This is a genomic window from Mucilaginibacter sp. KACC 22063 (assembly GCF_028736115.1).
Taxonomy (GTDB): domain Bacteria; phylum Bacteroidota; class Bacteroidia; order Sphingobacteriales; family Sphingobacteriaceae; genus Mucilaginibacter.
This window is the reverse complement of record NZ_CP117877.1, coordinates 3285620-3516305: the sequence shown is the minus strand read 5'-3', so window position 1 is coordinate 3516305 and position 230686 is coordinate 3285620. Positions and strand designations below refer to the sequence as shown.

General features: G+C 42.1%; 217 protein-coding genes and 1 tRNA gene (2 of these 218 cut by a window edge). 104 read left to right on the top strand and 114 right to left on the bottom strand.

Annotated elements, in window-relative coordinates:
* The 8 genes from tal to PQ461_RS15160 form a co-directional block, all read left to right on the top strand.
* A protein-coding gene (gene tal / locus PQ461_RS15195; protein ID WP_274206384.1) for a transaldolase crosses the window boundary here: on the top strand, positions 1-751 show its 3' portion. It extends 377 nt beyond the left edge of the window; 751 of the gene's 1128 nt are visible here — the last part of the coding sequence; its start codon lies off the left edge, out of view; its stop codon occupies positions 749-751.
* Positions 748-1380, top strand: coding sequence for an HAD family hydrolase (locus PQ461_RS15190; protein WP_274206383.1), 633 nt, complete (start codon positions 748-750; stop codon positions 1378-1380). Before tal ends, PQ461_RS15190 begins: the two co-directional genes overlap by 4 nt.
* Before the next feature lie 38 nt (positions 1381-1418).
* Complete coding sequence (gene gndA, locus PQ461_RS15185) at positions 1419-2828, top strand: NADP-dependent phosphogluconate dehydrogenase (protein ID WP_274206382.1); 1410 nt, start codon at positions 1419-1421, stop codon at positions 2826-2828.
* Between the two features lie 34 nt (positions 2829-2862).
* Positions 2863-4377 carry a glucose-6-phosphate dehydrogenase gene (gene zwf, locus PQ461_RS15180; protein WP_274206381.1) on the top strand — a complete coding sequence of 505 codons (1515 nt, stop codon included), beginning with the start codon at positions 2863-2865 and terminating at the stop codon, positions 4375-4377.
* 7 nt (positions 4378-4384) lie between these two features.
* Positions 4385-5119 (top strand): 6-phosphogluconolactonase, encoded by a 735-nt coding sequence (gene pgl / locus PQ461_RS15175; protein WP_274206380.1) that lies wholly within the window; start codon positions 4385-4387, stop codon positions 5117-5119.
* Positions 5120-5130: 11 nt separating this feature from the next.
* Positions 5131-6786 carry a glucose-6-phosphate isomerase gene (gene pgi / locus PQ461_RS15170; RefSeq protein WP_274206379.1) on the top strand — a complete coding sequence of 552 codons (1656 nt, stop codon included), beginning with the start codon at positions 5131-5133 and terminating at the stop codon, positions 6784-6786.
* Positions 6787-6899: 113 nt separating this feature from the next.
* Positions 6900-7262 carry a hypothetical protein gene (locus tag PQ461_RS15165; RefSeq protein ID WP_274206378.1) on the top strand — a complete coding sequence of 121 codons (363 nt, stop codon included), beginning with the start codon at positions 6900-6902 and terminating at the stop codon, positions 7260-7262.
* A gap of 99 nt (positions 7263-7361) precedes the next feature.
* Positions 7362-7892, top strand: coding sequence for a ferritin (locus PQ461_RS15160; protein WP_274206377.1), 531 nt, complete (start codon positions 7362-7364; stop codon positions 7890-7892).
* Here PQ461_RS15160 and PQ461_RS15155 read toward each other — a convergent pair.
* Positions 7889-8149, bottom strand: coding sequence for a (2Fe-2S) ferredoxin domain-containing protein (locus tag PQ461_RS15155; protein ID WP_274206376.1), 261 nt, complete (start codon positions 8147-8149; stop codon positions 7889-7891). The genes PQ461_RS15160 and PQ461_RS15155 overlap by 4 nt on opposite strands.
* Before the next feature lie 188 nt (positions 8150-8337).
* On the opposite strand from PQ461_RS15155, the gene PQ461_RS15150 reads away from it, so the two are divergent.
* The 4 genes from PQ461_RS15150 to PQ461_RS15135 all read left to right on the top strand — a co-directional run bounded on the left by PQ461_RS15150 (position 8338) and on the right by PQ461_RS15135 (position 12553).
* Entirely contained in the window at positions 8338-10035 is a 1698-nt protein-coding gene (locus tag PQ461_RS15150; RefSeq protein WP_274206375.1) for a patatin-like phospholipase family protein, read from the top strand.
* A 20-nt stretch (positions 10036-10055) separates the two neighbouring features.
* Positions 10056-10871, top strand: coding sequence for a peptidoglycan-binding protein (locus PQ461_RS15145; RefSeq protein WP_274206374.1), 816 nt, complete (start codon positions 10056-10058; stop codon positions 10869-10871).
* Between the two features lie 93 nt (positions 10872-10964).
* On the top strand, positions 10965-11768 hold the full coding sequence (locus PQ461_RS15140; RefSeq protein ID WP_274206373.1) for a DUF5672 family protein: 804 nt from the start codon (positions 10965-10967) through the stop codon (positions 11766-11768).
* 2 nt (positions 11769-11770) lie between these two features.
* Entirely contained in the window at positions 11771-12553 is a 783-nt protein-coding gene (locus tag PQ461_RS15135; protein ID WP_274206372.1) for a M90 family metallopeptidase, read from the top strand.
* Here PQ461_RS15135 and PQ461_RS15130 read toward each other — a convergent pair.
* From PQ461_RS15130 to mscL, 6 genes are all read right to left on the bottom strand, one after another.
* Positions 12550-14178 (bottom strand): Na+/H+ antiporter, encoded by a 1629-nt coding sequence (locus PQ461_RS15130; protein WP_274206371.1) that lies wholly within the window; start codon positions 14176-14178, stop codon positions 12550-12552. The two genes, PQ461_RS15135 and PQ461_RS15130, sit on opposite strands and share 4 nt — an antisense overlap.
* 84 nt (positions 14179-14262) lie before the next feature.
* Positions 14263-14691: an SRPBCC family protein gene (locus PQ461_RS15125; RefSeq protein ID WP_274206370.1), complete on the bottom strand. Its 429-nt coding sequence runs from the start codon at positions 14689-14691 to the stop codon at positions 14263-14265.
* 128 nt (positions 14692-14819) lie between these two features.
* Positions 14820-15314 (bottom strand): SRPBCC family protein, encoded by a 495-nt coding sequence (locus PQ461_RS15120; RefSeq protein WP_274206369.1) that lies wholly within the window; start codon positions 15312-15314, stop codon positions 14820-14822.
* Positions 15315-15351: 37 nt separating this feature from the next.
* A complete protein-coding gene (locus tag PQ461_RS15115) occupies positions 15352-15921 on the bottom strand; it encodes a hypothetical protein (protein ID WP_274206368.1) in 570 nt (189 codons plus the stop codon).
* Between the two features lie 83 nt (positions 15922-16004).
* The gene (locus PQ461_RS15110) at positions 16005-16697 is read right to left on the bottom strand and encodes an OmpW/AlkL family protein (RefSeq protein WP_274206367.1); all 693 of its coding nucleotides are present in this window, start codon (positions 16695-16697) and stop codon (positions 16005-16007) included.
* A gap of 233 nt (positions 16698-16930) precedes the next feature.
* Positions 16931-17323, bottom strand: coding sequence for a large-conductance mechanosensitive channel protein MscL (mscL, locus tag PQ461_RS15105; RefSeq protein ID WP_274206366.1), 393 nt, complete (start codon positions 17321-17323; stop codon positions 16931-16933).
* A gap of 163 nt (positions 17324-17486) precedes the next feature.
* Between mscL and rpoN the strand changes: the two genes are divergently transcribed.
* Positions 17487-18962, top strand: a complete 1476-nt coding sequence (gene rpoN / locus PQ461_RS15100) for an RNA polymerase factor sigma-54 (RefSeq protein ID WP_274206365.1) — start codon at positions 17487-17489, stop codon at positions 18960-18962.
* Between the two features lie 14 nt (positions 18963-18976).
* Here rpoN and PQ461_RS15095 read toward each other — a convergent pair whose 3' ends face one another.
* The 3 genes from PQ461_RS15095 to PQ461_RS15090 form a co-directional block, all read right to left on the bottom strand.
* Positions 18977-19993 carry a PorP/SprF family type IX secretion system membrane protein gene (locus PQ461_RS15095; RefSeq protein ID WP_274206364.1) on the bottom strand — a complete coding sequence of 339 codons (1017 nt, stop codon included), beginning with the start codon at positions 19991-19993 and terminating at the stop codon, positions 18977-18979.
* A complete protein-coding gene (locus PQ461_RS21250) occupies positions 19993-20109 on the bottom strand; it encodes a T9SS type B sorting domain-containing protein (protein ID WP_443192773.1) in 117 nt (38 codons plus the stop codon). The genes PQ461_RS15095 and PQ461_RS21250 overlap by 1 nt, the downstream gene beginning before the upstream one ends.
* A 443-nt stretch (positions 20110-20552) precedes the next feature.
* Positions 20553-20999: a response regulator gene (locus PQ461_RS15090; RefSeq protein WP_274206363.1), complete on the bottom strand. Its 447-nt coding sequence runs from the start codon at positions 20997-20999 to the stop codon at positions 20553-20555.
* A gap of 105 nt (positions 21000-21104) precedes the next feature.
* Here PQ461_RS15090 and PQ461_RS15085 point away from each other — a divergent pair, with 105 nt between their 5' ends.
* Positions 21105-23237, top strand: coding sequence for a sensor histidine kinase (locus tag PQ461_RS15085; protein WP_274206362.1), 2133 nt, complete (start codon positions 21105-21107; stop codon positions 23235-23237).
* 56 nt (positions 23238-23293) lie between these two features.
* Here the strand turns inward: PQ461_RS15085 and PQ461_RS15080 are convergent, their stop codons facing one another.
* A complete protein-coding gene (locus PQ461_RS15080) occupies positions 23294-24010 on the bottom strand; it encodes an NUDIX hydrolase (protein WP_274206361.1) in 717 nt (238 codons plus the stop codon).
* Between the two features lie 33 nt (positions 24011-24043).
* Positions 24044-26455, bottom strand: a complete 2412-nt coding sequence (locus PQ461_RS15075; protein WP_274206360.1) for a glycoside hydrolase family 3 N-terminal domain-containing protein — start codon at positions 26453-26455, stop codon at positions 24044-24046.
* 125 nt (positions 26456-26580) lie between these two features.
* Here PQ461_RS15075 and PQ461_RS15070 point away from each other — a divergent pair, with 125 nt between their 5' ends.
* A complete protein-coding gene (locus PQ461_RS15070; RefSeq protein ID WP_274206359.1) occupies positions 26581-27099 on the top strand; it encodes a 2'-5' RNA ligase family protein in 519 nt (172 codons plus the stop codon).
* On the opposite strand, the gene PQ461_RS15065 is transcribed toward PQ461_RS15070, so the two are convergent.
* The 6 genes from PQ461_RS15065 to PQ461_RS15040 form a co-directional block, all read right to left on the bottom strand.
* Positions 27100-27501 (bottom strand): DUF1634 domain-containing protein, encoded by a 402-nt coding sequence (locus tag PQ461_RS15065; RefSeq protein ID WP_274206358.1) that lies wholly within the window; start codon positions 27499-27501, stop codon positions 27100-27102.
* A 5-nt stretch (positions 27502-27506) separates the two neighbouring features.
* Positions 27507-28340: a sulfite exporter TauE/SafE family protein gene (locus PQ461_RS15060; RefSeq protein ID WP_274206357.1), complete on the bottom strand. Its 834-nt coding sequence runs from the start codon at positions 28338-28340 to the stop codon at positions 27507-27509.
* A 5-nt stretch (positions 28341-28345) separates the two neighbouring features.
* Complete coding sequence (locus PQ461_RS15055; RefSeq protein WP_274206356.1) at positions 28346-28996, bottom strand: FadR/GntR family transcriptional regulator; 651 nt, start codon at positions 28994-28996, stop codon at positions 28346-28348.
* Positions 28997-29091: 95 nt separating this feature from the next.
* Positions 29092-29664, bottom strand: a complete 573-nt coding sequence (locus tag PQ461_RS15050; protein ID WP_274206355.1) for a hypothetical protein — start codon at positions 29662-29664, stop codon at positions 29092-29094.
* Positions 29665-29703: 39 nt separating this feature from the next.
* Entirely contained in the window at positions 29704-30480 is a 777-nt protein-coding gene (locus tag PQ461_RS15045; RefSeq protein ID WP_274206354.1) for a DUF1223 domain-containing protein, read from the bottom strand.
* A 46-nt stretch (positions 30481-30526) separates the two neighbouring features.
* Positions 30527-31162 carry an HAD family hydrolase gene (locus PQ461_RS15040; protein ID WP_274206353.1) on the bottom strand — a complete coding sequence of 212 codons (636 nt, stop codon included), beginning with the start codon at positions 31160-31162 and terminating at the stop codon, positions 30527-30529.
* Positions 31163-31227: 65 nt separating this feature from the next.
* On the opposite strand from PQ461_RS15040, the gene PQ461_RS15035 reads away from it, so the two are divergent.
* Together PQ461_RS15035 and PQ461_RS21165 are read left to right on the top strand one after the other, a co-directional pair.
* Positions 31228-31301: transfer RNA gene (locus PQ461_RS15035), tRNA-Ile, on the top strand.
* A gap of 252 nt (positions 31302-31553) precedes the next feature.
* Positions 31554-31775, top strand: a complete 222-nt coding sequence (locus PQ461_RS21165; RefSeq protein WP_337993473.1) for a phage integrase SAM-like domain-containing protein — start codon at positions 31554-31556, stop codon at positions 31773-31775.
* Positions 31776-32001: 226 nt separating this feature from the next.
* Here the strand turns inward: PQ461_RS21165 and PQ461_RS21245 are convergent, their stop codons facing one another.
* Together PQ461_RS21245 and PQ461_RS15025 are read right to left on the bottom strand one after the other, a co-directional pair.
* Positions 32002-32070, bottom strand: coding sequence for a hypothetical protein (locus PQ461_RS21245; RefSeq protein ID WP_443192793.1), 69 nt, complete (start codon positions 32068-32070; stop codon positions 32002-32004).
* A 51-nt stretch (positions 32071-32121) separates the two neighbouring features.
* Complete coding sequence (locus tag PQ461_RS15025) at positions 32122-33144, bottom strand: helix-turn-helix transcriptional regulator (RefSeq protein ID WP_274206351.1); 1023 nt, start codon at positions 33142-33144, stop codon at positions 32122-32124.
* A 97-nt stretch (positions 33145-33241) separates the two neighbouring features.
* Between PQ461_RS15025 and PQ461_RS15020 the strand changes: the two genes are divergently transcribed.
* The 6 genes from PQ461_RS15020 (at position 33242) to PQ461_RS14995 (ending at position 39770) form a co-directional block, all read left to right on the top strand.
* Complete coding sequence (locus tag PQ461_RS15020; RefSeq protein ID WP_274206350.1) at positions 33242-35332, top strand: TonB-dependent receptor plug domain-containing protein; 2091 nt, start codon at positions 33242-33244, stop codon at positions 35330-35332.
* 25 nt (positions 35333-35357) lie between these two features.
* Positions 35358-35966, top strand: coding sequence for an HmuY family protein (locus tag PQ461_RS15015; RefSeq protein ID WP_274206349.1), 609 nt, complete (start codon positions 35358-35360; stop codon positions 35964-35966).
* Between the two features lie 78 nt (positions 35967-36044).
* Positions 36045-36890, top strand: a complete 846-nt coding sequence (locus PQ461_RS15010) for a heme/hemin ABC transporter substrate-binding protein (protein ID WP_274206348.1) — start codon at positions 36045-36047, stop codon at positions 36888-36890.
* Positions 36890-37939, top strand: coding sequence for a FecCD family ABC transporter permease (locus PQ461_RS15005; protein WP_274206347.1), 1050 nt, complete (start codon positions 36890-36892; stop codon positions 37937-37939). The genes PQ461_RS15010 and PQ461_RS15005 overlap by 1 nt, the downstream gene beginning before the upstream one ends.
* A complete protein-coding gene (locus PQ461_RS15000) occupies positions 37936-38727 on the top strand; it encodes a heme ABC transporter ATP-binding protein (RefSeq protein WP_274206346.1) in 792 nt (263 codons plus the stop codon). Before PQ461_RS15005 ends, PQ461_RS15000 begins: the two co-directional genes overlap by 4 nt.
* An 11-nt stretch (positions 38728-38738) precedes the next feature.
* Positions 38739-39770, top strand: a complete 1032-nt coding sequence (locus tag PQ461_RS14995) for a hemin-degrading factor (RefSeq protein ID WP_274206345.1) — start codon at positions 38739-38741, stop codon at positions 39768-39770.
* 225 nt (positions 39771-39995) lie between these two features.
* Here the strand turns inward: PQ461_RS14995 and PQ461_RS14990 are convergent, their stop codons facing one another.
* From PQ461_RS14990 to PQ461_RS14965, 7 genes are all read right to left on the bottom strand, one after another.
* Positions 39996-41129 (bottom strand): efflux RND transporter periplasmic adaptor subunit, encoded by a 1134-nt coding sequence (locus PQ461_RS14990; protein WP_274206344.1) that lies wholly within the window; start codon positions 41127-41129, stop codon positions 39996-39998.
* Between the two features lie 11 nt (positions 41130-41140).
* A complete protein-coding gene (locus tag PQ461_RS14985) occupies positions 41141-43993 on the bottom strand; it encodes a CusA/CzcA family heavy metal efflux RND transporter (RefSeq protein WP_337993472.1) in 2853 nt (950 codons plus the stop codon).
* Positions 43923-45494, bottom strand: a complete 1572-nt coding sequence (locus tag PQ461_RS21160; RefSeq protein WP_337993471.1) for an efflux RND transporter permease subunit — start codon at positions 45492-45494, stop codon at positions 43923-43925. The genes PQ461_RS14985 and PQ461_RS21160 overlap by 71 nt, the downstream gene beginning before the upstream one ends.
* A 91-nt stretch (positions 45495-45585) precedes the next feature.
* Positions 45586-45972, bottom strand: a complete 387-nt coding sequence (locus PQ461_RS14980) for a hypothetical protein (protein ID WP_274206343.1) — start codon at positions 45970-45972, stop codon at positions 45586-45588.
* 68 nt (positions 45973-46040) lie between these two features.
* Entirely contained in the window at positions 46041-46955 is a 915-nt protein-coding gene (locus tag PQ461_RS14975; RefSeq protein ID WP_274206342.1) for a helix-turn-helix domain-containing protein, read from the bottom strand.
* Positions 46956-46975: 20 nt separating this feature from the next.
* Entirely contained in the window at positions 46976-47713 is a 738-nt protein-coding gene (locus PQ461_RS14970; RefSeq protein ID WP_274206341.1) for an SDR family oxidoreductase, read from the bottom strand.
* Positions 47714-47719: 6 nt separating this feature from the next.
* Positions 47720-48625, bottom strand: a complete 906-nt coding sequence (locus PQ461_RS14965; protein WP_274206340.1) for an NAD(P)H-binding protein — start codon at positions 48623-48625, stop codon at positions 47720-47722.
* A 323-nt stretch (positions 48626-48948) separates the two neighbouring features.
* On the opposite strand from PQ461_RS14965, the gene PQ461_RS14960 reads away from it, so the two are divergent.
* Positions 48949-49596: a response regulator transcription factor gene (locus tag PQ461_RS14960; protein ID WP_274206339.1), complete on the top strand. Its 648-nt coding sequence runs from the start codon at positions 48949-48951 to the stop codon at positions 49594-49596.
* 13 nt (positions 49597-49609) lie between these two features.
* On the opposite strand, the gene PQ461_RS14955 is transcribed toward PQ461_RS14960, so the two are convergent.
* Positions 49610-50212 carry a single-stranded DNA-binding protein gene (locus PQ461_RS14955; protein WP_274206338.1) on the bottom strand — a complete coding sequence of 201 codons (603 nt, stop codon included), beginning with the start codon at positions 50210-50212 and terminating at the stop codon, positions 49610-49612.
* A gap of 78 nt (positions 50213-50290) precedes the next feature.
* Positions 50291-52798 carry a PAS domain-containing sensor histidine kinase gene (locus PQ461_RS14950; RefSeq protein WP_274206337.1) on the bottom strand — a complete coding sequence of 836 codons (2508 nt, stop codon included), beginning with the start codon at positions 52796-52798 and terminating at the stop codon, positions 50291-50293.
* 419 nt (positions 52799-53217) lie between these two features.
* Here PQ461_RS14950 and PQ461_RS14945 point away from each other — a divergent pair, with 419 nt between their 5' ends.
* Together PQ461_RS14945 and PQ461_RS14940 are read left to right on the top strand one after the other, a co-directional pair.
* A complete protein-coding gene (locus PQ461_RS14945; RefSeq protein ID WP_274206336.1) occupies positions 53218-54459 on the top strand; it encodes a cation:proton antiporter in 1242 nt (413 codons plus the stop codon).
* Between the two features lie 6 nt (positions 54460-54465).
* Positions 54466-55785 (top strand): DUF389 domain-containing protein, encoded by a 1320-nt coding sequence (locus tag PQ461_RS14940; RefSeq protein WP_274206335.1) that lies wholly within the window; start codon positions 54466-54468, stop codon positions 55783-55785.
* A 30-nt stretch (positions 55786-55815) separates the two neighbouring features.
* On the opposite strand, the gene PQ461_RS14935 is transcribed toward PQ461_RS14940, so the two are convergent.
* Positions 55816-56175: a winged helix-turn-helix transcriptional regulator gene (locus PQ461_RS14935; RefSeq protein WP_274206334.1), complete on the bottom strand. Its 360-nt coding sequence runs from the start codon at positions 56173-56175 to the stop codon at positions 55816-55818.
* A 129-nt stretch (positions 56176-56304) separates the two neighbouring features.
* Here PQ461_RS14935 and PQ461_RS14930 point away from each other — a divergent pair, with 129 nt between their 5' ends.
* Positions 56305-57102, top strand: coding sequence for an SDR family oxidoreductase (locus PQ461_RS14930; RefSeq protein WP_274206333.1), 798 nt, complete (start codon positions 56305-56307; stop codon positions 57100-57102).
* Between the two features lie 100 nt (positions 57103-57202).
* Here PQ461_RS14930 and PQ461_RS14925 read toward each other — a convergent pair whose 3' ends face one another.
* On the bottom strand, positions 57203-58426 hold the full coding sequence (locus tag PQ461_RS14925; RefSeq protein WP_274206332.1) for an MFS transporter: 1224 nt from the start codon (positions 58424-58426) through the stop codon (positions 57203-57205).
* On the bottom strand, positions 58407-59264 hold the full coding sequence (locus PQ461_RS14920; RefSeq protein ID WP_274206331.1) for an NAD-dependent epimerase/dehydratase family protein: 858 nt from the start codon (positions 59262-59264) through the stop codon (positions 58407-58409). Before PQ461_RS14920 ends, PQ461_RS14925 begins: the two co-directional genes overlap by 20 nt.
* Before the next feature lie 89 nt (positions 59265-59353).
* On the opposite strand from PQ461_RS14920, the gene PQ461_RS14915 reads away from it, so the two are divergent.
* From PQ461_RS14915 to PQ461_RS14905, 3 genes are all read left to right on the top strand, one after another.
* Entirely contained in the window at positions 59354-60325 is a 972-nt protein-coding gene (locus tag PQ461_RS14915; RefSeq protein ID WP_274206330.1) for a helix-turn-helix transcriptional regulator, read from the top strand.
* A gap of 263 nt (positions 60326-60588) precedes the next feature.
* On the top strand, positions 60589-62979 hold the full coding sequence (locus PQ461_RS14910; protein WP_274206328.1) for an alpha-L-rhamnosidase-related protein: 2391 nt from the start codon (positions 60589-60591) through the stop codon (positions 62977-62979).
* 428 nt (positions 62980-63407) lie between these two features.
* The gene (locus PQ461_RS14905) at positions 63408-64127 is read left to right on the top strand and encodes a LytR/AlgR family response regulator transcription factor (protein WP_274206327.1); all 720 of its coding nucleotides are present in this window, start codon (positions 63408-63410) and stop codon (positions 64125-64127) included.
* A gap of 4 nt (positions 64128-64131) precedes the next feature.
* On the opposite strand, the gene PQ461_RS14900 is transcribed toward PQ461_RS14905, so the two are convergent.
* Positions 64132-64869 (bottom strand): LytR/AlgR family response regulator transcription factor, encoded by a 738-nt coding sequence (locus PQ461_RS14900; protein WP_274206326.1) that lies wholly within the window; start codon positions 64867-64869, stop codon positions 64132-64134.
* Positions 64844-65962 (bottom strand): sensor histidine kinase, encoded by a 1119-nt coding sequence (locus tag PQ461_RS14895; RefSeq protein ID WP_274206325.1) that lies wholly within the window; start codon positions 65960-65962, stop codon positions 64844-64846. The genes PQ461_RS14900 and PQ461_RS14895 overlap by 26 nt, the downstream gene beginning before the upstream one ends.
* Positions 65963-66022: 60 nt before the next feature.
* Here PQ461_RS14895 and PQ461_RS14890 point away from each other — a divergent pair, with 60 nt between their 5' ends.
* Positions 66023-66166, top strand: coding sequence for a hypothetical protein (locus PQ461_RS14890; RefSeq protein ID WP_274206324.1), 144 nt, complete (start codon positions 66023-66025; stop codon positions 66164-66166).
* A 47-nt stretch (positions 66167-66213) separates the two neighbouring features.
* Positions 66214-69165, top strand: coding sequence for a lantibiotic dehydratase (locus tag PQ461_RS14885; protein WP_274206323.1), 2952 nt, complete (start codon positions 66214-66216; stop codon positions 69163-69165).
* A 109-nt stretch (positions 69166-69274) separates the two neighbouring features.
* Here PQ461_RS14885 and PQ461_RS14880 read toward each other — a convergent pair whose 3' ends face one another.
* The gene (locus PQ461_RS14880; protein WP_274206322.1) at positions 69275-70624 is read right to left on the bottom strand and encodes a Gfo/Idh/MocA family protein; all 1350 of its coding nucleotides are present in this window, start codon (positions 70622-70624) and stop codon (positions 69275-69277) included.
* 38 nt (positions 70625-70662) lie between these two features.
* Positions 70663-71724 carry an aldose epimerase family protein gene (locus tag PQ461_RS14875; protein ID WP_274206321.1) on the bottom strand — a complete coding sequence of 354 codons (1062 nt, stop codon included), beginning with the start codon at positions 71722-71724 and terminating at the stop codon, positions 70663-70665.
* A gap of 170 nt (positions 71725-71894) precedes the next feature.
* Here PQ461_RS14875 and PQ461_RS14870 point away from each other — a divergent pair, with 170 nt between their 5' ends.
* Positions 71895-72929, top strand: a complete 1035-nt coding sequence (locus tag PQ461_RS14870; protein WP_274206320.1) for a LacI family DNA-binding transcriptional regulator — start codon at positions 71895-71897, stop codon at positions 72927-72929.
* A 66-nt stretch (positions 72930-72995) separates the two neighbouring features.
* Positions 72996-74063: a phosphotransferase enzyme family protein gene (locus PQ461_RS14865; RefSeq protein WP_274206319.1), complete on the top strand. Its 1068-nt coding sequence runs from the start codon at positions 72996-72998 to the stop codon at positions 74061-74063.
* A gap of 96 nt (positions 74064-74159) precedes the next feature.
* Here PQ461_RS14865 and PQ461_RS14860 read toward each other — a convergent pair whose 3' ends face one another.
* From PQ461_RS14860 to PQ461_RS14835, 6 genes are all read right to left on the bottom strand, one after another.
* Entirely contained in the window at positions 74160-75008 is an 849-nt protein-coding gene (locus PQ461_RS14860) for a transglutaminase-like domain-containing protein (RefSeq protein WP_274206318.1), read from the bottom strand.
* The gene (locus PQ461_RS14855; protein ID WP_274206317.1) at positions 74998-75735 is read right to left on the bottom strand and encodes a proteasome-type protease; all 738 of its coding nucleotides are present in this window, start codon (positions 75733-75735) and stop codon (positions 74998-75000) included. The genes PQ461_RS14860 and PQ461_RS14855 overlap by 11 nt, the downstream gene beginning before the upstream one ends.
* A 28-nt stretch (positions 75736-75763) precedes the next feature.
* The gene (locus PQ461_RS14850; RefSeq protein WP_274206316.1) at positions 75764-76741 is read right to left on the bottom strand and encodes a transglutaminase family protein; all 978 of its coding nucleotides are present in this window, start codon (positions 76739-76741) and stop codon (positions 75764-75766) included.
* Positions 76742-76806: 65 nt separating this feature from the next.
* Positions 76807-77742 (bottom strand): alpha-E domain-containing protein, encoded by a 936-nt coding sequence (locus PQ461_RS14845; protein ID WP_274206315.1) that lies wholly within the window; start codon positions 77740-77742, stop codon positions 76807-76809.
* An 87-nt stretch (positions 77743-77829) separates the two neighbouring features.
* The gene (locus PQ461_RS14840; protein ID WP_274206314.1) at positions 77830-79293 is read right to left on the bottom strand and encodes a circularly permuted type 2 ATP-grasp protein; all 1464 of its coding nucleotides are present in this window, start codon (positions 79291-79293) and stop codon (positions 77830-77832) included.
* A 330-nt stretch (positions 79294-79623) separates the two neighbouring features.
* Entirely contained in the window at positions 79624-80466 is an 843-nt protein-coding gene (locus PQ461_RS14835) for a PI-PLC domain-containing protein (protein ID WP_274206313.1), read from the bottom strand.
* Positions 80467-80956: 490 nt separating this feature from the next.
* Here PQ461_RS14835 and PQ461_RS14830 point away from each other — a divergent pair, with 490 nt between their 5' ends.
* Positions 80957-81367 (top strand): nuclear transport factor 2 family protein, encoded by a 411-nt coding sequence (locus PQ461_RS14830; protein WP_274206312.1) that lies wholly within the window; start codon positions 80957-80959, stop codon positions 81365-81367.
* 104 nt (positions 81368-81471) lie between these two features.
* Here the strand turns inward: PQ461_RS14830 and PQ461_RS14825 are convergent, their stop codons facing one another.
* The 9 genes from PQ461_RS14825 to PQ461_RS14785 all read right to left on the bottom strand — a co-directional run bounded on the left by PQ461_RS14825 (position 81472) and on the right by PQ461_RS14785 (position 87358).
* On the bottom strand, positions 81472-82104 hold the full coding sequence (locus tag PQ461_RS14825; RefSeq protein ID WP_274206311.1) for an NAD(P)H-dependent oxidoreductase: 633 nt from the start codon (positions 82102-82104) through the stop codon (positions 81472-81474).
* An 11-nt stretch (positions 82105-82115) separates the two neighbouring features.
* The gene (locus PQ461_RS14820) at positions 82116-82538 is read right to left on the bottom strand and encodes an organic hydroperoxide resistance protein (protein WP_274206309.1); all 423 of its coding nucleotides are present in this window, start codon (positions 82536-82538) and stop codon (positions 82116-82118) included.
* 27 nt (positions 82539-82565) lie between these two features.
* Positions 82566-83243 (bottom strand): type 1 glutamine amidotransferase domain-containing protein, encoded by a 678-nt coding sequence (locus tag PQ461_RS14815; protein WP_274206308.1) that lies wholly within the window; start codon positions 83241-83243, stop codon positions 82566-82568.
* Positions 83244-83267: 24 nt separating this feature from the next.
* A complete protein-coding gene (locus PQ461_RS14810) occupies positions 83268-83663 on the bottom strand; it encodes a DoxX family protein (protein WP_274206306.1) in 396 nt (131 codons plus the stop codon).
* Entirely contained in the window at positions 83664-84083 is a 420-nt protein-coding gene (locus PQ461_RS14805) for a MarR family winged helix-turn-helix transcriptional regulator (RefSeq protein WP_274206305.1), read from the bottom strand.
* Positions 84084-84364: 281 nt separating this feature from the next.
* A complete protein-coding gene (locus PQ461_RS14800; protein ID WP_274206304.1) occupies positions 84365-85060 on the bottom strand; it encodes a DUF421 domain-containing protein in 696 nt (231 codons plus the stop codon).
* On the bottom strand, positions 85060-85743 hold the full coding sequence (locus PQ461_RS14795) for a DUF421 domain-containing protein (protein ID WP_274206303.1): 684 nt from the start codon (positions 85741-85743) through the stop codon (positions 85060-85062). Before PQ461_RS14795 ends, PQ461_RS14800 begins: the two co-directional genes overlap by 1 nt.
* Positions 85740-86222 (bottom strand): hypothetical protein, encoded by a 483-nt coding sequence (locus PQ461_RS14790; protein ID WP_274206302.1) that lies wholly within the window; start codon positions 86220-86222, stop codon positions 85740-85742. The genes PQ461_RS14795 and PQ461_RS14790 overlap by 4 nt, the downstream gene beginning before the upstream one ends.
* Positions 86219-87358, bottom strand: coding sequence for a zinc-dependent alcohol dehydrogenase (locus PQ461_RS14785; protein ID WP_274206301.1), 1140 nt, complete (start codon positions 87356-87358; stop codon positions 86219-86221). Before PQ461_RS14785 ends, PQ461_RS14790 begins: the two co-directional genes overlap by 4 nt.
* Before the next feature lie 462 nt (positions 87359-87820).
* Here PQ461_RS14785 and PQ461_RS14780 point away from each other — a divergent pair, with 462 nt between their 5' ends.
* From PQ461_RS14780 to PQ461_RS14750, 7 genes are all read left to right on the top strand, one after another.
* Entirely contained in the window at positions 87821-88057 is a 237-nt protein-coding gene (locus PQ461_RS14780; RefSeq protein WP_274206300.1) for a hypothetical protein, read from the top strand.
* Positions 88058-88151: 94 nt separating this feature from the next.
* Positions 88152-88976: an AraC family transcriptional regulator gene (locus PQ461_RS14775; protein WP_274206299.1), complete on the top strand. Its 825-nt coding sequence runs from the start codon at positions 88152-88154 to the stop codon at positions 88974-88976.
* Between the two features lie 76 nt (positions 88977-89052).
* Positions 89053-91518 carry a TonB-dependent receptor domain-containing protein gene (locus tag PQ461_RS14770; protein ID WP_274206298.1) on the top strand — a complete coding sequence of 822 codons (2466 nt, stop codon included), beginning with the start codon at positions 89053-89055 and terminating at the stop codon, positions 91516-91518.
* 92 nt (positions 91519-91610) lie between these two features.
* Entirely contained in the window at positions 91611-93170 is a 1560-nt protein-coding gene (locus tag PQ461_RS14765) for a hypothetical protein (RefSeq protein ID WP_274206297.1), read from the top strand.
* A 195-nt stretch (positions 93171-93365) separates the two neighbouring features.
* Positions 93366-95141 carry an FAD-binding oxidoreductase gene (locus tag PQ461_RS14760; RefSeq protein WP_274206296.1) on the top strand — a complete coding sequence of 592 codons (1776 nt, stop codon included), beginning with the start codon at positions 93366-93368 and terminating at the stop codon, positions 95139-95141.
* 137 nt (positions 95142-95278) lie between these two features.
* Positions 95279-97366 (top strand): LodA/GoxA family CTQ-dependent oxidase, encoded by a 2088-nt coding sequence (locus tag PQ461_RS14755; RefSeq protein ID WP_274206295.1) that lies wholly within the window; start codon positions 95279-95281, stop codon positions 97364-97366.
* The gene (locus PQ461_RS14750) at positions 97344-98453 is read left to right on the top strand and encodes an FAD-dependent monooxygenase (protein WP_274206294.1); all 1110 of its coding nucleotides are present in this window, start codon (positions 97344-97346) and stop codon (positions 98451-98453) included. Before PQ461_RS14755 ends, PQ461_RS14750 begins: the two co-directional genes overlap by 23 nt.
* Here the strand turns inward: PQ461_RS14750 and PQ461_RS14745 are convergent.
* Positions 98448-98987, bottom strand: coding sequence for a dual specificity protein phosphatase family protein (locus tag PQ461_RS14745; protein WP_274206293.1), 540 nt, complete (start codon positions 98985-98987; stop codon positions 98448-98450). The two genes, PQ461_RS14750 and PQ461_RS14745, sit on opposite strands and share 6 nt — an antisense overlap.
* Entirely contained in the window at positions 98984-99868 is an 885-nt protein-coding gene (locus PQ461_RS14740) for a diacylglycerol/lipid kinase family protein (protein WP_274206292.1), read from the bottom strand. The genes PQ461_RS14745 and PQ461_RS14740 overlap by 4 nt, the downstream gene beginning before the upstream one ends.
* A gap of 264 nt (positions 99869-100132) precedes the next feature.
* Here PQ461_RS14740 and PQ461_RS14735 point away from each other — a divergent pair, with 264 nt between their 5' ends.
* Positions 100133-101188, top strand: a complete 1056-nt coding sequence (locus PQ461_RS14735; RefSeq protein ID WP_274206291.1) for a PAS domain-containing sensor histidine kinase — start codon at positions 100133-100135, stop codon at positions 101186-101188.
* Positions 101189-101293: 105 nt separating this feature from the next.
* On the opposite strand, the gene PQ461_RS14730 is transcribed toward PQ461_RS14735, so the two are convergent.
* The 6 genes from PQ461_RS14730 to PQ461_RS14705 form a co-directional block, all read right to left on the bottom strand.
* A complete protein-coding gene (locus tag PQ461_RS14730) occupies positions 101294-101485 on the bottom strand; it encodes a cold-shock protein (RefSeq protein WP_274206290.1) in 192 nt (63 codons plus the stop codon).
* An 80-nt stretch (positions 101486-101565) separates the two neighbouring features.
* Complete coding sequence (locus PQ461_RS14725; protein WP_274206289.1) at positions 101566-102357, bottom strand: alpha/beta hydrolase; 792 nt, start codon at positions 102355-102357, stop codon at positions 101566-101568.
* Between the two features lie 6 nt (positions 102358-102363).
* Positions 102364-104103, bottom strand: coding sequence for a thiamine pyrophosphate-dependent enzyme (locus tag PQ461_RS14720; RefSeq protein ID WP_274206288.1), 1740 nt, complete (start codon positions 104101-104103; stop codon positions 102364-102366).
* Positions 104104-104290: 187 nt separating this feature from the next.
* Positions 104291-106561, bottom strand: a complete 2271-nt coding sequence (locus PQ461_RS14715; RefSeq protein WP_274206287.1) for a GH92 family glycosyl hydrolase — start codon at positions 106559-106561, stop codon at positions 104291-104293.
* A gap of 12 nt (positions 106562-106573) precedes the next feature.
* Positions 106574-107980 carry an alpha-L-fucosidase gene (locus tag PQ461_RS14710; protein WP_274206286.1) on the bottom strand — a complete coding sequence of 469 codons (1407 nt, stop codon included), beginning with the start codon at positions 107978-107980 and terminating at the stop codon, positions 106574-106576.
* A gap of 130 nt (positions 107981-108110) precedes the next feature.
* Positions 108111-108488: a response regulator gene (locus PQ461_RS14705; RefSeq protein WP_274206285.1), complete on the bottom strand. Its 378-nt coding sequence runs from the start codon at positions 108486-108488 to the stop codon at positions 108111-108113.
* Positions 108489-108703: 215 nt separating this feature from the next.
* Here PQ461_RS14705 and PQ461_RS14700 point away from each other — a divergent pair, with 215 nt between their 5' ends.
* From PQ461_RS14700 to PQ461_RS14690, 3 genes are read left to right on the top strand one after another with little or no spacing between them, the layout of a single operon-like run.
* Positions 108704-109429, top strand: coding sequence for a dioxygenase family protein (locus PQ461_RS14700; protein WP_274206284.1), 726 nt, complete (start codon positions 108704-108706; stop codon positions 109427-109429).
* 1 nt (position 109430) lies between these two features.
* Positions 109431-109931: a hypothetical protein gene (locus PQ461_RS14695; protein ID WP_274206283.1), complete on the top strand. Its 501-nt coding sequence runs from the start codon at positions 109431-109433 to the stop codon at positions 109929-109931.
* On the top strand, positions 109931-110605 hold the full coding sequence (locus PQ461_RS14690) for a pirin family protein (RefSeq protein ID WP_274206282.1): 675 nt from the start codon (positions 109931-109933) through the stop codon (positions 110603-110605). Before PQ461_RS14695 ends, PQ461_RS14690 begins: the two co-directional genes overlap by 1 nt.
* Here PQ461_RS14690 and PQ461_RS14685 read toward each other — a convergent pair whose 3' ends face one another.
* Positions 110606-111304 (bottom strand): LytR/AlgR family response regulator transcription factor, encoded by a 699-nt coding sequence (locus tag PQ461_RS14685; RefSeq protein WP_274206281.1) that lies wholly within the window; start codon positions 111302-111304, stop codon positions 110606-110608.
* Positions 111301-112512: a sensor histidine kinase gene (locus tag PQ461_RS14680; RefSeq protein ID WP_274206280.1), complete on the bottom strand. Its 1212-nt coding sequence runs from the start codon at positions 112510-112512 to the stop codon at positions 111301-111303. Before PQ461_RS14680 ends, PQ461_RS14685 begins: the two co-directional genes overlap by 4 nt.
* A gap of 146 nt (positions 112513-112658) precedes the next feature.
* Here PQ461_RS14680 and PQ461_RS14675 point away from each other — a divergent pair, with 146 nt between their 5' ends.
* From PQ461_RS14675 to PQ461_RS14635, 9 genes are all read left to right on the top strand, one after another.
* On the top strand, positions 112659-115136 hold the full coding sequence (locus PQ461_RS14675; RefSeq protein WP_274206279.1) for a glycoside hydrolase family 95 protein: 2478 nt from the start codon (positions 112659-112661) through the stop codon (positions 115134-115136).
* A gap of 182 nt (positions 115137-115318) precedes the next feature.
* Complete coding sequence (locus PQ461_RS14670; protein WP_274206278.1) at positions 115319-115900, top strand: RNA polymerase sigma factor; 582 nt, start codon at positions 115319-115321, stop codon at positions 115898-115900.
* An 87-nt stretch (positions 115901-115987) separates the two neighbouring features.
* Complete coding sequence (locus PQ461_RS14665) at positions 115988-117001, top strand: FecR family protein (RefSeq protein ID WP_274206277.1); 1014 nt, start codon at positions 115988-115990, stop codon at positions 116999-117001.
* Between the two features lie 30 nt (positions 117002-117031).
* A complete protein-coding gene (locus PQ461_RS14660) occupies positions 117032-120493 on the top strand; it encodes a SusC/RagA family TonB-linked outer membrane protein (RefSeq protein WP_274206276.1) in 3462 nt (1153 codons plus the stop codon).
* A 17-nt stretch (positions 120494-120510) separates the two neighbouring features.
* Positions 120511-122037, top strand: a complete 1527-nt coding sequence (locus PQ461_RS14655; protein WP_274206275.1) for a SusD/RagB family nutrient-binding outer membrane lipoprotein — start codon at positions 120511-120513, stop codon at positions 122035-122037.
* A gap of 61 nt (positions 122038-122098) precedes the next feature.
* The gene (locus tag PQ461_RS14650) at positions 122099-123724 is read left to right on the top strand and encodes an alpha-L-fucosidase (RefSeq protein WP_274206274.1); all 1626 of its coding nucleotides are present in this window, start codon (positions 122099-122101) and stop codon (positions 123722-123724) included.
* 5 nt (positions 123725-123729) lie between these two features.
* Positions 123730-126054, top strand: a complete 2325-nt coding sequence (locus PQ461_RS14645) for a glycoside hydrolase family 20 protein (protein WP_274206273.1) — start codon at positions 123730-123732, stop codon at positions 126052-126054.
* 66 nt (positions 126055-126120) lie between these two features.
* A complete protein-coding gene (locus PQ461_RS14640) occupies positions 126121-126585 on the top strand; it encodes a RidA family protein (protein ID WP_274206272.1) in 465 nt (154 codons plus the stop codon).
* Between the two features lie 10 nt (positions 126586-126595).
* Positions 126596-127666 carry a dipeptidase gene (locus tag PQ461_RS14635; protein WP_274206271.1) on the top strand — a complete coding sequence of 357 codons (1071 nt, stop codon included), beginning with the start codon at positions 126596-126598 and terminating at the stop codon, positions 127664-127666.
* Positions 127667-127726: 60 nt separating this feature from the next.
* On the opposite strand, the gene PQ461_RS14630 is transcribed toward PQ461_RS14635, so the two are convergent.
* From PQ461_RS14630 to PQ461_RS14620, 3 genes are all read right to left on the bottom strand, one after another.
* Entirely contained in the window at positions 127727-128800 is a 1074-nt protein-coding gene (locus PQ461_RS14630) for an SDR family oxidoreductase (RefSeq protein WP_274206270.1), read from the bottom strand.
* Between the two features lie 91 nt (positions 128801-128891).
* Entirely contained in the window at positions 128892-129473 is a 582-nt protein-coding gene (locus PQ461_RS14625; RefSeq protein ID WP_274206269.1) for a Crp/Fnr family transcriptional regulator, read from the bottom strand.
* A 33-nt stretch (positions 129474-129506) separates the two neighbouring features.
* On the bottom strand, positions 129507-130094 hold the full coding sequence (locus tag PQ461_RS14620) for a PAS domain-containing protein (protein ID WP_274206268.1): 588 nt from the start codon (positions 130092-130094) through the stop codon (positions 129507-129509).
* A gap of 393 nt (positions 130095-130487) precedes the next feature.
* Here PQ461_RS14620 and PQ461_RS14615 point away from each other — a divergent pair, with 393 nt between their 5' ends.
* From PQ461_RS14615 to PQ461_RS14595, 5 genes are all read left to right on the top strand, one after another.
* Positions 130488-131042, top strand: coding sequence for a hypothetical protein (locus tag PQ461_RS14615; RefSeq protein WP_274206267.1), 555 nt, complete (start codon positions 130488-130490; stop codon positions 131040-131042).
* A 109-nt stretch (positions 131043-131151) separates the two neighbouring features.
* Entirely contained in the window at positions 131152-131952 is an 801-nt protein-coding gene (locus PQ461_RS14610) for a sulfite exporter TauE/SafE family protein (protein ID WP_274206266.1), read from the top strand.
* A 68-nt stretch (positions 131953-132020) separates the two neighbouring features.
* Positions 132021-133439, top strand: a complete 1419-nt coding sequence (locus PQ461_RS14605; protein ID WP_274206265.1) for an MBL fold metallo-hydrolase — start codon at positions 132021-132023, stop codon at positions 133437-133439.
* A 30-nt stretch (positions 133440-133469) separates the two neighbouring features.
* The gene (locus tag PQ461_RS14600; RefSeq protein WP_274206264.1) at positions 133470-134024 is read left to right on the top strand and encodes a YeeE/YedE family protein; all 555 of its coding nucleotides are present in this window, start codon (positions 133470-133472) and stop codon (positions 134022-134024) included.
* Between the two features lie 4 nt (positions 134025-134028).
* Positions 134029-134442 carry a YeeE/YedE family protein gene (locus PQ461_RS14595; RefSeq protein ID WP_274206263.1) on the top strand — a complete coding sequence of 138 codons (414 nt, stop codon included), beginning with the start codon at positions 134029-134031 and terminating at the stop codon, positions 134440-134442.
* Between the two features lie 3 nt (positions 134443-134445).
* Here PQ461_RS14595 and PQ461_RS14590 read toward each other — a convergent pair whose 3' ends face one another.
* The 3 genes from PQ461_RS14590 to PQ461_RS14580 all read right to left on the bottom strand — a co-directional run bounded on the left by PQ461_RS14590 (position 134446) and on the right by PQ461_RS14580 (position 136964).
* Positions 134446-135036, bottom strand: a complete 591-nt coding sequence (locus PQ461_RS14590) for a TlpA family protein disulfide reductase (protein WP_274206262.1) — start codon at positions 135034-135036, stop codon at positions 134446-134448.
* Positions 135037-135060: 24 nt separating this feature from the next.
* Positions 135061-135726, bottom strand: coding sequence for a Crp/Fnr family transcriptional regulator (locus tag PQ461_RS14585; protein WP_274206261.1), 666 nt, complete (start codon positions 135724-135726; stop codon positions 135061-135063).
* Positions 135727-135854: 128 nt separating this feature from the next.
* Positions 135855-136964: a WG repeat-containing protein gene (locus tag PQ461_RS14580; protein WP_274206260.1), complete on the bottom strand. Its 1110-nt coding sequence runs from the start codon at positions 136962-136964 to the stop codon at positions 135855-135857.
* Between the two features lie 173 nt (positions 136965-137137).
* Between PQ461_RS14580 and PQ461_RS14575 the strand changes: the two genes are divergently transcribed.
* The 3 genes from PQ461_RS14575 to mgtA all read left to right on the top strand — a co-directional run bounded on the left by PQ461_RS14575 (position 137138) and on the right by mgtA (position 142308).
* Positions 137138-137827, top strand: a complete 690-nt coding sequence (locus tag PQ461_RS14575; RefSeq protein ID WP_274206259.1) for a response regulator transcription factor — start codon at positions 137138-137140, stop codon at positions 137825-137827.
* Positions 137824-139191, top strand: coding sequence for a sensor histidine kinase (locus PQ461_RS14570; RefSeq protein ID WP_274206258.1), 1368 nt, complete (start codon positions 137824-137826; stop codon positions 139189-139191). Before PQ461_RS14575 ends, PQ461_RS14570 begins: the two co-directional genes overlap by 4 nt.
* A 423-nt stretch (positions 139192-139614) precedes the next feature.
* Positions 139615-142308, top strand: coding sequence for a magnesium-translocating P-type ATPase (gene mgtA, locus PQ461_RS14565; RefSeq protein ID WP_274206257.1), 2694 nt, complete (start codon positions 139615-139617; stop codon positions 142306-142308).
* Between the two features lie 173 nt (positions 142309-142481).
* Here the strand turns inward: mgtA and PQ461_RS14560 are convergent, their stop codons facing one another.
* From PQ461_RS14560 to PQ461_RS14535, 6 genes are all read right to left on the bottom strand, one after another.
* The gene (locus PQ461_RS14560; protein WP_274206256.1) at positions 142482-143894 is read right to left on the bottom strand and encodes an efflux transporter outer membrane subunit; all 1413 of its coding nucleotides are present in this window, start codon (positions 143892-143894) and stop codon (positions 142482-142484) included.
* Positions 143895-143925: 31 nt separating this feature from the next.
* Positions 143926-147081 (bottom strand): efflux RND transporter permease subunit, encoded by a 3156-nt coding sequence (locus tag PQ461_RS14555; RefSeq protein WP_274206255.1) that lies wholly within the window; start codon positions 147079-147081, stop codon positions 143926-143928.
* Between the two features lie 54 nt (positions 147082-147135).
* Positions 147136-148305 carry an efflux RND transporter periplasmic adaptor subunit gene (locus PQ461_RS14550; RefSeq protein ID WP_274206254.1) on the bottom strand — a complete coding sequence of 390 codons (1170 nt, stop codon included), beginning with the start codon at positions 148303-148305 and terminating at the stop codon, positions 147136-147138.
* 73 nt (positions 148306-148378) lie between these two features.
* Entirely contained in the window at positions 148379-148966 is a 588-nt protein-coding gene (locus tag PQ461_RS14545; RefSeq protein WP_274206253.1) for a TetR/AcrR family transcriptional regulator, read from the bottom strand.
* Positions 148967-149061: 95 nt separating this feature from the next.
* On the bottom strand, positions 149062-149541 hold the full coding sequence (locus PQ461_RS14540; protein ID WP_274206252.1) for a CinA family protein: 480 nt from the start codon (positions 149539-149541) through the stop codon (positions 149062-149064).
* Between the two features lie 159 nt (positions 149542-149700).
* On the bottom strand, positions 149701-150537 hold the full coding sequence (locus tag PQ461_RS14535) for a hypothetical protein (RefSeq protein ID WP_274206251.1): 837 nt from the start codon (positions 150535-150537) through the stop codon (positions 149701-149703).
* A gap of 189 nt (positions 150538-150726) precedes the next feature.
* Between PQ461_RS14535 and PQ461_RS14530 the strand changes: the two genes are divergently transcribed.
* The 5 genes from PQ461_RS14530 to tsaB all read left to right on the top strand — a co-directional run bounded on the left by PQ461_RS14530 (position 150727) and on the right by tsaB (position 154607).
* Positions 150727-152907: a hypothetical protein gene (locus PQ461_RS14530; protein WP_274206250.1), complete on the top strand. Its 2181-nt coding sequence runs from the start codon at positions 150727-150729 to the stop codon at positions 152905-152907.
* Between the two features lie 141 nt (positions 152908-153048).
* Positions 153049-153207, top strand: coding sequence for a 50S ribosomal protein L34 (gene rpmH, locus PQ461_RS14525; RefSeq protein ID WP_274206249.1), 159 nt, complete (start codon positions 153049-153051; stop codon positions 153205-153207).
* A 70-nt stretch (positions 153208-153277) separates the two neighbouring features.
* On the top strand, positions 153278-153682 hold the full coding sequence (locus tag PQ461_RS14520; protein ID WP_274206248.1) for a ribonuclease P protein component: 405 nt from the start codon (positions 153278-153280) through the stop codon (positions 153680-153682).
* Positions 153657-153899 (top strand): membrane protein insertion efficiency factor YidD, encoded by a 243-nt coding sequence (yidD, locus tag PQ461_RS14515; protein WP_274206247.1) that lies wholly within the window; start codon positions 153657-153659, stop codon positions 153897-153899. Before PQ461_RS14520 ends, yidD begins: the two co-directional genes overlap by 26 nt.
* A 12-nt stretch (positions 153900-153911) precedes the next feature.
* Positions 153912-154607: a tRNA (adenosine(37)-N6)-threonylcarbamoyltransferase complex dimerization subunit type 1 TsaB gene (gene tsaB / locus PQ461_RS14510; protein ID WP_274206246.1), complete on the top strand. Its 696-nt coding sequence runs from the start codon at positions 153912-153914 to the stop codon at positions 154605-154607.
* Here the strand turns inward: tsaB and PQ461_RS14505 are convergent, their stop codons facing one another.
* Together PQ461_RS14505 and PQ461_RS14500 are read right to left on the bottom strand one after the other, a co-directional pair.
* Entirely contained in the window at positions 154608-156035 is a 1428-nt protein-coding gene (locus PQ461_RS14505; RefSeq protein WP_274206245.1) for a DUF5723 family protein, read from the bottom strand.
* A 56-nt stretch (positions 156036-156091) separates the two neighbouring features.
* Positions 156092-157663 carry a hypothetical protein gene (locus tag PQ461_RS14500; protein ID WP_274206244.1) on the bottom strand — a complete coding sequence of 524 codons (1572 nt, stop codon included), beginning with the start codon at positions 157661-157663 and terminating at the stop codon, positions 156092-156094.
* Between the two features lie 86 nt (positions 157664-157749).
* Between PQ461_RS14500 and PQ461_RS14495 the strand changes: the two genes are divergently transcribed.
* The 3 genes from PQ461_RS14495 (at position 157750) to PQ461_RS14485 (ending at position 161400) form a co-directional block, all read left to right on the top strand.
* Complete coding sequence (locus PQ461_RS14495) at positions 157750-158136, top strand: DUF423 domain-containing protein (protein ID WP_274206243.1); 387 nt, start codon at positions 157750-157752, stop codon at positions 158134-158136.
* Positions 158137-158140: 4 nt separating this feature from the next.
* The gene (gene priA / locus PQ461_RS14490; protein WP_274206242.1) at positions 158141-160633 is read left to right on the top strand and encodes a replication restart helicase PriA; all 2493 of its coding nucleotides are present in this window, start codon (positions 158141-158143) and stop codon (positions 160631-160633) included.
* Positions 160634-160743: 110 nt separating this feature from the next.
* The gene (locus PQ461_RS14485; RefSeq protein WP_274206241.1) at positions 160744-161400 is read left to right on the top strand and encodes a protein-L-isoaspartate(D-aspartate) O-methyltransferase; all 657 of its coding nucleotides are present in this window, start codon (positions 160744-160746) and stop codon (positions 161398-161400) included.
* A 196-nt stretch (positions 161401-161596) separates the two neighbouring features.
* On the opposite strand, the gene smpB is transcribed toward PQ461_RS14485, so the two are convergent.
* The 3 genes from smpB to PQ461_RS14470 are packed head-to-tail and all read right to left on the bottom strand — an operon-like array spanning position 161597 to position 164593.
* The gene (gene smpB, locus PQ461_RS14480; RefSeq protein WP_274206240.1) at positions 161597-162046 is read right to left on the bottom strand and encodes an SsrA-binding protein SmpB; all 450 of its coding nucleotides are present in this window, start codon (positions 162044-162046) and stop codon (positions 161597-161599) included.
* A gap of 19 nt (positions 162047-162065) precedes the next feature.
* Entirely contained in the window at positions 162066-163940 is a 1875-nt protein-coding gene (locus PQ461_RS14475; protein ID WP_274206239.1) for an Nramp family divalent metal transporter, read from the bottom strand.
* Positions 163937-164593: a metal-dependent transcriptional regulator gene (locus PQ461_RS14470; protein WP_274206238.1), complete on the bottom strand. Its 657-nt coding sequence runs from the start codon at positions 164591-164593 to the stop codon at positions 163937-163939. Before PQ461_RS14470 ends, PQ461_RS14475 begins: the two co-directional genes overlap by 4 nt.
* 120 nt (positions 164594-164713) lie before the next feature.
* Here PQ461_RS14470 and PQ461_RS14465 point away from each other — a divergent pair, with 120 nt between their 5' ends.
* Positions 164714-165184 carry an Lrp/AsnC family transcriptional regulator gene (locus tag PQ461_RS14465; protein WP_274206237.1) on the top strand — a complete coding sequence of 157 codons (471 nt, stop codon included), beginning with the start codon at positions 164714-164716 and terminating at the stop codon, positions 165182-165184.
* A gap of 71 nt (positions 165185-165255) precedes the next feature.
* Here the strand turns inward: PQ461_RS14465 and ung are convergent, their stop codons facing one another.
* Complete coding sequence (ung, locus tag PQ461_RS14460; RefSeq protein ID WP_274206236.1) at positions 165256-165933, bottom strand: uracil-DNA glycosylase; 678 nt, start codon at positions 165931-165933, stop codon at positions 165256-165258.
* A gap of 72 nt (positions 165934-166005) precedes the next feature.
* Here ung and PQ461_RS14455 point away from each other — a divergent pair, with 72 nt between their 5' ends.
* Positions 166006-166551 carry a tetratricopeptide repeat protein gene (locus PQ461_RS14455; RefSeq protein WP_274206235.1) on the top strand — a complete coding sequence of 182 codons (546 nt, stop codon included), beginning with the start codon at positions 166006-166008 and terminating at the stop codon, positions 166549-166551.
* Positions 166552-166567: 16 nt separating this feature from the next.
* Here PQ461_RS14455 and PQ461_RS14450 read toward each other — a convergent pair whose 3' ends face one another.
* Entirely contained in the window at positions 166568-166768 is a 201-nt protein-coding gene (locus PQ461_RS14450; protein WP_274206234.1) for a hypothetical protein, read from the bottom strand.
* A 501-nt stretch (positions 166769-167269) separates the two neighbouring features.
* Positions 167270-168994: a lysine--tRNA ligase gene (gene lysS, locus PQ461_RS14445; RefSeq protein WP_274206233.1), complete on the bottom strand. Its 1725-nt coding sequence runs from the start codon at positions 168992-168994 to the stop codon at positions 167270-167272.
* Between the two features lie 128 nt (positions 168995-169122).
* On the opposite strand from lysS, the gene PQ461_RS14440 reads away from it, so the two are divergent.
* The 3 genes from PQ461_RS14440 (at position 169123) to PQ461_RS14430 (ending at position 171617) form a co-directional block, all read left to right on the top strand.
* Positions 169123-170025: a helix-turn-helix domain-containing protein gene (locus tag PQ461_RS14440; RefSeq protein WP_274206232.1), complete on the top strand. Its 903-nt coding sequence runs from the start codon at positions 169123-169125 to the stop codon at positions 170023-170025.
* A gap of 61 nt (positions 170026-170086) precedes the next feature.
* A complete protein-coding gene (locus tag PQ461_RS14435; protein WP_274206231.1) occupies positions 170087-170824 on the top strand; it encodes an SDR family oxidoreductase in 738 nt (245 codons plus the stop codon).
* Between the two features lie 373 nt (positions 170825-171197).
* A complete protein-coding gene (locus PQ461_RS14430) occupies positions 171198-171617 on the top strand; it encodes a tetratricopeptide repeat protein (RefSeq protein WP_274206230.1) in 420 nt (139 codons plus the stop codon).
* Positions 171618-171758: 141 nt separating this feature from the next.
* Here the strand turns inward: PQ461_RS14430 and PQ461_RS14425 are convergent, their stop codons facing one another.
* A complete protein-coding gene (locus PQ461_RS14425; RefSeq protein WP_274206229.1) occupies positions 171759-173672 on the bottom strand; it encodes an AMP-dependent synthetase/ligase in 1914 nt (637 codons plus the stop codon).
* Between the two features lie 185 nt (positions 173673-173857).
* On the opposite strand from PQ461_RS14425, the gene PQ461_RS14420 reads away from it, so the two are divergent.
* Entirely contained in the window at positions 173858-175483 is a 1626-nt protein-coding gene (locus PQ461_RS14420; protein WP_274206228.1) for a DUF4350 domain-containing protein, read from the top strand.
* A 73-nt stretch (positions 175484-175556) separates the two neighbouring features.
* Here PQ461_RS14420 and PQ461_RS14415 read toward each other — a convergent pair whose 3' ends face one another.
* The 3 genes from PQ461_RS14415 to PQ461_RS14405 form a co-directional block, all read right to left on the bottom strand.
* On the bottom strand, positions 175557-175883 hold the full coding sequence (locus PQ461_RS14415) for a HesB/IscA family protein (protein ID WP_274206227.1): 327 nt from the start codon (positions 175881-175883) through the stop codon (positions 175557-175559).
* A 106-nt stretch (positions 175884-175989) separates the two neighbouring features.
* Positions 175990-176403, bottom strand: a complete 414-nt coding sequence (gene iscU / locus PQ461_RS14410) for a Fe-S cluster assembly scaffold IscU (protein ID WP_274206226.1) — start codon at positions 176401-176403, stop codon at positions 175990-175992.
* Between the two features lie 114 nt (positions 176404-176517).
* Complete coding sequence (locus PQ461_RS14405) at positions 176518-177729, bottom strand: IscS subfamily cysteine desulfurase (RefSeq protein ID WP_274206225.1); 1212 nt, start codon at positions 177727-177729, stop codon at positions 176518-176520.
* 105 nt (positions 177730-177834) lie between these two features.
* On the opposite strand from PQ461_RS14405, the gene mce reads away from it, so the two are divergent.
* The 6 genes from mce to prmA all read left to right on the top strand — a co-directional run bounded on the left by mce (position 177835) and on the right by prmA (position 182208).
* A complete protein-coding gene (mce, locus tag PQ461_RS14400; RefSeq protein ID WP_274206224.1) occupies positions 177835-178233 on the top strand; it encodes a methylmalonyl-CoA epimerase in 399 nt (132 codons plus the stop codon).
* 267 nt (positions 178234-178500) lie between these two features.
* Entirely contained in the window at positions 178501-178746 is a 246-nt protein-coding gene (locus PQ461_RS14395) for a type B 50S ribosomal protein L31 (RefSeq protein WP_274206223.1), read from the top strand.
* Positions 178747-178811: 65 nt separating this feature from the next.
* On the top strand, positions 178812-180002 hold the full coding sequence (locus PQ461_RS14390) for a GlmU family protein (protein ID WP_274206222.1): 1191 nt from the start codon (positions 178812-178814) through the stop codon (positions 180000-180002).
* A 32-nt stretch (positions 180003-180034) separates the two neighbouring features.
* Complete coding sequence (gene tpiA, locus PQ461_RS14385; RefSeq protein ID WP_274206221.1) at positions 180035-180799, top strand: triose-phosphate isomerase; 765 nt, start codon at positions 180035-180037, stop codon at positions 180797-180799.
* An 89-nt stretch (positions 180800-180888) separates the two neighbouring features.
* The gene (locus tag PQ461_RS14380; RefSeq protein ID WP_274206220.1) at positions 180889-181350 is read left to right on the top strand and encodes a hypothetical protein; all 462 of its coding nucleotides are present in this window, start codon (positions 180889-180891) and stop codon (positions 181348-181350) included.
* Positions 181351-181368: 18 nt separating this feature from the next.
* Positions 181369-182208, top strand: a complete 840-nt coding sequence (gene prmA, locus PQ461_RS14375) for a 50S ribosomal protein L11 methyltransferase (RefSeq protein WP_274206219.1) — start codon at positions 181369-181371, stop codon at positions 182206-182208.
* A gap of 32 nt (positions 182209-182240) precedes the next feature.
* Here prmA and accD read toward each other — a convergent pair whose 3' ends face one another.
* The gene (accD, locus tag PQ461_RS14370; RefSeq protein ID WP_274206218.1) at positions 182241-183086 is read right to left on the bottom strand and encodes an acetyl-CoA carboxylase, carboxyltransferase subunit beta; all 846 of its coding nucleotides are present in this window, start codon (positions 183084-183086) and stop codon (positions 182241-182243) included.
* A 189-nt stretch (positions 183087-183275) separates the two neighbouring features.
* On the opposite strand from accD, the gene fbaA reads away from it, so the two are divergent.
* From fbaA to PQ461_RS14355, 3 genes are all read left to right on the top strand, one after another.
* Positions 183276-184355, top strand: a complete 1080-nt coding sequence (fbaA, locus tag PQ461_RS14365) for a class II fructose-bisphosphate aldolase (RefSeq protein ID WP_274206217.1) — start codon at positions 183276-183278, stop codon at positions 184353-184355.
* An 87-nt stretch (positions 184356-184442) separates the two neighbouring features.
* Entirely contained in the window at positions 184443-184943 is a 501-nt protein-coding gene (locus PQ461_RS14360) for a low affinity iron permease family protein (RefSeq protein WP_274206216.1), read from the top strand.
* Complete coding sequence (locus PQ461_RS14355) at positions 184909-185337, top strand: GNAT family N-acetyltransferase (protein ID WP_274206215.1); 429 nt, start codon at positions 184909-184911, stop codon at positions 185335-185337. Before PQ461_RS14360 ends, PQ461_RS14355 begins: the two co-directional genes overlap by 35 nt.
* A gap of 28 nt (positions 185338-185365) precedes the next feature.
* Here the strand turns inward: PQ461_RS14355 and PQ461_RS14350 are convergent, their stop codons facing one another.
* The 5 genes from PQ461_RS14350 to PQ461_RS14330 all read right to left on the bottom strand — a co-directional run bounded on the left by PQ461_RS14350 (position 185366) and on the right by PQ461_RS14330 (position 191951).
* Positions 185366-185929, bottom strand: a complete 564-nt coding sequence (locus tag PQ461_RS14350) for a sugar O-acetyltransferase (RefSeq protein WP_274206214.1) — start codon at positions 185927-185929, stop codon at positions 185366-185368.
* 30 nt (positions 185930-185959) lie between these two features.
* Positions 185960-187321, bottom strand: a complete 1362-nt coding sequence (locus PQ461_RS14345) for an NAD(P)/FAD-dependent oxidoreductase (protein WP_274206213.1) — start codon at positions 187319-187321, stop codon at positions 185960-185962.
* Positions 187322-187411: 90 nt separating this feature from the next.
* Entirely contained in the window at positions 187412-190384 is a 2973-nt protein-coding gene (gene secDF / locus PQ461_RS14340; RefSeq protein WP_274206212.1) for a protein translocase subunit SecDF, read from the bottom strand.
* Positions 190385-190499: 115 nt separating this feature from the next.
* A complete protein-coding gene (locus PQ461_RS14335) occupies positions 190500-190982 on the bottom strand; it encodes a dihydrofolate reductase (protein WP_274206211.1) in 483 nt (160 codons plus the stop codon).
* Between the two features lie 174 nt (positions 190983-191156).
* Positions 191157-191951, bottom strand: coding sequence for a thymidylate synthase (locus tag PQ461_RS14330; protein ID WP_274206210.1), 795 nt, complete (start codon positions 191949-191951; stop codon positions 191157-191159).
* 142 nt (positions 191952-192093) lie between these two features.
* Between PQ461_RS14330 and ispE the strand changes: the two genes are divergently transcribed.
* Positions 192094-192897: a 4-(cytidine 5'-diphospho)-2-C-methyl-D-erythritol kinase gene (gene ispE, locus PQ461_RS14325; protein WP_274206209.1), complete on the top strand. Its 804-nt coding sequence runs from the start codon at positions 192094-192096 to the stop codon at positions 192895-192897.
* Here the strand turns inward: ispE and PQ461_RS14320 are convergent.
* From PQ461_RS14320 to tgt, 5 genes are all read right to left on the bottom strand, one after another.
* Positions 192894-193781 (bottom strand): NAD(P)-dependent oxidoreductase, encoded by an 888-nt coding sequence (locus PQ461_RS14320; protein ID WP_274206208.1) that lies wholly within the window; start codon positions 193779-193781, stop codon positions 192894-192896. The two genes, ispE and PQ461_RS14320, sit on opposite strands and share 4 nt — an antisense overlap.
* A gap of 18 nt (positions 193782-193799) precedes the next feature.
* Entirely contained in the window at positions 193800-194084 is a 285-nt protein-coding gene (locus tag PQ461_RS14315) for a LapA family protein (protein ID WP_274206207.1), read from the bottom strand.
* 698 nt (positions 194085-194782) lie between these two features.
* The gene (locus PQ461_RS14310; protein ID WP_274206206.1) at positions 194783-195691 is read right to left on the bottom strand and encodes a DMT family transporter; all 909 of its coding nucleotides are present in this window, start codon (positions 195689-195691) and stop codon (positions 194783-194785) included.
* Positions 195691-196791 (bottom strand): LptF/LptG family permease, encoded by a 1101-nt coding sequence (locus tag PQ461_RS14305; RefSeq protein ID WP_274206205.1) that lies wholly within the window; start codon positions 196789-196791, stop codon positions 195691-195693. Before PQ461_RS14305 ends, PQ461_RS14310 begins: the two co-directional genes overlap by 1 nt.
* Before the next feature lie 4 nt (positions 196792-196795).
* Positions 196796-197926 (bottom strand): tRNA guanosine(34) transglycosylase Tgt, encoded by a 1131-nt coding sequence (gene tgt, locus PQ461_RS14300; RefSeq protein ID WP_274206204.1) that lies wholly within the window; start codon positions 197924-197926, stop codon positions 196796-196798.
* 41 nt (positions 197927-197967) lie between these two features.
* Here tgt and PQ461_RS14295 point away from each other — a divergent pair, with 41 nt between their 5' ends.
* Genes PQ461_RS14295 through rsmG form a run of 3 tightly spaced genes read left to right on the top strand, consistent with a single transcriptional unit; the run spans position 197968 to position 200373 of the window.
* On the top strand, positions 197968-199158 hold the full coding sequence (locus PQ461_RS14295; RefSeq protein ID WP_274206203.1) for a glycosyltransferase: 1191 nt from the start codon (positions 197968-197970) through the stop codon (positions 199156-199158).
* Entirely contained in the window at positions 199149-199754 is a 606-nt protein-coding gene (locus tag PQ461_RS14290) for an RNA polymerase sigma factor (protein WP_274206202.1), read from the top strand. Before PQ461_RS14295 ends, PQ461_RS14290 begins: the two co-directional genes overlap by 10 nt.
* On the top strand, positions 199744-200373 hold the full coding sequence (gene rsmG, locus PQ461_RS14285; protein WP_274206201.1) for a 16S rRNA (guanine(527)-N(7))-methyltransferase RsmG: 630 nt from the start codon (positions 199744-199746) through the stop codon (positions 200371-200373). Before PQ461_RS14290 ends, rsmG begins: the two co-directional genes overlap by 11 nt.
* Positions 200374-200447: 74 nt before the next feature.
* Here the strand turns inward: rsmG and PQ461_RS14280 are convergent, their stop codons facing one another.
* Entirely contained in the window at positions 200448-200897 is a 450-nt protein-coding gene (locus tag PQ461_RS14280) for a BlaI/MecI/CopY family transcriptional regulator (protein ID WP_337993470.1), read from the bottom strand.
* Between the two features lie 385 nt (positions 200898-201282).
* Between PQ461_RS14280 and dprA the strand changes: the two genes are divergently transcribed.
* Entirely contained in the window at positions 201283-202380 is a 1098-nt protein-coding gene (gene dprA / locus PQ461_RS14275) for a DNA-processing protein DprA (RefSeq protein WP_274206200.1), read from the top strand.
* Here dprA and PQ461_RS14270 read toward each other — a convergent pair.
* The 7 genes from PQ461_RS14270 to sppA all read right to left on the bottom strand — a co-directional run bounded on the left by PQ461_RS14270 (position 202377) and on the right by sppA (position 209514).
* Positions 202377-202853, bottom strand: coding sequence for a SixA phosphatase family protein (locus PQ461_RS14270; RefSeq protein ID WP_274206199.1), 477 nt, complete (start codon positions 202851-202853; stop codon positions 202377-202379). The two genes, dprA and PQ461_RS14270, sit on opposite strands and share 4 nt — an antisense overlap.
* A 5-nt stretch (positions 202854-202858) precedes the next feature.
* Positions 202859-203482 carry a porin family protein gene (locus PQ461_RS14265; RefSeq protein ID WP_274206198.1) on the bottom strand — a complete coding sequence of 208 codons (624 nt, stop codon included), beginning with the start codon at positions 203480-203482 and terminating at the stop codon, positions 202859-202861.
* Between the two features lie 9 nt (positions 203483-203491).
* Positions 203492-204469 (bottom strand): glycosyltransferase family 9 protein, encoded by a 978-nt coding sequence (locus PQ461_RS14260; RefSeq protein WP_274206197.1) that lies wholly within the window; start codon positions 204467-204469, stop codon positions 203492-203494.
* Positions 204470-204970, bottom strand: a complete 501-nt coding sequence (gene rfaE2 / locus PQ461_RS14255; RefSeq protein ID WP_274206196.1) for a D-glycero-beta-D-manno-heptose 1-phosphate adenylyltransferase — start codon at positions 204968-204970, stop codon at positions 204470-204472.
* The gene (gene rfaE1 / locus PQ461_RS14250) at positions 204970-205956 is read right to left on the bottom strand and encodes a D-glycero-beta-D-manno-heptose-7-phosphate kinase (RefSeq protein ID WP_274206195.1); all 987 of its coding nucleotides are present in this window, start codon (positions 205954-205956) and stop codon (positions 204970-204972) included. The genes rfaE2 and rfaE1 overlap by 1 nt, the downstream gene beginning before the upstream one ends.
* 28 nt (positions 205957-205984) lie before the next feature.
* Positions 205985-207658 (bottom strand): DNA polymerase/3'-5' exonuclease PolX, encoded by a 1674-nt coding sequence (locus PQ461_RS14245; RefSeq protein WP_274206194.1) that lies wholly within the window; start codon positions 207656-207658, stop codon positions 205985-205987.
* An 86-nt stretch (positions 207659-207744) separates the two neighbouring features.
* The gene (sppA, locus tag PQ461_RS14240; RefSeq protein ID WP_274206193.1) at positions 207745-209514 is read right to left on the bottom strand and encodes a signal peptide peptidase SppA; all 1770 of its coding nucleotides are present in this window, start codon (positions 209512-209514) and stop codon (positions 207745-207747) included.
* Between the two features lie 87 nt (positions 209515-209601).
* Between sppA and folK the strand changes: the two genes are divergently transcribed.
* The gene (gene folK, locus PQ461_RS14235) at positions 209602-210078 is read left to right on the top strand and encodes a 2-amino-4-hydroxy-6-hydroxymethyldihydropteridine diphosphokinase (protein ID WP_274206192.1); all 477 of its coding nucleotides are present in this window, start codon (positions 209602-209604) and stop codon (positions 210076-210078) included.
* Positions 210079-210106: 28 nt separating this feature from the next.
* Positions 210107-210475, top strand: coding sequence for an Hpt domain-containing protein (locus tag PQ461_RS14230; RefSeq protein WP_274206191.1), 369 nt, complete (start codon positions 210107-210109; stop codon positions 210473-210475).
* On the opposite strand, the gene purS is transcribed toward PQ461_RS14230, so the two are convergent.
* The 3 genes from purS to rho all read right to left on the bottom strand — a co-directional run bounded on the left by purS (position 210472) and on the right by rho (position 213167).
* A complete protein-coding gene (gene purS / locus PQ461_RS14225; protein ID WP_274206190.1) occupies positions 210472-210726 on the bottom strand; it encodes a phosphoribosylformylglycinamidine synthase subunit PurS in 255 nt (84 codons plus the stop codon). The genes PQ461_RS14230 and purS overlap by 4 nt on opposite strands.
* Entirely contained in the window at positions 210723-211433 is a 711-nt protein-coding gene (gene pssA / locus PQ461_RS14220) for a CDP-diacylglycerol--serine O-phosphatidyltransferase (protein WP_274206189.1), read from the bottom strand. Before pssA ends, purS begins: the two co-directional genes overlap by 4 nt.
* A gap of 90 nt (positions 211434-211523) precedes the next feature.
* Positions 211524-213167 carry a transcription termination factor Rho gene (gene rho, locus PQ461_RS14215; protein WP_443192772.1) on the bottom strand — a complete coding sequence of 548 codons (1644 nt, stop codon included), beginning with the start codon at positions 213165-213167 and terminating at the stop codon, positions 211524-211526.
* A gap of 260 nt (positions 213168-213427) precedes the next feature.
* Here rho and pyrF point away from each other — a divergent pair, with 260 nt between their 5' ends.
* Positions 213428-214261: an orotidine-5'-phosphate decarboxylase gene (gene pyrF, locus PQ461_RS14210; protein WP_274206188.1), complete on the top strand. Its 834-nt coding sequence runs from the start codon at positions 213428-213430 to the stop codon at positions 214259-214261.
* 157 nt (positions 214262-214418) lie between these two features.
* On the opposite strand, the gene PQ461_RS14205 is transcribed toward pyrF, so the two are convergent.
* The gene (locus PQ461_RS14205; RefSeq protein WP_274206187.1) at positions 214419-214958 is read right to left on the bottom strand and encodes an outer membrane beta-barrel protein; all 540 of its coding nucleotides are present in this window, start codon (positions 214956-214958) and stop codon (positions 214419-214421) included.
* A 127-nt stretch (positions 214959-215085) separates the two neighbouring features.
* Between PQ461_RS14205 and PQ461_RS14200 the strand changes: the two genes are divergently transcribed.
* The 3 genes from PQ461_RS14200 (at position 215086) to PQ461_RS14190 (ending at position 217606) form a co-directional block, all read left to right on the top strand.
* Complete coding sequence (locus PQ461_RS14200) at positions 215086-215502, top strand: DUF1810 domain-containing protein (protein ID WP_274206186.1); 417 nt, start codon at positions 215086-215088, stop codon at positions 215500-215502.
* Between the two features lie 103 nt (positions 215503-215605).
* Positions 215606-216988 carry an exonuclease domain-containing protein gene (locus PQ461_RS14195; protein WP_274206185.1) on the top strand — a complete coding sequence of 461 codons (1383 nt, stop codon included), beginning with the start codon at positions 215606-215608 and terminating at the stop codon, positions 216986-216988.
* A gap of 81 nt (positions 216989-217069) precedes the next feature.
* Positions 217070-217606, top strand: coding sequence for a pyridoxamine 5'-phosphate oxidase family protein (locus PQ461_RS14190; RefSeq protein WP_274206184.1), 537 nt, complete (start codon positions 217070-217072; stop codon positions 217604-217606).
* Positions 217607-217716: 110 nt separating this feature from the next.
* Here the strand turns inward: PQ461_RS14190 and PQ461_RS14185 are convergent, their stop codons facing one another.
* Positions 217717-219219, bottom strand: coding sequence for a hypothetical protein (locus PQ461_RS14185; RefSeq protein ID WP_274206183.1), 1503 nt, complete (start codon positions 219217-219219; stop codon positions 217717-217719).
* A 290-nt stretch (positions 219220-219509) separates the two neighbouring features.
* Here PQ461_RS14185 and PQ461_RS14180 point away from each other — a divergent pair, with 290 nt between their 5' ends.
* The 3 genes from PQ461_RS14180 (at position 219510) to PQ461_RS14170 (ending at position 222062) form a co-directional block, all read left to right on the top strand.
* Positions 219510-220277, top strand: a complete 768-nt coding sequence (locus tag PQ461_RS14180) for a cytochrome b/b6 domain-containing protein (protein ID WP_274206182.1) — start codon at positions 219510-219512, stop codon at positions 220275-220277.
* Positions 220261-221052 carry a molybdopterin-dependent oxidoreductase gene (locus PQ461_RS14175; RefSeq protein WP_274206181.1) on the top strand — a complete coding sequence of 264 codons (792 nt, stop codon included), beginning with the start codon at positions 220261-220263 and terminating at the stop codon, positions 221050-221052. Before PQ461_RS14180 ends, PQ461_RS14175 begins: the two co-directional genes overlap by 17 nt.
* Positions 221053-221168: 116 nt before the next feature.
* On the top strand, positions 221169-222062 hold the full coding sequence (locus PQ461_RS14170) for a cation diffusion facilitator family transporter (RefSeq protein ID WP_274206180.1): 894 nt from the start codon (positions 221169-221171) through the stop codon (positions 222060-222062).
* A gap of 107 nt (positions 222063-222169) precedes the next feature.
* On the opposite strand, the gene yidC is transcribed toward PQ461_RS14170, so the two are convergent.
* The 5 genes from yidC to trpS form a co-directional block, all read right to left on the bottom strand.
* Complete coding sequence (gene yidC / locus PQ461_RS14165) at positions 222170-223990, bottom strand: membrane protein insertase YidC (protein ID WP_274206179.1); 1821 nt, start codon at positions 223988-223990, stop codon at positions 222170-222172.
* 18 nt (positions 223991-224008) lie between these two features.
* On the bottom strand, positions 224009-225619 hold the full coding sequence (pyrG, locus tag PQ461_RS14160) for a CTP synthase (protein ID WP_274206178.1): 1611 nt from the start codon (positions 225617-225619) through the stop codon (positions 224009-224011).
* A 407-nt stretch (positions 225620-226026) separates the two neighbouring features.
* The gene (gene kdsB / locus PQ461_RS14155) at positions 226027-226755 is read right to left on the bottom strand and encodes a 3-deoxy-manno-octulosonate cytidylyltransferase (protein WP_274206177.1); all 729 of its coding nucleotides are present in this window, start codon (positions 226753-226755) and stop codon (positions 226027-226029) included.
* Positions 226756-226846: 91 nt separating this feature from the next.
* Positions 226847-227461, bottom strand: coding sequence for a deoxynucleoside kinase (locus PQ461_RS14150; RefSeq protein WP_274206176.1), 615 nt, complete (start codon positions 227459-227461; stop codon positions 226847-226849).
* A 98-nt stretch (positions 227462-227559) separates the two neighbouring features.
* Positions 227560-228555, bottom strand: coding sequence for a tryptophan--tRNA ligase (gene trpS, locus PQ461_RS14145; protein WP_274206175.1), 996 nt, complete (start codon positions 228553-228555; stop codon positions 227560-227562).
* A gap of 39 nt (positions 228556-228594) precedes the next feature.
* Between trpS and PQ461_RS14140 the strand changes: the two genes are divergently transcribed.
* The 4 genes from PQ461_RS14140 to PQ461_RS14125 form a co-directional block, all read left to right on the top strand.
* Positions 228595-229326, top strand: a complete 732-nt coding sequence (locus PQ461_RS14140; RefSeq protein ID WP_274206174.1) for a lysophospholipid acyltransferase family protein — start codon at positions 228595-228597, stop codon at positions 229324-229326.
* Complete coding sequence (gene gatC / locus PQ461_RS14135; RefSeq protein ID WP_274206173.1) at positions 229323-229637, top strand: Asp-tRNA(Asn)/Glu-tRNA(Gln) amidotransferase subunit GatC; 315 nt, start codon at positions 229323-229325, stop codon at positions 229635-229637. Before PQ461_RS14140 ends, gatC begins: the two co-directional genes overlap by 4 nt.
* A 58-nt stretch (positions 229638-229695) precedes the next feature.
* A complete protein-coding gene (locus PQ461_RS14130) occupies positions 229696-230418 on the top strand; it encodes an ABC transporter ATP-binding protein (RefSeq protein WP_274206172.1) in 723 nt (240 codons plus the stop codon).
* A gap of 94 nt (positions 230419-230512) precedes the next feature.
* A protein-coding gene (locus PQ461_RS14125; RefSeq protein ID WP_274206171.1) for a hypothetical protein crosses the window boundary here: on the top strand, positions 230513-230686 show its 5' end (the start). It continues 576 nt past the right edge of the window; only the first 174 of its 750 coding nucleotides appear in the window; it begins with the start codon at positions 230513-230515; its stop codon lies off the right edge, out of view.

Genomic DNA, 230686 nt, shown 5'->3' with positions numbered 1-230686 from the left:
TTCGTCATGGGAAAGGCTTAATCGCCCTAACGTGATGATCAAGATCCCAGGCACCAAAGAAGGCATTCCGGCGATTAAACAACTGATTAGCGAAGGCATCAATATTAACGTAACCTTATTGTTTAGCCTTGAACGTTATGAGAAAGTAGCAGAAGCCTATATTGAAGGGCTTGAAGCACGTGCCGCTAAAGGCGAACCGCTTGACAAGATTGCTTCTGTAGCCAGTTTCTTCCTGAGCCGTATTGACTCGATGGTTGACCCGATGCTGGAAGAAGTAATCAAAAACGATCAGAGCAAAGCACTTGCAGCTCGTAAATTATTAGGTAAAGTGGCTATTGCCAGCGCACGTGATGCTTACCAGATCTATAAAAGATTATTCGGCAGCGACCGCTTTAAGGCACTTGAGGCTAAAGGTGCAAAACCACAGCGTTTACTTTGGGCAAGTACCAGTACTAAAAACAAGGCATATAGTGATGTGATTTATGTGGAATCGCTTATTGGGCCGGATACGGTGAACACGATGCCGGTTGAAACGATGAATGCCTACCGAGATCATGGTAACCCATCTAACCAGTTAGATGGTAACCTTGAAGAAGCCCGCTATATACTTTCAGAACTTGTGGACGTAGTTGAGATCAACCTGAACGACGTGACCCGTAAACTGGAAGAAGAAGGTATAGATAAATTTATTAAACCTTTCAACAGCCTGCTTGAAACCATTGATTCAAAACGTGTGGAGGTTGTAAAATGATAGACCCGGGATATGACGGCACCCCGATCAAAGCTTTATTTATTGATCTGGGTGGCGTCTTTCTTACCAACGGCTGGGACCGTAATGCGCGTAAAGAAGCTGCCGAAAAGTTTGGACTTAACCTTGATGAAATGAACGAACGCCACCGTGTGATCTTCGATTCATACGAGGCTGGCCGCACTACCATGAAAAACTACCTGGACCTGTTGGTTTTTTACCAGGAGAGGCCGTTCACTCAGCAGGAGTTTATTGATTTCATGTACCAAACATCGAAGCCTTTTCCTGACATGATCGAGATGGTTAAAAACATCAAGCGTAAATACAACCTGCAGGTTGTGGCAGTAAACAACGAAGGTCGCGAGCTGAACGAATACCGCATACATCAATTTAAGCTGAAAGAGTTCATTGACATATTTGCATCTTCGAGCTTTATTAAGGTTCGTAAACCGGATAAGGAAATGTACGAGCTTGCACTTGACCTTGCACAGGTAACGCCAAAAGAGGTAGTTTACCTGGACGATCGCCAGGTGTTTATTGAGGCAGCGCAGGTGCTGGGCATCAATGGCATTTGCCATAAGGATATAGCCACCACGCGCGAAGGCTTAAAGCGTTATGGCTTAACCGAATAATAAAGAGAATACTTAAAACCTAATAACATTTAAAGTTTATGGAACAATATGATTTTGGCATTGTAGGGCTTGGCGTAATGGGCCGCAACCTGCTGCTGAATATGGCTGATCATCATTTTGCTGTTGCCGGTCTTGATCTGGACGAGCAAAAAGCACAGGCGCTTGAAAAAGAAGCCGATGAAACGCATAAAGTAAAATCTACTACATCTGCTGAAGAATTTGTTGGATTAATTAAAAAACCGAGAGCAATTATGCTGCTGGTACCTGCGGGCAAACCGGTTGACTCGGCTATACATAGCTTACTGCCATTCCTTGAAAAAGGCGATATCATTATTGATGGTGGTAACTCTTATTTCCCTGATACTAACCGCCGTATTGAAGAGCTGGATGCACAAGGTATCCACTTTTTTGGTATGGGTATTTCAGGTGGCGAGAAAGGTGCGCGTTTCGGCCCGAGCATGATGCCGGGTGGTAATAAAGATGCTTATGAGCGCCTTCGCCCTATATTTGAAGCTGTTGCAGCAAAAGTAAATGGCGAACCATGCGTTGAATACTTAGGTAGTGGTTCGGCAGGTAACTATGTAAAAATGGTGCATAATGGTATTGAGTATGGCATTATGCAAATGATTTCAGAAGTTTATGATTTGCTAAAACGTGGTTTCGGCGTTAGCGATGAAAAGTTGCAGCAATTGTTTACCGAATGGAACCAAAGCGAGCTTCAATCATTCCTGGTTGAAATTACTGGTATCGTACTTAACAAAATCGATGATGAAACAGGCGAGCGCTTAGTAAACCTGATCTCAGACCAGGCTAAAGCAAAAGGTACAGGTAAATGGACTTCGCAAAATGCAATGGACCTGCAGGCACCTATCCCGGTGATTGATGCGGCCGTTGTAATGCGTGATCTTTCAAAATATAAAGAAGAGCGTGTTGAAGCTTCAAAACATTATGCAAGCTTAAACACTCCATCTGCTTCAGGTGCTGATGACAGCCTATTCGAAGCTGCAAAACATGCACTGTTCTTTGCCATGATTGCTACCTACGCACAAGGCTTATCGCAGCTTACACTTGCTTCAAAAGAGTATAACTATGGCTTGAATCTGGAGCAGGTGGCTAAGATCTGGAGAGGTGGCTGTATCATCCGTGCGGCAGTGCTTGAGGATTTCCGCAAAGCATTTGAACGCAATGCAGAGCTACCTAACCTGTTGCTGGACGAAGAGATTGGCAAACTGATGACCGACAGGGTACAGAGCATTCGCACCTTTGTTAAAACAGCTATTGATAAAGGTATCCCGGTACCGGCAATCTCTGCGGCATTGGGTTATTTTGATGCTTATAGAAGCGAAAGGCTGCCAACTAACCTGGTGCAGAGCCAGCGCGATTACTTTGGTGCGCATACTTATGAACGTACCGATAAACAAGGTACCTTCCATACCAACTGGGATTAATTGCAGATACGATTCAACCTTAAATAGATAATAAATGAAAACAGGTAAAAAAAACACCCCCGAAGTAATTGTTATTTTCGGTGGTACCGGCGACCTGGCCAAAAGAAAGCTGATTCCGGCTTTTTATAATCTTTATCTGGAAGGCTTTATGCCCGAAGATTTTGCCATCATAGGGCTTGGACGTTCTGAGTTTAATGATGAACAATACCGTAAAAGGCTCGAAGAGGGCGTTGCTGAATTTTCAAGAACCGGCAAACCTGATGCTGAAAAATGGAAAAAATTTAAAGAATCAATAGTTTACTGCCAGTCAAATATTAACGAAGAAGCTTCGTACGATAAAATTGCAGGCGTAATCAAAGGATTTGATACCAAGTTTGGTACACGCAGCAATCGTCTGTTTTACCTATCTGTCGCTCCGCAGTTTATTGAAAAAGCTACGCTTAGCCTGCACAAGCACGATTTAACCAGCGACGTTCAGGCTGACCGTATCGTAGTTGAAAAACCTTTTGGCCATGATAAGGCTTCGGCTATTGAACTGAACAATGTTTTAACCCGCACTTTCGACGAAAGACAGATTTACCGTATCGACCATTATTTGGGTAAAGAAACGGTACAAAACATCCTGGCTTTCAGATTTGCAAATGCATTGTTTGAGCCACTTTGGAACCGTAATTACATTGATAGTGTACAGATCACCGTTGCCGAGCAGGTAGGCGTAGAAGACCGTGGCGATTATTACGAAGGCGCAGGCGCTTTACGCGATATGATCCAGAACCACCTGCTGCAAATTATGTGTATGATTGCGATGGAAGCCCCGGTATCATTTGATGCTGAAGAGATCCGTAACCGCAAGGTTGATGTTTTACGCGCTGTACGCCGTTTAAAACCAGAAGATGTGCATCAAAATGCTATCCGCGGCCAATATGGCGCCGGATGGATGCAAGGCAAAAAAGTGCCGGGTTACCGCGAAGAAGATAAGGTAAGCAAAACTTCAAACACAGAAACTTTTGCTGCTATTAAATTCTATATCGATAACTGGCGCTGGCAAGATGTACCTTTCTATGTGCGTACCGGAAAACGTATGCAGGAGAAAACATCATCTATAACCATTCAATTCCGCCCGGTACCGCATTCAACATTCCCGCGTACCAAAACGGATAACCTGATGCCCAACCGCTTAACCATCAATATCCAGCCGCAAATGGATATCAGGTTAAGGTTCATGACCAAACGTCCCGGCCTTGAAATGGATTTAAACCAGGCAGACATGATCTTTGATTATGATACCTGTTCAACCCAAACGCCAGAAGCTTACGAAACTTTACTGCTGGATGCTATGCGTGGTGATGCTACCTTGTTCATGCGTTCAGACCAGGTTGAAGAGGCATGGGATGTGATTACCCCGATATTGGATGCCTGGACTTCACGCGATTCTATTGACTTCCCTAATTATGCCGCAGGTACCTGGGGCCCGGAAGGCGCTGAAGCGCTGATTGCACGTCAGGGGCACGTTTGGGCCTTAAATTCACACAGTATCGATAATAAATAAATCGGTTATGCTGAAGATATTTAAAGATGCCGACGAATTAAGTGTTGCCGCTGCACAGTTATTTGTGCAGTCGGCAGCAGAAGCCATCAGCCGCCACGGAAAGTTTACGGTAGCGCTTACAGGTGGTTCATCACCCGAGAAAATGCACCGCCTGCTTACAGAGGAGCCATATGCTAGCCAGGTAGATTGGAGTAAAGTGTTTGTATTTTGGGGCGACGAACGTTGGGTACCGCTTGATGATGACAAGAGCAATGCTAAAATGGCTTTTGAAACCTTGTTGAACCATGTGCCTATACCAAAAGAAAACATCTTTGTGATGTGGGCAGACGGTTACCAGCCAAAAGAATATGCAGCAAAATACGAGTCGTTCCTGAAAGAAAATTTGGGTGACGACCCGCGTTTCGACCTGATCTTTTTAGGTATGGGGGATGACGGCCACACAGCTTCATTATTTCCGGGACAGCCAGTTATAGATGAGAAGGATAAGTGGGTTGATGTTTACTGGCTTGCTCCGCAGGATATGTACCGCATTACCTTAACAGAGCCTGTTTTAAACGATGCCCGTAAAATTGTGATGCTGGTATTCGGCACTAAAAAAGCGAATGCTTTGCACGAAGTTTTGGAAGGCGAGCGCAACCCGCATCTTTACCCATCGCAGGTTTTGGCGCCAAAAAACGGCGAAATATTATGGTTTGTTGATGAAGCAGCAACCGAAAAATTAAATGATAAATCACAAGATTAATCGTACAAACGATGTTCCCTACAATAAATCCAACTACTACTGGAGCCTGGAAGCAATTAGCCCAACAGGCTGAAGCGGCTAAGGCAACTACGATAAAAGACCTGTTTAAACAGGATGCAGAACGTTTCGGTAAGTATTCATTCACGCTGAATGATATTTTCGTCGACCTGTCAAAAAACCTGGTTACCGACGAAAACTTAAAAACGCTGTTACAACTTGCTGAAGAAAGTAAATTGACCGATGCCATTAACGCCATGTTTAGCGGCGAGGTTATTAATCGTACAGAAAAACGTTCGGTATTGCATACCGCTTTACGTAACTTCTCTGGCCAGCCGGTTTATTCGGAAGGTAAAGATGTAATGCCTGATGTGCAGCGTGTACAGCAGCAAATGAAAGCGCTGTGCGAAAAAGTGCATAGCGGCGAATGGAAAGGCTACACCGGCAAAAAGATCAAATCTATTGTTAACATTGGTATAGGAGGTAGTGATTTAGGGCCTTTAATGGTTACCGAAGCATTGCGTCCTTACTGGGTTGAGGGTATCCAAGCTTACTTTGTTTCAAACGTTGATGCTACCCACATCGTTGAAACGCTAAAAAAGGTTGATCCGGAAGAAACATTATTCCTGATCGCTTCTAAAACATTTACCACGCAGGAAACCATGACCAATGCCCAAACGGCTAAAGATTGGTTACTGAAATCAGCGAATGATGAAAGTGCTGTTGCCAAGCACTTTGTGGCATTGTCTACCAATGCAGAGGCGGTAACAAAATTTGGTATCGACGAAGCCAACATGTTCGAGTTTTGGGATTGGGTTGGTGGCCGTTATTCTTTGTGGAGCGCTATTGGCCTTTCAATAGCTTTAACAATTGGATATGATAACTTTGAAAAGTTGCTGAAAGGTGCTTACGAAACTGATACGCATTTTAAAGAAACTGAGCTTTCAAAAAACATCCCGGTTTTATTAGCGCTGATCAGCCTTTGGTATATCAATTTCTTTGGTTCACAGACAGAAGCTATTTTACCTTACGACCAATACCTGCACCGTTTTTCAGCGTATTTCCAACAAGGAAATATGGAAAGTAATGGTAAGAGTATAGACCGTACAGGTAAACCTGTTGATTACGCTACAGGCCCTATCATTTGGGGAGAGCCAGGCACCAACGGGCAGCATGCCTTTTATCAATTAATTCACCAGGGAACTATCTTAATCCCATGCGATTTTATTGCACCTGCGCAATCACATAACCCGGTTGGCGATCATCATCAAAAATTGATCTCTAACTTTTTTGCACAAACCGAAGCCTTGATGAATGGTAAATCGCCGGAAGTAGTGCAGGAAGAATTGCGAAAACAAAATAAATCAGAAGAAGAGATCGCATACTTAACACCATTTAAAACATTTGCAGGTAACAAGCCTACAAACTCGTTTTTAGTTAAAAAGATCACCCCGGGTTCATTAGGCCGCCTGATTTCCTTATACGAGCATAAAATATTTGTACAAGGGGTAATCTGGAACATATTTACTTTTGACCAATGGGGAGTAGAGCTGGGTAAACAATTAGCCAGCAGTATTTTACCAGAGCTGAAAGGTGATGAAGATGTTACTTCGCACGATGCTTCTACCAACGGACTTATTAATAAGTACAAAGCCCTAAGAAGCGAATAATATTCTATAACATATTATTGATCCCGGTTTTATTGCAGCCGGGATTTTTTATTTAAAAAAATCGTACTTCTTATTTGGATTAATTATAAATAATTCCAACTTTTGCATTAGTTATGCAAGTATTGGTTAAGCAAAGTCCATCATTTATAGAAGTGTTCACCACTAAAAATGGGGCTATTTATCAATGCGATACCGAGCGTTGCTGGTATGTAGATTTTGCAGGCAAATTAGCCCGTTTTGATCATCGTAACCTGTTAAAACTTCGCAAAGCAGTTTATAATATTGACATTGAAGCACTGCTGCTTGATAATACCAAAACCCCTGATCTGGAAATTATTTTCATCTGTGCATGCGACCATTGCTATGTGCTTAGCCTGTTGCAGATCATCGCATTAAAGGAAATTTTAGAAGGTGCGTTTGTCATGTTGGAACTTAACAGCATCATCAGTCAGCGCCTTGGCACCGCCCATATCTGATTTAGATTAATTTCATATACGCTTTTTTTCATGCCATCAATACACTTTAGCATTATAATTGTAATGATGTAGCTGTTTACGTCCTTAAACTTTGCAATTATGAAAGATCTGATGCGTATTAAAAGCTTAATTTCAACCGAAATTGAAGCGCTTTTAAATAAACAAGTACAGAAAGAAGCTCAATCATCAGCCATATATTTAGCTATGGCATCATGGTGTAACCGCAATGGTTATGACTATTCGTCAGCGTATTTCTTTAAACAAGCCGAAGAAGAGAGAGAACACCAGCTTAAATTTTTCAAATATATCCTTGATATGGGTGGCAATGCCATATCACCTGAAATAACCGGTATAAAGCAAGAATATAACGCATTCCGCGAAGTTTTTGAAGATGCCCTTGACCAGGAAATCAGCGTAACACAATCAATTAATAATATTTATGGTACCTGCCTTCGTATGCAGGATTTTGTTACCATGGAATTCTTAAACTGGTTCCTGAAAGAGCAACGCGAAGAAGAATATAAAGCACGCCGTGCATTAGAGTTATTTGAAGTGATTGGCGAAGAAGGCACCGGCAGGTGGCAGATTGACAAACACGTTGGCGATATCAAATACGACAGCGAAGCTTAATCGATCAGCCCCATCAGCTGTAAAACTTCTTTATGATGATATTCTTTTAGCCAGGTATTGCTTGGTTGTATGGCACAGACGGGTGCAAACTTGCAGCGGTCTGTGCATTCTGTTTCTACCACCTCAATTGTATCTTTCAGGTTTAAATGCTTAATGTACGACTTGGCCAGTTTGTACATTTCCTTTCCGCCTCTTTTGCCGCATTTGCTTCCGGTGCAAACGTAAAGCACTTTTTCGGGTACAGTAAATTTACTCATTTTTTAAATACCAAATTTACGCCTGTCTGTTTTGTGTTAGGGTAATATTACCCTTTGTTTAAACGCCTTTTTACTCTCTGTAATTTATCAATAATTACATAAATTTATATCAATGCGCTATATATCAATTGTATTCAATGTATATGCAGCGTTTGCTAATTAATTAACCTTAAAAATCTTATCTTATTATGGATCAATCAACACAATCCGATCAACCCTTTTACATTGGTCTTTGCATGGCAGGGGCGGTATCAGCCGGTGCATATACTGCCGGAGTTATAGATTATTTATTAGAAGCCCTTCAGGAATGGGAGAAAAGACGGGGAGAAGCAGGGGTACCAACACACCGTGTAGAAATTCCGGTAATAGGCGGCGCTTCGGCAGGAGGAATGACCGGTATTATCGCTTCTGCAGCTTTACAACAACAACTTACACCCTTGGATAAACCAACGCCGGGAGCAATTTTAGCCGAGCATCCTGAAAATGTGCTTTACCACTCATGGGTGGACCTGGTAGATAAGAATATGTTTCCGCTGATGCTGGAGAATTCGGACATTGAAAGTGCTGGCGATGTAGTGTCAGCACTCAACTCTGATTTTATTGATAAAATTGCACAGCGTGTAATAAAACCCAGTAAACCTGCATGGAAAGACTTGCCGCCGTTCATTAATCCTAAGCTGAAGGTATTTGTTACGCTTAGTAACCTGGAAGGTTTCTGCTACGATATTAACTTCAAAGCCAATGGCCCTGACGAAAGGCATCCGTATTATATGCTGATGCATAATGATTATGCCTGCTTTGAATTAGCTGATAAAAGCAACATAGCACCTACACCCGGATGGATACCGCTCGACCTCAAAAACGGCCTGAACTCATCTATAGCTGTAGAGGCAGCCATGGCTACGGGGGCTTTCCCGGTAGGATTAAAATCGCGTGTGGTGAAGCGAGACAGTAATGATGTGAACCATAATCCCTGGTTAAAGGACATCCTTTCTATAAATCCTGTGCCTGCAGGCGATTATACAACTTTAAATGTTGATGGCGGCCTGATTAACAATGAACCTTTTGACCGTGTACGTGATGTGCTGACCACCATTACAGGCCAGACAAATAAAAGCGACTACCAAAGCTACAGCCGCTTTAAATCAACCGTTTTAATGGTGGCGCCGTTTCCAAGTGTAAAGCCTGCACCAATCAACATCGTACAGAAATTATTAAACGTGATGGGGCTGACCTTATCTGCCATGATCAGCCAGATGCGCTCGAAACCAATACATCTTGTTGAGGCGATGGATGATGATTGTGCCGGGCAGTACCTGATTGATCCTGCCCGTTTAAGGCCGGATAAGAATGGTGTAGTTGAAGAAGTACATGGTGAAAAGGCTATAGCCTGCGGAGCTTTGGGCGGCTTTAGCGGTTTTCTGAATAAAGAATTCCGGGTGCATGATTATTTTCTGGGCAGATATAATTGTAAGATCTTCTTGCGCGACTATTTTACGCTGTCGGAAAGGTCATTAGAGAAAAATGAAATATTTAAAAACGGCTACGCAAATGCTGACATAGATAAACATCGCTCTAAAAAGGATGGCAGTATCCAGATTATTCCTGTTTTTGATGATGTGGACTATACTTTCCCTGATTTTAAGTTCAGTTCGGGCAGCAACTGGCCGGCAATAACACAAGCGGACATCGATGTATTTAGAAAGCCGCTTCGCGGGCGGGCAGATGCTTTGATTATGAATATCAAGAAATTTGGCATGTGGACTAAGGCGCTGATTTGGGTAGGGGTAAAGGTGGTGCTTGGCGGCTTGTTAGCCGATGCAGTAATAACTGGTATTACAAATTCGCTTGATGAGTGGGAACTCATCAGAAAAAAGAATGATTAAACCTTATTAAACTTAAACTTATGATCAAAAAGCAATTTGAAAAAGAGCTGGTAATTTCTGCCACCTGCTCAAAAAGCACAGCCAGTAAAAAAGCCGATGTATTGAAGATTCAATCATGGCTTAATCTATTTGCACTTACACATCCTGATTCGGGTACCGCAACGGCTATCGACGGTGATTTTGGCCCTTCAACAGATAAGGCAGTCAAAAACTTTCAGAAGTTCTATAGTCTTAGCCCAAACGGTGTGGTTGACAACGCTCTATTCAGCCGCATGGCAGACCCACTTAACAAAGCCTTCACTGCTAAAGGCAAAGCGACAGATCTGCGCAGCCTGATTGTCGAAATTGCGCAGGCTCACCTGGCGCAACACCCTTATGAGTTGGTGATCAATAACCAGTCTAACTCAGGGCCGTGGGTGCGCAGCTATATGGATGGAAACGAGGGAAAAGAATGGTACTGGTGTATGGGCTTTGTACAAACCATACTTGACCAGGCTGCATCGCAATTAGGCAAAGATTTCCGAACGCTGATGCCGCTTACTTACAGCTGTGATACGGTAGGTGTAACAGGCATCCATAAAGGCTTACTGATACGCAGTAAAGATGTGCGTAACAATCCATCTTTAGTTAAGCCGGGCGATATTTTCCTGCTTCAAAAATCACCGACGGACTGGTACCATACAGGGTTTGTAACCGGTGTAGACAACGACATTTTTGAAACTATTGAAGGTAATACCAACACCGATGGTTCGGCAAATGGCAACGGTGTTTACAAACGGACGAGAAATTTCAGAAAGCAAACGCTGGATGTGTTTTCGATAAAACCATTAGTTTAAAATTCAGAACTTGATTTAAATGCGCCTTTTTAAGGGCGCATTTTTTATTTTAAGTAAACCTATCTTTGGCATTAGTGTTAATCAAAGCTTAGTATGCCAGTGAATGTTGCTGTAGTTATTCCTGTTTATCAAAATACGATTTCCGATTGGGAAAGTATTGCCTTGCAGCAGTGCAATAAAATACTGGCAAACTACCCGAAAATTGTGGTAAAGCCGCAAAGCCTTATACTTTCTAACGAGTTTAGTAGATCAGAATATACCGCTGTTTATGATTTCGATGATGCCTATTTTTCAGGGATAGCAGGTTATAATAAATTAATGTTATCTGCAGATTTCTACAGCCATTTCTCAGACTATGAATTTATTCTGATTTACCAGATGGATGCCTTTGTTTTCAAAGATGAATTAAATTATTGGTGCGATCAGGAATTTGATTACATCGGGGCACCCTGGATAAGAAAAAAGCAGGATAAAAATCCAATTAAGAGAATTACAGTTGAAGCCCAGCAAAAGATATCAACGGCTTTAAACCTCAAAAAAAACGGCGTACCAAATAAATACCAATTTGAAAACAAAGTAGGTAACGGCGGATTTTCACTGCGTAGGGTAAGTAAATTTTTAGAAGTAGCTACCAGCATGCGCACAGAAATAGAGTCTTATTTAGAAAAAATAGCTCATCAATATAATGAAGACGCTTTCTGGAGTATTGAAGCAAACAGAAAGAGAAATAATTTAAATATTCCAGACTGGCAAACGGGCTTAAGGTTCGCTTTTGAAACTTATCCTGAACGTGCTCTTCAGCTAAACAACAATGAGTTGCCTTTTGGGTGCCATGACTGGGATAATTATCCTGATTTTTGGCGGCCAGTGTTTAACAAATTTGGTTATAACTTTTAAATATGATCTACATCGTAATACTTATTCTCTTAGTTACTTTGGTTGCATGGTATTTAAGCAGCAACAAACGTAAGGTACCGGTAACTGATGTTGCTGCCCCTAAATCCAGTTATAAAGACCTGCTTAATGCACATGTTGAATATTACAACAAGCTTAATGATGCTGATCAACTACGTTTTGAGCGTTTGATAAGTGAGTTTCTGACAGAAGTAAATGTGGAAGGTGTTGGTGTTGAGGTTACCGATGTGATCCGTATACTTGTTGCCGCAAGCGCCATAATCCCTGTGTTTGGTTTTAAAGAATGGCGATACCAAAACCTGACCAATGTAATTGTGTACCCTGATACCTTTGATGCCGAATACCAGTTTGAAGGAGAAAACCGTAACATTATGGGTATGGTAGGTACCGGATATATGAACGGGCAGATGCTGTTATCATACTCTGCTCTTTTAAAAGGTTTTTCAAAAAGTAGCGGAAAGGAAAATACCGGTATCCATGAGTTTGTGCATTTGCTCGATAAATCTGACGGTGCTACAGACGGGGTGCCTGAAAACATGATGAGCCACGAATATGCCACGCCATGGTTGCAAATGATGCATAAAGAAATGCACCGCATCAAAGAGGGTAAATCGGATATTAACCCTTATGCGCTTACCAACGAAGCAGAGTTTTTAGCCGTGGCTTCTGAATATTTCTTCGAAAAACCAGACCAGTTTAAGGCTAAACACCCTGAACTTTACGAACAGTTAAGCCAGGTTTTCAGGCAGGAACCTGCAAATGACTAAGCATCTTCACCATCTTGCCCTACAAGGAAATAACGGCGTAGTTTTTCCTCTTCAAGGTCAAGCAGCTCCATTTGTTCGCGGATAATATCATCGTTGATGTTATCCTTTTTGTTAATGGTTCTTAGAAACTTACGTTGCTCGTCCATCAGGTTTGCCATAATATTCCTATAGTCGTCATAAAATGCTTCGGTACGTTCGCGGTTGCCTTCTTTGTCCCAATCATGCAGCAATTCCATATCAGCAGCCAAACGTAACTGAAGCGCCTTTACCATATCGTTTTTCTCTAATTGATCGTGGTACTTGTCTTCAAGTAGTTGCAAAGATAGCTTATGCAGCTTTTTTCTTACTATTTGCTTCTGCTGTTCGAAAGATATAGTAAGGTCAGGGTCGGGCATATCAACCAGTTTGATAAATACAGGTAAGGTTAACCCCTGTATAACCAGTGTGGCTATAATTACGCTGAAGGTGATAAACAGAATGAGGTTACGTTGCGGAAATGGCTCGCCCGAATGCAGTGCTATGGGTATGCTTAATGCAGCAGCAAGCGATACAACGCCACGCATCCCTGTCCAGCCTAATAAAAGTGGGGCTTTCCATCCGGGCCTTGGGTCGGCGGTAGTGATAAACCGGCTGATAAAGACAGTAAAAGCAGAAGCACCAAAAGTACTTGCAAAGCGGGTAATGATCAGCGTAATAATAATGATGAGGCTATATTTAATTGCGGGACCGATGCCGCCTGGTCCAAGCGCTTTTATGATCACCGGAAACTCCAGCCCGATTAAAATGAATACAAGGCTGTTAAGCACAAAAGCGACAGCTTCCCAAACGTTAAAGCCTTGCAGCCTGCTTCTGTGGCTAAGGATCTCATGCCTACGGGCTGAAAGAAATAGGCCGCCGCTTACTACCGCAAGCACCCCTGAAAAGTGGAATTCCTCCGCAATGATATACATGGCATAGGGGGTAATAAAGGTTAGGATGATATCCATGATGGGGGTGGTGGGTAAAAACCTGTGTATCGCGTAAAACGCCAATGCCACGGCAAGGCCTGTAGCTATCCCCATTACAATTACCAATACAAAACTGGTGGCGGCTTCTATAAAAACAAATTTACCGGTTAGTATAGCTGCCAGTGCAAACCTAAAGATCACCAAACTCGATGCATCGTTCATCAAGCTTTCGCCTTCTACAATGGCAGTAAAGCGTTTAGGCACCTTTACATTTTTTAAAATAGCAGTTGCAGATACAGCATCGGGCGGGGAGATGATACCGCCCAACAGAAAGCCTGTTGCCAGTGTAAAACCCGGAATAACGTTGTTTGATACATAGGCGACAATGCAGGATGTAAGTATAACGATCAGAAACGCAAAGCTGGAAATCACCCTCCGCCATTTCCAGAAATCTTTCCATGATGTATTCCACGCGGCCTCATACAGCAATGGCGGAAGAAACACCACAAAAATAATATCGGGCTTAATCTCAATGCCCCTTAAGCCGGGCACAAAGCCCAACGGCAAACCAACCAGTACCAGCAGGATGGGATACGCAATTTTTATTTTTTGCGCTATCATAACCACGGCAAGGATGATAGCCAGCAGGCAGGTGTATTGTATAATTTGTTGATGCATCGGCAATAGGTCTTCAGCTAAAATAACTATAAAAACAAAAAGCCTCCGAAAAGTTTCGGAGGCTTGAAGTAACGATTGAGATACTTACAAAGAAGCTTCTGCCTGTTTTTTATAATTGTTTAAGATGGCCTGCCAGCCACCTTGCTGCATTTCGCACGGATTTGTGCTTTCAGGATCAAAGGTTTCGGTCACCTTTGTTGCGTTTTCTTGCGGTTCAAACACTACGCTTACCTTTCTGCCATCACCTAATGTATATTCAATAAGCCGGTGTGTTTCTACATTGGTGTAAGTGCCTTCAAAATCAAAACTAAAGCTGCCATCTTTAGCGGCCATGGTATTTTTAAATTTACCGCCTGTTCGCAAATCATTTTCTGAATACGGTGCATGCCAGTCGTCTGAGGCAAATGCCCAGTTTTTAATATGTTCAGGTTCGGTAAATACTTCCCACGCTTTTTCAACAGGAACATTTACTACTGTTTCTACAGTTATCGGGCTTAAATCTGGTGTTTCCATACTGGTTGTATATTGTTTTGTTAATCAAATGTATGCAATGCCCGTACCGGTGGCAGTGGGCAAATGCGACAATCAGGAGTGTCATTTGCAACATCAACGGTGTAACTCAGATTTGTGTGTATAGCCGTTTAGCTTGCTGCAAACAGTTCGTCAAGGTTACCAAGTCCCATGCTGAAACCTTCTTTGAAGCCCATTGCTACAATCTTTTCCAAATCATCTGGTTTATCAAATGTAAGTGCTACATGTATACTTGTTATATCGCCATTTTCTGTAAATACGGTATGCCAGTTCATCACCGGGGCGGTATCAGTGGGGGTTCCCTCTGCATCGGTAAATAAGGCTGTAGACTTAAAGCTTTTCTGCGGAACTACTTCTTTTATATCCACCCTACACCAATGCTTTTCGCCTTGTGGGCTTACCATTGCATATCTCCATGAGCCGCCAGCAGTAAAGCTTAAACTTTTGGTTTCTGCTTTCCAGGGTTTTGGTGCCCACCATTGATCGAGCAGGTCGCTTTCTGTCCACGCTCGCCAAACTTTTTCTAATGGTGCATTAAAGTCTTTTGTAACAATCAGTTTATTACCCGATGCGTCTTTGCTTATTTTAGTTTCATTATTGCTCATATTGCTTCAAGATATAAGTATAAATCGAATTTAGATATTAATGCTCTTTATAAATGTCGAAGCGTTCAAATGCTACCTTTCCAAAGTTTTTCTGAGTCAGTACTTTAGTTTTTGAATTGTCAGGGTCGCTTGCATGGAAGCTTTCACCCCCATCTTTATATAAATACCAGTGCTTATCGGCAGGGTTATATTTAAAAGTAATAATGCGGGTCCACCGCCAGCCGCTACCGCCATAATGCTCAACAGAGAAGTAACCGTTTTTAATAGTTACAGCTTGAAAAGGATCGCCCATCATACCACCGCAATTAACACAATAAACCGCATTATCATTACGTGCCATTAATTTAAAATGGTGATCTGCAGTGCGGGTAAATAGCAATAGCGGCCTTTTTTCAGGATGGTCTACAACGTCTGAAGTTTTATCTTCATTTGGCTTTTTTAAAATAATAACCCAGTCGGGCAAAGCATCTTTATTTAAGTCCCCGGATGTTGCATCCAGTATTTCATAGCCTTTTGGCAACTGATTGGATATTTCAGGAGGTACGGCAGGCTGTTGATGCAGCGCTTTTACAAAACATGTGAGTATGGCTATATACAGAATATTCATATAAGTACATAAACACAAGAGCCCGGCTGCTGTTTTGCGTTGGCAAAATAGCAGCCGGGCCGGATCATGTAAAAATTTCTGAATTAATTAAACCTGTAGCCAATACCAATACCAACTACCCAAGGCTTTATTTTAACATCTGCACCAATGTTTCTCAGCACAGGCGCCAGTGAAGGGCTGCCTGCAGGTGTTAGGTTAGAAGCATCAACGGTAACATCTGTATTGAGGAAAAGCTTTTTAATATCGATGTTCAGAAACACCTTTTTGCTCAGGTCAATATCAGTACCCAGTTGTGCAGAAAAAGCAAATTTGTTTTTGTAATCAATGCCCTGTACCGTGGTTCCTTTATCCGCATTATAAAAGATGGTGTAATTTGCGCCTGCTCCAACATAAGGTTTTAAAATTGTCCCGGTGGGTAAATGGTATTGCAGGTTTAAGGTAGGCGGCAACAACCATACACTGCCTAAGTTAACATCTGCAGACGCAGGGCCGCCTATTGCCGTAAGGTTTGACCCTGTTGTGTGTACCTTATGTTTTGACGTTCCTAAAATAAGTTCGGCCGAGAAGTTTTTAGCGAAGTAGTAAGTGAAGTCGAGTTCAGGAATATAGGCATTGCTGATATTAACATTGCCACCTATAACACCTATCGTCGCACTTTCTTGCGGAAGTATACCCACTGCACGCAGGCGTATATCTAATTCATTTTTTTGTTGTGCAAATCCATTCAAACTTGCGGCTAATAATACGCCGAGGATAGATAGTCTAAGAATTTTCATAATATTAATTGTTTAGTGAACGCTCAAAAGTATAATGGCTTTATAGGGTATACTTTGATAGAAAGCATGTTCAGATATGATCTTCATCACCGGTTATGGGCTTGGCCGGCCTTAATTTCCACCGCCGTTTTTTTGAAATTTTACCCACAAAAAAAGCCTTGCAGTTAATGCAAGGCTGATATATCGTGATGGCAGTCACGTTTAGTGACTGTACAGGCTTTAAGCTTAAATTATTATAAAGGCTTTTTAGCCAGGATATCTCTTATCTCGGTAAGTAATATTTCTTCTTTAGTAGGAGCGGGCTCAACGGTTGGCGCAACGGCTTCTTTCTTTTTAAATCTGTTAGCCGCTTTTATAATTAAAAATAATGATAAGGCAATGAGGATGAAAGATATGATCTGGGCAATAAAGTTTCCGTACTTAATGGCTGTACCTGGTATCATCAGTTCGCTCAGGTTTGATAAGTGCGCGGCCTTTAAAACAGGCGTTAAAACTGCAGGCGTAATAATATCTTCAACCAGCGAACTTACAATTTTGCTGAATGCGGCACCAATAACCACAGCAACGGCAAGGTCTAAAACGTTTCCTTTAACAGCAAACTCCTTAAATTCTTTAATGAAACCCATAATACATGTATTTAGTTAACTTGTTAAAATTTAAGGAAGATAAAAAAGTTAAATGATTTATAAAAGCTTAAAACAATTATGCGCTTTTAGCTTTAATGTATCAAACCCGAAACCAACTTTTATTTTATAGTTAATTGATGTAATTTTGGCCGGGCCATCTATTATGTTAAAACAGAATCTTCAGCAAAAACTTTTACAAAAACTTTCCCCGCAGCAAATACAATTCATCAAATTGTTACAGGTGCCTACCGTATCGTTGGATACCCGTATCAAAGAAGAGCTGGAAGAAAACCCTGCGCTTGAAGATTTGAGCCTTACCAACTTAAATGAGCCGGAGGAGCAATACCCCGACCGCGATCCTGATGATGATTACAACAGCAGCGATGATGAGGGTGGTGACTACGATGAGTTCAACATAGACGATTATCTGCAGGAAGATAACGTGAATGAATACGGATCAAGGTATGACCAAAACGGCGACGATGAGGAAGAACGTAAAGAGATGCCTATCGCCATTCAAAGTTCTTTCTTTGAAAGCCTGCAGGCACAATTAGACCTGCTGCCACTTACCGACCATGATTTTAAGATAGGCCAGCAGATCATCGGCAGCCTTGATGATGATGGCTATTTACGAAGGCCTATTATGTCGCTTACGGATGATCTTGCCTTTTCGCAAAATGTTATGGCGGAAGACGAAGAGGTAGAGGAAATGCTGAAGGTAATTCAAAGTTTTGACCCGCCTGGTGTAGGGGCACGTACTTTACAGGAATGCCTTTTGCTTCAGTTGCGCCGTAAAGACCTTACAGATCCGGTTGTTAAAAAAGCCATACTGGTAGTACAAAATTATTTAGACGAGTTTACACGCAAGCACTACGATAAGTTAGAGCGATCATTGAACATGAACTCGGACGAGTTGCGTGCCGTGGTAAACGAAATCTTAAAACTTAACCCCAAGCCGGGCGACTCTAATACTGTAAATACTAAACAGCTTCAGGTAATACCCGATTTCCATATCATTAACAATGATGGCCGTTTGGTACTTACACTAAATGCTAAAAATGCTCCTGAGCTTCGCGTAAGCCGCTCATACCAGGAAATGTTTGAGCATTACGACAAGGCATCGCAAAAGGATAAAAAGATGAAAGAGGCGGTGCAGTTTGTTAAGCAAAAGCTCGACTCGGCCAAATGGTTTATTGATGCCATTAAACAGCGCCAGCAAACGCTGTTAAAAACCATGAATGCCATTATGCAGTACCAGTATGATTTCTTTATTACTGGCGACGAAAAAAATCTGCGCCCGATGATCTTAAAGGATATTGCCGACCGTATTGGTATGGATATATCAACAGTATCGCGTGTGGCCAATTCAAAATACGTGCAAACAGAGCATGGTACCTACCTGCTTAAATCTTTCTTTTCTGAGGCTATACAAACCGAAAGCGGCGAAGAGGTATCTAACAAGGAGGTGAAAAAGATATTGGAAGAGTGTATTGGTGGTGAAGACAAACGTCATCCGCTTGCCGATGAAAAACTCACAGAGATACTTAAAGAACGTGGCTATAATATAGCTCGCCGTACCGTTGCCAAATACCGCGAGCAAATGAATATCCCGGTTGCAAGGTTACGCAGGGAAGTATAATTTAGTGTATCTGCTTAAAAGCTGCGCATAGGGCACGATACCTTGTAGCGGTTGTTTAGTAAGATGCCTAAAATAAACTCGTGTGTTCCGTTGCTTACGGTGTTAAGGTTGGACGTGGTAAAATCATACGAATAGCCGAAACTGAGAAACGAGCTGATGTTAAAGCCAATAAGCCCGGCCACAGAATCATTGCGGCGATAAGCGCCGCCAAGCCAGAACCTCTCCCTAAAGGCAAATTTACCTGTAATATCAAAAGTATTGGGAACCGGTTTAATTACCTTGAACATGATGGATGGCATAAAGGTGATATCATCTGATACAAAAAGTTTTATACCTGCTGTAAGGAAATAATGCGGCACTGTCTGGCTTTGGTTATAAGCGTTGTTAGCGCTAAAATATAATGTTTGTTTAAGCAGTTGCTGTACCGATGCACCCACATAATAGGTTGGCGAATATAGCCAGACCCCTGCACCCAAATCAGGGTACCACTGGCTGGTATTGGCATTTGCAATAGCCGGATCCAACGGGTTTTCCAGCGTAATCATTGATGTATTTAATCCCATGTGTGCTATACCTGCAGATACGCCCACTGCCAGGTTTAACCGGGGCGCAAGTCCAAGATGATAAGCATAAGTAGCATCAATATTGGTTTGTGTTAATGGCCCTGCCTTATCATTTACAACCATTAAACCAACACCATGATGCGGTTCTGCTGCCATATAATTTTGTACATAAGAACGGCTCATGGGGTTCTCGCCGCCACCTGCAGGTATCGCCGTTGCATCACCGTTTATAAAATTACTACCCAGAGGCATGTTTACGGTGAGGTATGATGTAGTCGGAGCGCCATCTAAGCCGGTCCACTGCTTGCGGAAACCTGCTTTTACATCGGTATAATTTTCGATACCGCCAACGGCTGGGTTTAGCAGATAGTTGTTAAAAACATACTGGGTATATTGCGGGCGTTGCTGTGCTGTTATTATGTGCGAAAACAGCATTAGCAGCAGGATTAGTTTAAAGCACTTATTCATTATCTGATAATTGTGATAGAGCCGCTCATGGTTTTGCGGCCGCTTTTAGGGTTGATAATATAATAATAAACACCGGCAGGCAAATCCTGCCCTTTGTAACGCCCGTCCCACAGCACATGATAGCTTACAGAATAGAATACCTTTTCACCATTTCTGCTGAAACTTCACGGTACAATCAGGATGGTCTTCCAGGTGTTTAATATACCATAAATCGTTAACACAACCATTGTTTGGTGTAAAAGTGTTGGGTATTTCGGGTAGTTTTAAAACAAAGACATTTACCTGCAAATAATTTACGCAACCATCGGTCGAAGTAGCCGCCAGGGTATAGGTGGTATTTCAAGTGGTGTTGCTACTGGGTTTAAAATATCATCGTGGTCCAGCCAGTAACTCAATGCCTTTACATGTTGAATTTTTAGCGCATACAGAAGAGAGCCACATAGCGTTAAATGGCTGCAACTAAAAATCGCACCAGGAGGTTCACCTTAGAATAGTTTAGTAATTAGAGTGCATCAGAATGCATGACCAATATACATAACTTATATGAACCAGATACTTTTTATTGTGATTTCATTAAAGCTTCAAGCTCCATATTGGCCAGCTTAAGTTTTTGGGCAAGCTCTTTATTCTCTTTGCGTAAATGATAGATTTCCAGCGAGTTTTGAATGTACATTTTCAACTCTTCATTTTGCCAGGGCTTAACCAGGTATTTATAAACCTGTCCGCGGTTAATAGCATCCATAACGGCGTTAATGTCAGCAAAGCCAGTAAGAAGAATACGAATGGTATCAGGGTAAACGGGCAGTATAGACTCTAAAAATTCGATCCCGGTCATGGTTGGCATGCGCTGGTCGGTTATGATTACACCAATTTCATTAGTGTCTAATATCTTTCGTCCTTCTTTAGCCGATTGTGCCGTAAAAATATTGAAATCGCGCCTGAATGCAGCCTTAAAGCTGTTCAAATTATTAATTTCATCATCTATATATAATACGCCGTATTCCATATTGCAAAATTAGTTAAGGTTAAGCACAAACACTATTTTTAATCATATAATAAACGTTTTGTTTATTATTATCTTGCATCGGTGTATACAACGATGCCGGTATTAATGAAAAAGTTTCTGTTGTTCGTTTCTCTTATCCTATGCTGTGCATCTGTTTTTGCTGCTGATACATTGGTTATTCATAACAACGAATCAAAACTTATTCCTAATACTACATTCACCCAGTTAGAAGATCCGGACGGTACGCTTACTTTTTATGATGTATTAAAAAGCAATTCATTTCATAAGGTTAATCAGCCTTTACCGCATATTAATTACACCACCTCTGTTATTTGGTTAAAGCTTACTCTTAAAAATAAAACTACGCAACCCTATCTCCCGGTCAGCATCCGCAGCAGTGTAATTGATGAATTTGACCTGTATTACCTCAATGCCAGCAAACAGCCTGTCAGGCTTGTGGCCGATTACCCGCACCTCAGCTTAAGCCAGTTGGAACAAAATACTACGCACGTCAACTTCGTTATCCTACCCGATTCCAGCAAAACCATATATCTGCGTGTAAAAAGTAACGGGACTACAGTTTTACCGGTAGAGGTTTACAGTGCCACTTCGTTTATGAAAAGCGTCAATTTCCAAAACCTGGTGATAGGGGCATTCATGGGTGTTATCGTAATTATGGCGGTATACAACCTTGTGCTGTTCTTTATAGTAGGCGATATCAGTTACGTTTATTACGTATTGTATATTATTTTTCTGGGCCTTACACAGATCTTGCTCAGGGGGTACGGTACAAACCTGATCAGCGGTGATAAACAAGTTATTAATGATATTGTACTGCCGGTTTGCCGCGTCTGTTTCGGGTTTTCGATACTGTTTTTTGTATATGAGTTTTTGCAGATCAAGCAGCAGGGGAATATCATTTTATGGAGTTACAGGGCCATGTTTGCAATTTACACATTGCCATTGCTTACCCTGATGGCCGGTTTTATACATCTTACTTATACGCTTATTGCATTCAGTGCTTTAACTACTTCTATATTTCTGCTGGTTATAGGCTCCATGCTTTACTTTAAGGGCTTTAAGCCAGCCAAGTATTTCATGTTCGGGTGGACGTTGTTCTTCCTGTCTATTATTACTTCTATAGCCCGTTCACAGGGGTTTGTGATATACAATACACTTACGGTTAATATTATTTTATATGGTTCGGCGCTGGAGCTTATTTTGTTTTCGGCTGCACTGGCCGATAAGATCAATTTTTATCGCCAACAGATCAGCGAATCGCAGATTGCTGCTCTTGCCATCGCAGTTGAAAACGAGAAGCTGATTACCCAGCAAAATATCCTGCTTGAAAATAAGGTAAGCGAACGTACCCGCGAACTGATACAAAGCAACCAAAACTTGTCGCGGAGTATCGAGAACTTAAAGGCTGCCCAAACTAAATTGGTGGAAACCGAAAAAATGGCCTCATTGGGGCAGTTAACGGCAGGTATAGCTCATGAGATTAATAATCCTATCAACTTTGTAAGCGCAAGTGTAAATCCGCTGAGGATGGATTTTGTGGAGATTTTTGAGTTAATTGATAAATACGTTGCATTTGAAAGGGTGCCGGATAATACCGAACTGCAAAAAGATGTTGCCCAGTACCGCAAAAAAATAGATGTTGATTTTGTTAAAGATGAAATAACAACACTGCTCGATGGTATTGAAGAAGGAGCGGGCCGAACCAAAGAGATTGTTGACAGCCTGCGCACCTTTAGCCGTACTGATGAGCAAAGCTTAAAGCCGGCCGATATTAATAAAGCAGTGTTGAGTACTCTTGTGATTTTAAGAAGTACTACACCGGCTTACATTTCAATAACTCCTGTATTAGATAAGTTGCCGCTGATCAATTGCTATCCGGGTAAAATAGGACAGGTGCTGATTAACCTGATTACCAATAGTATCCACGCTATTGAAAGCAAACCCGTGCATAATGACGAGAATATCCTGATCATTACTACCGACCACGAAAACCATATCAGCATAGTGATACGGGATACCGGTATTGGCATCAGCGACGATGTGAAGCAACACATATTCGATCCCTTTTATACCACCAAGGATGTTGGAGAGGGTACAGGCTTAGGCTTATCCATTGTGTTTGGAATTATAGAAAAGCACAAAGGGAAAATAGAGGTGCAGTCTGAACCCGGAATGGGGGCAACATTCCTGATATCGTTACCTAAAGACCTGAGCTAAGATAATACCATTTGTAAAGGCGGAAATGAAAGGTGTTTATCCTTCAGAAAATGGCATTATGATTTATCGGTTAACAGTTTATCTGGGTTAGGGACAAAATTCAAAAATGACTCAAAGTTTTCCAGATACTCCTGCTGGTTTAACCGGTAATAAAACGCGCCTTTTTTTGATGACTGCTTATCCTTTTCATCAAGCTTAATTAACAAACCGGTTGACAAAACCTTACGGCTGAAATTACGATCGTCAAACTTGGCTTGATAAATACCCTCATAAAGTGCCTGCAATTGCGGTACAGTAAATTTATCGGGCAACAGGTTAAACAAAATTGGATGCAGCGCAGCCTTATAACGCAATTGTTTTTTTGCCATTCGCAGCATTTCTTCGTGGTCAAAAATTAAAGGCGGCACTTCTGTCAGTAAAAACCATTCGGCATGGTATTCCTCATTCAACTGCTTTTCGTATTTATGAATGTCAATTAAAGCAAAGTATGCTACAGAGAGTGTACGCTCTACTGGGTCACGATCGGGTTTGCCAAAAACATGCATTTGTTCCAGGTAAATATCTTTAAGCCCTGTGCGCAGTTCAAGTACCCGGTTGGCTGCATTGTCAGGTGTTTCATCGGGTTGTAAAAAGCCGCCCATCATACTCCATTTACCTTTATGCGGATCAATGGCTCGTTTAACCAGGAGTAATTTAATGTTGTTTCCGTCGAAGCCAAAAACAATGCAGTCTACAGCGACGAGCATTCTTTTTTGGCCAGTGTATTTTTGCATAATTGTAAGTTAGTAGGTTTAAGTATTTAAAGATTATTCTTCTATAACAAATTCTTTTTTAAGCCTGATATCTTCTGATGAGCTGCCGATCATTACCTCAAAGGCTCCGGGTTCAACAGTCCAGTTCATGTTTTTATCCAGCAGGGCCATATCATCAGGATGAATTACAAAGTTTACCGTTTTGGTTTCGCCGGGGGCAAGGGTTATGCGTTCAAAACCACGCAGGTCATATTCGTATGTAGTAACACTGCTTACCTTATCTTTCAGGTATAGTTGTACTACTTCATCACCCTTTACCTTGCCTGTATTGGTTACATCAACACTTACGCTGATATCAGCCTGGTTTTGGGCTTTGTCCGGTGATACCTGTAAGTTTTTATATTCGAAGGTGGTATAGCTTAAACCATAGCCAAATGGATAAAGCGCCCCGTTAACGCTGGTTTTACCGTAGCCATTAGGGCCCGATGTTGGCTGGTTAGCCTGTGAAGCTGGCTTGAAAGGAAAGTTAAACTCGATTTGGCCAACGGTTTTTGGAAACGTAATAGGGAGTTTGCCGCCAGGGTTGTTGTCGCCAAATAAAGTTTCGGCTATTACCCTTCCGCTTTCCGGACCTGGGAACCATGCCTCTAAAATAGCAGGTACAAAACGGTTTTCCCAATTGATGGTAAGCGGCTGCCCGTTAATCATTACCATTACAACAGGTTTGCCTGTTGCCTGCAATGCCTGTATCAGCTTAAGCTGGCGGCCGGGTAGGTTAAGCCCTGTACGCGATAAGCTTTCGCCTACGCGTTTAGCGTCTTCGCCTACAACGGCTATCACCACATCAGCCTGTTTCGCTTTTTCAACAGCTTCGTTAATGTCTGCCTGTTCTTTATCAGTAAGCGGCGTTTCAATAATTTCACTTTCGGGCCAGGTAGCATCTATAATATCGCAGCCTTTAGCATAGTTTACATTGGTGCCTTTACTCACATAGTTTTTTATACCATCAAGTACATTAGTAACCGGGTTGTGCGATGGCCCGTACCTGCTGATGGCATAGTTGGTTTCTGTAGCTAAAGGACCGGTTACCAATATATTTTTAAGATTAGCCTTATTAAGCGGAAGCAGGTTATTGGCATTTTTAAGCAATACCATGCTTTCGCGATCCATTTGTATGCTGAATTGTTTATCGGCATCAGTATGCACGATTTTATCAGCTGCTTTCGGATCAGCAACATATGGCTGATCAAACAAACCTAATTTGAATTTTACACGCAGTACATCTGCCACACGTGCATCAATGGTTTTCATAGATAGCTTCCCCTCTTTTATTAATTCGCGCAAAGGCATAATAAAAGTTTGCGGCATGGTGAAATTGGTACGTACGTTAAGCCCGGCTTCTACTACCTGGCGCACCGCCTCTTTGTAATCCGCGGCAACATGATGTTTGCTGAAAAGATATTCAGCCGCCTCACTGTCAGAAACCACATATCCGTTAAATCCAAATTTTTCGCGCAGCAGTTCGGTCAGGAAAAAGTGGCTGCCGGTTACAGGTACGCCATCCCAGTCGTTATAGCTACTCATTACCCCAAGCGGATGTGCCTCTTGTATCACCCTGCGAAATGGGTACAGGTATAGCTGATACATTTCGCGTGGTGCCACATGCGGATCGGTACGGGTATTGCCATCGCGGCCGCCTTTTGGCACGCTGTAAACTGCAAAGTGCTTTAATGTGGAAGCAACGCCCTCTTCCTGTATGCCAAGTGTCATTTGCTTACCTAACTCAGCAATATGGAAAGGATCCTCGCCATAACATTCAACCACACGTCCCCAGCGCTGGTCGCGGGCGGGGTCAAGTATCGGAGCGTAAACGTTGGTATAGCCTAATGCCTTTGCTTCACGGCCTACAATTTGTCCGGCTTTGCGTACCAGTTGCTTGTCCCAGGTGCTGCCAATACCAATTGGGGCAGGCAGGGGAGTGGCTCGGTCATGGTTGAGGCCGTGGATACCTTCATTAGTGAAGTCAACAGGGATACCCATCCGTGTTTGCTCAACAAACCACTTCTGAATGGTATTTATTGCCGAAGCATGTTTGCTGAACGGATATGAATATTGTGAAGTTGCGTTATCTGTATAAGATGTTAAGCTATTTAGTTCCTCATCAATGTTGGCAATGCCATCTTTCCAAACCTCGTGTTTCCATGATTCGGTTGGCATTTCCTCTTTTAAAACCCTTTTGTAACCGTAAAGCGTAGCCATCTGACAGGTTTTTTCCTCGACGGTCATTTGCGCTAATAAGTCGGTAATACGTTTTTCCACAGGCTGCTGCGGATCTTCAAAAATGTCCTTCTTGCCATTTTTGTTGAAGTCTATCCAGCCCTTGTGGTAAATATCATGACTTTGTGCCGAAATATTTTTATAGGCGCATAAAGCCACCAGGAGTAACAGGCAGGTTTTATTTCTCATTAATAAAGGTTAACTTACAATTGAATTGCAATTTAAATCAATTTGTTAAACCTTCAAATTTATAGGACAAATAAGTGTGATTGTTACACACTGCTAAACCATAAGTATTGATTAAACGTTAGTGCTTGTTTAAGTTAATACCGTTGGAAGCAATACAGCCTTATATTTTAACTTTACGAATGGATGCCGAAAGCCAGGCGTTTTTCGATAAGCAGCGTGAACTTTATTTCCCGCGTGAGAGGAATTTCCTGAAAGCACATATTTCGCTTTTTCATCAGTTGCCTAATGATACTTTTACAAAACAGCAATTGAAAGATGTGAAGCAAGCGCCCGTTGCATTAAAAATAACAGGCATGCAAAACCTTGGAGCAGGTGTGGCTTATAAGATTGAATCAGACGCGTTACAAGATTTACACCGACAGTTGTCTGCATGTTTTAAGGATGAGTTGATCCCGCAAGACAGGCAGCGCTATCGCCCGCATATTACCATACAAAACAAGGTAACATTAGAGCAGGCAAAAGCGCTGATTGAAAAGTTGAACGCTGATTTCGAGCCTTTCGAGATTACAGGCATCGGCTTAGATTTGTGGACTTACCGCGGAGGCCCCTGGGAATTTGATGTCTTTTATCCGTTTAAGGGTTGATTATACTTTTAGTCCACCGAAAATACTGAACGCCATCACCATCAATACAAAAAGGGTGATCAGTACATACATGCGGTCTTTCTCAATAGCAAATCCAACTAATGAAAACATGATACGCAGCAATGGCGTAGCCATCAGTATGACTACACCGAGCGTAATTATTCCTTTTGCGCGGAAATGTATCACCGCCTGCCATATTGCGCTAAAACTGGTCAGCTCGGCTTTTTCACCACCAAAATGCGCGTAAGATGGAAGCAGGCTACCGCCCGACTGGATGAGGTAAAGTATGCCGCCTATTAATACGATAATACTTGCTGTAACCACCCCGGCACGTAGTTGAATGCCTATTAATTGTTCAATATCCTGATCGGCAAGTAAATGCTTTGAAAATAGCTTTTTCATGAAGTTTAAAATTTATGGTTAAAACCGTTGAACATCATTTCGGCAGCAACAAATACAATGGCTACACAGAAAATGTACTTTAAAACCTTTGCATCAATTTTTGAAAGTAATTTTGACCCGGTAAATGCGCCGCCAAGTACACCTAACACAACGGGGAATGCAATACCAGCATCCATATAACCGCGTTGCAGGTAAACAATAGCACTTGCTGTAGCGGTAACACCTATCATAAAATTACTGGTGGTAGTACTTACCTTAAAGGGTATACGCATGGTTGAATCCATGGCCAATACTTTAAGAGCACCTGATCCTATCCCCAGCAATCCGGAAAATACGCCTGCCACTGTCATGATACCAAAACCAGCCCCAACGTTTTTCAGCTGATAATTAACCGGGCCTTTAGCTGTAGGGTAAGAGTTATTGAGTTTTAATTTTGCCGCGGCCGGACTGCCTTGTAGTAAAACCTCGTGGTTTTTTTTACGGATGGTCATTACCGCAGAAAATAACAAGATGATGCCGAATAGTATTGCAATGGTATTAACCGGTGTATAAACAGCCACTATTGCGCCTACAACTGCGCCTACGGTTGTTGCAATCTCTAAAAACATGCCCAGCCTTATATTAGTAATACCTTCTTTTACATAAGCGCTTGCTGCGCCCGATGAGTTGGCGATTGATGCGAGTAAAGCCGCACCTATGGCGTAGCGTATGTCAACGTGGAATACAAGGGTAAGCAGGGGAATGATGACAACACCGCCACCTAAACCGGTTAGCGAACCTACCAGCCCTGCCAGATATGCACCTGCAATTAACAGCAGGGTAAATGTTAAAATAGTCATGGCTTTTAATAATTATTGTTAAGAATATTTTTAATGATCTCTGATGCCTGTTTTTTCTTTTTACTGCGAATAGCCAGGTACAAATCCTGGTGAAGGTGATGGCTCATGGCAAAATGTGTGATGCCATGCTTTTCCCTCTGCGAAAAAAAGGCACGTATGGTTTGTGTGAAGTACTCGTATAATCCGGCTAAAACAGTATTGCCCGATGCATGCGCAATGGCCATGTGAAAGGCAATGTCAGCATCTGTACAGGCCTTTACATCTTCGTTTTCAATGGCCTTTTTACGTTTAGCTAACTGCTCGGCTATCGCCTTTAAATCATCGGCTGTGTGTTTTTCTGTGGCAAGCTGTACAATTTCTTCTTCCAGCAGGATGCGAACCGCGTTTATATCATCAAAATTTGAATTGCGCAAACGCTGCTCAATCGGAAGTTGTGCTGCCATTTGATTAACATAGGTGCCGTCGCCCTGCCTTACCTGCAAAACGCCAGTCATGGCAAGGCTTTTAATGGCTTCCCTTATAGATGAACGGCCGACATTATAAAGCTTCATCAATTCCGGCTCGGCAGGAATTTTATCCCCAACGTTGAATTTTTTGTCTTTAATGTCCTGCTTTATTTTATCAGCTACTATTTCTGACAGCTTCTCTTTTTGCATAACTAAATAATAACAATACAAACATACGATGTTTATTTAAACATCAGATGTTTAAAAAGAAAATTTACATTTTAATTGAGATCGGTAAAATGTATTTAAAGATAATAAGGTGTAAGATGGTCGATCAGCCAGGTATTATTATATCTTGATAAGTAGGTATTGATTCTTAAATGCTTACCAATGCCTAATACTATGAAGCTGCTTTTACTCTTATTCCGGATGGTAATTACTTTCATTTCATTGAGATGATTTATTATATCATCCGGTTCCTGAATTTTATATATCAGATCATACTCAAGGCCATCTATAGGTCCGTCATATTGTTTAGTGCGTGATAACTGTATACCTGCATCTTGGTAAATTTGATTTAAGTCGCTTATGAAAATATCAGATACAGGAAGTGTGTTTTTTAGACTTTTGAAGTAAAGCTTCAACTTGTTTTGATCCAATTTATACCTTTCTGTCGAGTCTCCCGGATGCCCATCGAAAGGATAGAGATGATTTAAAGAAGATTTTTTCAAATCATATCTTTTATATATTTCGGCTACTACTCTGGCTTGCAGCGGTAAATTATTTTGTTGGAAATAGTTTGAATGCTTCCCAATACTATTATTGAAGCCGCAAATATTGGCAGCTATCAGAAAGAATAACGATATGGCAGTTTTCATTTAAGGCTTCTTGCCCGAATACGATGAATAATAAACTATTTACTTCGACTTGGAAACTGTAATTACACGCGTAGGGCTAAGCGACATAGTATTAGCTGCTGTAATGTGCAGGTCGTTTTTGTTTTGGACGTATAATATCAGCTTAAATGGCTTTCCAGATAAATCCTTTGGGATATCAAGTTTGATCTCACCGCTTTGCTTAGATTTTACAGTTTTAAAAACACGCACCACATTTATATGGCTTAGCGTTGCGCCTTTATTTTCACCGGCGCTGATGCGGTCGGTTGCATGATCTTGTACAAGAGCTACATTAACCAGGTCGTTGTCATCAACAGAATGTAGTTTGTAAGTTGCGGTTAAGGCAAGGTTTTGAAAGGATGCGCCTACACTAATCGCATTCTCCGGCATTATTTTAAGAGAAGCGTTGATCAGGTTGTGTAGCGTTCCGCTTTGTGAGCCTATTAACTCCTTTTTGCCATTTACAATAGCCTGTGGTGTGTAGGCTTGCGCATTTAGTTGTTTGGCATAAGCCTTTTGTCGGTCTGTATAGTCTGGGTTGCTGTATGGGTCTTTCCAGCCCAGTTTGTCCCAGTAATCCACATGAAAACTTAGCAGGTAAACAGGCTTGCCTGCGTACTCTTTTGCCAGTCGTGCCAAAGCTTCATCTGCCGGTGGGCAACTCGAGCAACCTTCAGAAGTAAATAGTTCTACCACTGCAGCACCCATTAATACGATCTGTTTGCGTGGTGCTGCAGGTTTAAATGAGGCACTTAGAAATAGGCTGGCGATTGCCGCAGTAATAATTAAGTTTTTCATGGTGAATAAGTCTCCTGATTGAAGTTACTTATTTACACTTAAAACTTTACGATAATAAGCCGTTGCGTTCGAAATATTTCTGTATAGTGTCCGGATAAGTCATCAGGAAAGTATTGATGCCTAATTGCTTAGCCGACTCAAGATGCTGCGGGCTGTCGTCGATAAACAAAGTTTCTTCCGGTTTAAGGCCATTTTCATCAAGTACCTGTTTAAATATTTCAGGTTCGGGTTTGCGTTTACCCACCAGGTGCGAGTAATAGGTTTTCTCGAAAAGATGGTCGTTGCCATCAAAATCAAATTCGCGCTTCAGGTAATCCATTATCCATGTGTAATGAATTTCGTTGATGTTGCTTAACAAAAAGATGCGGTACCTATCTTTCAACTTCAGCAACAAATCATGATTACCCTCAGCAATACCTATCAAAATGCTGTTCCAGGCGGCATCAATTTGCAGATCACTCAGGTTTGGATTATCTGTAATTTCACGGATATGCTTGCGGAATTGTTCGGCAGATACTTTTCCGCGGTCAAAATCATCAAAAATAGGATCCTGTTTCAGGTGCCCGAAAAAGTCAGCTACATTGCTGACCCCCAATTCTTTAAAAGAATTTTGTACGCGGGCAAAATCAATAGAGAAGATTACGTTGCCATAATCAAAGATGATATTTTTAATGTTTTGCATATTGTGTTTGGGTAATTCGACGCAAATATGTAAAATTGCACCCGGAAAACGCAAGTTTTTCAACCGCGCCTATAGCTCAGTCGGTTAGAGTAGAAGACTCATAATCTTTTGGTCCCTGGTTCGAGCCCAGGTGGGCGCACGAAACGGTAAATACGCCGGTATAAAACCCTCTAAATCAGCGATTTAGAGGGTTTTGTCATTAATTATCCTTTCCAACCCTCTGTAAAGCCAAGGTTCTCGTTACCTATCCGACTACCTGTTTTTTGTTTTTAACTTAGGTAACGCAATTCGATTCAAGTTGCTGAAATACATTGAGTTACGGATGAAAAAGTTGTTCAAGCAGCTGTTTTAAATTGTGTTTGTGTTACCTGTGTTTACCTCAAAAAATGGGATGAAGTATGAAACATTTAAACTCAAAAATTTAATTTATGCAAACATCACAGTCGAAGTGTTCCTCTGGAACCATAAACCCAAAGATCACCAGAAGCCTCTTAATAACAACGGCGTTATGAAACACATCATTCGTCTTAAAAAGATGGTAAATCTTGCGCTGAATTTACAGTGGATAAACAATGATCCTTTCGCAACTTACAAATTGAAAATCAAAAAGTGAACAGGGAACAATTATCCGAATTGGAACTGAACGTCCTTCTTGGTGTGGACAGCTGTTTTGTTGGTAGATTCAGATTTCTGGGTTGTTTGAGGACTAGCAAATGTGGTACTTATACCTAAAAAAGTAATCGCAAATAAACTAAGTATCTTTTTCATATTTTAAGGTTTTTAATAAATACGGCATTAATTCGATTAAGGACATGATCGGAAAATAGATGGATCAATTGTTATTTTTTATAAGTAGGAAAAGTAGCTATAACCTTGCCAATTACAGATTTAATGGGGATAAATCCAATGTGTCTGGAGTCAATGGAGTTGTCCGATTGTCTCCAAGAACAAAAAAAAGATTAATCCCAAAAGCAGCCATAAAAGGCGCTAAAAGCATACCCACTAAAAACCAAAATCATCATTTTACCAACCCGGCTGGGTAAGAAGTTATATCGCTTCTTAAAAGCCGATGTGAAATGATGCGCATTTTTGTAACCCACCATTTCTGATACCTCACTAACCGTTTTTCCTTCTTTTAATAATTGGTAAGCCGAATTCATTCGTAACTCGGACAGGTAACCAAATACAGTATGCCCAAAAAGCTCTTTAAAACCTTTCTTCAGTTTAAAATCATTCAGCCCTGTTTTGCGGGCAAGTTCAATGAGGGAGCAAGGGGTCTGGAGGTTTTGCGCTACAAGATTTTTGGCTTCCTCCAACCTCGAAATATCTTCTTTACTAAAGTTGCCGGGCGAGAGTGGTTTGCTTTCCAGCCTTTCTAATTGCAACGACAACAGCTCCAATATTTTGGCTTCGAGAAAAATCCTTCGGATGTAATCCGGCTGATCAGCTTGTATCATTTCTTTGATCAGTACTTTAAACCGGCCGTCGTAGTATTCGTCAGTGGTTACCAAAGTAAACGGCTCCGGACCACCGCCTTCAAAATTAAAGGACATAACCTGTTTGCCTAATAATTTACGGATGAAGCGCTGGGTAAGGCATATGGTAAATACTTCGGCGGGGCCGTTTACCATTAAATCCGTATTTAAGGCCGAGCAATAAAAGGTATGATACCAGCCCTTTTGTAACTTAAGTTCTATATCCTCCGCGTTTGATTTTACTACCAAATCACCATCCGATACAAAATTCATCACCCAGCAAAAACTATCGCACTGTAATGTCATTGCCAAAGTGGCATTCGCATTAAAGCAGCTGTTTAACAAACAGACGCCTTCAAACCATAATTCTTCGATTTTTAAGTTTCCCAACTCAGCTGCCGCAGATGTGGTACGATGTTCTATAGGTATAGTTCCGATGAATTCCTTGGGATAAACCAAATGAAGTTGTGATTGCCGATAAAGCTGTGAGGTAAAGATGATTTTCATAAAATCCGTTTCGCGTTGTATTAAATCCGTTTTGCGTTAACTGCCAAACGTATGATTCGCACAAATTTGCATTATTGTTTTTAATTAGTCTAAATAAATGAAAGAAAAAATTATCTGTGTGTTGATGCTAATCTCAATAAAGATGAGCGCACAACAGATAGATACTGCTGCAAGGGATACCGGCAAAGCGAAAAAATTAAAAGAAGTTATCGTAACTGCCACCCGGTCGGCAAAAGATTTAATGACGGTACCAATGCCTGTCAGCACGATCAGTAATAAAGAAATAAAAAACAGGGGATTAGTAAGATTGGACGAAATATTAAACGAACAAACCGGCTTGTCGGTATTACCGGATGCACATGGCCAGGGAATCCAGATCCAGGGTTTCAGCGCTGATTACACCATGATTATGCTGGATGGGCTTCCCATCATCGGCCGCACTACCGGAATATTAGACCTTGCCCGCATTACCACGAACGGCATTGATCGTATCGAAGTGGTAAAAGGCCCGGTATCTTCATTATATGGCAGCGAGGCAATGGCCGGTGTGATTAACCTCATATCGGCAACGCCACCATTGGGTGCGTCTGCTTCTCTAGCAACGCGTTATGGTACCAATAAAAATGCCGATGTCTCTTTAAACGCGGCTTATGCCACACCAAGGTTATCCATAGCCGGCTTTATTAACCGTAACAGCAGCGGTGGCTATTCGCTGATCCCATCTTCGGGAAGCCCGACAGTCTCCCCTTTTTATGGCTATACCGTAAATGGAAGAATCACCTATCAACTCACACCTCATACTGATTTGCGTTTACTGGTAAGGAATTACACCAACACGACAGATAACAATTATCGGGTAGACAGCGGGCAAGTAGCAGGCAGCGGGACAGAGCATAACTTTAGTATTTCGCCATATATCACCCATCTTTTTTCTGAAAAATTTGCTGGTGAATTAAGGCTATACCGGTCTACCTATCAAACTACTTCGCTGCTTAATTATACTACTACGAACGCGATTTATGATGAAACTTATTTTAACCAGGCTTTTAACAGGGCCGAAGTACAAAGCGATTACCGGGTTTACGCTAAGCTCAAATTAACATCAGGCGCTGGCGCCCAATACGAGACGGTGAATGCTACCCGGTATGATGCCAAACAGTCATTCACCTCGGGATATGCTTACGGACAAGGCGATTGGACACCTATTAAAAAGCTGAACGTGATTGCCGGCGGGCGCTTTGATGCACACAGCGTTTACCGGTCACAATTCAGTCCTAAACTGGCGTTAAGCTATCAGTTATCAGATAAGTTCGTGATTCTTGGGTCAACAGGTAAAGGTTACAAAGCACCCGATTTCCGTCAGCTCTACCTCAATTTCACGAATGCGGTGGTTGGATACAGTGTGTTTGGTTACGAAGAGGCGGCCGCACAGGTAGCAAAACTCCAACAGCAGGGACAGATCCAAACTATATTGATCAATCCAAATAATCTTCAGCCTTTAAATGCCGAGAGTTCTACGGGATACAACTTAGGTTACCGTTATGGCCCGGTAAAATCATTCATGTGGACGGCTAACTTTTTTCGCAATAATATCCGGGATCTGATTGATGCGCAACCTATCGCTATCAAAACAAACGGACAATCGGTTTACTCATATTTCAACATCCACAGCGTATATACACAAGGCGCGGAAACAGACTTTAGCTATAATTTCCTGAAGCATTGGACTGTAGCAGGCGGATATCAATACCTGCAAGCTTATGATCACAATGTGCTCGACCAGATCAAGGCAGGAAAACTGTTTGGTATTGATCCCAAAACACGTGAAACCGTCAAAATAACTAAAAGCATGTATGGCGGTTTGCTAAACCGCTCAAAAAACATGGCTAATGCCCGTCTTAACTATCAGGATGATCAAACAGGCATTATTGCATCAGTAAGGGTTATTTACAGGGGCAGATACGGCTTCTCTGATCTCGATGGCAACGGCATTGTCAATCGCGACGATGAATATGTAAAAGGTTATGTGCTTTTTAATGCATCGGTATCAAAGCTATTTTATCATAACCAGATCCGGTTTCAGCTAACAGGTGAAAACCTGGGCGATTATAAACAGCCACTAACCATTAGCAACCTGCCGGGGCGATTGCTTTATGCTGGCTTCACCTATAATTTTCACAAACAATAACCATAAATCGAAACAAACAAATAAGATGAACAGACTACAGACTTTAGCATTAGGACTATTAAGCAGCTCTTTACTTTTAATGAGCGCCTGCAGCAAGAACAATGATGATAGCGTTGCGCCCGCAGCAACCTTAAAAACCAACACAGTTACAGATCTCGATGGTTCAAAAGGTAACGTTTACTACAGCCTGGCGAACAATGCAATCGTAACGGGCGCAGATACCACCGGGACAAAATGGGATATTAAATTTTCAGGCACCAGTATTTTCGTCAACGGCGGTTCGTCCGGTACAGGTACAACACAAGCTCAGGTAGTTAGCAGCACTTTTACTGATTTAACTACTGCGCCAGCAAGCGGTTACAAGTCAGACGCAATTGGTGCAGCAGCCATTACGGGCTGGTATACTTATACAGCGACCACAGCACCCCAGCATGCTATTTTAATGGTTCCCGGTAAAATTATCGTGGTGAAAACCAGTTCGGGTAATTATGCCAAAATAGAAATGAAAAGCTATTACAAAGGCAACCCTGATACTACCACGCCAGCCTTTGCCGATTTAACTACCAGGCCGGCGTCAAGAATTTACACTTTCCGTTATGCTTACCAGTCAAATGGTACCACCAGTTTACAATAGTCAATTTGAAAAGTATCAGAATAGTTGGTTCATGTTCCGTAAACCGCGAGGGTGGCGGAGCATTTAAATTTCTAAAACATGAAAGTAAAAAATACTAAATACTTGTTATTTAGCTTCATCATATGGATGATGAGCTATGCGCCGCGAGCCAGGGCACAAGTATCGCCCAAAATTGTATCAGTAAATGGTACCGTGAGCGAAATATTGGCAGGCATTGGTATGGAAAGCAATATTATTGGTACCGATATTACCAGTAATTATCCTGCCAGCCTGAAAAGTAAACCTAAAGTAGGACATAACCGCAACCTGAGTGCTGAAGGCATTTTGACCCTGCAACCGGATGTGGTAACGGGCTTATCAAGTGAATTAAAGCCCGAACTGGTATCGCAACTTAAAAGTGCAGGCATTAAACTGGTTTTGTTTACGCAAATCTATTCTGCCGATGGCACTCGTAAGCTAATTAAAGAAGTAGCGGCCGCTTTTGGCAGACCGCAAAAGGCTGATCCGCTGATTAAGCAATTAAACAGCGACCTGGCTGCAGCTGCAAAAGTTAAAAAGGTTGGTAAACCCAAAGTATTGTTCATTTATGCCCGTGGCACCGGTACCATGATGGTGGCTGGCGAAGGCACACAAATGCAGCAAATTATTGAGATGGCGGGTGGCATTAATGCGGTTACCGGCTTCAAAGATTTTAAGCCCCTAACGCCCGAAGCTTTAGTTGCGGCTAATCCGGATGTGATCTTATTATTCAGCAGTGGCATGGATAGTTTGGGTGGTGCAATGGGTTTACTAAATGTACAAGGTGTAGCGCAAACCAATGCAGGTAAAAACAAGCGGTTTATAACGATGGATGGCGAACTGGTGAGCAGCTTTGGCCCGAGGTTAGGATTAGCGGTTGGTGAACTGGCACAGAAAATCAACTAATGGTTCTTAAAAATCACAGCTACATACTGTTTGGTTTATCGGTGTTGCTAGTGCTGGTTGTTATCGCTTCGATATGCATTGGAGCCGTACACATCCAGGTTCATCAACTCTGGTCGATGATCAGTTATCATACCGGCTTAAGCCATAAGGCCGGGTTTACATCGCAGCAACTGGCTGTAATGCTTAACCTGCGATTGCCAAGAGTATTATCGGGTGTGTTGATCGGTGCGGCGCTGGCCATTGCAGGTGCAGCAATCCAGGGTTTATTTCGTAACCCATTGGCTGAGCCGGGGCTGATCGGCATTTCATCCGGGGCTACATTATTTGCTGCCTTAACCATAGTATTCGGGGGGAAACTGTTAACCATGATCGGTAGTACCTACAGTTATTACATGCTATCGGTAGCGGCATTTTCAGGGGCATTGGTTACAGCTTTGGCCGTTTATAAACTGGCGATGCGCAAAGGGCGCACCATGATTACCGCCTTACTGCTAACAGGTATCGCTATTAATGCGCTGGCTTTTTCTTTTACAGGCTTGCTGACCTATATCTCAACTGATGAGCAACTTCGAAATCTTACCTTTTGGAGTTTAGGAAGTTTAGGTGGCTCAAGCTGGCTTTCGGTTGGCAGTATATTGCCTTTTATTGCAATACCGGTTCTGGTATTACCCTTTATGGGCAAGTCGCTAAATGCCATAGCCCTTGGTGAAACACAAGCCGGGCACATGGGCTTCAACGTTAATAATATAAAGCGTGTAGTACTTTTATTGGCTACCATGTCTGTAGGAGCGTCAGTGGCCGTTGCCGGTATCATCAGCTTTGTAGGCCTCGTCGTGCCGCATATCATCCGCATAGGCTTTGGCGCCGATAACAGACTGGTTATACCCGGCTCTGCTATCCTGGGAGCGGCCATGCTCACCCTTGCTGATCTGGTATCACGCACCCTGGTAGCACCTGCAGAATTACCCATCGGTATTGTTACTGCATTGGCAGGTTCCCCGGTATTTATTTATATGATCAGCGCACAAATTAAAAAACAACAGGTATGATCAAGGTTAACCATGTTTCTTATTTCGCTGGAAAGAAGGAGATCTTAAGTAATGTTTCGTTCGAAGTGAAGCAAGGCAAGATCATGGCAATTATAGGTGCCAATGGTGCAGGTAAAAGTACCCTGCTCAAATTACTTTGTAACGAGATGCGGCCGTCATCCGGGAAAATTCAGTTTAATGGTAAGAATCTGGACGATTATCCTTTAAAGGAGCTTGCTCGCAAACGGTCTGTGTTAACACAGCATAACACCATCAGTCTTTCATTCACCGTTAAAGAGATCGTATTAATGGGCAGGTACCCGCACTTTGATGGACAACCGACCGAGCACGATATACAAGTGGTGATGGAAGCTATGCAGGCTACAGGAATCACCATAATGGCCGGGCGAACCTATGAAACCCTGTCAGGTGGCGAGCAGCAACGTGTGCAGTTGGCTCGCGTCATTGCACAGATACAGGATGTACCAAATGGCTGGCTTTTGTTGGATGAACCAACAAATGGCCTCGATCTGCTGCACCAGCAACAATTATTGACTCAGGCAAGGGCTATGGCTGATCGGGGATATGGCGTAATCTGTATTCTTCATGACATCAATCTGGCCGCTGCCTATGCCGATCAGATCATGATCCTGAAACAAGGGAAAGTTCAGGCTCTCGGTAGACCCCAACAGGTGGTGACCTGCGAAAACATACACAATGCCTTTGGCATCAGGGTGCAACTGATGAATAATGAAAACTTTAATTGCCCGCTGGTCATCACTGCCGGGCGATTTAATTACAACACTTAAACTAAAACGACATGGAAAGTACGATACAAACGATAAAAGCGCAATGGGATGCTTTTAAAGAACAAAATCCTAAGGTTCGGATCCGCGACGCGGCAAAACAATTAGGTATGAGCGAAGCGGAATTGTTAAATACAGGTATTGACGTAAACGTGATCAGGCTGAATGATCGTTTTCCCGAACTGCTGAAAGAAATAAACACTTTAGGCAAGGTAATGGCCCTGACCCGTAACGACTATTGCGTACATGAGCGAAAAGGCATCTACAAGAAAGCCTCTTTTAACGGCCATGTTGGTCTGGTGGTTACGCCCGATATCGATCTACGTTTATTTATGAACTATTGGGCTTTTGGCTTTGCCGTTAACGAGTCGGACCGCTATAGTCTGCAATTCTTTGATAAAAGCGGCGAGGCGGTGCACAAAATTTATTTGATTGAGGAAAGCGATCAACAAGCTTACCATAATTTGGTAAAAAAATATACAGCAAATGATCAGCAGGAAACGTTAACGGCATTGCCAGCGTCTGCCCCTGTAGCCGAACTACCTGATCACGAGATCAACGTTAATGAGTTTCAGGAAAGTTGGAAAGCATTGCAGGATACGCATGATTTTCATCCCTTATTAAAAAAGCATCAACTCACCCGCACGCAAGCCCTGCGTTTGGCACCAGAGGGATACGCGTTCAGATTAGAGTTAAGTACATTAAAGACCATTCTTGAGAACGCAGCTGCAAGCGGACAAGAAATCATGGTTTTTACCGGCAGTCCGGGTTGCATCCAGATCCATACCGGCCCAATTGTAAAATTGGTAGAAACAGGTCCCTGGTTTAATGTACTTGATCCTGATTTCAATATGCATTTGCGCATGGATGGCATAAATGCCGTTTGGCTGGTTAAAAAGCCGACTATTGATGGCTGGGTACATAGTATCGAAGTATTTGATAAAGATGGTAATACTATCGTCCAGTTTTTTGGTAAGCGTAAGCCCGGCATTCCTGAAAGCGAAGGATGGAGAACCCTGCTTACAGACAGCACTGCTATCATTTAAATTAAAAAAGTCCTGGTTACCTGTGGCATAGCTAATAAGCGCCACAGGTAATGCAGGCGACAAATCAAGTCAAACAATGAGTGGCTTATGTTAAAATGAAATATGGAAAGCAAGCGTATCTAATTAACAAATGCCTGATCACTTGAATTGCACCCGAAAAGTTGACGATTCCTGCTTCATCTGTGCCCTGCATACTGGCACTTAGTTGTTTTAATTCAGATCCTGTTATTCGGCTTTGTTTTTCATCATCATTAATAACGAATACGCACCTTTAGTCACGAAAACAGCGTTCGAGGTCATGTCTTTTGTCGGCGAAAGGATTTCTGTAAACCCATTTTCACTTTCACCGGTATTTACCGGAGTCATCTCAAACTGACGGTTCCCAATAACTTTATAGATATACTGTTCGCCCTCAAACTGCACAATGGCTTCGTTGCTTATGGCATAAGCCCGAGTATTTCTGACCTGTATGTCGGCATTCATATAGGTACCGGGCACCAGTGTTTTGTCATAATTTTCAAAATGACAGTGTACATCCGCGTTTCTGTCGCCAGAAAGATCACGGCCGATCAGTAATATCTCGGCATTATGCTTTTTTTCAGGCTGATTGTTGGTATAGGCCACCAGCTTTTGACCGATGTATAATTTATCCAGATCCTTCTCGTACACTTTCAGCGCCAGGTGAATATCTGTAGGGTTAACCAGTTCAAAGAGTACTTCAGTAGGGGATACGTATTTGCCGATATTAACATTGACCTTAGATACAAAGCCGCTGATCGGCGAATAAATATTCACACTCCGCGATATTTTTCCTGCACTGATGTTTCGTGCGTTGATCCCGATAAGCTGTAGTTTCTCGGCTAAAGAACTGATTAAAACCTGCTGGCTCCTGTATTCGGCTTCGGCTTGCTGAAAAACTTTGTCGCTGCTGGCTTTACTCTGGTTAAGGTCTCTTTGACGGTTATATTCATTTTCAAGGTAGCCTATCCTGGCTTTCGCGGTCAGGTAATCCTGTTGTAACTGGATGTATTGCTGATCTTCGATAATCGCAATTGCTTCGCCCTTGTTCACGTGCATGCCCGGTAACAATTTGGTGGATTTTAAATATCCGCCTAAAGGCACACTGATGGAAACCATGTTTTGCGGCGGGACATCAATCTTACCGTTGAGTTTTAATATGGACGATATTTCCTTTTGCCCGATCTTACCGGTGCTGATAGCCGCATTTTCCAACTGTGCGGCTGTAAGCGTTACGATATTAGGATTGCCTGTCTTGTCCGTTGTTGCTGTTGACGGTTTTTTATCGCCGCAGGCGGATAAGGTTAGCACGATTGCCGATAAATATATGATGGATTTCATGGTCTGAATTTTTAGTTATTGGAAAAATAGTTAAGTTGTATGACCGCTTCGTTGAGATTGCGAACAGCCTCCAGGTAATCATTTTTGATCGCGATGGCCTGGTTAACCAGTTGTACCCACTCCAGGTAGTTGATATTGCCGGCCGCAATTTGCTGATTGGCCGTATTGGTAATCAGTTCGGCATTTTTTAAGGGTTTGCCTTCAAAATAGGATACCGCCCGAAGATATTTTTGGTATTGGAGGTCTGCCGCCCGGTAAGCCGATGTTATGTTTTGTACCGTTAGCGCAAGATTACTCTCTGCCAGCTGTTTGTTCACGCGGGCGCTGCTGATCCTGGCTTTTTGGGCACCGGCGAAAATGGGGATACCAATGCCCACCTGCACCGAATTAAACCGGTTCGCGCCATTATAAAGCTTGTTATCAGCTCCGATACCCTTTATACTGGTATTATTATAGCCGATGGTCAGGTCAGGTAAAAGCCTGCTTTTTTCAACGCGGATCGCGGCATCCGCAATTTGCTGTTGCTGTGCTATTAATTTTACCGCCGGGTGTTCCTTTAAATTAAGGCTGTCATCCATAGCAATCAGACTTAATTTATGACTGGCGCCGGTTGTTGTGAACACTTTCGTAGAATTCAGCAACAGTTGGAACTGCAATTGCAAAAGGGCTTCATCTTCTTTCAACTGGTTCAATTGCATTTGTACCTGCCCCAGCAAGGTTTCGGCGCTGGTTTTCTCCAGTATATTGGTTTCGCCTTTAGCCAGCCGCAACTCAGCCTTTTTATAAAACCCCAGGTACAGGCTATCGGTATGCTTTAGTAGCTGCTTTTTTTGTTCTGTATAAACCAGCGCATAGTACACCTGGCTCACTTGCTTTTTTAACTGCGCTTCATTGACGGCAGCGCTCAATACACTGTTTTTCCAATCGGCTTTTAAAAGTTCCTTTTGCCTGCTGTAAACCGTAGGAAAGTTGAATGCTTGTGATAGGCCAAACTTAGTGTCCGTATAGCTACTGTTAATCTGCCCCGCCTCGCCAAACAGGGTGGCTTGCGATATGTTAGCCGATGTGCCCATCAGCATTTGCTGGTATTTTGCCTTTAACTGCTCATGTTTCGCCTGCAAATTGTTTTTCAAGGCAGTATCAATAGCAGCTTTAAGTGTAATTGGTGTTTGCGCGTTGGATGCCTGGCCTATCATAGTCAGCAGAAAAATGGACAGCATGGTGGTTGTTTTTTTGCCCAGTACCATCTTAAACCCTTTTTCAAACATGATGTACAAAACGGGCAATACGAATAAAGTCAGAAAAGTGGCAATCAGCAGCCCGCCTATCACTACTGTAGCCAAAGGCCTTTGCACTTCGGCGCCTGCACCGTTACTGATAGCCATAGGGAAAAATCCCAGCGAGGCTACAAATGCGGTCATGAGTACCGGCCTTAGCCTTACTTTGGTACCCATTAACACGATACGTTTCAAATCGGTCATCCCTTCTTTTTTTAACTGATTAAACTCAGAGATCAATACAATGCCGTTAAGCACGGCTACGCCAAACAAAGCAATGAAGCCCACACCTGCACTTATACTGAATGGCATGCCCCGCAGGGCCAGGAAAAGGATACCCCCGATGGCTGACAAAGGAATTGCGGAGTAGATCAGTAATCCCTGCCTGATGGAGTTAAAAGCGAAGTACAGCAGTAAAAAAATAAGCAGTAGCGAAACCGGCACCGCGATCATCAGGCGCTGTTTGGCAGCATTAAGGTTTTCAAAGGCACCACCGTAGGTTACATAGTACCCCGCCGGGAATTTAAGTTGCTGATCCACCCTGGCCTGCAACTCGTTTACAATGGTTTGTACATCCCTGCCGCGAACATTAAATCCCACTACAATACGGCGTTTAGCATCCTCCCGCTGTATCTGGTTGGGCCCATCTTTGATCTGCACGTCGGCCAATTGATACAAAGGGACTTGCGTACCTCCCGGTGTCGGGATCAGTAAATTTTGAATATCCTTCAGATCTTTTTTCTGTTCACCGCTTATCCTGACCACTACGTCAAAGCGCTTTTCGCCTTCAAACACGGTTCCGGTGCTTTGCCCGGCCAGCGCCGTGTTAACCACTTTGTTAATATCGGTGATATTGAGGTTGTACTGTGCTATGGCGCTGCGATTATAATTAATGATGATCTGCGGCATACCCGCAACTGCCTCCACATATAGGTTTTTAGCACCCTCAACCGTATTGATGATCTTACCCAGCTTGTTGGCATAAACCGCAAGGGTATCAAGGTCTTCGCCGAATATTTTACAAACTACATCCTGGCGTGCGCCGGTCATCAGCTCGTTAAAGCGCATCTGCACCGGGAACTGGAAGCCCGCGGTAACACCCGGAACAGCCTGCAAAGCCCTGCCCATTTTTTCAGAAAGCTCATTAAAGGTTTTGGCTGATGTCCACTCATCCTTGGGTTTCAGGATCACCATCATATCGCTGGCATCCATCGGCATAGGGTCGGTGGGCACCTCGCCACTGCCAATTTTGGTGACCACTTTTTCTACTTCAGGGAACTGTGTTTTTAAGATATGGGCTGCTTTTTGGGTATTAGTGATAGTTGTATGCAGACTGCTGCCCGTTAGTACGCGGGTATCAACGGCAAAATCACCTTCTTCCAGCGCCGGGATAAACTCGCCGCCTAGTGTGGTTAAAACATAGGCCGAAAATAGGAACAGGCCGATAACAGCTAACAATACGATTTTCGGAAAAGCGATGATACGGTTAAGGCCTGACTGGTATGCTTTTTCTACTTTAGCCATCAGCCTGTCTGAAATGTTCGGTTGGTGCTTTATCTTCTTGCTCAGAAAGACTGCACTCATCATAGGGATTATAGGTAAGAGATAAAATAAAAGCGCCCAATAAAGCAAATGCTACCGTTTGTGCCATAGGCTTAAACATTTTACCTTCAATGCCCTGTAAAGTGAAGATAGGCAGATACACCACCAGGATAATGATCTGGCCAAATACGGCGCTGTTCATCATCTTGCTGGCAGCGCTGTTTACCTCCTTGTCCATATCATCCTGTTCCAGGGTTCCAATACTTTTAAATTGTTTACTGTGGCTAAGCGTGTGCATAACCGCTTCTACAATAATAACGGCCCCGTCTACAATCAAACCAAAATCCAGCGCCCCCAGGCTCATCAGGTTACCGCTTACGCCAAACAGGTTCATCATGATGATGGCAAACAACATGGCCAGTGGAATTACGGAAGCGACGAGCAACCCGGCCCTGAAATTGCCGAGGAACAATACCAGCACAAATACCACAATCAGTGCGCCTTCCAGCAGGTTATGCTCTACCGTACCGATCGCATTGTTCACCATTTTGGTCCGGTCCAGGAATGGCTCGATCACCACGCCTTCGGGCATGGTTTTCTGGATCTGTACGATGCGCGCCTTTACATTTTTAATCACTTCGCTGCTGTTGGCGCCTTTCAGCATCATTACCACTGCACCGGCAACTTCACCTTCGTCATTATAACACATCGCACCAAACCGGGTAGCGTAGCCTATTTTAACATCAGCTACGTCTCTGATAAAAATAGGTGATCCGCCGGTGGTGGTTTTGATCACCGTATTATTGATGTCTTCTATACTACCGATCAATCCCTGGCTGCGGATGTAGAGCACAGTCGGTCCTTTTTCGATATAAGCACCTCCGGTGTTCTGGTTGTTATTCTCCAGTGCTTTGAATACATCGGTAATCGTCAGATTGTGCGAAAACAATTTATTAGGATCAACCTCGATGGAATATTGCTTCAGTTTGCCGCCAAAACTGCTTACCTCGGCCACGCCTTTAACACCCAGAAGCTGGCGGCGGACGATCCAGTCCTGTATGGTACGCAGGTCTGTTTCGTTGTATTTACCTGCGTAGCCTTTTTTAGGGCGCACCACATATTGATAAATTTCGCCCAGCCCTGTACTTACCGGGCCCAGCTCGGGTGTGCCGATACCGGAAGGTATCTGGCTTTGTACTTTTTGTAAACGCTCGGACACCTGCTGCCGCGCCCAATAAATATCGGTGACATCGTCAAATACGATAGTGACCAGTGAAAGGCCGAACCTGGAAAAGCTGCGGATTTCTTTAAGGCCCGAAATATTACTATTGGCCTGTTCTATGGGGTAGGTAACTAAACGTTCGATATCCGTAGCTCCGAATGACGGGGCCACGGTAATAACCTGTACCTGGTTGTTGGTTATATCAGGTACGGCATCAATGGGAAGCCTGGTAAGCTGGTAGCTTCCATAGCCAATCAGGGCAATGACAAAAAGCCCGATGATCAGCTTATTCCTTACGGAAAAAGCGATAATATGGTTTAACATAATAAGATATTGAAAATTAGTAATTCAGAAAGTACCGCGTAGCAGAAATAGCCATGCTAAGCACGATAAATAAGCTTGAAAGAAAGACTAATTAACAGAATTTTGGCGGTTGCCAAATGCCGGATAAATAAACGGAATAATTAAACCCGGAATTGAGGGGTTCTAATTTTGTTTCTGCCGAATATATCACGGGAAAGGTGAGCGCCGGTAATACTTGAGGAACCACCACCGGTGATATGGCTGCCATGCAATTATCCGCAGTTTTGAAGGGCAGCTTCATGTCTTCGCTGTAGTCTTTGTCCCTTGGGCTGCCGTGCATGTAGTGCATATCCAGAAATTGTAGGAATGAAATGCTTTTGTTTTCCTTTCGGTGTTCGGCAAAGTGTTCAAAAACCATAGGCAGCTTCAGCAACTGATGCAATTCAGTTGTCGAAAACAGGAAAACCGTTAAAAGCAATATGGCCGTGAGCTTTTTCAAACTTCACAAAAGTAACAATTAATAGTCAATTGTTTTTGATGCAGATCACAATCAAACGTTAATCAGAATCAATTAAAAGAATGTCTGAATACCACAGGAGACATTTTTACTTTGTTTGAAAAGAGACGCGTAAAGGACTGCGGATGTTCAAATCCTAACTGGTAAGCGATCTCCGCTACAGAACGTTCCGTAGTTGACAACAGTTCTTTAGCTTTCTCGATCAATTTATGCTGTATCAGCTGCTGCGCATTCTGGCCGGTCAGCGTGCGTAACATATCACTTAAATAGCCTGGTGAAAGATTTACCTGGTCAGCCAGGTATTGAACGCTCGGTAAGCCCTGTGACACTGCTTTGTCGTCATTTAAATAAGCATCGATTATCTGTTCTATCTTAAGCAATTGTTCATTCACTACCGCCTTGCGCGTAATGAACTGACGTTTATAGAAGCGGTTGCTATAATTCAGCAAAAGCTCGATTTGTGAAATGATCACATCCTGGCTGAAGTCATCTATACGGCCGTTTAACTCTTCATCAATAATATCGAACACCTTCATGATGATTTTCTTTTCCTGCTCGGAAACATGCAGCGCTTCATTCGCCGCATAAGAGAAGTAACCAAAGGATCTGATCGTATTTGCCAGCTGATAAGATAATAATAAGTCCGGGTGGAACAGTAACATATACCCTTCAGTAGGCGATCCCACCGGGCTTTCGAAGACCTGCCCGGGCGAAGTATACACCAGGCCGCCTTCGCCGAAATCATAGTAATCCTGGCCATATTTGGCCCTGCCGCAAAGGTTATTCTTGTAAGCAACCTTGTAAAAATCCATAATCAATGATGAAGGCAGCGCTCCGGGCTCATAACGCATATCCGCGATATTGATAAAACTTACCAGCGGATGCCTGGGCGCTGGCAGCCCAAACATCCGGTGAAAGTCTGTCAATGAGTGTAGTTTATGCAATGACGCTTCTCCCTTTTTCATAACCTAAAATTAAGTATTTATTACCATGGTGTATCACCCGTTTCAGGGTTATATTCATGGGCAAGGAATTTTCCTGTGGGGCCGTCAGGGCCGATCATCGCATATCTTGCTATACGGCTGCCACCTTCCTGAACACTGCCGGTACCAAGATGACCATTAAAATCTGTCGCTACAAAACCGGGACACACCGCGTTTACCTTAAACGGCGTATCTTTCAAACGGTAAGCCAGATCAATCGTATACATATTCAATGCTGCTTTTGATGATGGGTACAGTGCTGCTTTATGATCATAATACTTCCATGTGGGGTCACTATGCAGGGTAAGTGAACTGCCGCTGGAAGATACATTGACAATGCGGGGTTCAGGTGACTTCCTCAGCAGGTCAATGAATGCCTGGGTTACCCTTACCACCCCATACAGATTAGTATCAAATACCGCTTTATACTGGTCGGCACTTGCTTCGAGGGAAGACTGCGGGAAGCCCCCGTTAATACCCGCGTTGTTAATTAGTACGTCAAGTACGGCTGTCTTGCTTCCGATGGCTGCTCTCGCAGCTTTAACTGACTGGTCGCTCGTTACATCAAGTTCGATGACCTCTGCCTGATCCAGGCCATCAGCTTTTAATTGATTAAGCGCGGCATTGCCGTTTTCTTTTGTTCTGCTGCCCAGGTATACATAATAGCCTTGTTGTAATAACTGGCGTGCGGTTTCTAATCCGATACCTTTATTGGCACCGGTGATCAATACTTTTTTCATGGTTAATTATTTTTGGTGATAAACTTTTGCGAATTCACGGGCGAAATCCCTGAACTTGGTTTTGCCGAATTGCGGCTTGCTGCGGTACATATCTTCATATAAAGAACCGCTTCCTTGTGCAGTCTGCATGTCCACAAAGCCTTTGGCAATCCACTCATTCATGCCGGCATTTAACATACCGTCCAACATTTGCGCTTGGGGGATAACCTTCCATTGCAGCCCCGGAACGCCGATGGCTTCACCCAGTATGCCGGCAACTTCATTGGGCGATACTTCGTCACTGGCGAGGTAGCGCACAGTTCTACCCGCAAAGGGTAGTTCCATTTCTTCGGCAATAGCTTCTGCGATATCCTCCGCAGCTACCCAGGGCTCTTTGCGGTCACCGCCGTAGGTGGAGATGATTGCTTGTTGTTTTTTTATGGAATCGAGGTTTCGGAATAAGTTACTGTAAAAACCTACCGGCCGCATGAATTTTATGGCTACATCTCCCGGCAGCTGGCTAAGGATGCATTCTACTTTATGATGAAGATACAGGCTGCCGGTACCCTGATCGGTATGAGCGCCGATACTGCTTAAGTGAATGACCTTTTTTACACCTGAACGTTCTACTGCTGTTCTGTAATTATTGCCTATGGTCTCAAAGGCTGCAATAAAGTCTACGTTGTTGTCAAATATACTGCCGATGCCTTCCCAGGCTTCCATCAGGTAAACGATATCAGCGCCGTTGAAAGTGTTGGCAAGAAAATCTGCGTCAAAGAAGGTTCCTGCCGCCGCCTTCGCTCCGAGGGCTTCTATCGCGGGGATGCGCTCCGCTTTGCTGGTAATAACAGTAACATGATGTCCTTTTTGGACGAGTATAGCTGTAAGTGGTTTTCCGATATGGCCTATAGAGCCGGTGATTACGATATTCATGGTGTTCAATTTTGTTAGGTCAAAATTGGACATTGTCTAATCCGGCTAACTAACCATATCCGGGGAATGATTAACCGTATTGGGGAGCAGGTAGCAAACTTTCTCTCTTCGATCAAAAAAACTGATTACCCACAGTTTTGGTCATACTGATTAGCTTAACTTCTAATTTAAAATAGCTCAATTTGTTTATTGAGCTATTTAACTCTTAAAGCTATGATTTATAGCGCTAATAATCACTTTGTTTTAATTAACAGACAAAAATGAAATCCTTAACATTAACTATAAGTAAAACAAAGTGCTCCTTTTCGGTGTAAAATACGTATATGATACGTATATTGATAGCTGATGACCACCAGGTAGTACGCCGCGGCTTGCGACAGGTATTGGAGCAGGAAGCTGACTTTGAAGTAGTGGGAGACGTTTCAAGCGGCCTCGGAATTCTTCAACTTTTAGAAAATGGCGTTGAGGCAGATGTATTGCTCACGGACCTTAGCATGCCTGTAATGGATGGATTTGAATTAGCTCAAAATATCACATCAAAATATCCACATTTAGAGATTATACTGCTTACGATTCAGGAAGAGGAAAGCTATGTTCAGCAAGCTTTTCAGGCGGGTGTAAGGAGTTACCTTTTTAAAACAGCACATGAAGAAGAGGTTGTATTTGCTATCAGGCAAGTGGCGCGTCACCAACCTTATCTTTGCGCAGGATTATCCGATAAAGTGATTAAACGCATGGCAAAATCAACGGATTTAAAAGTTGCGATGGCGGCTGACGTCGAGTTTTCTGAACGAGAAATGGAAGTGTTACGCCTGATAGCAGCTGGTTACACAAATGAGGAAGCGGCCGAAAAACTTTTCACCAGCAGGCGTACAGTGGAGGGGCACCGCCAGTCCATGATCGATAAAACAGGAAGTAAAAATTCGTTGGCCCTCGTCTCTTTTGCCATGCGGCATGGCTTATTATCCTGATTTTATTCAGGTACTATCCTAATACATTTGCTTTGTTGACAATTACTTCGGTTTTGTAGCGGCGTACAGATTGTTCGTCTACAAAACAAGTGGTTTGCAACTTTCCCTCAATATGCAGCAATTGCCCCAGCTTTAATTCTTCTTCTAAGCGATGCTCAGGTATTTTAATTATATGTTCTTCTGTTTGCTCAATCTTATTGCCTTTTTGCTGATGAGTTTCAAGCGTTGTCAGCACAAAACAAAGTACGGTACCATTCTGATCGCTCTTATGCCAACGGGGCGTGCGGCTGATCTGACCGACTAAAAACACTTTGTTTATTCCACCATTATTATTATTCATATTAACTAAAGAATGTAAAAATAATCGACGTAATTTTTCCGCCATCTGTATAACTACGTTAATTTCACTGGATAAATACTGATTTACAGCCTGCATGATCTCTAAAAACTGCGAATCATCGTCTATCAGCAAAACCTTTGCTTTGCACATTATCGAAGCTTCTTTTTTTACCGCAAGCACATGTAAAACTGCATTCAATAAAAAGCCTGTGCGCAAAGGCACCTGCTCCGCCATGTTTAATCCTTTTGCAGGCGGCAGATCAAGAAAGGCCGTCATTTTACGTATAATGATATTTTTTAGTCCCCGGCAAAGCGTAATATCGCTTACAAACCGCCAGCTGCAGTCAGCATTAGTTTAATTAAGTTTATTTTGTGGATAAGGTAAACGTATAACTACACTGGTACCTTTTCCGGGTACCGATGTAATGTCTACGCTGCCAGTCAACAGGCCTACCTTGCTGCGGATGGAGGCCAGCCCGATGCTATCTTTTTCCTGTTTGTACGTATTAATCCCGCGTCCGTTATCACTTACACGTAACAAGATATTACCATCTTCCAGGCGGATTTCAGCTGCAGCCTCTGTAGCCCCTGCATGCTTAACTACATTAAGCATCAGTTCCTGTAAAGTCCGGAAGATGGCCAGTTGCATGTATTTGTCAATACGTTCATCGTCCACGTCGACGAAACAAGTGAACCTGACACCATCCTGCATTTGCTGGCATACGTCTTTAACCGCCGCCTTTAATCCAAATTTTTCCAGCACTGCGGGCATAAGTTCATGAGAGATACGCCGGCTGTCGCGAATAGCATCAGACAATAGATCGCTGGTATAACGTCTTGAAATTTCATACGCTTGCGGATTCTCAGCAGCGCGCTTAGCGCTCAGCTGGCTAAGGCTCATTTTAACGCCGTAAAGCATTTGTCCCAAACCGTTGTGCAGGCTTTCCGAAATGCGACGCCGTTCCTCTTCCTGGGTGCGCAGCGTCACCTGAAAAATTTCCAGTTGCCTTTCATCTTCCATTCTACGTATTGTCTCCTCAGCGGTACGCATGGCGGTAATATCCATATCTACACCCAATACCCGTTCTGCATGCCCTTGATCATTTCGGACAACGGCCGCTTTCAGATGCAATATTTTGATCTTCCCGGAAACAACAATCTCCAGCGTTTCCTCGAAATCGGTGTGCCCCTCCCTGATATGCTGCACCACCCGCTCAGCGGATGGTCTTCCGCTTTCGGTAGTATATTGCAGGTAAATTTCGGGCTCAATTTCCTTTCCGTATTCAAGGTCGAAAAGCCGGTACATGCCATCCGACCAGGTAAAGGTTTTCGATGTCAGATTGTAGTCCCAACTTCCAAGCGCAGCCAGGTCTTCAGATTGCTTTAATAAAAGATAGTTTTTAAATCGCTCTTCTTCGGCCTTTTTGCGGGCAGTAATATCCATATTAGTTGCTACCACACCATCATCCAGTTTAACGAACATGCAAGAGAACCATTTATTAAACCCTTCGTAGGGATAAAAATATTCAGTGGCCTGCGGTTCTCCGGTTTCAATGGCTTTGACAATCAGATCGAATAAACCTGTAGTTTTAATGCCAGGATATTCCTTTGCATAATACTTGCCAACCAAGTCTTTACGTCCGGTCTCTTTTTCCAGTTCATGGTTTACGGCTTTTATTTCAAGATCAGTGATAATGCCTTGTTCATCCCTTAATGCCTCCAGAATAGACATTTGCACTAAAGTAGTGTCGAGGATAGACTGCAAACGGTCGCGGCTTTCCGCAAGGTGCAGTTCGGTTGTCTTACGACCGGTAATATCAGCCGTACTGGTGGCCACGCCGTCTTTGAGTTTGACTACTGATTGATAAAACCAGCCGTTAAACTGTTCAAAAATGTAATGGCGCTCGTACTGCTGAGGAATACCGTTTTCCGTCACCTCTATAAACTTATCTAAAATACCTGCTTTTAGCACACCCGGATTATTTTGCAGCAGGCTTTGGCCGATCACATTACCATATAGCTGTTCAGCAGCATGATTATTCAATAGCCAGGTAAAGTCAACAATTTTCCCTTGCTCGTTCCGTATGGCCTTAAACACCTGGACCATTTCTAACGAACTGTCTAAAGTCGCTTGTAACAGGTTACGGTTCTCTTCAAGTTCAAGTTCGGTTTCTTTGCGGGGCGTGATATCGTCTGTGGTCATAATAATGCCATCATCCATTTTAACCAGGCTTTGGTTGAACCAGCCATTGAATTGTTCATGACTATAAAAGCGTTCCTTCACTTTGGGAATACCGCTTTCCAGTACTTTCTTCATGTCCGCAAAAATGCCGGTCTGTATAACTGCCGGGTTCTGCGCCAGCAATTGCTTACCGGTCATATCACCATTCGCATCGCTAAATCCCTTATTTGTCATTACCCAAATAAAGTCGGTCACTTCTTTATTTTCATCCCTTACCGCCTTGAACACCTGGATATGGCTTAAAGAGCTGTCGATGATCGTTTTTAACAACAGCTGGTTTTCTTTTAATTCCGTGGTGCGTATTTGGATCTCATTTTCCAGTTGGATCAGGTAATTTTTTTTTGCGTTTTCTAAGGCAACGCCATATACTTTAACCACCTGGTCGTATGGATCAGTAGGGCGGCGGCTCTCTCGCACATCTTCTACGGCTTTTTCCAGTTTGGCTGCCTTTTCGGCCAGTTCGCGGTTGATCTTGTTTAAAGCCGCTACCTGGTTTTTACGAAGCAGCTGCTCATCTTTGAATAGTTGCTCATACTTGTTACTCATCAGGCGCAGGCGTTCCAGTTCATCCTTCGGGGTATCCTTGCTCTCCTGTTTATCCTGGCCCTGTTCCGACATCATTCTTTTATTTATCCTTGTTCAAAATCAATTCGCAAGCAACAATTTAATAATGTAATTATCCTTAAATTGTTTATTAACTAAATTCAACTCAGCCGTAGAGGTAATTCTACGGCCAGTCTTGAAAAGCTAATTAAACTTGTAAAACGCGAAATTTATATTCAGGGATTAGGATTAGAACTTTCAAAAGCAAACAAAAAGGCGATTTTGATATTGTTTCTATTATTAAAAGTTTAAACACAGGCGAACACCCGACTAACCTTTCGGACGTTGGCAAAGCCCCTTGTGGAGCCTGTTTAATAACTTAAAAGAACATAAATTCGTAAGCAGTGCCTGTTCCTCCTTGATAATACGGCATTTTGCGATGGGCCCCTTTCAGACACAGCGTTTGCTGTTTTTAATGAATAGAAGAATTTAACTTAATGGATACACGTGAAATCATTACCATAACAATCGTTTTAGCAGCAGTCTTCGCCTACATTAATCATCGCTTAATCAAGTGGCCGCCAACTATTGGCATTATGGCTCTTTCGCTTATAAGCTCGGTTGCATTAGTTTTTCTGGGTAGTTCTCGTTGGCTACTATCTGCAAAAGCATTGCAATTAGCTAATTCAGTAGACTTTCAGGATGTGTTGATGAACTTTATGCTTAGCTTCCTGCTCTTTGCAGGAGCCATCCACATTGATGCTGGTAAGTTGAAGAAAGAGCGCTGGCCTGTATTATTGCTGGCAACTATTGGTATCCTTATATCAACCTTTGTAGTGGGCGGCGTGACCTGGATCCTTTTTACATTGTTTCACCTACCTGTACCATTTATTTATTGCCTGCTCTTTGGCTCACTTATTTCGCCAACCGATCCCATTGCCGTTTTAGGAATTTTGAAACAAGCAAAAATACCTTCATCATTGGAGGTTAAAATTGCCGGTGAATCCCTTTTCAATGACGGTGTGGCAGTTGTTATATTTATAAGCATTGCACAGATTGCACGCTCTACAGGTGGAAACTTTAACGTATTAGATGTAGGGCAGTTATTTTTGCAGGAAGCGGTAGGCGGTTTAGTTTTTGGTGCTTTACTTGGTTATATAGGTTTCTTAGCGCTGCGTTCCATCGACGACTACAAGGTAGAAGTCCTGATTACCCTTGCCATTGTAATGGGGGGATATACCCTGGCATCACATTTACATATTTCCGGGCCGCTGGCTATGGTCATTGCAGGAATTATTACAGGAAACAAGTCTAAAGAATTGGGTATGTCTGCTCAGACAAGAGATTACCTGGGTAAGTTCTGGCATATGGTAGATGAAATACTGAACGCTGTTCTCTTTCTGTTTATCGGACTTGAAATGCTTATCATCAAGATTAATCCAACTGTGATGCTTATTGGTGTTGTCAGCATCTTAACCGTTCTTTTAGCACGTTGGATCTCTGTTATTATACCTGTTAGCCTGTTGCGATTTAAGATTAAGTTTGAGAATAATGCAGTTGCTATTCTAACATGGGGTGGTTTACGTGGGGGTATATCGGTTGCTTTAGCACTTTCATTAAGCAGCGAGATGTACAGGGATCAGTTTGTACTGATCACCTATGTAGTGGTAGTTTTCTCAATTTTGGTGCAAGGTTTAACCATTGGTAAATTAGCAGAGAAACTAAAAGTTCAGAATTAATGACTTATGAACGAAATTGCTAAACGGATACAATACTTCCTCACACACCGTTTTAATTTACAGGAAGATAAAGCTGACGAGGCGGAGATAATTACGAGCATACGTAAGAATATTGATTTTCGAGGTGCAAATCTGTGGGCACTAATTTTCGCCATATTTATTGCCTCTATCGGCCTCAATGTCAATTCTACAGCAGTGATTATCGGCGCTATGTTGATCTCGCCGATAATGGGGCCAGTAATGGGCATAGGTTTGGGTATTGGCATCAACGATCTTTCTATGGTAAAGAAGGGGGGCAAAAACCTGCTGGTCGCAACCCTTGTCAGTATTATAACTTCAAGTATCTACTTCTCCATTACTCCACTTCACGAAGCGCAGTCTGAATTACTTGCCCGTACATCGCCTTCCATCTGGGATGTGTTTATCGCTTTCTTTGGCGGTTTAGCTGGTATGGTTGCCGCGTCGCGGAAAGAAAAGAATAACGTAGTGCCAGGTGTAGCTATCGCCACTGCGTTAATGCCTCCACTTTGTACAGCAGGATTTGGCATTGCAACCGGTAACTGGCTATATGTTTTAGGTGCATTTTATCTTTATTTTATCAATAGCGTATTTATCGCCATTGCAACTTACCTGATGTCGCGTTACCTCAACTTGCAGCGTACACATTTTGACGATCCCGCCGTCCAGAAAAAAGTAAGCAGGTATCTGATTATTATTGTGATATTAACAATCCTCCCAAGCATTTACATGGCCTATCGTATTGTTAATAAAAGTATTTTTGAGAATAACGCCCGCAAATTTGTGGAGGAAGAATTTCACTTTCATAATACCCAGGTGGTTTCCAAAACCTTCACGTATACTAACGCTCAAAAAACCATCGACATTTTATTGATAGGCTCTGTATTGGATAAACCGGTAATCGACTCCCTGAAGCACCGAATGAATAATTATCGTCTGCGTAATGTACAATTGAAAATTCGTCAGGGGCTTAATGCTAAACAGGAAATCGACTTTTCACAGATCAAGGCCAGTATTCTTGAGGATATATTCAACAGCCGAACAAAGCCTGACACGATCAGGTTAGCGCCAAAATCAGTTAATCAAGATAGCACTGTGCTTACAGAGTTAATGGTGCTTTACCCATCAGTAACCAATTTTGGGGTTAGTAAGGTCGCTGTTCAACGTCCGGACACCAACCTGGTAGATACCCAGCGTGTCGCACTGATTCGGTTTAAAAAACCACAACGTAACGCAGACATTGAAAAATTACAACTTTGGTTACGAAAGCGATATCGTTCACCTCAACTAAAATTGATTACTCAATGAAATCATGTTGCAGCAAAAGGTATCCTTTTGCTATGTAATTACAGGATCCCACGTACTCCGTGTCGCGGGGTCTTCCATCTGGGCTCCCCAATCATGCATGGCTTTTAATACAGGTATCAGCGTTTTGCCAAGATCGCTCAGTTCATACTCTACTCGTGGCGGCTTTTCCATGTAGCTGTGCCGTAGGATCAAACCGTCTTCCTCTAACTCTTTGAGTTGCTGTGCAAGTATCTTCCGTGAAATGTCGGGCATTTGTACCGCCAGTTTACCAAAACGGACCTTTACACCGGTAAGTATCCTGATCAATACAATGGGCTTCCACTTGCCGCCAACATATCCCATGGTACGCACAACGGCGCAGTTGTCGGGGTTCTGAAGTGCTTTTCTCATTAGTCACCTTTATGTTACCACTAATTGCTTTTAGTTACATCAGCGTAACCACTAATATCGGGGATATCCCAAAATGACTGGTTAGGCTTTAGTTTCTTTGCGAAACAAAAGTAAATTAATTTCAAGAATATGAATAATCAACAACAAGCGGAGCAGGATATTGCAGGTAAAATCGCATTGGTAACCGGTGGTACGAAAGGAATTGGTAAAGCCATTGCAGACAGGTTAGCAGCAGGGGGTGCTACCGTAATTGTTACGGCACGTAACCAGCCGGATGAGGCAGAGTTTCCTTATCACTTCATTGCTGCAGACCTGTCCAGGCCGGAAGATGTAACGAATGTAGCAGAAGAAATTATCGCACAATTTGGCAGCATAGATATATTGATTAATAATATGGGTGCAAACACATTCCCCGGAGGTGGGTTTAGTACGCTGAATGATGAAAATTGGGATCAGGCATTTCAAGTCAACCTGTTCTCATCCGTAAGGCTGGACAGAGCCTTGTTACCTAAAATGCTGGAACGAAAAAGCGGAGTCATTATTCACATCTCATCTACCAGCGGCCAGTTTACTATCTGGGAGTCGACCATGGCTTACAGTTCGGCTAAGGCTGCTCTTAATGCTTACAGCAAAGCACTTTCTGACGAGGTAGCGCCACAGGGGATAAGGGTAGTAACTGTATCGCCCGGATTGAACAAAACAGAAGCCATGTCCAATTTCCTGAATGACCTGGCTAAGAATGCAGGAATTTCGGTAGAAGAGGTGACACAGAATTTTTTTAGCCGCGTGGGCGGCGTACCACTTGGCAGAATGGCCAGGCCGGAAGAAACGGCAGAACTGGTTCACTTTCTGGTGTCGCCTAAAGCATCCTATATTACCGGCGCAAATTATTTTATCGATGGTGGCAATTTTCCGGTGGTAAAATGATCATCCAACAGATGGTTGTGTTATCATACTGCCTTCAAGCTTTTTCAATAATTGAAATTGGAACATTATGTTCCAATTTCAATTTGCAATCGCCTGAAATTCATGAGCTTCTGAACCCTGACCGAACCGCAATAACGGTCGCTGAAATTATGGCGATGACAGCAGTAAGGTATAAAGCTGCAGGACTGTAAACATAAATACCTGCTGCGGCCAGTGGCACCAGCACATTATTGGCCGATTGCAAACTTTGGTTTACCCCTTGTAATGTCCCCTGCTCGCTTTCGGCTACCGACCTGGATAACCGGCTGTTATAAACCGGGTCGAAGAGGCCTTCGCCGATAATGATCAGGCTCACCGCCAGCGCGATCAGTACAGATGCATGCCAATAGCTGCTAACCAGCACCATTACAAGGCCAATGGCCAGCAATGTTAGGCCCGAAACAGCCACCTTTTTTTCTTGTAAGCGTTTCAGCAGCAGGGGCAGCAGCCAGGCCCTGGTAAGGATATCGCAGATGCCGACAAAGGTCAGCACACTGCCAATGGCCACCGGCCCCCAGCGGTAAATATCCTTCAGGTAAACGGTAAAGTTGAACTGGAAGATGCTCAAGCCAACATAAAAGAGAATGCCGGATAATAGCAACAGCCGAATGCCACGTAAACTAAAGACATTTTTGAAATGGGCAAAGGTATTGAAGTTGCTTAGGGTTAAGTGGGCGGTTCGTGATTCTTTCGCCAGTGATTCCGGCAGCAGCCGATAAACGGCCAGCGCAGAAATGAAGATCAGTCCGGCAGTGACGTAAAATGGCAATCCGATATTAATGCTGCCCAATAGTCCGCCCAGGGCGGGTCCGCCGATCTTGCCAATACCCATGGCTGCCCCGATATAGCCAAACCATTTGGCCCGTTCTTTAGGTTCGGTAGTATCTGCGATGTAGGCGAACAGAATGGTGATATTACCTGCGGTAAGGCCATCAATGATTCGCCCCAGGAAGAGCACCCATAGTGCCCCGCCAATGCCAAACAGCACATAACCCAGTACTGAACCGAGCAGGCTGATGATCAGGATATACTTTCGGCCGTAACGGTCACTCAGCGCACCAAACACCGGCGCGGCAAAAAAGGTACATATGCCGAAGACGGATAGCAGTAAGCTCATGCCCACCACCACCTGCCCGGGCGGCAGGTATTTGCCCAGCAGAAAAGGCAGTAACGGTAGCACCAGTGCTAACCCGACCGAGTTCAGCGCTACAATAGCGATAATGACCCACAAACGGTATTGGGTGGACCGTTCGGTATTCGATGTTTTATAAGGTACCTGCATCATAAGCCGAATAAAAGGTAGGATAACAGGGGCGATAACCGAGTTCTTCCCTGATCTTGCGGTTGCTTACCATCATTTCCCAGGGATCCACCACCGGTGCTTCGCTACCCGAAGGTAGCTGATGTAGCTCCCGCAGTTCTGCGATGCTCAAAGGGGCATCATCGGTAACGTTATAGATGCCTTTTGCCCGCTGAACGATACACCGCTTTATTGCCTGCGCAATGTCGGCATGGTGTACCATCTGCATTCGCTTAGCCTGGGGCCAGTCTTTCAGGGCAGGGATCGTTTCTTTAAGGTGAGTGTCGCCTTCGCCGTAGGTTAGGGAAAGCCGTAAAATGCAAAGCGACGCTGCCTGATCCTCGAACAGTTGGATGAGCAGATCTTCAGCAGCAACTTTGGCTACAGCGAACCGGTTGTTCCCCGGTTCTACGGGATCAGTTTCCCTGACCATTTTGCCACGGCCTGCACCATAAACACGATTAGAACTGGCGAAAATAAACTGCCGGACACCCGTATCAATGGCGGCCCGGGCCAGTGCAGCGGTACCATTAAGATTGGCTGACCGCGATTGATCTTCGGTAGCGCCTTGGTAAAAAGTAGCCAGGTGTATCACCACGTCCATGCCTTGGACGGCGTTCTTCAGCGAATCCGGATCAAGGAGGTTACCGGTAACAGTCTCTACGCCGATACTCCTTAAAGCAGATGCGCCACCGGCATCCCTTACCAGGGCTCTTATAGTATAGCCCCATTGCAGCAACCGCGGCGTTAACCGGCTACCTATTTTTCCGGTCGCGCCGGTAATCAGGACCTTAAGGGTATTTTGATTTTGTTGATCTAACATATCTTTGATTTTTAGATTATGTAAAGATCGTTGCTATATTGGTGTTAAAATAGCCACTTTGGTTTTAAAAATAGTCTTATCAGATCATTATGTATGCAGAACAAGAGCAGAATGTACCGGACATTTTGATCCGGCTGGCGGAGCGGTTAGGAACGAAGTTAAAACACGGCCGGCTGGATATTCCTGAAAAATTTGGCCGTGGTTATTGCGCAGGTTTTGTATTTAACGCGCATATCCGCCTGCTCATCAGTAATTATGAACTGCATGAGGATATCGTAGTGGAGAATCCGGAAAGAAATCCTTTTAAAAAAACGATCTTTTTCAAGTTTCAGCATGTGTTTCCAAAAACGGAACCTGTTGCCATGCCTGCTGTGCTGATCGGCACCAGCCGTATCAATACGGATGAGGTTATTGCTGTACATAGTAATGCCGGGGTGATCAATATTGAAGTTGATGCAGATTACCTGAACGGGTTGTTCGACCTGCCCGAAAGGCACACCGTTCTGCAAAGCCTGCTCGATAACAAACAACCGTTGTTGTTTGAACAGGTGATCAATCCTGCCTTGCAGCCAATTGTTGATGTGCTTGTTGAGCAGGCGGTAGACGATAAATTCAAACTGTTCTTCCTTCGCATTAAAACCGAAGAACTGATCTGTCATTTGCTCATGGCGCTGGAAGCACGGGACAGCCAGCACCTGTATTCTTTAAATAACAGGGATATCGGGGCTATTTACCGGCTCAGGGGCCAATTGCTGAACCGCCTGGCTGATCCGCCGGTAATCGCTGATCTGGCGGCTGCCGCCCATATGAGCCCTTCGAAATTGAAGCGTCTCTTCAAACAGATCTTTGGCGACAGTATCTTTACTTATTACCAGGCATTGCGGATGAAAGAGGCCGCACGACTGCTGCGCGAAGAAAAGCTATCGGTAAAAGAAACAGGCTATCGGCTGGGTTTTACTAATTTGAGCCACTTTACACGAGTCTTTGACCAGCACATAGGCGTTAAGCCTAAGAAATATTCAGTCTTGCAGAGTCCAGTTGCCGGGTTGTATTTAAATTGATCCGCGTTAGATTTGTGAGGGCAGTATCATTCGTCAGGATAAGCGATGTGCGGCTCCTGCTAAAATCCATGAACGATAACTTTACTTCCAGTATTTTGCTACAAGAATCTTGTGCCTTTGTGATAGACCTTTGATCAATAAATTAAACAGATCATTAAACTTATCAAGTTATTAATAATATGAAGCTTTTGTACGCATATCCTTTACAACAATCAAATTTAAACAGATCTGCTGCCGCAAGAGTGTGTCGTTTACAAAGGGCGATGGATCCGGTTGAGGCCGGACAAACCTGCCTTGACAAGGACGCACCTCAAAACTTAAGTGACAGGGAAGCGTCCATGCGCGGGTTTTTGGTTGTTATGCTGCCCTTGATTATAATCCTTTTTTTCGCTTATTCCCCTGTATTGCTTGCTCAACCTGTAGTTGGACCCGCACATTGGATATCTGCTACCGAAGATAATGTTGACAAACCAAATAGCTGGATTGCCTTTCGCAAGGATGTTGTGTTAACTACCCAACCGGCATCCCTTACTGCTGTGATAGCTGCTGATACCAAGTACTGGCTATGGATTAACGGAAGGCTGGTTGTTTTTGAGGGCGGGCTTAAACGGGGACCTAATCCTCGTGATACCTATTTCGATCAAGTCGAATTAGGGCCTTACCTAAAAAAGGGAAATAACAAGATTGCGGTTTTATTGTGGCATTTTGGTAAAAGTGGATTTTCACATGTTAATAGCGGGCGCGCCGGATTGTTATTTGCGGCGAGTAGTAATGCAGTGCATATTTACAGCGATAAAAGTTGGATTTGCCGGCTTCATCCAGCTTATGGTACTGCCGACAAGCCCGATCCAAACTATCGCCTTGCAGAATCAAATATTTTGTTTGATGCACGCAAAGACATACCAGGCTGGCAAACAACGTCTTTAAATAATCTAAATGGGTTCATGGCTGCCAAAGAAATCGGCCATCCCGGTGACGCACCCTGGAATCAACTGGTTAAGCGTCCCATTCCCCAATGGAAAGATTTTGGTATTAAACAGGTAAGCTTTAAACGCATTAAAGGTAAAAGTGTAGACACCATTGTTGCCAAGCTGCCTTATAACATGCAAATGACGCCGGTTATTTCGGTCAGTGATACAGAAGGCGGCCGTTTAATACACATTAATACCGACCATAGTAAGGCCGGAGGAACGGATAACTTACGCGCTGAATATATAACAAAGAAAGGCGATCAGGAATACGAATCATACGGCTGGTTGAACGGTGAGCATATGCTGCTTACCCTTCCTTCTGATATGGAGGTAAAGGCCTTTAAATACCACGAGACAGGCTATGATGCAGAAGCTACGGGAACATTTAACTGCAGTGACGAATTCTATAATTTGTTTTGGAAGAAAGCGAGGCGAACCCTGTACCTCAATATGCGGGATAATTATTTCGACTGTCCCGATCGGGAACGGGCGCAATGGTGGGGTGATGCTGTATTGCTGATGGGCGAAAGTTTTTATACTTATTCAACGTCAACCCATGCCTTAATGCGTAAAGCGATTTCCGAACTGGTGGACTGGCAACGGCCAAGTGGTGTGTTATTTTCACCAATCCCGGGAAACTTCAATACAGAGCTGCCTGATCAGATGCTGACCAGTATTGGCGATTACGGATTCTGGAACTATTACATGAATACCGGCGACCGCCAATTAATAGCAAAGGTTTATCCATCGGTAAAAAAGTACCTTGCCTTATGGAAAACTGATGAAACGGGCTTAACCGAATTGAGAAAAGGGGATTGGTTGTGGGGAGACTGGGGTGATGATAAAGATCTAAGATTGATATTAGCTGGTTGGCATTACCTGGCATTGGATGCCGCATCTAAAATGGCAGATTTGAATGGCTTCACTGAAGATGCCGCTAATTACCGTAAGATTATGCAACAGGTAAAAAGTGGTTTTAACCAATGCTGGAACGGGCATGCCTACCGTCATCCATCTTATAACGGTGCAACAGATGACAGGGCGCAGGCCTTAGCCGTACTTACCGGTATTGCAGATACTTCTAAATACGCCGAACTGTTTAATACCTTCCAAAAAGAATTTCATGCCAGTCCGTATATGGAGAAGTACGTCATGGAGGCTTTATTTGTTATGGGCAAGGGCAGTTACGCTTTAGAAAGAACAAAACTGCGTTTTGCAGAAATGGTAAATAACCCTGATTACACCACCCTGTTTGAAGGCTGGGGCATTGGAGAACATGGCTTTGGCGGCGGCACTACCAATCATGCCTGGAGCGGTGGCGCACAGATTGTAATTGCTCAAAATCTTTTTGGTATTAAACCACTGCAAGCGGGCTATAAAACTTTCCTGATAGAACCCAACCCGGCAACATTTAAGTCCGGCTCCATTCGCATACCTACAGTAAAAGGTATGGTTAGTGCGGCTTTTCAGAATGATTCAAAGGGTTTTAAGTTAGGGATTACTGTTCCGGCCGGTTCCAAAGCAATAGTGAAATTACCAGTTGGGGCTAAAGTTTTATTGAATGGTAAATCTATGAACAGCGTTTGGGATCGTCAGGCTGATCCAACTAATAAAAGCCGTTTTACAAGCCTAATCCTTACTCCGGGTAATTATAAGATTGAAAGATCATTAGCATTAGAATAGACTGCTAAACTTTAACAGATTTAAACGAATGTAGTTAATTGGAAAAAAAGTCAGTTAGTTAGAATAATACAAATTCAAATACCGCAATAGCGGGCTGGTCGTTGTTTATATCCGCTTACATTTGCCAACCTCTTCAACAACCAGCCTGCTATTGCGATTAGGTTTAGGCAATGCAAAGTAGTAAAGCTATTACCACTATACAAACCAACTTAGTTGCAATTGATCGTTTTTTGACGAATCTCCCTTTATTGTTTACGAAAACACTAATTCCTTACAGGAAATAATATTTTTTTGAAAATAAATGTTTACCATTGCTTTTGGCAGATCCACATCTGCCAATTGTGATAAGGTTTAGGTTAAAGCATCAGGCAGCGAGTGCCGGGTGCTTTTATTTTTTATATTAAAAATCGTTTATTTATTTTGAGGCTATGTTAGGTTGTTTTGTTGTTGATGATGAGCCAATGGCTGTTAAGAAAATGTGCGATTACATTGAAAAAACGCCAGGATTCAAAGTGATAGGCAGTAGTATGGATCCTGTAATCGCGGCGCTCGAAATTCAGCGTTTAAAGCCGGATGTAATCTTTTCTGATATAGAAATGCCTGAACTGAGTGGACTTGAACTTGCCCGGATCAGTGGTCAAATGCCTTTTGTCATCTTCGTGACGGGGCATCCGGATCATGCCTTGTCAGCATTTCATCAAAATGCGTTTGCTTATTTGCTGAAGCCTGTTTCTTACAGCCGTTTCCTTGAAACGGTTCAACGTATCAATCAATTCAGTATCAACAATGATCAGATTGCTTCCGATACGCTGTTTATTAAAAGCGGCGGTAAAGGCCGTATAGAGAGCATCAGAATCAGCGAAATTCTTTATCTGGAAAGCAACGAAAACTACACCACTGTTGTCACCGTCAATGACCGGATTGAAGCTTATATGAAAATTAGTGAAATGACCGATCTGCTACCTGCACAGTCTTTTACACGTGTTCACCGCTCATTTATCATACAACATTCTTTTGTGAAAAGCATTATGCTACAGTCGGTAATTCTGAAAGACGAAACCCATATTCCTTTGGGTGAATCCTATAAATCTGCCTTTATGGAAAAAATTAAGCCCTTAATGGTGGTATCTACCCGTACGAAACAGTAGCCTGTTAAGCTGTATTTCCCATATCCCCACGTCGAAGGGTATTCTTTCTGATCTTTGAAAAAAAAGGTTCGCGATATTTAACTCCAATTGGGAGAGCGGTAGGCGGCTGTCCAAAAAGGATGACATGGCCTGATTCGATAGTTTTAATTTTTCTGTCATTAATCAGGTATGATTTATGGATGCGCGAAAACTGATCAGTGGGCAGATAGCGTTCGATTTCTTTCATCGTCAGATAAGTAATAACCTTCTCATCGCGATGATAAAGAATAACATAATTGTTCAGGCTCTGAACATATTGCAGGTCATCAGTACTGATTTTAATGATTTTGGATTTCATGTCTCCCTGGATATAAAAAAAATTAAATGGGGGAGAGGGAAGGGCGGATTGATTAACTTTAGTTGCCAGCCTTTCGACACATGTTTTAAAACGATCATAAGAAATGGGTTTCAGTAAAAAATCGTCCACTTCCCGATTATAAGCGTCTACCGCATGATTAGGGTTGCCGGTTGTAAAGACAATCCTGATGTCGATGTTAAGTTTATTCATAAATTCAAGTCCGTTCATGGCCGGCATGTGAATATCAAGGAACAATACATCGGGCTGAAGCTGTGTAATCAGTTTTAACGCAATAAGAGGTTCGGTCTCATAACCGGCCAAGTCTATGCCGGCGGTTCTTTCGATATACTTCCTTAGCACATCGATCGCATGTTGCTCATCATCTAATATGAAACATGTCAGCATCCTGCAGTGCGATAGACAATTCGAGAATAAAGTTTTGACCGTCGTTTTTTATTTGAATGGAATGTCGTCCCGGGTAAGATTTTTCCAGCCTCAAACGCGTATTAGATAAACCAATGCCATTACTCTCCGTCTGAATGCCGGATGCTACTGCGTTGCATGTCCGAAAAAAGAAATTTGAGCGAGTAGCTTCAATCAGTATCTCTGCTGGTTCTGTTTTCAGCGCGCCATACTTAAAAACATTTTCTACCAGCGTAACCAGCAATAGTGGTGGTATAGCAATATCACCAGAAGAAATTTTTTTGACAAGATTGATGTTCAATATTTGATCATAGCGTAATTGCACCAGCTTGACCATATTTTCTACTTGTTGAATTTCTTCTTTTAGAGATTGTTTGCCGTACTGATCAGTGGTTTTTAAAGAATACCTGCTGATATCTGCCAACAGTAATACAGCTTCCCCTGCATCATCAGACAGGTCACTCACAATGTTGTAAATAAAATTTAAGGTATTGAACAGAAAATGCGGATTGATCTGTGCTTTTAAAAATGCATTCTCGTTAACAATTACTTGTTGCTGTAATTCTAACTCCCGTGTTTTAGATAATAATTGTTCTTCGTATAACAGATCTATCTTAACACGAGACCAGTAAACGTGCACTGCCAGCCAGTATGCAGAGCTTAGCAGCAAAAAATAGATACATCTCCATGTACTGGCAGCTACGAAGGTAATCAACTGGGAAACGGGAAAGGCTGTAAGGATACTAAGCCGGGTTTGCAGTGCATTCAAACAAAAGTTGATACTGTTGTAGCCGATGATCACGAGTAACATTGCAACCACAATACGGTATTGAAAAAAGGATTTTGAACGATACGCATGCGGAAGAACGTACAAGGCATTGAGATAGAATAAGCTTGCATTTAATATATAATGCAGGATGAGATCCGGCGCTGAAGATGGCCTTTTAGACAAAAACTTTACTGCTACCAATTCATAAGTGATGAATAACGCCCATCCCACAGCGTGATAATAAATCGTTTTTTTGTTGAGTTCCAAACCACGATCATCTCCCATTTTACCCTGTGTTTCGTTCATTTCACGTAAAGAATTTTCAGTCGCTTCCAGTATCCATAATTTCGGTTTAAAACGAAAAAAATGGAAAAGCAAATCTACAAACAATTAAAGGTCAAAACCCGTACGGTTGCCGTATTTAATGGTCAGTTTAAAAAGCGCTGGACAGGCATCAGCGATCCAACTGCCACCGCTACTGCTACTGTATCTTCAATTGCCAGAAATTAAATTTAGTCAGCGCTTTTCAATAAGCGCTGACTTTTTTTCTATTTATAATGTCTAAAGTATCTTTCTTTCCTTTTCTGACAATGAGAAGCCCGGCTTTTCCTGTTGACGATTATGGTAGCTGCAGCCTTCAGGATTTATTAAATGTATCCGTATTTCGTTCTGCTATCGCCACTGCCAGCCCATCCTTGTTTAATGAACTATTGCAAAGTAACTTTGAATTACAGCTCCTGTCGCCGAAAGCAAAACTCAGCGTTGAAAAATATGCCAACCGGATGCATTACCGCGCTACACCATTTGGGCTGTTTGCACATGTCTCATCCGTGAAATGGGGGCAAGACGCTTTAAGTATTCCACAATCGTTTCAGGCAACAATTGAATGGAGCCAACCCCGGATCAATCATTACTTTAAAAACTTCATACAAAATGATCCGGCAATGAAGCTCTACCCCAATCCGAGTATTTACTACTTTTCAGGCAGCATAAGGTTCATCAAAACATATTGGAACGATCAACGGTCTGTCAAATATTCAGTCGAAGAGATACAAGGGAATGAAGTGCTATCCGCAATGCTAAATGACTGGGATGAAATACGAACTTTAGGAGAAATAGTGAAGTGGCTTACGGAAGCGTATAAGCTAAGCAAAAGAAAAGCGCAGCAATACATCGCTTCACTTGCCGAGTCGCAACTGCTATTAACCGAAATTCATCGCCCGGTTATCAGTAAAGCATCTGTAGATGTGGAGGCAATCAATGCACTTATACCCGGATGCCGGTATAAGTGCATCATGAATAATATAAATCCATCAACTTTAAATCGGGATATTGATCGTGAATTATTGAATTCCTCATTTTATATCTATAGCTCAGTGCATGTAAAAGGGGAGGTATCTGCAACACTACAAGCTCCTTTAACTAATGCCATCGCGTTACTAAATAACATTTTGCCATTTTCACCAAACCCAGAACTTGAGTTATTCAAAAAAGCTTTTATTAAACGCTTTGATCAGCAGCAGGTTGCGCTAACAGCCTTATTTGATCCGGATGCAGGTATCGGATATGATCATCTCAACAGCATTGAAAATGGTAATATAGCGGCCGCCACACTTCCATTTGATAGAATTGAAGAGGCGCCGGCAGTCATCAACTGGACAGATCTTCATCGTTTCTTAATTGAGAATTGGCCGGGGCAGACGAGTTTTGAATCATTCATTGATCTGCAAAAAATGCAACCTTCTCCTGGAGTATTTGCGGGTTCCGTGCCGGTATTGCCAGCAACACTATCTGTCTTGTTCAGGCCTTTGGAAAAGGGAGTGTTGATGGAAGCGGCCGGTGGATCGTCGGCTGTAAATCTGATCAGTCGATTTGCACATTTTGATAACGAAATTTTACAGTGTGTGAAAGCCATCAACGAGTATGAGCAGCAGGAGTCACCGGATATGATATTTGCAGAATTATCAATTCTTTCCTCACAACACACTGATAATATTAATCGCCGTCCAGCGGTATTTCATCATGAGATTTGCATCAACACCCTTCCCTCGGGAGGTAAAAATGTATTGCCACTCAAAGATCTTTACGTCGCTGTACGAAACAATAAAGTGCAATTGTTTTCACGCTCACTTGGAAAAGAAGTGCATCCGAGGCATACCAGCGCATTTAACACTGGTATGCATGATCTTCCTTTATTCCGTTTTCTCTGCGATCTTCAGTTTCAGGACATCAGGGGAAATTTAAGCTTTGATCCGGAGTGGTATCTGCCGCGCCTGAAATGGTACCCCAGAATAGTAATAGGAGAGGTGATTGTAAGCCCTGCAAAATGGTATTTAAATAAAAAAGATCTGGCAATGGTAATCACTTTCGCTTCGCATTATAAGGGGAGCTATTTGCCATCGGTCAGGCAGCACTTTGGCTTGCCGGAAATAATTGTTTTGAAGGAAGCTGATCAACATTTGGTTATTAACCTGCAAGATAACAAGGACGCCGGCCTTTTTAAAAGCTTTATTTTAAATAAGGAAAGCATATGTATTACAGAATATTTGCCAACGCGTACTGGTTTGTTCAAGGACCCTAAGCAGGTAAGGGATAGTCAATTTGTCGGCTTTCTAAAGACCAGCAGATCTATTATTGAGCAAAATACGATGCAAACAAGTTTACAAGCCACACAAAGGATGTTTCCACCTGGCAGCCAATGGTTGTATGTTAAAATTTATTGTAACGAAGGCGCTGCAGATGGCCTCATTTCCTTACTGAAAGAAATAATTGATAATAAAAAGTGCCGTGAAATTAAAAAGTGGTTTTTTGTCAGATATTATGATCCTGATCATCATATTCGTTTGCGGATCAACTATCTAACAGGGGATGTTGGGCGCTTGATGACTACGCTTAATTCTATGCTGGCGATGCCGCTTGCAGACGGTGTAGTTAGCGTTTGGCCGATCGATACTTATCAAAGAGAACTCGAACGCTACGCACTTGTCGATATTAATCTTATTGAGTCTCAATTCTGGAAGAGCAGTGACCTTATTTATCATCTGATCAGGAATGGCCATTCATCAGATGAGTTTTGGCAGTTACGTTATGTCTCACGGATGTTCTTTGATCTGGCAAAGTGCTTTCTTCCAAATACGGAAGATCAGTTTCAGTTCTTTAAAGAGCGATCGGAAAAACTTCTTGAAGAAACAGGGAATTTAAAACAGTATTTTTTACAATTTAACAGTGAGTTCAGGTTATATCAAAAGCAGATAAAGTCATTTCTATCCACAAATGATCAACAAGGTAAATGGGTGGCTCAAAGATATTACAAATCGTTTCTACAGTCTACGTTAAATGTTGCGCATTTCAGTCGCTTTGCTAAAAAGGATGATAATCTGGTACTGTTATCCGATCTTATTCATATGCATGGCAACCGATGCTTCAAAAGCCAGCAACGCTTGCAGGAAGGGCGTGTATGTTACCTGCTATCCAGGTTTTTAAAAAGTGAGTTGTATAATAAAAACTAATATATCATTTAAGAACCAACTCTTGATCTAATCAATAAAAATCCAGCTAAAACTACCTAAGTTGCCGAAGGCGGGCAATAGCCCGCCCGTTTGGTACATCTACTGTTTTTTATAATCCACTGTCGTCCAATGCAAAAATATTTTTACGCGTATTCCACTTCCCTTTGGTAAAATCAGGAAACTCCAATGTTTTGTTGCCCTCTTTCAGCGATTGTGTAGAAAGAGGTGCAATTACACTCATGGTCACAGAATCATATACATCAATTGGTGTTTGCTTCTTTTGCTTTACTGCCTGTATAAATGCGTTAAAAACAAACCAATCCATACCGCCATGGCCCGCACCTGCCGCGTCGCTGGCATACTTTTTCCATAAAGGATGGTCATATTTTTCGAGCCACGGCTTTGCTGGTTCCCACTCATCATCTTGTTTAGACTGATGGTCAATATAAATACTCTGGTTTACATCCATCCAGATTCCTTTTACACCATCAATTCTGAAACCCAAAGAATAAGGCCTTGGCAAGTGTGTATCATGGGTAATCAATACCGTTTCACCGTTAGCACAATTGATCATGGTTTGGGTAATGTCGCCATTTTTGTAATTTAATTTAGCAGCAGGGTTACCCGGTGCTTTTTCTTCTACATAAGCCGCTAACCCGCGTGCTTTGCTGCTGAATGATACCATACTGGTAAATCTATTGCCACGGTTAATATCTAAATATTGAATGCAAGGCCCCGCACCATGGGTTGGATAAAGGTCGCCGTCGCGGTCGATATTATATTGGGTACGCCATTGGGCTTCGCTAAGCGCGTCCTTTCCGTATTTCAGGCCATGCCCGTAGTAATGCTCGCCATCGTTAAAAAGTACATCGCGTAAATTGTGCTGGTAACCGCCTTCAACGTGCAGTAATTCGCCGAATATACCCTGACGAACCATGTTAAGCGTAGCCATAACATCGCGGCGGTAACACACATTTTCGAGTGTCATATAGGGCATACCTGTTTTCTCAGATGTATGCACGATATCCCAATGTTCGTCAACGGTAAGCCCGGCAATTACTTCGCAACCCACATATTTGCCTGCTTTCATGGCATCAACGGCCTGTGAATGATGAAACTCCCAAGGTGTTGCTATTATTACGGCATCAATATCTTTATGATCGAGTAGTTTTTTGTAGGCATCAGTGCCGCCTGCATACTCTTTGGCTGTTGGGCGCCCCTTTTTTGCGATATATTCTCTGCAGATTTTCAATGATCGTTCCTGGGTATCGCATATCGCTACAATTTCAACGTCATCTCGTAAACAGCCTTCAGCAATGTGGCTCATACCTCTGGCGCCTACACCTATATATCCCAGCCGGACTTTACCATTTGCTTTGGCAAACAAACTGCCCGACGGTAAAATTGTGAACCCGGCAGCCGCAATGGCACTGCTTTTTATAAACGCTCTTCTTTCCATTATAAGTATCTGTTTAAAGTTAGTTAATTAAACCGCAGTTAATTACCGGCGGTAGCTGTTTCAAAACTATATATTGTTGTACTGGTATAGCCTTTACCGGGCCATAAAATAGTAGTAGGGAAATGGGGGTGATTCGGTGAATCGGGATAATGCTGCGTTTCAAGGCAAAACCCGCCTTGCCTACTATAAATTGCACCTGCCTTTCCTTTTACATTATTCAGGAAATTCCCGGTATAAAAATGAACGCTTGGTTCAGTGGTATAAACTGTTAACATTCTCCCACTAACAGGTTCTTTTACTTTTGCTGCTATTTTAAGGCCTGTAGTTAATTGTTCTTCAATTACCAATGTGTTATCATAACCCTTTCCCGGTGCTAATAAAGTATCATTGATGTGTTCACCGATGGTTTTTTCATTCCTGAAATCAAACGGAGTGTTTTTTACTGAGACTATTTCACCTGTGGGGACATGCATTTCATTCACCGGTAGATATTTATCTGAATTAACCTGTAATCGGTGTGATGATATGTTACCGGCAGTATGCCCTGCAAGATTAAAATAAGGATGATGCGTAAGGTTTATAATAGTAGGCTGGTCTGTATCGGCAAATAAGTTAATGATGAGATGGTTCTCAGTTGTTAACAAAAAGCTTACCTCGACATTTAAATTGCCTGGAAAGCCTTCTTCTCCATCAGCACTTCGATATCGCATGGTCACAGAATTGGAAGTACAGCTGAGGGTGTTCCATACCTTTTTATTAAATCCTGAATTTCCACCATGGTGATGATAGCCTTCAGGTTTGGTACTTAGCTGATAAGCATGGCCATCAATAGAAACTATTCCTCCTGCTATCCGGTTGGCGTAACGCCCAACAAGGCTACCCATGTAATGTTGATCGTTTGCGTAATCTTCAAGGCTATCGTATCCCAAAACGATATCATCAGTTTTTCCATTAGCATCTGCAACCATTATTCTGGTTATCGAGGCGCCAAAGTTTGTAATGCTTACAGTAGTTCCATTAACATTATGTAAATGATACTGAAATACGCGCTGGCTCTGATAAATCCCCCAATTATCTGTTAAGTTATCTTGCAGAAGCATTTACATCTTATTGTTTAGTCAATCCATGTCCAGTTAACTTATCGGCTGGATTTATGAAGTTATTGATGATTTAGGCGAAATGCATTTTAAACATCAGCGCAAACGTTTGATTTACTTAGTTTAAGTATTACCTTTTATGCAGATTTGATAATAAGCTTTTTTAATCAAGCATGAGATCGAAACCTGCTACTATAAAAGAAATTGCGCACTTACTAAAAGTTTCCGTTTCAACGGTGTCCCGTGCACTGCATGATCATCCGAGCATCGGTATCAGTACACGCGAAAAGGTAAAGGCACTTGCAAGGGAATTAAACTATGAGCCTAACCAAACAGCTATATTTTTACAGAAGGGCAGTACCCAAACATTAGGTGTAATTGTGCCCGAACTATCTGAGGCATTTTTTTCATCAGCCGTAAGCGCTATAGAAGATACTGCTTACAAGCGTAACTATACGGTATTACTCGCCCAATCGCATGACGATGAACAGATGGAAAAGCAGCTGGTTGAAAAAATGAAGAACCATAGGGTAGATGGTCTATTAGTCTCGGTAGGGAAGAATACTTCATCTTATTCACACTTTGAGAAGTTGAAGCAATACAACATACCTATTGTGTTTTTTGATCGTATTCCTACAATCCCCAACATTCATTATGTGGCCTGTAATATGGAGACAGGTACTGTTGAAGCCGTTAGTTACCTTTTAAAGAAAGGTCATCGTACCATTGGTTTAATTAACGGTCCTGCTACAGTTTTTGCCAGCAGCGAAAGAAAAGGCGGCTACATAAAGGCCATGACAAAAAACAGGTTAAAATATGATCCGACATTGATTGTTTCATGTGACCTTACCGAAGCAGGAACCCGTGCCGCAATGGATCAGTTATTAACCAACAAACGTAAACCAACAGCCATAGTTACTTTTAACGACTACGTAGCCTTATTTGCTATTAGGTACGCTAAAGAATCAGGCTTAATTATTAACAAGGATATGGAGTTGGTAAGCTATGCTAATTTGCCCATTATCCATTTTATGGAGCAGGTGCCCTCGGCCTCCGTAGAACAGTTTCCGTACCTGCAAGGCCAAAAGGCTGCTGACATTTTATTAGATCTTTTAAGCCATAAGCAAAGAGGCATGCCAGAGCAAATGGCTTATTATAAGATCATAATTGAATCGCAGTTAGTAGAAAGTAGCAGGTTAAAATCTTAAAGCGCTAAAAATAAAACAAACGTTTGCGCAATGCTTTAAGTGCACTAATGGGTATGTTTGAATTAAATGGATCAGCTAACATTGGCGGCGGTATTACAGGCATACGGCCTGAACCCACATTATTTTGAGATTAAGCCTTTTGGATCAGGGTTAATCAACCATACCTGGAAGGTAACAGGTTCAGAAGATTATATACTGCAAAAAGTTAATACAGATGTATTTAAACACCCAGAACTGATTGCCAATAATTTAAACCTTCTGGACCAGCATTTGAAAGACCGCGCTCCTGAATATCTTTTTACAGCCCCTATAGCCGCTCAAAATGGTGATGGTTTAGTTAAGCTAAATGGTAGCTTTTACAGGTTGTTTAATTTCGTTAAAAATTCGCACACGGTTGACTTTCTTACAAAAAGCGAACAGGCATATGAAGCCGCACGCCAGTTTTCAAGATTTACCTATTTGTTAAGAGATTTTGAGGTTTCAAAGCTGAAATATACCTTACCAGGTTTTCATGATCTTTCTGCAAGACTAAAAGCTTTCAACTTAGCCTTAGCTAAGGCAACTGATGAACGAATTAAACAGGCAAAAGTTGAAATTGAGCAGATAAAGCAACTTGCTGGTATTGAGGCTACTTATAGTAGTATTGTAAAAAATCTAGATATCCCGCTGCGTGTTGTGCATCATGATACCAAGATCAATAATGTGTTGTTTGATAATGACGATAAGGGGCTATGTGTAATTGACCTCGATACCGTAATGCCGGGATATTATATCAGTGATGTAGGAGATATGATGCGCACTTACCTTGCCGAAGCAAATGAAGAAGAACAAGACCTTGATAAAATTAAAATCAGAGAAAACTTTTTTATTGCTATTTATAGAGGTTATTATGAACAAATGGGCAGCATCTTAACCAAAGCTGAAAAAGAGTTGTTCACCTTTTCAGGTAAATTTATGATTTACATGCAAGCCGTCAGGTTTTTAACTGATTACCTTAACGGTGATATATATTACACTATTAAATATCCGGGACACAATTTGCGGAGGGCAAAAAATCAGCTACGCCTACTTGAACTTTATTTATCACAGGAGGTTCGCTTTAAGGAGATCATTGCTTCTTTTCAAAAGCCTTAAGCATTCAGCAAAAGTAATTATCATTAAAGACGTTTAATTGCCACTTCTGAGGCATTTGAAGGGACACAGCCTTTTACTATTTATATGAATATCAGGTTACAAATAGCTAATGCCATCATAAACTGATTTGGGGTAGTAAATGGGGGTAAATGGCTCCTGATCCAGTAACTCGCAGTTTACTTTTATGTAGCTGCAAAATACATCGCCGAATATGCTGGCAATGGCAGCGTCTGCAGCGTCGCGGGCACTGGCAATCTTTACAAGCCCGTTTAAAGGTGCCAGCTTCGTCGCATCAAACAATACCCATTGGCCACCCACATAGGCCTCAAAACAGGCATGAAAATCCTGTGGTACAAGCTTATAGGCATACCCGGTAAAGTAACGTGCAGGAATAGTAAGCGCGCGGCAAAGTGCTATGCCCAAATGAGCAAAATCACGGCAAACACCGGCCTGCTGCGTAACTGTATCGTAAGCAGACGTTTCTGAATTGGTGAAGCCACCAAGATACTCAACATTGGTATGTACCCAGTTGGTGATCGCAACTACCTTATCGTAATTGCTTTCGATATAACCAAAGGTATTTTTGGCTAAGCGATATAACTTATCCGACTGGCAGTAACGGCTTGGGTTAAGATAAGTTAAAACCTGCGGATCAAACTGATTTACGGCTAACTCGTCGTATTTTTTAAAGTTTCGTAGCTGGTAACAATTATCTACGGTAGCTTCATATTTGATGTTAACAGGGCCTGGGTTTGGGATATCTACCCTTACAAAGCGGTTATCGCCGTTTAGTGCTACAAACTCCTCCGCTTGTATATATGGATCAATAATCAGCTTTTCATCTAAAATGGTTTGATGCCCGTTTTTTAAAGCATGGATGTTTAAAATCAAAGTGCTTGCCGACTTTACGTCATAACCTAACTCTGCCGAAACTTTAAACTTCATGTTTTGCTTTAGGTAAGTTTTCAAATGCCGTATTCATCCATTCCTCTGGTATATGCTGCAATGCCAGCTTTAATTCTTCGGCCCATTGTGCTGATATATGGGCCATATCCTGCTGTGTATAGCGTTGTTCGCCTAATTCAAAAGCGTCTTTCTCATAAAGCACCACATCTATCGGAAAGTCCACATTGTTGCTGCTTACCCTGGTAGAGTCAAATGATAAAAATGCGCTTTTAAGCGCCAGCCGCATATCAGAATCTTCATCCAGTATGCGGTTAAGTATCGCTTTGCCCTGCCCCGAATTACCAATGATAACAAATGGCACGCCCTGGCCAAATTCTACCCAGTTACCTTCGGGATAAAGCAAGAAAAGTTTATGCTCATCATCACCCTTTAGCTGCCCCCCGATTATCGTATTCAGATCAAACTTAAAACCCGATTTTTCAAGGTAGTCCTTGTCTTCTTCGGCTACCCGCCTTACCTGCTGCCCAAATGCATTTACTGCTTCGTAAAGATGAGTGAAATTTTCTGTTTTTATTAACTCATTGAAGTAAACCACAGCCTTGTCTCGTACAGACCGCAATCCGCTGGTCATGATAAAAAGCGTGCCGCCATCTTTTTGCATGGTGGTTATCTTCTTTTTACTGGTAGTTTCGGTGCCTGATGTAATGCGCGTATCTGCCAGTGCTATGAGGCCCGTTTTAACTTTTATTCCTAAGCAATAGGTCATTTTAAAGATGTGTAAGTACAGTACCTTATTATTGCTGCTGCTGTTGTTGTTGCTGTATCATTTCCATATACCTTTCGTAGCTGTTGCGCAATGCAGTGCCTGCAGGTTTATGAGGTACCGATGAAGCTGTAAATATATCTTTTTCTTCTGGTAAATGGCTGTCTTCGTGCCCAACGGATACAGATACCTCGAGCCTGTGCTGCGCCGAGCCTTTGTATACGCCCTTAACCGGGGAGCAGTCAGAAAAGTTGCGGCCCACTGCCAGCCTTACATGGTTCTCATTAGCTATGCAATTATTGGTTGGGTCTATACCAAGCCAGCCATAGCCAGGTAAATAGGCCTCGGCCCAGGCGTGGGTAGCACCTTCGCCTCGCATGCCATTTTTATTGGGGCATATATAGCCGCTAACATACCTTGCGGGTATACCTGCCGATCGAAGCATCACCATCAGCAGGTGGGCAAAATCCTGGCAAACACCAGCTTTTATTTTCCAGATCTCGTCAAGGGTAGTTTCTACAGTTGTTACCCCCTTTATGTATTCGAAATTTTTGTAAACATATTTTGTAAACTTAAGCGCTGCACGGTAAGGTGTATCGTCAGTCTGCTTTTCAGCATTTACAATTTCTGTAAGCTCGCTCAGCCCCTCAAAATACTCCTGTTTTAAAAAATCGATATAAGGAACAATGTATTTCAAATTATATAGTTCATTCCACTGTTCCGTTGCAAACATATTGTCAATAGGTAGCGGGCGTGGGTATGTAACCACAGATAGCTGTGAATTGATTACTAAAATATTATGAGGCTCGATATAGGTAAAGCTGCCCACCTCGTTACCATAATAATCTATATAAGTATCTATCTGCGGGTTGCCGGTAATCCGCAGATCATGCTTCAGAACTTCCTGGTACTTGTCGGATATGGGATATAAAATGATCTTATTGGCACTGTCGCGCACATTATTGTTATAGGTATAACGGGTAATATGCTGTATCTTAAATTCGGGCATGATATTTAATTAGAAAAAATTTAAAGATGCGATAACTTGAAATTTAACCTCCAATGCTTCTTATATTATGAATTTGCAAAATAGTACTCGTTCAGTGAACTGCCTATTTTGTAAAGGTCATCTTTTGTATGTGTTAAAAATTGATGCAGCCCAACCTGGCCAATGCTTTTTACCGAACTGTACTTGATGTTGCTTTGCAGCTTGCCTATATGGAAAGATATCTCTCGGTAATCGTTCACGTTACTGTTATTCTTCAACCTGTCAAAATACCGCTGAATATTGTTTATAGAGTAGATAACCGAGCGCGGGAAATCGTTATTTAACACCACCTGTTCAATCACATTTTCGGCTTCCAGGCCGTTTCGGTAAGTTTTTTGGTAAAGCTCGTACCCGCCGATGGATTGCAAAAGATGTTTCCAGTAAGTAATATCCGTCAGCAGGTTGGGATTATCGTTTATCGAGCCATATTTTACATCTAATATATCGATAGATTGTATGGCCCGCTCAAGATACTTGCCTATATTCATGAAACTCCGGGTTTGTCCCCGTTCCATTGTTATCTCTGCTGTGCCATAATAAAGCATTACCTGTTTTATCAATACATCCAGAATGCTTATGGGATCGTCTTTTTTTAAGCCGGCTGCAATACGTGGTTCTTTCACGGTGTGGTAATACTCGTTAAGGCATTGCCAAAGGTCCTTAGGAATATGCTCCTGTACACTGCGCGCATTTTCGCGGGCAAGTGTAATTATATTTAATATCGAATTGGCGTTTTCTTTATCAATTACCAGGTACTTCAAAACTGCACGGCTGTCATTCTTAAGTCTGTTAATCAATTCCTGGTCCGGACCCGAAAAAATGCGTATCACCGGCTCCCAGCTAAACCCCTGCACTGAATCCTGAGACGAGGCATAGTTTATCTTGAGCATCCTCAGGATACCGTCGCTGCGCTCTATGTATCTGCTTAACCAGTAAAAACTTGCTGCTACCCTGCTTAACATAGGTGCCTCCTAACCCCCCGAAGGAACTTTTGAATAATGTATTTTGATGTCTCAACTGCCATTTTTAAATTTTTAATCATCCTGCACTCATTGGTCAGTGGTAGGGTTTAGTACCCATGTGTCTTTACTGCCGCCGCCCTGTGAACTGTTAACCACCAGCGAGCCTTCTGTGAGGGCTACGCGCGTTAATCCGCCGGGTACAATCTCTATGCCATCGGGGCCACAAAGGGCATACGGCCTAAGGTCAATCCGCCGTGGTTGCAGTTCGCCGCCTATATAGCACGGTGCTGAAGAAAGGCTGATCGTGGGCTGCGCAATAAAGCTGCGCGGATCTTTAAGTATTTCCTGCTTGTATTTATTTATCTCTTCATCGCTGGCTGCATGCCCCATCAGCATACCGTAGCCTCCGCTTTCATTGGTTTTCTTTATCACCATTTTATTGATGTTCTTAAACACATATTCGCGGTCGTCGGCATTGCTAAGGCGGTGCGTTGGTACGTTTTTCAGGATGGGCTCCTCATTAAGGTAATACTTAATCATGTCTGGTACATAAATATAGGTAGCCTTATCGTCGGCTACACCATTACCTATGGCGTTTACTATGGCTACATTTCCTTTACGATAAGCCCCCATAAGCCCTGCTACGCCCAATACACTGTTAGGGTTAAACACAAGGGGGTCTAAAAAGTCATCGTCTACACGGCGATAGATTACATCAACCTGCTGCAAACCGGTTGTGGTTTTCATGTAAACAGTATGGTTGTTTACTACCAGGTCGCGGCCTTCAACCAGCTCAACACCCATCAGGCGGGCGAGTGTGGTATGCTCAAAGTAGGCTGAGTTGTATATGCCCGGACTAAGCAGCACAATGGTGGGATTGCTCATTTGCCGCGGCGAAAGCGACATCAGGTTTTTATAAAGTATAGATGGATATTCGGTTACACTGCGCACGTTGCAATTAGGCAACAGGTCCGGAAACAAGCGTTTGGTTATCTCACGGTTTTCCAGCATGTAGCTAACTCCTGATGGTGTACGCAGATTATCTTCTAACACGTAAAAGGTACCATCATAGTCGCGTATGAGGTCGATGCCGGCAATGTGTACATATACATCATAAGGTACGTTTAGCTGGTACATTTCGCGCAAAAAGTGGGGGCAACTATAGACAATGTCTATTGGTACCACGCCATCTTTTATAATGAACTGGTTATGGTAAATATCCTTAAGAAACAGATTAAGCGCAGTAAGGCGCTGCTTTATACCCCGCTCTATAAAGGCCCATTCTTCGGCTGTAATAATGCGCGGGATTATATCAAACGGAAATATTTTTTCAATGCCCTCGCCGCTGTTGTAAACCGTAAATGTGATGCCTTGGGTCATGAACAGCCTCTTGGCTAATTCTTCTTTTCTGCTCAGATCTTCGGGCGATTCCTGACTCAAATAATCGATGACTTTTTGATAATGCCCGCGAATCAGATGGTTTTTGGCATACATTTCGTCCCAAACGCCATTTAATAAATTATATCTTTCAAAATGCTGTGAAGAATGCATAAGCAAACTGCCCTTTATAATATTCAACAATAAAAATTAATTACAGCACCTGGAAATTGCTTATAATTTTGTTAAATTATGAATTTATAGTATAAAACTGTAGCATTTTATATAAATATTTAAGTCTTATCTTGAAAATATAAAATAATGGACAGGTTTTTTTAATCAGATTGTGAATTGCTTGAAGAGGTGATGAATTACTTATATCAGATCACAAAATGTTCAACTGTGTTGCAGACCTTTTCATAGGTGTGAACCAATCTGTTTCCTCACATAGCCAAAGTATAATAAGGTTACGCTGTTCAGTACTAAAGGCTTAATTTCAAGCAATTAATTTTGTTGCAGATCATTATTGTTATTTACTTCGGGTTTTAACTGATTGTCAGAATTGCCGTTGGTCAAAAACTCACGCAGCCTGGATAATTTATCAGTATTAATTAGGTCTACTCCGCATTGTAATAATTGATGCCATACTACAGGGCTGTCTGGTGAATGCCATAAACGCACTTTGGCGCCGCATAAATGCGCTTGTCTAACATAAGCCGTCAGATTCAAGCGGTCTTTTAATGATAGGGCACCTGTTCCTTTCCACTTTAGAAGTTTAGAATATTTACAGCTGGCCATGGCCAGCAGCTTGTCGTCGGCCGCGGTGCGGTTAATTTTACATAAATCGGCATCAAGCGTTACCAATTTGGTGGTATCGGCAATTACCTGTCCGTATGGTTTGTTTCCGGAAAGCACAATGCTCACTTGTCCGTTAAGCGCTGCATGGTATTTCTCCAGCAACGGTTTCAGCAACTGATAGGTTTTTACCGGATCAGATTTGATGTCAATCATCAAGGTAACCGGTTGATTGTAGCCTGGATAGATCTGTCCGTTGTTGGCGCTGATATATTTGGCCAGTGGAGCAAGGTATAAACCCTCTAACGTGCGATGGTGATGAATAAGAGGAAGAACATGCGTAACTACCAGGCGGTTCTTGTGCACATATACATCAGCCTCAATATAAGTATAACCGTTATTAAGCGCTTCAAAAAGCGGTAGTTTATGTTGGTAATCGTTATGTGAAAATGCATTTGCCAGCGGCATGTTTTGAGCACGGCTATAATCAGTTACAAAAAGTAAAATTAAGGCCGTCAGCATCAAAGGTATTCCGCAAAATGTCTTCATCATTCATTAATTATGGGAATCTAATTTATTTACGTTTCATGAATTTATGATGATGATTTTGAAAGTAAGATGAATTAGATCACAGCATTGCCTGGCTGGGATAAGTAATCCGCCAATTAGAAGCGCCCGGCCAAAGGCTATCTCAAGATTGAGATGAGCTTTTATTTCACTTAAGCAACTAAAGTTGCAAGAAGATATGTCCTAATAGAATCTATTATTTCTAATAAACATTCGTCAAAGTGCTTAGTACTCATTATTCGGTAAAATGCGGCTTTTTTGATTTTATATTATAAATTGTTAATGCTGATTAATTGGGGTTAACATTTGCAAAAATTCCAGAAAACTCTGAAAACTGACTTCACCTATTTCAATGAGTTTGAACCCTATTAAATGCATAAATTTTACCGCACATACAATAAAAAGCGCCATAGATACGACAGACTTGAACACTACCTTCGACTGTATTATTAACAATCTATAGTCAACACTAATCATGGAGCAAAAACTTCCATTGCCACCCTTCACTTTTGAAACGGCAATACAAAAAGTTCAAATGGCAGAAGATGCCTGGAATACACAAGACCCTGAAAAAGTATCTAAAGCTTATACTGTAGACAGCGAATGGCGTAATCGTTCAACATTTTTAAATGGCCGTGAAGCAATTGTGAAATTTTTGACAACGAAATGGGAAAACGAACACCAGTACAAACTTAAGAAGGAGCTTTGGGCCTTTACAGATAACAAAATTGCAGTACGTTTTGAGTATGAATATCACAATAACGAAGGTCAATGGTTCCGCGCATACGGAAATGAAAATTGGGAGTTTGATGAAAATGGCCTGATGCAAAAAAGGTATGCCAGTATAAATGATGTACCTATTCAGGAGTCAGAGCGCAGATTATAAAAGAAGTCGGAGGATGTTTTAACATAAAAGCCGTTTTCTGATTCAGAAAACGGCTTTTGCATGGTATAAGATATCAGTAATTACTACTTGTATTTAAGCCTAATTTACTTGTATTCGATGACAAAATCTTCAACCGGGTTGCGGACCTTTTTCATAGGTGCCAGCCAATCGGTTTCATCACGGTAGCCCAGGTATAACAAGGTTACGCTTTTTAGGCCTAAAGATTTAAGATCAAGCAATTCATCAACCAATGCATTGTTAAAACCTTCTGCCGGTGTGCTGTCAATCCTAAGTTCGGCAGCTTGTGCAATAGCTAATGCAAACCCGATGTATGATTGCCTTGCCGTATGCACAAAGTTTTCTTCCGCAGTTTCATTCAGGTAGATATCTTTGATCTTATCTGTATAGCTGCTGAATCTTCCTTGCGGCAAACCTCTTTCATCAGTGATACGATCATAAATGGTATCTATCCGTTCGGCAGTGTACCTGTCCCATGCGGCAAATACCAGCACATGCGAACAATCCACCATTACCTCAGGGTTAAGCGAGCTGGGGGCAAGCTTTTCTTTAATCTCCTGGTTTGACACAACAAGCACCCGAAACTGCTGCAAGCCTGAAGAAGTAGGCGCCAACCTTGCGGCTTCCACAATCTTATCTATATCTTCCTGGCTTACTTTTTTAGTCGGATCATATTTTTTAGTGGCATATCTCCACTTTAAATCTTCTATTAATGACATTTTCTGAATTTTTAGTTATTAGTAACTGCTAATTTGACCTCTATATTGCCACGGGTGGCATTAGAGTATGGGCACACCTGGTGTGCTTTAGCTACCAGTTCGTTCGCCTTATCCAGTTCAACTCCTTTAACGTTAACGTCGAGCTCTACAGCCAGGCCAAAGCCACCGGCATCATTTTGACCGATACTTACTTTTGCGGTTACAGTGGTACCTCCGGTAGTCACATTTGCCTGTTTGATCACCAGATTGAGTGCGCTATCAAAGCAGGCTGCATAACCAGCGGCAAACAATTGTTCGGGGTTAGTATAGTCGTCATTGGCGCCGCCAAGTGCCTTAGGCATTCTAACCTCAATATCTAACACGCCGTTACTACTTTTTACATGGCCGTTACGGCCTCCGGTTGCGGTTGCATCCGCAGTATATAATGTTTTCATTTTTAGTTAAATGATTTATGATGGATATTATTTTAAACGTTCGATCATTTTTTCGGCAACACTTTCAGACGAGGCCGGATTTTGGCCGGTGATCAATAGGCCGTCCTCAACCACGTGTACGCCCCAGTCGGCCACTTTGCTATAGTTCCCACCTAGATTTTTTAGTTCATCCTCTACTAAAAAGGGTACTACATCGGTTAATTTTACCGCTGCTTCTTCTGTATTTGAAAATCCGGTAACGTTTTTATCTTTTACAAAAGGCTCGCCGTTTTCAAATTTTACATTTTTAAATGCACCCGGCGCATGGCAAACAGCACCCACTAATTTGCCGCTGTTATAAAAATCAAGGATCAGTTGTGCCGATTTTGAATCGTTAGCCAAGTCCCAAAGCGGGCCGTGGCCTCCCGGATAAAAAATGGCATCAAAATCTGATGCATTTACTTCTGCAAGCTTATGGGTATGAGCGATGACATCCTGTACCTTGGCGTCATTATAATAGCGTTTGGTAGCATCTGTTTGCGCTGAAGGTGCTTCGCTGTTAGGATCAATTGGTGCCTGGCCGCCTTTAGGGGTAGCTACTACTACCTCATAACCGGCGTCGGTGAATTTGTAATATGGTGCTGCAAATTCTTCTACCCAGAAACCTGTTTTGTGGCCTGTATCGCCCAATTGATCATGTGAGGTAACTACAAATAAAACTTTCATTGTTGTTGTTTTTAAATGATATAATTATTTCTTTTTGAGCGCGTTGGTACTCCATAGCGCCCATATAATAAGGACAGGTTGAAAAAAGAGACGTATTAATCGCGCCTTATCAGTATTAAGGCCAAAGGCATTAATTTTATTGACATACTGTGCAATGTTTCCCGGAAAGATCAGCACAAAAAAAGCCGCAGTAATTATGCCAACCCATTTTTTGTTTTTGATTATAAAAATGAGTGATAAACCCAGGCTGATCTCTACTATTCCGGATAATATGACCGTCAGGTCCGGATTGACAGGAAGCCACTGAGGTACCTGCGCCAAAAATTCGGACCGGTTAAATGTAAGGTGGCTTATACCTGCAAAAGCCAGAAAAGCACCTAAAATGATGCGGGCAATATTTTGTATTATGGAAGTACGCATCTATTTGTTTAAAACTTTATTTAAAAGGCCTTTTAGTTGAAGGAGTTCGTCAATGGACACATTCATACATTTGACCAATTCCATTGGGATGTGCTTCGCTTTTTCTTTCAGTTGAATGCCTGTAGCAGTTAAAGAGATCATTACCATACGCTCATCCTGTTTACTGCGGGTCCTGTTTAGTAATGCCTTTTGTTCTAATCTTTTTAACAGTGGTGTAAGGGTTCCCGTGTCCAAGTACAGTTTTTCGCACAATTGATTTACCGACTGCTCTTTATGCTCCCAAAGCACCATTAGCACCAGGTATTGCGGATAGGTGATATCCAGTTGAGCCAACAAAGGCCTGTATAAATTAGTCAGATTCCTGGAGAATGCATATGCCGGGAAACATATCTGATTTTCGAGCTTAAGTAAATCTTCCATATTAATATAACGATACAAATTTATAAATGTTTTGCACAATATAATTTTGTGCAATGTAAGTGAATTTAAATAAGCAGACACCATGATTTAGCATGCGCAGCAGTGGGGGTATGGATTATTTCTTAGTAGTTTTTGAAATGGCGCAGTTAGCTGCATATTTGGTCAGTTAATAGTCGATAGAAACTGCAATGTGAAAATTCAGGTATTCACGAAATGAATACCTGATAGTGTTTACTCTTGTGTCAGAAAGAGATTATACAAGGAGGGGGAGTCAATAACGATTAGTCAACATCGCTTACGGCGTTGAGCCATTCTTTCTTTTCGCATACCGGGCAAATGGTATCATGGTTGGTTACGGTTTTTTCAGGATGACCGCAATAACCGCATACGCTCATCTCTTCCTGGCGAAATTCAGCCGCCAAGTCGCTGTCAATTAATGGAACAACCGATAAACCGGGCTGCGGCTCTTCATTCTTTACCAGGGTAAAAGTGCCGTTAGCTTCCATATATAAGCGTTTAACAGCACCCAGGTTCAAAACACCTTTGCCGCGCAGTTGGGCAAAAACCTGTTCGCGTGATATGCCAACTTTTTTCAACTCATTTACACGGATCACCTGGTCGCTGACCAATAACCCTACATTGCCTTGTGCCACGCGTTCAAAAAGTTCGCTTTTGGCGGAAAATCTGGCCACAAGGCGTTCAACCATTACCAACACAAACGCAATAACTATGGCAGGTAATATTCCACGGTCTGGTGCCATGAGCGGAACGCCTACAGCAGCAGCGAGTGAAACCAGTGCAGCCATTTCCGTACGGCTTAACTGCGAAGACATGCGTTTGCCCATAGCCCGCATAGATAGCATCAAAATTAAATAGACTACAGCACCACGAATTACCAGTTCGATAAAAAAACTGGCAGGCACTTCACCTATAAACATTCGCTGCCAGTCGCCAAAATAAATGTCTTTACTATCCATTAGCAAACTGCAGCCTCCCAACTGGTACAATGACAATCCATGCAGGGCCTACTTTCGCTTTCTTTTTTGCGAACAACACCACAGTTAATGCAAGCTTCCAAGCCTTCTTGCAGCTTTGCGCCGAACAATTCACGTTCGCCGGGCGGCAGCACCGACAAACCCGGGTGATCTGTTTTAGCCGGATAAATGCTGAACGCCCCCGAGGCCTCTAAATAAACCCGACGCACTTTTCCAAGATGATAGATTCCGCTACAGCGCAATTGCCCAAAAAGCTGTTGTTTGGAGATCCGGCAAAATTGCATTTCAGGCAGTTGCATAATACCTTCCTTAACAAGGATATTGACATCGCCATGAATCACTTTTTCTACTTTCGCGCTTTTAAATCCCAGATAACCGAAGCCCCGCTGAAAGCTGACCGTAATCAGTAAGACGATTACACTGAGCAATATGCCCCGGTCCGGTACTTGCATTGCAACCGATACGATGGCACCAAGCGCCAGCATCACTGCCATTTCCATAATCGTAAGCTGCCCGCTCATTCGCTTGCCCAGCCAGCGGACCACCACCAGTAATATGATATAGGTTAATAAAGTACGGATGAGCACCTCCAGTAAAAACACCGGAGGTGCCTGCCCAAAAAGGATACGGTTGATATCTCCTAAATGGATTTCCTGTTTTTTCATTTTTGCCGCCTGATCAGCCAGGTGATACCCGCTGTTACCAGCAGCGACCCGATAGTTAGTTTTGCTATCATCTTTTTAGGGTTGTGCTGCATTTCCACTTTCCAGCCGCGTTCTTTAAACATATTTGGCAAATGGCCGTGTAACGCATCTTCAACTAAGCCCTCTATCACATTCACACGGTCTGCAAGAATCAGCGGTATCCAGTGACGGTACCGGTCCTCGCTATTCTTGAAAGCGTAGCGGCGTATCATACCGCTCAAACCGGATGGCGGCGCTGTATTACCATAAACCCGCGTGATGGCCGGGCGCTCATTAGATATTAAAATTTCAACGGTATCCTGTTGTTGTTCAGAACGCTCGTAATTGGTGCGGTTATGGTCATCACCCGTCCAGTTTTTGATCGGGTATGTAGGTTCATTCTCCGGGTCGGCATCCATGCCCCAGCCGGGTATGTTTTTATAGTCTTGATTATTTTTCATGGAACAAGTACGGTTTTAATAACATTATCCAGTTTAGAAGAGAAAAGCCGGTAAGCGTCTGATACCTCGGCCAGCGGTATCCTGTGCGTAATAAGTCCTTTGGGATTCAGACGCCCGGACTGCACATGGTCAATCAGCTTTGGCAACAGGCGTTTTACAGATGCCTGGTTAGCCCTAAGCGTAATGCCTTTATTTACAATGTTGCCGATAGGCGCCAAGTTAAATGGCGGGCCGTATACGCCAACCACCGAAACTATGCCTCCTTTTTTAACGGAATTAACTGCCCATTGAAAAGCCGTGGCCGCACCCGCCTGCATCAGTGCCACACGGCCGCTGAAGGTTTGCAGGGTATTGCCTTCGGCCTCACAGCCCACGCAATCGATACAAACATCGGCGCCATACCAATCGGTGGTTTGCTTTAAGAACACCACCGGGTCAGCCATTTCCTTAAAATTATAGGCTTCGCACTTCGCATAATTTTTAGCAAACTCCAGGCGGTAATCGATATGATCGATAATAATTACTCTTGCAGGCCCGAAAAACCAGGCACAGCGTGCGGCCATGATGCCGATTGGCCCTGCACCGAAAATCACGACCGTATCACCTTCCTTAATGCCACCCATTTCTGCAGCCTGATAGCCCGTTGGTACCACGTCTGTGAGCAGTACTGCGTCATCCGGATCCATATCCGGTGGAATCACCGTTGGGCCTACATCTGCGTAAGGCACACGCACATATTCTGCCTGGCCGCCGTCAAAACCGCCGGCAGTATGCGAGTAGCCAAATATACCACCGACCGCCGTAGCCATCGGGTTTGATTCATGGCAATTGCCATATAAACCCTGCTTACAAAAGTTGCATTTGCCGCAGGCGATATTAAAAGGCACCAGTACATGATCGCCAACTTTCAGGTTTTTAACCAGTGGGCCTACCTCTTCAACGATACCTGTAAACTCGTGCCCGAAGGTAGAGCCTACACGGGTATCGGGTACCATGCCGTGATACAGGTGCAGGTCTGACCCGCAGATGCAGGTTCGTGTTACCTTAACAATCGCATCTTCGGGATGCAGTATCTCTGGCATCGGTTTGTCTACGGTGCGCACCCGGTATGGGCCGCGGTAATTCATTGCTAACATATTTTAATGTGTTTAACTGATTTGCAACATCTGTTCAACTGCCCAGCCAGAAAATTTCCGTCTTTCCATCGTCCAGCTTCCCTACAATTTTATTGTCAATAGCATCAATCAACTCTCCTTATCTGCCAAGCGAAGCAACCCCTCCCGGCCTTGCAAAAAAGGTTCATCGATGCTATTGTCCTTTGTACAACTAAAACGTAGTGAATTATGTTTTATAGTTAAAAAAATTATTTAGAATGAAATTATGTACGTAGTAATCCTAATATTCCAGTTAAGACTTAGTGTTTAATAAGTTATGTATGATTGGTAAATTAAGGACAGCAAAACGGGGTTCTTAATTGAATTTATAACAAAAATTTTCAAGACATTTATGAAAGAAATCGTGTTTGATTTTAATGTAACGGTGCTATAACCATCTGGCATTAAAATATCTGCAAGTATCCGGGCTATTTAAAAAGAAACATGAACTGGAAGTTTTACAAATCAGTTATCGACGGCCATGACCTTTTTATTAATGGTCTGAATATCTGGTCATACGAATGGCTTGACCAAAAGCAATACGTTTGGGTCAAGGACCCCATATATGGTGAAGATCATGTTATGGGTATTTACGAGATCACTGATGGGGTAACCATCGTCCGCTTCGCTGCTGGCGAATTCTCTAATTTGGTATGGGGGATATATCTTCCGGATGAATAATTGGATCACCTGACTTTTAACCCTGCATAAAAACAAACTTCTTGCTGTCTGTTCAACCGCCTTTTTCTGTTAACTTTAGCTGCTGATAATAAGTATGCTGGCAATAACCAATAATATTCCGGTTAAGGATAAAATGGAAGCCGACCTGGAGATAAAGGTTAGTTTGATGAAAGAGGTCATTAAACCAACCCGGCCTCACCGGCATGCCAATTATCATGAACTCATCCTGCTCAACCAGGGTTCGGGCTTTCACGAAATTGACGGTCATCAGTTTGAGGTGATATCCCCGGTAGCCTACTATCTGCGCCCGGGCCAAACCCATTGCTGGAACTTCTCTTCTTTGCCAAAGGGATTCGTAATACTTTTCAGGGAAGAGTTATTATTAAAGGAGGATATAGAGATCCTTTTCAGGTTTCCGGCTCAGATAGCGCTGTCTGCGGCAGATCATCCGCTATTTGATTTGGTAAACTTATTGTATAACGAGTTCAAGTCCGCTGCTCCTGATACTGGAACCTACAGGGCCTATCTGCATTTACTAATCGCTAAATTACGGCAGTTGTCAAAAACCGGCAAACCGATATTTAACGGTGCCGATCATCTTTTTCAGCAGTATAAACGGTTAGTTAACGATCATTTTGCTCAAACGCGTGAACTGGGATTTTATGCAGAGCGTCTGCATGTCACTACGGCTGTTTTAAATGAGACCTGTAAAAAAGCGGTGTATAAAACCCCTGCCGTAGTTATTAATGAGCGAATTTTGCTGGAAGCTAAACTGTTGCTGAGTGCCACTGGCAAATCCGTACACGAAATAGCTACTGACCTTGGCTTTACCGATTCGCCGCATTTCATTAAGTTTTTTAAACAAAACACTAATCTAACCCCTGGTGCCTACCGTGAGATGGCTGTAACAAAAGGGTAATCTACAATCGTTCAGAAGTATTGTACAATGTGAGTAAAGCCGGTGCAAAGTATTTTTGTGTCGCGGCATTATTTTCATGAAAAACATTACGTTTATCCTTTTTATAATTCTCTTATCATCTAAATCATTATTTGCCCAAAATGCTTCCGTTGCCGGCATAGTGGCTGATGAACAGACTAAACAACCGGTTGAATATGCCAGTATCGCCTTACTTAAAGCCAGCGATTCGTCTGTTGTTGCAGGGGTACTGACTAAATCCAATGGCTCTTTTGTGTTTTCAAAACTGGCTGCGGGTGCGTATGTGATCAAAGTAGCTTTTATAGGTTATCATACTAAACGTACGCAAACTTTTAACCTGACAGCTAACAGCCAGGTTAATGCCGGTACGATATGGCTTTCGCGCAGTCAAAAGCTGCTCAGCGAAGTGAAGATAACCGGCCAGCGCGACAATGCTCTAAATAAGATTGATAAACAAACTTACCGGGCCGATCAGTTTGAAAGCGCCCGCGGCGGTACAGCTATTGACGTATTGAGAAATCTGCCTTCGGTTACGGTTAACGGTGAGGGTGATATCAGTGTGCGCGGTTCTACCGGCTTTCTGGTACTGGTGAATGGCAAGCCGGTATTCACTGATGCGCAAACGGTATTGAGCCAATTGCCTGCCAATAGTTTGCAAAATATAGAAGTGATCACGTCTCCTTCGGCAAAGTATGACCCGGATGGGAAAGCCGGTATCATTAACATCATCACTAAAAAAGGAGCGAATGATGGATTTACCTTGGCTGCGAACGCCCAGGGCGGGTTGCCCAGTACGGGCGATTATGGCAATAAAGAAAAGCCGAAACGCTTTGGCGGCGATCTGACATTGAATTACCGTAAAGGTAAATGGGACCTGTCGGCCAGTGGCAATTACCTTCGGACAGATGTAGCTGGCTACCGGGAGGGCGACGCCTACACCAAAAACTTCACCAACAATACCATTACCCGTTTCCCTTCCAATGGCGAGCGGAGCTTTGATAAATATAATTATGCAGGCCGGTTTTCTGCAAATTTCACGGCCGATGCGAGCAACTCCTTTTCGGCTGGTTTGTTTATCGGGCACCGTTTTCAATCGCGCCTGGCCGACCTGCTGTATAATAACAGCACGGCCGATCTGACAACAGGGAAGATTCTCAAAAGCACCACCTATTTCAACTCTAACCTGCAAACCAAAGAAGGGGACTTCTCATTAGGCAATTTAGATTACACGCATACCTTTAGTAACAAATCAACACTGACCACATCCTTTTTGTACGAGCATGCAAACCTGTATGGTGACACTAAGAACCGGAACCTGCAGTATCCTAACATAGTAGATACCATACAATACGTATATAACCCTTACAAGAATCCTATTAACGGTTACCGGTTTAAATTAGATTATGCAGCCATTATCGGTAAGGGCAAACTGGAAAGCGGTTATCAGTTCAGGTATGATACACAGGACGGGCAATTCGGTTATGTTGTTACGCCTACCATATCACAGCCGGATGCTGACCGTTTCAGGGGTGGCGCCAGGGCAAAGAATCAGATCAATTCGGTTTATACACAATATTCAGGTAAGCAAAATAAGCTTGAATACACGGCAGGTTTGCGATATGAATACGCCGCCCGTACCGTAAATTTATCTTATGATCCGGTGCCGCACCAACTTAATTTGTCTAATCTGTTCCCGTCAGCTAATTTGCTGTATACTTTTAACGAGGGTTGGCAGGCTAAAGCCGGTTATAGTAAACGGGTGCAGCGCACTACCAACTTTGAACTGAATCCTATTCCCGAGAGGGAGCATTCTGAAACGTTAGAGCAAGGCGACCCTGATCTGAAGCCGGAGTTTGTGGATCTGGCAGAGTTAGGATTGATCAGAATGCTCCATAAAGGTTCATTCTTTACAACGCTGTATTACCAGAACGTAAAGAACCCCATTCAGCGGGTAAACAGTGTATATGCCGATACCATTTTAAACCGGGTGTACACGAATGCAGACCGCGCACGGTCTATAGGATTGGAAGCAGGAGTGAATTTGCAGCCGCTTAAATGGTGGAGCCTGTACCTGGGTGCTAACGTTTATAATTACAAGATCAATGGTACGCTCAACATTGTAGGCGTAAACTCTTATGTGTCCAATAGCAATTGGGTATATTCCGTTAATGCTAACACCAACTTCAAGCTTGGTACTACCTGGAACCTTCAGGGAAATGTGAATTACTTGTCGCGCAGGCCTACAGCACAAGGTGAAGATTCGCGCTTCCTGGTGCCCAATACCTCGCTAAAGAAAACGTTTATGAACGGTCGTTTTGCTGCTATGCTGCAATGGCAAAATATAGATCTGGGCTGGCACCAATCTAACCGGCAGCGTATTACCACCTCGGGACCTGACTTTTATACTACTACTAACTACATCTATGAAACTAACGTGATAATGGTAAATTTTAGCTTTAACCTGAACAAACTGACCAGTAAGCTAAAACTGCCCAATAGCGAGTTTGGTGATAAAGAGTTTTAAGGATAAATAAATAGTGAGCGGCATCAAAATGATGTAATGAATTTGTTCGCAAACTATTTTTTTGCTTTTACCGTTTAGTGAGAAATACCCCTATGAAAATTCATGCAATTTATCGCATAAGCCTGCTTGTTTTGCTTGGCTGCGTTATGTTGCCATTTGTATCAATGGCAACAGGTTTTAAATTTCGTATCACTAACCCCGGAAAAAATAAGGTGGCCGTATTTTACCGCATCAACCAGCATGCCGGCGAAGTGCGCGTAAAGCCATTGTTTAATCTGGATCCTGGTCAGGTTAAAGAGAAAGAGCTATCAATAAGAAAAGGCGATACCATCGCTTTTTACGGACAGGACAGCGAGGATCAAACCTCAATTACCATCCGGCGCGATTTTGCAACCTTAGATAAACAAAAAAGTACGGTTCAGAACATCCAGATCATTGTACCTGAAAAAACCAATACCAGCTTTGAATCGCTGGAAGGATTAAGTGTAAAATTGGAACATAATAAAGTACTTAACTTTTTGTTGAGGCTGGATTCCACATCGATGAGCAGCCTGTCCATGCTCGAAAAGAATTTTCAGAACGTTTATCCTTTGGGTACTTTTGTTTTTGTCGACGTTAAAACAAACCGGTTGTTGCTGCCGCCCCTTGAGCCGTCTTTTTGGAATAACAGCGAGAACTACCTGACCATACAGGACAGCCTGCAAGCTATGGTAGATAAAGATAAGCGGGGCATGGCCAATGCGCAGGTGGCTTACTTTGTTGCTAAAATGTTTGATTCATTACGGGTAAATAGTACTGCCGAACTGGAGTTTAAGGCCCGTATCTCGCTTGTGCGCTGGAAACCCACTGCGCAGGCCAATATTTATCAGATATTTAATGATAAATCATTTCAGGATTTTTTGCAAAACTGTTATGCACAGATAGATAACCCCGATAAAGAATACCAGCGTTACCGCCTCTATTTCCTTTCATCCTATGAGCGTATTGATGACCTGGAAATTTATGGGCGGCAGTTTTATAATTTTGGCAACGAAACCGATCTGTCGCTCGCTTCTCCATTACAGGTTTTCAGTACCAACCTGGGGGTGATGTATGCCAAAACTAAAACGCTCAGCAATTATTATTCTGTGCAGGGGGCTGTATTGCGCACCAAAGCCCATGACTTTACATCGCTGCTGTTTAACGGATTCAAAAGTAATGTAAAGAGAAATATTATAGCCGAAGACCAGGCAACCGAACGCCGTATCAGTAACGATATACTGGACGAATATAAAAGTCTGGTAGCTTACAACCCCGATCCGCAGGTGCTTACCCTGCAGGCGCTTGACGATAAGGAGCCAGCACCTTCATTATTGCCCATTCGCACTACCGTTAATAATCTTTCCCCATATTCGGTATTGCCGGCGGATACTTCGCGTCAGGTCACCGCTATAGCTAATAATCAACGTATCAACGCATACAATAACAAGGTAAAGTTTTTCAACTCTCACCTTATTCAGTTAAATAAACTATTCCGGGAGTTAGACCAGACAGATGCAGACCTTGGTAAAATCTCTGCTGCCGCGCCCGAAAAAAGCTTTTCAGGAGCTGTTAATTCTCCCGGCTTATTAAACGAAATTGAAGTTAACAGCGATATTGTTAAAAAAGAGTAGCAATAACTTAGTAAGAGTGTGCAGACACAACTGGCTCTTAATAAGAAGTATTTAAAACGTACCTGAAATATTGACGCAGCACAGAAAACGATGTCAGTGTTGGGCTTATCATTCATGATAAAAACATAGTTTCTGATTTGCTTTTGTTTTAAATTTTACGGTACTTTAAGTAAACCTTATTACAAAACAAATCTTATGGAAGTTGCTATCCAAAGCGTTATTGGGATGTTGCAAGAACGCCTCCCCAAAAACAACATGCCTGAAATACTTTTTGATTCGCCGAAAACAAATAAGAAGTATAATGATAAGAGGCAGATCTTCAACACTTATTACCAGTTTCGCCCTACGGCTATGGTATTTTGTACCAACCCGGAACAGGTATCAGCGGTAATAAAGTGCCTCAGAGAATGGCATTATAAAGGCGATTTAAGGGTACGTTCGGGTGGGCATGATCACGAAGGTGAATGCTCTGGTACAGATGCAGTTGTTATTGATCTGTCCGAAATGAAAAATGTAACCATAGATGCTGAGAAAAACTACGCTGTAATACAGCCGGGCATTATGTTCATTGACCTGATCAAAGCCATGAATAAGAAAAATGTGGGCTTGCCGCACGGTACCTGTTATTCGGTACGGATAGCCGGCTTCACGTTTGGCGGCGGATGGGGGCCATGGACACGGCAAAAGGGCATGGGCTGTGAGAGCCTTGCCGGGGTGACCATTGTATTAGGTGACGGAACCATCAAAAAAATTATCGATAACAAACTGATACCTGAATACGATGGAACTCCTGTTGAAGACCTTAATGATGAAGACCGCAAGTTGTTATGGGCTTTAAGAGGCGGCGGCGGTATGAGTTATGGGGTTGTTACCGAACTTATTTACAAGACCTTCACACTGCCAGATTACACTACTAAGTTTACAGTAGCCTGGGATCATACCATAAGCCCTAATATCCCACCGGCTGTAAAGCTTTTACAAAGATGGGAACAACTCATACAATATGGCGAAAATCCGGATCTTTTGGGTACTAACTTAAAGATAGTAGCCAAGCATAAAGATGATGAGGATAAAACACCGGTAGAAAACTCAAAACATGATACGTATTTCTATGGCTATTACATGGGGAGCAAAGCGCAATTTGCCAGCCAAAAAGAATTTGAAGATAACCTTAATAAGATTATTGATACAGACTGGTTTCCTAAGTCAGAATATCTTGATTATACCGTATCATTTGAGGATAAAATAGAGGCTGTATTATCCAATAACGTTACTTCGGGCGTAACGGGTAAGCTTACCGCAATTCCTGATCAGACGCAGCGGGAATGGAGCCCATTTTCGGCTTGGGACAGGATTATAAAATGGGATACAGGTAATCATAAAAATGATGACCTCGAAAGTAAATACGATACTTCGGCTTTACCTTTGCACTTTCAGGCTATACCACCCGAAATTGATAAACCGGCACCACATAAAATTACGTCAAGGCTGGCCACTGTAACGGATGACGAGCAGGTTGCAAAAAATCGCAGGGAGAAATTAATAGAAAGTCTGGAATCAAATCTGTTATACGACGAAGGAACAAAGCAGGGGATGACCACCTATTTTACACTGGGTGCAATTACCGGCGAATATTATAAAAATTACGACTACCAGGCCAACGTTTATCCACAGGGCAGCGCTATGCCGTATAAGCAATGCTATTATACCATTCAATACCAGGCGTGGTGGAATAACAATGGCATAATTAATCCGGCTGTACAGCCTTATGTTAACCGTGCTATGGACTGGCTGGAAGTATGCCGTAATTATGATATTCCAGGTACCTACGGTTCTTTTATCAGCTTCAAAGATGATAGTGTACCTACCCGTGTTTATTTTCAGGACAGTTACGACCATTTAAAAGAGATCAAGGAAAAATATGTTCAGGATCCTGAAAATATGCTGAGCAGCCGTAAAACAATTATATAAAAGCGATTAGTAACAGATGTAAGTTAGTAAGGAGAAATAATTCTGTCAGCCTTACAACATATCGTTTTTATGATCACTTAGCTGCGATGCAGCGATAACTGTAAAACCAATATTCTATTAACCTAAATACAAGCACAATGGCAAATCAAATCAATCCCCGGTTTAGGATATATCCTTCAATCGGTGTAGCTCGTCTTGGAAATGGCCCGGCGCAGCAGGATCAGGTCACTTTCAGCCCGGATATTCCCTGGGAAAACCTTTACAAAACTGATGAAAATTATCTGACTGAAACAGGCCAGATCAGAAAACAGGCGCAGCGTTTTTATATTTATGAATGTGATGAGAGCGGCCGGCCGTTTAAACAGGTTGATCCGGCACAATACACCATTAAATGGACTGCCGAAGTAGCCAACAAAAAACCGTTCTGGTATGATTTTAATAATAGTCTCGATCTCTCTATTATATCAGAAAACAGGAATCTCAGTCCTGAATTTGCAATAAATAAAATAGCTCCGGGCATTGGTGCTACCCAGCGTAACCCTAACGTGCTTGATATGAGTATCCGTATGCCGGGTGGTTATGATTACCGTAAAGAGCTGGTAAACCGGCCCGATGCCGTAACAGTTGATGAGGTGAACAACCGGCAGGTTTTAGAAGGTGAGTTCCCTTTTAAAAAAGGCGGGGTTAGTAAACTTGCTGCCAGTATTGATACAACTGATAAAACAGTAAATCTGGGTACGGTTGAATATGATAACGGAACGCTGATCTTTTATGCGGCAGATGGTATTTCGGCAGCACTGAACCCCTCTGATCTTAATACCGATTTTGCCGATAATTCAAACTGGTACGATGACATTTGCGATGGTCGTATTACGGCAGTAATTACCTCTAAGGCAGATGGCGCTACTTACGAGTTAACAGATGCTAATTCGGCGGCATGGGTTACCACTGCTCCGCCTGATTATGCACCGCAGATCAATCCCATATCAACAATGTATGATATTATCAGCGGAGCATCTGAAGATGAATTTCAGTCTGAATTCAGCCTTGTATTCCCGCTAATGTATCGCCTTTACCGCATGCAATGGGTCAACCTTGGAGATTTTCTTGCACCATCATTCAAAGAAACTGTAGATAAGCTGACGGCTGATGGTAAATTTAAATACCTTTATCAGAATACACCCGAGGCAAAGCCCGTACGTGAGCAGGTGTTTAATCTTTTCCGTGATCCGGCCTATCCTTACAACAATGAACCCGTTATTCCAAGCAGTTCTACTACAAGTATTTCTAACCGGGGCAGTGGGCTTGACGAATTGAAACTGCCATATTATCCCGGTGATGGTATCAATTATCCAGGTAGTCCGGCTCAATGGTTTGCTATACCCCCGCTTTTGTATGATAAAATGAGGCAATGGAAAGATGGCGATTTTGCTCCGGTTGGAGAGGGTATAACGTTTAACGATATTGACGAATTAGGCGAATATTACCGCCAGAAATTTCTGGAAGCTGCCACTGATCCGTCAAAAAAGCCATTGCTGATGACGCGGGCTGTACTGGAGACTCTTTATGGCGGCGGTTTTCATCCGGGCGTAGAGCTTACCTGGCCTATGCGTCATAACCTTATCTATGCAGAGAATAAGGAAATATTTGAAAAAGTAGCTGCCAAAGAAGGGCTGTTCGGACTTAGGGAAATTCGTATTAATGCGGCCACACCAGCGGAACAGAAAGAGATATTCTTCAACGACTTTGGCTTTCAGATGGATTCTGAAGACATACGTAAAACAATGGATACTACTGGTGGAAAACACTGGTTATGGAAAATTACTCCGGGCGACCTTACCAAGTGGATGGGGATACCATGGCAATCTGATGCAGGCAGCTGTCAGGCTGTATTTATAGAAAAACAGTATCCTGTGCCAGCGTGGTGGGCGGCTAACTTACCTGTACACGTGCTGCCCGAAGCCAGTTACCTCAAAATCCTTGATCCGAATATACTGCCTGATACTAAACGTAATATTTTTGCCGGCCGCTTGCCCTGGCTGCAAACTACTAATACCGGTTTTGAGGGCTATCATGCGGAAGGTGGTTATATGAATGGCTTAATAAGCATGGTATACCAGTGGAAAAAAATAGGTATGGTAGCGGGGCGTAAAGTAAGCCCGAGAGTAGATGGCATACCAGAAACAGTTTACGTAGCATTTAATGGAAAGGGTACCGACGACTAAGCCGATGGAAGCAACGGTAGTTATTGCAGGCAACGGTATAGCCGCATTAACGTTATCGCTGCTTCTTGACCGTAAAGGCATATCGCATATAGTGCTTAACCGCCAGGGCAAAATGACAGATCAGCCTGCCCTGGCGGAAACACTGCCGCCTTCTGCAATTCCTTTATTAAATAAAACAGGTCTGCTTTCATTGTTTGAGCGTACAGCGTTACAAAAAACAAACGGCTATCATTCGCTTTGGGGTAGCGATAAGGTTGCTGATAATAACTTTTATTTTCACAGGCCTTACCAGTATGGACTTAAAATTGATAAGCAGGCAATTAAAAGCAGTTTGCTGGCGATGCAGGCCCATCGCCTGGTGCCTTTCACACAAAATATTTCAATAACCAAAGGCGAGGTAATTACAGTGGAATGGGCAGAGCATGATCGGCAGAAACAGTGTAACTGCCACATGATAGTTGATGCCACGGGCCGAAACCGAAGCATACTTGCTAAATTGGGGATTCCTTCTGTAGATGCAGACAGCCTGAATGCATTTAGCTGCCATTTGCCATACATTAAACATCAGGTGCTTCGCCATTCGGTGTACATTGAATCTTTCGAAGATGGGTGGGGTATCGTATCGACGCTTAATGAGCAAAATAATGTGATGACCTTGTTTTGCAACAAGAAAAGCGGTGCACAGCAACAGTTGAAAAACTATCAGAACTGGCCTTTGATGCTAAAGGATACTAAGTATCTTAAAGATTTTATCGAACCAGCGGCCAATTGCCCTGTAAAGGGTTATAATGCCAACTCTTCAAAAGCACAGAGGTTAACAGGTTCCGCCTGGCTTGCTGTAGGCGATGCTGCCATCAGTTTTGATCCCTTATCTTCTCATGGTATTACCAACACCATATATACAGCCAATGAAGCGGCTGATGCAATTGAGCAATTAATTAAAGAGAATGATAGAACTGCATTAACCGCATACGAGCAGCATCTTACTTCGATATTTGAACAATACCTTAAAGCACGGTCACAAATTTACCTTAGCGAGCAGCGATGGCCGCAGTCCATGTTCTGGAAAGAAGCCCATAGCTTATAAGCTGTGTACGTTGCCGTAGTAATGTTCAAGTTCTTTTAACCGGCTGATTTGTCCCGGCCGGGGATTAATAAAGGTGCGTACTTTTTTTACCTGGCTGTAAGCGTCCTCATAGGTAATACCTGTGCTGATGAGGTAGGCAATGGCCATAGTTGGCCCCCTGCCAAGGCCTTGCCTGCAATGTACATATACCTTGCCGCCGTTTTTTATTTCATTAGTCATGAAATCTGCCCCTTTTATTAATACATCAAGCGGTGGTGGGGTGTTATCAACCGTAGGCAGATGCAGGTAATGGAAACCTTCATATTGCGATTCTTTATATATAGGGTTCATGCGCATATTAACGATACCGGTAACGCCCATTGCCTTTAACTTTTGCAGGCCTACAAGGTTATATTGGCTGCCTAAAAAAAGATCAGCAGTAATCTGGCTGCGTTTTAATGTTGGCAAGCCATTAAAAAATCGGTAAACATTATCCCATATCTTCTGCCAGAAAATAACCAGCAGTAAAACCCAGCTTTTTATTTTTGCTATCATTCATTATGAGTTAAGGGTACAACTACTCTTAATGATGATGGTACAACTTCAATCGTCAGTTCATCCGCATTAGCTTCGCAATCATCACAGATATAACTCTCGGGTTGCGACATTTTGATATTGATCTTTTTAAGCGGGTAATGATTTACCGCCTCTGTTTCCTTGTCCATTAAACTGCTGCCTGCTGCTTTTACAAGGGTTAATACATCTGCATTTTTTAGCAGTACAAGATCTAATAAACCGTCAGTTACGCTTATCCCGGGATGCATTTGTAAATTTCCTATACCCATATGGCCTGAATTTGTGACTGTTAATGAAACTGCTGATACCTCCATGGCTTCACCATCAATTATCAATTGATAAGTATGTGGTTCTGCATTGCTGACAGCTTTTATTGCCGACAGTCCATAAGCTAACTGGCCTGCATGTTCCTTCACTGTAGGGTTAACATCGGTGATCATGTCAGCCATAATACCAAGATTAACTCTTAATAAGAAAGATGTGCCATTCACCAGTCCGGTATCCATATTTTTTATCTGGAAACTATCTTCCGCAAGCATTTTAATTGCCGAAATGGTGTCCTGCGGTATTTGCAATTCTTTTGATAACACATTGGCTGTGCCACCGGGAATAATGGCCAGCGGCACTTCTGTTCCTATCAGTACCTTGGCTACCTCGGTCACCGTTCCATCTCCTCCGTAAACGGCAACCATACGGCTTGCTTTCATCTGTTGAGCCAATGCTGCAATATCAGCATGGTTTTTAAGCCTGCTTACATGGTAGCTTAGGCTATGTTGCTCAAATAATTCATCAATAATGCTTTCAACATTTTCACTGTCGCTTGATTCATTGATGATAAAATGTATATGTTTTTGTTCCACAAGTGAGTAATTTATTGAATAACAGATTTCTTGTTTAATAGCTTTTTAATATTATAATTTAATAATAGGTTAACTTTAAATGACTTAAAAGTTTACTTCTTGTGTTTGAGTTATTGCTTTTACTGTTGCGGATAATTTTTAATTTGCGGCATCTGTTATGTGTTCCCAAACAGTTTTTTCATTATTCTAAAAGCCTTCATTTATGCAAACATCCCGCAATTTGCATGGTTAAGTAGTTTATTATTCACGTTATAGCCGCTCCCAATGACTTTTTCTTTAGCAGACTTCGAACATTTTTTCTATTCATCCCGTGACCTTTTTTGTATAGCTGGTTTTGACGGTTATTTTAAGAATGTTAACAGTGCGGTTACTGATACGCTGGGTTATTCGCTCGAAGAATTGAAGGCTATCCCCATAGATTCTTTTATTTTTCCTGATGACAGGGATATTACTTCTATGCACCGGAACAGGTTGCATCAAACTTTACCGCTTTATAATTTTGAAAACAGGTACATGACAAAATCCGGAGAGGTGGTTTGGTTGGCCTGGACATCAGTATCTGTTCCTGAAAAAGAACTTGTATTTGCAGTTGCCAAAAATATCACCTATCGTAAAAGGCAGGAGGAAGACCGTAATCACCTGCTGAAAGCATTAACAGATCAAATTGCAGAGATGCAGAATGTGGCATACTCACTTGCTCATGACCTGCGTGCGCCAATAGGCAATCTTCAGCTGTTATTAATGCTTGAAGAGCAACCCGATATCGGCCTGATCTCGGCAACTGCCAATGAATTGAGGTACAAGCTCGACAGCTTTTTGGATATGCTCATAGAAAAGCGTAAAAAAGATGCACAATTAGAAAAGCTTAGCTTAAAAGAGTCATTAAATCGCATAATTTCCAGTTTGCAATCCTTAATAGCAGACTCGGGTACGTCTATTTCCTGCAATTTTTCAGGTGCTGCTGATGTATGGTTTAATTCATCATACCTGGACAGCATCTTTTTAAACCTGATTACCAATAGTATTAAATACACACTACCTGGCAAGTACCCTATAATAAGTGTAAGCAGCCGCCATTGTGAAACTTTTACTGAAATAATTTATACTGATAATGGACGGGGCTTTGATATGAATAAGGTAGGGGAGCAGGTATTTCAGTTTAACCGTCGTTTTCACACCGTTACCGATAGTAAGGGTATCGGATTGTATCTTGTGCGTAACCATTTAAATAGCCTTGGCGGCGATATTGGTATTCAAAGCAGCGAACCAGGAAAAGGGACATCGTTTATCATAAAGATCAGAGAACCGCAAGGGATATAAGCCTCTGACGCAATTTGCGCCACTGTAATCTGTGATTAGAGTTGTTTTCCTGAAACAAAAAAAGCACCCCGAAGGATGCTTTAAAATGTTATATAGGGTATTTTATTAAGCTATTTTTACATTTACGGCGTTAGGACCTTTACGTCCTGACTCTACGTCAAAACTAACTTCATCGTTTTCACGGATGTTGTCAATCAGACCAGTTGAATGAACGAAGATTTCGCTTCCACCATTATTAGGTGTAATAAAACCGAAACCTTTGGCTTCATTAAAGAATTTTACTGTTCCTTGTTGCATTGTATTGTTTTTAATAAGTATGCAAGGTACATAATTATATTGATATATTTTCACTTTAGGTAAAAAATGTTAACTTTATTTTAAGTCCGGTTGAAAATATTCTCTAAAAATTCCAGCGAGCTTTGCATTACCTGTGATAAATAACCCTTGCCATGTAAAGTGCCCGGTACAAACTGAACTGTTGTAGGCACGCCTTTATCCAATAATGCTTGTTGTAGTTTAAGCGCTCCTTCTGTCGGCACAAACTCGTCCATTGAATTGGCAATATAAATCTGCCCGCTTTGTGCACTTACACGTGTCAGCGGACTGGCTTCTTTCAGCATGCTTCTGTCGTTTCCAATCAGCTGATAAATGCACCATCTTAAAAAAGCATCATTTCTTCCGCCCTGATTAATGTTAGCACTGGGCGTACTTGCAAAGTCAATCGTGTCTTTTGTTTCATCTGCATTGCCATCGGTTTCTAAAATAAAACCTTCAATGTCAATGATACCCGACCAACTGACCGCCGGTATACCACACACCAATGCCAGTTCTATTGCGAGGTTTCCACCGGCAGAACTTCCCCAGACGGCAATCTTTCCTTTGTCGAAATCATATTGTGATTCTCTCAGCCAGTTTAAAGAAGCGATGATATCCTCACGGGCAGCCGGATAAACCACTGTGGGTGTAAGGCGATAATTTGGGACAATAACTAAGTAGCCTTCTTTTGCAAGCAGGGTAGCCAGATCTTCGTCTTTACTTTTATCGCCGTGAAACCAGCCGCCGCCATGGATATCTATAATTGCGCCTTTGTTATTTTTACCAGAATATACATCAAGGTTCAGCCCTTCTTTGTATTCAATATCTTTTATAACGGTCAGCTGGTTTTCCATTTCTAATTAGTCAATTATTTCGCCGAGGTGTTTGTAGCTTGATTTCACTGTATTCAATACCTCTTCAAAATTACCGCCAAGCATTAGTTTAGTCATAGATAGGGTCATGCCTTTAATCATGTCAAACTCTATTTTTGGTGGCATCGCCAATGCATTCGGATTAGTGAAAACGTTTACCAGAACCGGGCCGTCATAATCAAGGGCTTGTTGCAAACCACTTTCCAGCTCTTCAGGATCTGTTATGGTCATCCCTTTAATGCCCATAGCCTGTGCTATCATGGCAAAATCCGGGTTTTCCATGTCGGTCTCAGCGTCAGGCAATCCGCTCACCTGCATTTCCAATTTTACCATCCCTAAAGAGCGGTTGTTGAATACAATGATCTTGATGGGTAGCTTATATTGTTTTATGGTAGCCAGATCGCCCAATAACATAGAGATACCGCCATCGCCGCACATAGCAATCACCTGGCGGCCTGGACATGAAAAAGCTGCCCCAATAGCGTGTGGCATTGCATTAGCCATTGAGCCATGACTAAAAGAACCCAGCATAGCTCGTTTGCCTGTAGCGCGGATATATCGCGCACCCCAAACGCAGCACATACCAGTATCAACCGTAAAAATGGCATCGTCGGCAGCTAACTTGTCAAGACAAGCAGCAGCGGCTTCGGGTTGTATCGCATTTTTACTGCCCTTGTCTTTTACATAGATATTCAGGTGTTCTTTTACCTTATCGTACAGATGCAATTGTGCCTTTAAAAAGCTATCATCCTCTTTGTTATTAATAAGCGGGAGCAAGGCTGTCAAAGTAGTTTTGATGTCACCATGCAGGCCTAAATCTAATTTTGCACGACGGCCCAATCGTTCAGGCTGCAGATCCACCTGTATGATCTTTTTATCAGTCGGCATAAAAGGCACATAGGGGAAGTCGGTACCTAAAAGAACGATCAGGTCACTTTCGTGCATGCTATGATAGGCAGAAGGTAAACCCAACAAGCCTGTCATGCCAACTTCGTTAGGGTTATCGTACTGGATACCCATTTTGCCACGGAAAGAGTAGCCTACCGGGGCATTTATTAATTGAGATAGTTTAACTACCTCGTCGTGCGCTTCAGCTGCACCTATACCGCAATAGATGCTGATTTTATGATACTTATTAATCAGGGATGCCATTTGGGCTATATCCTCGTCATTAGGGCGGATAAGCGCTTTTGAAAAGTAGTTTTTATCGGCTGATATATTTTCAACGGCATCCATTGCGCTTACATCGCCGGGAAGGCCTAAAATGGCAACGCCTTTACGTTGTACGGCATGCTGAATAGCCGCCTGTGTCATTCGCGGAAGCTGTGCAGGAGTAGCGGCAATCTGGTTGTAATGGCTGCAATCGTCAAAAAGCTTTATTACGTTAGTTTCCTGGAAGTAAGCGCTTCCAAATTCAACGGTTGCGCAGGTGGATGCGATGGCCAGCACCGGAACATTAGACCTGTGGGCATCATACAACCCATTAATTAAATGGACGTGGCCCGGGCCGCTGCTACCGGCGCAGCATGCCAAACCTCCAAGTTCTGCTTCGGCGGCTGCGGCATAGGCTCCTGCCTCCTCATGTCTTACATGGACCCACTGAATGCTGTCGTTTCTTCTTACGGCATCGTTTAATTCATTTAAGCTGTCGCCGGTAACTGCATATATACGTTTGATACCCGCATTTACCAACATGTCAACTAATTGCTCGGCTACTTTTTTCGACATAATGTTTACGTTTAGTTACTGTATAACAAGCAAACTTTAGGCTAAGTTCTAAAGCATTGATTATTAATCTTATTGCGACTGACTGTCAGAACCTTAGTTGCGACATTTCGTGAATTTTCGAAAGTGACTATAAACAAAACGGGCCTGCTTGATACAAGCAGGCCCGTTGAAATATGAGCAGACTTAATTATTTAACTCCCCAGCTTTTGTTAGGCTTGCTGCCCATTACAAATTCAAGTTTGCCACCGTTTACGATGTCGCTTTGGCTGATAAACGGTTTGTTAAGTGCTTTGCCATTTAGTTTAACCGACTGGATATAGCAGTTTTGCTTGCCCGGGTTTTTTACATCAACCGTAAATATTTTACCGCCTGGCACTACCATTTCAGCATGTTTTAAAATTGGTGAACCAATGGCATATTCCTGGCTGTCGGGGTTTACAGGGTAAAAGCCCATTGCACTGAAGATATACCATGACGACATTTGCCCGCAATCCTCATTACCAGAATAACCCGAAGATGAATTGTTATACAGCTCATTCAAAACTTTAGCCACATACATCTGTGTTTTCCAGGGTTGGCCGGCATAGTCATACAAGTAAGCTACGTGGTGGCTTGGCTCGTTACCGTGTGCGTACTGACCGATGAAACCAGATGCATTGCCGTTAACCTCGCCTGGTTTATCAGCTAAGGTAAAGAACTGGTCAAGCTTAGCCGTAAATGCTTTCTTGCCGCCCATCAGTTCAATTAAACCAGGTACATTCTGAGGAACATACCACAAGTATTGCCATGCATTGCCTTCGGTGTAAGGGTTGCCGCCGTTTCCACCGTATTGCAGCGGGTTAAATGGTTCAAGCCAGCTGCCATCTTTCTTTTTAGCCTGGAAGAAACCATTTTTCGGATTAAATACATTTCTGTAATACTCCGAGCGTTCCATAAAATGCTTGTAATCTTCGGTTTTTCCAAGCTTTTTGGCAAGTTGCGCAACGCACCAATCGTCAAATGCTACCTCTACAGTGATAGAAACTGACTGTGATTGCAGATCCTCCGGTATATAATGATACTTTTCCCATGCCTGGAAAGGCGAGCCCGGGTGATCTGTTAAAGATGATTGTTTTACTGCTTTGTAAGCTTTTTCTACATCAAAACCCGGAAGCCCTTTTAATGCAGCATCTACAATAACAGGGATAGCATGATTACCGATCATACAGTAATTTTCGTCGCCCCATAGTTGCCAGATAGGCAGGTAGCCATATGTGTCATATTGCCTCATCATGCTGTTAACAAAGCCGGCAGTACGCTCTGGCTGTATCAGCGTATAAAGCGGGTGCGCAGCCCTGTAGGTATCCCATAAAGAGAAGGTAGAATAATGTGTTTTGTCAGGCGCATTGGCAATGGTGAGATCTGTAGCCTGATAATCGCCGTTTACATCGGCAACATTGTTGGGCTGCGTAAAGGCATGGTACAAGCCAGTATAAAAAATTTGTTTTTGCTCTTGCGTACCCTCTGCTTTAATTTTTTCCAGTTCTTTTTCCCATTCGGCGCTGCTCTTTGCAGATACCTCGTCAAAGTTCCATCCCGGTAGTTCCGCAGCAAGGTTTGCTTTTGCATTTTCGACACTTACCGGTGATAGCGCAACTTTTACCAATACCGGTTTTCCATCCTGTGTATCAAAGTTAAAAGCACCTTTAATGTTTGTTCCGTTAATAATGGATAGGTTAGGGATACTGCGGTTGCCATTGGCAAATGCTGACGATATGAACGGTTTAGAGAATTCCGCATGGAAATATACCTTACGTAGTTTTGCCCATCCGGTTAATATGCGATACCCTTCAATGGTATGGTCGTTTATAATGCGCATTTCTGCACCAATGATTTTGCATGACCAATAGGTACGTTTCTTATCTAAAGAATGGTCGAGATCAAATATGATATGGCTGTTATCCGCTTTAGGAAAGGTATAGCGATGAAGCCCAACGTGCGATGTTGAAGTAAGCTCTGCATTAATGTTATAGTCTTTAAGCATTACCTGGTAATAGCCCGGCCGTGCGGTTTCATTTTGATGTGAATACGCCGACCTGTAGCCACTGCCGGGTTTATCGGCTTTACCGGGTGTAAATTTTACCTCGCCAGTTGTTGGCATTACCAATACATCAAAAAGGTCGGCAACGCCGGTGCCGCTAAGGTGGGTATGGCTAAAGCCAACGATGGTTTTGTCGTTATAATCATAACCGGAAGCAGGGTTATCGGGACTATCCTGTGTATCCGGGCTTAACTGTACAAAGCCAAAAGGAACGGTAGCTCCCGGAAAGTTACTGCCCGAAAGGCTGTTTTGATCAACCGCACCTGTACCAATAAACGGGTTTACGTACTTTACATATTGGCCTGTTGTTTGGTTTTGCGCCGTGGCTGCCGATGCTATTAAGCCTGTAAACAGTAATGCTTTAAGCTGTTTTTTCATTATTATTGTTTGTTATCTGGGTTCGTTGTAAACTTCAAATTCTGCGATAGAAGGTGGGGTGTCATAGCTTTCTATCTTCATTCTTATTTTCTCTCCCTTAACAGAGGTAAATCGATTTACTTTAACTCTTAAAAGGTTTTCGCCCTCAAATAACGCATTCCATTTGTTGTTAGCAAAATATTCCAGCTTATATTTTTTAATATTCGGCTTATGTTCAAAGATTACTATTGCATTGAAGGTTTGAGGCGTGCGGAAATCAACTTCATACCACGGATTTTTTACTTCAGGATTTGATTGCCATGATGAAGTGAAGTCGTCGTCATTTGCAAAATCCATAATGTTCATGTCATCGCTCCAGCTTGAGTTGGCAGGTTGGTTTTTAGCCAGATTTGAAGCAATGATAGGTGCACTGGTAGGTTTAAAATCAGCTTTGCTGCCATCATTGTGCCATAGGGTGCCAATTTGTTTAAGTGCAGCCAGGGCATTATCATCAAATAATCCGTCACGGTTAGGCGCTACATTCAGGATAAAGTTACAGTTAGCTTTATTTAGGGTCACTAAAGTTTCGTTCACCAGTTTAGCCGGATCTTTTACCGCGGTCGTAGGCATGTTGGTTTTCCAAAACCATGATGATTGCAGTGGCAGGCAGGCTAATGAGGGCATTTGGTTGATATCTTTAGACATGCGCTGCCCGGCACCCATTTCGTAAGTTTTGATATCTGTGTAGTACAAGCCGTCTTTAGGATATTTAGCGCCGTTTAAATCCATCATAATGCAGTTGGGCTGCAAGGATTTAACCAATTTGTAAACCTGTTCAAAGGGTACATCGTCATAAGAAATGCGCGACCATGGCGCGTCCCAGCCATCAATAATCAGGGCTTCTATAGGGCCATAGTTGGTTAAAAGCTCGGTCAGTTGCTTTTTAACCATTTCGATATGCTTAGGCTGAATTTCGTTTGGGCGAAGCTTATGATGCGTATCCAGGATAGAATAATACAGCATTACCTTTAAGCCATTTGCCCTGAAAGCGTTTACAAACTGCCTTACCACGTCTTTTTTATAAGGGCTGCTCATTACACTGTAGTTGGTTGTTTTGGTGTCCCAGATACAAAAACCGCTATGGTGTTTGGTGGTGATACAGCCGTAAGCCATGTTAGCCGACTTTGCAGCCTTAGCCCACTGGTCTGCGTTTAGTTTTGTCGGGTTAAATGCTTCGGGTGATGCTTCAGGATCGGGCCAGTCCTGATTAAAATAAGTTGGGATGTTAAAGTGGATGAACATGCCGAACTTTAAGTCAACAAAGGATTGCTGAAGCTCATTAAGTGGTTTGCTTGGTTTCTGTTGTGCGTAGCTGAAGTTTGAAACAGCTGCCAATGCTATTAAAAAGCATAGTGACTTTACAGTCGTGAAAAGTTTCATATGGTGTAGAGTTATATGTTTCTGGTGGCCCGTGGGTTAATTAACCGCCCGAATATAACTCAATAAGCTTATTGTATAACCAATTAAGCACTAATGTAAAATGGATATTACATTACCACATCGTATCTTTTCAGGAAGCTAACAAAATATCCATTTTAGCTGCCAGCACTTCAAAGTCGCGGGGCTTAACAAAAAGGGCATCGCATTTATAGCTATCTGCCGTTACCTTACTGGTTTTATAAGCGGTAAGTATAATAATCGGAATGTTCTGCAGAGCGGAATCCTGTTTGAAATCCTGGCATATCAGCGCGCAATCATTGTCAAGTAAGGTGTAATCCAAAATAATTAAATCAGGATTAAACTTCTTAGCACAGTCAAATACTGCATTAGGGTCAAACGTTATAAATACATCCCATTCGCCGGTAAATAGTAACTCATCAACGTTGTTGATCAGGCCGTTATCCTTATCGAGCAATAGCACTCTTTTCTTAGTGTTTAGCAGTTTCATGGTGTCGGAGTTTTTTTAGTAAAAATCCTGCAAATGATAATGTTTTAAGCTACAGTGCCGACGAATACTGCGTTTGTCTCGACAAATATCTGAAGTTAAATATTGGTAATAAGTCACTTATAAGGTTATCGATACAATGTTGCCATTAATCGATACATCAGATGCTGACTGCTCTGTCACCTGTATTTTCGATAATCATTTAAACAAACAGGAATATGGAACGGAAAAACTTTTTGAAAAGCCTGATGATCGGGGCAGTTACATCATCAGTATTGGTTGACGCTTGCAGCAAAGATGACAGCGTTAGCCCAACAAGCACTACAACTACAACGACAACGTCGGGTACTTCTACTTCCGGCAGTTGTAGTGTGGTACCGACAGAAACAGAAGGGCCGTTCCCTACGCATACGCCGGCGTCTTATGTGCGGAGCAATATTACGGACGGGCGCACAGGATATAAGATGACTATTAAGATCACTATTAATAACAGCAATAATAACTGTAACGCGTTATCATCTGCTTTAGTAGATATATGGCATTGCGACGCAGAAGGCAATTACTCAGAATACGGTAACACCAGCATGCAGTCTACTGATTATACCTCTGTACACTTTTTACGCGGCAGGCAAACTACCGATAGCAATGGCCTGGTTACTTTTACCTCTATTTTCCCGGGATGGTATTCGGGCAGGGCAACGCATATCCATGTGCATGTATACAACTCATCAGGTACCTCTTTAAAGGTTACACAAATTGCTTTCCCCGAAGGTACAGGCACTGCATTGGCCACTGTTAACGGTTACAAAAAAGGGCTTACAGGTTATACCACCAATTCGCAGGATAATGTGTTTAGTGACGGATATAGCCTGGAGTTAGCCACGGTGACAGGTAATACTACCGATGGCTTTAACCTAAGCATCAGCTTATCTGTGCCTGCATAAAATGGATAAGGTAATTGAACTATGCTACCGTAAGGTTATTACAGTTAGCTCGGCAGGAGAGTGGGAGCGCCTGGTATTTGAAAGTTCCTATACCGAATTCAGGATGCAGGCGCAAAACTTCGCTGCCGGTACAGCCTATACCAGTTATGGGCAGTTGCTTAAAAATGTAGAGCAGGCCAGCCAGCTGCCAGCAAGGATATTGCCGGCGGTGAATGGCTATATCAAACAGTTAGGCAATGTGGTACCCGATATTTTAAATAATGTGGGCAGGCGTTTTTTGCGTTTCGACAATTATGAGTTTGAGCTTATTAATTCTGATATTAAAGATAAGGCCAGGCACCAGGTGGCAGTTAATTTTTATGCCCGGCCTTTATGGTGGCATGCAACAATAGGTAACCTGTTATTGGTTGCAGAGGTGGTTGATGATGTTCCGATTGCAAATACAAACTTGTTCAGCTTGCCTGCTTACGTAAATATACAAACCATAAAATCCTTTAAATAATGGTTACCTCACCCGGAAGATTATACCTTGCAGATCAGCGGGGATTAATTCAAAGCAGCAGTTTACAGCAGCATTGTACATTTAATTACAGCAGTTACATTGCAGGAAACAGAGAGGCTATAGGCGCTTTAAAAGTGTTTAATGACAGCATACTTGCCGCCGGAAAGAGTGCATTTACCGGAGGGAACAGCGCTTCGGTAATTGTATTGATACCTGTTACCGGAAGCCTTGTTTTTAAAAATGATGCGAATGAAACGATTACTATAGAAGTTGGGCAGGTTTTGGTAGACAAATTATCAGAAGGAGGGTACTTTAAAGTGATCAATCCTTACCAAGACGATTGGATCAACTTTTATCATTTTGAGTTTGAAATTACAGATGCCGAAAACACGCCTTCATTATTTGAATTTGATTTTGAAAACGAGACAGGAAAACTAATTCCTATAACCGAAGATCAAAATTTAAGTATTTGTATCGGGCACTTCAACGGCCGCCAGGAGGAAGCTTATCACTTACAAGGTAAAACGTATTTTTATGCTACTGTAATTGCAGGCGCTTTTGAAGTAGAAGGCCGGTTACTACACCAGCGAGACAGCCTTGCCTTATGGAATGTAGAGTCTGTTGAACTTGAGGCCTTAAGTAATCATGCTGTGATACTGATCTTATCCTTTTAATTATTTCCTGATCTGCGAGCGTAAGTTGTCAATGTAAGTATCGCTTACAGGCAATTGTATGGTATCAAGCTGCACTTTACGGTTTTGGATAGATTTAATTTTATTGACATTAATGATATAACTGCGGTGTATACGCTTGAAACTATCAGGCGGTAATTTCTCAAGCACCTTTTTCAATGGCATCAAGGTCATTACTGGTTTTGGGCCACCTGTATGGATTTTTATATAATCTTCCATACTCTCAATGTATTCCACCTCATTTAAATTTACTTTTACCATTTTATATTCAGCATACACATACAGGCTTTCCTGCTGTGTATCTTCATCAGCAGCATGTTTGTATTTGTAAAAATCTAATGCTTTTTCAATAGCTTTAGTAAAGCGTTTGATATCAATAGGCTTTAGCAGGTAATCAATGGCTTCAAGTTCAAAGCCCTCAAATGCAAAATTTTTGTAAGCCGTTGTAAAAATTATCATCGGCTTGTTTTCTAATGCTTTAACAAGCTCTATACCGTTAATATCAGGCATGTTAATGTCAATGAACAACAGATCGATGGTGTTATGCCTCAAAAATTCGGCTGCAGCTATGGCATCTTCAAAAGTTTGAATCAAGTTAAGCGAAGGGAAGCGGCTCACATATTCTGAAATAAGTTGCAAAGCCAGCGGCTCATCGTCTACAGCTATACATTTGATATTCATATCTTGTTATAAAGAGTCATGTTTACCGTGTAATGATTGTTTTGAGTATTGATATCTAACTTATGCCTGCCCGGATATAAATGCACTAAACGCTGCAAAGTATTCTTGATTCCTATGCCATGCCTGTTCTGTATCGACTTGTTACTATAGTCCGGATTTTGGCAAAACAGGTGTAGCTTGTCATCATCAATATTAATCTGAATGGTAAGTTTGCTGTATTCCTGCTTACTGATACCATATTTGAAAACATTTTCAATAAAAGTCATAAAAACTAAGGGCGCCACTACTTTATTTTCTGCATTGCCCTCAACACTATAATCGATCTCTGTTTTTTTACCGATCCGTAAACGCTGCAGGTCAATATAATTATCAATGCAATCTATTTCATTCTGTAGGAGTACAAAGTCTTCCGTTACCTCATCGGTTACATAACGCATAATGTTCGAGAGCTTCATGATGCTGTCGGCAGTATGCTCGTTCCCTGTAACCGCCAGCGTATAAATGTTATTTAGTGTATTAAATAAGAAATGTGGATTAATCTGTGCTTTCAGAAATGATAACTCTGCATTGGCTTTACCGGCTTCAGCTAATGATGCGCGCCGCTCGGTCGTATTCCATTCGCGGGTAATTTCAACAGCCGTACTTAGTGCCATTATCATTACAAAAATAAACAGGCTTGTGGTATCTATATGCCGCATCCGGCCGTTTGGCGGCGGCGGTCCCAAACGTTGCATGTCTTGCCGGCCTTCTGAAGATGTACTTCCAAATGCGTGGCGACTACTATCTGATTGGTCAGGCATATCCGGCGGAGGTGGCGGCATGCCATTTATCATTTGATGCTGCGTGCCCGGGCGTCCCGGATCAGAAAATTGTTCAGCGCTAAATGTTTTGTTTGGCCTGCCATTGTTACTGTTCCGAAGCAACCTGTCAAATGGTTGAAAAAAATAGACAGCCGCTAATAGTATCACCACTATTAAGGTGTAATCTAAATACTTTTTCTTCAAAAAAAGCCGCGGAATTAAGAACAGGCTGTTAATGTAAAAAAGCGCTATATAACACAGACTGAACTCCCAGTAATTAAGGTCGAATACTAATTTAAAAATTGATGAGCCGCTTTCTTCTGCGTGAATGAATACCAAAGGAAAGCTCAAGAATAAAAGCCATCCGGCAAGGTGAATGGCTATGGTAGTAGCCTTTATTTTCTGCATATACAAAGCAAGCTTAATTCTCTAATATAGTGATAAGAGTATGGATGAGAAGGTAAAATGTATAGATATCAACGATGTGTTGAATTACTTTGTATTTTACAATTACTATATTTAGCCAGAAACTCATCAGTTTTTAAGCCACATCCATGAAATTATTTAAGAATAAAACAGCCATTAAAGCATTTTTTGGTTTTTCGATTTTAATTGTAGTATTCACACTAAATCTGAACGCACAGGGTAAACTGAATTTGGTTTATCATAAACCTGCTGCTAAATGGACGGAAGCCTTACCCGTAGGCAACGGCAGAATTGGTGCCATGATCTACGGCGAACCGGGTAAGGAATTACTGCAATTAAATGAATCAACGTTCTGGAGTGGCGGGCCGGTTGATCAAAAGATTGATCCTTCTGTGCCTGGCGCGCTTACAAAAGTGAGAGAAGCACTTTTGCAGCATGAAGATTACCAGGCCGCAAACAAACTGGTGAGAACTATTCAGGGCGAATACACACAATCGTACCTGCCATTGGCTGACCTGCACTTGAACCAGGATATAGGAGAGGGGCAGTATGAAAACTACAGCCGCATGCTCTCATTAAGCCGGAGTTTAGCAACAGTTGAATTTAAGGCGGGAGAAGTTAGCTATAAAAGGGAGATCATTGCTTCGTTCCCGGCAAAAGCTATTATTGTTCATTTAACAGCTAGTCAGCCCGGCAAAATCAGCTTTAATATTAACTTAACCAGCCAGGTAAGGTATGAAGTTGCACCCGACGGGCGAGATGGCTTGCTCTTAAAGGCTAAAGCACCAACACAGGTAGACCCTAATTATATAGATTATAATAAAGAGCCTGTGCAGTACAAGGATAGCGCTGTTTGCAAAGGTATGCGCGCCGCTTTACAGGTTAAAGCAGTTAATAAAGGTGGTATAGTACAAACAACCAAGGAAGGGCTTAGTGTAAAAGGTGCGGACGAGGTAACTTTATTTATTTGTGCCGCTACCAGTTTTAATGGCTATGACAGATGCCCTACTACACAGGGTAAAGACGAGGTTAAGATATGTAAAACAGATATACAAACCGCCAGCCAAACAACTTGGCCGATGTTGTATAAAGCCCATCTGGCAGATTATCTAAAGTATTTTGACAGGGTTAAACTTAACTTAGGTACTGATAATGGCCCTAATGCTGCAATGCCAACAGACGAAAGGCTTTTAGCTTTCAGTAGAGGTGCGGTTGATCCTGGGCTTGAAGTATTGTTTTACCAATACGGGCGTTACCTGCTTATCAGTTCATCACGTCCGGATGGGGTGCCTGCAAACTTACAGGGGATATGGAATAACCTTTTAAGAGCGCCTTGGAGCTCAAATTATACCATTAACATTAATACCCAAATGAACTACTGGCCCGCTGCAATTACCGGGCTTGAGGAAATGGAATATCCATTGTTCGATCTGATCAAGGAACTATCAGTTACAGGTCGCAAAACAGCTAAGGAGTTTTATAATATGAACGGATGGGTAGCCCATCACAATACGGATATATGGGCGATCAGTAACCCTGTAGGCGATTTTGGTAAAGGCGACCCAAAATGGGCCAACTGGTACATGGGCGGGCCGTGGTTGTGCAGGCACTTATTTGAACATTACCGTTTCAGTCAGGATAAGAAGTTTCTGAAAGAAGCTTATCCTATCATGAAAGGAGCAGCCGAGTTTTTAGTCAATTATCTGGTTGAGGATAAAAATGGTTACCTGGTTACGGCACCGTCCTTCTCACCCGAGAATGATTACATCGATGATAAAGGTAAAGAGGCAAATACTTCAATTGCCACAACAATGGATATGTCGATTATTCGCGATCATTTCCGCAACTGTATAGAAGCGGCAGACTCATTGCATACCGACCAGGCTTTTGCTGCAATGCTTAAATCTAAGCTGGCCAAATTATATCCACTGCATATCGGCAAAAAAGGAAACCTGCAGGAGTGGTATAAAGACTGGGAAGATGTAGACCCACATCACCGACATGTAAGCCATTTATTTGGTTTGCATCCGGGACGAGAAATATCACCGCTTTTAACGCCTGAATTTGCAGCTGCCAGCCGCAAAACGTTAGAATTACGTGGCGATGCTGGTACCGGCTGGAGCCTGGCCTGGAAAATCAACTTCTGGGCAAGACTGTTAGATGGCGATCATGCTTATAAGTTATTAAGGGATTTGATGCGCGATGTAAGCGTTTCAAAAGGTGGTGGTTTGTATTCAAATCTTTTTGATGCGCATCCGCCGTTTCAAATCGATGGTAACTTTGGCGCTACATCAGGCATGACAGAAATGCTTTTGCAAAGTCAGTTAGATGAATTGCACCTGCTGCCCGCGCTGCCTGCTGCATGGTCAACGGGTTCAGTAAGCGGGTTAAGGGCACGCGGGGCGTTTACTGTAAACATGGCCTGGAGTAATGGGAAATTGGCTACTGCTGAAATTATTTCGCAGCATGGCGGTAGGTGTACGCTGCGTACCAGCTACCCCGTATCAGTAAGATCTGTTAAAGCATTATCTAAGCGTTCGGGGCAATATTATTTAACCAGTTTCCAAACAGCTAAAGGCAAAACTTACCAGGTGAGTACAAAATAATATGCGTGTAAGGATCCGATACTGCTAAATATTTGCAGTATTTTAATGCTATCTTAAAAGATAGTTCATATGTAATTGTCTGACTGGCTATATTTTAATTAGAAATATGGATCAAAATGTTGTAATATTACGCAAGTGGTGTATATCCTTAATTAGTTTTTATTAGAATTTTCGGGCGTAGTATGCTGATACGTAATGAGGCACTTGTGTGGGAAACGTTTAAAGGCGGAGACTGGGATGCATATCAGGCGATCTATAATAATTATTATAAGCTACTAAATAATTATGGCTATAAGTTTACCAGGGACAAAAGCCTGATAGAAGATGCTGTACATGACCTGTTTGTAAAAATATGGGTCAACCGCAATACTTTAGGTACCCCCATATCCCTTAAAAATTACCTATACAAATCTCTTCGCGGCATCATAGTCCGTAAACTGCAAAAGCAGTCAAAATATACCGGCATTGATGAAGAACCGCCTTTTTTCTTCGAGGTTTCATTTGAAGATCAGTTAGTAACAGGAGAGGAAGAGGCCGGGTTGAAAGAAAAAATGAAATCGGTGATTCAAACCTTGCCCCAAAGGCAGCAGGAAATTATTTATCTGCGTTTTTACGAAGGTTTTAGCTATACCGAGATCGTAGAGATCATGGATATTAATATTTCATCGGTTTATAAACTTCTTTATAAGGCTGTGGGCAATCTTAGTGTGCTGCTCAAAATGCCAAAGATCATTGTCTTTTTGATACTATTACGAGGACTTTAATCTTTTTTGAAAAAAAATAAAAAAATAATCTTCCGGGAGGGATAATTTAACATAGTACCTGTGTATAGGTAATATAATATCTTATATATGAACGCTCCTGATTACTTGTCTTATACAATGGAAGAATTCCTGGCTGATGATAAATTCATAAGCTGGGTAATGCAGCCCGATGCTGAGCTTGACAATTTCTGGAACGAATTTCTGAAGCAAAACCCATCTAAACAAAACGACATAGCCACCGCTAAAACCTTTATACAAAATTACCACAAGCAGGATACTTTTTTCAATGAAGATAAACAGGACGAAGTTTGGCGCCGGATTGAAAACAGTGTAAACAATACGGCAGATAAAAAATCAAATGTAATTTCATTAGCACCATGGCTGCGCTGGGCGGCGGCGGTTATAATGGTTTGCTCTTGTGGCTTGGCTTTTTGGTACTACAGTCAAAAGGAAATTATACGTACCGCTTTTGGTGAAATCAAAACCATTGAACTACCAGACCATTCCGTAGTAGTATTGAACGGTAACTCAAGTTTGGCCTACGAGCGCAGCTGGGGTAATAACACCCGCGAGGTGTGGCTTGATGGTGAGGCTTTCTTTAAGGTAAAGCACCTGAACAAAGACTCACTGCATATTAAGCGCAACGAGAAATTTATAGTACATGCCAAAAGTGTAAGTGTGGAGGTGCTGGGTACTACGTTTAACGTGCAGAACCGGCATAATAAGATAAATGTGGCTTTGGTTACCGGCAAAATCAAGGTTTCATCCGGTACAGTCAACAGCGGCATTATCATGAAGCCGGGCGATTATGTGGAGTATGCTGCTAACCGCATTAATCAGAAAACTCAACTGGAGCACCCGGAAAAAATAGTAAGCTGGTCTAAAAGGCAGTTTTCATTTAATGATGCCAAACTGGGCGACATCATTACCATGCTCGAAGACACTTATGGCTATCATATCACGCTTGCAGACCCTAAGCTTAGGGAAATGAAAATAGAAGGTGGAATTAATGTGACTGGTGTAAAGGCCTTGCTGGAGACTGTATCTACCTCATTACGTGTAAATATTTATCAGAACAATAGTAACATCATTATTAACTAATAAACCCCTAACCACCCTAATTAACAATCTATGAGGATTTTTTACTTCCCGAAGTATTGGAGATGTTGTTGTCTTTTACTTCCGCTGGCAACAGCAGGCATAACCGCCAATGCCCAGTTAGCTATGGCCAGCAAGAAACGGCATGTTGATTACACTTATGTAGCGTCTCAGCAACAGGATACCGAAGCCCGAACTTCATTGCGCGACGTACTTGAAAAACTGAAAGGCCAGTATAAGATACAGGTAGCCTACCAGGAAGGCCTGCTGAATGATAAATACATTAAAGAAGCCGAACTGATAAACAGGCAACCGGACAATGTAGAGGCGACATTAACGCAAATACTCAGCGAGTTTAATCTTGGCTTTAAAAAGATCAGCAACAAGCAGTACACGATATTTCCTTTAAGTACAGTAAACGAGTCTGTAACCAATGCAGCAGACGGCGAAGTTAAGGGTAAAGTCATATCTGCTAATGATGCCAGCCCTGTTATAGGTGCATCGGTTGCGTTAAAAAGCGATCCTAAAGTAGGTACTACTACCGATGTAAACGGTAACTTCACGCTTAGGCTACCACAGGCAGCTAATGGTAATGTTGTATTGCTGGTTAGCTACATTGGTTATAACAAAGAAGAATTTACCGTAACTGACAGAAACAGTGCAATTATCAAGCTTACCCAAAGTAGCCAGGCACTTAACGAAGTTGTGGTAACTGCGTTAGGTATTAACAGAAAGAAAAGATCATTAGGATATGCTGTTACCGAAGTAAACGGATCTGAATTTACACAGGCACGTGAAAATAACGTAGGTAATGCTTTAAGCGGTAAAGTTGCCGGTGTAAACGCCATCGGCTCATCAACAGGCCCGGGCGGATCAAGCCGCGTAGTCATTCGTGGTAACGGCTCTTTAACAGGGTACAACCAGCCATTGTATGTGGTTAACGGTATGCCTATCGATAATACGGTTCCCGGCGATTCGCCAACTACCAATGGCGGCGGTGCCAACGTTGACCGTGGCGATGGTGTGGCAGACATTAACCCTGATGATATAGAATCAATCACTGTATTGAAAGGTGGTACTGCCGCCGCTTTGTATGGTTCACGTGCAGCAAACGGAGCTATTTTGATCACTACTAAAAAAGGCAAAGCCCAAAAAGGTATAGGAGTAGAGTACAACGGTACAGCAACGTTTGAAAACGTGGCCGTTTACCCCGATTTTCAATATGAATATGGCCAGGGCGACGGCGGCGTAAAACCGACCACACTGGCCGCAGCACAGGCAACAGGCCGTAGATCCTGGGGATCAAAAATAGATGGCTCTACAGATTATGTAGGTGTTGATGGCCTTAACCATCCTTACGTTGCACAAAAAAATAATATCAAAAACTTTTATCAAACTGGTAGCACTTATACCAACACGGTGGCTTTATCAGGAGGTACAGAAGCAATTGCCTATCGTTTTTCGGTAGCAGACCTTGACAGCCGCAGCATTTTACCGGGTAGTACGTACAACCGTAAAACAGGTAACCTTTCATTAAATGGAAAACTGAGCAAGAAATTAAGCTTTGAAGCTCTTGCGCAGTACAATTACGAAAAAGCGCATAACCGCCCAAGTGCAGGTGATGCTACCGCAAACCCTAACTGGTCGCCTTACATGATTGCCAATACTGCAGACGTAAGATGGCTGGCTCCGGGTTATGATTCAAAAGGTAATGAAACTGTCTGGAACGATGCTTCTGTTGCTACCAATGGCTATTTCGTGATCAACAAATTTAAAGAAGACGATAATAAAAACCGCTTCATTGGCCAGGGTACGGTTACCTATGAGATCATCAACAATCTCTTGCTAAAAGGTACCATCAGCCAGGATCATTATGATTACAATTATACCAACATCACGCCAACAGGTACGCTTTACCAGTTGCAGGGTTCATACAATGGTATTAAATCAGATGTAACAGAAACTAATGCGCTTGCCACATTATCATATAAAACACAGGTGAAAGATATCGGCATGTCGTTTTTAGGTGGTGTTAACAAAAGGCGTTCATCGCTTAACCAGCTTTCATTAAGTGGTACTACCTTTACTATACCGTATTTTTACAGTTATAGTAATTTAGCTACCGCATCTACAACGCCTCAAAATCTGCGTCAGGAAGTAAATTCTGTTTTTGGTTCGGCAGATTTTAGTTACAAAAGCCTTTTATATGTAACCGTTACCGGCCGTAATGATTGGTTTTCTACCCTTAGTCCGCAGCATAACAGTATATTTTATCCAAGTGTAAATGGTAGCTTTATCTTGTCTGATGCGCTTAAGATGCCATCTTATGTTACCTCGTTAAAATTAAAAGGCGCTTATGCAGAAGTAGGTGGCGGCGCGCCTGATCCTTATGCCATTAATCTGACGTACAGCAACGTGCCAAGTGCCGACCAGCCTTTGCAAAATGTGAGCAGTAATACACCCGGTTCTGGTATAACGGGCATTACAAACCCTACATTGAAGCCTTACACCTCTACAACTGCCGAAGGCGGTATAGAAGGACAGTTATTAAATAACCGTTTGTACTTTGATGTAACTTACTATAACCGTCTTACTAAAAACGATATCGTAAATGCCACTATATCTTCAACCTCGGGTTATAACAGTGTTTACCTGAATACCGGTAAAGTGCGTAACCGTGGTATCGAAGCATTAGTTGGCGGTACACCAATAAAAGCAGGTGGCTTTAGCTGGGATGTAAGCTATAACGTGGCTTACAATGATAACAAGGTGCTATATCTTTCTGATGGGGTAAACTCTATGAACCTTGCCAGTACGGTAGGTAACTGGGGTTATATTAACAACATTGTTGGTATGTCATCATTTGAGATTGTGGGTACACGCATCCTGCGCGATGCCAGCGGTAACATAGTTTACAATAAAAACAGCGGTTACCCGGTTGCTACAGGCTTGCAGCCATTGGGTAAAAGCGTTGCGCCGCTTACCATGGGCCTTAACAATACCTTCCGTTACAAAAGGTTCTCGCTTAATGTATTGCTCGACGGTAAGTTCGGAAACAAAATCTTCTCTATCAGCGAGGTATATGAAACTCGTCTTGGTTTGTTGAAATCAACACTTCCGGGCCGTGATAACGGATTGGTGCTGAATGGTGTTGATCAAACCGGCGCTGCATACAACCGTACCGTGCCGGTAAGCGGATTACGCCCTTATTACGATAACTATAAGAACTACTCTGAGTTGTTTTTACATGATGGCAGCTTTGTGAAATTGCGCCAGGTGATCTTATCATATAGCCTTCCGGTTAATAACCTGAGAGTGCTTAAGATACAATCGGCTAACATTTCACTGGTGGCTCGTAACCTGGCTATACTATACAAAAAGACGCCGAATTTCGATCCGGAATCAAGCTATAGTAACAGCAACTACCAGGGCTTCGAGTCTATTGGCCTGCCTCGCACACGTTCGTTAGGCGTTAATCTTTCTGTTAAATTTTAAGCTTAGAAAACACCAAGATGAAAAAATATTTTAATCCATATATAAGCGCTCTGTTAGTAGGGCTCGCAAGTTTTACTTCTTGTAAAAAGAACTTCACCGATCTTAATACCAACCCCAATGCGGTAACCACTTCAACCCCGGCATATATGTTTACAAAAGCCGAGTACGATGGTACCGCCAATATGCTTAACCTGTTGCTGGGCACCATGCAGTATACCACCAGTTATAATGATGTGGCAGGCTTTGGCTCTAAATACATTGCCAGCCAGGTTAACACAACTTCGGCATCATTCTCAAGCGCTTATCCCAACGAGATAAACGAACTGAAAGAAGTAATCAAAGTTGTAAAAACAGACCCTACACAGGTAAACCTTTACGCCGAAGCCCGGATATGGCGGGTATATTGCTTCAGCCGCCTTACAGATCTGTATGGTGATATCCCTTATTCACAGGCAGCAGAGGGCTATACCGATGGTATTTTTACTCCATCTTATGATGCACAGAAAGATATTTATGCCGATATGCTTAACGAGCTTGATCAGGCAGCGCAAAGCTTAGATGCGTCAAAAACAACCTTCGGTGCAGCCGACCTGATCTATGGCGGCAATGTATCGCAATGGAAAAAGTTCGCTTATTCATTAATGTTGCGCCTGGGTATGCGCCTTACTAAAGTAGATGCTACTTCTGCGCAAACCTGGGTAACCAAAGCAATTTCTGGCGGGGTGATCTTACAGGATGCTGATGTTGCAAAAATGTCGTATAAAGGTGCCGGTCAGGATATCAACAAAAACCCTCTGGCCTTAAATTTATACAACAGCGATTATATTGCAGCTAATGGTAACACCAACCAGGAGGGCGGTAAATACCAAGATGTGTTCATCAATTACCTGAAACAGACAAAAGACCCGCGTTTGGGCGTTGTTTCAATTGTTTATACAAGTGCCGGTGTTACCGATACCACATTTGCCAAGCAACAGGGTATGCCTGCAACATTAAGCAGCAAGCCGGCTAATTTCAGCAGCCTTAGCGAGCCTAATCCGGCAACAGTGTTACTAATGTCGTCGCCGAGATTAGTATTTACCGCTGCCGAATCATATTTCTTATTAGCTGAAGCTGCCTTACGCGGTTGGTATACCGGTGCTACGGCACAGCAATGCTACAATAATGGTACAAGCGCAGCCATGCGCCAGTGGGCAATTATTGGCGGTACAGCAGGTACCATCAGCACTAACCAGATCAATACCTATTTAAAATATAATGGATTAAATACAGCCGGTTCAGTTGATGCGCAAATGAACCAGATCTACACCCAATTTTGGGTAAGTATTTTCCCTGATGCACAGGAAGTATTTGCAAGCTACCGCCGCACAGGTTATCCGGCTTTAACGCCTAATAATTATCCGGGTAACATTACCGGAGGTGTAATTTTCAGGCGCATGCTGTATCCTTTATCAGAGCAAAATTTAAATGCAAAATCTTATGCTGCGGCTATAAGCAGGCAAGGCGCAGATAACGTGTTGACCCGGATTTGGTGGGATAAATAGTAGGGAATAAGGCCACTTAGGTGGCCTTATTTATGATACATACTTTATACATTTATTGAATATGAAAAAACTGTTCCTTAGCATCTTACTTATAGGTTCATCATTTATACTAAAGGCACAAAATGATTTGGTTAAAGATGATGTGGCCAGCAATTATAATTTAAATAAACCCGAGCGCGAAGAGTGGCTGAAAAACACTGGCGCAGGGCTGTTTATCCATTTTGGTGTTGATGTGCAGCTGGGTATTGTAATAAGCCATGCACTGGTAGGAGCTTCTGACGATTTTGTAGATCATTATTTCAATGATCTGCCCAGAACGTTCGATCCATCAAAATTTGACCCCTATCAGATTGCCGTATTGGCCAAACTGGCAGGTATGAAATACATTGTGTTCACCACCAAACACCATTCGGGTTTTTGTATGTGGGATACTAAAACGAATAATTTTAATATCACCAATACACCTTACAAAAAGGATCTGTTGGCCGAATTTGTAAAGGCAACCCGCGAAGTTGGCCTGGGAGTAGGGTTCTATTTCTCGCCGGAGGATTTTTACTTTTTGCACCAGCATCATTTGCCGATCAGCCGTACCAATGTGGTGATGGATAAAAAGACCCGCCAGGAGTATGATGATTACAACAAACGCCAGTGCGAAGAACTGATGACTAAGTACGGTAAAATTGATGTGCTGTTTATTGATGGCGAGCCTAAGGAGATAGTAAAAGCCACCTGTTGGAAATTACAGCCTGATATTTTAATTACCCGTGGCGCAATTAAAACGCCTGAACAGACTTTGCCCGGAGCAAAAGTGACACAGCCCTGGTTAGCGCCAATTACTATCGGTACCGCATGGCAGTATCAGCCCACTAATGAGCGTTATAAGTCGGGTACGCAGTTAATTGACTTGTTGCTTGAGGCACGTTCTAAAGGCGGATCATTGCTGTTAAATGTAGGCCCTAAAGCTGACGGTTCCTTACCAACAGAACAGGAAGATCGTTTGCGTGAAATGGCTGCCTGGTATTTCATCAATCACGAATGTATTGATAGTGTGCGGTCATGGGTGGTAAGCAAGGAAGATAACATCCTGTTTACGGCAAAAGGGAAGACCTTATATGCGATTGTAACAGATGTGCCAAACTGGAAAGAGGGGGAGCGCAAAACGTTTCTGCTGCATTCTGTAAAAGCGCAAAATAATACTGTGGTTAATGTTTTAGGTCAGAACAGTAAGATCATAGAGTATAATGCTAATCCGCAGGTGGATTGCCGCTATAAACAAACGCCAGACGGATTGGAAGTATCTGTAGTGAAAGCGCAGCGCATTTATGATGATCACCGCTGGCCTAATGCCGTAGTGATTAAACTGGAAAATGTAGCATCGACTATTGATGAAGCCGTAACGGTAGAAACAGGCGATGGCAAAATTACCGCAAATGGTGTATTACTAACTGGCAAATTGTATAATTACAAAAACAAAGGGGTTAAGCAAATCAGGTTTGCTTATCGCCCTTATCGTGGGCAGATAGAAACTTTATATGCAGATAAATGGGCTTATACTAACTGGGTACCAGTTGCGCAGGATGGTACGTTTAATACTAAAGTAACAGGGCTTAAAGGCGCTTATGAATATAAAGCAATAGCCTTGCAGGATAAGGTTGCTGTTGAGGGCGAAAATAAAGTTGTAAAATAAAACTGATGCTGGTAATTAAGGGAACTGATAAACACATTCTATTCTTCAGGGCGCAAATTATCATTGGTCTTTGCTGCATCCTGCTTAGTTTAAAAGCAGTTGCACAGCAAGCTGGAGATAAGCCGCTGCCTATCATCCCTGTGCCGGTAAAGGCTGTTGCTACCAATGGTAAGTTTTCAATCAACACCGCAACAAGTATTGTGGCGCAAAAGGGTATCAACACCGATAACTTGAAGTTTTTTAATCAGATGGTTGGTATGTCATTAAGCAAGTCGCTGGTTATAAAAGATAATTTGCCGGTAAGTAATTACATCTATCTTGAAATTGACACCCTGCAACAAAAAGATGGTTATCAGCTTTCGGTTAATAATAAACGCATTATTATAAAAGGCCATGACGAAGCTGGCGTGTTTTATGGCTTGCAGACCGTAGTGCAGCTAATGCAGCCGTCTAAAAAAGTAATACAAGTACAGGGCTGCGAGATTACCGACTATCCACGGTTTGCTTACAGGGGAATGCATCTTGATGTGAGCAGGCACATGTTTCCGGTAAGTGCTATCAAAAAATGGATTGATGTACTGGCACTGTTCAAAATCAATACTTTTCACTGGCACCTTACAGACGATCAGGGTTGGCGAATTGAGATCAAGAGCCGACCGAAGCTGCAATCTGTAAGCGCTTATCGTAATGAAACGTTAATTGGCCATAAAAAGGAACTTCCTCACCAGTTTGATGATAAACGTTATGGTGGTTATTACACACAGGAAGAAGCAAAGGAAATAGTAGCATATGCAAGGCTGAGGCATATCACTGTTATCCCTGAGATTGAAATGCCGGGACATGCCCTGGCCGCATTGGCCGCTTATCCCGGACTGGGCTGCACGGGAGGACCATATCAAACAGCAACCTTTTGGGGCATATTTGATGATGTGTATTGCGCCGGAAATGAAGATACCTTCAATTTTCTGGAAGGTGTATTAGACGAGGTCATCAAGATTTTTCCGTCTGAATACATTCACATTGGTGGCGACGAATGCCCTAAGGTAAGATGGGCGGCATGCCCAAAATGCCAGAAACGGATTAAGGACGAACATTTGAAAGATGAACACGAGCTTCAAAGTTATTTCATCAGGCGGATCAGTAATTACCTGGAATCAAAAGGTCGGAAAATTATTGGCTGGGACGAAATTTTAGAGGGCGGGCTTACACCCGGTGCAACAGTAATGAGCTGGACAGGTATTGAAGGTGGTGTTGCAGCCGCAGCACAACATCACCAGGTGATTATGACTCCCGAAAAATATGTATATCTGGATTATTACCAATCGCTTTATCCATCAGAGCCTTTGGCTGCAGGCGGGTATACACCATTATCGAAAATATATAACTATGAACCGGTGCCGTCAAGGTTAACACCAGAGCAGGCAAAATATATTACAGGCGTACAGGCTAATATATGGAGTGAATATTTGCCAACGGTGGACAAAGCCGAATACATGATTTTCCCGCGCGTACTGGCTTTGTCAGAAATGGCATGGTCAAATCCGAAGCAGCGGAATTATAACAATTTCCTGAGCAGGTTAAGGCCAACTATGAGATTGTTAAACAGGCTGCATATCAATGCTGCAAATACATTTGATGAGATCACAGACAGCGTATCACAAACTGCAAAGGGAACGCAGGCGCTAACCCTTTCTGCTACCTTGCCTGGTGCGGTTATCCGCTACACCACAAATGGCAGCAAGGTAACTGCACAAAGCAAGCTGTATAAATCTTCGCTAAATGTAGAGCATACCAGCACAATCAGTGCTACAACTTTTGTAAATCAAAAACAGGTTGGGCGTACCTACACAAAAAGCTTTTTCATTCATAAAGCAGTGGGCAAGCAGGTGACTTTAACCGATGCCCCTGAAGGAAATTATAATCCGCCGGGCGGTAGTGCTGTATTAGTGAATGGGCTGAGTGGCAGCGCTCGGTACAACGATAATCAGTGGTTGGGTTTTAATAAGCACAACTTTGAAGCAGTTGTAGATCTGGGCAAAGTGGACGAAATTACTTCGCTTGGTACACATGTTTTAAATTATCACTGGCAAAAAATGTGGGCACCTACATCCTTACAGTTTTTGGTTTCTGATGATAACAAAACGTATCATCTCGTTTATCAGCAAACAGATTTTCCTGTAAATGGAATAAATGCAGTCAGTTGTAAATTATCTCATCTAAAAGCCCGTTATATAAAAGTTATTGCAATTAACAAAGGCACCATCCCGGCGGGTGAATATGGTGCGGGTGGCAGAGCCTGGCTTTTGTTGGATGAAATTATAGTGAACTGATTTTAAATAATACTTTTAACTGCCCGTTTAATAAGCGGGCAAATCCTAATAAATAATACATATACAATGAATACTCCTCAAGAAAATTTCGAAGCACTGGGTTTATCTCTTCCACCGGCACCAACGCCGCTTGGCGTGTACAAGCCATTTTTAATTGATGGAAAATACCTGTACCTGTCTGGCCATGGCCCTGTTCAGGATGATAAAAGCTTAATCATCGGCCGCATAGGCGATACCATTGATATGGAAAACGGTAAGCTTGCAGCACGCCAGGTTGGGTTAACCATGTTATCAACCATACAGGCAAATATCGGCAGCTTTAACAGTATCAAAAGGGTAATTAAAGTATTAGGTATGGTGAACTGTACCCCTAATTTTGAAAAACATCCTTACATTATTAATGGTTGCAGCGAATTATTTGCCCAGGTTTGGGGTAAAGAAAACGGCATTGGTGTGCGCAGCGCAGTAGGGTTTGGGTCATTGCCGGATAATATTCCTGTTGAGATTGAAGCACTTTTTGAATTAGTATAACCTGCAAGCCATGTTGATAATAGATGCGCATTTGGACCTGAGCATGAATGCGTTAGAATGGAACCGCGATTTAACATTACCGGTTAGCGCTATTAATGCACGTGAGCAAGGTCTAACTGATAAACCCGACCGTGCCAAAGCAACGGTATCTTTGCCAGAGCTGCGTAAAGGTAACATCGGTTTGGTTGTAGCAACTCAAATTGCCCGTTTCGTAGCACCGGATAATTCATTGCCGGGCTGGCATTCACCTGCGCAGGCATGGGCGCAAACGCAGGGGCAGTTAGCCTGGTACAAAGCGATGGAAGATGCAGGCGAAATGGTGCAGATAAACAACCTGCAAACCCTGGAAAATCATCTTGATCTTTGGAACAATGGCGAAGACAACAGTAAAAAAACTGTAGGTTATATTTTGAGCCTGGAAGGTGCCGATTCTATAGTAACGGTTGATTACCTGGAAAAAGCCCACGCCAGCGGACTAAGAGCTGTTGGCCCTGCACATTATGGCCCTGGCCGTTATGCGCAGGGTACAGATGCTACAGGCGGTTTACGAAAGGACGGTCCTGATCTGCTGAGGGAGATGGAAAGGCTTAACATCATTTTAGATGCTACGCATTTATGTGATGATAGCTTTTGGGAAGCCTTATCTATTTATAACGGGCCTGTATGGGCAAGTCATAATAATTGCCGTGCGCTGGTAAACCATAATCGTCAGTATAGTGATGAACAGATAAAAGCCCTGATTGAGCGGGGAGCCGTTATAGGTGCTGCGCTTGATGCCTGGATGATGGTGCCTAATTGGGTGAGGGGACAATCTGATCCAAAGGCCATGAATTGCAGCCTGGATGTGGCTGTTGACCATATTGATCATATTTGCCAAATAGCCGGAAACGCAAAGCATGTGGGTATCGGCTCTGATCTGGATGGCGCATTCGGCCGCGAGCAGTGCCCTTATGATCTGGAAACCATCAGCGACCTGCAAAAATTTAAATCGCTGTTATCAAACAGGGGATATACAGAGGATGACATCAAAGGAATGATGCATGGCAACTGGATCAACTTTTTAAGAAAAGCCTGGTCGTAACTTAAATATTCATTATCAAAGTAGAAGGTGTTTTTTAACACCTTCTACTTTAAGCTACATTTAAGGAATCAGTTTTTTTGCCCGCAGTTTTGCAAATAAATCAAAGAATGATTCTCTTGTGTCCTGATATTGTGTAAAACCTAATTTCCGGCTTTTGGCCATATCTGTCATCACTTCTACAGGGCGGCCCAGATCAAGATCAGTATGCCAGGCACTTGCAAGCCTTGATAATGATGTTTCTTTCAAATTGTATTTCTGGGCAATGTCTTTCCAAACAGGCTCATCATTAGTCATCTCATTTTCGAGTGGATGAATATTGCCATCAAATTCTGCCACTTCTACATCAAACCAGTCCGCTATTTGCTTCCAAAGCCAGTTCCAGCGGAATATATCGCCATTGGCGACGTTGAATGCCTTGTTTTGTGCAGCCTTTGTTGTTGATGCCCAGATCAAATGTTCTGCAAGCAGGCGCGCATCCGTCACATCAGATAAACCGTTCCATTGTGCTGTAGACCCGGGAAACCGGAACGGCCTGCCTAATTCTTTACAAATACTTGCATATACGGCAAGCGTAGTCCCCATATTCATGAGGTTACCAACGGCATAACCAATAACCGTATGCGGGCGATGAATGCTCCAGGTAAAACCATCGCGGGTGGCTGCTGCATAAACCGCATCTTCCTGTGCATAGTAAAAATTTTCCAGCGCTAATCTCGGATGCTCTTCCCGAACCGGGGTCAGCGGCAATGTGCCGGATTTTGCATATGCATCAAATGGGCCTAAGTAATGTTTTAAACCTGTAACCAATGCTACATGTTTTACGCTGCCTTTTGGTGAAAGTACATCCAGAATATTATTCACCATTAAGCTATTCACCCGTATGTTTTCTGCTTCGGTATCATTACGCATCCAACTTGTTAAGTAAACATGTGTAGGGTTAATATCTTTTAAAGCAGCCTCAAGGCTTTCTTTGTTTAAAAGATCGGCAGCCACGGGAACTAAACCTTCAATACCAATATCGGGCCTGCGCGCAAGTCCGTAGGTTTTTATGTTTTTATTGATCAGGCTTTCTGCAAGGTTGCTGCCGGTAATACCGCTGCTACCTACCACCAATGCTGTTATTGAGTTTGACATCTGCTAAAATTTAAAAATGCCAAATTAGGGATGTAATAACGGAATACACTTGATATAACTTAAGTAAATCACTTGATCTAAGTCAAGCATGTTATTTCTTAACGGTCAGATTTTTTTTGATCCGGCTTAATGTTTCAGGTGCAATACCCAGGTAAGAGGCTACAAGATTTTGGGGGATGCGTTCAATAATTTCAGGGTTGGAGGCGCTTAGCCGTAAATACTTTTCTTCGGCAGTATCTGTTACTGAGCTCATTAAACGTCGCTCTTTGGTGACGATGCTATTTTGATAAAGTATGCGGAAATACCTGTCCATCACAGGTATGGCCAGCGTTATTTCTTCATAATTCGTTCTGGAAAGCAACAGTACTTCAGAATCCTCAATGGCATCAATGTTGAATACAGACGGAATGCCTGTAAGAAAACTGTTGAAATCGGAGATCCACCAGCCTTCCCAGCCAAAAACATTCATGTGTTCGTCGCCTTTTTCGTCTACGTTATAAGTACGAAGTAAACCTTTAGATACAAATGCAAGGTTTTTACATATATCCCCCTCCTGCAAAAGATATTGCCTTTTTCTAATGCGCTTAGGTACAAAAAAAGCTTGTAATGCGTTTTTGTCTTTCTCACTCAGCGTAACTTTTTCTTCTATATGAGAAATTAAAACTTCGAACATTACTAACTCGGTTTTGGCAAATGTAAGAAAGCCTTAATTATTCTTTTCAGAAATATAGCGGATGATTTTATCCAGTTCGTCCGCACTTTCTTTAAGCATAGCGGTCAAATGCCTGTAATCATCATATCCATCTGTAGTATCCATTAATTCAACTATTCCTAAAATATTGGCTAAAGGTTTTCTAACCCCGTGCGATTGGATGTAGCTGATCTCATCAAGATCTGACGAGGCCTGTTCAAGTTTGTTTTTTGTATCAACAAATTGAGTGATATTATACCCGATACAAAAGATGCCCTGCGGCATGCCAGATTCATCCATCATGGCCTGCATTTCCCATTGGGTAATCACAAAACCGCCTTTACCGTCGTGTTTTCGCAATGTTGCAGGAAATAATTTTTCGGGCTCGGCAAAACACCGCGGCCCAACCTCTTCGCATATTCTTATATCTTCCGGATGTAAGGTAACAGAGAAATGTTCACCTAAAAGGGTTTTTTTACCAAGGCTAAAGTTGCGGTCGTAGTTAGGGCTTACGAAAGTATAATAGCTATCTATGCCAATGGCAATAGTGTAGAATAACTTAGAGGTATGCAGGAAATTGTTGATCTGGCTGTAGCGTTGCATGTTTAAGAATAGACGTAAGTATAAGAATCAGGCGGGTAAATTTATATTTAAAACTTGTGTTGATGCCATATGCAGGTGCCTTTATATGTAACTATAGCATTACAACCAACACGAGATCTAATTAATAAGCAATTAAAATTTGCTTTGTTTTCGACATCAATTTGCAGAAATGAAAGTAGCTAAATATCAGTCAGGATAGTTACGCATAATTACTCCTTTATTGTTTAATGCACATCATTGCTTTTCAAAACGATAAATCAATTATTTCAGAATGAACGTAAAAATAGGATTGATTATATAAATAATAAAATTAAAACACTTAAAATCAATTACTTAATAAAGTAAATTCAGCCTGGCTTCCTAATTGAATGATCAGTGTCAAAAACTAAGATCATGGAAACTGATGGAAGTAATTATGACCAACATGATGTTCGTCATGCAAAAAGAAAACAATACAAAGTTTTAAACGAAACCATACACGGGCACCTGGCCTTGCTTCAAACTATAATTGTATTTGACCTGCTGCTGGTTATATTATCAGTTACAAAAAACTTTAATGACCTGATTATAAAATCAGATATGTGGGCCACTGTAATTATCGGCTGTCTTTTTATAATGCTGGGTGCTATGATGCGGCGTTTTGTTAAAGTTTATGATAGATCATATTATAAGCGAAGCAGAGCTGGCCTCAGTAGCTCAAATTGCGAGCAACTGATCTCCACTCACCATTTGACTTTCAATAAAGTGAAAACCATATTGGGCGCTTTTTTACTCGCCGCTTTTGCCTTTGCATTTACCTTCTTTTATCATTCACAAGTTGTTGATTTATCTATTTTAGGTTTAAGCCTTGTATGTTTTATAACAGGCATGGCAACTATTACTAATTTTAAACGAGAGCTGCGCAGCGTAGAGAACACTTTGAGCTTGCAGCGAGGAAATGCCCATTAAGAAGGCTGTTCAATCTTTTTTATTTTAATAAGCAACGGTGACTAATGTCACCGTTGCTGTATGCAGGTGTTTCGACCTTTGTAAGGTCAACTTTTAAAACACATATATAATGCATACGATAGCTTACTTTGCATCCGCGTTGATTGGAATATCTCTTGGCCTTATTGGGGGCGGTGGCTCCATAATGACTGTGCCCGTACTGGTTTACTTTTTTGGAACCACACCGTTACTGGCAACTTCTTATTCCCTTTTTATCGTTGGTTCAACCAGTTTGGTAGGGGCAATAAATAATTACCGTAAGGGATTTGTAAGTATTAAAACGGCTTTATTATTCGGTACAAGCTCTATAATCACCGTATTTCTTACCAGAAAGTTTATCATTCCATTAATACCTAAACAAATACTTGTTGTGGGGAATTTCCAACTCACATCAAATATTTTAACAATGGTATTATTTGCTATACTGATGGTGTTCGCGGCAAGTGCCATGATTAGCAACGGTAGCCAGCGAAATAAAATTGAGCCAGGCAGTAAAAAGTTAAATGTTTTAAAACTGCTTGGTTATGGAGTAGGGATAGGGCTGGCAACAGGTATGCTTGGGGCCGGAGGCGGTTTTTTACTCATACCTACATTAGTGTTATTGGTAGGCCTACCTATGAAAGAGGCCGTGGGAACATCTTTATTAATTATAGCGCTAAATTCTTTAATCGGGTTTGCGGGAGATATTGGTCATTTTAATATTGATTGGCTGTTGCTGTTCCGCATTACCGCGATAGCAGTAGCAGGAATCTTTGTTGGAAGCTACATAGGTAAGAGCATTGACGGTAGCAAGCTTAAAAAAGGTTTTGGCTGGTTTGTGCTGGTAATGGGTATTTATATTATCGTTAAAGAATTAATACTTAAAAATTAAATCTGAAGTGTGATAAATGTCACTCAAATTGGCAGACTAAAACTCAAATTTTGTAAAAATATACGGTTATGATTATTGAACAAATTTATACTGGATGCCTGGCACAAGGTGCTTATTATATTCAATCTGAAAACGAAGCTGTGGTAATTGATCCGCTTCGTGAGGTAACGCCTTATATAGAACGTGTAAAGCGTGGCGGTGCAACACTTAAATACGTTTTGGAAACGCATTTCCATGCTGATTTTGTATCGGGACATATTGATCTGGCGCGTAACACAGGTGCGCAAATTGTTTATGGCCCTACCGCTGAAACAGCTTTTGAAGCTTATCATGCCAAAGATGGTGAAGAATTAATACTCGGTAAAGTAAAGATCAGGGTACTACATACACCAGGGCACACCATGGAATCCACCTGCTATTTACTTATTGATGAAAACGGTAAAGAAACAGCACTATTTTCAGGTGATACATTATTTATTGGCGATGTTGGCCGTCCTGATCTTGCTCAGAAAGCTGCCAATATGACTACGGAACAATTAGCCGGAACACTTTACGACTCGCTGCGTAACAAAATTATGCCCCTTCCTGATGATGTTATTGTATATCCGGCACATGGAGCCGGATCAGCCTGCGGTAAAAACATGAGCAAGGAAACTACAGATACACTGGGCAACCAAAAGAAATACAACTATGCTTTACGCGCCGGTATGGCCCGGCATGAATTTATTAAAGAAGTAACCCGGGGACTTGATAAACCACCTGCTTACTTTCCCGAAAACGTTAAAATGAATAAACAAGGCTATGCGGCCATAGATCAGGTAATAAGCAACGGCCTGGAACCGTTATCTCCAGACGCATTTGAAGCAGCAGCTAATGAATTAGGAGCACTAATTTTAGATACACGTGCCGGACAAGACTTTTCCAGTCAGTTTATCCCTAATTCGATCAACATAGGTATTGATGGTAGTTTTGCACCTTGGGTAGGCGAGTTAATAACGGATATTAAACAACCTATTTTGTTGGTTGTTGATGCAGGGCGTGAGGAAGAAGTAATTACCCGTTTGGCAAGGGTAGGATATGATCATGCTGTGGGCTTCTTAAATGGTGGCGTTAGTGCATGGGTGCGGGCAGGCAAAGAAACTGACAGTATAATTTCACTAAGCCCGAATGAAGTTGCCGATAAGATTGGCAAAGGAGAGAATGTAAACATTCTGGACGTGCGTAAATATCAGGAATATGTTTCAGAGCATGTAGAGGGTGCGCAGGTAATGCCTTTAAATGATATAAATGAGAAGTTTAGCGCGTTAGATAAAGATAAGACGTATTATATCCATTGTGCAAGTGGGTATCGTTCAATGATCTTTAATTCTATTATGCGTGCCCGAGGATACAATAATCTTATAGACATCAAAGGCGGCTTTAAAGCTATTAAAGAATCCGGGTGTTTTAAGATAACTGATTACGTATGTCCAACCACTTTAATATAATTGTGTACTGAATTTGATTTTTAAATAAATATGATTGAATTACTTAAGCAACCGTGGCCATGGTATATATCTGGCGCTGTTATAGCCGCTACAATGGTTGCATTATTATACTTCGGCAAATCTTTCGGATTCTCCTCAAACCTGCGCACAATTTGCACCATAGCAGGAGCAGGCAAAAGAGCCTCTTTTTTTGATTTCGACTGGAAAACACAAAAGTGGAACCTGTTGTTTCTCTTCGGTGCTATTGTTGGAGGCTTTATTGCCGGTACTTTGCTTAAAAACAATCAGCCTTTGCAATTATCAGCAGCAACCATTACTGATATCAAAAAGCTCGGAATTAAGTTCGATGGCCAATTAGAGCCTGCACAGTTGTTCGGGTTGAAGGCCTTAAATTTAAAAAACGCCATCATCATGCTTAGTGGTGGCTTGCTGATAGGTTTCGGCTCCCGTTATGCTGGCGGCTGCACATCAGGCCATGCCATCAGTGGGTTATCCAACCTGCAATTGCCTTCCTTAGTGGCTGTAATCGGCTTTTTTGTGGGCGGCCTTATTATGACCCATCTTTTATTCCCCCTGATTTTCTAAGATTATGAAAGGATTGAAGTTTATTGTTGCCGGTATAATGTTCGGCATTGTAATGGTAAAATCAGAAGCTGTAAGCTGGTACCGTATTCAGGAAATGTTCCGGTTTCAGTCGTTGCATATGTATGGCATTATCGGTACTGCGGTTGTGCTGGGTATGTTAGCCGTTTATATGATAAAAAAGACGAAGCTAAGGGATGTAAATGGTGAATCGATTACCATACCAACCAAAGACAAGCAATGGACCAAATATATGCTTGGCGGCTTAATATTTGGTTTAGGATGGGCATTAGTTGGCGCATGCCCGGGGCCAATGTTTGTAAATATTGGTTATGGATATGTAACAATGATTGTAGTTGTAATTGGCGCCCTGTGCGGTACCTATTTATATGGCATTATTAAAAATAAGCTCCCTCACTAAAGCTTATTCAGCGATTAACCTGTCAATGTAGTTGTAGAAAGCTTTATCGGCATAATCAGCGGCACCCTCATGTTTGGCCTTAATTGCTCCGTTTTTGTTTACAATAATTGTATTGGGTATAGCATCTGAAATGAAACCAGGCGGTAAGTTTGAAGTTAGCTGATAAACAGGGAGGCTATACTGGCGATTTTTCATAAACGCCAATGATTTTTTAAAGTCACTATCTACATCTACAGGTATTATCAAAACTTTTGGGTTTGTTTTGTAATGCAGATACATCTCGTTTATTGATCCCATTTCGGCTATACAAGGCGGGCACCATGTTGCCCAGAAATTGATAATCAAAACTTTACCCCTTTGCCGGCTTGTTTCCAATATTTTACCATCCGAAGATTTTAGTACAATCTCTGGTAGGGTGGATAGGCTTTTATCTGCAGCAATACTTTCTGTAGGTGGCGGCATAAGGCCTGTTTTAAGCATTGCCTTAATCACTAATGCCTTTGCTTTTGGGCTGATAATTAAAACAGCAGCAAATACTATCAGGATGATATTAACAGCATTTTTTCGGTTTAATAATATTTTCAGTCTATTCATACTAAAATGGCTGTTTATACCATGCTATTTTAGCCATTTTATATAGCTTCTGTTTATCATTAGATCCCCTCGTTGCTCCAGTTTTTTCAATAACCTGGAAATCACTTCCCTTGACGAATTAAGGTCAGCGGCAATTTCATGATGAGTTAAGCGCAATTCCCTGGTTTGTAATTTCTCATATTGATTAGCCAGGTAATGGTACAACCGCTCGTCCATGTTTTTAAAAGCAACATGATCAATTACTACTAAAAGCTCTTCATATCTTGAGCGGTAAGTTTCCAGCACAAAATAGTACCATGTTTTAAACTGCTTAATCATATCATCCATCAGTGCTATGGGTATATTCAGCAATAATGTGTCTTCAACAGCTTTTGCCATCACCTCGCTGGCTTGTTGGCGGGTAGCACAGATCATGGATAGGGCACAGGCATTACCGGGCTCTAAATAATACATGAAAAACTCTTCAGCATCGTTACCTTCACGATAAAGTTTAACCCGCCCTTTCAGAACCAAAATTGTCGTACGGATATATTGCCCGGTGCGCATAATCTGTGTACCGGCAGGCACTGTCATCAAGCTGGCATTATCTGCCAAAAATAATTTTAATACCGGTTCAAATTGTGGGAATAATTGATCAAGATAATGGGCTATATCTTCATTCTCCGCAGTAATGTTCTTTCGTTCCATCATTGTAAAACTAACAGCAAGTTAGTCTGCTAATTTACCGATTTCGTTTATTAGCACAGTTTGACAGCTTTATTAATATTGTTGATTTGATGTAATCTTAAGTAAGATATATTATACTCATCATGAGTAAGCTATAGCAAATTTTTCCAGGTCACAGCTATAAGTTTGTAGCCATTGGCTGTGCGTAAAAATGAAAGTGTTTCCTGATAGCTGTTCCCATTTTTGCCGCTGTGGTTTGTTGTAACTACATTAAATAACGGATACCTGGCGGCGTTACCTTCACCGCTATCGGTATAATAGGGCTTAAACTGGCTTTGCGTATAAATAAAGTTGTTAAGGCTCTCACTCATTATCTGCGTTTCAACTTTGCCAGACATAATATTTTGTAATTTCCTGCTCAACGCTTTATCATAGTTCTTACTAAAATTTTTTTTGTCGACAAATTTTCTGATCTCATTTTTCCATAAACCTTCTACACAAATAATATTAAACAGGTTATTGGCTGATTGGTCTTTTAAATACCTGTCATAAAACCATGTTTTAAATTCCTTTTCGTAATCAACAAAGGTGTAATAGCTGCCGTCATTGGCTTTTATAGAAACATACAAGTTAGTATCGGCAGGCACATTGCTTTTTTTAAGTGAATACCAGTTGATAGTGTTCAGCTTGTCAAAGTCAATATGGTCAGCTATCAGGTTGCCTTTATCGTCTATAAGGCCTGTAATGCCATCCCAATACCAATGTTCGCAGGGGTGCTTAGGATCAAATTGGCTGCCATCCATACACTTACGTTTACCTTTGTATAATACTACGGCTATATTATTATAAAAAGGACGTGCATCATTATAATTTGCAGGAACAACTACCTTGCCGTTTGTGCCAAAGAAACCTACTTTATCAGTTTTAGGATCGCGAAACCTGATCTTGCCTTCCTGTTCGCAATCGTAGGTGAAATCCCATACATACAAACTGTCTTTACCAACATGCTTTCCATTTTTGAGCAGGTAATAGGCGTGTTGGTTATCCTGTTCAGTTACAGCAATAATGCTTTTAAACACCTTTGCTTGTGTAAACTGTGTAAACCGTGCCGAAATTTTGATGTGGCCCTGCGCATCTTTATAGCCGATTAATTCCTTATGCGCGTCATAATAGCTGTACCAGGTTTGGTTACTTTGCGCAATAAGGGAGTTTGCAATTAGGTTGATCAGTAATATTGTTATGAAGGGTTTCAGGTAACGCATTGGTTTAGTTATTAAGTATCTGATAAAATATTTAACCCTGTACGGCTTTAAATATTGTTACCAGGTTGGCTTAAACAACAATTTATCAGCAGATTGTTTTGCTTATCAACAGCACTGGTTGTGCAGTTTATATATGCGATATGCAATTTGTGCTTAACTTTATCGTCATAAATATGTATAACATTCTGCTTATTGAAGACGACGACCGCCTGGCTACCGTAATTAAACGCGGGCTTGAAGAAAGTGGCTATCAGCTTACCGTAGCTTATGATGGGAATTTGGGAGAAAGACTCGCCTTTCAGGAAAAATACGATGTTATCATTACAGATATTATTCTCCCAAAGATTAATGGCCTTGATCTTTGCAAGCATATAAAGCAGCAAAAGCCGGAAGTGCCGGTACTTATGCTAACGGCCTTAGGAACTACTGATGATAAGGTGGAAGGTTTTGATGCAGGAGCCGATGATTACCTGGTTAAGCCATTCGATTTTCGTGAACTTGAAGTACGGGTGAGGGCGTTGGCAAAAAGGCAGCAGCCGGTAAGTCGGTCAGAAATTGGAGGTGTATTACTAATTGCCGATCTGGTGATGAATACACATACTAAAAATGTGCACCGTAACGGGAAGGAGATCACTTTAACCCCTAAAGAGTTTAAACTGCTCGAATACATGATGCGTAACCGCGACCGTGTTCTTTCCCGTTCGGAGATCAGCGAAAAGGTATGGGAAACCACCTTTGATACAGGTACCAATTTTATTGATGTATATATCAACTACCTGCGTAAAAAAATAGACCGCGATTACGATATTAAACTGATACATACTAAACCCGGTATGGGATTTATTTTCAGAGAAGAAAAATGACGATACGCAATCGTTTAACCGTTTTATTTACTGCTGGCATAGCGGGCCTTCTGCTGTTTTTTTCTCTTGTTATTTACTGGTCGCTGGCAAAAGACCGTGAAGACGAATATTATAATCTTCTGCATCATACCGCTATTACAAAGGCTAACCTGCTGCTTGATGCTAAGGTAACGCCATCGGTTTTACAACTGATCTACCGTAATGCAGAAAATACACTTTTCCAGGAAGAGGTGGCCATTTACAACACGTCTTTCCACCTGCTTTACCATGATGCGGTAGAAATTGATAAGGTGAAAGAAACACCCCAAATGATTCACCAGATAATTACCGATAAGGAGATCCGGTTTTATCAGGGTAGCTTACAGGTTGTGGGCTTTTTATACAGGCACAAAGGGCAGCTATATGTAATTACCGCAGCAGCAGATGACCGGCAAGGGTACGCCAAGCTCAACAATCTGGTCTACACGCTTATCATCACATTTTTTGTAGTAATCATCCTTACTTATTTTGCCAGCCAGTTTTTTGCGCTTAAAGCATTGCAGCCGGTTGCTGATATGGTAAAAAAGGTAGAGGTGATTACCGCTACTAATCTCGATCTGCGGTTGAACGAAGGTAATGGTAAGGACGAGATTACCGAACTGGCAGTAACATTTAACGCCATGCTTAACAGGCTGGAGCGTTCTTTTGATGCCCAAAAGGAGTTTGTATCGAATATATCGCACGAACTGCGTACCCCTTTAACGGCCATGTTGACCGAGTTGCAGGTAACCATAGAAAAAGAGCGCGATAACCTGTTTTATAAAGAGTCAATAGCGCATGCCATAAGTGATGGGCAAAAACTGGTCAGGCTTTCTAACAGCCTGCTGGATCTTGCAAAGGCTAATTATGACCAAACTAAGATCTCTTTCAGGCGGGTAAGGCTTGACGAAGTATTGCTTGATGCCCGCAGTGATGTTTTGCACAACCATCCATCATTCAAAGTCAATATGGTTTTTGAAAAAGATATTGACGATGAGCAGCAGCTTACCCTTATGGGGAACACTTATCTATTAAAGGTTGCCATGATGAACCTTATTGAGAATGGCTGTAAGTTTTCGTCCGGCCATGAATGTAATGTTTCCATCAGTTATAACGATACCGACAGTATTATTCACGTCCATGATAATGGTGTAGGCATTGCAGAAGCAGACCAGCAAAATATTTTTAACGCTTTTTACAGAAGCGAAAGCAGTCAGCATTTAAAGGGTAACGGGATAGGCCTTTCGCTGTCAAAAAAAATCATTGAACTTCACCAGGGTACCATTAATGTACATTCTGTATTAGGTGAGGGCACTACATTTACGGTAAAACTTCCGCACCAGTAATTTCTTTTTCTAATAAAATTCTAATTTTTTTATAAGGGTTTTCTAAAGGTGCTTTTACTTTAGGTGCCTTACTTTTGCCACCGTTAAAAACAAAAATAAAAAATGGATTCAGGTCCGAGTAGTCAATCTCAATTTATTAATCCCCTCCGCTAAGCAGCATCAGTAAATCTTTACGCGATCCTGCCTGGCAGGACAATACTATTTGCTATGCGTAAAGAAAAAAAATCAGGGACATTCCCTCAAAAGCCTTTCTCTGAAACAGTTTTAATCACAAATGCCAAAGGCAAAACGAGGCTTCGGCTTGTGCAAAGTTACCTGTCAAGCTTTGCCATCCCTTGCATTTTGCATACTGAATCAGAAAATAATTAATGCCTGCTGTAGGCCAATAATATCCTGTTTAATAACCTCTTCATTTAAACTATCATGACTCTTAACGATATAAAGGTAAAGATCAGCAACCAGCAATCTTCAGCAGGCCTCGATGCCCTTGCGGCTAAAAAATTGCGCGATGCTTCTGCGAACGATCAAAGCGGATTATTTGACCTGCTGCAAACAAACGAAGGCGGTTTGCATGCCGATGAAATAGGCGGTAAGCTGCGCTTGTTCGGACTTAACGAAATAGCGCACGAAAAGGCGCCAGCCTGGTACGTGCAGCTTTTTAAAGCTTTCCTTAATCCGTTTATTGCTGTACTGATCATATTGGCGGCAGTTTCTTTTATTACAGATGTATTGATGGCAGCCCCTGCCGACCGCAGTTACAAAACCGTAATTGTTGTTGTGGTGATGGTAAGCCTAAGCTCGCTGCTGCGTTTCTGGCAGGAGTTTACAAGCAACAAAGCGGCCGAAACATTGAAAAGCATGGTGAAAACCACGGCAACAGTGATAAGGCAGTCAGACGGCAAAGCTGAAATAGATTTAAAAGCATTGGTGCCTGGTGATATTATTCACCTTAGCGCCGGAGATATGATCCCGGCAGACTGCCGGATTATACACTCAAAAGACCTGTTTGTAAGCCAGGCCATGCTTACAGGCGAATCGCTGCCGGTGGAGAAGAGGGAAAGCGTGGTCAGCGATAAAGCAATAAGCCTGCTCGACCTGGAAAACATTTGCTTTATGGGTACCAATGTAATCAGCGGCGCAGCAACGGCTGTAGTTGTAAATACAGGTAGCCAAACCTATTTTGGTAGTATCGGAAAAGCTATTACTGGCAAGCGGGCTGAAACCAGTTTTGATAAAGGGGTAAATAAAGTTAGCTGGCTGCTCATCCGGTTCATGGTGGTCATGGTACCATTGGTATTTGTTGTTAACGGCTTTACTAAAGGTAATTGGTTTGAAGCCCTGTTGTTTGGTATTTCTGTAGCCGTAGGCTTAACTCCTGAGATGCTGCCCATGATAGTTACCGCCAACCTGGCTAAAGGTGCACGGAATATGAGCAAGCGCAAGGTGATCGTTAAGCGGTTAAACGCCATACAGAATATTGGTGCCATGAATATTTTGTGTACCGATAAAACCGGTACCCTTACTATGGACAAAATTGTGCTCGAAAGGCATTTAAATGTTTTCGGCGCTGAAGATAACGAGGTAATGAAATGGGCTTACCTTAACAGTTATTATCAAACCGGCTTAAAAAACCTGCTGGATATCGCGGTTTTAGAACATGCAGATGAGCACGCATGCTTTACCCAAGGTGAACACTATCAGAAAATAGACGAAATACCTTTTGATTTTCAGCGCCGCCGTATGTCGGTTGTTTTGGAGGAAGATAATGGCCGGCATCTGCTGATCTGTAAGGGCGCTGTTGAAGAGATGCTGGAATTATGTACCCATGCCTTTGACCCCGGTAAGGATAACCAATTGCAAATCCATAGTGATGCGGTTATCCCAATGGATGCAAATATGCGCAAAACAGTGCTTAACACCACCCGCAAGCTAAATGAAGAAGGACTGCGTGTGCTGCTTATTGCTGTAAAGGAAACGGATAAACGCCCGGTTACCTACACCGTGGCTGATGAAAGTAATTTAATCCTCACCGGTTTTATTGGTTTTCTTGATCCAGCCAAACCATCTACTAAACCTGCTATAGAAAGCCTGCATAATTTGGGCGTAGAGATTAAAGTACTTACAGGAGATAACGAGATAGTTGCTAAAAAGATATGTAAGGATGTAGGGATCCCTGTGCAAAATATATTGCTGGGTACCGAGATAGAGCATCTTGAGGATGATGAATTGAAAATCAGGCTGAATGCTACCAGTATTCTGGCTAAACTAAGTCCTGTTCAAAAGTCGCGCATTGTTAAGCTTTTGCAAGAGCAGGGAAACACGGTAGGGTTTATGGGCGATGGTATTAATGATGCAGCGGCACTGCGTGATGCAGATGTGGGTATCTCAGTTGATACTGCTGTAGATATTGCCAAAGAGAGTGCGGATATCATTCTGCTCGAAAAAGATCTAATGGTACTGCGCAAGGGGGTTATTTATGGGCGGCGCACTTTTGGTAATATCATCAAATATATCAAAATGACAGCCAGCAGTAATTACGGCAATATGTTCAGTATGCTGGGGGCAAGTGCCTTATTCCCGTTTTTGCCTATGCTGCCTATACAGCTGTTGGTGCAAAACCTGCTTTACGATATTTCGCAAATATCCATCCCGTGGGACAGTATGGACCAGGAGTTTATTGAGAAGCCGCAAAAATGGGATGCCAGGGGGATTAGCAAATTTATGCTTTATATAGGGCCAATCAGTTCAATATTTGATTATGCCATGTTTGCTGTAATGTACTTTGTGTTTAAAGCAAACTCTCCCGAGCATCAAAGCCTGTTCCAGAGCGGCTGGTTTATAGAAGGCCTGCTGTCTCAAACCTTGATCGTACACATGATCCGTACCCGTAAAATACCTTTTATACAAAGTTGGGCTGCGGCACCTGTACTGGCGCTTACCTTGTTAATTATGCTAATTGGTATCGCTTTACCTTTCTCACCACTGGCGCCTGCGTTAAGCTTGCAGCCTCTGCCTTTAAGCTATTTCCCGTGGTTAATAGGTATCCTGATTAGCTACTGTGTACTTACCCAGTTAATTAAATCGTGGTTCATTAAAAAGTTTAACCAATGGCTATAAGAAATAAGCGCAACACAAGAAAGCAAGGTATTCTTATATGGGCTATAGCTGTGCTGATATTGATCCTGATAAATATTCTGTTTGCTAAATGGCTTGTTCCCCACAAATAACTACTACACAAAAAAAGGTGCAGCAGTATTACCTGCTGCGCCTTTTTTTAGCTTAATTGCATATTATTGTTTCCAACCGCCGCCAAGTGCGCGGTAAAGATTTACTACAGACTGTAGTTGCTGTAAATTGTCATTAACACTGCTTAACTGCGCCGCAAGTAAGCTTTGCTCAGATGTAAGTACATCGGTATAATTAGTAGCCGAGCTATATTTAAGCAACTCTTTGGTATAGTCTACAGCTTTTTGCAAAGCTTCTAACTGTTTTGCTCGTGATGATTCTTTTTCAACAGCAGTTTGATAAGCATATAAAGCATTTGACACTTCCTGTCCGGCAGTAAGAAACGATTTCTGGAAGCTGTAAAATGCTTCTATCTGTTGAGCCTGAGCAGTGCGTAATCTGGCTTTGTTCTCTCCTCTGTTAAAGATAGGCTGAGTTAAACCGCCAACTACGTTGTAAAAGATAGAATGCTCAAACAACGATTTTACCCTTAATGCAGAAACACCGCCTTCTCCGCTTATGGTTAAGGAAGGGTAGAAGTAGGTGCGTGCAAGATTAGTATTCTCAAACGCGCTCCTGAACGCAAATTCTGCTTCCTGAACATCCGGACGGTTTTTTAATAATTGAGATGGAACGCCAACCAAAAGGTTAGTATAAGCCTTCTGATCGTCCAGGTTGGTGCGTTTGATGGTACCCGGAGCCCGTGCCAGCAGAATACATAAGGTGTTCTCCGTTTCGCGGATGCTGCGTTTTAAATCGGGGATAGTAACCTCGGCAGCATAACGGTTAGCCTCGCTTTGTACAACCGCAGCACCCGTAACCACAGCACTTTCTTTTAAAGCTTTCATGGTCTCTACATCGCTAATTCGGTTTTTTACTGTTTGCTCGGTAATGGCCAGTTGCTTGTCGTAGGCAAGCAGGCTGTAATAATTATTAGCAATATCAGAAATTAATTGAGTTTGCACAGCTCTTTTTGCAGCATCGCTTTGTAGCAAACTGGCCAGGGCAGCACGTTTACTGCTGCTCATTTTACCCCAGATATCGGCCTCCCAGCTTGCCGATAAACCAAGCTGATAGGTAGTGGTGGTTAAGTTAAATGAATTGGCAAACTCTGGTGGAAAGTTTAACCCTGCTGCAGATTGCTTTGCCCTCGTAACTTGTGCAGAACCCGATAAACTTGGGTAATAAGCAAGTTTTGCCTGGCGTAAATTAGCCTGTGCTTCATTAATACGCTGTATAGCCGTTTTAAGGTCGTAGTTGTTACGGATACCTTCGGCAATAAGATTTTGCAGAACGGTATCTGTAAAAAGCTGGTTAACCGGCAGGTTAGCTATGTTGGTTGAATCGGTTATCGTGGTATCGCGGTACACATTGCTGGTGTTAAGCGCCGGCTGCTGGTACTTTTTTGTAACACACGAAGCAAATAACAACCCTACCGAAAGGGCTGTTATAATTTGCTTTTTATATGGATTGATCATTTTTGTGACTTGAAAAATGGTTAAATACTAATTATTCTAACTCTTCGGCTTCTTCTGTTTCGCCTGCCGCCACAACCGGCTTTTTGCCGATACGTTCTTGCAAGGACTGGAAAATGATGTATAATACCGGAATTACAAACAATCCGAATATTGTACCGATAAGCATACCACCCACTGCGCCCGTACCAATAGAGCGGTTACCCTCGGCGCCTGCACCCGATGCCAGCATTAACGGCACCAGACCGAAAATAAATGCAAACGAAGTCATGAGGATTGGTCGTAAACGGGCTACTGCACCATCAATTGCCGACTGGGTAATGCTTAACCCGCTTCTGCGGCGCATTACAGCAAACTCCACTACCAGGATAGCATTTTTAGCCAATAAGCCGATGAGCATGATGAGGGTAATTTGCAGATAGATGTTGTTTTCTACTCCAAATATTTTTGCAAAAACAAATGCACCGGCCAACCCGATAGGTAGTGATAATAATACGGCAAAAGGCAGGATGTAACTTTCGTATTGCGCACTTAACAAGAAATAAACAAACACCAGGCACAATAAGAATATGAAGATTGTTTGGCTGCCGCTGGCTAACTCCTCGCGGGTAAGGCCCGAAAATTCGTAACCATAACCGGCAGGTAAGTTTTTAGCGGCTACTTCCTGTATGGCCTTTATCGCATCTCCTGAACTGTAACCCGGCTTTGGCGCACCTGTAATAGAAATGGATGTGAAAAGGTTAAAACGTTTGATAGATTCTGGTCCGTAAACTTTTTTCAAAGTAATAAACTCAGAAATAGGAGCCATGGTGCCATCGTTGGTGCGTACATAAATATTGTTCAGGCTTTCTGTTGTACCACGGTAAATAGCATCTGCTTGTATCATTACACGGTATTGCTTGCCAAACTCGTTAAAGTTAGAAGCATACAAACCACCATAATAACCTTGCAACGTACTTAATACCGAGCTAACGGGGACGTTGGCATCTTTACATTTAGCCACGTTTACATCTACTTGGTATTGCGGGAAATTGGTATTGAAGAAGGTAGTAGCGTACTGAATTTCAGGGCGTTGATTTAATGCCGCCAGGAACTTGCCATTTACTTCAACAAACTTAGAGATATCACCGCCGGTTTTATCCTGCAATTGGAACTCGAAACCACTGCTGTTACCAAAGCCCTGTAATGATGGCGGTACCAGGAACAGGATACGGGCTGCTTTGATGCCGGCAGTCATGCCGAACATTTTGCCTGTAACGGCATTAACATCATGGCCTTTACCTTTACGCTGATCCCAGGGTTTCAACTTAATAAATACCACACCGTACGAACCACCGGCGCCGCTCAAAATACCCTGGCCTGCAATACGTGTGGCCGATTCTACTTCGGGTAGGGAACGCACCATGCTGGCCACCTGGTCAACTACCTGCGTTGTCCGTTCAAGTGATGAAGCCGGAGGCAGTGAAATGTCACCAATGATGAAGCCCTGATCTTCGTTAGGCACAAACGCACTTGGTGTTGTCTTTAATAAAAACCAGAATAATGTACCAAACGCAGCAATACCCACAATGGCAATCCATTTTTTAACAGAAAGGAAGCTGACAGAGCGTTTGTATTTGGCTGTCATAGCATCAAAGCCGGTGTTGAACGCACCATAAAAGCGTTGCAAAAAGCCTGATTTATGCTCGCCTTCCTGGTGTGGTTTCAACAGCAATGCACAAAGCGCAGGGCTTAGTGTTAACGCGTTTACTGCCGAGATAAGGATGGATATAGCCAGTGTTAAACCAAATTGCTTGTAAAATACCCCGGTTGAACCTGTAATAAATGATACCGGGATAAATACCGCAGCCATTACAAGGGTAATAGAGATAATCGCGCTGCTGATCTCGTTCATGGCATCTATCGTAGCTTTTTTGGCCGACTTAGCGCCATGATCCAGTTTGGCATGGACGGCCTCGACCACCACAATGGCGTCATCCACCACAATACCAATTGCCAGTACCAATGCAAACAGGGTTAACAGGTTGATGGTAAAGCCAAATACTTGTAAAAAGAAGAAGGTACCCACAATAGCCACCGGTACCGCTATGGCAGGGATTAATGTGGAGCGGAAATCCTGAAGGAATACAAACACGACGATGAACACTAGGATAAATGCCTCGATTAATGTGTGTACTACTTTTTCTATCGAAACATCAAGGAACTCATTCGCGCTGAAGATCGGAATAGCTTTTACACCCGGAGGAAAACTTTTTGATGCATTCTCAATAGTTTTCTCGCACTCCTTAATCATTTCGTGCGCGTTTGAACCGGCAGTCTGGTAAACGGCAACTGCGATAGATGGCTCGCCGTTGGTAGTAGAATTACTTGAATAGCTTAATGAGCCAAGTTCTACACGCGCTATGTCTTTTAAGCGAAGTAACTGGCTGTTAGTGCCCGATTTGATCACAATGTTTTCAAACTCGGCAGGCGTTTTTAAACGGCCTTTGTATTTCAGTACGTATTGGAATGACTGGTTGCTGTTTTCGCCGATTTTACCCGGTGCAGCCTCAATATTTTGTTCTGCAAGGGCAGCGTTAACATCATCCGGCACCAAGCCGTAAGTGGCCATTACATCAGGTTTTAACCAGATCCGCATCGAATAGTCCTGCTGGCCAAATACGCTGGCATCACCTACACCGTTGATACGTTTCAACTGCGGCAACAGGTTGATGTTCGCATAGTTTTGCAAAAAGGTTTCGTCGTATGATTTGTTGGCGCTTGAGATGGCAAATACCATTACCATACTGCTTTGTTGCTTGGCAGTAGTTACACCTGCTTTGGTTACTTCGGCCGGAAGCAGGGGAGTTGCCTTTGATACCCTATTCTGTACGTTTACCGCAGCAAGATCGGGGTTGGTGCCTAACTTAAAGTAAACAGTGACGTTGGCTGTACCGTCGTTACTGGCAGTAGAGGTCATATAGGTCATGTTCTCCACACCATTGATCTGTTCTTCCAGCGGTACAATTACACTGTTCATCACCACGTCGGCGTTGGCACCCTGGTAAGATGCAGTTACCTGTACGGTAGGTGGGGCAATCTCAGGATATTCGGAAATTGGGAGGGATGTTAATCCCAATATACCCAGTATGACGATGATGACCGATATTACAGTAGATAAAACCGGCCTTTCAATAAATTTACGTAGCATAATAAAGCTTAATGTTTTTGATTTAAGCTACAGTTTGCTGCAGCCTGTTCAATGTTATTTTAAATCCGAGTAAACCTTAGCTTCGTCCTGCATTTCAGGCTTAACCTGTACGCCATCTTGTAAGCTTGCTACACCTTCCAGTATCAGGGTTTCGCCGCCTTTAAGTCCGCCGGTTACTACAAAGTACTGGCCGCTGGTAGCCTCCATGGTTTGTATCTCTGTGCTTTTAGCTTTGCCGCTTGCATCAACAACGTATACAAAACGTTTACCCTGAAGCTCGTAAGTGGCTTTCTGAGGTACAAGCAATGCATTGTTTAAAACTTGCGGAATGCGTACTGTTGCACTACCACCACTGCGTATTAAACCGGTTGGGTTTGGAAACGATGCACGGAAGCTTGCCGAACCGGTAGCGGTATTAAGCTGGCCTGCTACAGTTTGTACTTTACCTTTTTCAGGGTAATCTGTTCCGTCAGACAGTATCAGTGAAACCTCAGGAAGCTTACTTAATTTAGCTTCGAGGGTTTTGCCCTGGTAGTGGCGGGAGAAATCAAGCAACTGTTTTTCGTTCAGTGAAAAGTAGGCGTAAACATTACCGATGTTTGATACCGTTGTTAAAGGCTGCGTAGTGGTGCTGCTTACCAGGCTCCCTAATTTGTAAGGAATAGTGCCAACAACGCCGTTAACCGGGCTGGTAACCGTGGTATATCCCAGGTTTGTTTTAGCAGTGGCTAACGTTGCCCTGGCTTGTTTAAGTGCAGCCAGGCGTGCGTTTAACGTTAATTGTGCCGTTTCTAATTCATAATGGCTGATGATCTCTTTTTCAACCAGTGGTTTAGTCTTTTTTACCTGTAATTCGGCAGAAGCCACATCAGCCTGTGCGCTGCTTACAGCCGCAGCGGCATTGTTAACGTCTTGCTGATATTGCGGTGCGCTGATACGGAAAAGTAATTGACCTTTCTTTACAACTGAACCTTCGTCAATATAGATATGATCAATGTAGCCATCGATCTTTGGTCTGATCTCGATGTTTTGCTGGCCTTGTAAGGTGGCCGGATAATCGCTATTGATGGTAGTGTTTTTAGTTTCGATTTTAAAAGCCGGAAAACTTTGAGGGCCTTGCGGGCCGCCCGCTGCCCCGGCTCCCTGCTGCTGTTTGGTGCCGCATGAAGAGAGGATGAGTAAAGTTCCGCTGATAGCCGTGGCAAATAGGACACGTGTTCTCATGATGATGTTTGGGTATGTTTGCATAATGTGTTTTCGATGTATTGCGTTAGTTGAGTATTGTAATTATTAATTATTACCTGAAAAGCATTTTAAAAATCACTTTTTTTCGTTCTTCAATAAGCTTCCTGAATTGGTCTTCATCCAGTTTAAAGATCTTTTCAAACATGGGTTTCATTACTATGGGATAAGCCATTAAACTGAAAAGATTCATCATAAAATGAATAGGGTTCATTTGTTCAATAGTTCCGGCACTCATTTCGGCCTGTATCTGGGCCAGGAACTTTTTAGTTTTTTCGTGCTTTTCTTCAGTATTTAATATGTCCCTGTCCGCATTCATTTCTTTCACCAGAAAAGTTTCCTGGTAAGGGAACTGAATAACCTGTGTTGAGAAAACTTCGATAAAGTGTTCGATCTTACTTTTGAAAGGCATATCCGACTCCATCACAGAGTCAAGCTTTTCACCAAGTTCAAGCATCGCTTCTTTGTAAACCTGTTGTATCAGTGCATCAACCGAACGGTAGTAATAATTAACCAGGGTGCGGCTTACACCCGCGGCATCGGCTATATCCTGTGTGGTGGCATTTAAGCGGCCCTCTGCAAAAAATATACGCTTTGCGGTGTCCTTAATGCGTTGTTCTGTACCTGTATCTCGAGTTGCCATAATAGTTTGACAAAAATGTCAAATAAAATATAAATAGCAAGTCGCATTTGTGTTACTTAAATTAATTTGAAAATGGTATGACAGTATTTTGTTGCTTATGGTGATACCGCTTTAGTAATAAGTGCAGCAGCTGCTTGTATGGCCTTGTGAATAATGTCCTCACATTCGCCATCAAAAATGTATCTTTCACTTGTCATCTTACCCTTAACAAGTACAGCTAAAAAGATAGTGCCCACAGGCTTTTCTTCTGTTTCACTCCCACCGGCAGAAGTCAGTCCTGTAACACCCACATGGATATCGGCTTCAATCAGGTTTCCGAGGCGTTTAGCTAACTCTTCTGTTACTTCTTTTGATTCGGGCGTATATTGCTCAATCAACTCATGCGGAATACCCAGTATCTTTTCTTTTAAAGACGCATCATAACAAACCAAGCCGCCTTTTAAAACCTTTCCTGAATCTTCTGCAAGGGCAAATTCAGAGCATAGCCATCCTGCTGTAGCGCTTTCGGCAAAGGCTATTGTCAATTTTCTTTCTGCTAACAGTTTAGCACAATCGTTTATGTATTTCTCAGCCATAGATAGAATAATAGGGCTCAACGCTAATGATATAACACAAGATTGTTTCGCTGGTTTACATTTCGCGGCTGCCAACCACGAAATGCGTAAAATCCGCAATTGGATATTTGTACATTTAGATAAAGTGTCTTAATTAATCAAGTCAAAAGGATGTCACTTTTAAGATTTTCTATACAATGTTGAAGTTGAGCCGTCAAATTTAAGTTGAATTTGGTCTCTATTTTGGACTTTGAAAACTAATGGTTCTAAATCTTTAAACACATTTATACCACTATTTAAAAGCAATATTAATATTTCAGAATCACCTAAAGATGAGTCTATCATCATAGTTATTATAAAATCCGATTTTCTGTAAAAATTAATTTTGCCAAGTCCAATTTGTATATTATCTACCTCAGCAGCAAGAATATCATAATGTGCAGGATTATCGAACTCCCAAAATCCTATTACGCGGTCTGGAGAATTAAGCTTATTGGCGTATTCTAGAAATTTGTTACCCTCAGCCTTTATATCTAAAATTTGTTTTTGTAATTCAAGATTTTTCAACTCAGCTTCGTTTAAGGCAGTGGATGTTTCACTTTCTTCATTTATAAGTTTTGATAATTTATCGATGCTTATATCATATTTTTCTTTTAACCCAATATATTTTATTGTTGGCACAACTCCTCTTTTTGATAACTTTAACGACCAAGTACCACCCCATTGCTTAAACCAAGCAGTTGCTGCTAAAATGAAATTCTTAAAAAAAGGGTAAATAAATGTATAAGCTAATGCAAATAGTATAGGCTCCCATAAAGTGCGCCATATACCGCTATTAAACTTTATAAATTCTAAATATGAATGATAGTGATCAAGCTTTAAATCTGACTGTTTATAGAATATTAGAACTATAACAATCCGCCAATTGATCGCTAGCCAAGAGATAATAAATGAACCAAAAAACGGGCTTGCCAAACGATCTTTAAGCTCTTTAAAAAGGTCAGAAACTTTGTCCATGTAATAAGTTTAGATTCTGAAGGTAATAAATTCGGCAGCACAATCACAAGTTGTTATCTAAAACAGGGTGATTTTCTCAAAAATGTTTATCTATTACCATGTAAATGCGCGCTAATTTATGCTTAATATTGACTGTGAAAGGGTATCCCCATCCTTATTTATAACTTTACACGAGGTGTAATTTAAGCTATGAAAAAACATTTACTATTCTCTGCTTTGTTGGCTGTTTCGGTACAGGTGTTTGCACAAAATACTGATCCGGTTGTCTCTAAACAGAAAACAGCTTTTCAAACCGGTAGCCCCTGGATGCCGGAAACCGACGTACGGTCAGATATCGCCATTGTCTACGGCACAAATGACCGGCCGAACATGACCTTTGAGCAGCGCGTAAAATCATGGCGCGATCATGGTTACGAGGTCAATTTCATGACGGGTATTGCCTGGGGCGAATATTTTGATTATTTCCTGGGTAAGTGGGATGGTCAAAACCATTTAGGAGTAGGGCAGATCACCATGAAAGGTGATACTATTATGCATGGCAAGAACATGCCATACGTGGTGCCCGTGCAATCATTTATCGATTATATGAAAACCGCAGTTGTAAAACGTGTGATCGATGCCAACATCAGTACCATATTTTTAGAGGAGCCGGAGTTTTGGGCACGTGCAGGCTATGGCGAATTGTTTAAGCAGGAGTGGCAAAAGTATTACGGCTTTCCCTGGAAACCGCAGGATGCCTCGGCGGAGAATACCTATTTGTCGAACAAATTAAAATATCACCTCTATTATGAGGCTATTAAGCAGGTATCTGCTTACGCTAAATCTTATGGTAAAAGTAAAGGCATGAATATTAAGGTGTTTATTGCTACGCATTCGCTTGTCAACTATTCGGCGTGGGAGATTGTAAGCCCTGAAGCCAGCCTGGCCTCATTGCCAAGTATTGACGGTTACATAGCGCAGGTATGGACGGGCACTTCGCGTGCTGCTACCTATTTCGATGGTAAAAGCAAAGAACGGGTATTTGAGAATGCCTTTCTTGAATACGGCTCTGTGGTCTCTATGACCGCACCAACCAAACGAAAAGTATTTTTATTAACCGATCCTATTGAAGATGGCGTGCGCGACTGGGCTGATTACAAAAAGAACTACCAAGCCACTTTTACCGCCAAACTGCTGTACCCTATGGTAAATAATTACGAGGTTATGCCATGGCCGGAACGTATTTATACACACCCGTATCCGGTGCCTAACAGCAATAAGACAACCCTGATTCCGCAGTTTTATTCCACTCAGATGCAGATCATGGTTAATGCTTTAAATAGTATGCCGCTGTCGTCAAATAAAGTTTCAGGGGTTAATGGCATTGGGGTTTTAATGAGTAACTCGCTGATGTTTCAGCGTTTCCCAACACATAATGGTTTTGAAGATCCGCAGTTTTCGATATTTTATGGGCAAACCCTTCCTTTAGTAAAACGCGGCGTTCCGGTGCAAACCATACACATGGAAAATCTCGGTTACCCGGCTACTTTGAAAGACATTAAAGTGTTGGTGATGAGCTATGCTAACCAAAAACCCATGACAGCAGAAGTACACAATAACCTGGTAAAGTGGGTTAAGCAGGGTGGGGTATTGGTTTATGTGGGTAAAGACGATGATCCTTATCAATCCGTGATGGAGTGGTGGGATAACAAAGGCTATAAGTTTAATTCACCATCGCAGCACCTGTTTAAATTATTAGGCATTAGTCCGGCGAAAGAAAATGAGCACTTTAAAGTGGGCAAAGGTGCGGTTTATGTGCTGCGTAAAAATCCTAAGGACTTTGTGATGCAGGCGGATAATGATGGCACCTACATCAATATCCTTAAACAAGCTTATGAAAAGGATGCTAAGGCTGGCGAACTTACTTTCAAAAACAGCTTCTACCTGCAGCGCGGCCCTTATGATGTGATCTCTGTAATGGACGAAGATGCCGATAAAAACCCTTACACAGTTAAGGGGCCGGTAATTGATCTGTTCGACCCGCAATTGCCGGTTCTATCCGAAAAGACAATCAACCCCGGAGAGCAGTCATTGCTTTTTGTTGTTGACCGTGTAGCTAACAAGCAAAAGCCGCAAGTGCTTGCAGCAGCATCAAGGGCTTACGATGAGAAAATAACTGCTAACAGCTATTCATATGTTGCTAAAAGCCCTGCTAAAACTTTGAACAGTACGCGGGTATTGCTACCCGTTAAGCCAAAATTGGTAACGGTTACAAGCTTTGACGGGCAAGCTGTAACCGATGTAAAATCATCATGGGACGAAGCTTCCCACACGGAATACCTCGATTTTGCAAACAGTCCCGATGGTGTAAAAGTGGAAATTAAATGGTAGCGCAAAAGGCTGTGTTAGCCCTAAAGCTGTTGCATTGTTTTAGAAATTTTAAAATCATTCATAAAACCTGTTTGAAGTAAGAATAAAAAGTAATACATTTGCACTCTTTATTTTTAAGCATCGAATACAATAATATAAGTCATGAAAAGAACGTTTCAGCCTTCTCAGCGTAAAAGAAGAAATAAACACGGTTTCCGTGAGCGTATGTCAACTGCAAATGGCAGAAGAATATTAGCAGCAAGAAGAGCTAAAGGCAGAAAAAAATTATCAGTTTCTGACGAGCGTCGTCACAAAGCATAATTTCGGTTGCTTAGTTAACTGGGTTTGAGCCGGTTATTTGTTTAACTTTCGGTTCAGGGTTTTAAGCAACATGTATACTTTTAAAAAAGAAGAACGTTTGTGTAATAAAGGGTTGCTGGAGCAGCTTTTTCACAAGGGTTCTTCTTTTTTATGTTATCCCTTCAGGGCTTCCTGGCTTTTGGCCCCGGATGATTTGCCTGCGCAGGTGCAGGTAGTATTCCCGGTAGCACGTAAGCGTTATAAGCATGCTGTACAGCGTAATTTAATTCGCCGTCGCATGCGCGAAGCTTACCGCCTTCATAAACAGCAGCATTTGTATGATCAACTTAACCAAGCCAATATTAAGTTGGTGCTTTCGTTAAATTATATCGGTAAAGAAATATTACCGTATCAGCAAATGGAGAAAAAAATGCTGAAATTGTTTTCGCAGCTTTGTGAACAGGCCACCAATGAACAGCATCGTCAGCTTTCTTAAAAAAATAACCGGATACGTATTTATAGCGATCATCAGGCTGTACCAATATCTGTTGTCCCCAATTTTGGGGGCATCATGCCGTTATACGCCTACCTGCTCGCAATATGGCATAGAAGCTATAAAAAAACACGGTGCTTTTAAGGGCGGATGGTTAACTTTGAAGCGTATTGGGCGCTGCCATCCCTGGGGAGGGCATGGCCATGATCCGGTACCGTAAATTACCTGTTAAATGAGTTTAATACTACAGATAGAAACCGCTACTACCGTTTGTTCCGTTGCGCTTGCAAAAGATGGTAATGTTATTGCCGTGCAGGAAGTGAATGAGCGTAATGTACATGCCGAAAAAATAACTGTTTTTATTGAAGATGTATGTAAAGAGGCAAATATTAAGTTAGCTGAGATCAATGCGGTGGCTGTAAGTAAAGGCCCTGGATCATACACTGGTTTGCGTATCGGGGTATCAACGGCAAAGGGAATTTGCTTTGCTGCGGACAAACCTCTGATTGCTGTAGATACACTTACTACTATGGCCAGCGGAGCACTAAACTGGCGCGACCAGTTTAATGATGATGCCCTGCTTTGCCCCATGATTGATGCTCGCCGCATGGAAGTTTATACGGCTATATATGATGTACATGGCAACCAGCTAAGGCCCATAGCTGCTGAAATTATCGATGAAAACAGTTTTGCCGACCTGCCTAAAGACAGGCAACTGGTAATTTTTGGCGATGGTGCATTAAAGTGTAAAGAGGTACTGGAGCAAATGCATCATGTAATTTACCTGCCTGGATTTTTAAATTCTGCAACGCAGCTTACAACACTTGCCGCAGAAAAATTTGCATCTGCAGATTTTGAAGATGTCGCCTATTTTGAGCCATATTATTTAAAGGAGTTTGTGGCTGGCAAAAAGCCATTAGCAAGCTGATCATTTAAATATTCCGTTCCAAAGCCTTCGGATCAAGCCGCCGTCTTCGCCCATTGGGATGCGGCTGGCATTTTGATGGCTTTCTATATCATACCCAAACTTCAGCGAGAAGCCCATAAACAAGCCCAGGGCTGTGTAAGGGGTGTCGCGGTTGATGGCAGCCTCGCTGCCAAGTGCCGATGCGGCAAAGTTGTTTCCTGGATATAGTTGCTCACATCCTATAAAAAATTCTGCGTTTGGCGACTTGATCATCACCTGCCCACCCAGATAAACTTGCCTCATATCATTAACAGATCCCGAAACACCAAGCGTTAGGTTATGATATTGAAAATTGTTGACCAGCGTGCCTGTAAAACCAGTATCAAATACTTGTTTTGAGGCAACCAGCACAGGCATATATTTAAATCGCTTGTCCCAGTCTATCCAAAATGATTTAGTTGCACTTACCTCAAACCTGCCGTCTGTTGTGCTGTTAAATGCCCCTAAGTGCCTTCCGGTTAAAAATATCTGATTCGCAGCTTCAAAAATGCGTTTGCCAGCATCTGATTTATTTAAGTCCTCCACTTTTACCCGTCCCCTGAAATTGTAAATATTAGATAAACTGCTCCAGTGAATAAAGCCTACATCCTTAATATTATATTGAAATTTGAAGCCATTGTCAGTTTGCTGGCTAATACCTATGCTTATCGAAAGCCCCGGATTTTTGAAATCGGGCACAAAATTTCGTGGACCGAATATACTTGGATTGACATTGGTTTTTCTGGTGCCTGCCATGCTGAGGATCAGCAGATCGTTTGCTTTATCAAACTGAACTGTTGAGCTATTGATCGTAAACTGATTCCTTATGATGCCGGATAAGCCACTCAACTTAAAGCCAACAGAAAATTGCTGATTAAGCGTTTCACGATAGGTTAAGCTGATCTGGTTATAACTTTGATACTGTAATTTATCGTTGAACAGGTTACTATAGCTACCAGTGCTGAAAGCTTTGCCGCCATCAAATAAGGCAACCGTTTCATCGGTAAAAAAGCCTTTCCCTTCACCTCTTACTTGTGCAGAAATACCAACTTCCTGATCGCCATTAAGGCTGGCATACATCCTGAACATCCCCAGGTAAATGTTTGTATTGGCGTATACGTGATTGTATTTATTTTGACCAAAGGTCAGGTTAGTATTAGTAATGCCTCCCGAAAAAATACTTTGCTTAATAGGCAATTGCGAGTTGCCCGTGAGGTAAGCGTTGACCGTAAAATTAGGCACCAGGAAATTAAAGGCAAACATGCGGCTCGAATCGGCAATAAAGGCCTTTTGAGCAGGGTTTTCAAAAGATTCGTATAGCGTATTAGTAAAGTACTGTGTAAAGCGCTGCGCAAATGATTGCGAAACAAATAATAACAGCGGTAGTAGGAGTAAAAGTTTTCTTGTCACAAATTAACCAATGCTTAATAACATAACCATCGGCTGACGTAAAAGTTGTTGCTTAATTAATTTTGTGCTGTTGTTATTGAGTCTGTAGCAGCAAGCTTCATACAGAAGTTGGTATAGTAGTGATGATCTGAAGAGATTAACTGGTACGAGGCACCGTAATAATCTTTAAAACCAGGCTCGCTCGATTGATATGCATTATAAAATTCTGGTTTCAGATCGCGCTTAAATACCTGCTTTGCATTTTTGAAATTAATGAAGAAGGCTACGTTGCTTCTTTCAGATAGCAGGCCGTCAAACTCGTTATAATTTTGTGTACGGCTCAAAAACTTCTGGTTGGTATATGTTTCGTAATAAGAGCGCACTTCTGCTGCGCTATTAGCCAATACCAGGTAATTATTGATGATGATAAAGTATGGTTTGTTAAACAGGCTGAAAGCATCGCCCAATAAAAAGAAAGGAAGCTTATTGTAATTAAACTGGCCCACATCATCACTTACCATATTACTGATATTGGTCATAAACGGGCGCAGCTGCTGGCCATTACTTACCTCTATAATGGCAAGCTTTTCCTGAAAACGGGTGGTAATGATGCTAAACTCATTGCCTAATAGTTTGTGAAACTCACGGTTGATGTTAACGCCGGTTTCAGACTTTATTTTGTTGTAGAGGCTTTCTCTTTCGTTTTTAATGCTTTTATCTTGCCAGGCGGTTAAATTACCAACAAACTGTTTCGGGTTTGAAACCGAAAAGGTAGTACTGTATGCCGTTGTTGCAGGCATCAGGTCTTTTAAATGATTGATGATGGGTTGCTGCTCGGCAAATAAATTAAGATAGCTGATAGGTTGTGTTTTGTCGATATTAGTAAGGCCGTTAAACATAAGCGCATCCTTTTTATAATTAAGGCTTAGGGCTGCATGCGCAGGCATCAGGCGGAAGGGCCTTAACATATCCGGGTTTTTAGCTACAAAAAGCTGCTCGCACAACTGAGGCAACTGGCTATAATTAATGTAAAGTATGGCTATGGCATTACTTCTTTGCTGATCAGACAGCTTTAAACTGTTCAAATGTTTTTTATGATCGTAAGCTGCTGCCTGGGCGATCAAATCTTTTGAAAAGCTGCCACTGATGATACGTTTCTTATCTTCGGTAAGATAAAATGGCCGGGTTAATCCGGCGGCATTGAATTCGTAAATGCCATTGCCTATGTTTTCAATGCCTGCCTTTAAGTTGTTTGATATCAGCTGAATGATAGATAGCTTAGATTCACCATCAACAGATGTCGTTAATAAGTAGTCTAACTGATTACCGGATTGCGGGTGCAGCGAAATATAAATAGGTTTATCATCAAAATACTGTGCTAAGCCAGGGTTTAGCAGAAGCTGTTCGCGAAGTATTTTGAACTCGTCTGTTTTTGATTTTCCTGCCAGACCTGTAAGCAGGTTATTGCCGCTGAATAGCTCGTAAAAGCTGGTTTCGTTATCAAACTCGGCAATTACAGAGGCATCATCCGGGATATGGTTCATTACCTCTTCGGGCCGGCCCCCTGACGATTCAAGGTTCTCGAAATAAACAACAGTTATCCCTATGGCTGCTGCAAGCAAAATTATAGTGATAATCAGATGTTTCATTTTGACGCTTTACAAAGTTAGATTTTTTACTTTATGCAAATGAACTAATCTTACCAAAAATGGTAATTTAGCCAATTACATAGCATATGAACAAACAAATAGTAGTAACTGGTGCACTTTTCGGGATGGTTGCTGTAATAACCGGAGCCTTTGGCGCACATGCCCTTAAAAGCTTACTTGCACCCGCCCAGCTTGAAATTTGGCACACCGCAGTGCAGTATCAATTTTATCATACATTCGCGCTGCTGTTTTTATCCACCTTTTCGAGGTTTAAAAATAACTACATATTTACCGCTTACTGGCTGTTTGTATTTGGCATTATTCTTTTTTCGGGGTCTCTTTACCTGCTATCGCTCCGATCAGCCTTAGGTTGGAACGGTTTAATGTGGCTCGGTCCTGTTACTCCTGTCGGGGGATTACTGTTTATCTCCGGGTGGATCACTTTAGCCATTGCCGGGCTTCGCAATAAATAAGTAAATGCTTGAGTTTGCCGATACATATTACACCGGTCGTAAAACGCTTTTTGTAGAAGTAATTTTACCATTAGCTATTGCGAAGAACTATACCTACCGCGTGCCGTTCGAAATGAATGATAGCATAGCCATAGGTAAACGCGTGGTGGTGCAATTTGGCAAAAGCAAACTTTATACAGCAATAGTAGCAGCCATTACAGAACAGGCACCTGAAAAGTACGAAGCAAAGTATTTGATGGACGTGCTTGACGACAGGCCAATGGTTACCCAAAACCAGCTGGCTTTTTGGGAGTGGATGGCCAACTATTACTTATGTCACACCGGCGATGTAATGAATGCGGCATTACCCTCGGCTTTAAAACTGGCCAGCGAAACACGTATTGTACTCAATAAAGATTACGAGATCGATAGATCTGTGCTGCATGATAAAGAGTTTCTGATCGTTGATGCGCTCGAACTGCAGCCCGAATTAACTGTTAGTGATATTGTTAAACTTTTGGGGCAAAAAACCGTAATGCCTATTTTGAAATCGATGTTTGAAAAGAATCTGATTGGCATTTCGGAGTCGGTGAATGAACGGTATAAACCCCGCAAGCGCACTTATTTAAAACTGAACGATATCTACAACAGGCAAGATCAGCTGAAGGAACTATTTGAGATATTGGAAAGGCGCGCACCAAAGCAGGCTGATGTATTGCTGGCTTACATTAATCTTATGCGGCGCGGGCAAAAGATGATCTCTAAAAATGAATTGATTGAAGCCTCTGGTGCAAGCGCTGCTATTATAAAAGCACTTACCGATAAGGATATTCTGATTGCTGAGGATGTAAATGTAAGCCGTTTATATTATGAAAATGATGAAGACCCTGAACTCAGCGCCGTTTTAAGCGATGAGCAGGAGTATGCCTTACAATCAATCCGCGATCAGTTTGAGCAAAAGGACGTAGTACTGTTACATGGCATAACTTCATCAGGCAAAACACAGCTTTATATTAAGCTGATTGAAGATATAGTTGCACAGGGAAAACAGGTACTATACCTGTTGCCCGAAATTGCTTTAACTACCCATATCATTGAACGCCTGCGCAAATACTTCGGCGAAGCCATCGGTGTATACCATTCGCGTTTTAATGATAATGAACGCGTTGAAGTATGGCAAAAAGTGCTTGATGGCAGCTACCAGATTGTGCTGGGCGCACGTTCAGCATTGTTTCTGCCATTTGCTGACTTGGGTTTGATTGTAGTTGACGAGGAACACGAAACATCTTATAAACAGTTTGATCCCGCGCCGCGTTACAATGCGCGCGATTCTGCCATATACCTGGCCAATATGTATGGCGCAAAAGTGCTGCTGGGGTCGGCTACTCCATCAATAGAGTCTTACTTTAATGCAAGAGGTAAAAAATACGGTTTTGCCGAACTTACATCGCGTTATGGTGGTGTAGAGTTGCCGCAGATTGAAGTGGTAAACATAGCCGAAGAGCTAAAGCGCAAAACCATGCAGTCGCATTTTACGAGTGTACTAATGCATGACATGGGTGAGGCGTTAAAGCGAAAAGAACAGATTATTCTGTTTCAAAATAGGCGTGGCTATGCCCCGGTAATGATCTGTAAAACCTGTGCGTATACCCCAAAATGCATTAACTGCGATGTGAGCCTTACATTCCATAAAAGCAGCGGCAAAATGCATTGCCACTATTGCGGCTATAAAGAAGATGCGCCATCAACCTGCCCGGCTTGTGGTTCTGCACATTTGGAATATAAAGGCTTCGGTACCGAAAAGGTGGAAGATGAGTTAAGCGTGTTGCTGCCTGATGCCCGCATTATGCGGATGGACTTAGATACCACACGTGCTAAAAACGCTTTTCAGAACATCTTAAATGATCTGGAAGAAAAGCGCATTGATGTATTAGTTGGTACGCAAATGGTGGCTAAAGGGCTTGATTTTGCCGATGTAACTGTAATTGGTATCATTAACGCCGACAGTTTGTTAAAGTATCCTGACTTTCGTGCTAATGAACGCAGTTTCCAGATGCTGGCACAGGTAAGCGGAAGGGCTGGTAGAAGAGGAAAACAAGGCAAGGTGGTTATCCAAACGTATGATCCAGATCACCGTGTAATTAAGCAGGTAATCGACAATGATTACCAGGATCTATACAACAACGAGATCAGCGAGCGTAAAAGCTTTAAGTACCCGCCGTTTTACCGAATGATACAGCTTGATGTAAAGCATAAAGATCCGGAGAAACTGTTTCAGCAGGCAGAATATTTAGGAGCTGAACTCCGCAAACATTTTGGCGAACGCGTGATAGGGCCCGAATATCCCTTAATCAGCCGCATCAGAAACTTTTACATCAAAACAATCACGCTAAAGTTTGAGCGCGATTCTGTGTCACTTAATAAGGCAAAGGACGTTATACGAAATGTGATTTTGCAGTACCAAACTACCAAACTAAGCCAGGGGAGCATTGTACAACCAGACGTTGACCCATATTAACTGGTTTGTGCTATAGTGGATAAAATAATCTTCTGATTACAAATAAATTGAAGCTTGTATGTGCTTAAAAAGCCGATTTGCTGCGTGCATTTCTGTAAATTTGCGCAACGATGGCCTACAAGTTTATTGACAATTACCGCGAAAAGGGCGCCCGCAAACGCCTTGTTGAACTACTAAAGAAAAAAGGTATCGAAGACGAGCGGGTATTGCAAGCCATTGGAAAAGTACCCCGCCATTATTTTTTCGACGAAACGTTTTGGAACCAGGCCTATAAGGACATTGCTTTTCCGATAGGCGAGGGGCAAACTATCTCACAACCCTACACCGTTGCTTACCAAACAGAATTACTGCACATTAACAAAGGCGATAAAGTACTTGAAATAGGTACAGGATCAGGTTATCAGACTTGTATTTTGGTTGAACTGGGCGCCAGTGTGTTTACCATAGAACGCCAGGAAAAGCTTTATGAACGTACCAGGCAGGTATTGCCTTATATGGGATATAAGCCGCAATTCTTTCTGGGTGATGGTTCAAGGGGTATAGGAGAACATGCCCCTTATGATAAGATCATTGTAACGGCTGGTGCGCCAACCGTGCCTGAGATACTATTAAAGCAATTGAATATCGGTGGAATATTAGTAATACCGGTAGGCGACGAAGAGCAGCAAAAGATGGTGACTGTGCTAAAGGTATCAGAAAACGACTATGAAAAGCATGTGCTTGATACTTTCAGGTTCGTACCGCTAGTGGGAGATAAAGCCTGGTAAAGATTTTCAGATAACGGATTTGAGATTTCTGAGGTCCGATTTAAGAGTTAATGAAAAGGCGTCATTGCGAAAAGTCCAGATTTATATCGGGAGGATGAAGCAATCCCCGGTAGGTTAAAACTCAAGATTGATTTAGATATTTCACTGCTTTCAATATGACAAATACCCAAATCATGATGTCTTGATTCTAACCCGATTATCTCTTCATTACCCGGCTCAGCTCAATTTTGCTTTCACGATCTTTTATCGTGTCGCGTTTGTCGAAGGCTTTTTTACCTTGTGCCAAAGCAATTTCCAGCTTTGCAAAGCCGCGTTCGCTGATAAAAATCCCAAGTGGAACAATCGTGTAGCCTTTTTCTTCGGTACGCGTTTGCAGCTTTTTTAATTCCTTTTTGTTAAGTAGCAATACACGGTCGCGCTTGGCTTCGTGGTTGTAAAATGAGCCGTGGGAATACTCGGAAATGTGCAGGTTACGTACATATAGCTGGTTGCCTATAAACGTGCAGAAGGCATCATTAATATTGGCTTTTCCCTCACGTATCGATTTAATTTCAGTACCTAATAATTTAATCCCCGCCACATATTTATCCAGTATGTGGTATTCAAAATACGCCTTCTTATTTTTTATATACAGATCCTGACTCATTATTTTACAAATATGCAAATTATTTAGGTAGCGGTTTTACTATCAGCACCGGTACCTTCACCTTATGCCTCACAGCGTTCACAGTTGTGCCGAAGATCAAATCTTTCAAAATCCTGTGCCCATGCGACCCCATTACAACGAAATCAATGTTTTCCTGTTTTACCACATCTGCAATAGCCGTTGCCGTAGCACCGTAACCAATATGTGTATTGGCCTTATAGCCTAAAGCAACCAGTTCGTCGGCGTATTGCTGTAAGTTATCAGCATCGCTTTGGGTTTCCATATCCATTACCTCATTGCCGTGATAACGTGCCGCTGCGGTTTCTACAACGTGTATAAGCGTATAGTTAGCCTCTTTGCCGCCCTGCATAATGCCATGCCGGATAGACTCCCAATCGTTTCGCGAAAAGTCAATAGCTATACCAATATGATTATAATTAATACGGTCTATGGACTGTATAGCCTTGGCAATGCCGTGCGGAACGTTATTAGGCTTGTCAGGGGCTTTGACTAACAAAGGCTTCACAGTAACATATAGCAATAGTAAGCCTATACCTATTGTTATTGGTACAATGATGCCATCCAATATTAATGGCGAAACATTGCCCGATTTACTCCAGTCGTCAAATTCCTGTATCACCAGTCTTACATTTAACACAACAATTAGCGCAGCGGCAATCCAGGCAAAAATGCGCACCCAGATTCTGATGGCAAATTTGCCCATCCGTACCTTATCTGATGTAAAATGTATCAGTGGAATAACGGCAAAACCTAATTGTAAGCTCAATACTACCTGGCTTAGTACCAAAAGATGGCTAAGTCCATCGCCACCGGCATAAATAAGGGTAAAATAAGCTGGTATAATAGCTAATAAGCGGGTGAGTAAACGGCGCAGCCACGGTGCTATACGCAGGTTAATGTGGCCTTCCATTACAATTTGTCCGGCGAGTGTACCTGTAATGGTTGAGCTTTGCCCCGAAGCAATAAGCGCTATGGCAAACAATCTCGGAGCCATATCACCGAAAATCTTACTCAGTAGTTTATGTGCGTCAGATATTTCTGCTATTTCATGGTAGCCGTTTCTGTAAAAAGCACTGGCGGCCAATATTAAAATGGCGGCGTTAACAAAAAAGGCCAGGTTAAGTGCAATGGTAGTATCCCAAAGGTTAAATTTAATGGCATTGCCAATACCTTCGTCTGTGCGTTCAATTTTACGCGTTTGAACAAGCGACGAATGCAGATACAAGTTGTGCGGCATTACTGTAGCACCAATAATACCGATAGCCACATACAACTGGGCATCGCTAAGGCTATTAGGTACAAATCCTTTTGCTATTTCTACCACATCCGGCTTGGCGATAAACATTTCTGCCAGGAACGACAGGCCTACAATTAACACAAGCGATACAATAAATGCTTCCAGTTTGCGCATGCCTTTATTCATCAGGAAAAGCAGCAAAATGGTGTCGAGCATGGTGATGGAAACACCCCAGATCAACGGCAGGCCGAAAAGTAGTTGCAAACCTATAGCCATACCGATGATTTCGGCCAGATCGCAGGCTATAATGGCAATTTGTGCCAGTATGAACAAGCAAAAGTTGACAAAGCGGTTGTATGAGTGCCTTGATGCCTGCGCCAGGTCGAGCCCACGTACTATGCCCAGCCTTGCACTGAGTGATTGCAGCAACAGCGCAATAATGTTTGATAACAATAATACCCAAATCAGTCTGTACCCAAACTGGCTGCCTGCGGCAAGGTCGGTTGCCCAATTGCCCGGGTCCATGTACCCGACGCTGATCAGATACGCGGGACCTATAAAAGACAGGAACCTGCGCCAGCCTGTTCTTTTGTCTGTAGCTACCGAGCCATGTACATTACCTAAAGATTCGCTCATATGGCTATTAATATATTTTTAGCAGCATCGCGGCTGATGCTGATCCTGTTACCACTTTCGTTAATTGTTAACACAACCGATTGGTCGTACTCCAGCACCTCAACAACCTTCACTTTGTTGCCAATAAGCAGGTTAAGCTTTTCAAGGTATTGTAAAAATGCAGAAGTATGCTCGCGTACAGCAGTAATCGGCCCGCCTTCATTAACAGCAAGCATGCTTATCGGTTTGCAAACCTCGTGCTTAAAATGCCCATTTTTATCGGGTATGGGGTCGCCATGCGGGTCGTAAGATGGGTGTCCCATAAACTCATCTAAACGGTCAACAAGCTCTATGGACGATATATGTTCCAGTTCCTCGGCCATCTCGTGTACCTCGTCCCATTTAAATTTTAGTTTCTCCACCAAAAAATATTCCCATAGCCTGTGGCGACGAATGACGTTCACGGCAATTTTGCTTCCGGTGGGAGTGAGGCTTACCCCATAGTAGGGCTTATAGTCAATCAGCTGTTTTTCGGCCAACCTTTTCAGCATATCAGTAACCGAAGCTGCCTTTGTGTTTAATATCGCAGCCAACTGATTGGTTGATACCGTTTCAGATTCGGTAGCCAGGTGATAAATGGTTTTAAGATAATTCTCTTCAGTAAAAGTTTGCATTTAAACAAATCTAATTAAAATTTTAGACTAATCTAAATATTTTACGATTAGAATTAATATTTGTTTTAAATGCCGTTTCGAAAAATAATATTTTGTAGAATTGTAGTCCGATTTAAGACCATGGCAAACGAACTTGATAAAATAGATCTTCAGATATTAAAGATATTACAGGAAAACGGCAGAATCACCAATCTGCAATTATCAAATGAGATTGGTTTATCACCGGCGCCTACTTTAGAACGTGTGCGTAAGCTTGAGAATGCCAACTATATTAAAAGCTATCATGCCTTAGTTGATGAGGAAAAACTGGGCTTAGGCATTAAGACCTTTATACAAATCTCGCTCGACTTTCATAAGAACAATACCATTCAGATATTTTTAGACGAGATACAGAAGATCAACGAAGTAACGGAATGCCACCACGTTACCGGGCAATGCGACTTTCTGTTAAAAGTATATGTGCGCGACATTAAATCATATGAGCAACTGATTATGGAAAAGATCAGCCGTATAAGCGTTGTTAAAACCTTCCAGACAATGATGATCATGTCGACCAGCAAAAAGGAACCTATTATACCGCTGGAGTACTAATTTTGAATTAGTGAGTTACTGAATACTGAATATTCAAATCAGGCCATCATTCACTAATTCAAAATTCAACACTAATAAATCTGCCAGTCGATTGGTGTTTTGCCTTGTTTCTCTAACAGTTCATTAGTCTTGGAAAATGGTTTTGAGCCCCAGAATCCGCGCTCTACGGATAATGGCGATGGGTGTACCGATTTCAATATAAAATGCTTGCTTTGATCAATCAGTGCAATTTTGGATTGCGCATAGCTGCCCCATAAAATAAACACGACACCTTCTTTCAAGTCTGATATTTTCTTGATCACCGCATCGGTAAATATTTCCCAACCCTTTTTCTGATGCGATGCCGGTGCCCCTGCGCGTACAGTAAGCGTAGCGTTTAAAAGTAATACACCTTGTTGTGCCCAACCTTCCAGATTGCCATGTGCTGGTTTTTTAAAGCCCGTTATATCTGTTTCCAGTTCTTTGTAGATGTTGATCAGCGAGCGTGGTATGGCAATCCCTTTTTGTACAGAAAACGATAAACCATGCGCCTGATGAGCACCAGGATAGGGGTCTTGCCCCAGGATCACTACCTTTACCTTATCAAAAGGTGTTTTGTTAAAAGCATTAAATATATCGGCATTTTTGGGGTATACAACCTGGCCTTGCTGCTTCTCTTCCTGCAGAAAATGGCGCAGTTTTACCATGTAATCTTTCTTAAACTCGTCTTGCAAAACATTAAGCCAGCCCGGCTCCAGATCTATTGCCATAAATATTTAGTAAATGTTGCTTAAGCGTACAAATAAACGGATATTTGTACATTAATATTCTATAATATAATTATGTCAAATATTGTTCGTCTGATAATTGCCTGTGTTGTGCTTGGTGCAGCGGTTACTCTTGCCGGATTTGGTTTTTGGGGTTGGGGTATACTGGTATTCCTTATCGGCGGTATCATACTTTTAACTTACTTCTTTAACGAAAATATGATCATTGCGCAGTTCTATCTGCGTAAAGAAAAACAGGATGAAGCGGAGCAGTGGTTATTAAAGATCACTAATTACGAAACACAGTTAAACAAAAATCAGCATGGTTATTACAACCTGCTATTGGGTTTAATTGAGTCGCGTAAGGCGCCTATGAAATCTGAAAAATACTTTAAGAAAGCCCTTTCTTTAGGTATGCGTATGTCGCACAATACAGCTTTGGCTAAACTGAGCCTGGCAGGTATTTCAATGGCAAAACGCAATAAGCGTGAAGCGCAGCAGTATTTATCTGAGGCTACTAAAGAAGATAAAAATAAACTGCTTGCCGATCAGATCAAGATGATGAAAGGCCAGCTTAATCAGATGGACAAGCAGGTGCAAAGAGGTTACCGCAATTATTAATTGCGGTTAAGCCCTTTTATTTATCTTCTAAAGAACCAAAATAATCAGGTTCAGCAGGATCATTCTTTATACGCGAATGACGTTCTGATGAAAACAGATCGTCTTCGGTTGGGTTAGCTACTTCAACCTGTTTTAAAAGGCTGCGCAGGAATGAAAGCCCGAATTTAGTACGGTCGAGCTTGATCAGATATTCGTTTTCAGTTATCTCCAGTGTCATGTCTTTTCAGCTTTAAGTGTCCAACATAAAACTATATAACCTTTATAAACAAATAATTATCGTTATTTTAAGTTTTGGTTAAGGATGTGGCTTGTTATGAATGGTTATGGGTTGTCATGCTCAGGCCCTCGAAGCATGAATTTTAAGGAATATAATCGGTTCATACATCAAAAGCCACCCACCATGCTTCGACAAGCTCAGCATGACAACGCTTTTGTTTAACTATGATAGGTCACAGTTACGTCATTGCGATTCGCCGTAAGGAGAAGAAGCAATCCCAGAGATATGAAAGGTGAACGGCCGCTTGCTTCATTCATCCCAAAGACGGTAAACCTCATAAACGAAACAAGCCCGGCAATTTGCCGGGCTTGTTTCGTTTATTTATCCTTACGTCATTCTGTCCAAGAGACTCCTTCGGAGAACTTGTTTCAGGATCTCACAATCTGATTTTACCAGTGCGTTTGAGATGCCGAAACTAGTTCGGCATGACATTCAATATGCTTATGCAAACCATGCCATAACACTGTCTTTGTCTGGCATTGTTAAGTCTAACTTTAATTTCTTGCGCATGCCGCCAAGGTCGTTAAATACCTTGTTCGGGTTAGCTGCTTTCAGTTCTTCAGGCGTATTGAAGCCCATTTTATTGATTACCGGTACCCATTCGGCAGGCACGCCGATGTTTACAAAGTCATCAATGGTAATCACTTTGGCCTTTTTCTCAGGGCGCATCTGCGGGAAGAACAATACTTCCTGTATGGTGCTCTGGTTGGTCATCAGCATCACCAAACGGTCGATGCCTATACCCAAGCCCGATGTTGGCGGCATACCATATTCAAGCGAACGTAAAAAGTCTTCGTCCATAGCCATTGCTTCTTCATCGCCACGGCCTGCTAACAGCAGCTGGTCTTCCAAACGCTGGCGCTGATCCAAAGGGTCATTAAGCTCTGAATAAGCATTGCCGATCTCTTTACCGTTAACAAACAGCTCAAATCGCTCAACCAAACCCTCTTTGGTGCGGTGCTTTTTAGCAAGCGGCGTCATCTCCACCGGGTAATCGGTAATGTATGTAGGCTGTATTAAGTTGGCTTCAACCTTGGCGCTGAAAATCTCATCAATCAGCTTGCCTTTACCCATGGTGTTGTCCACCTCAATGGCTAAATCGCGGCAGGTTTGGCGCAAAGCATGTTCGTCCATGTTTGATACATCGATACCGGTGTATTTAAAGATGGAATCGTACATCGATAAACGCTCGTAAGGGCCGGCGAAGTTAATTTCATGGTCGCCCACTTTAACCAACGTCGAACCATTTACCTCTGTGGCCACCTTTTCAAGGCAGTTTTCTACCATCTCCATCATCCATACATAGTCTTTGTAGGCTACATATATTTCCATTGATGTAAACTCCGGGTTGTGGGTACGGTCCATACCTTCGTTACGGAACATTTTGCCAAACTCGTATACGCCATCAAATCCTGCTACGATCAAACGCTTTAAATAAAGCTCATTCGCAATACGCAGGTACAAAGGCATATCAAGCGTATTGTGGTGCGTAGCAAACGGACGAGCAGCTGCACCGCCATGTACCGCTTGCAGGATAGGCGTTTCCACCTCTAACCAGCCCTGTTCGTTAAAATAGTTACGCATAGTGCTGATCACCTTGGTACGTTTGATGAAGATCTCTTTAAACTCGGGGTTTACGGTAAGGTCGACATAACGCTGGCGATAACGCAATTCAGGGTCGGTAAACCCGTCATAAATATTTCCGCTTTCATCGCGCTTAACAACAGGAAGCGGTTTAAGCGATTTAGCTAAAATGGTCAGTTCTTCTGTGTGTACAGATATTTCGCCGGTTTGGGTCAGGAAAACATACCCTTTAATGCCAATGTAATCGCCAATGTCCAGCAGCTTTTTAAAAACGGTATTGTAAAGCGTTTTATCCTCGTCAGGGCAAATATCATCGCGCTTCAGGTAAACCTGTATACGGCCTGTCGAGTCTTGAATTTCGACGAAAGAGGCACTGCCCATAATACGGCGCGACATGATACGGCCTGCAATATAAACCTGTTTATAAGCGTCGGGTTTGCTATTAAAGTTATCTCTAATATCCTTAGCCCATGCGTTAACAGGGTATGCTTCGGCAGGGTAGGGTTCTATGCCCAGCGCGCGTAATTGTTGTAACGATTCGCGGCGTAATATTTCCTGCTCAGATAAAGCTGCAATACTCATTTATTTTACACTTTTTATAAGGGTGCAAAAATAGCTTTTTTCATTCAGATGTAAATCATGCAATTAGAGATATAAGAACTAATGTTAGCCGGGTACTTTGAATGGGTTGAAATATTATATTTACCGCCATGGAAGTATTAGCGGCAAACACCATTATCCCAAAGTATACCCTAATGCAGTCGTTCTGCAACAAGGCCGAATGCTTTCATGCTTACCAGGAGCAAGGTGATGTAATATATGAAAAGAACTATTTTCTTGCCCCGCACCGGAAGGATTATTACCTGTTTGCTTTTGTAAAGAAAGGCGACAGCCGCCATTGGGTGGATATGGTGCCTTATACATTACAGGAAAACTCATTTTACTTCACCGTACCACATCAGATCCATTTAAAAGAAGATACACGGCCAATAAACGGTTATATCATCTGCTTTACCAATGAATTTTTAAGCATCAGTGGCAATGATGAACTAAGCCAGCTACCCATTATTCAGAACTTGTATAACGGGCATCAACTTAAGCTGAATAATGAGGATGTCGCGTTTTTGGAAGACCTGTCGGGTAAGATTGTTAAGGAATACGAAAGCACTGCCGACTGGAAGAACAGCATGCTGAACGCTTATTTGCGTGTTATGTTGATCTATCTTAGCCGTATTTATACTGCACAATATGAAAATGCCGAACCGTCAGCAGATAAGAAGCTTTTAAAGCGCTTTCAGTCTGCGGTTGAAGAGCACTACCTCGAATTGCATGATGTGGCTTCTTATGCCCAGCTTTTAAATATTTCTGCGGGTCATTTGAGCGAAGCGGTCAAATATCAAAGCGGCAAAACGGCAATTGAGCATATTCATGAACGTATACTGCTCGAGGCTAAACGGCTGCTTTTCCACACCGAACTTAGTGTAAAGGAAATGGCATTCAAGCTCAATTTTTCAGACGTGTCTTATTTCGCGCGTTTCTTTAAGCGGCTTAGCGGCTACACGCCGCTTACCTTCAGGAGTGAAGTCCGTAAAAAGTACCATGCATACCTGTAAGCGTGTAATGCTTTAAAACTTACTGAACGATACTTTTGTCATATAAAAACATCACACGTATATGAAAAAAGTATTAATCACCGGTGCTAACAAAAGCATTGGTTTTGAAACCGCCAGACAACTATTACAAAAAGGATATTACGTTTATTTAGGCAGCCGCGATCGTAACAGGGGCGAAGAAGCGGTGAATAAACTTAAAGCAGAAGGTTTAGACAATGTAGAAACGGTAGAGATTGATGTGAGCAATCCGGCTTCTGTGCAGTCTGCCTATCAATCCATTGCTTCTAAAACAGACCAGTTGGATGCATTGATCAATAATGCCGGCATATTGGGAGGCATGGAGCAATCGGCACAAACAGCAAGCCTGGAAATGTTTCACGAAGTATTTGAGACTAATTTCTTCGGGGCGATAAACGTAACGCAAACGTTTTTGGAGTTGCTTAAAAAAGCAGATCAGCCGCGCATTGTAAACGTTACATCAGGATTGGGATCTATTACTTTGCATAATGATCCTTCATGGCGCTATTATCAGGTTAAAACTGCTGCTTACGGGCCTTCAAAATCTGCTTTAAATGCTTACACCACGGTATTAGCGTACGAATTGCGCGATACCAAGTTTAAGGTAAATGTGGTTGACCCAGGTTATACTGCAACAGACTTTAATCATCATAGCGGCCACCGCAGCGTAGCCGATGCCGCTGCTGACATTGTGAAGTTTGCTACGCTTGATGCAGACGGCCCTAACGGACAATTCTATAGCATTGAAAATAACCCGGAAACAGGAGTAAGCGCCTGGTAAGTATTGTTTGTTTTGTCATTCTGAACGAAGAGAAGAATCTTTTGCATGATGCTTACTATAGTTTATTATTAGATTCTTCTCTTCGTTCAGAATGACAATTTTTTTGAAACCACTCTTCTATGAAACATTAAGCTTTTAACGCAATTTTTAACTTGCGCTTAATAATGGATAAGCTATATTAGTATCTGAAACTACTCCTTATCATGTACAAACTTCTATTAGCAATTATTTTATTTTCAATCTCGTTATCAGTTAAGGCGCAAACGGCAGAAGATATTTTTTCAAAGTATGTAGACTTTAACGACCTCGCTATACAAGGTCAAACTGAAAGGGCAATCAATTAGGTGAAGAGATTACTGCTAACGCAGACAAGTTGCCTGAGAAAACCAGGGCAAAGTTTAATTTTTTACTGGCAAGTCTTTATGATAGTAATAAGCAGTATGATCAGGCACTTTCCTACTACGATAAAGTAATTGACTCGGTACCAAACTATTTTGTAGCGCAAAGGGCAGCTGGCTATCTGCACGTTAAAAAACTAAATCAAATTGGTGCGCAATTAAATGCTTCTAAAACAAACATCAACGAGAATAAGCGGTTAACAGCTTTATACAATGCGGAGGTGAAGAAAACGCTACATTATCTTGAAAAGGCCCAAGCCTGTGACCCAACCGAGGACACACATTCGCTCATCAAAATGCTTTATAAGAATATCAAAGACGAGCAGGGACTTAAATTTTTAGATAGCCGCCTGGCTGGTTTAAGTAAAGACTGCCAGGATTTAATCACTGATTAGAGAGGTTTTTAGCGATCAAAATTAAAACGTCATTGCGAGGAGTGAACGACGAAGCAATCACTAATTGAAAATTACTTTTTGCAAATCAGGGATTGCTTCTCCGTCTGCCGACGGATCGCAATGACGTTTTTTTAATATATTCTAAGCCTCATCAGCTTCAACCATATACATCTCGTTAATGGCATCAGCATATTTGTTTTCGATAACTTTACGTTTGGCTTTTAGCGTAACGGTCATTTCACCTTCTTCCATACTGAAGGGGGTACGTTTTACCTTGAAGTTTTTAATGCGTTCAAATTTGGCCAACTCGTTCGATAGCTTGCGCACATCCTGGTTAAGCCAGTCAATCACCTGCTTGTCTTTAATAAACAATTCAGGCTGCTCAAAATACTGCTCGGTATAGCCAAAAGTTTCCTGCAATGCTTCTCTTGATGGGACAATGATCGCCGTAATATGCTCGCGTTTATCGCCTACTAAGAATATCTGTTCAATCTTGTGGCTTTTCAGATAAGTGTTTTCAACCGGGGTTGGATAAATATTTTTACCATAAGCGTTAACCAGCATGTTCTTAAGCCTGTCGGTAATTTGCAGATAGCCTTTGTAAAAACGGCCAATATCACCCGTATGGAACCACCCTTCGCTATCAATGGCAACTTTGGTTTCTTCGGGCTTATTCCAATAGCCCTTCATTACTGAAATACCCTTGATAATGATCTCACCTTCTTCTGATTGAAACTCCGGATTAAAGCTGTCGTGTGTTTGTACGGTATATATTTTACCAGTCTCTATATTTTGGATACCAACTTCGGTGCCTTTAAATACGCGGCCTACGGTTCCGTAAACCTGGCGTTCAAACTCGGTAACGCACATAGGGCCTGTAGTTTCGGTTAAGCCAAAGCCTTCCAGGATAGGTACGCCGAGGTTACCAAAAAACTCGCCCACATTGCGTGGCAATGCACCGCCGCCTGAGATCAGGAATTTTAAGCGGCCACCTGTTTTCTCGATAATTTTACTGAATACAAGCTTATGCGCAATTTTATATTCACGGCTTAAAACAAAACCTGGTTTTTTGCCACTTTCGGTAGCCTTACGGTACTTCTGGCCGATGTTCATCGACCATAAAAAGATCTTGGTTTTAATGCCGCCTGCTGCCATGCCGTTTTTATTGGCGCGATCATGTATGCGCTCCAGCAAACGCGGTACGCAATTCATAATGGTAGGTTTTACCTCCATTAAGTTTTTAGCAAGCAGGTCGAGGCTTTGTGCAAAGGCAATACGCGCACCTGCGCCGCAGCAAATGTAATAAGTAGCACAACGCTCAAATACGTGCGAAAGCGGCAGGAATGAAAGGAAAAGGTCGTCCTGGTCGACGTTAGAAATCTGATCAAGACCGTAACGTACCGTTTCCACAAAATTGCTATGCATCAGCATTACGCCTTTGGGTGTGCCTGTAGTGCCCGATGTATAGATAAGACAAGAAAGGTCAGACGGCAAAATACCTTCGCGGCAAATGTTTATTTGCAGCCGATATTCCTCAAGGCAGGTGCGGCCTTCAGCAATCATATCGTCAAAACCAATTACACCTGCCGTAAGGTCGATCTTGTCTGTATATTTTTCAAAATCATCAAACGCCGGAATAATGCGGATCAGCTCAGGGCAGTTATTAGCCACTTTAAGTACTTTACGCAGCAGGAAGGGATTACCTACCAGCAGCGTACGTGTACCCGAATCGTTCAGGATGTATTCTATTTCAGCCTCGGTTAGGGTAGGGTAGATAGACGTATTAACAGCGCCGATTTGTTGTAGTGCCTGATCGTAATAAATATATTCAGGTCCGTTGTCAATTAGTAAACCTAAGCGGTCGCCCTTTTTGATACCAATGCTTAAAAAGTAAGCCGAAATGGCATCGGCTTTATCTAAAGTTTCGCGGTATGAAATTTCCTGCCAGGCATCTTTTACTTTGTGTATAAGGAAGGTATGGGTATCAGGATGGATATTCTTTACCACGTTCCTAAGTAGCTCCGGAACGGTTTTAATCTCTAAATCAAGGTTCATTAAATCTTAATCGGGGGTTTATATTAAAGCAAAAATAATTATTTAAAAGTAAAAACCAATTAGGGTGCAACGGCTTAGGCTTATCCGGCCGTTAATGATTAATTAACTTAATAACAATGTAAATTGTTGAACCTGCGACACTTATTTAGCGTACAAGAGAAAATAATCAACTAAAAACTCACTTTATGCTAAACAAAAAACAAAGCTTTACTTTTCTGTTGGCACTTGCGCTGGCAGGTACCTTCGCCAGTTGCACCAAGAATGCCGCTGAGCCGGCATTATCTCAAAACGCCGACCCTGCATCTACAAAAACAAAAACTGTCGGCACGCTTGCCGTATCGCTTACCCAAGGTTTCGAGGTAGGTTCTACCAGCCCCAAAACAGCTTATGATGTATCGCCAACGGGCTCAAGCAGTGGCGATAATGTCACCTTGTCGGGCAATTCTTGGAACATGTATGACGCGCTTATTGGAAATTTGAGCGGCGATCTTAAAGCCGGATCATGGAGCGGCCGTATCCGTAACACCGGAAAGATCACCATGCTGTTTGATGTAACAGGTGGTATCAGCACCGTTACTATTAAAAGTGGTACTTACAGCAGCGATGCAGCCAGTACCTGGGGCTTATTTTATTCTACCGATGGCGGCAGCAGCTGGACACAATGTGGGTCGGCTGTAACAACAACGTCAACATTAGCTACTTCAACATTTACAATAAATACAACAGGCAGCGCCCGCTTGGAAATTCGTAAGCTAAGTGGCGGCACTAACCGTATTAATATCGACGACATTACCATTAATGACAACGGCGGTGGCAATACCGGTGGTGGTGGCACGGGTACTGTAGTTACCGGAAAGAAATTTCTGTTCGATGCCAGCCATTTAGAAAACGCAGGCAGCGCCGACTGGCAGATAGATGCTGACGGTACAGAAAACGTGCCTACCTACACAGGAGGAACTACTGTTGAAACTAAAGCACAACGCATACCTACGCCTTCTTATACAGGTATTACTTCAAGCACACCAGAAACCTACTGGAGAGGTGGTATATCTGCATGGGCAGTTGAATTAGTTAAACGTGGAGAACTGGTGGAATCATTGCCAAGCGGATCAACCATTACCTATGGTAATTCATCAAACGCACAGGATTTAAGTAATTATGATGTGTTTGTAGTTGTTGAGCCTAACCGTTTATTTACTACAGCCGAAAAAACAGCCTTGATGAACTTTGTGGCCAATGGTGGTGGCTTAATGATGGTTGCCGACCATACTGCGGCTACTACTGCCGGTACTGATTCAAACGGTTATAATCCTTCGGACCGTGATGGCGACGGTTATGATTCGCCGCGCGTTTGGAATGATCTGATGACTAATAATGGTATCAATAACACAAACCCTTTCGGTTTTAATATTGATTACGTAGACATCAATGATCAGCCTACAAGTAACGTTTACACAGGTACCAATGCAAACGCACAGAAAGTATTGAATGGTGCTGCTGGTACGGCATCAAAACTTGCTTTTTATGATGGCTGTACGGCAACACTATACCCGGCAAATAACTCGAATGTACAGGGTTTATTCTGGAGAAGCAGCTCGACCAATGGGGGTAATACCGGCGTAATGGCATTGTTATCGACCTACGGTTCTGGCCGTATCGTTTTTGTTGGCGATAGTTCTCCGGCTGATGACGGTACTGGCGATCCTAACGATAATCTATTCAACGGCTGGTCGGGCGATGCACCATCAGGTTATACCTCGCACCCGGCTTTGCACTTAAATGCTTCTTTGTGGCTTGCAAAAGCAATATAATAAACTGTGAATTTTAAGTAAACAACAAAGGCGCTCAAATGAGCGCCTTTGTTGTTATACGAAGTGTTAAATATTACACGGAAAAGCTTTCGCCACAGCCGCAGGTACGGCTTGCATTAGGGTTATGGAAATTGAAACCTTTACCATTTAAGCCATCAGAAAAATCAAGCTCTGTGCCTGCCAGGTAAAGGAACGATTTCATATCAAGCGCCATTCTTACGCCTTTATCTTCAAAAAACTGGTCGCCTTTTTTCTCTTCGTTATCAAAATCAAGCTTGTAAGATAAACCAGAGCAGCCACCGCCTTGCACAGACACACGTAGGAAATACGAGTTATCCAGCCCGGCATCGGTCATTAGCCCTTCAATTTTATCTTTTGCTTTATCAGTTACAGTTACCATTTTTAATCTATAGTATCAGGTATCAGGCAGTTAGTATCAAGATTAAATCCAAACAAGGGATTAAAATAAAAGGTCTTGCGACCTGATACCAGCTACCTGCTACTAATTAGTGATGCGATTTTTCAGTCTCGATAGGAGCCAGGCCATTTTTAACGCGGTAATCGTTAATGGCAGCTTTAATAGCATCCTCAGCTAAAACAGAGCAGTGGATTTTTACCGGTGGTAAAGCCAACTCTTCTACAATGTCCATATTGTCAATAGTCATTGCTTCATCAATTGACTTGCCTTTTAACCATTCTGTAGCCAGTGATGATGATGCAATGGCAGAACCGCAGCCAAAAGTTTTGAATTTAGCATCGGTGATCACGTTGTTATCATCAACCTGAATTTGAAGACGCATAACGTCGCCGCACTCTGGAGCGCCAACAAGGCCGGTACCAACCTGGGTGCTCGCTTTATCTAATGTACCCACGTTACGTGGGTTGGTGTAATGGTCAATTACTTTATCTGAATAAGCCATGGCTTTAAATTTTTAAGTTGTCAGTTGCGAGTTGCCAGTTTCCTGTCCCTCATATATTATATTCTAAAAATGGGCTAATCTGCATATCTGCAAATCAGCACATTTTCACATTCTTTAGTGTTCTGCCCACTCAATTGAGTTAAGGTCGATACCTTCTTTAAACATTTCCCAAAGTGGTGAAAGCTCGCGAAGGTGGGTAACTGCTTTTTTAGTTACCTCAATAGCGTAATCAATTTCTTCTTCAGTTGTAAAACGGCCTAAACCGAAACGGATAGAAGAGTGTGCCAGATCATCAGACAAACCTAATGATTTTAACACATATGATGGTTCTAATGATGCTGATGTACAAGCTGAGCCTGACGATACAGCAAGATCTTTCATGGCCATCATTAAGCCTTCGCCCTCAACATATTTGAAAGAAATATTTGCTACGTGTGGTAAGCGGTGTTCAACGTTACCGTTTACATAGCTTTCTTCCAGTACGGTTAATGCCGATTCTAATTTGTCGCGTAGTTTTGATAAGCGTGCTGCTTCGTCAGCCATTTCCAGGCGGGCAATTTCGCAGGCTTTACCTAAACCAACAATACCAGGTACGTTTAAAGTACCAGAACGCATGCCGCGCTCGTGGCCGCCACCGTCCATTTGTGCGGTAACCTTAACACGTGGTCCTTTACGGCGAACGTATAATGCGCCTACACCTTTAGGGCCATATAATTTATGCGCCGACATTGCTAAAAGGTCAATGCCGTCAGCGTTTACATCTACAGGGATTTTGCCTACTGCCTGGGTAGCATCAGTCATAAATAATGCACCGTGCTTGTGTGCAATAGCGGCAATCTCTTTAACCGGCTGAATTACACCAATCTCGTTGTTGCCATACATAATAGAAACCAGGATGGTCTCAGGGGTCATGGCAGCTTCAAGTTCGGCAAGGTCAACCAGGCCGTCTTCTTTAACTGGCAGGTAAGTTACACGCGCACCCAGTTTTTCAATGTGTTTGCAGGTGTCCAATACAGCTTTATGCTCGGTAACCGCGGTAATAACGTGGTTGCCTTTTTCCTTGTACATCTCAAACACACCTTTAATAGCAAGGTTATCTGATTCGGTAGCGCCCGAAGTAAAGATGATCTCTTTCTCGTTTGCACCAATCAGTTTAGCCACTTGCTCGCGGGCATAATCAACCCCCTCTTCAGCAACCCAGCCAAAAGCGTGGTTACGGCTGGCAGCGTTACCAAACTTTTGTACAAAGTAAGGTACCATTGTATCCAGCACACGCGGGTCCATCGGCGTAGTTGCGTTATTATCTAAATATACAGGAATGTTCATAGTTCTGTTGAATTACAAGTACAAAGATAAGTAAACTTTTATTTTAAATTTATCAAATAACCGTCATGCATGCAAGCGGTAGTCATTAATTTGCAATATTTGGCTATGCAAAAGATAGAACACATTGGTATTGCCGTAAAAGATATTGCTTCGGCAGGTAAGATTTACAAAGCATTGTTGAATACCAGTATCTATAAAACGGAAGAAGTTGAATCTGAATATGTAAATACCGCTTTTTTACAAACCGGGCCGAATAAAATTGAGCTATTGGAAGCCACCGCTGAAGCAAGCGCCATAGCTGCTTTTATAGCTAAAAAAGGGGAGGGGATACACCATATCGCTTTTGCTGTAGGTGATATTGAAGCTGAAATGGAACGACTGAAAGCCGAAGGATTTATTTTGTTAAATGATAAACCAAAACGCGGCGCAGACAATAAGCTGGTATGCTTTGTGCATCCCAAAAGTGCTAATGGTGTGCTGATAGAGTTATGCCAGGATGTTTGAGAGACGAGAAGCAAGAACCGAGAGACAAGAAACAAATGTCTGAGTTCAGAGGTGTGATTTCTGATAAACTCCAAGCGTCATTGCGAAAAGTCCCAATAATTTATCGGGGCGATGAAGCAATCACCGATAAGATGTATATAGTAATTTAATCCGTAATCAGTGCTCAGAACCCTCCTCAAATAAATGTTAAAAACTTTTTGTTAGAACCTTTTCAGTTTTAAAGTAAAAGCGTATATTTGCACCTCTTTTGAAAGGAAAGTAATTAAGATGAAACAGGACCTGCATCCAAAAAATTATAGATTAGTAGTATTTAAAGACATGTCAAACGACTATTCTTTTATCACTAAATCATGCATCGATACCCGCGAAACCGTTAAATGGGAAGATGGTAACGAATATCCATTGGTTAAATTAGAGATTTCTCATATGTCTCACCCGTTCTATACCGGTAAAATGAAACTGGTTGATACCGCGGGACGTATCGATAAATTCCGTAACCGTTACAAAAAATAATCGGTTACTAATAAAATATTGGAAAGTCCTCCGCCTAAAACGGGGGACTTTTTTATTTTTGTGCAATGGCCATCATCCTATTTGACGATACATCACATCATACCTTACAGCCTTTAACCTTTACACGCCCCGTTGCCGATTTGCGTATTGGTATTTTAACCATTGCCGAAAAGTGGGCTAAGTATCTAAATACCACATTTTCTTACCATACACAGCCTTATTTGCAGGTCAAATTTCCGATGCAGATAAGCAATGATAATTTGTTTATTAACGGCGCTTTTTGCCCTGATGAGCAACTTTTAGAAGCTACTGATAAGCTGCAAACCGGCGAAGCTTTAAGGCATGGTGAGCAGTTGGTAGCTGTAAAGCTAAAGGATGTTGATGCAAAAGGATTTAATACCAATCTTCAATTTAGTAAAGTAACGGACTTGCAGCATGAACCTGTCGTGATCCGCCATCCTGAAGATATCTTCCGCAAAAATGATATTGAGTTGCGCAAGGACTTTGCCTTGCTTACAAAAGGCCGAAGTAGTGCCGCAATCAGTTCTACAAACGTTATCATAGGGGATGATTTCTTTGCCGAAGATGATGCCGTTGCCGATTGTGCAACATTCAATACCAAAAATGGCCCCATCTATTTAGGTAAAACCAGCCAGGTATGGGAAGGTACACATATCCGTGGGGCATTTGCTTTGTGCAATAACTCTCAGGTGAAAATGGGTGCCAAAATATACGGCGCAACAACTGTAGGGCCGTATTCGCGCGTTGGGGGAGAGATCAATAATGCCATTATATGGGGCTACTCATCAAAAGGGCACGAAGGTTACTTAGGTAACTCAGTACTTGGCGAATGGTGCAACATCGGAGCCGATTCCAATAACTCTAACCTCAAAAATAATTACGACGAAGTAAAACTGTGGGATTACAGCCTTGGCCACTATCGCAAAACAGGATTACAGTTCTGCGGATTAATCATGGCCGATCATTCTAAATGTGCAATCAATACCATGTTTAATACGGGTACGGTTGTGGGCGTAAGCGCGAATGTGTTTGGTGCTGGCTTCCCTAAAAACTTTATACCAGATTTTAGCTGGGGCGGGGCAGAAGGTATGGTGCCTTACAGCCTGAACAAGATGTTTGAGACGGCTGAACGCGTTTTTTCGCGCCGTGCCGAGCGTAGCTTCAACGAAACTGAACGTGCCATTTTAGCGCATATATACGAGGCTACACAGCCATACAGAGAACTTTATTATTAACAGCATAACAAATAACTCAAAACAGATATACAATGAGAAAGAAAATTGTTGCCGGAAACTGGAAAATGAACCTTGATTATAACGAAGGTTTAGCCTTGTTTTCTGAAGTGGTAAACATGGTAAAAGATGAAATAACCGGTTCACAAATAACTGTTGTTTGCAGCCCTTATATCCATTTACATAGCCTTGCGCAATTGGCTAAGGGTTATGATAAAGTGGCTATCGGCGCTCAAAATGCACATCAGAATGAAAGCGGTGCTTACACCGGCGAAATTTCTGCTAAAATGGTACGTTCAACAGGTGCCGAGTACGTGATTCTTGGCCACTCAGAACGCCGCCAGTATTTTGGTGAAGACAATCAGCTGCTGGCTGCTAAAACTGATACTGCACTTAAAAATGGCTTGAAACCTATCTTTTGTATCGGAGAAACATTGGAAGAACGCGAAGCAGATCAGCATTTTGATGTGATCAAAACACAATTAAAAGAAGGTTTAGGACATCTGTCTACCGAGCAGTTTGAGCAGGTTGTAATTGCTTATGAGCCGGTTTGGGCTATTGGTACAGGTAAAACTGCCAGTGCAGAACAGGCGCAGGAAATCCACGCTTTTATCCGTAATGAAATTGCAGAGGCTTACAACCAGGAAGTTGCTGATAATACCACCATTCTTTATGGTGGCAGTTGTAACCCTAAAAATGCACCTGAGTTATTTGCACAGGCAGATATTGATGGTGGTCTTATCGGTGGTGCATCATTAAAATCACGCGATTTTACAGACATTGTAAAGGTGTTTAATTAATAAATTGAGTATCGGGTATCAAGTACTTAGTAGCAAAACTTATTGCGCTGACTTGATACCTGACACTAAATACTTGCTATTATTATAAGATGAAATACATCAATAGGCTTGCATCGGTTCTGATTACGGTATTTATTCCTTTTGTAATAATGGCATGGCTGGGCAAACAATTGTTTCCTTACCAAATCAACTCAGCTTTAAATCCGAACGAGTTTACTTTTACTGACCTGCGAATTTATTTTTCGCATACAATGCCTTTGCTGTACACCGCAGCTGTATTAATGCACATTTTATTTGTCGGGAAACTGTTTCATAAACTTGATTACACATGTTATAAGCAACTTGCTACTAAATTCTTATACAGTATTTTAATATGCTCTGTTGGTTTAAGTGTATTGATCTGGCAGCCTGATGCAGGCCTTGTTATCCTGCTGCGTTCGGTAGGCTGTATTAGTGTTGTTCAAGTAGTTTATTGGCTGTTAACATTTGGCGCAATCAAATTTATCGAAAACCTAAAGTCAGCTAAATTAAAACTAACATCTCCTGTTTAATATCTCACATCTGAATAAATGAATTATCTCGAATTGGTTTTTACCCTGGGCGAAAGGGAAGATTATCAGCAGGATTTGCTGATTGATGCGTTAGGGCAGCAAGGGTTTGACACTTTTGAAGAAATGGAAACCGGCTTCAAGGCCTACATCCCTGAAACTGATTTTAACCAGCAGAATGTGGATACAGCTTTAGCTGATTACCAGGATATGTTTCAGTTTAGCTATGAAGTAAACACGATAGCGCAGAAAAACTGGAACGAAGAATGGGAGCGTAACTTTCAGCCGATGCAGATTTCTGATCAGGTTTGGATACGTGCCACATTTCATGAGCCGCAGCCGCAGTTTCCGTATGAGATTGTAATCGATCCTAAAATGGCGTTTGGCACCGGCCATCATGAAACTACCACCATGATGATGGAACTGATGCTGAAAGCTGATTTTAAAGGCAAAAAGGTACTGGATATGGGTTGCGGTACAGGCATACTTGCTATACTGGCTGCAAAGTTGGGTGCTGATGATCTAACAGCTATTGATTATGATCCGATCTGTTACGACAGTACGATAGAGAACAGTAAGTTGAACCATGCAGATCATATCACTGCGCTTTGTGGCTCTAAAGAAGTGATCCCGGATACGCAATACGATATGATACTGGCTAATATTAACCGTAATATCCTGCTCGATCAGATGCAGCGTTATGCAGAAGTATTAAAACCCGAAGGTGAGATTTATTTCAGCGGTTTTTATGAAACGCCCGACCTTGATATCATTAAAGAGGAAGCTGCTAAATACCAAATGAATTACGTCAGCCATCAAAAAATGAAAGACTGGGTAGCAGCCCGGTTCATTAAAGCATAAAAAAAAAGCACCCTTAGGTGCTTTTTTTTTATTTAGTTAGCCATCATTTTCAGGAACGAGGCCAGTTTATCTTTCATTTCGCGGCGGTCTACAATAAAATCAAGAAAACCGTGCTCCTGCAAAAATTCTGCAGTCTGGAAACCTTTAGGCAAATCTTTCTTAATGGTTTCTTTAATTACACGCGGCCCTGCAAAACCGATCAGTGATCCAGGTTCGGCAATGTTGATATCACCCAGCATGGCATATGATGCAGTTACACCACCAGTAGTAGGATCGGTAAGTAAAGAGATATAAGGTACGCGTGCCTCTGATAATAAAGCTAATTTAGCCGAAGTTTTAGCCATTTGCATCAGCGAAAACGCGGCTTCCATCATACGTGCACCGCCCGATTTTGAGATCATCAGGAAAGGTACTTTGTTCTGGATGCTGTAATCAATTGAGCGGGCAATTTTTTCGCCTACAACAGATCCCATAGAACCACCAATAAAGTTGAAGTCCATACAGGCAATCATGATATCCTGTCCGCCTATTTTGCCATGAGCAGCACGTATAGCATCTTTTAAGCCTGTTTTGGCCTGTGTATCTTTTAAACGGTCGGTATATTTTTTAGTATCAACAAAGTGCAATGGGTCGCCAGAACGCAGATCGGCAAATAACTCAGTGAACTCGTTGTTATCAAATAATACAGAGAAATATTCTTTTGATCCTATGCGTAAATGGTAACCGCAGTAATGGCATACGTACTGGTTTTCAACCTGCTCTGAATAGTGTAATGGTTTTTTGCAATTAGGGCATTTATTCCATATCCCGTCCGGAGCTTCTTTCTTTTCTTCAGTAGAAGTTATAATTCCTTTTGATTCTCGTTTAAACCACGACATTGATCTTGCTTTTAAATAGAAATATCTGCAAAGAAACAAAAAAAATAATTCAGTTAATTGTTTCGCCGGGTTTCTAATTTATTCCCGTGGGTGATATGGTATGATAGTGTATTTGTTACGCTTTAATCCTATCTGATTAGTAGTTAAATAAATAATTTTTATAACTTCGGCGCAACAAACAATTGTTAGATGGATTTAAAGAATTATAAAGGCGTACTGCACGGTGACCAGGTGCAGGAGCTGTTTGAAGCTGCAAAAAAACACCAGTTTGCACTACCAGCCGTAAACGTAATAGGCACAAATTCTATTAACGCAGTTATGGAAACTGCTAAGGCCGTTAATTCGCCGGTAATTATTCAGCTTTCTAACGGTGGAGCGCAATTTTATGCGGGCAAATCATTAGATAACTCAAAACTGCAGGCTTGCATTTTAGGTGCGGTTTCTGCTGCTAAGCACGTACATTTATTAGCCGAGCACTATGGTGTTGCGGTTATTTTACATACCGACCACGCTGCTAAAAAGCTGCTTCCGTGGATTGATGGTTTATTAGATTACGGTGAGAAACACTTTGCTGAAACCGGCAAACCATTGTTCTCTTCACACATGCTTGACCTTTCTGAAGAGCCAATTGAAGAAAACATCGAGATATCAGCTAAATATCTTGAACGTATGGCTAAAATGGATATGACCGTTGAAATTGAGCTTGGCGTAACCGGCGGCGAAGAAGACGGTGTTGATAACAGCGATGTAGACAGCTCACGTTTATATACTCAGCCAGAAGAGGTTGCTTACGCTTATGACGAACTTTCAAAGGTTAGCCACCGCTTTACCGTTGCTGCTGCTTTTGGTAACGTACATGGCGTTTACAAGCCAGGTAACGTGAAATTACAACCGGTTATCCTGCACAATTCACAAGAGTACCTTAAAAAGAAACATAACCTTACTGCCGAGAAGCCGATCAACTTTGTATTTCACGGTGGTTCTGGTTCAAGCCAGGAAGAGATCCGCGAAGCTATTTCATACGGTGCTATCAAAATGAACATTGATACCGACATGCAATGGGCTTTCTGGGAAGGCATTAAAGATTACTATCAATCAAAAGAAGGTTATCTGCAAACCCAGATCGGTAACCCTGAAGGCGAAGATTCTCCAAACAAAAAATACTATGATCCGCGTGTATGGTTACGTAAAGGCGAAGAAACCTTTGTTAAACGTTTAACCCAGGCATTTGCAGATTTAAACTGTTTAGATGTAAACAGTAAATTGTAATTATAAGTAAAAATTTATTTTAAACGCCAATGTACTTTGCATTGGCGTTTTTTTATGGTTTAATTTGTGATACGCTAAAAAAAATATATGCCTAAGAAAAACGATAATTTCATTGAAAAATTTGCCAACTGGGCTACAGCTGCTACAGGCAGCTCGGGTGCATTTATTGTAGCTACCTCAATTATTATCATTTGGGCTGTTACCGGGCCTCTTTTTAAATATTCTGACACATGGCAGCTGGTCATTAACACAGGTACAACCATTGTTACTTTTTTGATGGTATTCCTGATCCAGAAATCGCAGAATAAGGATTCAAAAGCAGTGCATTTAAAGCTGAATGAGCTGATTGCAGCCCATGAGGGCGCCAGTAACCGTATGGTGAACATTGAAGACCTTAGCGAGCACGAAATAGAGCAGATTCATAAGTTTTATGTGCGCCTGTCTGAGTTATCTAAAAAAGAAGATAATTTAGGTTGTACACATACTATTGATGCAGCAGATTTTAACCATAGTTATAAAGAAGAACGTACACGTAGCAATACAAATAAGATAAATGAATCAAAACATCACGGTTCAAAAAGTAAATAACCAGGAAGATTTAGACAAGGTGCACGAAGTGCGCCGCGTAGTATTTGTTGTTGAACAAAATTGCCCTCCCGAACTGGAGTGGGAATATGAGGATGAATCAACACATTTCTTAGCTATAGTTGATGGGCAACCTGCCGGGGCATCACGCTGGCGTAAAACGGATAAAGGTTACAAATTAGAGCGTTTTGCCGTGCTACAGGAGTATAGAGGCCTTGGCGTAGGGCAAGAGCTTGTAAAGGCAGTAATAGCTGATCTGCCTGCCGATGCAAACTATGTTTATCTGCATGCACAGATCCAGGCTGCCGGCTTATATGAGAAATTCGGCTTTGAAAAGACTGGACCAGAGTTTGAAGAAGCAGGTATACGCCATTATAAAATGGTATTGAAGAAATAGAAAACGCCGGAATTACCGGCGTTTTCTATTATTCTTTATGATCTATTTTCCTGATTACTTGTGCCGGGCTGCCAACTGCAAGTGAATCATCCGGAATATCTTTTGTTACCACCGAACCGGCGCCAATTACGCATCTGTTACCGATGGTTATACCGGGACAAATTACTGCTCCGCCGCCAATCCAGCAATCATCGCCAATAACAATTGGTTTTGCAAATTCTGTTGAGCGCCTTTCAATAGCGTTTAACGGATGTGTTGCCGTATAAACCTGAACCGCAGGGCCAAAGAATACATTATTCCCGATGCTTACCTTCATCACATCAAGCACTACGCAATTCACATTAAAGTACACGTTACTGCCTGCATAAATATTGTAGCCATAATCACAATGGAAGGGCGGCTCTATGTATAATCCGTCTCCTGCATTGGGCATCAGTTGTTTAAGTATGTCTTTAACATTGTCGTTAAAAACATACTCCTCCACATTTATTTTACGGAGTAAATGCTTGGCTTCTGTACGCACTTTAACTAATTGCGCATCATAGGCAAGGTAAGGCTCACCTGCAAGCATCTTTTCTTTTTCGCTTTTCATAAGGCGAATAGAATGGTTTATCAGCTAAAATTAAGCGTCGCTTTTCGGCAGATGCGCTACCTCTGTTTGTTGCTTTTCCAGCTCTTTTTTCTGTGCTTCTAAACTTTCCTGTGGTAAAGCCTCGCGTACAAACCTGCGTATAATAAGCCTTGTGCCACCGTTGTAATGCATATAGTTGATCAGCCAGTTGATAAACACAATTACCTTATTGCGGAAACCAAGCAATGATATCAGGTGAATAAACATCCAGATCAGCCATGCAAAAAAGCCCTGAAACTTGATCTTTCCAATGTCGGCAACTGCCTTGTTACGGCCAATGGTTGCCATTGAGCCTTTGTCGTTGTATTTAAAGGGCGCTGTTGGCTTTCCGCTAATGATTTGGGTGATTGTCTTGGCTACATATTCGCCTTGCTGTATGGCAGTTTGCGCAACGCCTGGCAAGCCTTTCGGGGTGTCTGGTGTAATCATTGCACCAACATCACCTATTGCAAAAACGTTTGAAGTGCCTGCAACTACACAACGGTCGTTGGTACGTATGCGGTTACCGCGCTCCAGGTTTTCTTTTGCGATACCTTCCGGTACAACGCCCATTACACCTGCAGACCATATTACGCTCTTGGTAGCAATCTCGCGGCCATCGGCAAACTTAATAACTTGCCCATCGTAGCTTTCTACCTTTACGTTAAGCAATACATCCACACCCATTTTCACAAGGAAATCTTTAGCTGCTGCTGATGCCTCATCACTCATTGGCCCTAAAACTTTAGGCAAAAAATCGACAAGATAAACCTTCATGTCATCTTTGCTCAGCTCTGGATAATCCTTGCATAAAACATGGTTCCTGTATTCTGCTAATGCACCTGCCAGCTCCACCCCGGTAGGGCCTGCGCCTACCAACACAAAGTTTAATAGGGCTGCACGTTCTTCAGGCGTTTTAGCCAGCACTGCTTCTTCCATGTTTTGCAGCATCAGGTAACGTAGGTTAAGCGCCTCCGGGATGCTTTTCATTGGCATGGCAAAGTGCTCAATGTCTTTATTGCCAAAGAAATTGGTGGTTGAGCCTGTAGCTATAACCAGGTAATCATATGCTATTTCGCCTATTGTGGTATTAATGGTATTGTTTTCGGTGTTTATGCCGGATACTTCTGCAATGCGGAATTTGAAATTCTTTTGCCCCTCGAAGGTTTTGCGTAGCGAAAAGGCAATCGATTCTGCCTCGATGCTGCCCGTTGCCACCTGGTATAACAGCGGCTGAAATACGTGATAATTATGTTTATCAAGTAATAGTACTTCTACGGGCTGGTTGGCAAGGTGCTTAGCAACCTGTATGCCGCCGAAACCGCCGCCAACTACTACTACCAATGGAAATTTTGAATTATCTGCTGCTGCCATAAGTCGATGTTAACTCAAATAAGTTGTTTTAGTTATAAACAAAAAAGGCTCCGAATGTTCTTCGGAGCCTTTAAAATTACTTATAAATTATTATTTCAGGTCTTTTTTGCCAAAGTCTACGATAACCGGGGTAGCTACGCAGATAGAAGAATAAGTACCGAAACATACACCTATCAATAACGCGAATGAGAAACCGCGGATAACGTCGCCACCGAAGATGAACAGCACGACCAAAACGAATACTACCGTTAATGCAGTAATAATAGTACGGCTTAATGTGCTGTTGATAGCGCGGTTAATAACCACTTTGGTATCCTCATTTTTGTTTGAGTGGCTCAGGAACTCACGAATACGGTCAAATACAACCACGGTATCGTTAATTGAGTAACCAATTACGGTAAGTATTGCCGCAATAAAGTTCTGGTCGATATCCAGTGAGAACGGAAGGTAATCATGGAATAAAGAGAAGAACGATAATACCAGCAAGGCATCGTGAGCGGTTGCAATAGCTGCACCCAAGCTGAACTGCCATCTGCGGAAACGGATCAGGATATAGATCGAAATGATCGCGATAGCAAATAATACTGTCCAGATAGCTGAGGTTTTGATACTGTTAGCTACAGTAGGGCCAACCTTTTGCTGACTTGGAATAGAGAACTTAGGATTGATTTTAGCCAAACTCTTACGCAGGGTGCTTTCAACTTTATTGTCAGCAGCGCTCGAGTTGTCGTCGATCATATAGTCGGTAGTAATACTTACCTGGTTGTTGTTGTTAATGTAAGTTTTAACAATCGCTTTACCTTCGCCAAAAGTTTCGGTAACGTTCTTACGAACGTCCTCAACGTTTACAGCGTTATCAAAACGTACAACATAAGTACGGCCACCGCGGAAATCTACACCGTAGCTAAAGCCGCGGGTAAACATAGAGATGATACCTGCAAGGATGAAGATACCTGAGAATGCGTAGAACCTGAAACGGTTTTTAACGAAACCGAAGTTTGCATTTTTAAAGGTATGTGAGCTCCATGGGTTTGAGAATTTGATATCCCAGCCTTTTTCCAGCATCCATTCGAAGATCAAACGAGAGATCAGTAACGAACAGAATAAGGAGGTGATAATACCGATCATCAACGTGGTTGCGAAACCCTGGATAGGGCCTGAACCGAAGATAAACAGGATTAAACCGGTAATGAATGTAGATATGTTAGCATCAAGGATTGATGATAAAGCGTGTTTGTAACCGTCGGCAATGGCAATACGTACAGATTTACCTAAAGCCATTTCCTCACGTACACGTTCGTAAATCAATACATTCGCATCCACGCAGGTACCTAATATCAACACGATACCGGCAATACCAGGCAGGGTTAATACTGCACCCAAGTTGGTGAGTACACCCATCAGGAAGAATACGTTTACAACTACCGCAACAACAGCAACAGTACCTGCGCGGTTGTAGTAAGCAATCATGAACACTAATACAACCAGTAAGCCCACTAAACATGATGCTAAACCATTGTTAATAGCTTCCTGACCTAATGAAGGGCCTACAACGTCTTCGGCAACGATACGTGCCGGAGCAGGCAAACGGCCAGCTTTTAAGATGTTGGCTAAGTCTTTTGTCTCTTCCTGGGTAAAGTTACCAGAGATAGAAGAACGGCCGCCAGAGATCTCATTATCTACACGAGGGGCAGAGATCACGTTATCGTCAAGTACGATAGCGATTGAACGGTTATCGTTAGGATCATTAGGGTTACCAGCCGCAGCAGCAGTAATTTCGCGCCATTTAGTAGCACCTTCCGAATTCATGTCCATTGTTACTTCAAAACCACCGCGAGATTGGTTAACGTCGCTGTTGGCATCAGTAATAACACCGCCTGTTAATACGGGGCCGTTGTTAGCGCCTGAAAGTTTGATGGCATATAAACTGAATACTTTTGTTTTTTCTTCAGGCTTTACGCTCCAAAGGAAACGGATGTTTTGCGGGATAGCTGATTTAACTTCAGGTAAACGCAGGTAACCATCGATTTTAGCAGTATCTTTTTGTTCTGCCGAACCTACTACCGGGCCTGGTGCATATTGCAGCTGGCCATTTTGACCCTGGCCAACCATCGGGCGTAGAACCGCGAATAATGGGTTTTGCTCTGCTGCCTGAGTTTTGTTTAAAGCGCTGGTATCTTTACCTGCATTTTTCTGCACTTTGCTTAGTAGCGAACCGCCTTTAGCAGTATCAGCTTTAGCAACAGCAGCAGTTTTAGCAGTGTCTTTCTTTGCAGTATCTTTTTTAGCTGATTTGTTTTTAGCTACTAAGATGTTGTTGATGTTATTCAGTAAAGGGAATACTTCCTGGTTTTCGGCAGTTTCGTAGAATTCTAATTTAGCCGAACCTTGTAACAGCTTCCGTACACGGTCTTTTTCAGTAACACCCGGTAGTTCAACCAAAATGCGGTTAGTACCTTCCTGTAACTGGATGTTTGGCGCAGTTACACCAAATTTATCGATACGGGTGGTAAGGATGTTGTATGACTGAGTGATTGCTGTATTAGCCTGTTGTTTCAGGAATGATTCAACCTCGCTGTTGCTTGAGTTAAATTTAATGTGTTCCTGATTTTCTTTCGTAGCGAAGATAGGGGCAAGCTTGCCATCAGGAGCGATCTTATTATACTCATTCATGAAAAGCGTAATGTAGTTTTCAGGACTGGTATGTGAATCGATCTCTGCTTTTGAAAGCGCCTCTTTAAAGGCAGGATCCTGATTGTTGTCTGATAATGCTTTGATCAGGTCACCTAATGAGATCTGCATGGTAACGTTCATACCGCCTTTAAGGTCGAGACCTAAAGCAAGCTCACGCTCCAAGCAATATTGATAGGTGTGTTTTAAAACCGGGTACACCGGCTGATTGGACATCGAGTCCAGATATGCTTTCTCTTTTTCTGCGTTACCTTTCGCATATTCTTTAGCGTCTTGTTGAACTTTGTGGACCACCAACGTAAACGAGAGTTGGTACAAGCAAACAATAGTCAGCAGGATTGCGAAAAACTTAATAACCCCTTTACCTTGCATTGTGTGTGTTAGTGTATGTAATTAATTAGTTTATAAGCTTTTTTAACAAGACGGCAAATCTAACAAAAATTTGCTACGCTTAAATTTTAATTGAAACAAAAATAAATGACGTGTGTTAGCGGCGGTCAAGCGTGATGTAGGAGTAGGGGATATTGTTCTTTTCATCGGCGTCAAAGTCCTCTTGCGAAGTGATTTTCCAATCATTTTCATCAATTTCAGGGAAGAAGGTATCTGCCTCAAAATCCTTGTGAACCCTGGTTAAATAGATCCTGTTGGTAAGCGGCATAGCCAAGCGGTATATCTCGGCACCGCCTACAATAAAAACCTCATCTTCGCTGGCACAAAGCGCTAAAGCCGCTTCAACAGAGCTTACTACTTCGCAACCTTCAATTTGAATAGTCTGACGGGTAACAATAATATTCCTGCGATTTGGAAGCGGCTTGCCTACAGAATCAAAGGTTTTACGGCCCATAATTACGGTATGGCCGGTTGTGATCTGTTTAAAGTGCTTTAGATCAGCAGGCAGGTGCCATAAAAGTTGATTATTTTTACCTATGGCGTTGTTGGTTGATACGGCGACAATTGCAGATACGATCATTTCTTATTGAGTCATTGCGAGGTACGAAGCAATCCCGAGCCTGCAATGTGTTTAATTATATTTTATTAATTGTCCGGAGATTGCTTCGTCGTTCCTCCTCGCAATGACGTTTGGTTTTAAAGAATGTTAAGCCAATGACTAATGAACCAATGACCAGTGAACCATTGCACTAAATTATACCGCTACTGCACCTTTAATATGCGGCCACGGATCATAATTTTCTAAAGTGAAGTCTTCATACTTAAAGTCGAAGATGTTTTTTACTTCAGGGTTGATCTTCATGGTTGGCAAAGGACGTGGTTCGCGGCTTAGCTGTAGCTTCACCTGGTCGAGGTGGTTATTATAAATGTGTGCATCACCGAAAGTGTGAATAAAATCGCCATATTGTAAATCGCAAACCTGCGCAATCATCATGGTTAACAATGCGTATGATGCAATATTAAAAGGCACACCTAAAAATATATCGGCACTGCGCTGGTAAAGCTGACAGCTTAGCTTGCCATCGGCTACATAAAACTGAAACAGCGTATGGCAGGGCGGAAGCGCCATCTGGTTGACATCGGCTACGTTCCATGCAGATACAATCAGCCTGCGCGAGTCGGGGTTCTTTTTGATCATATCAATCAGTTGAGTGATCTGATCGATGTGGCCGCCATCCGGCATCGGCCATGATCGCCATTGGTAGCCATAAACCGGGCCAAGGTTACCTTCGGCATCAGCCCATTCGTCCCAGATACGTACGCCATTATCTTTAAGGTACTTAATATTGGTATCGCCTTGCAAAAACCATATCAGTTCGTGGATGATGGATTTAAGGTGTAATTTTTTGGTAGTCACCAGCGGAAAACCATCCTGCAGGTTAAAGCGCATCTGATAGCCAAACACGCTGATGGTTCCGGTTCCGGTCCTGTCGTGTTTTTGTGTGCCGTTATCCAGCACATGCTGCATCAGATCTAAATATTGTTTCATTTTTTGAGGCTGTCGTTAAGTTACCAGGTCAATTGCTAAGTTCTGTTTGCACACTAACTCAATAACCAGGGTGCAAAATAAAAAAATCTAATTTTGACATCCTACCTTTTGTGCATAACTATGCAGCAAGGTTAATAAGTTTATGATCGTATTTCCAAACGCCAAGATCAATATAGGTTTAAATATTACGGCTAAAAGGCCGGATGGTTACCATAATCTGGAAACTGTTTTTTACCCGGTAAAGATCAATGATGCATTAGAAGCTATTGCAGCCCCTCAGTTGAGTTTTACATCTTCGGGGATAAATATACCGGGAGAGCCGGAGAAAAACCTCTGTATAAAAGCTTACGAGCTCATTAAAAATGATTATGACCTTGCGCCGTTGAAAATTCACTTGCACAAGCACATTCCAATAGGGGCAGGGCTTGGTGGCGGTTCTGCCGATGCCGCTTTTTTTATTAAACTGATCAATGAGCAGTTCAGTTTAGGATTGAGTGTTGAGGCTATGCAGAATTATGCAAGGCAGCTTGGCGCCGATTGTGCTTTCTTCATCGAAAATAAGCCAGTGTATGCTTTTGACAAGGGCGATCAATTTTTACCTGTTGAACTTGACCTGAGTAATTATGTGATTGTATTAGTGATGCCGCCTGTACATGTTTCCACCGCCGAAGCTTATGCAGGGGTAAAACCTGAGCCAGCCGAGCATGATCTGCAAGCGCTGATTAAACTCCCGGTTGCTGATTGGAAGGATGCGATTAAAAATGATTTTGAGATTTCCGTATTTGAAAAGTACCCGCAGATAGCAGCTGTTAAAAAAGCTCTGTATGATGCAGGTGCCTTGTATGCCAGTATGAGCGGAAGCGGCGCTTCAGTATTTGGGATTTTTGGAACGCCGCCTCTGCTTACACACCTGGAAAAAGACAACCAGGTATTTTATAATGTTTAAATTCCGGCGTCGTCGCTTACGCCGCGTCCAAATGCTTCAGACCAGTCGCGGTCTTTCCAGCCTTTAGCTAATGCAGTAAGTAAACGGTTGTGTACTATGTTTACCAGCGGCATGGGTGTCTGGCTTTGCTGCGACAACCTGAATGCAAGGTTGGCATCCTTGTAGCCTAACTGCGACGTAAAGCCTACCGGCTCGTACTGTTTACCTGAAATGATCTTGCCGTAGTTTTTAAATATTGGTGCATTGAAAAGGGTAGCGCTAAAGAACTCGCTGATCTGGCTGCGGTCAACACCATACTTTTCAGCGAGGGTATACGACTCGGCCATCATTTCCATTGATGCCTGTATCATAAAGTTACCGGTAATCTTAACCACGTTGGCGGCGCCAACCTCTTCGCCAAAATCAATAATGCCCTGGCTAATGCTTTCCTGCACCGGCTTAGCAGCTTCCTTTATTTCTGCCTTGCCTGATGTGCATACCCAAAGCAATTTTGCTGCGGCAGCTTCAGGCCGGCCAAAAACAGGCGAGGCAAGGTAGCAGCTTCCAGACTGCTCATGCAGTGCCGCCATCTCTTTTGAAGTTTCTGGTAAAATGGTACTGATAGAAATATGTATGGCATTTTTAGGGAGTGTTTTTAAAATGCCATCTTCTCCGGTAACCACCTCGCGCACCACTTTATCATCAGAGAGTACAGTGACAATAAACTCGACATCTTTAGCTGCATCAGCAGGCGAGTCGCATTTTGTTACTGCCGACTGATCAAGCTCGTCAATTTTTGTAGCGGTACGATTATATACTTGTAAATGGTAGCCGGCCTTAATCAGGTTTTGGGCAATGGGTGTACCCAGGTTGCCTAAGCCTATAAATCCGATGTTGGTTTTCATAGTGTGTTGAATATTGAATTAATTGATATACTCGCGATCTTCATCTGTAAGGCCACCCGGTTTGCTCAGGTGCTCCTTGTCGTCCTCATCATACTTAAAATCTTCCACTTTTGCTCTTCGCTTCGGCCTGCCTATAATTACTCCAAGTATAAAAGCAATAACCGCTACTATCCCCATCATCACAACTTTTGATACATACATGGAAGTGAATAATAGGGTGAACCGAACCTCGTCGGTGTTTTGCATAAATACTACTGTTAGCAGGATAGCAATTACAATAGCAACAATGGTTGATATTCTCATGATCGGTAATGTTTAACTAAGGTCAATATCGCTTTTTAGTTTGATGTAAATGAAAGCGTTTTAACTCATTAAAAGTTTGCATTAATAGGGAAGCATTCTCAATATTTCACCTTGGCACAGTTATCGTAATATTTAATTTGAAATTAAATTGGTTTTTGCGCTCAACTTTTATCTGATAACTACTCCTAAGCAAATTAGCCTTAAAACAGTTCTCTGATTAATTCTCCTGAAGTGTTTGTTCATTACACTTAATCCTGTTTACTGTCTATTTTATCTAACAAAAATTATATGTTTAAATAGAGTTCATAAATAACTGGAAAACATTTACTTATTTTAATAAAAATACCCTTGAAGTATCATTTGCTAAATTAATTAGCATTGAGATTTTAAAAGTCATTATATATTCTGAAATTGAAGTTTATTTAAACTATGTAAGATATTGATTTTTAATATTTTATTTATATTTATATAAATAGAAATAAATCCAGCTAATACGGTTAAAAATGCACTTTTTAAATGTTTAAAGTGGAAATCTGAATTAAGGTTAATAAAGAATAAATACACTAAGCTGTCTCATGAAAAGCATCGCTATAAAGCATATGAATAGATGAGTTTGTTGCACCCCTAAATAGACAATAAGAAATTAAATTGTCTGCTTTTAACAACAAGTTAAATGGTTGTAAAGAAAAAGATGCTGATTAGCGATTTTTAAGCTTGCTTACCTGCTTTTGTGCTACAGGAAAAAGGAAGATAGTAGACAGGATAATTAATGCACCAGCCCAAAATCCTATGCTCATTAAACGTAACTCGCCAAAGAAAAGGAACGACATCACGATGCCATATACCGGCTCGAGGTTGGTGATCAATGCTACCCTAAAGGCAGAAAATTCCCGCATGACAGATACACCTGCAACGTAGGCAAGCGAAGTGCAAACGGTACCTAATATAAACAGGTAGCCCAGATCTGATGCCTTGGGCAAAGCAAAGTTGCTGAAGCCGCCCGTTGCTAACAGGAACAGTGATAACCATAATACCCCGCCGCCTAACTCGTAAAACGCAATAACAGGTGCTTCTAAATGCTTTACCTGGCGGGCGTTTATAATAGAAAATAAACTGGCAAATGCCGCGCTGCAAAGCCCCATAATGATACCCTTAGTGTAATGGGTTTCAAATTTGAAGATAAGGATGATGCCTGTGATAATGAGAAGCCCGGCGGCAATCTCCATTTTTGAAATCTTTTTATGATTAATTATCGGCTCAAAAATAGCGGTGAACAGCGTTATGGATGAAAGGCAAACCAGCGTAATGGATAGTGTAGAAGCCTTGATTGCCCCAAAGAAAAGCACCCAATGGCCGCTTACCAGTGCACCTGTAAGCACCAGGTTAATCAGCGTTTTGCGGTTTACTTTGAATACTGTTTTATTGAATTTAAAATACAGGAACAAGGTGCAGAACGCAATTAGTACGCGGTACCATACCAGGTCAATAGCAGTAACAGTGATCAGCTTGCCTAATACGCCTGTAAATCCCCAAATAAATACAGTAAAATGAAGTATCAGTAGATTCTTATTAAGTCCGCTGGTAGCAGGAGTAGCTTGTTGGCTCATTACTTAGGTGCTTTAATCAGCAGGTAGTATCCTAAAATACCGAATAGAACGTTAGGGATAAATACTGCTATAATAGGTGGCATACCCCCTTTAATAGAGAAAACAAAGGCGAAGCGGTCGACGACGATATACGTGAAACAGAGGAAGATGCCGATACCCAAAGGTAGCCCGATCCCTCCCCTCACCTTACGCGAGGAGATGGCAACGCCGATAACCATGAGTACATAAGAGGATAATGGGTATACAAAGCGCCTGTACTTTTCAAAAAGCATATCAGTAAGCGCACCTGTGCCCCGTAGTTGCTCACGTTGTATGTTTTTGTTTAGCTCGGCCATTCCCATAGCACGATAAACGTTATCATGGGCCTCAAAATCGGCTGGCTTCATGTCTAAAACCGTGTCTTTTTTGATGCCGTTGTATACAAAGCTTTCTTTAAGGCCATTTACATAACGCACGTTATAGTCCTGAATGGACCATACCCGTTTAAGCGAGTCATATACAATGCGGTTGGCAACCAGTTTTTGCTTCATTTCGTCCCCATCAAATTTCTCCAGTACAAAATCATACCCTGTATGGATGGTATTATCGAATGACTGCAGGTAAACGTAGGTGTCTTTATCCAACTGCATGTGGACCTCGCTTTTAGTAGGGTCTACATCATTAAAATAATGGTTCTCAAAGGTGATATCCAGCTTGTTGGTAAAGGGAATAAGATAGATATTGGCGAAAAAGAAGACGATAAAGATCAGTGTAGCAGAAAAAAAGTATGGCCTTAAAAAGCGGTTAAAACTGGCTTTACCGCTAAGTATGGGTACAATTTCTGTTTGATTGGCCATCTTAGCCGTAAAGAATATGACTGCTAAGAAGTTGATTAATGGCAGTAATAGGTTGGTGTAAAATGGCAGGTAACCGGCATAGTATTGAAATACAATGGCGCTTAATGGGGCATTGCTTTTCAAAAAGTTATCCAGGTGCTCAGATACGTCAAATACAACGATGATCACCATAAACAAGGCAATTGTAAAGCTGAAAGTGCCCAGGTATTTTCTTATGATATACCAGTCAATTACCTTTAAGTATCTGCCAAACAGTGCCTTCATTGTATTATAATCGCTGTGCTAAGCGCTTTACCATTATGTTTTTCCAATCGTAAAACTCGCCTGAAATAATTTTTTCGCGTGCCTGGCCAACCAGCCACAAATAAAAATGCAAGTTATGTAAACTGGCCAGCTGTGCACCCAAAATTTCGCCCGAAGTTATCAAATGGCGTAAATATGCTTTTGTATGCTCGCGGTCAACCCATAAGTCACTATCAGCTTCAATCGGAGAGAAATCAGTTTTCCATTTCTCGTTCCTGATGTTGATAATGCCGTCTTTAGTAAATAGCATGCCGTTACGGGCATTACGTGTAGGCATAACGCAATCAAACATGTCAACGCCTAAAGCAATGTTTTCCAAAATGTTAACCGGTGTACCTACGCCCATTAAATAACGCGGTTTTTGCTGCGGTAATATGTCGCACACCAATTCTGTCATGGCGTACATTTCTTCGGCAGGTTCGCCAACTGAAAGGCCGCCTATAGCATTGCCCTCGCGCTCAAAAGATGCAATTACCTCTGCTGATCTTATCCTAAGGTCTTTGTAAACAGATCCTTGCACAATAGGGAACAGTGTTTGGCTGTAGCCATATTTACCTTCGGTACCATCAAAGCGGTCGCAGCAGCGTTTAAGCCAGCGGTGCGTCATTTCAATAGAACGTCGTGCGTAGTTGTATTCGCATGGGTAGGGCGTACATTCGTCAAATGCCATAATGATGTCGCCGCCGATGGTGCGCTGAATGTCGATCGCGCTTTCTGGCGTAAACAAATGTTTTGAGCCATCGATATGCGAGCGAAAGGTAACGCCTTCTTCTTTGATCTTGCGCACTTCGCTGAGTGAATATACCTGGTAACCACCACTATCAGTAAGGATGGGCGTATCCCAGCCGATAAATTTATGTAAGCCGCCCGCCTTTTCAAGTGTATCTAATCCGGGGCGTAAATACAGGTGGTAAGTGTTGCCAAGAATGATCTGTGCCTTAATGTCATCCTTTAATTCGTGCTGATGCACTGCTTTTACAGTACCAGCAGTACCCACAGGCATAAATATGGGCGTTTGTATGGTTCCATGATCGGTTGTAAGCTCGCCTGCGCGGGCTTTTGACATCGGATCTTGTGCTGTTAGACTAAATTTCATTTTAAGGATGCAAAAATAAACATTTTCAGCCGTTTATACGGATGCGTTTATTTTCCACATCTGCCGGTTATATTGACCGTTTTTTACATTTTTGCGTATATTTTCCTGATTTGAATATACAATTACAAGAAGTGCTTGCTGCCTTACTGGGCATCAGCTTTTTATTTCAGATTTACTTTCTGCTTGTTTACCATAACAAGCTAAACGCATACCGCATAACCGAAGAGCTTAATGAGGCGCAATTTCCTGTTTCTGTTATTATCAGCGCCCGTAACGAAGCGGAAAACCTAAGCAAGTATTTACCCAATATCCTGGAGCAGCAATATCCTGTTTTTGAGGTTGTTGTAATAAATGATTGCTCGGTTGATGACTCAGAGTATATACTTGAACAATTTGAACACAAATACTCACATTTAAAGGTTGTAAGAGTAACAGAACATGCCAAGTTTAAAACCGGGAAGAAATTTGCTGTTACCATGGGGATTAAAGCTGCAAAATATGATCATTTATTGTTCACCGATGCCGACTGTCAGCCGGTATCAGAAAACTGGATCGCGAGGATGGCAGCACAATTTCAAAATCCTGAGCATCAGATCATTTTAGGTTATTCTCCTTATTATAAGACCGGTAGCCTGGTTAATATACTGATCAGGTTTGAAACAGTAAAAACGGCGATCAATTATTTTTCTGCAGCACTGCGTGGTAATGCTTACATGGGTGTAGGGCGTAATATGGCATACACCAAAGACGTTTTTTTTAAGGCAAAGGGTTTTGCTTCGCACATGCATATTATGTCTGGTGATGATGATCTGTTTGTAAATCAAAATGCTACATCACAGAACGCCGCCATTGAAATACACCCCGATTCTTTTATGTATAGTGAGCCAAAGGCCGGTTTTGGCGCATGGTTCAGGCAAAAAAGAAGGCACATGGGGGCAGGCAAGATGTATAAAGCCCGCCACAAGCGCTTATTAAGCGCCGATGCATTGACAGGGCTGTTATTTTACGGACTTTTAATAGTCTGCCTGTTCTTTAAACCTGCCGTTTACGCGGCTGCAGGCCTGTTTGGTTTACGCTGGCTTTTGCAGATATTGGTTTACCGCAAGCAATTTATCCGTTTTCAGGCAAAAGATTTGTTGTGGTTTTTGCCACTTTTAGATATTGTATATTACGTTTATCTGAACGTATTTGGTTTAATAGGGTCAGTAATTAAAACAAGCAAATGGAAGTAAATCATAATTTCACAGAAAATGCGAAAAATGATTTCCAGCTTGTGCAGAAAGCGCGGGAGGGGGATCAGAAGGCGTACGCCAGCTTAATGCAGCGATACAAAGACTCCATTTATTTTATGGCGCTTAAAATGGTGAACAACAAGGAAGATGCAATGGATCTTACTGTTGAAACCTTTGCAAAGGCCTTTGATAAGTTAGAAAAATACCAGCCCGAATTTGCTTTCAGTACCTGGCTTTTCAGGGTGGCGACTAATAACTGTATTGATTTTATCCGCAAGAAAAAGCTGAATACCATGTCGTTACATGGGATGCTTGACGATGAAGGCGACGAACGCCCATTGCAAATCAAAGCAGATACGCTGAACCCGGAAGAGTTTTCTATTAAAAAAGAGCAGACACAGGAAATTAAACTACTGGTAGATGGCCTGCCGCCCCGTTACCGCAACTTAATTATGCTGCGTTATTTTGACGAGTTATCGTACGAAGAAATAGCACAACAGCTAAGCCTGCCTTTGGGTACAGTTAAGGCGCAATTATTTAGGGCTAAGTACCTATTAGGCAATATTATAAATCATCATAACAAAAATGAACGCTGATCTGATAGAGCAATATTTTCCTGAGATAACACCTGAACAACGCCAGCAATTTGATAAACTTCAAGGTTTGTACGAAGAGTGGAACAGCCAGATCAATGTAATTTCCAGAAAAGATATCGATCAGCTCTATGAGCGCCATGTGCTGCACTCGTTAGGTATTGCCAAGGTGATGGGCTTTTTACCGGGCGAAACTGTACTGGATGTAGGTACAGGGGGCGGCTTTCCAGGCGTACCACTGGCCATTCTTTTTCCTGAAACCAATTTTCTGTTGGTGGATTCGATTGGTAAAAAGATAAAAGTAGTGCAGGAAGTGGCCAAAGCACTGGAACTTAAAAATCTTCGCGCCGAACATAAAAGGGCAGAAGAAGTACCGGGTAAGTTTGATTTTGTGGTTTCTCGCGCGGTAACACAGCTTAAGGACTTCTATCCCTGGGTGAAAGATAAGTTTAACAAGCAATCTAAAAATAAGCTGCCCAGCGGTATTTTGTATTTAAAGGGCGGCGACCTGGATCAGGAGATCGCCGAATCAAAACTTAGGGTAGAGCGATACTATCTGAAAGACTATTTCGACGGTGAATTTTTTGATACCAAGCAGGTTATCTACGTTAAGGCACAATAGCTTATTAAGCTAATGATCTTTTTTATAAATTGTTACAATCCTTATCTCTACTTAAAGTTTAAATATTGATTTTATTACTTTCCTTTCTGTGAAAGTAAAATCAGTTCTGCCAAATCAGTAACATCCAGTTTCTTTTCGCGTGCCATGTAGGCAATAAATTCTTTAACTGAGTTGCCTGGGAGAGAGGCGACCAGCTCAGCAATATCATTAAGGCTGATCTGCTTGTCTTTAACCAGGTAAGCCATCAATTCCTTTACTGACCCCTTAAAATAACCATTCAACAGCTTTTCATAAGCGAATTTCTTGTATTCCGGCTCGCTGATAAGCGGGTAGTATACATGCGAATTGCCATAAGCCTTGTGTCCGAGAAAGCCTTTGGTCTCCATTACTCTTACAACCGTTGATACGGTGTTGTATGCAGGCTTAGGATCGGGCATTTGGGCCAATACATCCTTTACAATGCCCTCTTTAATCTGCCAGAGGATCTGCATTACCTGCTCTTCAGCTTTAGTTAGCTCTTTCATTTAAGCAAAAATAGCCTAAAATACCCAACTATTTCTATAGTTTAACATAACTATTTTAGTAGTTCGTCTACTATTGTTATAGTTCGAAGGGTGCAAAATGCTACTATTTTCATAGTTTGTCTACTATTTTTATAGTTTACTTCTATTTAAATGATTGATTTATAAGGGCTTGTTGTAGTTTTGGCTTCAACATCGCTTATTAACTTCATTTAAATGCTAAAAACAGTTATTTGAATATGGTTAAATAACATTATGTTAAATAGATTATTTGCCCTTAATACTATGTTATTAGCGCTTAAGTGTAGGGGTTAAGCGCTGTATAGCTGAAAATATTAAGGCGATATAGCATTGGCTTTTTTAATTATAGCTGTATTTTAGAAGCCTTATGTCCCTTATCCATAAAATAGCCCTTAGCTTTATTAAAAATGCCGGACCGGTGCTTGCAAAGTCTATGCTGGCTTATGCTGGCAGTGCCGAAAATGTGTTCTCTATGGTACCTAAACGGCTCGACAGGGTACCTGGGATAGGTCCTAAGCGTTTAGAAGCTTTTGATTTTGAAGCCGCATTAAAACGGGCTGAAGAAGAGATCGGATTTATTGAAAAGCATAACATCGATGTGCTGTTTTACAGCGATCCTGCTTATCCTAAACGCCTTAAAGCTTGCCATGATGCCCCGGTATTGCTGTACGCCAAAGGGAAAATGGATCTTAACCACCCGCGTATAGTCAGTGTAATTGGTACCAGGCAGCCTACAGAGTACGGTAAACAGCTCTGTCGCGACTTAATAGAGGAACTAAGCCAGTACGGTGTTTTGGTAGTAAGCGGATTAGCACATGGCATTGACGTGGCTGCACATAAAGAAGCGCTTAAACATAATATGCAAACCGTTGGCGTGTTGGGGCATGGGCTACAGCAGATCTATCCCGCAGTGAACAAGGGTACAGCAGAGAAGATGCTGCTAAATGGCGGCATTTTAACTGAATATCCATCAGGTGTGATACCAGATAGGGAGAATTTTCCTTCGAGGAATAGGATAGTAGCCGGTATTGCCGATGCTACCATTGTAATAGAGGCCAATATAAAGAGCGGTACGCTCATTACAGCAGAAATAGCTAACTCTTATAATCGTGACGTATTTGCGTTTCCAGGTCGCATAAATGATGAGTTTTCTGAAGGTTGTAATTTTCTGATCCGCAACCATAAGGCCAGCCTGCTTACTTGTGCGGCAGATGTTGCCTATTTAATGGGCTGGGATAAGCCTGATGCAGCAGTGGCAAAACCAAGCCAGTTATCATTAGCTATGGATTTAAGCAGCGAAGAGCGGCAAATAATGGAAATTTTACGGTCAGATGCCGGTATTGCTATTGACGAGCTGACCTTGAAAGTAGGTATGCCTGTAAGCCAGCTTACCATGAATCTGCTCAATCTTGAAATGCAGGGCTTTATACGCTCAATGCCTGGTAAAACCTATGCGCTTAATTAATCTTCCGCCTCGTAATACCAGCTAAGCTTGCCTGTATCGGAAGCGGCCATTTGCCAGCTGTGAATATCAAGCTCAATCAGCGCAGCACCGCTGGTATCAAGATTGCAGTACTGTCCTGTTAAATAGGTCAACAGGTAGCTTAAGCCGGGATTGTGCCCTGCAAGTGCTAAAAAGTTGTAACCATCCGGAAAGTTGCTTACAATGCGGGCAAGGGTTTCCTGCGATGCTTCATAAACGTCATGGATCAGTTCCGGAGCAGCAAGTTCAAGTTTGTCAGCAATAATTTCGGCAGTTGTTTTAGCCCTTAAGGCATCACTTGAGTATATTTTATCAGGTACAATTTCTTTCTTTTCCAGCTTTTTGGCCAGGTGTTTCGCGTCTTTTTCACCCGAGTGTTTCAAAGGCCTTGCAAAATCGCCGCTTTCGGTCTCATGTGCTGCTTTAGCATGCCTGATTATCAATAGCTTTTTCATAGATGTTATTTAAAAACATAACCTATGCTTACACAAAAAAAGCGGTTATGTATAGTGCTGGTACCTGTATCTTTTAATGGCTGAGTGGCTAAGTTTTTTAATCCTAATGCATATCTCAAATCGAAAAGCAGGCCATTATCAATCTCTAAACCTGTGGTAAAGTTTACGCCAAGGTCTGTTCGTTGCAAAAAATTTTGGTTTCCGAATTCTAATTTCTCGGAAGACGTGCTATTGGGCGTTTGATAGTCATAATGCCCCTTTAAAGCGTTGGCATAATAACCGCCAGCACCCGCATATAAAATGCCAAGCCCTGTTAGTTTAAACTTTTTTGCAATATTAACGGGTATATCTAAATAGCTGATATGGGTAGTGGTGGTTATTGCATCTTCTACAACTTCGCCTCCTTTGTTTGACCAGTTGATACTGCCCTGCAGCATCCAGTTACGCGGGAGATAGTATTTGACAATACCGCCTATATTAAAAGTTCTGATTGAGTTAGTGTTTATAACATCTTTGTTATTAGTAGTTTGTGATGCTATGCCACCGCCTATTTTAAAAGAATAGCCAAACTTTTGGGCGTAGGCATTAACAGTAAGAAACGTTAACAGTAAAAAGAATATGTGTTTCATTACCTAAACTTATGAAGATATCGTGTTATTGGCAAAATTAATGATCGGTTCTTCGGGCATATCATTCATACATTTAAAATGGCCAAGCGGGCAGTGGCCTAATCCAAATTTTGAACAAGGCCTGCATGGCAGATCTATACCTGCCACCAGCACTTTTTCAACATGGTATGGCTGCACTCCCAATAATTCTGGTACGGTACCACCCCAAACAGATACAATTGGCTTATTAAATGCTTCGGCAATATGCGTAAGTCCTGTGTCGAATCCAATTATGCTGATGGCGTTAGCCACCAGATACACCGATTGATCAAGCGAGGTAATACCACAAGCATTGTAGACCTTATTACCAAGCGCCTGAGTTATCACTTCCCCATTAGCTTTTACGTCTTCGCCGCCGAGCAGTACAACAGGATAATTTATTTGCCTGCAAATGCTGATGATCTTGTCATTAGGCATGCGTTTGGTGAAATGGGTAGCGCCGATCACAAAAGCCACATAACCATTTTGATGAGTTTCTGGTAGCAGGTCAGAAAGCTGATAACTACCCTTGATATAATAATCTATCGACTGGCTATCGTTGGTTACATTTAAGAATTTAACTGTTTCTAAATACCTGTCTACCAAATGTGTTAGAGGTACTAACTTTAAGTTAAACTTTAAACTTAGCCATTTTTTAATGCGCTGCTTTTTATAGGTTGACGACTGAACCCCCGTGCGTAATTTGATAATGGCGGTACGCAGGTTGCTGTGCAGATCAATGATGTAATCGTATTTTTCTTTTTTGATTTCAGCAATAGTATCGCCAAGCTTATCTTTTAAAAGCAACAGTTTATCCAGGTAAGGATTGGCATCATAGATATATCTGAAAGCAGGTTTTGTAAGAAAATGAATTTCGGCATCGGGTAACTGCTTTTTGAGACAACGCACCACAGGCGTGGTGTAAATAATATCGCCCATTGAGCTAAACCTGATTACCAGTATCTTCATTCAGGAACCTTGTTTTCTGATCTTGTTGATGATGGATGTTGAAGAATACCCATCTACAAAATTAATGGTTTTTACTTCACCGCCATTAGCCATCACTTCTTTGGCGCCAACAATATTGTCGATAGTGTAATCTCCGCCTTTAATTAAAACATCAGGCATCAGATTATTGATCAGGTTTGCCGGGGTATCTTCTTCGAAAACTACCACCAGATCAACAAAAAGCATAGCAGCCAATAGCAGTGTCCTGCTGCCCTGATCGTTCACGGGGCGCTCGGGGCCTTTTAATCTTTTAACCGATGCATCAGAATTTAGTCCGATGATCAGTCTGTCGCCGCATTCGGCCGCCTTTGCCAGATAAGTAATATGACCGGTATGCACCAGATCGAACACACCGTTAGTGAAAACTATCTTTTCGCCTGCTACTTTCCATGCCTTAACCCGGTCAATGGCTTCGGGCAAAGTGAGCAATTTATTAGCAATGGCAGTTTCAATGTTTTTCATTATTGTATGCGTTTGGCCATATCCTCTAAGATCTCTTCAACAGTGGTAGTAGCACTACCCACCCGGCGAATTACGATAGCTGCGGCATGGTTAGCCAATTCGCAGGCTTCATCAATTTCAAGACCTTGAGCTATGAAGTATGCGATAGTTGCCAGTACAGTATCGCCTGCACCGGTTACATCAAATACTTCTGTTGCTTTAACTGGAAGCAGTTTGTAGGTGATAGGGCTTAAAATGGCCATCCCTTCTTCAGATAGTGTAACGATGAGATAATCTGCATTGGTTTCATCAAAAATAATTTTTGATGCCCGCTGTAAATCGTCCATGTTACTGATCTTCTCTGATTTTGATGCTTCTGCTAATTCCTTACGGTTTGGCTTAATAATATAAACACCATTATATTTAGAATAGTTGAGGCCTTTAGGGTCAACGATAATCCTTTTTCCGTGGTCATTGGCCAGCTTTATCAGCTTTTGTGTAAGATGTGGGGCGAACAGGCCTTTATTATAGTCAGAAAACAAAACGATATCGACATTGCTGATGCATTTTTCAAGCGATGAGATCATTTGTTCTTCCAGTTCGGTGTTAACTGGGGTGGTAATCTCACGGTCTACACGTACCAACTGGTGATTGCCTGCTAATACCCTTGTTTTTACAGTAGTGGGGCGGGTTGCATCTTTCACAATACCGCGGGTATCCATGCCTTCTTGTTCGAGTATGCTTAAAAGCTGCTCACCCTGTATGTCATTACCGATAACTCCGGCTACGGTTACTTTTGCACCTAAAGCCACCAGGTTTTGCGCCGCATTGGCCGCGCCGCCTGCTGTAGTTGATTCTTTTTGTACGTTCACTACCGGTACGGGCGCTTCAGGGGAAAGGCGGGTAGCGCTTCCCCAAACATAATGGTCAACCATTAAGTCGCCAATAACCAATATATTAGGTTGTTTTTCTGTTTTTAGTATAGATTTTACTTTATCTGTCAGCATGGTTTATAGTCGAACCGTTTAAACAATATTAAACAGCTTTTTCTTTTTTAGCTTTAAAAACGCTTGTTATTTGTTCAAGATCCATTGCATTTAAGCATTGTTCTTTGCTAACGCCTGCTTTTCGAGCAACAAGCACACCATATTTCATGTCGTTGAAACCTTCATTACGGTGAGCATCCGGATTGATAGAAAGCATTACGCATTTGTCAAGCGCATATTTCTGCCAGCGCCAATCAAGGTCGAGGCGTAAAGGGTTCGAGTTGATCTCAATTATTACGCTATTGGCAGCGCAGGCATCAATTACCTTTTTATAATCTATATCATATCCTTTGCGGCTAAGCAATAGCCTGCCTGTAGGATGGCCTAAAATGGTTGTATAAGGATTTTCGATAGCCTTTATCAAACGTGCGGTTGCTTTTTGTTCATCCATTTTTAAATTGGAGTGTATAGAAGCTACTATGAAATCAAAAGTTTGTAGTATCTCATCGGGATAATCTAAAGAACCATCGTTTAAAATGTCAGACTCGATACCTTTAAATATATGAAAGCCGTCGAGCTTTTTATTTAGCTCATCAATTTCTTTATGCTGCTCAAGCACACGTTCTGCTGTTAGTCCTTTGGCATAAAAAGCACTGCGGCTATGGTCGCTGATGCCTAAATACTGGAGCTTTAAGGTGTCCCTGCAATAAAGCGCCATCTCTTCAAGCGTGTTTACACCATCACTCCAGGTACTGTGGTTATGCAAGGCACCTTTCAGGTCGCCAACGGATATGAGTGTTGGGACTACTTTTGATTCCACAACTGTTGTACCTTCGCGAAGTTCGGGATGTATCCAGGGCAAACCGGCCTTTTCATAAATTAGTTCTTCTGTCTCCGGCTGTTCAAGGCTATCAGTTATATGTTCAATCACTGCTTTAACGTGTTGATCGTCGCCGGTTTGTATAAACAGTTCTTTAATGAATAAATATTTGCTTACAACAACCAATTTAACAGGTAAGGCATTAGGCAGCTTACCTGTTACGCAGTAATTTTCTACTTTAATATCTTCTAATAGTTTTGAGTTTTTTACGGCTTCAAGTGCTGCAGTATGATCGCGCGAGCCAATTACAATGATCAATTCATTGATTATTTCGCAACGGCGGCGAAACTGGCCGGCAAATTCTACCAGTGCACCGGGTAATTCGCTTTTAATATCTTCTAAAAGCGTGTCCGCTTCATCTTCTATTTGTGCATAAAGGAAGCTGCCATGATTAGACATTTTAAACTCGATCACCTTCCTGATCTCTTCCTGAGTTTTTAAGCCGAAGCCCTTAGCTTCAATCAGGCGGTTTTCGTTACAGGCATAAAGTAGTTCGCCTATATTTTCGATGCCGAGTTCTTTCCAGATAACGCCTATCTTTTTAGGTCCTATACCCTTAATGCCCAGCATTTCAACAATACCAACCGGGGTAGCTTCGATCAGATCCTGCAAGTCGGTTATTAAACCCGTTTCAATCAACTCGGCAACCTTGGCAGCGGTACTTTTACCAAGGCCGTCTATCTTTTCCATTTCTGCTAAAGACTTAGAGGCAATAGGGAAAGGCAGTTTGTCTATTTTCAAAGCAGCATTAGCCATAGACTTTACCTTGAAGGGGTTCTCTTCGTGCAATTCCATCAATTGCGAAAGCAGCCTTAGTGTACGAGCTATAGGTTTGTTTTCCATACCGGGTTTGCGGGTAAAAATACAAAAGCCACCCAAATAGAGCGGCTTTAATATAATTTAATTTATGGCTTATTGTTTTGCCTGGTTTACTTGATCACGATATCATAAGGTAAACGTGCCTGCGGTATACGCATTAAATGTTGTAATGATTTTACCTGCTGGTAGAAAGTATAATTTTCGCCAAGTTCAGATTCTATCACCTTTGCTTTAATATGGGAGCTGATGTTACCGCTAAATTTATTGAAAATGCTTTTCTGTTCAGGGTAGGTTACCAATTTGTAGTCTTTAACATTGGCCTTTTTGGCTGCTGAGGCAACGGCGTCATTGATATTACCTAAGCGGTCAACCAGTCCTAATTTTAAGGCTTGGCTGCCAGTCCATACACGGCCCTGTCCAATACTGTTGATGTAGGCTTGCGTTTTATGGCGGCCATCGGCAACGGCTTTTGTAAACTCATCGTACCCACGATTAACCTGTGTTTGCAGTATCATGTGTTCTTCGGGAGTAAGCGGGCGGCTGATATCGCCCAGATCGGCAAACTTACCTGTCTTTACACCATCAAAAGTAACGCCTACCTTATCGTTAAAAAACTTTTGCATGTTAGGCAGGATAGAGAAGATGCCGATAGACCCTGTAATGGTATTCGGTTCGGCAATGATAGAATCTGCAGCGCAAGAGATATAATAACCACCCGATGCGGCATAGTCGCCCATAGATACGATGATCGGTTTTACTTTATGTATCAACTGTACTTCGCGCCAGATTACGGCTGAAGCCAATGAGCTGCCACCCGGAGAATTAACCCGCAGCACTACTGCCTTTACCTTGTTATCAAGCCTTACCTTACGAAGTGCGGCAGATATTTTATCTGATCCTATTGTATTATCGTCACCATCGCCTCCGCTTATTTCGCCTGAAGCGTAGATGATAGCAATTTTACGGTCTGACGAGCCTGAGTCACTGTCTTTGTCAGACTTGCTGTTGGTATAGTCGCCGATGTTTACGCTGTTAAGATCTTTTTTATGGCTGATACCAGAGCGGTCTTTCAAGTCGTCCAGTATTTCGTCCTTATATTTTAAGCCATCAACCAGTTTGTATTTCAAAGCATCTTCGGCAAACTGTATGCGCATGTTGTTGGCCACATTACGCAAGGTATCTGCATTTAAATGGCGGCTTGATGCGATATTATTCAGGAAGTAATCATATAAAGAACCAAGATAAGCGTTCACCTGTTCGCGGTTGGCATCGCTCATTTTGTTTAATACAAACGGCTCGACAGCACTTTTATAAGTCCCCACTTTAATAACTTGTGCTTCTATACCAAGTTTATCAAGCGTTCCCTTAAAAAAGGTGATCTGCGAACTGAACCCGCTAAAATCAAAAATACCTTTAGGATTTAAGTAAACTTTATCAGCAACCGAAGCCAGATAATAAAAGCTTTGGGTATAGATCTCGGCGTAAGCAACTACAAACTTACCCGACTTTTTGAAGTCGATCAGTGCTTTGCGTATTTCTTCGGTAGTAGCCTGCCCGTTAAGCATGTAACTTTCTGTCAGGAAGATACCTTTGATATTATCGTCGGTTTTTGCTTTTTTAATGTTAGCCAGAATATCATTAAGGCCGATAGCCTTGTCTGAATCAAATCCTAAAAATCCTAATCCTGCAAGCGGGTTGTTAGGGGTACGTTCTGCAATAGGATGATCTAAAGAGATAGTTAAAATTGAATTTGGCTCAACGCTCACTTCTTTATCGCTGCTTGCCGAAGAAACAAAGCCTATAATCACAAATAACAGTAAAACTGTTGTTATTACAAGCCCGACTATAGTGGCCAGTACAAATTTGAAAAATTGTTTCATTAACTATTATAAATCTTTTTTTATCTATGCAAACTTAGTAATTACCTAAGTAAAGGTAAGAGTACCACATATAATATTTGTTACAACATGATTAATGTTTTTTTGTTGCTGGGAAGTAACCTCGGCAACCGTGAGGAGTTTATTAAAAAAGCCGTTGAACAAATAGGTGAATTTGCCGCCGTATTAAAAACATCATCATTATATGAAACGCAAGCCTGGGGCAAAGAGGGCGAACCTGATTACCTTAACCAGGTTGTAGAAATAGCTACTGATATGAAGGCGCACAACTTGCTGGCCATGCTTTTAAATATTGAGCAGCGTCTGGGCCGTTTGCGTAACGAAAAATGGGGCTCGCGTACAATAGATATTGATATTTTATTTTATGGAAACCTTGTGATTGATGATGCTGATTTAACAGTGCCACATCCGCGTTTACATGAGCGACGCTTTACGCTTGAACCGCTTGAAGAAATAGCAGCAGAGCTGATTCATCCTGTTTTTAAGAAAAATATTACACAGCTAAAAAAAGATTTGAAAGATAGCTTAATTGTTAAAAAATTATAACTTTGGTATAAATCATAACATTAAATTTATGTCTGATAACCAGGACCTTAATCTGTCTTTTTTATATGAAATTGCGGATGGAAGCAATGAATTCATTGTAGAGTCGATAGATATGTTTATGCAGCAAACCCCCGAGTTGCTACATATAATAGGAACGGCTATCAGTGCAAAAGATTGGCCAGTTGCGGCAACATCTGCGCATAAGCTAAAACCTAATCTTGGGTTCTTCGGCATGCTCGAAAGCCAATCGACCATGCAGGAGATAGAGCACCTTGCAAAAACAGGCGCCCCGGATATCGACCTGATCACGGACAAATTCAATGCCGTTAGAACTGTACTTACAGGAAATCTGAGAAAATTATTGCAGGTAAAAGCAGAGGCAGAAGCGCAGCTTTAAACCGCGCTTATTTCTATGCTGTAGCTTTCCATAATCAGGTTAGCTAAAAGGCTTTTGCAGGCTTGTTCAACCTTTTGGTGTGCGGTCTCTGCGTTTTCGGCCTCAATTTCCAGCGAAATGTGCTTGCCTATACGTACGTTGTCAATTTCAGACAAGCCCAGATTTTTCATACTTCCTGAAACTGCTTTGCCTTGTGGGTCAAGAATTTCTTTTTTAGGCATTACGTCTATTTCGGCCTTAAACTTTGTCATTTCGCTATTTTAAATTGAATTACTGATAAGGTAATATACATAAGTATAACTACCGGAACAGCGGCAAATTTAAAAAATAAGATCAAGATTGCCGAGAACAGAAGCAGTAAATAACGATAGATATTTTTATTAAAGTCGCGGTTTTTAAATTTAAGCGACATCAGCGGCATTTCGGCTACCAGTAATGCGCACATAATGAGCACAAAGCACGATAAAAAGTATGGGTTGAGGATGTAGTCGTTGTAAAAAGCATTCTGTTCGCGTAAAATCAACGGGAAAGAAGCGATCAGTATAGCGTTGGCCGGGGTAGGCAGACCTATAAAATTTTCTGCCTGGCGTATGTCCACGTTGAACTTGGCAAGCCTTAAAGCTGAAAACACCGGCAGCAGGAAAGCTATAAAGTTTAAATAGGGACTAATATGGTCAATCTGCGGTGATTGCAGGAACAGCTGATATAAAATTACGGCAGGTAATACGCCGAAACTTACCATATCGGCCAGTGAGTCAAGATCTTTACCTATACCCGAAAATGATTGCAGTACCCTTGAGGCCAGTCCGTCGAAAAAGTCAAAGATGGCTGCCAGGAAGATGCAGTAGGCAGCAAAGATGAGGTTATTATTAAAAGCGAAAACAATACCAATACAACCGCTGAACAAATTAGCACATGTAATAGCATTAGGCAGGTGTTTCTTCACTCTTTTCTTCATGTCCGGCTGTAAATATAGCAACCTTATATTAAGGTTCTGTGAAGTTAAATGTTTTAAAACACTTAACCTCACAGTATACCTTTAAATATATTATGAATTCATGGAGATCAAAAACTCTTCGTTGGTTTTTGTTCCTTTTATCTGTGCCTGTAAAAATTCCATTGACTCCTGCGAGTTCATATCGGCAAGGTGGTTACGTAAGATCCAGATACGCTGTATGGTATCACGGTCATGCAGCAAATCATCGCGGCGTGTGCTTGACGCAGTAAGGTCAATAGCAGGGAAGATACGTTTATTAGAAAGCTTACGATCGAGCTGAAGCTCCATGTTGCCGGTACCTTTAAATTCTTCAAAGATAACCTCGTCCATTTTAGAGCCGGTTTCAGTAAGTGCTGTAGCTATAATGGTTAATGAACCGCCATCTTCGATGTTACGTGCTGCACCAAAGAAGCGTTTAGGTTTGTGCAATGCGTTTGCATCCACACCACCGGATAATATTTTACCAGAAGCAGGGGCTACGGTATTATAAGCACGGGCTAAACGGGTGATCGAGTCAAGCAGGATAACAACATCGTGTCCGCACTCCACCATGCGTTTTGCTTTTTCAAGTACGATGTTGGCAATTTTAACATGGCGTTCGGCTGGCTCATCAAAAGTTGATGAAATAACCTCGGCACGTACGCTGCGGGCCATATCGGTAACCTCTTCAGGGCGTTCGTCAATCAGCAGGATGATCAGGTAAACCTCAGGGTGGTTTTTAGCAATAGCATTGGCTACATCCTTCAATAACATGGTTTTACCGGTTTTTGGCTGTGCCACAATTAAACCACGCTGGCCTTTACCGATAGGGGCAAAAAGGTCCATAATGCGGGTTGAATAATTGCCCGGATCAGTGAACAGGTTTAACCTTTGCTGCGGGAAAAGCGGCGTTAAGTGGTCAAAAGGCACACGGTCGCGCACTTCGGCAGGTATACGGCCGTTAATGGCTTCTACACGTACCAGCGGGAAATACTTTTCGCCTTCTTTTGGCGGGCGGATACTTCCACGAACGGTATCGCCGGTCTTTAAACCAAATAATTTGATTTGCGACTGTGATACGTAAATATCATCAGGAGATGTAAGGTAGTTATAATCAGAAGAACGCAGGAAACCATAGCCATCAGGCATAATTTCAAGTACACCTTCGTTAACAATTACGTTGTCAAAATCAAGATTAATAGCCTCCTGGTTTTTTTGCTGGCCGTTTTGGTTATTATTGTTGTTGTTATTATTAGGCTGACGACGCTCGCGCTCAAAACGTTGCGGGCGGGCTTCTGGAGCTGTAGGAGCAGCAACAGTGTCAGTTTTTTCATTAACCGGTTCGTCGGCTAAAGTAGCGCTGTTAGCTTCTTCGCTTTCAGGACGGTTAGGTTGTTCTGATGAGCCGTCAAATAAACTTGCAGAAGGCTTAGTGTTTTCCGGCTGTTCATCTTTTTTAGCTTTTACAGAACGTGCTCTTTTACTGCGTGGCTTATCATCACCATCGGCAGCTTCTTCAGGGGCATTTATAGGCTTATAGTTATTTTCAAGTAAACTTTGTTGTACGCGGGCAGCTTCAATAAGCTGTTGTTGCTCGCTGATTCGGGTGATTAATTGAGGTTTGCGCAACTCATCAGCTTCTGCGATACCCATACTTTTTGCCATCAGGCGCAACTCGGATACGAGCTTGTCATTCAATTCTAATGTTTCAGACATGAGAGGAATTATAATTCAAAAGGGATAATATTGTTAAGAAGTTTGCCCACAATTTTTACTCAGCGAAATGCTAAGTCAAGTTAATTTGTAAATCTGTACCGGGTAATTTTATCGTTTCTCAGATACAAGAAAACTTTTGTCAGGAAAACGATGCAATTGTAATTAATATATATATAAAATCAAAATTTTTGAAAAATATATACATTCGGATAACACTTCGGGTTATTTTTAGTTTTTTTGGCTTCGAAAAAAAATAAAAAATGCTTTCCCGTCAACAGCTCATTCAGCAAATACGTCAAAAACAATCATTCTTGTGTGTAGGCCTTGATACCGATATCAGCAAAATACCTTCTTTTTTATTGAATTATGCTGATCCTGTATTGGAATTTAACAAACGCATTATTGATGCCACTAAAGATTTGTGCGTTGCTTACAAGCCTAATGCTGCCTTTTATGAGAGCCGCGGTTTAAAAGGTTTACAAAGCTTGATCGGCACTTACCAGTACCTGCCTAAAGATTGCCTGAGCATTATAGATGCTAAAAGAGGTGATATTGGCAATACCAGCGACCAATATGCACAGGCTTTTTTTAACGAGGAAGCCAGCGGAATGAGCTTTGACGCGATTACCATTACACCCTATATGGGGAATGACAGCGTAACACCGTATCTAAAATATGAGGGTAAATGGGTGATCCTGCTTGCGCTTACCTCATCAACGGGCAGCAAGGACTTCCAATATCTAAATACAGGCGACGGTCATTTATACGAAACCGTTATTCAGAAAGCCAATACCTGGGCCGGTGCAGACCGCATGATGTTTGTAGTAGGCGCAACTAAAGGAGAGGAGTTTACAACCATACGTAAACATGCCCCTGATAACTTTTTACTGGTACCCGGAGTTGGTGCCCAGGGGGGGAGCCTTGAAGATGTTTGCCGTTATGGTATGACTAAAGATTGCGGACTGCTTATTAATTCTTCAAGATCAATTATTTATGCATCAAGCGGTGAAGATTTTGCCGAATCAGCACGCGCCGAAGCGTTAAAACTGCAACAGCAAATGGCTGCCGAGTTAGAAAAAGCAGGGATTATTTGAGCCTCAACAGGTACACGTTGCTGGCAGTTGTATAAACATGATTCCGCATAACAGAATCATGTAAAAAAGAACAGTCTCAAAACAATGGTAATGCTATTTAGCCATTTGAAGTTTGAGACTGTTCTTTTTGTACACGATTCTCTAAAAACAATGCGGCTTAAAATATGGCATATCCCAGTCTCAAGCCAAATAAACCGTAGTTATAGTGCTCTCCGGTAGCGCTCTCGTATCGTAAGCTTACATCCCAACGGCGGGTAGCATAGCCAACAGCCGGCTCAACCACAAATTTCCGCTGACCGTTAGAGAAAAAACCTTTTTCCAGAACTTCCCATCCTGCACCAGCCTCACCGGCTATGTACACATTAGGCACAACAAAAAATTTCACACCAGCCTTAACAGGGATAAGTCCGTAGCTGCTGTATCTTCTGTCTGTACCCGGAACTTTCTTGGCAAAAAAGTGGTCGCCACCGGTAGACAGTGTTACCGCAAAGTTGTTGGTGACACCATATTGTAAACGGCCTGTACCACCAAGCGAAAAGCCGGAAAACGGTTTTACATCGCCTGTCGGGATGCTGATGTTAGGGCCTATAGCAAACTGAAATTTACCGGCCTCTGTTGTTTGTGCGTTTGATTTAAGGCTTGATAACAGTAATGCGCTTACAGCAAAAGCCCCTGCTATAAATTTTAATTTGTTCATGTGATGGCAGTTTTTTGAATGTTATTTATTGTTATTACTGTTATATCTACATTGGGGTTGCCTGCTTATCAATTTTTTTTAAGCGTTAACCGCACGAACAATTTAAAGGCAATCCTATTTTAAGAGTATGGAAACCTTAAAACGATTTTTAGATGCGCAGAAACGTGATTATGATACTGCGCTTAGTGAAATTAAAAACGGCCGTAAACGCAGCCATTGGATGTGGTATATATTTCCGCAGTTAAAGGGCTTAGGATTCAGCGAAGCATCAAGGTATTATGGTATAAAAGACCTGAATGAAGCAGAGGAATACCTGCGTGATACTGTTTTATCAGAAAGGTTGATAAAGATCTGTAAAGCGTTACTTCAACTTCCGGGTAATGATGCGCACCAGGTATTCGGCACGCCCGACGATATGAAACTGCAATCCTCTATGACTTTATTTTCGCAGGTGCCCGGAGCCGATCCTGTATTTGCAAGCGTGTTGGATAAGTACTTTGGTGGCGATGCAGATGAAAAAACATTAAGGTTATTGCAACAATAGGATACCCACCGGCAATTATCCTCATTTAAGAATAATTATTTCCGTAATATTTGACTAATATTATTAGCAATTAATTATATTTGTGTGAAAGGTATAGCGGGATATGTATGCAATTGTCGATATTGAAACTACAGGGGGGCACGCAAGCGCAAATGGTATTACTGAAATTGCCATTTGCATACATGATGGTGAAAAAGTAGTTAAACGATACGAAACACTAATTAATCCCAGCCGCGAGATACCGATTTACATTAGCGCGCTTACCGGTATCACTAACGATATGGTGGAGGGGGCGCCATATTTCAAAACTGTTGCGCCAGAAATTTACCAACTGCTGCACGACAAGATCTTTGTAGCCCACAATGTAAACTTCGATTATTCATTTCTAAGGCATCATTTATCCGCGGCAGGATATGATCTGCAATGTAATAAGCTATGTACAGTGCGGCTTAGCCGTAAAATATTGCCGGGGTTGCCTTCTTATGGATTAGGGAAACTTTGTAATCACCTCAGCATACCAAACGCGGCGCGCCACCGCGCAGCCGGTGATGCAGAAGCTACAGCTATCTTGTTCACTTTATTGCTTAACAGCGATACGGATAATCATATTAAACAGGCGCTAAAACAACGCTCTCGCGAACAGGTATTGCCTTCAAACCTACCCAAAAGCGATATAGACCGGTTGCCATATACACCTGGCGTTTATTATTTTCATGATGCCAAAGGCAAAGTAATTTATGTTGGTAAGGCGGTAAATATTAAAAAACGCGTTTGCAGTCATTTCACGGGTAACAATTCGGGTTATCAGCGACAGGAGTTTATGCGTAATATCCATCGTATCACCTTTCAGGAATGCGGTAACGAACTCATGGCTTTTGTTACCGAAGCTATTGAAATTAAACGCTTATGGCCAGCCTACAACCGTTCGCAAAAAAACATGGAGTTTGCTTATGGGCTTTATTTGTATGAGGACCAGCGCGGCTACATGCGCCTGGCGGTTGACAAGCGCCGTAAGTATAGCGCTCCCGTTTACAGTTGCGGATCGCTTTTTGAAGGCCGCAGTTTGTTAAACCGCCTGATTGAAGAGTTTGAACTTTGCCCTAAATTCTGCTTCATACAAAAAAACGATCAGCCTTGCATAGGTGTAAACGGCAGTCAATGCGCATGCGAGGGTCACGAGTCTGTAGAAATCTACAATAGTAAGGTTGCCAATGCGATAGAAAGTTTAAAAACTGCGCTACCAACATTTGCTATACGTGATGAAGGCCGGCATGACGATGAGCATAGCTGTATCTTAATTGAAGAGGGCCGTTTTTATGGAATGGGCTATGTGTCACATTACTTTGATGTGGATACTATTGACCAGCTAAAAAATAACCTGACACCTTATCCCGGCAATGATTATATCCGTAATATGGTAGTAAGTTATGCCGAAAGGTATCCCCACAAAAAGATCCATTTTGGTGCAAATGTATTAGTGAGTTAATTTCTAACTAATTAAATTTATTTGCACACAATATAGTTTCTTTTTGGTTATTATATAACATTTACCGATACAAAAACTATTATGGACAGCATTAATCAAAATCAACCGGAAGACAATTTTCAGAACCTGGAAGGTGCTGAAGCAAATAAAAAAATAAAAGAGCTTGCAGAAACTGCAAAATCATGCTTCTTTATCACCAATATCAAAACAGGTATTCCATTATCAGTACGCCCAATGTCTATTCAAAAAATTGACGACGAAGGCAATTTTTGGTTTTTAAGCGCAAAAGACAGCCACAAAAATGAAGAAATAGGCGTTGATCCATTTGTTCACTTACTATTTCAGGGCTCGGCGCATTCAGATTTCCTTAACATTTATGGCTTAGCAGAAATAAGCGACGATAAAGAGAAGATCAAAGAACTATGGGAACCTATTTTAAAAACATGGTTTACGGAGGGTGAAGACGATCCGCGTATCAGCGTTGTTAAAGTAGAACCAACAGAAGGTTATTACTGGGACAACAAGCATGGTAACGCAGTTGCATTTGCCAAACAAACTATTGGTGCGGTATTAGGCAAAACCCTTGATGACTCTATTGAAGGTAAATTAGTCCTGTAAACCAACACCGCATTAACAAAAAAGGCGTTAGAGTATTTAGACGCCTTTTTTGTTGTTATTATAAATAAATTGCTGATCAACTATAAGCGATTTATTTAAATATGTCAAACTTAGTTAACATCCCCACCTGGATAACCACCTTCTGACCGGCTAAGGTTACAAGCAAAAGTTTTAACAATAACTGATTTTGTGGCTCCGTTTTTAGGTACTACATCAAAAATTACCCGTATGCCAACTACGCCAGCGCTCTGATCTCTTGAAACAACACTGGAGCCTGTTTTATATTGTAGGTTTCCAATAGTCTCAAGATTACCATCTATCTGGTACATATCCGAATTCACTACTACAACTTCTGTCCTAAAGTTTTGTATGTCAGCTATATTAAGCAGATCAGGATTATAAACAGGATTAATGGAAGACATGTCGGGTGTGTATACATATTCATTCTTAGGAACCAATTGTTCTCCATTAGGCCCTGTTTGAGGTATTTTGTATAAAACTTCATTAACTGTTGGTACATTATTTAAGTAAAATACACCAAGCTTTCCGTTGAAGTTAGGTATAAATCCGGGAGTGAAGGTTTGGTCATAGCCTGGAATACTAAGGCCAGTAGATGAAACCAGGAAATTAGAAGACAATGTACCTGTTAATTGTAAGGTAGAATTCATTTTCAAATGAACAACATCATCGCTGCTACCACTTTTTCCACCAAAAATCCCACTAAATATATTACTTACAAAACCCGTAGCCAAAGACGTAAGTTTTTTTGTGACTAAGTCTTTAAGTGAATTGAAAATGGTAGTAGTTAATGAAGGTTTTGCTTTCTCGACATCGCTGTTACCATTGATAATAACATTTGCGTTTGTTGAACTTACAGAAGAGCTTATTGTTAAATTTGTAGACGGAACATTCATATTGCCATCTAAGGTGCCTTTCTGCACACCGTTTAACGTCACAGAAGTAATTTGATTTGCTTTTACAGGCCAAGAAAATCTTAGTTTCTGATAATCCTGATCCTTAAGATTTTTATCGTAAGCCAACTCATATTGAAATGCATACCATGTAGCTGGTGCAGCTTGATATTGCAATACTTCAGATGCAAATGGGCTATTATTATTTAAATTAACGATGGTTTGATCACCAAAGTTCATAATGGGAGAGCTTCCTAAATAACTACCCTCGATGCCTAAAGTATGAACAATATTAGATGAGTTAATAAAATTAGCACCAGACGGAATATACAAATACATTCTTAACAATCCCCGGTACTTATTATAAAGAACAAAATAAAGGTTGTCTGGAATGTTTGAGGTATTAAAGGTATTGTAAACCAATTCCCATCCGTCAATCTTCTTATAGTCAAGTAATATTTCAGGAGCGATCTGTCTGCTTGCTCCTGAACCCCACGGCACTGTAACCTGCCCACTACCTGAAGGCATGGGCATGAAATCTGCATTTTCCCATTCAAATTGCGGAGTAGGGGTACCATTTATTGTACGTTTAGAGGAACTTGTTGTGTTTGTCTGATTTTCAAGCGATTCAAAATCTGTTGATTTTTTACATGACGCGATTACTAAACATGCAAATAGAAGTAGGTAAATTTTTTGATTCATGATGTTTTTGATTTAGGTTACCTTATTTAAATTAGGATTACAATATAACAATCATTGCATTTTACTATCAAATAAAAATAACTGTTAATAAATATTAAACCGGCATTCAGATTTTTGAATAAAAGCAGGTTGCCTCACTTTTGAGACAGTCTCTTTTTTTGCTGGTATCAGATAAATAAAGTCAAGTCTGATTAAATTTATATATGTTCAGCACCTAATGACAGGTTTTGCCGTATATAGATTAACGATATGAATATGCGCCAGAAGTTCAACCTTATTATCATTAATATATGAAGCGTATTATTGAAAAGCACCCATTAGCTATACGCTGGTTTCATTGGTTCAATTTTCCGCTGCTAGCCATTATGATATGGAGCGGCCTGCTCATTTATTGGGCATATGATCCTTATGCTATAAAGTTGTTCGGAACGCAGGTATTTAAATTTTTTCCGCAGTGGTTTTATAACAAGCTGAATATTAACCATCGCCTTGCCGAAGGTATGGCGTTTCACTTTGTGTTTATGTGGTTGTTTTTTATCAATGGTTTCGCTTACGTATTATACACGCTGCTGTCGGGTGAGTGGCGTTACCTGTTGCCGGATAAACATTCATGGAAAGAGGCATGGTTGGTAGTATTGCATGATTTACATTTACGCAAAACTGCTCCCGAACAATTAAAATACAATGCAGCTCAACGCATTGCCTATAGTGCAATCGTGATTTTTGGTATAGGGTCGCTGTTAACCGGTTTAAGCATCTATAAGCCGGCACAACTTAACTGGCTGGTATGGTGCTTTGGCGGCTACCGTACGGCAAGGCTGATCCATTTTACGTTAACTATTGGCTACTGCCTGTTCTTTGTTGTTCACATTGTACAGGTGATATTAGCCGGATGGAATAATTTTAGGGCAATGATAACGGGCTTTGAAGTTATTGAAACAGCAGATACACCAACTGCAACGGTAGAACCGCTTAACCCTGAACCCGTACCTGTTATTTTGCCTGTAGCAGAAACAGTTACCGAAACCACTAACCCAAGCCATGAAAAAGGAAAATAAAGATATCAACCGCTTTAAAGAAGGCGAGCCTTTCAATAATAAACAGGTAAACAGGCGTACTTTCCTTTCTTTCCTGACGTTTGGTGCCGGTAGCATTGCTGCCTTATTGGGCTGGGAATGGCTATACCACGAGCCTCTTGAAAAAGAAAGCGTAACAGCCGGTACGCGCAAAACATTGCGTGGTATATTAAATACTAACGAACAGGTTTTCAGTAAAACACTACCAGGTCAGCACCTTGCTAAAACGTACCCTGTAGCACAGGCGGCAAAATCACCGAGGGTGAACGGAGATGTTGGCTTAAACAATAAAAATGATATAGAAAACTGGAAATTAAATGTCAGGCTGGAGGGCAAGACCAGGGCATTATCTATAGAGGACATCAGAAAGATGCCTAAAACAGAACATGTGGTTGATTTTAAATGCGTAGAAGGCTGGGACCAGGTAATGCACTGGGGTGGTGTAAAATTCAGTGATTTTTTAAAACAAGCCGGGCTTGAAACATATGCCGATTATAAATATGCAGGCTTGGTTACACCCGATAAGCAATATTACGTTGGCATTGATATGGCCAGTATGCTGCACCCTCAAACTTTACTCGCTTATGAAATGAACGGGCAGCAGATCACTCCCGAACACGGTGCGCCTTTAAGGCTAATTATCCCGGTAAAATATGGCATAAAAAACCTGAAACGAATTGGCACGCTGTTTTTTAGTAACGAGCGCCCGCCCGATTACTGGGCCGAAAGGGGATATGATTATTACTCGGGACTGTGATTTAGCAGGAAACTAAATTATTGTTATGGTGTTTGGGATACATACTATATTTGTTAAACAATCATCACCAGGCTTAACTTACCCCCTTATTGTTGAGCAGGCAGCGTTTTACACACATGCAGGCATCTAAAACACCTATTTATACCGCGCTTGGCGCTAATTTACTTATTGCGGCAACCAAACTTGGCGCAGCTTTTTTTACCGGCAGTTCGGCCATGATGTCTGAAGGCATACACTCGCTGGTAGATAGCAGCAATGAGGTTCTGCTTTTGCTCGGTATAAGCCGCAGCCAGAAACCGGCTGACGAAAAGCGCCCTTTTGGTTACGGCCGCGAGCTTTATTTCTGGGCTTTTGTAGTGTCGCTGCTGTTTTTTGCCTTGGGTGGCGGCTTTTCTATTTATGAAGGTATCGAACACCTGATGCATCCTGAAGAGGTTAAAAGCCCGATATGGAATTATATCGTGTTGGGTATCGCATTTATATTTGATGGCATTTCGTTTATTACTGCGATAAAGGAGTTTAAACGCCAGCGCGGAGCTACTCCATTCTGGCAAGCAGTAAGGCAAAGTAAAGACCCATCTACCTTTGTGGTATTGTTTGAAGATGCTGCAGATGTCATAGGTATACTGATCGCATTTGTAGGTATCTTGTTGGGGCAGTTGTTAAAAAATCCGTACATAGACGGCGTTGCATCTATACTAATCGGTTTATTGCTTACTGCGGTAGCTGTACTGCTGGTTAGAGAAAGCCGCAGTTTATTAATGGGTGAAACGCCCGATCAATCTGAACTGGACAAGGTATTACAACTTGCTTCTGATAATGGTGCTGTAAATAAAGTAGTAAGCCAGCTTTCCACCTATCTTGCACCTGAAGAAGTAATTTTAGTGCTAAAAATAAACTTTAAGCAACACACCGATATTGAAGTGGTTAATAAGGCAATTAGTGATATCCGGCTAAATATACAAGCCAAATACCCGCATTATAAGCAACTATTTATAGAGCCGGTTTAAGCGGTTTATCGAAAGATAGCTGGCCAATAGCTGTCATGATGAAATTTATACAACAAAAAACGCCCATCGGTTATCGATGGGCGTTTGCTTTATCAGGGTTTAACTGCTTATTTTTTCTTGTTTGGTTGCTGTGCCTGCATTGCTTGTTGCTGGCGCATCATTTCTTCTAACTTGGCACCAAAGCCACCTTTTTTCTTTTTAGTTTCAGGTTTCTTTTTATTGTCCTGAATCTGCGCGTGGATCTTTTTATCATCTACCATTTGGCGGATAAAGAACTGCTGCGCAAACGTTAGCATGTTGGCTAAGAAATAGTAATAGTTCAAACCGGCAGGGTAGCTGTTCAGCATACCGAAGAAAATTAGCGGAGAAATATATCCGATATATTTCATCTGGCCTGTAGCACCTGAGATCTGGTTGTTAAAGTACGTATAGATCAGTGTTGAAATGGTCATCAGTAAACACATTAAACTGATGTGTGTCCAGCCTAATAATGGCAGTGGTGCAAAACTGATGAGTGAATCGTACGTAGAAAGGTCGTGCATCCAAAGGAAACTTTGACCGCGCAGCTCAAACAAGCTTGGGAAAAAGCGGAAGAATGCAATGACGATAGGCATTTGCAGCAATAATGGTAAACAGCCACCCAGCGGATTTACACCAGCCTGGCGGTACAGTTTCATGTATTCCTGCTGTAAAAGGGTAGGGTTATCTTCACCTACTTTTGCTTTGATCTCATCCATCTCAGGCTTCAGCACACGCATCTTAGCCATTGAAAGGTATGATTTGTAGGTAAGCGGCGACAACACCAATTTAAGCAATATGGTAAGCACCAAGATAATTATGCCATAGTTCCAGTTAAACTGCTGCAAGAAATTAAATACAGGCAATACTGCAAAACGGTTGATCCATTTTAGCGGGCCCCAGCCTAAGTCAATCTGTTTCTCAAGGTCAAGCCCTTGATCCTGAAGTGTTTTAAACTTATTAGGGCCGAAGTAGAATTCTAAAGGATAAGCGCCAGAACCATCTGCTGTAAGCGTCAGGTTGGCTTTCATTTGTTTGATATCAGCCGAAGCTACATCTGTATTAACCGCCAGGTTGCTTTTTTCAAATCCTGATTTTGAGATCAGTACGCTTGAAAAGAAATGTTGTTTAAATGATACCCAGTTCAGCTTTTTATCATTGATCGACTTGGCTTCGTCTTTGGCAGGGCTTAAGTAATCAACGTCGCGGTCTGTGTTATGGAAATACACGGTTGAATACTGACGTTCTGCTTTAAGATCTTTTTCCAATTTATGCAGGCTTGCATCCCAATTTAGAACAAGCGGGTTGGCAGTGCCGATTACGTTATCAAGCCCTGTAGGCTTAATCTGTAAACCTACTTTGTAACCTTGGGCAGCAACTGTGTAGATATAATCGATATACTGGGTCGGGCTGTAGTTTAAGCGCATGGTAATAGTACCATTTGCAGCCTGAGTGCTTGTTGGTGTAAAGTAAAGCTCGTCGGTATTGATGTTTTTGCCGGCAGCTTTAAATTTAAAACCAAAGTTGTTATTGGCACCATCAAATAAGATCAGCGGTTTGCCATCAAAGGTTTTAAAGTTTTTAAGCTCTACCGAATAAACGCGACCGCCAAGTGTGCTTAGCTTTAATTTAAGGTCTTTATTTTCTAAAGTGATCAGTTGCTCTGAGCCAACAGTTGCAGCACCGAACGGGCTTTTTAATACTGCTGAATCAACAACACCAGGTTTCTTTACACTATCGGCCTTAGCATTTGCGTTGGCAACCGGTTTAATGCCTGCCCGGCGAAGCGAGTCGGCATGTGCGCGCATTTGCTCTTTTTTGATCTCGTCTTGCGACGGCTTGAGCAAAAAGAACGAACCAACCATGATCACCATGATCAGGAACAGGCCCGTGAATTGATTTCTATCCATTATCTATCTATCGTACAATTAATTCTTGCGGGCATAAGCCAGCGAAGCGGCGACAAAGTTAACAAAAAGTGGGTGAGGATTTGCTACTGTCGATTTTAATTCAGGGTGAAATTGTGATCCGACAAAAAATGGATGGTTTTTAAGCTCAATAACTTCAACCAAGCCATTTGCAGGGTTAACACCCGAAGGTATCATGCCGGCCTCTTCATAACGGGTAAGGAATTCATTATTAAACTCATAGCGGTGACGGTGACGTTCGGTGATATGTGTTTTGCCATAAATAGCCGCAGCCTTAGTGCCGCGTTTTAAATCACACTCTTGCGCGCCTAAACGCATGGTGCCGCCTTTTGCTGTAATGTTTTTCTGTTCTTCCATCATGCTGATCACCGGGTAAGGTGTTTCAGGGTTCATTTCAATGCTGTTTGCCTGTTCAAGCCCCAACACATTGCGGCCAAATTCAACCACGGCACATTGCATGCCCAGGCAAATACCAAAGAACGGGATATTATTTTCGCGCACGTAACGTATCGCTTCAATTTTACCTTCAAAGCCACGCTCGCCAAAGCCAGGGGCAACCAATACGCCATGTAAGCCTTTAAGGCGTTCAATAGCATTGCCAACGGTTAATTGCTCTGAATGGATGTATTCTACACGTACCTTACATTCGTTTTTGGCGCCTGCGTGAATAAATGCCTCAACGATAGATTTATAAGCATCCGGTAGCTCTACATATTTACCTACAAGTCCAACGCGTACTTCGGCAGTAGGATTTTTTAAGCGGCCTAAAAAGTCTTTCCAGCTTTCCAGATCCGGTTCGTTTTTATTTGAAAGGCGTAATTTGCTCAAAACAGTTTTATCCAGCTGTTCTTTCAGCATCAACAACGGAACGTCATAAATACTTGGCGCATCTATCGACTCAATCACCGCATTTACGTTTACATTACAGAACAACGCGATTTTTTTGCGAAGCTCCTGGTTAATGTGGTGCTCGGTACGGCAAACCAAAATATCAGGCTGTATACCATACTCTAACAGCATTTTAACAGAGTGCTGTGTAGGTTTGGTTTTTAATTCGCCTGCTGCTGCAAGGAAAGGAATTAAAGTTAAGTGTATCACTAACGAATCATGTGCGCCCGACTCCCAGCGGAACTGGCGTACTGCTTCCACAAACGGTAACGACTCAATATCGCCCACGGTACCACCAATTTCAGTGATCACAATATCGTAATTGCCGCTTTCGCCAAGGATGCGGAAATTGCGTTTGATCTCATCTGTAATGTGCGGAACAACCTGAACGGTTTTACCTAAAAAGGCACCTTCACGCTCTTTACTAATCACATTTTGATAGATACGGCCGGTTGTAATGTTGTTGGCCTGAGAGGTAGGTGCGTTTAGAAAACGCTCGTAGTGGCCAAGGTCGAGGTCAGTTTCGGCGCCATCTTCGGTTACATAACACTCGCCGTGCTCATATGGATTTAGTGTACCTGGGTCGATGTTAATGTAAGGATCAAACTTTTGGATGGTTACGCGATAACCGCGCGCCTGAAGTAATTTGGCTAATGAGGCAGATATAATACCCTTCCCCAACGACGAAGAAACGCCGCCCGTAACAAATATATATTTAGTCATGATTTCGTTTGTGTACGGGATACAAAAGTAGGAATTTTTTGCGGGTTTGGCCTATGTGTTGAGAAATTAGAAGAATGTGGATTGTTTAAAAATGTAAGCTGTTGAAAATGAGATTAGCGTAATGCCAAATATTTTTCGGGATCTCAATGTAGATGTTCTGTAAAATGCATTTTGCTTTGCGTGTGGGATGCTGAAACAAGTTCAGCATGACATTAAGATCGCAGATTTTAAAGCTTTTGGTGTATAAAAAAAGGTTCGAGTAGATGTGGAAAATAAGATCAAACATTGCCGTCATGCCGAACTTGTTTCGGCATCTCATGTAGTAGATGTTCTGTAAAATGTATTTTTCTTTACGTGTAGGATGCTGAAACAAGTTCTCCAAATGAGTCCTTTAGACAGCATGACTATTAAACCGGCAATTTCTTTAAATCTTCCGGCGTATCTATTGCATGGGTTTCCAGTTCGGTCTCGGCAACCTTAATGCGGTAGCCGTTTTCTATCCAGCGCAACTGTTCCAGGCTTTCTGCTTTTTCTAAAGAGGAGATGGGCAACTTGGTTATTTCCTGAAGAATGTCGGAACGGTAAGCGTAAACACCGATATGCTTGAAATAAGTATAATGCTTCAGCCAGTCTGCTTGCTCTTGTCCGCGGATATGTGGCAGCGGCGACCGTGAGAAGTAAATTGCCTCAGCAAAGCGATTGATGATTACTTTGGGTGAATTTACGTTCAGCAACTCATCAGCAGTATTGATCTTTTTAATTAGTGTCGCAATCTGCGTGGTTTCATCTGTAAAGCAAGCGGCAACTTTAGTCAGCTGCTCAGGGTCAATATATGGCTCATCGCCTTGTATGTTGATGATTACATCATATTCCGGATGCTTTAAGGCTACTTCAGCGCAACGGTCGGTACCGCTCTGGTGCTCGTCTGATGTCATTACCACCTTTCCGCCGAAACCGAGCACATGCTCATAAATACGCTCGTCATCAGTAGCTACAACAACTTCGGCAATGGAGCTGCATTTTTTTGCCTGCTCGTAAACACGCCGAATCATGCTTTTACCGGCAATATCTACCAATGGTTTACCCGGGAAGCGGGTAGAAGCAAAGCGTGCAGGAATGATGCCGAGGATAGTCATTTAGTTGCGAGTTTTGTGTTTCGAGTTGCGAGTAATTTGCATGCAAGTAAATTGAAGCATAACCGGCAACTGATAACTCGCCCCTCGCTCCTTAAAACAGTCCATGTATTTCTCTTTCTATCAATTGTACAATGGTAGCAAGGTCTTCTGTTTTGTTAGCGAAGTCCAGGTTATCCATATCAACTACCAGCAGTTTGCCAAGTTGATAACCATTGATCCACTTGGTGTACTTCTCGTTCAATTTTGAAAGATAATCTAACCGGATACCGATCTCATATTCGCGCCCGCGGCGTTGAATGTTGTTTACCAGTGTGGGAACTGATGCTTTAAGATAGATCAGCAGATCTGGCGGCTTTATAAACGAGGTGATGTTTTCGAAAATGTTATTGTAATTCTCAAAGTCGCGGCTGCTCATCAGGCCCATATCATGCAGGTTTTCTGCAAATATGAAAGCGTCTTCGTATATGGTGCGGTCCTGTATCACATCTTTGCTGCCTTGCTGAATTTCAGCTATCTGGCGGAAACGGCTGTTCAGGAAATAGATCTGAAGATTAAAGCTCCAGCGCTTCATGTCGCTGTAAAAATCTTCAAGATAGGGGTTGTTGTCTACGGCTTCGTAAAGCGGTTCCCAACCATAATTTTTAGCCAGTAACTCGGTAAGCGTAGTTTTCCCGGCTCCTATATTTCCAACAACGGCAATGTGCATGCGATAAAGTTAATAGTTATTGTGTTATTAAGTTATTTGTTGCGGTCAAAAATCTATTCTTGTGAAAATAACTTAATAACCAATAACTGAGTAACAAATTAAAATTTCCTGAACCCAATAATTTCACGTACTTCCCTTATGGTGCGTGATGCGCTTTCGCGGGCTTTATCAGCGCCATGCTGTGCCACTTTACGCAGAAAGTCGGTATCGGCAGCAATATCATTGATACGGTCGCGGATCGGCGCGGTAGCAATAATCATATCCTCTGCCAGTTGTTTTTTAAGATCGCCGTAACGAATTTGCATTTTATTATACAGATCGTTAAAGTGATCGTAAGTATCCTGAGAGGAAACTACTTTGATTAGGTCAAACAGGTTCTGAATTTCTGAAGGTTTGTCCTGGTTCTCCATCGTAGGGCCGCCATCAGTAACTGCTTTCATTACCTTCTTACGAATAACTTCCGGCGAATCTGATAAATAAACTGCATTGGCTTCACCTTCAGATTTACCCATTTTGCCTTTACCATCCAGCCCCGGAATTTTAATCAGGCTTTCGCCGAAGCTAAAAGCATAAGGCTCCGGGAAGTATTCATGATTATATAACCGGTTAAAGCGGTTGCCAAAAGTGCGCGCCATTTCCAGGTGCTGCTCCTGATCTTTACCTACAGGTACCTTTGTAGCTTTATGGATGATGATATCCGCAGCCATTAATACAGGGTAGGTAAGCAGGCCTGCATTTACATTATCGGGGTTGGCACGTACCTTATCTTTAAATGATGTAGCGCGTTCAAGCTCGCCCAGGTAGGCGTTCATGTTCAGATACAGGTACAGCTCGGAAACTTCAGGAACGTCTGATTGTATATAGATCGTCGATTTTTCGGGATCGATACCTGCTGCCAGGTACTCAACCAGTACCTGTTTTACATTGCCATGCAAATCGCCCGGCGTAGGATGAGTAGTTAACGAGTGCAGATCGGCAATAAAAAAGTAACAATTGTACTCGTGCTGCATTTTTATGAAGTTTTGTATAGCTCCATAATAATTGCCCAGGTGTAATTTCCCGGTTGAACGAATACCACTAACAACAGTTTCCATAGTGCGCGAAAGTACAGAATTTTTATATTTTTGAAGTCGATGAAATTGATATTGAAGAAAGCCCATGCCTATTTATACCGTTATGGGCAGGCTTTTTTCTTTTTTTTATGGTGGCCATTCCTTTATTACAATTCGCGCAAGGCCGAAAGATACAGTGCTATGAATTTTTTCAGGCGAGTATGCGCATTTTGCGGCTCAACACTTGCCGGAGTTTTTTACAAATTTGAATATGAACAGCCGATCGACTGGAGCCGCACTTATATTATTTGCCCCAATCATACCTCAAATCTGGATATTTCGAGCGTTGGCCTGCTCGTAAAAAACAATTATTGTTTTATAGGTAAAGATGAATTGCTGGACAATCCTGTAACGGGTCTCTTTTTTCGTACTATTGATATCCCGGTAAACCGTGAAAGCAAAATATCATCATTCAGGGCGTTTAAGCATGCTGCAGAACGTTTGCAGCTCGGGCAAAGTGTTATTATTTTTCCCGAGGGGATGATTCCGGATGATTACCCGCCCAAACTCCACGAATTTAAAAACGGGCCTTTCAGGCTGGCTATTGATCATAAAATTCCGATAATTCCTGTAACTTCGTTAGATACCTGGAAAATTTTATGGGACACGGGTTTGTTGTATGGCAGTAAGCCGGGTGTATGCCATATTTACGTGCATAAGCCCATTGAAACCACCCATTTAACTTTAGAAGATGCAGACAGGCTGAAAGATGAAGTTTTTAACCTGATGCAGCGTAAATTTGAACAAGGATGAAAATTACCGAAGAAACAGTTGATAAAATAGCGCACCTGGCGCGTCTGGAAGTTAGCGCTGACGAAAAGCAGGAGCTGATTGGTGATATGACCCGTATACTTGACTTTATGGACAAGCTGAACGAGGTAGATACCAGTAACGTTGAGCCGCTTGTTTATATGACAGACGAGGTAAACACCTTTAGAGAGGATGTTGTGAAACAGGAAGTAAGCCATGAAGAAGCTTTAGAAAATGCCCCTCAGCACAATGCCGACTATTTTATGGTAGCCAAAGTGTTGGAGAAGAAAGAGCATGGTTCTGGCAAAAATTAAATTAATTGCTGCTTGTAACATTTAGTTGCAGTTTGCAGTCAAAACCCACAAAAACCTGATGGAGCCACTTATTACCATTAATGACATAGGCCGTAAATATGTGATCGGCGCAGAAACCATTCACGCTTTAAAATCGGTATCACTTACTATTAACAAAGGCGAGTTTGTTGCTTTAATGGGCCCTTCAGGATCAGGCAAGTCAACCTTAATGAATATTTTAGGCTGTTTGGATACTCCCACCAAAGGCCAGTATGTGCTTAACGGAATTGACGTTAGCCACATGACCGATAACGAACTTGCAGAAGTACGTAATAAGGAAATTGGTTTCGTTTTCCAAACCTTTAACCTGTTGCCAAGAAATACAGCCCTTGATAACGTGGCATTACCGCTGGTGTACTCGGGCGTAAGCAAACAGGATCGGGAAGACCGCGCTAAAAATGCCTTAAAAAACGTTGGCCTTGGCCATCGTATGGACCACAAGCCTAACGAGCTTTCGGGCGGTCAGCGCCAGCGTGTGGCGGTAGCACGCGCTTTGATAAACGACCCTTCGATTATTCTGGCAGATGAGCCTACCGGTAACCTTGATACCAAGACCTCGGTAGAGATCATGGGCCTTTTAGAGGATATTCATGCCAAAGGTAATACGATCATCCTGGTAACGCATGAGGAAGATATAGCCCTGCATGCACACCGCATTGTACGTATGCGCGACGGGTTAATAGAGAATGATTACGTAAATACCAATATCAGCAGGGTGGATCGCTCTGTAACAGCCGAATAAGCCTCATTTTCTTATACCTAATCATCTTTAATTTCTTTATTTTTAACCGTTATAATCTGGTTATAAATATTGTATGCATTTAAATCTCGGGAACATGGTTATGAACAGGCGGGCGTTAGCCGCTTTGTGTGTGCTAATGGTTTTATTTAGCGCCTGTAAACATTCGGCAGATGACCCGGAACCTAATACCAATCAACTCCTGATCGCTTTCTCAGATGTCACTATCCCGATTGCTACTGTCGATTCTGTCACTACTACGTTCATTTCT

Coding starts and splice junctions, on each gene's coding strand:
- PQ461_RS14785 (WP_274206301.1), bottom strand. CDS start 87,358: ATGTTAGCAATGAATTACCGCGGCCCATACCGGGTGCGCACCGTAGAC.
- PQ461_RS14580 (WP_274206260.1), bottom strand. CDS start 136,964: ATGCGTTACCTGAAACCCTTCATAACAATATTACTGATCAACCTAATT.
- PQ461_RS14500 (WP_274206244.1), bottom strand. CDS start 157,663: ATGAAACATCTGATTATCACTATAATTTTGCTTGCAGCAGCCATAGGG.
- PQ461_RS14675 (WP_274206279.1), top strand. CDS start 112,659: ATGAAATTATTTAAGAATAAAACAGCCATTAAAGCATTTTTTGGTTTT.
- pgi (WP_274206379.1), top strand. CDS start 5,131: ATGTTCCCTACAATAAATCCAACTACTACTGGAGCCTGGAAGCAATTA.
- PQ461_RS14310 (WP_274206206.1), bottom strand. CDS start 195,691: ATGAGCCAACAAGCTACTCCTGCTACCAGCGGACTTAATAAGAATCTA.
- prmA (WP_274206219.1), top strand. CDS start 181,369: ATGAATTATCTCGAATTGGTTTTTACCCTGGGCGAAAGGGAAGATTAT.
- PQ461_RS14535 (WP_274206251.1), bottom strand. CDS start 150,537: ATGGACAAAGTTTCTGACCTTTTTAAAGAGCTTAAAGATCGTTTGGCA.
- tpiA (WP_274206221.1), top strand. CDS start 180,035: ATGAGAAAGAAAATTGTTGCCGGAAACTGGAAAATGAACCTTGATTAT.
- PQ461_RS14390 (WP_274206222.1), top strand. CDS start 178,812: ATGGCCATCATCCTATTTGACGATACATCACATCATACCTTACAGCCT.
- PQ461_RS15120 (WP_274206369.1), bottom strand. CDS start 15,314: ATGAGCAATAATGAAACTAAAATAAGCAAAGACGCATCGGGTAATAAA.
- yidC (WP_274206179.1), bottom strand. CDS start 223,990: ATGGATAGAAATCAATTCACGGGCCTGTTCCTGATCATGGTGATCATG.
- PQ461_RS14905 (WP_274206327.1), top strand. CDS start 63,408: ATGTTAGGTTGTTTTGTTGTTGATGATGAGCCAATGGCTGTTAAGAAA.
- lysS (WP_274206233.1), bottom strand. CDS start 168,994: ATGAGTATTGCAGCTTTATCTGAGCAGGAAATATTACGCCGCGAATCG.
- PQ461_RS15050 (WP_274206355.1), bottom strand. CDS start 29,664: ATGAAAACTGCCATATCGTTATTCTTTCTGATAGCTGCCAATATTTGC.
- PQ461_RS14290 (WP_274206202.1), top strand. CDS start 199,149: ATGGAAGTAAATCATAATTTCACAGAAAATGCGAAAAATGATTTCCAG.
- PQ461_RS14815 (WP_274206308.1), bottom strand. CDS start 83,243: ATGAAAGTTTTATTTGTAGTTACCTCACATGATCAATTGGGCGATACA.
- zwf (WP_274206381.1), top strand. CDS start 2,863: ATGAAAACAGGTAAAAAAAACACCCCCGAAGTAATTGTTATTTTCGGT.
- PQ461_RS15080 (WP_274206361.1), bottom strand. CDS start 24,010: ATGCAAAAATACACTGGCCAAAAAAGAATGCTCGTCGCTGTAGACTGC.
- PQ461_RS14655 (WP_274206275.1), top strand. CDS start 120,511: ATGAAAAAATATTTTAATCCATATATAAGCGCTCTGTTAGTAGGGCTC.
- PQ461_RS15135 (WP_274206372.1), top strand. CDS start 11,771: ATGATCTACATCGTAATACTTATTCTCTTAGTTACTTTGGTTGCATGG.
- PQ461_RS14195 (WP_274206185.1), top strand. CDS start 215,606: ATGTATGCAATTGTCGATATTGAAACTACAGGGGGGCACGCAAGCGCA.
- rpoN (WP_274206365.1), top strand. CDS start 17,487: ATGTTAAAACAGAATCTTCAGCAAAAACTTTTACAAAAACTTTCCCCG.
- pyrG (WP_274206178.1), bottom strand. CDS start 225,619: ATGACTAAATATATATTTGTTACGGGCGGCGTTTCTTCGTCGTTGGGG.
- PQ461_RS15040 (WP_274206353.1), bottom strand. CDS start 31,162: ATGCAAAACATTAAAAATATCATCTTTGATTATGGCAACGTAATCTTC.
- PQ461_RS14190 (WP_274206184.1), top strand. CDS start 217,070: ATGGACAGCATTAATCAAAATCAACCGGAAGACAATTTTCAGAACCTG.
- PQ461_RS14485 (WP_274206241.1), top strand. CDS start 160,744: ATGGCCTACAAGTTTATTGACAATTACCGCGAAAAGGGCGCCCGCAAA.
- PQ461_RS14840 (WP_274206314.1), bottom strand. CDS start 79,293: ATGCATTCTTCACAGCATTTTGAAAGATATAATTTATTAAATGGCGTT.
- PQ461_RS14345 (WP_274206213.1), bottom strand. CDS start 187,321: ATGGCAGCAGCAGATAATTCAAAATTTCCATTGGTAGTAGTAGTTGGC.
- trpS (WP_274206175.1), bottom strand. CDS start 228,555: ATGGAAACTGTTGTTAGTGGTATTCGTTCAACCGGGAAATTACACCTG.
- PQ461_RS15085 (WP_274206362.1), top strand. CDS start 21,105: ATGAAAAAGTTTCTGTTGTTCGTTTCTCTTATCCTATGCTGTGCATCT.
- PQ461_RS14130 (WP_274206172.1), top strand. CDS start 229,696: ATGGAGCCACTTATTACCATTAATGACATAGGCCGTAAATATGTGATC.
- PQ461_RS14180 (WP_274206182.1), top strand. CDS start 219,510: ATGAAGCGTATTATTGAAAAGCACCCATTAGCTATACGCTGGTTTCAT.
- PQ461_RS14585 (WP_274206261.1), bottom strand. CDS start 135,726: ATGATGGAACGAAAGAACATTACTGCGGAGAATGAAGATATAGCCCAT.
- PQ461_RS14680 (WP_274206280.1), bottom strand. CDS start 112,512: ATGCAGAAAATAAAGGCTACTACCATAGCCATTCACCTTGCCGGATGG.
- PQ461_RS14685 (WP_274206281.1), bottom strand. CDS start 111,304: ATGAATATCAAATGTATAGCTGTAGACGATGAGCCGCTGGCTTTGCAA.
- PQ461_RS14710 (WP_274206286.1), bottom strand. CDS start 107,980: ATGAAACTTTTCACGACTGTAAAGTCACTATGCTTTTTAATAGCATTG.
- PQ461_RS14305 (WP_274206205.1), bottom strand. CDS start 196,791: ATGAAGGCACTGTTTGGCAGATACTTAAAGGTAATTGACTGGTATATC.
- PQ461_RS14695 (WP_274206283.1), top strand. CDS start 109,431: ATGGATAAGGTAATTGAACTATGCTACCGTAAGGTTATTACAGTTAGC.
- PQ461_RS14610 (WP_274206266.1), top strand. CDS start 131,152: ATGCATACGATAGCTTACTTTGCATCCGCGTTGATTGGAATATCTCTT.
- PQ461_RS14575 (WP_274206259.1), top strand. CDS start 137,138: ATGTATAACATTCTGCTTATTGAAGACGACGACCGCCTGGCTACCGTA.
- PQ461_RS14915 (WP_274206330.1), top strand. CDS start 59,354: ATGTATGCAGAACAAGAGCAGAATGTACCGGACATTTTGATCCGGCTG.
- PQ461_RS14715 (WP_274206287.1), bottom strand. CDS start 106,561: ATGAAAAAACAGCTTAAAGCATTACTGTTTACAGGCTTAATAGCATCG.
- PQ461_RS14825 (WP_274206311.1), bottom strand. CDS start 82,104: ATGTCATTAATAGAAGATTTAAAGTGGAGATATGCCACTAAAAAATAT.
- PQ461_RS14260 (WP_274206197.1), bottom strand. CDS start 204,469: ATGAAGATACTGGTAATCAGGTTTAGCTCAATGGGCGATATTATTTAC.
- PQ461_RS15025 (WP_274206351.1), bottom strand. CDS start 33,144: ATGAAAATCATCTTTACCTCACAGCTTTATCGGCAATCACAACTTCAT.
- PQ461_RS14140 (WP_274206174.1), top strand. CDS start 228,595: ATGAAATTGATATTGAAGAAAGCCCATGCCTATTTATACCGTTATGGG.
- PQ461_RS14270 (WP_274206199.1), bottom strand. CDS start 202,853: ATGAAAAAGCTATTGATAATCAGGCATGCTAAAGCAGCACATGAGACC.
- PQ461_RS14640 (WP_274206272.1), top strand. CDS start 126,121: ATGAATACTCCTCAAGAAAATTTCGAAGCACTGGGTTTATCTCTTCCA.
- PQ461_RS14540 (WP_274206252.1), bottom strand. CDS start 149,541: ATGGCTGAGAAATACATAAACGATTGTGCTAAACTGTTAGCAGAAAGA.
- dprA (WP_274206200.1), top strand. CDS start 201,283: ATGTCCCTTATCCATAAAATAGCCCTTAGCTTTATTAAAAATGCCGGA.
- PQ461_RS14475 (WP_274206239.1), bottom strand. CDS start 163,940: ATGAGCGAATCTTTAGGTAATGTACATGGCTCGGTAGCTACAGACAAA.
- PQ461_RS14590 (WP_274206262.1), bottom strand. CDS start 135,036: ATGAATAGACTGAAAATATTATTAAACCGAAAAAATGCTGTTAATATC.
- rpmH (WP_274206249.1), top strand. CDS start 153,049: ATGAAAAGAACGTTTCAGCCTTCTCAGCGTAAAAGAAGAAATAAACAC.
- PQ461_RS14850 (WP_274206316.1), bottom strand. CDS start 76,741: ATGCCCGAATTTAAGATACAGCATATTACCCGTTATACCTATAACAAT.
- PQ461_RS14185 (WP_274206183.1), bottom strand. CDS start 219,219: ATGAATCAAAAAATTTACCTACTTCTATTTGCATGTTTAGTAATCGCG.
- kdsB (WP_274206177.1), bottom strand. CDS start 226,755: ATGACTATCCTCGGCATCATTCCTGCACGCTTTGCTTCTACCCGCTTC.
- PQ461_RS14595 (WP_274206263.1), top strand. CDS start 134,029: ATGAAAGGATTGAAGTTTATTGTTGCCGGTATAATGTTCGGCATTGTA.
- PQ461_RS21165 (WP_337993473.1), top strand. CDS start 31,554: ATGAAGTATGAAACATTTAAACTCAAAAATTTAATTTATGCAAACATC.
- PQ461_RS15090 (WP_274206363.1), bottom strand. CDS start 20,999: ATGGAATACGGCGTATTATATATAGATGATGAAATTAATAATTTGAAC.
- PQ461_RS14495 (WP_274206243.1), top strand. CDS start 157,750: ATGAACAAACAAATAGTAGTAACTGGTGCACTTTTCGGGATGGTTGCT.
- PQ461_RS14380 (WP_274206220.1), top strand. CDS start 180,889: ATGAAATACATCAATAGGCTTGCATCGGTTCTGATTACGGTATTTATT.
- fbaA (WP_274206217.1), top strand. CDS start 183,276: ATGGATTTAAAGAATTATAAAGGCGTACTGCACGGTGACCAGGTGCAG.
- PQ461_RS14200 (WP_274206186.1), top strand. CDS start 215,086: ATGGAAACCTTAAAACGATTTTTAGATGCGCAGAAACGTGATTATGAT.
- PQ461_RS14545 (WP_274206253.1), bottom strand. CDS start 148,966: ATGGCAACTCGAGATACAGGTACAGAACAACGCATTAAGGACACCGCA.
- PQ461_RS14690 (WP_274206282.1), top strand. CDS start 109,931: ATGGTTACCTCACCCGGAAGATTATACCTTGCAGATCAGCGGGGATTA.
- PQ461_RS14860 (WP_274206318.1), bottom strand. CDS start 75,008: ATGAAGTTTAAAGTTTCGGCAGAGTTAGGTTATGACGTAAAGTCGGCA.
- PQ461_RS14725 (WP_274206289.1), bottom strand. CDS start 102,357: ATGGAAAACCAGCTGACCGTTATAAAAGATATTGAATACAAAGAAGGG.
- PQ461_RS14450 (WP_274206234.1), bottom strand. CDS start 166,768: ATGACACTGGAGATAACTGAAAACGAATATCTGATCAAGCTCGACCGT.
- PQ461_RS15160 (WP_274206377.1), top strand. CDS start 7,362: ATGAAAGATCTGATGCGTATTAAAAGCTTAATTTCAACCGAAATTGAA.
- PQ461_RS14555 (WP_274206255.1), bottom strand. CDS start 147,081: ATGCTACGTAAATTTATTGAAAGGCCGGTTTTATCTACTGTAATATCG.
- PQ461_RS14800 (WP_274206304.1), bottom strand. CDS start 85,060: ATGGATAGTAAAGACATTTATTTTGGCGACTGGCAGCGAATGTTTATA.
- PQ461_RS14830 (WP_274206312.1), top strand. CDS start 80,957: ATGGAGCAAAAACTTCCATTGCCACCCTTCACTTTTGAAACGGCAATA.
- PQ461_RS15075 (WP_274206360.1), bottom strand. CDS start 26,455: ATGAGAAATAAAACCTGCCTGTTACTCCTGGTGGCTTTATGCGCCTAT.
- tgt (WP_274206204.1), bottom strand. CDS start 197,926: ATGAAATTTAGTCTAACAGCACAAGATCCGATGTCAAAAGCCCGCGCA.
- PQ461_RS15140 (WP_274206373.1), top strand. CDS start 10,965: ATGCCAGTGAATGTTGCTGTAGTTATTCCTGTTTATCAAAATACGATT.
- PQ461_RS14455 (WP_274206235.1), top strand. CDS start 166,006: ATGTCAAATATTGTTCGTCTGATAATTGCCTGTGTTGTGCTTGGTGCA.
- PQ461_RS14470 (WP_274206238.1), bottom strand. CDS start 164,593: ATGCAAACTTTTACTGAAGAGAATTATCTTAAAACCATTTATCACCTG.
- PQ461_RS14705 (WP_274206285.1), bottom strand. CDS start 108,488: ATGAAACTGCTAAACACTAAGAAAAGAGTGCTATTGCTCGATAAGGAT.
- PQ461_RS14405 (WP_274206225.1), bottom strand. CDS start 177,729: ATGAACATTCCTGTATATTTAGATAATAACGCAACTACGCCGATGGAC.
- PQ461_RS15015 (WP_274206349.1), top strand. CDS start 35,358: ATGAACAGACTACAGACTTTAGCATTAGGACTATTAAGCAGCTCTTTA.
- PQ461_RS14635 (WP_274206271.1), top strand. CDS start 126,596: ATGTTGATAATAGATGCGCATTTGGACCTGAGCATGAATGCGTTAGAA.
- PQ461_RS14870 (WP_274206320.1), top strand. CDS start 71,895: ATGAGATCGAAACCTGCTACTATAAAAGAAATTGCGCACTTACTAAAA.
- PQ461_RS14735 (WP_274206291.1), top strand. CDS start 100,133: ATGACTTTTTCTTTAGCAGACTTCGAACATTTTTTCTATTCATCCCGT.
- PQ461_RS14320 (WP_274206208.1), bottom strand. CDS start 193,781: ATGAAAACCAACATCGGATTTATAGGCTTAGGCAACCTGGGTACACCC.
- ispE (WP_274206209.1), top strand. CDS start 192,094: ATGATCGTATTTCCAAACGCCAAGATCAATATAGGTTTAAATATTACG.
- PQ461_RS14395 (WP_274206223.1), top strand. CDS start 178,501: ATGAAACAGGACCTGCATCCAAAAAATTATAGATTAGTAGTATTTAAA.
- PQ461_RS14900 (WP_274206326.1), bottom strand. CDS start 64,869: ATGCTGACATGTTTCATATTAGATGATGAGCAACATGCGATCGATGTG.
- PQ461_RS14895 (WP_274206325.1), bottom strand. CDS start 65,962: ATGAACGAAACACAGGGTAAAATGGGAGATGATCGTGGTTTGGAACTC.
- PQ461_RS14755 (WP_274206295.1), top strand. CDS start 95,279: ATGGCAAATCAAATCAATCCCCGGTTTAGGATATATCCTTCAATCGGT.
- PQ461_RS14780 (WP_274206300.1), top strand. CDS start 87,821: ATGAACTGGAAGTTTTACAAATCAGTTATCGACGGCCATGACCTTTTT.
- folK (WP_274206192.1), top strand. CDS start 209,602: ATGATTAATGTTTTTTTGTTGCTGGGAAGTAACCTCGGCAACCGTGAG.
- PQ461_RS14660 (WP_274206276.1), top strand. CDS start 117,032: ATGAGGATTTTTTACTTCCCGAAGTATTGGAGATGTTGTTGTCTTTTA.
- PQ461_RS14630 (WP_274206270.1), bottom strand. CDS start 128,800: ATGTCAAACTCAATAACAGCATTGGTGGTAGGTAGCAGCGGTATTACC.
- PQ461_RS14760 (WP_274206296.1), top strand. CDS start 93,366: ATGGAAGTTGCTATCCAAAGCGTTATTGGGATGTTGCAAGAACGCCTC.
- PQ461_RS14885 (WP_274206323.1), top strand. CDS start 66,214: ATGTCTAAAGTATCTTTCTTTCCTTTTCTGACAATGAGAAGCCCGGCT.
- PQ461_RS15130 (WP_274206371.1), bottom strand. CDS start 14,178: ATGCATCAACAAATTATACAATACACCTGCCTGCTGGCTATCATCCTT.
- PQ461_RS14170 (WP_274206180.1), top strand. CDS start 221,169: ATGCAGGCATCTAAAACACCTATTTATACCGCGCTTGGCGCTAATTTA.
- PQ461_RS14790 (WP_274206302.1), bottom strand. CDS start 86,222: ATGAAAAATAATCAAGACTATAAAAACATACCCGGCTGGGGCATGGAT.
- PQ461_RS14770 (WP_274206298.1), top strand. CDS start 89,053: ATGAAAAACATTACGTTTATCCTTTTTATAATTCTCTTATCATCTAAA.
- tsaB (WP_274206246.1), top strand. CDS start 153,912: ATGAGTTTAATACTACAGATAGAAACCGCTACTACCGTTTGTTCCGTT.
- sppA (WP_274206193.1), bottom strand. CDS start 209,514: ATGAAACAATTTTTCAAATTTGTACTGGCCACTATAGTCGGGCTTGTA.
- PQ461_RS14230 (WP_274206191.1), top strand. CDS start 210,107: ATGTCTGATAACCAGGACCTTAATCTGTCTTTTTTATATGAAATTGCG.
- PQ461_RS14960 (WP_274206339.1), top strand. CDS start 48,949: ATGATACGTATATTGATAGCTGATGACCACCAGGTAGTACGCCGCGGC.
- PQ461_RS14990 (WP_274206344.1), bottom strand. CDS start 41,129: ATGAAATCCATCATATATTTATCGGCAATCGTGCTAACCTTATCCGCC.
- PQ461_RS14295 (WP_274206203.1), top strand. CDS start 197,968: ATGCGTTTATTTTCCACATCTGCCGGTTATATTGACCGTTTTTTACAT.
- PQ461_RS14245 (WP_274206194.1), bottom strand. CDS start 207,658: ATGGAAAACAAACCTATAGCTCGTACACTAAGGCTGCTTTCGCAATTG.
- PQ461_RS14315 (WP_274206207.1), bottom strand. CDS start 194,084: ATGAGAATATCAACCATTGTTGCTATTGTAATTGCTATCCTGCTAACA.
- PQ461_RS14570 (WP_274206258.1), top strand. CDS start 137,824: ATGACGATACGCAATCGTTTAACCGTTTTATTTACTGCTGGCATAGCG.
- iscU (WP_274206226.1), bottom strand. CDS start 176,403: ATGGCTTATTCAGATAAAGTAATTGACCATTACACCAACCCACGTAAC.
- PQ461_RS15190 (WP_274206383.1), top strand. CDS start 748: ATGATAGACCCGGGATATGACGGCACCCCGATCAAAGCTTTATTTATT.
- PQ461_RS14700 (WP_274206284.1), top strand. CDS start 108,704: ATGGAACGGAAAAACTTTTTGAAAAGCCTGATGATCGGGGCAGTTACA.
- PQ461_RS14875 (WP_274206321.1), bottom strand. CDS start 71,724: ATGCTTCTGCAAGATAACTTAACAGATAATTGGGGGATTTATCAGAGC.
- PQ461_RS21160 (WP_337993471.1), bottom strand. CDS start 45,494: ATGTTAAACCATATTATCGCTTTTTCCGTAAGGAATAAGCTGATCATC.
- PQ461_RS14150 (WP_274206176.1), bottom strand. CDS start 227,461: ATGCACATTGCCGTTGTTGGAAATATAGGAGCCGGGAAAACTACGCTT.
- ung (WP_274206236.1), bottom strand. CDS start 165,933: ATGGCAATAGATCTGGAGCCGGGCTGGCTTAATGTTTTGCAAGACGAG.
- PQ461_RS14855 (WP_274206317.1), bottom strand. CDS start 75,735: ATGACCTATTGCTTAGGAATAAAAGTTAAAACGGGCCTCATAGCACTG.
- rfaE1 (WP_274206195.1), bottom strand. CDS start 205,956: ATGCTGACAGATAAAGTAAAATCTATACTAAAAACAGAAAAACAACCT.
- mce (WP_274206224.1), top strand. CDS start 177,835: ATGCAAAAGATAGAACACATTGGTATTGCCGTAAAAGATATTGCTTCG.
- PQ461_RS15065 (WP_274206358.1), bottom strand. CDS start 27,501: ATGAAAAAGCTATTTTCAAAGCATTTACTTGCCGATCAGGATATTGAA.
- PQ461_RS14465 (WP_274206237.1), top strand. CDS start 164,714: ATGGCAAACGAACTTGATAAAATAGATCTTCAGATATTAAAGATATTA.
- PQ461_RS14440 (WP_274206232.1), top strand. CDS start 169,123: ATGGAAGTATTAGCGGCAAACACCATTATCCCAAAGTATACCCTAATG.
- PQ461_RS14920 (WP_274206331.1), bottom strand. CDS start 59,264: ATGTTAGATCAACAAAATCAAAATACCCTTAAGGTCCTGATTACCGGC.
- PQ461_RS14835 (WP_274206313.1), bottom strand. CDS start 80,466: ATGATGAAGACATTTTGCGGAATACCTTTGATGCTGACGGCCTTAATT.
- PQ461_RS15165 (WP_274206378.1), top strand. CDS start 6,900: ATGCAAGTATTGGTTAAGCAAAGTCCATCATTTATAGAAGTGTTCACC.
- PQ461_RS15110 (WP_274206367.1), bottom strand. CDS start 16,697: ATGAAAATTCTTAGACTATCTATCCTCGGCGTATTATTAGCCGCAAGT.
- PQ461_RS15155 (WP_274206376.1), bottom strand. CDS start 8,149: ATGAGTAAATTTACTGTACCCGAAAAAGTGCTTTACGTTTGCACCGGA.
- PQ461_RS14935 (WP_274206334.1), bottom strand. CDS start 56,175: ATGAGAAAAGCACTTCAGAACCCCGACAACTGCGCCGTTGTGCGTACC.
- pssA (WP_274206189.1), bottom strand. CDS start 211,433: ATGAAGAAAAGAGTGAAGAAACACCTGCCTAATGCTATTACATGTGCT.
- PQ461_RS14600 (WP_274206264.1), top strand. CDS start 133,470: ATGATTGAATTACTTAAGCAACCGTGGCCATGGTATATATCTGGCGCT.
- PQ461_RS14750 (WP_274206294.1), top strand. CDS start 97,344: ATGGAAAGGGTACCGACGACTAAGCCGATGGAAGCAACGGTAGTTATT.
- gndA (WP_274206382.1), top strand. CDS start 1,419: ATGGAACAATATGATTTTGGCATTGTAGGGCTTGGCGTAATGGGCCGC.
- PQ461_RS14425 (WP_274206229.1), bottom strand. CDS start 173,672: ATGAACCTTGATTTAGAGATTAAAACCGTTCCGGAGCTACTTAGGAAC.
- yidD (WP_274206247.1), top strand. CDS start 153,657: ATGAACAGCATCGTCAGCTTTCTTAAAAAAATAACCGGATACGTATTT.
- PQ461_RS14665 (WP_274206277.1), top strand. CDS start 115,988: ATGAACGCTCCTGATTACTTGTCTTATACAATGGAAGAATTCCTGGCT.
- PQ461_RS15150 (WP_274206375.1), top strand. CDS start 8,338: ATGGATCAATCAACACAATCCGATCAACCCTTTTACATTGGTCTTTGC.
- pgl (WP_274206380.1), top strand. CDS start 4,385: ATGCTGAAGATATTTAAAGATGCCGACGAATTAAGTGTTGCCGCTGCA.
- purS (WP_274206190.1), bottom strand. CDS start 210,726: ATGACAAAGTTTAAGGCCGAAATAGACGTAATGCCTAAAAAAGAAATT.
- accD (WP_274206218.1), bottom strand. CDS start 183,086: ATGTCGTGGTTTAAACGAGAATCAAAAGGAATTATAACTTCTACTGAA.
- PQ461_RS14945 (WP_274206336.1), top strand. CDS start 53,218: ATGGATACACGTGAAATCATTACCATAACAATCGTTTTAGCAGCAGTC.
- PQ461_RS14890 (WP_274206324.1), top strand. CDS start 66,023: ATGGAAAAGCAAATCTACAAACAATTAAAGGTCAAAACCCGTACGGTT.
- PQ461_RS14880 (WP_274206322.1), bottom strand. CDS start 70,624: ATGGAAAGAAGAGCGTTTATAAAAAGCAGTGCCATTGCGGCTGCCGGG.
- PQ461_RS14775 (WP_274206299.1), top strand. CDS start 88,152: ATGCTGGCAATAACCAATAATATTCCGGTTAAGGATAAAATGGAAGCC.
- rsmG (WP_274206201.1), top strand. CDS start 199,744: ATGAACGCTGATCTGATAGAGCAATATTTTCCTGAGATAACACCTGAA.
- PQ461_RS14975 (WP_274206342.1), bottom strand. CDS start 46,955: ATGAAAAAGGGAGAAGCGTCATTGCATAAACTACACTCATTGACAGAC.
- PQ461_RS14820 (WP_274206309.1), bottom strand. CDS start 82,538: ATGAAAACATTATATACTGCGGATGCAACCGCAACCGGAGGCCGTAAC.
- PQ461_RS14560 (WP_274206256.1), bottom strand. CDS start 143,894: ATGATCAATCCATATAAAAAGCAAATTATAACAGCCCTTTCGGTAGGG.
- PQ461_RS15060 (WP_274206357.1), bottom strand. CDS start 28,340: ATGACTATTTTAACATTTACCCTGCTGTTAATTGCAGGTGCATATCTG.
- PQ461_RS14985 (WP_337993472.1), bottom strand. CDS start 43,993: ATGATGAGTGCAGTCTTTCTGAGCAAGAAGATAAAGCACCAACCGAAC.
- PQ461_RS14265 (WP_274206198.1), bottom strand. CDS start 203,482: ATGAAACACATATTCTTTTTACTGTTAACGTTTCTTACTGTTAATGCC.
- PQ461_RS14970 (WP_274206341.1), bottom strand. CDS start 47,713: ATGAAAAAAGTATTGATCACCGGTGCCAATAAAGGTATCGGATTAGAA.
- PQ461_RS14350 (WP_274206214.1), bottom strand. CDS start 185,929: ATGAAAAGCGAAAAAGAAAAGATGCTTGCAGGTGAGCCTTACCTTGCC.
- PQ461_RS15055 (WP_274206356.1), bottom strand. CDS start 28,996: ATGCAAAAAGAGAAGCTGTCAGAAATAGTAGCTGATAAAATAAAGCAG.
- PQ461_RS14795 (WP_274206303.1), bottom strand. CDS start 85,743: ATGAAAAAACAGGAAATCCATTTAGGAGATATCAACCGTATCCTTTTT.
- PQ461_RS15095 (WP_274206364.1), bottom strand. CDS start 19,993: ATGAATAAGTGCTTTAAACTAATCCTGCTGCTAATGCTGTTTTCGCAC.
- PQ461_RS14845 (WP_274206315.1), bottom strand. CDS start 77,742: ATGTTAAGCAGGGTAGCAGCAAGTTTTTACTGGTTAAGCAGATACATA.
- PQ461_RS14745 (WP_274206293.1), bottom strand. CDS start 98,987: ATGATAGCAAAAATAAAAAGCTGGGTTTTACTGCTGGTTATTTTCTGG.
- PQ461_RS14940 (WP_274206335.1), top strand. CDS start 54,466: ATGAACGAAATTGCTAAACGGATACAATACTTCCTCACACACCGTTTT.
- PQ461_RS14810 (WP_274206306.1), bottom strand. CDS start 83,663: ATGCGTACTTCCATAATACAAAATATTGCCCGCATCATTTTAGGTGCT.
- rho (WP_443192772.1), bottom strand. CDS start 213,167: ATGTCTGAAACATTAGAATTGAATGACAAGCTCGTATCCGAGTTGCGC.
- PQ461_RS14805 (WP_274206305.1), bottom strand. CDS start 84,083: ATGGAAGATTTACTTAAGCTCGAAAATCAGATATGTTTCCCGGCATAT.
- PQ461_RS14360 (WP_274206216.1), top strand. CDS start 184,443: ATGCCTAAGAAAAACGATAATTTCATTGAAAAATTTGCCAACTGGGCT.
- mscL (WP_274206366.1), bottom strand. CDS start 17,323: ATGGGTTTCATTAAAGAATTTAAGGAGTTTGCTGTTAAAGGAAACGTT.
- PQ461_RS14955 (WP_274206338.1), bottom strand. CDS start 50,212: ATGACGGCCTTTCTTGATCTGCCGCCTGCAAAAGGATTAAACATGGCG.
- PQ461_RS14520 (WP_274206248.1), top strand. CDS start 153,278: ATGTATACTTTTAAAAAAGAAGAACGTTTGTGTAATAAAGGGTTGCTG.
- PQ461_RS15145 (WP_274206374.1), top strand. CDS start 10,056: ATGATCAAAAAGCAATTTGAAAAAGAGCTGGTAATTTCTGCCACCTGC.
- PQ461_RS14330 (WP_274206210.1), bottom strand. CDS start 191,951: ATGAAACAATATTTAGATCTGATGCAGCATGTGCTGGATAACGGCACA.
- PQ461_RS15125 (WP_274206370.1), bottom strand. CDS start 14,691: ATGGAAACACCAGATTTAAGCCCGATAACTGTAGAAACAGTAGTAAAT.
- PQ461_RS14205 (WP_274206187.1), bottom strand. CDS start 214,958: ATGAACAAATTAAAATTTATAGCAGGGGCTTTTGCTGTAAGCGCATTA.
- gatC (WP_274206173.1), top strand. CDS start 229,323: ATGAAAATTACCGAAGAAACAGTTGATAAAATAGCGCACCTGGCGCGT.
- PQ461_RS14435 (WP_274206231.1), top strand. CDS start 170,087: ATGAAAAAAGTATTAATCACCGGTGCTAACAAAAGCATTGGTTTTGAA.
- PQ461_RS15020 (WP_274206350.1), top strand. CDS start 33,242: ATGAAAGAAAAAATTATCTGTGTGTTGATGCTAATCTCAATAAAGATG.
- PQ461_RS14930 (WP_274206333.1), top strand. CDS start 56,305: ATGAATAATCAACAACAAGCGGAGCAGGATATTGCAGGTAAAATCGCA.
- pyrF (WP_274206188.1), top strand. CDS start 213,428: ATGCTTTCCCGTCAACAGCTCATTCAGCAAATACGTCAAAAACAATCA.
- PQ461_RS14925 (WP_274206332.1), bottom strand. CDS start 58,426: ATGATGCAGGTACCTTATAAAACATCGAATACCGAACGGTCCACCCAA.
- PQ461_RS14670 (WP_274206278.1), top strand. CDS start 115,319: ATGCTGATACGTAATGAGGCACTTGTGTGGGAAACGTTTAAAGGCGGA.
- PQ461_RS14765 (WP_274206297.1), top strand. CDS start 91,611: ATGAAAATTCATGCAATTTATCGCATAAGCCTGCTTGTTTTGCTTGGC.
- PQ461_RS14995 (WP_274206345.1), top strand. CDS start 38,739: ATGGAAAGTACGATACAAACGATAAAAGCGCAATGGGATGCTTTTAAA.
- PQ461_RS15000 (WP_274206346.1), top strand. CDS start 37,936: ATGATCAAGGTTAACCATGTTTCTTATTTCGCTGGAAAGAAGGAGATC.
- PQ461_RS14615 (WP_274206267.1), top strand. CDS start 130,488: ATGGAAACTGATGGAAGTAATTATGACCAACATGATGTTCGTCATGCA.
- PQ461_RS14530 (WP_274206250.1), top strand. CDS start 150,727: ATGAAAAAACATTTACTATTCTCTGCTTTGTTGGCTGTTTCGGTACAG.
- PQ461_RS15045 (WP_274206354.1), bottom strand. CDS start 30,480: ATGAAAAACTTAATTATTACTGCGGCAATCGCCAGCCTATTTCTAAGT.
- smpB (WP_274206240.1), bottom strand. CDS start 162,046: ATGAGTCAGGATCTGTATATAAAAAATAAGAAGGCGTATTTTGAATAC.
- priA (WP_274206242.1), top strand. CDS start 158,141: ATGCTTGAGTTTGCCGATACATATTACACCGGTCGTAAAACGCTTTTT.
- PQ461_RS14355 (WP_274206215.1), top strand. CDS start 184,909: ATGAATCAAAACATCACGGTTCAAAAAGTAAATAACCAGGAAGATTTA.
- PQ461_RS14605 (WP_274206265.1), top strand. CDS start 132,021: ATGATTATTGAACAAATTTATACTGGATGCCTGGCACAAGGTGCTTAT.
- PQ461_RS14420 (WP_274206228.1), top strand. CDS start 173,858: ATGCTAAACAAAAAACAAAGCTTTACTTTTCTGTTGGCACTTGCGCTG.
- PQ461_RS14645 (WP_274206273.1), top strand. CDS start 123,730: ATGCTGGTAATTAAGGGAACTGATAAACACATTCTATTCTTCAGGGCG.
- PQ461_RS14280 (WP_337993470.1), bottom strand. CDS start 200,897: ATGAAAGAGCTAACTAAAGCTGAAGAGCAGGTAATGCAGATCCTCTGG.
- PQ461_RS14650 (WP_274206274.1), top strand. CDS start 122,099: ATGAAAAAACTGTTCCTTAGCATCTTACTTATAGGTTCATCATTTATA.
- PQ461_RS14175 (WP_274206181.1), top strand. CDS start 220,261: ATGAAAAAGGAAAATAAAGATATCAACCGCTTTAAAGAAGGCGAGCCT.
- secDF (WP_274206212.1), bottom strand. CDS start 190,384: ATGCAAGGTAAAGGGGTTATTAAGTTTTTCGCAATCCTGCTGACTATT.
- PQ461_RS14730 (WP_274206290.1), bottom strand. CDS start 101,485: ATGCAACAAGGAACAGTAAAATTCTTTAATGAAGCCAAAGGTTTCGGT.
- PQ461_RS14415 (WP_274206227.1), bottom strand. CDS start 175,883: ATGGTAACTGTAACTGATAAAGCAAAAGATAAAATTGAAGGGCTAATG.
- rfaE2 (WP_274206196.1), bottom strand. CDS start 204,970: ATGAAAAACATTGAAACTGCCATTGCTAATAAATTGCTCACTTTGCCC.
- PQ461_RS14965 (WP_274206340.1), bottom strand. CDS start 48,625: ATGAATATCGTAATCACCGGCTCTATAGGCCATATCGGAAAACCACTT.
- PQ461_RS14950 (WP_274206337.1), bottom strand. CDS start 52,798: ATGATGTCGGAACAGGGCCAGGATAAACAGGAGAGCAAGGATACCCCG.
- PQ461_RS14550 (WP_274206254.1), bottom strand. CDS start 148,305: ATGAGAACACGTGTCCTATTTGCCACGGCTATCAGCGGAACTTTACTC.
- PQ461_RS15005 (WP_274206347.1), top strand. CDS start 36,890: ATGGTTCTTAAAAATCACAGCTACATACTGTTTGGTTTATCGGTGTTG.
- PQ461_RS14720 (WP_274206288.1), bottom strand. CDS start 104,103: ATGTCGAAAAAAGTAGCCGAGCAATTAGTTGACATGTTGGTAAATGCG.
- PQ461_RS14335 (WP_274206211.1), bottom strand. CDS start 190,982: ATGATCGTATCTGCAATTGTCGCCGTATCAACCAACAACGCCATAGGT.
- PQ461_RS14625 (WP_274206269.1), bottom strand. CDS start 129,473: ATGTTCGAAGTTTTAATTTCTCATATAGAAGAAAAAGTTACGCTGAGT.
- PQ461_RS15115 (WP_274206368.1), bottom strand. CDS start 15,921: ATGAATATTCTGTATATAGCCATACTCACATGTTTTGTAAAAGCGCTG.
- PQ461_RS14620 (WP_274206268.1), bottom strand. CDS start 130,094: ATGCAACGCTACAGCCAGATCAACAATTTCCTGCATACCTCTAAGTTA.
- PQ461_RS14910 (WP_274206328.1), top strand. CDS start 60,589: ATGGATCCGGTTGAGGCCGGACAAACCTGCCTTGACAAGGACGCACCT.
- mgtA (WP_274206257.1), top strand. CDS start 139,615: ATGACTCTTAACGATATAAAGGTAAAGATCAGCAACCAGCAATCTTCA.
- PQ461_RS14865 (WP_274206319.1), top strand. CDS start 72,996: ATGGATCAGCTAACATTGGCGGCGGTATTACAGGCATACGGCCTGAAC.
- PQ461_RS15010 (WP_274206348.1), top strand. CDS start 36,045: ATGAAAGTAAAAAATACTAAATACTTGTTATTTAGCTTCATCATATGG.